The sequence below is a fragment of the Marinobacterium lacunae genome, from assembly GCF_000705555.1.
Lineage (GTDB): Bacteria > Pseudomonadota > Gammaproteobacteria > Pseudomonadales > Balneatricaceae > Marinobacterium_D > Marinobacterium_D lacunae.
In genome coordinates this window covers 1-230,686 of the sequence record NZ_JMQN01000013.1, presented here as the reverse complement: position 1 = coordinate 230,686, position 230,686 = coordinate 1, and the positions used below count along the sequence as shown (strand labels likewise).

202 protein-coding genes, 2 tRNA genes and 1 other RNA gene (1 of these 205 cut by a window edge) are annotated in these 230,686 nt (G+C 58.4%); 127 read left to right on the top strand and 78 right to left on the bottom strand.

All coding sequences use genetic code 11. From position 1 onward, the window contains the following. From ADIMK_RS03915 to ADIMK_RS03890, 6 genes are all read left to right on the top strand, one after another. Window positions 1–2,006, top strand: partial view of a type IV pilus secretin PilQ gene (locus ADIMK_RS03915; RefSeq protein ID WP_051692432.1) — the 3' portion only. 82 nt of this gene lie to the left of the window's left edge; only the last 2,006 of its 2,088 coding nucleotides appear in the window; its start codon lies off the left edge, out of view; its stop codon occupies window positions 2,004–2,006. 44 nt (window positions 2,007–2,050) lie between these two features. Next, entirely contained in the window at window positions 2,051–2,554 is a 504-nt protein-coding gene (gene aroK, locus ADIMK_RS21645; RefSeq protein WP_081849646.1) for a shikimate kinase AroK, read from the top strand. 25 nt (window positions 2,555–2,579) lie between these two features. Continuing rightward, complete coding sequence (aroB, locus tag ADIMK_RS03905) at window positions 2,580–3,668, top strand: 3-dehydroquinate synthase (RefSeq protein WP_036184196.1); 1,089 nt, start codon at window positions 2,580–2,582, stop codon at window positions 3,666–3,668. 16 nt (window positions 3,669–3,684) lie between these two features. Continuing rightward, the gene (locus ADIMK_RS03900) at window positions 3,685–5,226 is read left to right on the top strand and encodes an AAA family ATPase (protein WP_036183848.1); all 1,542 of its coding nucleotides are present in this window, start codon (window positions 3,685–3,687) and stop codon (window positions 5,224–5,226) included. A gap of 259 nt (window positions 5,227–5,485) precedes the next feature. Continuing rightward, window positions 5,486–9,943 (top strand): glutamate synthase large subunit, encoded by a 4,458-nt coding sequence (gltB, locus tag ADIMK_RS03895; protein WP_036183846.1) that lies wholly within the window; start codon window positions 5,486–5,488, stop codon window positions 9,941–9,943. Window positions 9,944–10,024: 81 nt separating this feature from the next. Continuing rightward, the gene (locus tag ADIMK_RS03890; RefSeq protein ID WP_036183844.1) at window positions 10,025–11,455 is read left to right on the top strand and encodes an FAD-dependent oxidoreductase; all 1,431 of its coding nucleotides are present in this window, start codon (window positions 10,025–10,027) and stop codon (window positions 11,453–11,455) included. 80 nt (window positions 11,456–11,535) lie between these two features. Here the strand turns inward: ADIMK_RS03890 and ADIMK_RS03885 are convergent, their stop codons facing one another. After that, window positions 11,536–13,311 (bottom strand): sigma-54-dependent Fis family transcriptional regulator, encoded by a 1,776-nt coding sequence (locus ADIMK_RS03885; RefSeq protein WP_036183841.1) that lies wholly within the window; start codon window positions 13,309–13,311, stop codon window positions 11,536–11,538. A 276-nt stretch (window positions 13,312–13,587) separates the two neighbouring features. Between ADIMK_RS03885 and ADIMK_RS03880 the strand changes: the two genes are divergently transcribed. The 7 genes from ADIMK_RS03880 to ADIMK_RS03850 all read left to right on the top strand — a co-directional run bounded on the left by ADIMK_RS03880 (window position 13,588) and on the right by ADIMK_RS03850 (window position 23,938). Beyond that, complete coding sequence (locus ADIMK_RS03880) at window positions 13,588–15,066, top strand: benzaldehyde dehydrogenase (protein WP_036183840.1); 1,479 nt, start codon at window positions 13,588–13,590, stop codon at window positions 15,064–15,066. A gap of 91 nt (window positions 15,067–15,157) precedes the next feature. Next, entirely contained in the window at window positions 15,158–16,777 is a 1,620-nt protein-coding gene (locus ADIMK_RS03875) for a DUF1302 domain-containing protein (protein ID WP_036183838.1), read from the top strand. A gap of 24 nt (window positions 16,778–16,801) precedes the next feature. Further along, window positions 16,802–18,160 (top strand): DUF1329 domain-containing protein, encoded by a 1,359-nt coding sequence (locus ADIMK_RS03870; protein WP_051692430.1) that lies wholly within the window; start codon window positions 16,802–16,804, stop codon window positions 18,158–18,160. Between the two features lie 91 nt (window positions 18,161–18,251). After that, entirely contained in the window at window positions 18,252–19,334 is a 1,083-nt protein-coding gene (locus tag ADIMK_RS03865; RefSeq protein WP_051692428.1) for a WD40/YVTN/BNR-like repeat-containing protein, read from the top strand. A gap of 4 nt (window positions 19,335–19,338) precedes the next feature. Then, window positions 19,339–21,834, top strand: coding sequence for an efflux RND transporter permease subunit (locus tag ADIMK_RS03860; protein WP_081849645.1), 2,496 nt, complete (start codon window positions 19,339–19,341; stop codon window positions 21,832–21,834). After that, complete coding sequence (locus tag ADIMK_RS03855) at window positions 21,827–22,759, top strand: alpha/beta hydrolase (protein WP_036183836.1); 933 nt, start codon at window positions 21,827–21,829, stop codon at window positions 22,757–22,759. The genes ADIMK_RS03860 and ADIMK_RS03855 overlap by 8 nt, the downstream gene beginning before the upstream one ends. Before the next feature lie 63 nt (window positions 22,760–22,822). Continuing rightward, window positions 22,823–23,938 carry an NAD(P)-dependent alcohol dehydrogenase gene (locus ADIMK_RS03850; RefSeq protein ID WP_231516995.1) on the top strand — a complete coding sequence of 372 codons (1,116 nt, stop codon included), beginning with the start codon at window positions 22,823–22,825 and terminating at the stop codon, window positions 23,936–23,938. Between the two features lie 93 nt (window positions 23,939–24,031). Here ADIMK_RS03850 and ADIMK_RS03845 read toward each other — a convergent pair whose 3' ends face one another. From ADIMK_RS03845 to ADIMK_RS03825, 5 genes are all read right to left on the bottom strand, one after another. After that, window positions 24,032–24,337 carry a cupin domain-containing protein gene (locus ADIMK_RS03845; protein WP_051692425.1) on the bottom strand — a complete coding sequence of 102 codons (306 nt, stop codon included), beginning with the start codon at window positions 24,335–24,337 and terminating at the stop codon, window positions 24,032–24,034. 188 nt (window positions 24,338–24,525) lie between these two features. After that, window positions 24,526–26,016, bottom strand: a complete 1,491-nt coding sequence (gene putP, locus ADIMK_RS03840) for a sodium/proline symporter PutP (protein ID WP_036183831.1) — start codon at window positions 26,014–26,016, stop codon at window positions 24,526–24,528. 172 nt (window positions 26,017–26,188) lie between these two features. Further along, complete coding sequence (locus tag ADIMK_RS03835; RefSeq protein ID WP_051692423.1) at window positions 26,189–26,890, bottom strand: hypothetical protein; 702 nt, start codon at window positions 26,888–26,890, stop codon at window positions 26,189–26,191. A gap of 14 nt (window positions 26,891–26,904) precedes the next feature. Then, a complete protein-coding gene (gene putA / locus ADIMK_RS03830; RefSeq protein ID WP_036183829.1) occupies window positions 26,905–30,024 on the bottom strand; it encodes a bifunctional proline dehydrogenase/L-glutamate gamma-semialdehyde dehydrogenase PutA in 3,120 nt (1,039 codons plus the stop codon). A gap of 200 nt (window positions 30,025–30,224) precedes the next feature. Then, on the bottom strand, window positions 30,225–30,989 hold the full coding sequence (locus tag ADIMK_RS03825; RefSeq protein WP_036183827.1) for a helix-turn-helix domain-containing protein: 765 nt from the start codon (window positions 30,987–30,989) through the stop codon (window positions 30,225–30,227). A 279-nt stretch (window positions 30,990–31,268) separates the two neighbouring features. Between ADIMK_RS03825 and hemE the strand changes: the two genes are divergently transcribed. After that, the gene (hemE, locus tag ADIMK_RS03820; protein WP_036183825.1) at window positions 31,269–32,333 is read left to right on the top strand and encodes a uroporphyrinogen decarboxylase; all 1,065 of its coding nucleotides are present in this window, start codon (window positions 31,269–31,271) and stop codon (window positions 32,331–32,333) included. A gap of 89 nt (window positions 32,334–32,422) precedes the next feature. Continuing rightward, window positions 32,423–33,082, top strand: a complete 660-nt coding sequence (gene can, locus ADIMK_RS03815; protein WP_036183824.1) for a carbonate dehydratase — start codon at window positions 32,423–32,425, stop codon at window positions 33,080–33,082. Here the strand turns inward: can and ADIMK_RS03810 are convergent. Continuing rightward, on the bottom strand, window positions 33,074–34,162 hold the full coding sequence (locus ADIMK_RS03810) for a YeiH family protein (protein WP_051692421.1): 1,089 nt from the start codon (window positions 34,160–34,162) through the stop codon (window positions 33,074–33,076). The two genes, can and ADIMK_RS03810, sit on opposite strands and share 9 nt — an antisense overlap. Before the next feature lie 108 nt (window positions 34,163–34,270). On the opposite strand from ADIMK_RS03810, the gene ADIMK_RS03805 reads away from it, so the two are divergent. Beyond that, complete coding sequence (locus ADIMK_RS03805; RefSeq protein ID WP_036183820.1) at window positions 34,271–35,149, top strand: LysR family transcriptional regulator; 879 nt, start codon at window positions 34,271–34,273, stop codon at window positions 35,147–35,149. Window position 35,150: 1 nt separating this feature from the next. Here the strand turns inward: ADIMK_RS03805 and ADIMK_RS03800 are convergent, their stop codons facing one another. Continuing rightward, the gene (locus tag ADIMK_RS03800) at window positions 35,151–36,422 is read right to left on the bottom strand and encodes an O-acetylhomoserine aminocarboxypropyltransferase/cysteine synthase family protein (RefSeq protein WP_036183817.1); all 1,272 of its coding nucleotides are present in this window, start codon (window positions 36,420–36,422) and stop codon (window positions 35,151–35,153) included. Window positions 36,423–36,573: 151 nt separating this feature from the next. Between ADIMK_RS03800 and radA the strand changes: the two genes are divergently transcribed. Continuing rightward, complete coding sequence (radA, locus tag ADIMK_RS03795; RefSeq protein ID WP_036183815.1) at window positions 36,574–37,959, top strand: DNA repair protein RadA; 1,386 nt, start codon at window positions 36,574–36,576, stop codon at window positions 37,957–37,959. Window positions 37,960–38,044: 85 nt separating this feature from the next. Here the strand turns inward: radA and ADIMK_RS03790 are convergent, their stop codons facing one another. From ADIMK_RS03790 to ADIMK_RS03775, 4 genes are all read right to left on the bottom strand, one after another. After that, window positions 38,045–38,293: a hypothetical protein gene (locus tag ADIMK_RS03790; RefSeq protein WP_051692420.1), complete on the bottom strand. Its 249-nt coding sequence runs from the start codon at window positions 38,291–38,293 to the stop codon at window positions 38,045–38,047. Between the two features lie 81 nt (window positions 38,294–38,374). Next, window positions 38,375–39,457 carry a 2,3-butanediol dehydrogenase gene (locus ADIMK_RS03785; protein ID WP_036183812.1) on the bottom strand — a complete coding sequence of 361 codons (1,083 nt, stop codon included), beginning with the start codon at window positions 39,455–39,457 and terminating at the stop codon, window positions 38,375–38,377. 23 nt (window positions 39,458–39,480) lie between these two features. Continuing rightward, complete coding sequence (locus ADIMK_RS03780; RefSeq protein WP_036183809.1) at window positions 39,481–40,749, bottom strand: MFS transporter; 1,269 nt, start codon at window positions 40,747–40,749, stop codon at window positions 39,481–39,483. 68 nt (window positions 40,750–40,817) lie between these two features. Next, window positions 40,818–41,351, bottom strand: a complete 534-nt coding sequence (locus ADIMK_RS03775; protein ID WP_036183806.1) for a 2,4'-dihydroxyacetophenone dioxygenase family protein — start codon at window positions 41,349–41,351, stop codon at window positions 40,818–40,820. 237 nt (window positions 41,352–41,588) lie between these two features. On the opposite strand from ADIMK_RS03775, the gene ADIMK_RS03770 reads away from it, so the two are divergent. After that, the gene (locus ADIMK_RS03770) at window positions 41,589–42,569 is read left to right on the top strand and encodes a helix-turn-helix domain-containing protein (RefSeq protein ID WP_036183803.1); all 981 of its coding nucleotides are present in this window, start codon (window positions 41,589–41,591) and stop codon (window positions 42,567–42,569) included. Between the two features lie 112 nt (window positions 42,570–42,681). Here ADIMK_RS03770 and ADIMK_RS03765 read toward each other — a convergent pair whose 3' ends face one another. Continuing rightward, complete coding sequence (locus ADIMK_RS03765) at window positions 42,682–43,056, bottom strand: PilZ domain-containing protein (RefSeq protein ID WP_036183800.1); 375 nt, start codon at window positions 43,054–43,056, stop codon at window positions 42,682–42,684. A gap of 173 nt (window positions 43,057–43,229) precedes the next feature. Here ADIMK_RS03765 and ADIMK_RS03760 point away from each other — a divergent pair, with 173 nt between their 5' ends. Beyond that, a complete protein-coding gene (locus ADIMK_RS03760) occupies window positions 43,230–44,378 on the top strand; it encodes a GGDEF domain-containing protein (protein WP_231516994.1) in 1,149 nt (382 codons plus the stop codon). A gap of 22 nt (window positions 44,379–44,400) precedes the next feature. Here the strand turns inward: ADIMK_RS03760 and ettA are convergent, their stop codons facing one another. Then, window positions 44,401–46,059: an energy-dependent translational throttle protein EttA gene (ettA, locus tag ADIMK_RS03755; protein ID WP_036183798.1), complete on the bottom strand. Its 1,659-nt coding sequence runs from the start codon at window positions 46,057–46,059 to the stop codon at window positions 44,401–44,403. A 207-nt stretch (window positions 46,060–46,266) separates the two neighbouring features. Here ettA and ADIMK_RS03750 point away from each other — a divergent pair, with 207 nt between their 5' ends. From ADIMK_RS03750 to ribA, 11 genes are all read left to right on the top strand, one after another. Further along, window positions 46,267–46,689: an Hsp20 family protein gene (locus tag ADIMK_RS03750; protein ID WP_051692413.1), complete on the top strand. Its 423-nt coding sequence runs from the start codon at window positions 46,267–46,269 to the stop codon at window positions 46,687–46,689. Between the two features lie 189 nt (window positions 46,690–46,878). Next, on the top strand, window positions 46,879–48,135 hold the full coding sequence (gene glyA, locus ADIMK_RS03745; protein ID WP_036183795.1) for a serine hydroxymethyltransferase: 1,257 nt from the start codon (window positions 46,879–46,881) through the stop codon (window positions 48,133–48,135). Between the two features lie 192 nt (window positions 48,136–48,327). Further along, a complete protein-coding gene (gene nrdR / locus ADIMK_RS03740) occupies window positions 48,328–48,813 on the top strand; it encodes a transcriptional regulator NrdR (RefSeq protein ID WP_036183792.1) in 486 nt (161 codons plus the stop codon). Window positions 48,814–48,816: 3 nt separating this feature from the next. Next, window positions 48,817–49,959, top strand: coding sequence for a bifunctional diaminohydroxyphosphoribosylaminopyrimidine deaminase/5-amino-6-(5-phosphoribosylamino)uracil reductase RibD (gene ribD, locus ADIMK_RS03735; protein ID WP_036183789.1), 1,143 nt, complete (start codon window positions 48,817–48,819; stop codon window positions 49,957–49,959). Next, window positions 49,959–50,627, top strand: coding sequence for a riboflavin synthase (locus ADIMK_RS03730; RefSeq protein WP_036183786.1), 669 nt, complete (start codon window positions 49,959–49,961; stop codon window positions 50,625–50,627). The genes ribD and ADIMK_RS03730 overlap by 1 nt, the downstream gene beginning before the upstream one ends. 18 nt (window positions 50,628–50,645) lie before the next feature. Further along, the gene (gene ribBA, locus ADIMK_RS03725; protein WP_036183783.1) at window positions 50,646–51,764 is read left to right on the top strand and encodes a bifunctional 3,4-dihydroxy-2-butanone-4-phosphate synthase/GTP cyclohydrolase II; all 1,119 of its coding nucleotides are present in this window, start codon (window positions 50,646–50,648) and stop codon (window positions 51,762–51,764) included. 14 nt (window positions 51,765–51,778) lie between these two features. Continuing rightward, window positions 51,779–52,252, top strand: coding sequence for a 6,7-dimethyl-8-ribityllumazine synthase (gene ribH, locus ADIMK_RS03720; protein WP_036183780.1), 474 nt, complete (start codon window positions 51,779–51,781; stop codon window positions 52,250–52,252). Between the two features lie 2 nt (window positions 52,253–52,254). Further along, entirely contained in the window at window positions 52,255–52,725 is a 471-nt protein-coding gene (gene nusB, locus ADIMK_RS03715) for a transcription antitermination factor NusB (RefSeq protein WP_036183776.1), read from the top strand. Between the two features lie 24 nt (window positions 52,726–52,749). After that, window positions 52,750–53,718: a thiamine-phosphate kinase gene (gene thiL, locus ADIMK_RS03710; RefSeq protein WP_081849643.1), complete on the top strand. Its 969-nt coding sequence runs from the start codon at window positions 52,750–52,752 to the stop codon at window positions 53,716–53,718. After that, window positions 53,715–54,188, top strand: coding sequence for a phosphatidylglycerophosphatase A family protein (locus ADIMK_RS03705; protein WP_036183773.1), 474 nt, complete (start codon window positions 53,715–53,717; stop codon window positions 54,186–54,188). Before thiL ends, ADIMK_RS03705 begins: the two co-directional genes overlap by 4 nt. 115 nt (window positions 54,189–54,303) lie before the next feature. Further along, a complete protein-coding gene (ribA, locus tag ADIMK_RS03700; RefSeq protein ID WP_036183770.1) occupies window positions 54,304–54,924 on the top strand; it encodes a GTP cyclohydrolase II in 621 nt (206 codons plus the stop codon). Here ribA and dxs read toward each other — a convergent pair. The 3 genes from dxs to ADIMK_RS03685 are packed head-to-tail and all read right to left on the bottom strand — an operon-like array spanning window position 54,921 to window position 57,831. Next, a complete protein-coding gene (dxs, locus tag ADIMK_RS03695) occupies window positions 54,921–56,699 on the bottom strand; it encodes a 1-deoxy-D-xylulose-5-phosphate synthase (RefSeq protein WP_036183767.1) in 1,779 nt (592 codons plus the stop codon). The two genes, ribA and dxs, sit on opposite strands and share 4 nt — an antisense overlap. Further along, window positions 56,699–57,586: a polyprenyl synthetase family protein gene (locus ADIMK_RS03690; RefSeq protein WP_036183764.1), complete on the bottom strand. Its 888-nt coding sequence runs from the start codon at window positions 57,584–57,586 to the stop codon at window positions 56,699–56,701. Before ADIMK_RS03690 ends, dxs begins: the two co-directional genes overlap by 1 nt. A gap of 2 nt (window positions 57,587–57,588) precedes the next feature. Further along, window positions 57,589–57,831, bottom strand: coding sequence for an exodeoxyribonuclease VII small subunit (locus tag ADIMK_RS03685; protein WP_036183760.1), 243 nt, complete (start codon window positions 57,829–57,831; stop codon window positions 57,589–57,591). A 207-nt stretch (window positions 57,832–58,038) separates the two neighbouring features. Here ADIMK_RS03685 and pomA point away from each other — a divergent pair, with 207 nt between their 5' ends. Both pomA and ADIMK_RS03675 read left to right on the top strand, forming a co-directional pair. Next, window positions 58,039–58,797: a flagellar motor protein PomA gene (gene pomA / locus ADIMK_RS03680; RefSeq protein ID WP_036183757.1), complete on the top strand. Its 759-nt coding sequence runs from the start codon at window positions 58,039–58,041 to the stop codon at window positions 58,795–58,797. A 9-nt stretch (window positions 58,798–58,806) separates the two neighbouring features. Further along, window positions 58,807–59,733 carry a flagellar motor protein MotB gene (locus ADIMK_RS03675; RefSeq protein WP_036183755.1) on the top strand — a complete coding sequence of 309 codons (927 nt, stop codon included), beginning with the start codon at window positions 58,807–58,809 and terminating at the stop codon, window positions 59,731–59,733. A 68-nt stretch (window positions 59,734–59,801) separates the two neighbouring features. On the opposite strand, the gene ADIMK_RS03670 is transcribed toward ADIMK_RS03675, so the two are convergent. Both ADIMK_RS03670 and ADIMK_RS03665 read right to left on the bottom strand, forming a co-directional pair. After that, on the bottom strand, window positions 59,802–60,107 hold the full coding sequence (locus ADIMK_RS03670; RefSeq protein WP_036183752.1) for a c-type cytochrome: 306 nt from the start codon (window positions 60,105–60,107) through the stop codon (window positions 59,802–59,804). A gap of 156 nt (window positions 60,108–60,263) precedes the next feature. Beyond that, window positions 60,264–60,467: a hypothetical protein gene (locus ADIMK_RS03665; protein WP_036183750.1), complete on the bottom strand. Its 204-nt coding sequence runs from the start codon at window positions 60,465–60,467 to the stop codon at window positions 60,264–60,266. Between the two features lie 314 nt (window positions 60,468–60,781). Between ADIMK_RS03665 and ADIMK_RS03660 the strand changes: the two genes are divergently transcribed. The 4 genes from ADIMK_RS03660 to ADIMK_RS03645 all read left to right on the top strand — a co-directional run bounded on the left by ADIMK_RS03660 (window position 60,782) and on the right by ADIMK_RS03645 (window position 64,864). Continuing rightward, window positions 60,782–61,882: a polyamine ABC transporter substrate-binding protein gene (locus tag ADIMK_RS03660; RefSeq protein ID WP_036183747.1), complete on the top strand. Its 1,101-nt coding sequence runs from the start codon at window positions 60,782–60,784 to the stop codon at window positions 61,880–61,882. 128 nt (window positions 61,883–62,010) lie between these two features. Further along, window positions 62,011–63,147: an ABC transporter ATP-binding protein gene (locus ADIMK_RS03655; protein ID WP_036183744.1), complete on the top strand. Its 1,137-nt coding sequence runs from the start codon at window positions 62,011–62,013 to the stop codon at window positions 63,145–63,147. Then, window positions 63,144–64,043, top strand: coding sequence for an ABC transporter permease subunit (locus ADIMK_RS03650; protein ID WP_036183741.1), 900 nt, complete (start codon window positions 63,144–63,146; stop codon window positions 64,041–64,043). Before ADIMK_RS03655 ends, ADIMK_RS03650 begins: the two co-directional genes overlap by 4 nt. Then, on the top strand, window positions 64,040–64,864 hold the full coding sequence (locus ADIMK_RS03645) for an ABC transporter permease subunit (protein ID WP_036183739.1): 825 nt from the start codon (window positions 64,040–64,042) through the stop codon (window positions 64,862–64,864). The genes ADIMK_RS03650 and ADIMK_RS03645 overlap by 4 nt, the downstream gene beginning before the upstream one ends. 18 nt (window positions 64,865–64,882) lie before the next feature. Here the strand turns inward: ADIMK_RS03645 and ADIMK_RS03640 are convergent, their stop codons facing one another. Continuing rightward, window positions 64,883–65,644, bottom strand: a complete 762-nt coding sequence (locus ADIMK_RS03640) for a metallophosphoesterase (protein ID WP_051692411.1) — start codon at window positions 65,642–65,644, stop codon at window positions 64,883–64,885. A gap of 165 nt (window positions 65,645–65,809) precedes the next feature. On the opposite strand from ADIMK_RS03640, the gene ADIMK_RS03635 reads away from it, so the two are divergent. Next, a complete protein-coding gene (locus ADIMK_RS03635; RefSeq protein WP_036183736.1) occupies window positions 65,810–66,562 on the top strand; it encodes a type 1 glutamine amidotransferase in 753 nt (250 codons plus the stop codon). Window positions 66,563–66,565: 3 nt separating this feature from the next. Here ADIMK_RS03635 and ADIMK_RS03630 read toward each other — a convergent pair whose 3' ends face one another. After that, the gene (locus ADIMK_RS03630; RefSeq protein ID WP_036183733.1) at window positions 66,566–67,318 is read right to left on the bottom strand and encodes an FCD domain-containing protein; all 753 of its coding nucleotides are present in this window, start codon (window positions 67,316–67,318) and stop codon (window positions 66,566–66,568) included. A 278-nt stretch (window positions 67,319–67,596) separates the two neighbouring features. Here ADIMK_RS03630 and dctP point away from each other — a divergent pair, with 278 nt between their 5' ends. The 9 genes from dctP (at window position 67,597) to ADIMK_RS03585 (ending at window position 79,375) form a co-directional block, all read left to right on the top strand. Continuing rightward, window positions 67,597–68,721, top strand: a complete 1,125-nt coding sequence (gene dctP / locus ADIMK_RS03625; RefSeq protein WP_036183730.1) for a TRAP transporter substrate-binding protein DctP — start codon at window positions 67,597–67,599, stop codon at window positions 68,719–68,721. A 77-nt stretch (window positions 68,722–68,798) separates the two neighbouring features. Further along, window positions 68,799–69,500, top strand: coding sequence for a TRAP transporter small permease subunit (locus ADIMK_RS03620; RefSeq protein ID WP_036183727.1), 702 nt, complete (start codon window positions 68,799–68,801; stop codon window positions 69,498–69,500). Further along, window positions 69,497–71,041, top strand: a complete 1,545-nt coding sequence (locus tag ADIMK_RS03615) for a TRAP transporter large permease (RefSeq protein WP_036183724.1) — start codon at window positions 69,497–69,499, stop codon at window positions 71,039–71,041. Before ADIMK_RS03620 ends, ADIMK_RS03615 begins: the two co-directional genes overlap by 4 nt. A 79-nt stretch (window positions 71,042–71,120) precedes the next feature. Further along, the gene (locus ADIMK_RS03610; RefSeq protein ID WP_036183721.1) at window positions 71,121–73,307 is read left to right on the top strand and encodes a malate synthase G; all 2,187 of its coding nucleotides are present in this window, start codon (window positions 71,121–71,123) and stop codon (window positions 73,305–73,307) included. A gap of 35 nt (window positions 73,308–73,342) precedes the next feature. Next, window positions 73,343–73,774 carry a GlcG/HbpS family heme-binding protein gene (locus tag ADIMK_RS03605; RefSeq protein ID WP_036183718.1) on the top strand — a complete coding sequence of 144 codons (432 nt, stop codon included), beginning with the start codon at window positions 73,343–73,345 and terminating at the stop codon, window positions 73,772–73,774. A gap of 24 nt (window positions 73,775–73,798) precedes the next feature. Further along, window positions 73,799–75,301: an FAD-linked oxidase C-terminal domain-containing protein gene (locus tag ADIMK_RS03600; RefSeq protein ID WP_036183715.1), complete on the top strand. Its 1,503-nt coding sequence runs from the start codon at window positions 73,799–73,801 to the stop codon at window positions 75,299–75,301. Then, on the top strand, window positions 75,294–76,364 hold the full coding sequence (gene glcE / locus ADIMK_RS03595; RefSeq protein ID WP_036183712.1) for a glycolate oxidase subunit GlcE: 1,071 nt from the start codon (window positions 75,294–75,296) through the stop codon (window positions 76,362–76,364). Before ADIMK_RS03600 ends, glcE begins: the two co-directional genes overlap by 8 nt. A 6-nt stretch (window positions 76,365–76,370) precedes the next feature. Further along, on the top strand, window positions 76,371–77,579 hold the full coding sequence (glcF, locus tag ADIMK_RS03590; protein ID WP_036183709.1) for a glycolate oxidase subunit GlcF: 1,209 nt from the start codon (window positions 76,371–76,373) through the stop codon (window positions 77,577–77,579). Window positions 77,580–77,776: 197 nt separating this feature from the next. Further along, entirely contained in the window at window positions 77,777–79,375 is a 1,599-nt protein-coding gene (locus ADIMK_RS03585) for a choice-of-anchor I family protein (protein WP_197027463.1), read from the top strand. Between the two features lie 64 nt (window positions 79,376–79,439). On the opposite strand, the gene ADIMK_RS03580 is transcribed toward ADIMK_RS03585, so the two are convergent. The 5 genes from ADIMK_RS03580 to ADIMK_RS03560 form a co-directional block, all read right to left on the bottom strand. Continuing rightward, complete coding sequence (locus tag ADIMK_RS03580; RefSeq protein WP_036183703.1) at window positions 79,440–80,243, bottom strand: DUF1338 domain-containing protein; 804 nt, start codon at window positions 80,241–80,243, stop codon at window positions 79,440–79,442. A 237-nt stretch (window positions 80,244–80,480) separates the two neighbouring features. Further along, window positions 80,481–81,995: a Na+/H+ antiporter NhaC gene (gene nhaC / locus ADIMK_RS03575; protein ID WP_036183700.1), complete on the bottom strand. Its 1,515-nt coding sequence runs from the start codon at window positions 81,993–81,995 to the stop codon at window positions 80,481–80,483. Between the two features lie 331 nt (window positions 81,996–82,326). After that, window positions 82,327–83,667, bottom strand: a complete 1,341-nt coding sequence (locus ADIMK_RS03570; protein WP_036183697.1) for a pyridoxal phosphate-dependent aminotransferase — start codon at window positions 83,665–83,667, stop codon at window positions 82,327–82,329. Between the two features lie 194 nt (window positions 83,668–83,861). After that, window positions 83,862–84,446, bottom strand: a complete 585-nt coding sequence (locus ADIMK_RS03565) for a YceI family protein (RefSeq protein ID WP_036183694.1) — start codon at window positions 84,444–84,446, stop codon at window positions 83,862–83,864. Between the two features lie 70 nt (window positions 84,447–84,516). Beyond that, window positions 84,517–85,359: an MraY family glycosyltransferase gene (locus ADIMK_RS03560; RefSeq protein WP_036183692.1), complete on the bottom strand. Its 843-nt coding sequence runs from the start codon at window positions 85,357–85,359 to the stop codon at window positions 84,517–84,519. A 195-nt stretch (window positions 85,360–85,554) separates the two neighbouring features. On the opposite strand from ADIMK_RS03560, the gene ADIMK_RS03555 reads away from it, so the two are divergent. Together ADIMK_RS03555 and ADIMK_RS03550 are read left to right on the top strand one after the other, a co-directional pair. Continuing rightward, window positions 85,555–86,274: a response regulator gene (locus tag ADIMK_RS03555; RefSeq protein ID WP_036183690.1), complete on the top strand. Its 720-nt coding sequence runs from the start codon at window positions 85,555–85,557 to the stop codon at window positions 86,272–86,274. Beyond that, a complete protein-coding gene (locus ADIMK_RS03550) occupies window positions 86,268–87,641 on the top strand; it encodes an ATP-binding protein (RefSeq protein ID WP_036183688.1) in 1,374 nt (457 codons plus the stop codon). The genes ADIMK_RS03555 and ADIMK_RS03550 overlap by 7 nt, the downstream gene beginning before the upstream one ends. Before the next feature lie 29 nt (window positions 87,642–87,670). Here ADIMK_RS03550 and cynS read toward each other — a convergent pair whose 3' ends face one another. The 5 genes from cynS to ADIMK_RS03525 all read right to left on the bottom strand — a co-directional run bounded on the left by cynS (window position 87,671) and on the right by ADIMK_RS03525 (window position 95,216). Continuing rightward, window positions 87,671–88,114 carry a cyanase gene (gene cynS, locus ADIMK_RS03545; protein ID WP_036183686.1) on the bottom strand — a complete coding sequence of 148 codons (444 nt, stop codon included), beginning with the start codon at window positions 88,112–88,114 and terminating at the stop codon, window positions 87,671–87,673. 34 nt (window positions 88,115–88,148) lie between these two features. Beyond that, window positions 88,149–89,876, bottom strand: a complete 1,728-nt coding sequence (locus tag ADIMK_RS03540) for a bifunctional protein-serine/threonine kinase/phosphatase (protein WP_036183685.1) — start codon at window positions 89,874–89,876, stop codon at window positions 88,149–88,151. A 70-nt stretch (window positions 89,877–89,946) separates the two neighbouring features. Further along, the gene (locus ADIMK_RS03535; protein WP_036183683.1) at window positions 89,947–90,789 is read right to left on the bottom strand and encodes a formate/nitrite transporter family protein; all 843 of its coding nucleotides are present in this window, start codon (window positions 90,787–90,789) and stop codon (window positions 89,947–89,949) included. Window positions 90,790–91,159: 370 nt separating this feature from the next. Next, window positions 91,160–93,721, bottom strand: a complete 2,562-nt coding sequence (locus tag ADIMK_RS03530; protein WP_051692410.1) for an AMP-binding protein — start codon at window positions 93,719–93,721, stop codon at window positions 91,160–91,162. Window positions 93,722–93,911: 190 nt separating this feature from the next. Then, window positions 93,912–95,216: a nitrate- and nitrite sensing domain-containing protein gene (locus ADIMK_RS03525; protein WP_036183682.1), complete on the bottom strand. Its 1,305-nt coding sequence runs from the start codon at window positions 95,214–95,216 to the stop codon at window positions 93,912–93,914. 137 nt (window positions 95,217–95,353) lie between these two features. Here ADIMK_RS03525 and ADIMK_RS03520 point away from each other — a divergent pair, with 137 nt between their 5' ends. Continuing rightward, window positions 95,354–95,599 (top strand): hypothetical protein, encoded by a 246-nt coding sequence (locus tag ADIMK_RS03520; RefSeq protein ID WP_036183678.1) that lies wholly within the window; start codon window positions 95,354–95,356, stop codon window positions 95,597–95,599. A 29-nt stretch (window positions 95,600–95,628) separates the two neighbouring features. On the opposite strand, the gene ADIMK_RS03515 is transcribed toward ADIMK_RS03520, so the two are convergent. From ADIMK_RS03515 to ADIMK_RS03505, 3 genes are all read right to left on the bottom strand, one after another. Then, entirely contained in the window at window positions 95,629–96,432 is an 804-nt protein-coding gene (locus ADIMK_RS03515) for a DUF1338 domain-containing protein (protein WP_036183676.1), read from the bottom strand. 30 nt (window positions 96,433–96,462) lie between these two features. Then, window positions 96,463–97,788: an NAD(P)/FAD-dependent oxidoreductase gene (locus ADIMK_RS03510; RefSeq protein WP_051692408.1), complete on the bottom strand. Its 1,326-nt coding sequence runs from the start codon at window positions 97,786–97,788 to the stop codon at window positions 96,463–96,465. A gap of 139 nt (window positions 97,789–97,927) precedes the next feature. Continuing rightward, window positions 97,928–98,767, bottom strand: coding sequence for a LysR family transcriptional regulator (locus ADIMK_RS03505; protein ID WP_036183674.1), 840 nt, complete (start codon window positions 98,765–98,767; stop codon window positions 97,928–97,930). Between the two features lie 190 nt (window positions 98,768–98,957). Between ADIMK_RS03505 and amaB the strand changes: the two genes are divergently transcribed. Further along, the gene (gene amaB / locus ADIMK_RS03500; protein ID WP_036183671.1) at window positions 98,958–100,502 is read left to right on the top strand and encodes an L-piperidine-6-carboxylate dehydrogenase; all 1,545 of its coding nucleotides are present in this window, start codon (window positions 98,958–98,960) and stop codon (window positions 100,500–100,502) included. Between the two features lie 5 nt (window positions 100,503–100,507). Here amaB and ADIMK_RS21210 read toward each other — a convergent pair whose 3' ends face one another. After that, entirely contained in the window at window positions 100,508–101,797 is a 1,290-nt protein-coding gene (locus ADIMK_RS21210) for a GGDEF domain-containing protein (protein WP_051692405.1), read from the bottom strand. A 23-nt stretch (window positions 101,798–101,820) separates the two neighbouring features. Next, window positions 101,821–102,681 carry a phosphate/phosphite/phosphonate ABC transporter substrate-binding protein gene (locus ADIMK_RS03490; RefSeq protein ID WP_231516993.1) on the bottom strand — a complete coding sequence of 287 codons (861 nt, stop codon included), beginning with the start codon at window positions 102,679–102,681 and terminating at the stop codon, window positions 101,821–101,823. 166 nt (window positions 102,682–102,847) lie between these two features. Between ADIMK_RS03490 and ADIMK_RS03485 the strand changes: the two genes are divergently transcribed. From ADIMK_RS03485 to ADIMK_RS03475, 3 genes are all read left to right on the top strand, one after another. Beyond that, complete coding sequence (locus ADIMK_RS03485; protein ID WP_156042774.1) at window positions 102,848–104,005, top strand: hypothetical protein; 1,158 nt, start codon at window positions 102,848–102,850, stop codon at window positions 104,003–104,005. A gap of 32 nt (window positions 104,006–104,037) precedes the next feature. Beyond that, window positions 104,038–104,457, top strand: coding sequence for a hypothetical protein (locus ADIMK_RS03480; protein ID WP_036183664.1), 420 nt, complete (start codon window positions 104,038–104,040; stop codon window positions 104,455–104,457). Between the two features lie 404 nt (window positions 104,458–104,861). After that, window positions 104,862–106,415, top strand: a complete 1,554-nt coding sequence (locus ADIMK_RS03475) for a methyl-accepting chemotaxis protein (protein ID WP_036183661.1) — start codon at window positions 104,862–104,864, stop codon at window positions 106,413–106,415. Between the two features lie 308 nt (window positions 106,416–106,723). Here the strand turns inward: ADIMK_RS03475 and ssrA are convergent. Both ssrA and smpB read right to left on the bottom strand, forming a co-directional pair. Next, window positions 106,724–107,082, bottom strand: a transfer-messenger RNA (tmRNA) gene (gene ssrA, locus ADIMK_RS21640). A gap of 65 nt (window positions 107,083–107,147) precedes the next feature. Beyond that, entirely contained in the window at window positions 107,148–107,627 is a 480-nt protein-coding gene (gene smpB / locus ADIMK_RS03470) for an SsrA-binding protein SmpB (RefSeq protein WP_036183658.1), read from the bottom strand. A 154-nt stretch (window positions 107,628–107,781) separates the two neighbouring features. On the opposite strand from smpB, the gene ADIMK_RS03465 reads away from it, so the two are divergent. Genes ADIMK_RS03465 through ADIMK_RS03455 form a run of 3 tightly spaced genes read left to right on the top strand, consistent with a single transcriptional unit; the run spans window position 107,782 to window position 109,924 of the window. Beyond that, entirely contained in the window at window positions 107,782–109,146 is a 1,365-nt protein-coding gene (locus ADIMK_RS03465; RefSeq protein ID WP_036183656.1) for a sodium-dependent transporter, read from the top strand. A 21-nt stretch (window positions 109,147–109,167) separates the two neighbouring features. Further along, window positions 109,168–109,599, top strand: a complete 432-nt coding sequence (locus ADIMK_RS03460) for a type II toxin-antitoxin system RatA family toxin (protein WP_036183654.1) — start codon at window positions 109,168–109,170, stop codon at window positions 109,597–109,599. Between the two features lie 7 nt (window positions 109,600–109,606). Further along, window positions 109,607–109,924 carry an RnfH family protein gene (locus ADIMK_RS03455; protein ID WP_036184160.1) on the top strand — a complete coding sequence of 106 codons (318 nt, stop codon included), beginning with the start codon at window positions 109,607–109,609 and terminating at the stop codon, window positions 109,922–109,924. Window positions 109,925–109,942: 18 nt separating this feature from the next. Here the strand turns inward: ADIMK_RS03455 and ADIMK_RS03450 are convergent, their stop codons facing one another. Next, window positions 109,943–110,266 carry an outer membrane protein assembly factor BamE gene (locus ADIMK_RS03450; protein WP_036183652.1) on the bottom strand — a complete coding sequence of 108 codons (324 nt, stop codon included), beginning with the start codon at window positions 110,264–110,266 and terminating at the stop codon, window positions 109,943–109,945. A gap of 90 nt (window positions 110,267–110,356) precedes the next feature. Between ADIMK_RS03450 and fur the strand changes: the two genes are divergently transcribed. After that, window positions 110,357–110,782: a ferric iron uptake transcriptional regulator gene (fur, locus tag ADIMK_RS03445; RefSeq protein WP_036183650.1), complete on the top strand. Its 426-nt coding sequence runs from the start codon at window positions 110,357–110,359 to the stop codon at window positions 110,780–110,782. A gap of 75 nt (window positions 110,783–110,857) precedes the next feature. Here the strand turns inward: fur and recN are convergent, their stop codons facing one another. Beyond that, window positions 110,858–112,531, bottom strand: a complete 1,674-nt coding sequence (gene recN / locus ADIMK_RS03440) for a DNA repair protein RecN (protein ID WP_036183648.1) — start codon at window positions 112,529–112,531, stop codon at window positions 110,858–110,860. A 166-nt stretch (window positions 112,532–112,697) separates the two neighbouring features. Here recN and grpE point away from each other — a divergent pair, with 166 nt between their 5' ends. The 5 genes from grpE to dapB all read left to right on the top strand — a co-directional run bounded on the left by grpE (window position 112,698) and on the right by dapB (window position 118,297). Then, window positions 112,698–113,303 (top strand): nucleotide exchange factor GrpE, encoded by a 606-nt coding sequence (grpE, locus tag ADIMK_RS03435; RefSeq protein WP_036183647.1) that lies wholly within the window; start codon window positions 112,698–112,700, stop codon window positions 113,301–113,303. A 124-nt stretch (window positions 113,304–113,427) separates the two neighbouring features. After that, window positions 113,428–115,347 carry a molecular chaperone DnaK gene (gene dnaK / locus ADIMK_RS03430; RefSeq protein ID WP_036183644.1) on the top strand — a complete coding sequence of 640 codons (1,920 nt, stop codon included), beginning with the start codon at window positions 113,428–113,430 and terminating at the stop codon, window positions 115,345–115,347. Between the two features lie 118 nt (window positions 115,348–115,465). Continuing rightward, a complete protein-coding gene (dnaJ, locus tag ADIMK_RS03425; protein WP_036183641.1) occupies window positions 115,466–116,599 on the top strand; it encodes a molecular chaperone DnaJ in 1,134 nt (377 codons plus the stop codon). A 34-nt stretch (window positions 116,600–116,633) separates the two neighbouring features. Next, window positions 116,634–117,491: a serine O-acetyltransferase gene (gene cysE / locus ADIMK_RS03420; protein WP_197027462.1), complete on the top strand. Its 858-nt coding sequence runs from the start codon at window positions 116,634–116,636 to the stop codon at window positions 117,489–117,491. Continuing rightward, window positions 117,488–118,297 carry a 4-hydroxy-tetrahydrodipicolinate reductase gene (dapB, locus tag ADIMK_RS03415; protein WP_036183638.1) on the top strand — a complete coding sequence of 270 codons (810 nt, stop codon included), beginning with the start codon at window positions 117,488–117,490 and terminating at the stop codon, window positions 118,295–118,297. The genes cysE and dapB overlap by 4 nt, the downstream gene beginning before the upstream one ends. 92 nt (window positions 118,298–118,389) lie before the next feature. Here dapB and ADIMK_RS03410 read toward each other — a convergent pair whose 3' ends face one another. Together ADIMK_RS03410 and ADIMK_RS03405 are read right to left on the bottom strand one after the other, a co-directional pair. Beyond that, window positions 118,390–119,277 (bottom strand): NAD(P)-dependent oxidoreductase, encoded by an 888-nt coding sequence (locus tag ADIMK_RS03410; RefSeq protein ID WP_197027461.1) that lies wholly within the window; start codon window positions 119,275–119,277, stop codon window positions 118,390–118,392. A 121-nt stretch (window positions 119,278–119,398) separates the two neighbouring features. Then, window positions 119,399–120,886: a pyridoxal-phosphate dependent enzyme gene (locus tag ADIMK_RS03405; protein WP_036183636.1), complete on the bottom strand. Its 1,488-nt coding sequence runs from the start codon at window positions 120,884–120,886 to the stop codon at window positions 119,399–119,401. A 141-nt stretch (window positions 120,887–121,027) separates the two neighbouring features. Between ADIMK_RS03405 and chrA the strand changes: the two genes are divergently transcribed. Continuing rightward, complete coding sequence (chrA, locus tag ADIMK_RS03400; protein WP_156042772.1) at window positions 121,028–122,233, top strand: chromate efflux transporter; 1,206 nt, start codon at window positions 121,028–121,030, stop codon at window positions 122,231–122,233. Here chrA and ADIMK_RS03395 read toward each other — a convergent pair. From ADIMK_RS03395 to ADIMK_RS03370, 6 genes are all read right to left on the bottom strand, one after another. Continuing rightward, window positions 122,220–123,806 (bottom strand): gamma-glutamyltransferase family protein, encoded by a 1,587-nt coding sequence (locus ADIMK_RS03395; protein ID WP_036183630.1) that lies wholly within the window; start codon window positions 123,804–123,806, stop codon window positions 122,220–122,222. The genes chrA and ADIMK_RS03395 overlap by 14 nt on opposite strands. Window positions 123,807–123,817: 11 nt before the next feature. Continuing rightward, a complete protein-coding gene (locus tag ADIMK_RS03390; protein ID WP_036183626.1) occupies window positions 123,818–124,657 on the bottom strand; it encodes a sulfite exporter TauE/SafE family protein in 840 nt (279 codons plus the stop codon). A 35-nt stretch (window positions 124,658–124,692) separates the two neighbouring features. Then, the gene (locus ADIMK_RS03385; protein ID WP_036183623.1) at window positions 124,693–126,015 is read right to left on the bottom strand and encodes a TRAP transporter large permease; all 1,323 of its coding nucleotides are present in this window, start codon (window positions 126,013–126,015) and stop codon (window positions 124,693–124,695) included. Continuing rightward, window positions 126,015–126,560, bottom strand: coding sequence for a TRAP transporter small permease subunit (locus ADIMK_RS03380; protein ID WP_051692403.1), 546 nt, complete (start codon window positions 126,558–126,560; stop codon window positions 126,015–126,017). Before ADIMK_RS03380 ends, ADIMK_RS03385 begins: the two co-directional genes overlap by 1 nt. A gap of 11 nt (window positions 126,561–126,571) precedes the next feature. After that, window positions 126,572–127,666, bottom strand: coding sequence for a TRAP transporter substrate-binding protein (locus ADIMK_RS03375; RefSeq protein ID WP_036183621.1), 1,095 nt, complete (start codon window positions 127,664–127,666; stop codon window positions 126,572–126,574). A 383-nt stretch (window positions 127,667–128,049) separates the two neighbouring features. Next, entirely contained in the window at window positions 128,050–128,496 is a 447-nt protein-coding gene (locus tag ADIMK_RS03370; RefSeq protein ID WP_036183619.1) for an Lrp/AsnC family transcriptional regulator, read from the bottom strand. Between the two features lie 196 nt (window positions 128,497–128,692). On the opposite strand from ADIMK_RS03370, the gene ADIMK_RS03365 reads away from it, so the two are divergent. From ADIMK_RS03365 to ADIMK_RS03330, 8 genes are read left to right on the top strand one after another with little or no spacing between them, the layout of a single operon-like run. After that, window positions 128,693–129,013, top strand: a complete 321-nt coding sequence (locus tag ADIMK_RS03365; RefSeq protein WP_036183616.1) for a YqfO family protein — start codon at window positions 128,693–128,695, stop codon at window positions 129,011–129,013. Window positions 129,014–129,052: 39 nt separating this feature from the next. Continuing rightward, window positions 129,053–130,429, top strand: a complete 1,377-nt coding sequence (locus tag ADIMK_RS03360) for a V-type ATP synthase subunit B (protein ID WP_036183614.1) — start codon at window positions 129,053–129,055, stop codon at window positions 130,427–130,429. 3 nt (window positions 130,430–130,432) lie between these two features. Next, a complete protein-coding gene (locus ADIMK_RS03355) occupies window positions 130,433–131,035 on the top strand; it encodes a V-type ATP synthase subunit D (RefSeq protein WP_036183612.1) in 603 nt (200 codons plus the stop codon). Continuing rightward, window positions 131,032–132,825: a V-type ATP synthase subunit I gene (locus tag ADIMK_RS03350; RefSeq protein WP_036183610.1), complete on the top strand. Its 1,794-nt coding sequence runs from the start codon at window positions 131,032–131,034 to the stop codon at window positions 132,823–132,825. The genes ADIMK_RS03355 and ADIMK_RS03350 overlap by 4 nt, the downstream gene beginning before the upstream one ends. Continuing rightward, a complete protein-coding gene (locus ADIMK_RS03345) occupies window positions 132,813–133,259 on the top strand; it encodes an ATP synthase subunit C (RefSeq protein WP_036183607.1) in 447 nt (148 codons plus the stop codon). Before ADIMK_RS03350 ends, ADIMK_RS03345 begins: the two co-directional genes overlap by 13 nt. A 10-nt stretch (window positions 133,260–133,269) precedes the next feature. Further along, on the top strand, window positions 133,270–133,950 hold the full coding sequence (locus ADIMK_RS03340; RefSeq protein WP_036183604.1) for an ATPase: 681 nt from the start codon (window positions 133,270–133,272) through the stop codon (window positions 133,948–133,950). Further along, complete coding sequence (locus ADIMK_RS03335; protein WP_036183603.1) at window positions 133,947–134,642, top strand: hypothetical protein; 696 nt, start codon at window positions 133,947–133,949, stop codon at window positions 134,640–134,642. The genes ADIMK_RS03340 and ADIMK_RS03335 overlap by 4 nt, the downstream gene beginning before the upstream one ends. Then, entirely contained in the window at window positions 134,639–136,462 is a 1,824-nt protein-coding gene (locus tag ADIMK_RS03330) for a V-type ATP synthase subunit A (protein WP_036183595.1), read from the top strand. Before ADIMK_RS03335 ends, ADIMK_RS03330 begins: the two co-directional genes overlap by 4 nt. Window positions 136,463–136,476: 14 nt before the next feature. Here the strand turns inward: ADIMK_RS03330 and ADIMK_RS03325 are convergent, their stop codons facing one another. Beyond that, window positions 136,477–136,779 (bottom strand): winged helix-turn-helix domain-containing protein, encoded by a 303-nt coding sequence (locus ADIMK_RS03325; RefSeq protein WP_036183592.1) that lies wholly within the window; start codon window positions 136,777–136,779, stop codon window positions 136,477–136,479. Between the two features lie 224 nt (window positions 136,780–137,003). Here ADIMK_RS03325 and ADIMK_RS21205 point away from each other — a divergent pair, with 224 nt between their 5' ends. The 5 genes from ADIMK_RS21205 to ADIMK_RS03300 are packed head-to-tail and all read left to right on the top strand — an operon-like array spanning window position 137,004 to window position 144,568. Next, complete coding sequence (locus tag ADIMK_RS21205; protein ID WP_051692401.1) at window positions 137,004–137,954, top strand: response regulator; 951 nt, start codon at window positions 137,004–137,006, stop codon at window positions 137,952–137,954. 34 nt (window positions 137,955–137,988) lie between these two features. After that, window positions 137,989–138,354 carry a response regulator gene (locus tag ADIMK_RS03315; RefSeq protein WP_036183590.1) on the top strand — a complete coding sequence of 122 codons (366 nt, stop codon included), beginning with the start codon at window positions 137,989–137,991 and terminating at the stop codon, window positions 138,352–138,354. Between the two features lie 16 nt (window positions 138,355–138,370). After that, complete coding sequence (locus ADIMK_RS03310; protein WP_036183588.1) at window positions 138,371–138,919, top strand: chemotaxis protein CheW; 549 nt, start codon at window positions 138,371–138,373, stop codon at window positions 138,917–138,919. A 10-nt stretch (window positions 138,920–138,929) separates the two neighbouring features. Further along, a complete protein-coding gene (locus ADIMK_RS03305) occupies window positions 138,930–140,762 on the top strand; it encodes a methyl-accepting chemotaxis protein (protein WP_081849640.1) in 1,833 nt (610 codons plus the stop codon). Between the two features lie 14 nt (window positions 140,763–140,776). Next, window positions 140,777–144,568, top strand: coding sequence for a hybrid sensor histidine kinase/response regulator (locus ADIMK_RS03300; protein WP_231516992.1), 3,792 nt, complete (start codon window positions 140,777–140,779; stop codon window positions 144,566–144,568). On the opposite strand, the gene ADIMK_RS21635 is transcribed toward ADIMK_RS03300, so the two are convergent. From ADIMK_RS21635 to ADIMK_RS03290, 3 genes are all read right to left on the bottom strand, one after another. Next, entirely contained in the window at window positions 144,553–144,708 is a 156-nt protein-coding gene (locus ADIMK_RS21635) for a helix-turn-helix domain-containing protein (RefSeq protein WP_081849660.1), read from the bottom strand. The genes ADIMK_RS03300 and ADIMK_RS21635 overlap by 16 nt on opposite strands. Window positions 144,709–144,755: 47 nt before the next feature. Beyond that, complete coding sequence (locus ADIMK_RS03295; RefSeq protein WP_051692398.1) at window positions 144,756–146,612, bottom strand: methyl-accepting chemotaxis protein; 1,857 nt, start codon at window positions 146,610–146,612, stop codon at window positions 144,756–144,758. Window positions 146,613–146,685: 73 nt separating this feature from the next. Further along, window positions 146,686–147,246 carry an NUDIX hydrolase gene (locus ADIMK_RS03290; RefSeq protein ID WP_051692396.1) on the bottom strand — a complete coding sequence of 187 codons (561 nt, stop codon included), beginning with the start codon at window positions 147,244–147,246 and terminating at the stop codon, window positions 146,686–146,688. Between the two features lie 129 nt (window positions 147,247–147,375). Here ADIMK_RS03290 and ADIMK_RS03285 point away from each other — a divergent pair, with 129 nt between their 5' ends. Beyond that, window positions 147,376–147,972, top strand: a complete 597-nt coding sequence (locus tag ADIMK_RS03285; RefSeq protein WP_036183585.1) for a CoA pyrophosphatase — start codon at window positions 147,376–147,378, stop codon at window positions 147,970–147,972. After that, window positions 147,969–148,163: a DUF1289 domain-containing protein gene (locus ADIMK_RS03280; protein WP_036183583.1), complete on the top strand. Its 195-nt coding sequence runs from the start codon at window positions 147,969–147,971 to the stop codon at window positions 148,161–148,163. The genes ADIMK_RS03285 and ADIMK_RS03280 overlap by 4 nt, the downstream gene beginning before the upstream one ends. Before the next feature lie 7 nt (window positions 148,164–148,170). On the opposite strand, the gene ADIMK_RS03275 is transcribed toward ADIMK_RS03280, so the two are convergent. The 3 genes from ADIMK_RS03275 to ADIMK_RS03265 form a co-directional block, all read right to left on the bottom strand. Further along, window positions 148,171–149,445 (bottom strand): HlyC/CorC family transporter, encoded by a 1,275-nt coding sequence (locus tag ADIMK_RS03275; RefSeq protein WP_036183581.1) that lies wholly within the window; start codon window positions 149,443–149,445, stop codon window positions 148,171–148,173. Between the two features lie 58 nt (window positions 149,446–149,503). Then, entirely contained in the window at window positions 149,504–150,313 is an 810-nt protein-coding gene (locus ADIMK_RS03270) for a cytochrome C assembly family protein (protein WP_036183580.1), read from the bottom strand. Between the two features lie 167 nt (window positions 150,314–150,480). After that, a complete protein-coding gene (locus tag ADIMK_RS03265; RefSeq protein ID WP_036183578.1) occupies window positions 150,481–151,074 on the bottom strand; it encodes an OmpW/AlkL family protein in 594 nt (197 codons plus the stop codon). Between the two features lie 395 nt (window positions 151,075–151,469). Here ADIMK_RS03265 and ffh point away from each other — a divergent pair, with 395 nt between their 5' ends. The 23 genes from ffh to mepK all read left to right on the top strand — a co-directional run bounded on the left by ffh (window position 151,470) and on the right by mepK (window position 174,678). Continuing rightward, complete coding sequence (ffh, locus tag ADIMK_RS03260; protein ID WP_036183576.1) at window positions 151,470–152,852, top strand: signal recognition particle protein; 1,383 nt, start codon at window positions 151,470–151,472, stop codon at window positions 152,850–152,852. A gap of 201 nt (window positions 152,853–153,053) precedes the next feature. Beyond that, window positions 153,054–153,305 (top strand): 30S ribosomal protein S16, encoded by a 252-nt coding sequence (gene rpsP, locus ADIMK_RS03255; protein WP_036183575.1) that lies wholly within the window; start codon window positions 153,054–153,056, stop codon window positions 153,303–153,305. A gap of 30 nt (window positions 153,306–153,335) precedes the next feature. Next, the gene (rimM, locus tag ADIMK_RS21905) at window positions 153,336–153,869 is read left to right on the top strand and encodes a ribosome maturation factor RimM (RefSeq protein ID WP_036183574.1); all 534 of its coding nucleotides are present in this window, start codon (window positions 153,336–153,338) and stop codon (window positions 153,867–153,869) included. Window positions 153,870–153,872: 3 nt separating this feature from the next. Then, window positions 153,873–154,628, top strand: coding sequence for a tRNA (guanosine(37)-N1)-methyltransferase TrmD (trmD, locus tag ADIMK_RS21900; RefSeq protein ID WP_036183573.1), 756 nt, complete (start codon window positions 153,873–153,875; stop codon window positions 154,626–154,628). A 9-nt stretch (window positions 154,629–154,637) separates the two neighbouring features. Next, window positions 154,638–154,994, top strand: a complete 357-nt coding sequence (rplS, locus tag ADIMK_RS03240; protein ID WP_036183571.1) for a 50S ribosomal protein L19 — start codon at window positions 154,638–154,640, stop codon at window positions 154,992–154,994. Between the two features lie 147 nt (window positions 154,995–155,141). After that, window positions 155,142–156,566 (top strand): hypothetical protein, encoded by a 1,425-nt coding sequence (locus ADIMK_RS03235; protein ID WP_036183569.1) that lies wholly within the window; start codon window positions 155,142–155,144, stop codon window positions 156,564–156,566. Next, window positions 156,563–157,492 carry a site-specific tyrosine recombinase XerD gene (xerD, locus tag ADIMK_RS03230; protein ID WP_197027460.1) on the top strand — a complete coding sequence of 310 codons (930 nt, stop codon included), beginning with the start codon at window positions 156,563–156,565 and terminating at the stop codon, window positions 157,490–157,492. Before ADIMK_RS03235 ends, xerD begins: the two co-directional genes overlap by 4 nt. Before the next feature lie 74 nt (window positions 157,493–157,566). Next, window positions 157,567–158,292: a DsbC family protein gene (locus ADIMK_RS03225; protein WP_036183567.1), complete on the top strand. Its 726-nt coding sequence runs from the start codon at window positions 157,567–157,569 to the stop codon at window positions 158,290–158,292. Between the two features lie 191 nt (window positions 158,293–158,483). Continuing rightward, a complete protein-coding gene (locus tag ADIMK_RS03220) occupies window positions 158,484–159,785 on the top strand; it encodes a homoserine dehydrogenase (RefSeq protein WP_036183565.1) in 1,302 nt (433 codons plus the stop codon). Between the two features lie 13 nt (window positions 159,786–159,798). Then, complete coding sequence (gene thrC / locus ADIMK_RS03215) at window positions 159,799–161,193, top strand: threonine synthase (RefSeq protein ID WP_036183558.1); 1,395 nt, start codon at window positions 159,799–159,801, stop codon at window positions 161,191–161,193. A gap of 76 nt (window positions 161,194–161,269) precedes the next feature. Next, on the top strand, window positions 161,270–162,088 hold the full coding sequence (locus tag ADIMK_RS03210; protein ID WP_036183552.1) for a YdcF family protein: 819 nt from the start codon (window positions 161,270–161,272) through the stop codon (window positions 162,086–162,088). Further along, window positions 162,085–163,824 (top strand): single-stranded-DNA-specific exonuclease RecJ, encoded by a 1,740-nt coding sequence (gene recJ, locus ADIMK_RS03205; protein WP_036183549.1) that lies wholly within the window; start codon window positions 162,085–162,087, stop codon window positions 163,822–163,824. The genes ADIMK_RS03210 and recJ overlap by 4 nt, the downstream gene beginning before the upstream one ends. Before the next feature lie 221 nt (window positions 163,825–164,045). After that, window positions 164,046–164,708 (top strand): hypothetical protein, encoded by a 663-nt coding sequence (locus ADIMK_RS03200; RefSeq protein WP_036183546.1) that lies wholly within the window; start codon window positions 164,046–164,048, stop codon window positions 164,706–164,708. Window positions 164,709–164,822: 114 nt separating this feature from the next. Beyond that, window positions 164,823–165,005 carry a hypothetical protein gene (locus ADIMK_RS03195; protein ID WP_036183543.1) on the top strand — a complete coding sequence of 61 codons (183 nt, stop codon included), beginning with the start codon at window positions 164,823–164,825 and terminating at the stop codon, window positions 165,003–165,005. Beyond that, window positions 165,005–165,865, top strand: coding sequence for a deoxyribonuclease IV (nfo, locus tag ADIMK_RS03190; RefSeq protein ID WP_036183541.1), 861 nt, complete (start codon window positions 165,005–165,007; stop codon window positions 165,863–165,865). The genes ADIMK_RS03195 and nfo overlap by 1 nt, the downstream gene beginning before the upstream one ends. 70 nt (window positions 165,866–165,935) lie before the next feature. Then, window positions 165,936–167,765, top strand: coding sequence for a bifunctional diguanylate cyclase/phosphodiesterase (locus ADIMK_RS03185; RefSeq protein WP_051692394.1), 1,830 nt, complete (start codon window positions 165,936–165,938; stop codon window positions 167,763–167,765). A gap of 66 nt (window positions 167,766–167,831) precedes the next feature. Then, window positions 167,832–168,464: an NUDIX domain-containing protein gene (locus ADIMK_RS03180; RefSeq protein ID WP_036183538.1), complete on the top strand. Its 633-nt coding sequence runs from the start codon at window positions 167,832–167,834 to the stop codon at window positions 168,462–168,464. Beyond that, a complete protein-coding gene (locus ADIMK_RS03175) occupies window positions 168,461–168,904 on the top strand; it encodes a DUF1249 domain-containing protein (RefSeq protein WP_036183535.1) in 444 nt (147 codons plus the stop codon). Before ADIMK_RS03180 ends, ADIMK_RS03175 begins: the two co-directional genes overlap by 4 nt. Continuing rightward, entirely contained in the window at window positions 168,897–169,676 is a 780-nt protein-coding gene (locus ADIMK_RS03170; protein ID WP_036183532.1) for a phosphodiesterase, read from the top strand. Before ADIMK_RS03175 ends, ADIMK_RS03170 begins: the two co-directional genes overlap by 8 nt. A 75-nt stretch (window positions 169,677–169,751) precedes the next feature. Further along, complete coding sequence (locus tag ADIMK_RS03165; RefSeq protein WP_036183529.1) at window positions 169,752–170,396, top strand: YqiA/YcfP family alpha/beta fold hydrolase; 645 nt, start codon at window positions 169,752–169,754, stop codon at window positions 170,394–170,396. Between the two features lie 17 nt (window positions 170,397–170,413). Continuing rightward, window positions 170,414–172,309, top strand: a complete 1,896-nt coding sequence (parE, locus tag ADIMK_RS03160; RefSeq protein WP_036183526.1) for a DNA topoisomerase IV subunit B — start codon at window positions 170,414–170,416, stop codon at window positions 172,307–172,309. Between the two features lie 91 nt (window positions 172,310–172,400). After that, window positions 172,401–174,002, top strand: a complete 1,602-nt coding sequence (locus tag ADIMK_RS21200) for a L,D-transpeptidase family protein (protein WP_051692392.1) — start codon at window positions 172,401–172,403, stop codon at window positions 174,000–174,002. A 103-nt stretch (window positions 174,003–174,105) separates the two neighbouring features. Next, complete coding sequence (gene mepK / locus ADIMK_RS03150) at window positions 174,106–174,678, top strand: peptidoglycan L,D-endopeptidase MepK (RefSeq protein WP_051692390.1); 573 nt, start codon at window positions 174,106–174,108, stop codon at window positions 174,676–174,678. A 24-nt stretch (window positions 174,679–174,702) separates the two neighbouring features. Here mepK and ADIMK_RS03145 read toward each other — a convergent pair whose 3' ends face one another. Next, window positions 174,703–176,670: a methyl-accepting chemotaxis protein gene (locus ADIMK_RS03145; protein ID WP_036183523.1), complete on the bottom strand. Its 1,968-nt coding sequence runs from the start codon at window positions 176,668–176,670 to the stop codon at window positions 174,703–174,705. A 310-nt stretch (window positions 176,671–176,980) separates the two neighbouring features. Here ADIMK_RS03145 and carA point away from each other — a divergent pair, with 310 nt between their 5' ends. The 3 genes from carA (at window position 176,981) to greA (ending at window position 181,872) form a co-directional block, all read left to right on the top strand. After that, the gene (gene carA, locus ADIMK_RS03140) at window positions 176,981–178,111 is read left to right on the top strand and encodes a glutamine-hydrolyzing carbamoyl-phosphate synthase small subunit (protein WP_036183520.1); all 1,131 of its coding nucleotides are present in this window, start codon (window positions 176,981–176,983) and stop codon (window positions 178,109–178,111) included. Between the two features lie 66 nt (window positions 178,112–178,177). Next, on the top strand, window positions 178,178–181,396 hold the full coding sequence (gene carB / locus ADIMK_RS03135; protein ID WP_036183517.1) for a carbamoyl-phosphate synthase large subunit: 3,219 nt from the start codon (window positions 178,178–178,180) through the stop codon (window positions 181,394–181,396). Then, on the top strand, window positions 181,396–181,872 hold the full coding sequence (greA, locus tag ADIMK_RS03130) for a transcription elongation factor GreA (RefSeq protein ID WP_036183514.1): 477 nt from the start codon (window positions 181,396–181,398) through the stop codon (window positions 181,870–181,872). The genes carB and greA overlap by 1 nt, the downstream gene beginning before the upstream one ends. Window positions 181,873–181,930: 58 nt before the next feature. On the opposite strand, the gene ADIMK_RS03125 is transcribed toward greA, so the two are convergent. Beyond that, window positions 181,931–182,233 carry a YhbY family RNA-binding protein gene (locus tag ADIMK_RS03125; RefSeq protein WP_036183511.1) on the bottom strand — a complete coding sequence of 101 codons (303 nt, stop codon included), beginning with the start codon at window positions 182,231–182,233 and terminating at the stop codon, window positions 181,931–181,933. Between the two features lie 538 nt (window positions 182,234–182,771). On the opposite strand from ADIMK_RS03125, the gene ftsH reads away from it, so the two are divergent. The 14 genes from ftsH (at window position 182,772) to pnp (ending at window position 197,447) form a co-directional block, all read left to right on the top strand. After that, window positions 182,772–184,769, top strand: coding sequence for an ATP-dependent zinc metalloprotease FtsH (gene ftsH, locus ADIMK_RS03115; protein WP_036184124.1), 1,998 nt, complete (start codon window positions 182,772–182,774; stop codon window positions 184,767–184,769). 122 nt (window positions 184,770–184,891) lie between these two features. Next, the gene (gene folP / locus ADIMK_RS03110; protein ID WP_036183504.1) at window positions 184,892–185,758 is read left to right on the top strand and encodes a dihydropteroate synthase; all 867 of its coding nucleotides are present in this window, start codon (window positions 184,892–184,894) and stop codon (window positions 185,756–185,758) included. Next, window positions 185,755–187,104 carry a phosphoglucosamine mutase gene (gene glmM, locus ADIMK_RS03105; protein ID WP_036183502.1) on the top strand — a complete coding sequence of 450 codons (1,350 nt, stop codon included), beginning with the start codon at window positions 185,755–185,757 and terminating at the stop codon, window positions 187,102–187,104. The genes folP and glmM overlap by 4 nt, the downstream gene beginning before the upstream one ends. A 45-nt stretch (window positions 187,105–187,149) precedes the next feature. Continuing rightward, window positions 187,150–187,926 carry a triose-phosphate isomerase gene (gene tpiA, locus ADIMK_RS03100; protein ID WP_036183500.1) on the top strand — a complete coding sequence of 259 codons (777 nt, stop codon included), beginning with the start codon at window positions 187,150–187,152 and terminating at the stop codon, window positions 187,924–187,926. 4 nt (window positions 187,927–187,930) lie between these two features. Then, window positions 187,931–188,317 carry a preprotein translocase subunit SecG gene (gene secG, locus ADIMK_RS03095; RefSeq protein ID WP_036184122.1) on the top strand — a complete coding sequence of 129 codons (387 nt, stop codon included), beginning with the start codon at window positions 187,931–187,933 and terminating at the stop codon, window positions 188,315–188,317. A 13-nt stretch (window positions 188,318–188,330) separates the two neighbouring features. Further along, window positions 188,331–188,416, top strand: a tRNA-Leu gene (locus tag ADIMK_RS03090). Between the two features lie 48 nt (window positions 188,417–188,464). After that, window positions 188,465–188,541, top strand: a tRNA-Met gene (locus ADIMK_RS03085). A gap of 217 nt (window positions 188,542–188,758) precedes the next feature. Continuing rightward, window positions 188,759–189,214 (top strand): ribosome maturation factor RimP, encoded by a 456-nt coding sequence (gene rimP, locus ADIMK_RS03080; RefSeq protein ID WP_036184120.1) that lies wholly within the window; start codon window positions 188,759–188,761, stop codon window positions 189,212–189,214. Window positions 189,215–189,246: 32 nt separating this feature from the next. Beyond that, entirely contained in the window at window positions 189,247–190,737 is a 1,491-nt protein-coding gene (nusA, locus tag ADIMK_RS03075; protein WP_036183497.1) for a transcription termination factor NusA, read from the top strand. A gap of 26 nt (window positions 190,738–190,763) precedes the next feature. Then, complete coding sequence (gene infB, locus ADIMK_RS03070) at window positions 190,764–193,286, top strand: translation initiation factor IF-2 (protein ID WP_036183489.1); 2,523 nt, start codon at window positions 190,764–190,766, stop codon at window positions 193,284–193,286. A 33-nt stretch (window positions 193,287–193,319) separates the two neighbouring features. Then, on the top strand, window positions 193,320–193,724 hold the full coding sequence (gene rbfA / locus ADIMK_RS03065) for a 30S ribosome-binding factor RbfA (protein WP_036183486.1): 405 nt from the start codon (window positions 193,320–193,322) through the stop codon (window positions 193,722–193,724). A 2-nt stretch (window positions 193,725–193,726) separates the two neighbouring features. Further along, a complete protein-coding gene (gene truB, locus ADIMK_RS03060; RefSeq protein WP_036183483.1) occupies window positions 193,727–194,680 on the top strand; it encodes a tRNA pseudouridine(55) synthase TruB in 954 nt (317 codons plus the stop codon). A gap of 113 nt (window positions 194,681–194,793) precedes the next feature. Further along, window positions 194,794–195,063, top strand: coding sequence for a 30S ribosomal protein S15 (gene rpsO / locus ADIMK_RS03055; protein WP_036183480.1), 270 nt, complete (start codon window positions 194,794–194,796; stop codon window positions 195,061–195,063). 278 nt (window positions 195,064–195,341) lie between these two features. Next, on the top strand, window positions 195,342–197,447 hold the full coding sequence (gene pnp / locus ADIMK_RS03050) for a polyribonucleotide nucleotidyltransferase (RefSeq protein ID WP_036183478.1): 2,106 nt from the start codon (window positions 195,342–195,344) through the stop codon (window positions 197,445–197,447). Between the two features lie 85 nt (window positions 197,448–197,532). Here the strand turns inward: pnp and ADIMK_RS03045 are convergent, their stop codons facing one another. Genes ADIMK_RS03045 through rsuA form a run of 3 tightly spaced genes read right to left on the bottom strand, consistent with a single transcriptional unit; the run spans window position 197,533 to window position 199,952 of the window. Then, on the bottom strand, window positions 197,533–198,201 hold the full coding sequence (locus ADIMK_RS03045) for a YciC family protein (RefSeq protein WP_036183469.1): 669 nt from the start codon (window positions 198,199–198,201) through the stop codon (window positions 197,533–197,535). A 21-nt stretch (window positions 198,202–198,222) separates the two neighbouring features. Further along, window positions 198,223–199,260 (bottom strand): class I SAM-dependent methyltransferase, encoded by a 1,038-nt coding sequence (locus ADIMK_RS03040; protein ID WP_051692386.1) that lies wholly within the window; start codon window positions 199,258–199,260, stop codon window positions 198,223–198,225. Window positions 199,261–199,262: 2 nt separating this feature from the next. Further along, complete coding sequence (gene rsuA, locus ADIMK_RS03035) at window positions 199,263–199,952, bottom strand: 16S rRNA pseudouridine(516) synthase RsuA (RefSeq protein ID WP_036183467.1); 690 nt, start codon at window positions 199,950–199,952, stop codon at window positions 199,263–199,265. A gap of 118 nt (window positions 199,953–200,070) precedes the next feature. Between rsuA and ADIMK_RS03030 the strand changes: the two genes are divergently transcribed. Further along, window positions 200,071–200,904 (top strand): 6-carboxytetrahydropterin synthase, encoded by an 834-nt coding sequence (locus ADIMK_RS03030; RefSeq protein ID WP_036183465.1) that lies wholly within the window; start codon window positions 200,071–200,073, stop codon window positions 200,902–200,904. 65 nt (window positions 200,905–200,969) lie between these two features. On the opposite strand, the gene ADIMK_RS03025 is transcribed toward ADIMK_RS03030, so the two are convergent. The 10 genes from ADIMK_RS03025 to dksA form a co-directional block, all read right to left on the bottom strand. Then, on the bottom strand, window positions 200,970–202,151 hold the full coding sequence (locus tag ADIMK_RS03025) for an acetyl-CoA C-acetyltransferase (RefSeq protein ID WP_036183458.1): 1,182 nt from the start codon (window positions 202,149–202,151) through the stop codon (window positions 200,970–200,972). A gap of 251 nt (window positions 202,152–202,402) precedes the next feature. Beyond that, window positions 202,403–203,251 carry a pantoate--beta-alanine ligase gene (gene panC / locus ADIMK_RS03020; RefSeq protein WP_036184118.1) on the bottom strand — a complete coding sequence of 283 codons (849 nt, stop codon included), beginning with the start codon at window positions 203,249–203,251 and terminating at the stop codon, window positions 202,403–202,405. 4 nt (window positions 203,252–203,255) lie between these two features. After that, a complete protein-coding gene (gene panB / locus ADIMK_RS03015) occupies window positions 203,256–204,050 on the bottom strand; it encodes a 3-methyl-2-oxobutanoate hydroxymethyltransferase (RefSeq protein ID WP_036183456.1) in 795 nt (264 codons plus the stop codon). 33 nt (window positions 204,051–204,083) lie between these two features. Beyond that, on the bottom strand, window positions 204,084–204,575 hold the full coding sequence (gene folK, locus ADIMK_RS03010) for a 2-amino-4-hydroxy-6-hydroxymethyldihydropteridine diphosphokinase (RefSeq protein WP_036183453.1): 492 nt from the start codon (window positions 204,573–204,575) through the stop codon (window positions 204,084–204,086). Then, on the bottom strand, window positions 204,568–206,085 hold the full coding sequence (pcnB, locus tag ADIMK_RS03005; protein ID WP_231516991.1) for a polynucleotide adenylyltransferase PcnB: 1,518 nt from the start codon (window positions 206,083–206,085) through the stop codon (window positions 204,568–204,570). Before pcnB ends, folK begins: the two co-directional genes overlap by 8 nt. Before the next feature lie 501 nt (window positions 206,086–206,586). Next, entirely contained in the window at window positions 206,587–207,981 is a 1,395-nt protein-coding gene (locus ADIMK_RS03000) for a sigma-54-dependent transcriptional regulator (RefSeq protein ID WP_036183450.1), read from the bottom strand. A 33-nt stretch (window positions 207,982–208,014) separates the two neighbouring features. Next, window positions 208,015–210,933: an ATP-binding protein gene (locus ADIMK_RS02995; protein WP_036183448.1), complete on the bottom strand. Its 2,919-nt coding sequence runs from the start codon at window positions 210,931–210,933 to the stop codon at window positions 208,015–208,017. Continuing rightward, the gene (locus ADIMK_RS22070) at window positions 210,923–211,096 is read right to left on the bottom strand and encodes a hypothetical protein (RefSeq protein WP_197027459.1); all 174 of its coding nucleotides are present in this window, start codon (window positions 211,094–211,096) and stop codon (window positions 210,923–210,925) included. The genes ADIMK_RS02995 and ADIMK_RS22070 overlap by 11 nt, the downstream gene beginning before the upstream one ends. Beyond that, window positions 211,089–211,991 carry a tRNA glutamyl-Q(34) synthetase GluQRS gene (gene gluQRS / locus ADIMK_RS02990; protein ID WP_036183446.1) on the bottom strand — a complete coding sequence of 301 codons (903 nt, stop codon included), beginning with the start codon at window positions 211,989–211,991 and terminating at the stop codon, window positions 211,089–211,091. The genes ADIMK_RS22070 and gluQRS overlap by 8 nt, the downstream gene beginning before the upstream one ends. Before the next feature lie 65 nt (window positions 211,992–212,056). Beyond that, a complete protein-coding gene (gene dksA, locus ADIMK_RS02985) occupies window positions 212,057–212,488 on the bottom strand; it encodes an RNA polymerase-binding protein DksA (protein ID WP_036183443.1) in 432 nt (143 codons plus the stop codon). A gap of 259 nt (window positions 212,489–212,747) precedes the next feature. On the opposite strand from dksA, the gene ADIMK_RS02980 reads away from it, so the two are divergent. Then, complete coding sequence (locus tag ADIMK_RS02980; RefSeq protein WP_036183440.1) at window positions 212,748–213,914, top strand: pyridoxal phosphate-dependent aminotransferase; 1,167 nt, start codon at window positions 212,748–212,750, stop codon at window positions 213,912–213,914. Here the strand turns inward: ADIMK_RS02980 and ADIMK_RS02975 are convergent. Beyond that, window positions 213,911–214,228, bottom strand: coding sequence for a Rieske (2Fe-2S) protein (locus ADIMK_RS02975; protein ID WP_036183438.1), 318 nt, complete (start codon window positions 214,226–214,228; stop codon window positions 213,911–213,913). The genes ADIMK_RS02980 and ADIMK_RS02975 overlap by 4 nt on opposite strands. Before the next feature lie 74 nt (window positions 214,229–214,302). Between ADIMK_RS02975 and ADIMK_RS02970 the strand changes: the two genes are divergently transcribed. Further along, on the top strand, window positions 214,303–215,319 hold the full coding sequence (locus tag ADIMK_RS02970; protein ID WP_051692382.1) for a FecCD family ABC transporter permease: 1,017 nt from the start codon (window positions 214,303–214,305) through the stop codon (window positions 215,317–215,319). Further along, entirely contained in the window at window positions 215,312–216,088 is a 777-nt protein-coding gene (locus ADIMK_RS02965) for an ATP-binding cassette domain-containing protein (RefSeq protein WP_036183435.1), read from the top strand. Before ADIMK_RS02970 ends, ADIMK_RS02965 begins: the two co-directional genes overlap by 8 nt. On the opposite strand, the gene ADIMK_RS02960 is transcribed toward ADIMK_RS02965, so the two are convergent. After that, window positions 216,085–217,611, bottom strand: a complete 1,527-nt coding sequence (locus ADIMK_RS02960) for a bifunctional aminoglycoside phosphotransferase/ATP-binding protein (protein WP_036183433.1) — start codon at window positions 217,609–217,611, stop codon at window positions 216,085–216,087. The two genes, ADIMK_RS02965 and ADIMK_RS02960, sit on opposite strands and share 4 nt — an antisense overlap. A gap of 42 nt (window positions 217,612–217,653) precedes the next feature. Here ADIMK_RS02960 and mrcB point away from each other — a divergent pair, with 42 nt between their 5' ends. Further along, a complete protein-coding gene (gene mrcB, locus ADIMK_RS02955) occupies window positions 217,654–219,981 on the top strand; it encodes a penicillin-binding protein 1B (protein WP_036183430.1) in 2,328 nt (775 codons plus the stop codon). A 29-nt stretch (window positions 219,982–220,010) separates the two neighbouring features. Further along, complete coding sequence (locus tag ADIMK_RS02950) at window positions 220,011–220,595, top strand: tetratricopeptide repeat protein (RefSeq protein ID WP_036183428.1); 585 nt, start codon at window positions 220,011–220,013, stop codon at window positions 220,593–220,595. A 6-nt stretch (window positions 220,596–220,601) separates the two neighbouring features. Here the strand turns inward: ADIMK_RS02950 and ADIMK_RS21195 are convergent, their stop codons facing one another. The 4 genes from ADIMK_RS21195 to ADIMK_RS02930 are packed head-to-tail and all read right to left on the bottom strand — an operon-like array spanning window position 220,602 to window position 224,910. Further along, window positions 220,602–221,243 carry a hypothetical protein gene (locus tag ADIMK_RS21195; protein WP_051692380.1) on the bottom strand — a complete coding sequence of 214 codons (642 nt, stop codon included), beginning with the start codon at window positions 221,241–221,243 and terminating at the stop codon, window positions 220,602–220,604. After that, window positions 221,243–222,523 (bottom strand): glutamate-1-semialdehyde 2,1-aminomutase, encoded by a 1,281-nt coding sequence (hemL, locus tag ADIMK_RS02940; protein ID WP_036183425.1) that lies wholly within the window; start codon window positions 222,521–222,523, stop codon window positions 221,243–221,245. Before hemL ends, ADIMK_RS21195 begins: the two co-directional genes overlap by 1 nt. Window positions 222,524–222,562: 39 nt before the next feature. Beyond that, entirely contained in the window at window positions 222,563–223,195 is a 633-nt protein-coding gene (gene thiE, locus ADIMK_RS02935; protein ID WP_036183422.1) for a thiamine phosphate synthase, read from the bottom strand. Next, window positions 223,192–224,910, bottom strand: a complete 1,719-nt coding sequence (locus ADIMK_RS02930) for a chloride channel protein (RefSeq protein ID WP_036183421.1) — start codon at window positions 224,908–224,910, stop codon at window positions 223,192–223,194. The genes thiE and ADIMK_RS02930 overlap by 4 nt, the downstream gene beginning before the upstream one ends. Window positions 224,911–225,067: 157 nt before the next feature. On the opposite strand from ADIMK_RS02930, the gene argC reads away from it, so the two are divergent. Together argC and erpA are read left to right on the top strand one after the other, a co-directional pair. Next, entirely contained in the window at window positions 225,068–226,102 is a 1,035-nt protein-coding gene (gene argC, locus ADIMK_RS02925; RefSeq protein WP_036183418.1) for an N-acetyl-gamma-glutamyl-phosphate reductase, read from the top strand. A 62-nt stretch (window positions 226,103–226,164) separates the two neighbouring features. Next, on the top strand, window positions 226,165–226,509 hold the full coding sequence (gene erpA / locus ADIMK_RS02920) for an iron-sulfur cluster insertion protein ErpA (RefSeq protein ID WP_036183416.1): 345 nt from the start codon (window positions 226,165–226,167) through the stop codon (window positions 226,507–226,509). Window positions 226,510–226,598: 89 nt separating this feature from the next. Here the strand turns inward: erpA and ADIMK_RS02915 are convergent, their stop codons facing one another. Both ADIMK_RS02915 and ADIMK_RS02910 read right to left on the bottom strand, forming a co-directional pair. Continuing rightward, on the bottom strand, window positions 226,599–227,699 hold the full coding sequence (locus tag ADIMK_RS02915) for an anhydro-N-acetylmuramic acid kinase (protein WP_036183414.1): 1,101 nt from the start codon (window positions 227,697–227,699) through the stop codon (window positions 226,599–226,601). A 2-nt stretch (window positions 227,700–227,701) separates the two neighbouring features. Then, entirely contained in the window at window positions 227,702–229,126 is a 1,425-nt protein-coding gene (locus ADIMK_RS02910; protein WP_036183411.1) for an OapA family protein, read from the bottom strand. Between the two features lie 207 nt (window positions 229,127–229,333). Here ADIMK_RS02910 and tyrS point away from each other — a divergent pair, with 207 nt between their 5' ends. Beyond that, the gene (gene tyrS / locus ADIMK_RS02905; protein WP_036183409.1) at window positions 229,334–230,626 is read left to right on the top strand and encodes a tyrosine--tRNA ligase; all 1,293 of its coding nucleotides are present in this window, start codon (window positions 229,334–229,336) and stop codon (window positions 230,624–230,626) included. The last annotated feature ends 60 nt before the right edge of the window (window positions 230,627–230,686 follow it).

Here is a 230,686-nt window from a genome sequence, read left to right as displayed (position 1 = left end):
TGGCTGCTTTAACAGTATCGTTTACTGCTCCGGTGTGGGCTCAGGACGCGCAACTCAAAGATTCCTCTTTTGTTGCTCTGCCAGGCAATAAACTCGAAGTGCGATTCGATTTCGATCAACCGCCACCAGCACCCAAGGCGTACATGATCGACAGCCCGCCTCGCTTGGTGCTGGATTTCTGGGGTGTCAGTAATGAACTGGGCACACGCCAAATGGATGTTCAGTCAGGTCAGGTTGATTCACTGAGCTTCGCTCAGGCCGAAGGCCGCCTGCGAGTCGTAACCAACCTGAATGAGCCAGCTCAATATCGTACCTTCTCCGAGGGTAGTAGCCTCTTTATCGAGTTTTCAGATGCTGGCAGCAATGCTGCAGCAGCGGCGCCGATTGTCGAGCCGAAGAAGGTTGCAGGTCCACGTATGCCGGTGGTCGAGGATGATCGCACTCGCGTTCAGGGTATCGATTTCGAACGTATCGACGGTGGGCAGGGACGTGTCGTCATCACCATGAGCGATGATGAAGCGGGTCTGGATATTCTGGAAGAGGGCAACAATGTCGTACTTAACCTGATCGGTGCTGGGTTGTCGGACAATCTGGAGCAGCGGGTCGATGTACAGGATTTTGCCACGCCGGTCATGTTTATCGATTCGATGGTTAGTGGAGAGAACACGACCATCCTGATCAAGCCGACGTCTGAACCCTATGACTATATGGCCTATCAGACTGGTAACCAGTTGTTTGTTGACTTCAAGCCGCTGACGGCTCAGGAAAAGGCCGACGCCCGTGACCTCTTTCCCTTCACTGGAGAAAAGATCGATCTGAATTTCCAGGATGTATCCGTACGCTCGATTCTGCAGATTATTGCTGAAGTGGCGGAGATGAATCTGGTGATCAGCGATCAGGTTGATAGCACTGCGGGTAATATCACGTTGCGGCTGAAAAATGTCCCCTGGGATCAGGCACTGGATATCATACTCAAGAGCAAAGGGCTGGATAAGCGTGAGGTTGGCAATGTCCTGATGATCGGTACCTCTGCTGAAATAGCGCAGCGAGAGAAAGAAGAGCTTGAGAGTCAGCAGCAGGTCAAGGAGCTTGCACCGCTCGTGACCGATTATGTTCAGGTCGATTTTCGCCGGGCATCTGAGCTCAAGAGTTATATCGAGTCGGCGAAGCTGATCTCTGAGCGTGGCTTCGTACTGGCGGATGACCAGACCAATGTTCTGATGATCCGTGAAACCGCAGCGCAGATCGAAGAGATCCGCCGCACGCTAAGAAAGTTTGACGTGGAGGTGGCGCAAATTCTGATCGAGGCACGTGTTGTAACGGCTTCTTCCAGCTTTGAGAAAAACCTCGGTATTCGTTGGGCGGGCAGCGCGACTGGATCCATCAATGGTAATGATGCTTACATCACCAACGCCGTAAACAATAACGATATGCTGGTCGATCTGGGTGTATCAGCGACCTCCGGTTTTGAGATCGGCTTCGTCAGCAGTAACTTTGCGCTGGCGGCAGAGCTCACTGCATTGCAGAGCGATGGTGTTGTCGAGATCGTCTCTCAGCCTAAGGTGATTACCACTAACGGCACCGAAGCGACCATCGAATCCGGTCAGGAAGTGCCGTATCAAGTAGTCGAGGAGGACAAGACGACTATCGAGTTCAAGGATGCATTGCTGAGCCTGAAAGTGACGCCGCAGGTTAATCCGGGGGATCGAATCTCGTTGGATCTGACTGTGAATGAAGACTCTCTGGGCCAGATTCTTGAAAACGGCGAGCGCGCCATCAATAAAAATCAGGTTGAAACCTCCGTTGTTGTCAATGATGGTGATACAGTTGTCCTCGGTGGCGTGTTTAGAAAGGAAACCCGCAACACAGTGAACAAGGTGCCCTTGTTGGGCGATATCCCGGTCGTGGGTAACCTGTTCAAAAGCCGCCAGCAGTCGGATTCCAAAGAGGAACTGCTGATCTTCATCACCCCGAAATTGGTTCGCGAGTCACTGACGGTCAGGTAGTAGTAAAGGTAAAACTGTCGTTGAACGTTTTTCTTATTGGCCCTATGGGCTCTGGAAAGAGCACCATAGGGCGTTTGCTTTCAAACGAGCTAGGTCAGGAATTCATCGACTCGGATAAGGCTATAGAGGATAGGGCGGGAGCCGATATCCCGTGGATTTTCGACGTTGAAGGCGAAGCGGGATTTCGCAATCGCGAACAAGCTGTGATCGATCAGATTACCCAATTGAGCCCCATAGTACTCGCGACTGGCGGGGGGGCTGTGTTGCGGCCAGAGAATCGTCACCATCTGCAGTCTCGAGGCTTCGTTGTATACCTGCAAACCTCGGTCGATCAGCAGCTTGAGCGTACAGCTCGGGATCGCAATCGGCCTCTGTTGCAGAACGACGATCCACGAGGAGTGCTGGACAAGCTGATGGCTGAGCGTGATCCGCTCTATCGTGAATGCTGTGATCTGATCGTTAAAACCGATCGCCGTCATCCACGAAGCGTGGTCTCCGAAATCCTACGTCATCTGAACAAGCAACGCGCTCTGACACAGCCTGTATAACCCCTCATCCAGAGATATGTCTGATATGTTGACCCTCACTGTTGACCTTGGTGATCGCACCTACCCAATCTATATAGGCGGTAATGTGCTTGATGAGGCGTTGCTGGCCCAGCATGTCAGGGGGCGGCAGGTGATGATTGTCAGCAACGAAACCGTTGCCCCGCTCTACCTCAGTCGATTACAGGCTCAGTTAAGTGCGTTTCAGGTCGATACTCTTATCTTGCCGGATGGTGAGTGCTACAAGGATCTTGACCATCTCAACCTGATCTTCGATGCCCTGCTGGATAAGCGTCATAATCGTACGACGACGCTTATTGCGCTGGGCGGTGGTGTTGTGGGCGATATGACCGGTTTTGCGGCGGCCTGCTATCAGCGAGGCGTGGATTTTATTCAGGTTCCGACTACGCTTTTGTCTCAGGTCGACTCCTCCGTGGGTGGTAAAACGGGTGTTAATCATGCCAAGGGCAAGAACATGATCGGTGCATTTCATCAGCCGATTGCTGTTCTGGCCGATACCGCGGTCTTGGCGACGCTACCCGACCGTGAGTTGTCAGCGGGCTTGGCAGAGGTCATCAAATACGGTTTGATCTACGACGCGGAGTTCTTCGACTGGCTCGAGCTGAACATGGACAAGTTGCGTGCTCAGGATGCCGAAGCGTTGACCCATGCCATCTTTAGAGCCTGTCAGATTAAGGCGGAAGTAGTGGCACAGGATGAGCGAGAGTCCGGTATTCGTGCCCTGCTGAATCTGGGGCACACATTTGGTCATGCTATTGAGACATCTCAGGGCTATGGCAACTGGTTGCACGGCGAAGCGGTGGGTACCGGCATGCTGATGGCAGCGGACCTGTCGGCGCGGTGTGGTTGGCTATCTGCTGAAGAAGTCAGCCGCATACGGGCCTTGATCATCGCCGCAGGGCTTCCGGTTGTCGCACCGCAGGACATGACAGTCGAAGAGTTTCGCCAACTGATGTCGGTTGATAAAAAGGTGCTTGATGGTCGTATCCGTCTGGTGCTGGTACGTTCGATAGGTGACGCATTGGTTACTCAAGACTTTGATTCAGCACTACTGGACGAAACCCTCCGTGCAGGTGCTCAGCTCGCCCAGTTCTAAAGGTGAATAGAAAATCATGGACCCGTCGGCGCGCTACTTCGAACCCGTATCACGTCTTCAACTGGCGTCGAAGATGCGGCATCTCCTGCGATTTTCGGATCTACTACTACTTATAGTCGGTGAGGACGGTTGTGGTCGCTCGACTCTGCTGCAGCAGTTGGCAGTGGATGAGCGGTCATCGGATGTTCGTCAGGCGCTGATCCAGTGCGATGAAACAGTGGATGTGACGCGTCTGCTTTCGACGTTGGTGGCGGCGCTGGGCGTCGATTGTCCTGGAGATGCTGATAACCGGACACGTCTTAAAGCCCTGCATACCTATAGCCGCACGCTTCACGAGGCCGGGGTGCCCCTGATTCTTCTGATCGACGATGCCGATTTTCTGACCAATAACGCCCTCGAGTTGCTCATCAATTTTGCCCTGTTGGAAGAGGGCGCTCCCCGTGTCGTACTGACGGGCACGTCGGAGTTTGAGCAACGTTTTGTCGCAAATGGTTTTGACCAAACGCTCGATGGCCGTCTGCATGTGCAATCGCTCGCAGCATTCGAGCCGGAAGAGGCGCGGGAGTTCATAGAAGAGCTATTGCCTCCCGGCGTTGCGCTGTCGCCGCGCAGATTAAGGCAGCTTATTGAGGATTCTCGGGGGTTACCCGGGCGCCTGAGTGCCGGTTTGCGTAAACAGATGCATGATGGTGGATTAACACGCAGTCGCGCGCGCTCGCTCCCTATGCCGGGGCCGTATGCTGCGGTAATCGGTGGGGTTCTGCTGGCTGTGTTGGGGGTGTCAGTCTGGTTGTATCTTCCATCTGAGCCGACGGAGCAGCCCGAAGAGACTACGAGAGTTGTTATGCCGCTGGATATACCAGTTGCTGCTGAGGGAGAGGTAACGTCGGTCGTTGATGTGCGGTCCGAGTTGCAGCAGAAGCTTGCCGAGCAGGAGAGAAAGCTGGAGTCGCAGGAAGAGAGTGCTGTGCTTGATACCGCGGAGCCTGTGGGTAGCGTTGATGAGGAGGCTCCTTCGGTAGCGGTTGAGCCTGAACAGGTCGTACGGTCCGTCTCTTCCGCGCCTACGGTAGATGATGAGGCAAGTGAAACCCAGGAGGCGGCGCTGGTTGAGCAGAAGCCGGTAGCGGATACTGCCTCTATCCCGGTAACATCCAAAACATCCACAGAAGTTAAAGTCGCAGCGCCCCGGACTGATCCACCTCGCCCCACCGCGGAGGTGGCCAAAAAAGTTGAAGCGCCGACCAGCCAATCGGTTTCGTCGTTTCTGCGAGCAGATGAATTGTTGCAATGGCCAGACAAGGGGTACACATTGCAGTTGCTCGGTGCCCGGGAGGCCTCCAGTGTTGAGGCCTTCATAAAGGCCCAGAAAAACCCTGAGCGGTTCTATTATTTCCGCACGCTTTACAAGGGGGCGCCTTGGCACGTTGTGGTGTACGGTCAGTTTTCCGATCGGGCATCAGCGACGGCTGCTGTCCAGACGTTACCTGCGGAACTGCGTAAACTGAGGCCGTGGGCGAGGTCTATTGCGGGTGTCAAGTCTGATATCCGCAAGTAATACTTTCTCTTGGGGTAAATTACGGTTGAGGGTTGTGAAATAAAAATAATCGTTTAAAACTTCTCTCTATTTCAGAAATATCCTCTTTTCGAGCCTTTTTAAGCAAAGGCTTTTGCTTCTCTGCGGTTTGTTCAAAATTTGTCCCGGCATTGGCCGGCGTGTAGAATTGCTCTCCCTTTTCGTCCGTATAACCTGAGATCGGGAAAAGAGATAGAAGTTAATATATTGATCTATTTGGTTTTTTTAGTGGGATTGGCTTATGAGCAAAGGTCTGTTTCGCCCAGGTGAGTTCAAGGATAACTGTGGCTTTGGCCTGATGGCCCATATGCAGGGCAACGCGAGTCACAGCGTACTTGAAAAAGCGATCGAAGCGCTTGCCTGCATGACACACCGCGGCGGTATCGCTGCCGACGGCAAAACCGGTGATGGCTGCGGCCTGCTGATGCAGATGCCGCAGAGCTTCATTCGCGCGGTGGCCCGAGAGGAGTTAGGTGTCGAGCTGGCAGACCTCTTTGCGGTCGGCATGGTTTTCCTTTCTCGCGAAGCGAGTAAAGCGGATGCGGCACGAGAAGTATTGAACCGTGAGTTGGCCGCGCAGGGACTCGATGTTGCTGGCTGGCGCGTTGTACCTACCGATCAGTCATGCCTTGGCCCGATCGCGCGCGATACCCTGCCGCAGATCGAGCAGGTGATTGTGAACGCCGGCGGCAAGAGTGAGCGTGAATTGATCGTTAGTCTGTTCACGGCTCGACGCAAGGCCGAGATCGCGCTTGCGGACGATCCCGACTTTTATATCTGCACATTGTCGCACAAGGTCGTCAGCTACAAAGGTCTGACGATGCCGGTGGATTTGCCGGTGTTCTACAAGGATCTGGCCGACCCGCGACTGGAAACGGCTGTGTGTACCTATCACCAGCGTTTCTCCACCAACACGGCCCCGCGCTGGCCGTTGGCTCAACCGTTCCGCTTCCTCGCGCATAACGGTGAGATCAATACCATCGAAGGTAACCGCAACTGGGCACGCGCACGTGCACCCAAGTTTGTGACTCCGGAGATTCCGAACCTCAACGAACTTCAGCCGATCGTTAATACCACAGGCTCCGACTCGTCCAGTATGGACAACATGCTGGAGTTCCTGCTGGTGGGCGGTATGGATCTGTATCGTGCCGTGCGCATGATCGTGCCGCCGGCCTGGCAGAACGTTGACACCATGGATTCGGAGCTGCGCGCGTTTTACGAATATAACTCCATGCACATGGAGCCGTGGGATGGCCCTGCCGGTATGGTCATGACCGATGGCCGCTATGCCGTCTGTATGCTCGACCGTAACGGCTTGCGCCCGTCTCGCTGGGTCATGACCAAAGATGGCATGATCTGTACCGCATCCGAGATCGGTGTATTCCAGTATGAGCCGGCTGACATTGTAGCTCAGGGGCGTGTAGGGCCCGGCCAGATTCTGGCAATCGACACGCAAAGCGGCGAAGTGCTGCATACCGCCGATGTCGATGGACGCCTGAAAACTGCCAAGCCTTATAAAACCTGGCTTAAAGACAACGGTCTGCGGCTTGAGAATACGATGAACCTGACCGAAGAGTCGCGTTCATTCCCAGAGATGAGTGCCGAAGAAGTGCGCACTCACATGAAGATGTTCAACGTCACATTCGAAGAGCGTGACCAGATCATCCGTCCGCTGGGTGAGACAGGCATGGAAGCGGTCGGCTCCATGGGCGATGACAAGCCGATGGCCGTGCTGTCGAAGCAGATTCGCTCGCCCTACGATTACTTCCGCCAGCAGTTTGCGCAGGTCACCAACCCGCCGATCGATCCGCTGCGTGAGTCGATCGTTATGTCGCTGGAAACCTGCCTTGGTCGCGAGCGCAACGTGTTCGAAGAGACGCCGGAGCACGCACGTCGTGTCATCCTGACCATGCCGGTGCTCTCTGCCAGCAAGTTCAATCGTATCCGGGATAACAATCTCGAGGGTTTTGAGCCGATCATACTGGATCTAAACTTCGATCCGTCCCAAATCAGCCTGCAGCAGGCGATTGAGAACCTGTGCGATGCGTCCGAGAAAGCCGTCCGCGAGGGCAAGGTGATCCTGATCCTGTCGGATGCGAATATTCGTCAGGGTTATCTGCCGATTCATGCGGCCATGGCGACCGGTGCAGTGCACCACCGTTTGGTGGATCAGGGCCTGCGTACCGATGCGAACATCGTGGTCGAAACCGGTACTGCACGTGACCCGCACCACTTTGCCGTTCTGTTTGGTTTCGGTGCGACAGCCGTATACCCCTATCTTGCCTATCGTGTACTCAACGACCTGTGCAGCACGGGTGAGTTGCAGATCGCGCCGCTGGAGAGTCACGAAAAGTACCGTAAGGGGATCGACAAGGGCCTGTTCAAGATCCTGTCGAAGATGGGTATCTCGACCATCGCATCCTACCGTGGCGCACAGCTGTTTGAAGCGGTGGGTTTGAGCTCCGAAATCGTGGATCTCTGCTTTAAAGGCGTTACCAGCCGTATCGAAGGCGCTCGGTTCGAACATTTCCAGAGCGAGCAGTCGGAACTGGCCAAGGATGCCTGGATCGCACGCAAGCCGATCCGCCCGGGAGGTTTGCTGAAGTACAAGTTTGAGGGTGAATACCACGCCTACAACCCGGATGTGGTCAAGACCATTCACGAAGCGGTCAGTACTGGAGACAAGGCGGCTTACCGTCGCTATGCTGATTTGGTCAACAACCGTGGCGTCGCGACGTTGCGAGACCTGCTGACGTTCCGCAAGGATATCAAGCCGGTTTCCATCGACGAGGTGGAATCGGTTGAAGCGCTGTTCCCGCGTTTTGACTCGGCGGCCATGTCGCTGGGGGCTCTGTCGCCTGAGGCGCATGAAGCACTGGCGATGGCGATGAATGAACTGGGCGGGCGCTCCAACTCCGGTGAGGGTGGTGAGGATCCTGCCCGTCACGGCACCAATCGCCGCTCCAAAATCAAGCAGATTGCGTCCGGGCGCTTCGGTGTTACACCTGAGTACCTGGTCAACGCCGATGTCATGCAGATCAAGGTGGCTCAGGGTGCCAAGCCCGGTGAGGGTGGCCAGTTGCCGGGTGGCAAGGTCAATGACCTGATCGCGCGTTTACGCTATTCCGTTCCGGGCGTCACGCTGATCTCTCCGCCGCCGCACCACGATATCTACTCCATCGAGGATTTGGCGCAGCTGATTTTCGACCTCAAGCAGATCAACCCCGAAGGCCTGGTATCGGTCAAGCTGGTATCCCGCCCGGGCGTCGGCACCATCGCGTGCGGTGTGGCTAAAGCCTATGCGGATCTGATTACCATCTCCGGCTATGACGGTGGTACTGCGGCGTCTCCGCTGACCTCTATCCACTACGCAGGTTCGCCTTGGGAGCTGGGTCTGGCCGATGCGCATCAGTCACTGCGCGCCAACCATCTTCGCGGCAAGATCCGCCTGCAGACGGACGGAGGTCTCAAGACCGGTCTGGATGTGGTCAAGGCTGCGATACTGGGTGCCGAGAGCTTTGGCTTCGGTACCATGCCGATGGTGGCGCTGGGCTGTAAGTACCTGAGAATCTGCCACCTGAACAACTGTGCGACGGGTGTAGCGACGCAGAACGATGATCTGCGCCGTGATCACTTCCGCGGTACGGTTGAGATGGTCAAAAACTACTTCCGCTTCGTCGCAGAAGAGACCCGTGAGTGGATGGCGAAACTGGGTGTCCGTACGCTTGAAGAGTTGGTAGGCCGCGTCGACCTGCTCGAAGCGATGGAGGGACTCACTGAGCGTCAGCGTGGTCTGGATCTGTCTGGCTTGATCAGCGACGCGGGCGTGCCTGAAGAGTATCCGCACACCGTTCAGCAGTCGCGCAACGAGCCGTACGACAACGGGGCGTTGAACACCCGCATGCTCGAACTGGCCAGAGACTCCATCGAACACAAATCCGGTGGTAACTGGGAACTGGAGATCTGCAACTGCGACCGTTCAGTCGGTGCACGCACATCCGGTGCCATCGCGAAGCTTTTCGGCAATCTGGGCATGGTCGATACCCCGATCGAGTTCAACTTCCGCGGGCATGCCGGACAGTCATTCGGTGTCTGGAACGCCGGTGGTCAGAACCTGTATCTCGAGGGCGATGCCAACGATTATGTCGGCAAGGGCATGGCCGGCGGCAAGATCGTGATTCGCCCGTTCAAGGAGGTCGGCTTCAAGTCCAACGAGACCGCGATCATCGGTAACACCTGCCTGTATGGCGGTACTGGCGGTAAGCTGTTCGCGGCTGGCACCGCAGGCGAGCGCTTTGCGGTGCGTAACTCCGGCGTGCACGCGGTGATCGAAGGTGCCGGTGATCACTGCTGCGAATACATGACCGGCGGTATGGTGACCGTGTTGGGGCCCACCGGCTACAACTTCGGCGCTGGTATGACCGGTGGCTTCGCCTATGTGTTGGACCTGGATCGCAGCTTCGTAGACAAGTACAACCATGAACTGGTCGAGATCCACCGTATCCACACCGAACAGATGGAGCAGTACAAGAACCACCTGCGTTCGGTCATCATTGAGTTTACGCGGGAAACCGGCAGCGCCTGGGGTCAGGAGATCGTCGAGAACTTCATCGATTACATCGGTCTGTTCTGGCTGGTCAAACCCAAGGCGGCCAGTCTCAATCAGCTGTTAGACAGCATGCGCAAGCGTCCGGAATAACAGCCGACGCCGTCACGAATTGGTTTTCCGTAATATTGATCGCCCGGGCAGGCGCCCGGGCGACCTGAAAGAGGTGGGACTATGCCTAACCGTCTGAGTAACGATTTCCAGTTTCTCGATGTGTCCCGTGAAGGGCCGAGCAAGATTCAGGCAGAGGTGCGCAAGCGCGAATTCGCCGAGATCTATGAACCGTTCCGGGCCGACGATGCTGCCGATCAGGCGCACCGCTGTCTGGAGTGCGGTAACCCTTACTGCTCGTGGAAATGCCCGGTGCACAACCATATTCCGAACTGGCTCAAGCTGGTATCGGAAGGCAATATCATTGAAGCGGCGGAGCTGAGTCATCAGACCAACAGCCTGCCAGAAGTGTGTGGCCGCGTCTGCCCGCAGGATCGTCTCTGTGAGGGCGCCTGTACACTGAACGATGGCTTCGGTGCCGTGACCATCGGTCCGGTCGAGAAGTACATCAGCGACACCGCCTTTGCCATGGGCTGGCGTCCCGATATGTCTCAGGTTACCTGGACCGACAAGAAGGTCGCGGTTATCGGCGCTGGGCCTGCAGGTCTTGGGTGTGCCGATATCCTGGTACGCAATGGTGTCAAGGCTGTGGTATTCGATCGCAACCCCGAAATCGGCGGTCTGCTGACCTTCGGTATTCCCGAGTTCAAGCTCGAGAAGGATGTGATGGTCAATCGTCGCACCATCTTCGAAGAGATGGGGGTCGAGTTCCGTCTCAATACCGAAGTGGGCAAGGATGTCAGCATGCAGCAGTTGGAGGCGGAGTTCGATGCGATCTTCCTCGGCATGGGCACCTACACCTACATGAAGGGCGGTTTCCCGGGCGAAGATCTGGATGGCGTCTACGATGCGCTGCCGTTCCTGATCTCCAACGTCAATCATTGCCGCGGGTATGAGCAGGATCCGGCCGAGTTCATCAGCGTTGCCGGTAAAAAAGTGGTCGTGCTTGGCGGTGGTGATACCGCGATGGACTGTAACCGCACCTCCATCCGTCAGAATGCCGAGCGTGTGACCTGTGCGTACCGTCGTGACGAAGAGAACATGCCGGGCTCCAAGCGCGAAGTCGAGAACGCCCGTGAAGAGGGTGTCCAGTTCCTGTTCAACCGTCAGCCCGTGGAAGTGGTTGGTGAAGAGGGCAAGGTTGTCGGCGTCAAGCTGGTGACAACCCGCATGGGTGCGCCGGATGAGCGTGGTCGCCGTCGTGCCGAGGTGGTTGAAGGGTCTGAAGAGGTGATCGAAGCCGATGTGGTACTGGTGGCTTTCGGTTTCCGTCCGAGCCCTGCACCCTGGTTTGCGGATTTCGGCATCGACCTGCATGAAGATGGTCGTGTGAAGGCGTCCAAGGAAGCGGCGGCCGGTCGCCATCCGTTCCAGACCAGCAACGACAAGATCTTTGCCGGCGGTGATATGGTGCGCGGTTCGGATCTGGTGGTTACCGCCATCTACGAAGGACGCGAAGCGGCCGAGGGTATCCTCGACTTCCTGGAGGTGTAAACCTCACGCGTTCACGTGCTTGCGCGATACGCTATGAGAAAAGGCCATCGAAACCGATGGCCTTTTTTGTGTCTGCAGCGCTAGGACTCTTCTCCCAGCTTCTTCATCCGGTAGGCCAGGCGCGAACGGGTCAGCCCAAGCAGGCGGGCGGCAGCGGACAGGTTGCCGTCTACTTGCGCGACCGCCTCGCGTACCAGTTTGGCCTCCAGTTTATCCAGTGACGGCCCTTTCTCACCGACAGGTGCATAGCGTTGGAACTGTTCCAGCGCCGAGCCGTCGCCCTCGTCGCTGGCCAGTTCGCCGTCGGAGCTGATTGTAAACAGCAGGTCTCGCGTGGTCTCTTCATCGCGAAACAGATGGGGCAGGTCGATTGGCAGGTTGTCCTCCGCCGCAATCACACCGCGCTCCACCAGGTTTTGCAATTCGCGTACATTGCCGGGGTAGCGGTAGTTCAGCAGGGCGCGCATCGCTTTCAGTGTAAAACCGGTGATATTGCGGCCGTGCAGCTGATTATAGTGCTGTAGAAAGTGTGACAGCAGCAGCGGGATATCGTCCCGCCGTTCGCGCAGAGGCGGCAGCGGGATTGGGAACACATTGAGGCGGAAGAACAGATCCTCGCGAAACTCACCGTTGCGCACCGCCTCGCGCAGCTCCACATTGGTAGCGGCTACCACGCGTACATCGACCTTTATTTCGCGAGTACCGCCGATCCGCTCCACGACCCCCTCCTGAAGCACGCGCAGCAGCTTGCCCTGCGAGGTGGGGCTCAAGGTCGCGATCTCATCCAGAAACAGGGTGCCGCCGTCAGCCCGTTCAAAACGGCCCGGCCGGGAGTGGCTGGCGCCAGTGAATGCACCACGCTCGACGCCGAACAGCTCGGACTCGATCAGCGAATCGGGTATGGCAGCGCAGTTTATCGCCACGAAGGGCTGCTCCTTGCGCGGACTTATCTCGTGCAGCATGCGGGCAAACAGCTCCTTGCCGACGCCGGATTCGCCGGTAAACAGCACCGTGGCGCGCGTGGTGGCAACGCGTCTGAGCATATGGCAGGCCGCGATAAAAGAGGAGGAGACACCCACTAACTGTCGCTCACCCAGCGGCGGCAGCGCGTTGTTGACGCTGGGAAGCGGTGCCTGTGCAAGGGGGACTGCACTGCTGTGGCTGACGAAGTCTTCGGCATTGAGATAGCGTAGATCTTCCTCAACATCGCCCCAGAGCTCTACGGTCTTTCCAAGTACCCGGCAGGTGGGGTGTCCCATGGAGCGGCACTCCACCTCGCGAAACACGGTCAGGCGTCCCAGCAGCGTGGTGACGTAACCCATGGCGTAACCAAGCTGCATCCAGCAGGCAGGCTCCGTACCAATGCCATAGGCGGCGATATGCTCGTCGTCTTCACTGGAGTGGTGCCAGAGAAACTCGCCGTCGTAGGTGCCCTTGCGTGGGTCGAACTCGAAGTGGACTGTCTCCACTTGCACCACGCCCTCCAACGAGTGCAGCTGGGTGCCCGCGTAAAAAATCGCTTCAGGGTCGGCATCGGGCCAGCGTTCGCGTACCAGTTGCGCATCGCGCACCCCCGAGCTGTAGCCGGCGCGGGTGAGCAGTCCGCGGGCACGCTCCAGACCCAGACGTTCGATCAACTCATGACGCAGGCTGCCCAACGAGGTGTTATGCATCAGCACCATGCGTTGGCCATCGAGCCAGATGCGACCATCGGTGGGGGAGAAGAACAGGCACTCTGAAAGATCCTGCACACTGGGTCCGGAGGCGTGGCTCAGGTTATCGCTGTCGCCCGGTGGCATTTCGCGTCTCGAGCGGCGGGCTGAATCCGGTTTGGGTGCATCGAAAGATGGGCGCATGAAGGGAGTCTCTTTTTATCGTTGTTATTAATAAAAATGGTAAGTGCTCCTGCTGCATTTAACAAATTTATCAACAGTTGGGTACCTCATCATTTCTTGTGCAATGCCGCAGTCAGCTTCTTCAATCTACTTATCCTCCAATAAAAACATTGTTTTGAACCAATGCTGTTGTGCAGCAAAACAATATTGGCATGTCGCTTGCCCTATTGAGTGAACAACAAGAAAGGCTTGCCCAAGCATGGGTGGGCACTTAACAACTCAGTGGAGGTTTGTATCGTGTCATTCGCAGAAGGAGCCGCACTGTTGGATGCGGCGCTCTGGAACGGGCGAATTTTCGACGGTAGCTGGCGGGAGGCGAACGGAGGCAGTGCCCAGGTCTTGGAGCCTGCAACTGGCGAAACGCTAACCCGGGTCGGCATCGGTGATGCTGCCGATATTTCCATCTCTGCGCGTGCGGCATCGGAATCCCAGGCTCGGTGGGTGGCGATACCGCCTCGAGAGAGGGCCGAGATCTTTAACCGTGCGGCGGATCTTTTGCAGTCGGACCGTGAGGTGGCGAAGCTGTGGATAGCGCGGGAGAGCGGCGCGATCTTTGCGAAGGCGGAGCATGAGATCCGTGAAGCGGTGGTGATATTGCGCCGCTCGGCAGCAATGCTGCTGGATCCGCATCATGGATTATTGCTGCCGTCGACGGTTGGATGTCTCTCCTATGCCAAGCGCCAGCCTTTGGGTGTGGTGGGAGTCATCTCGCCGTTCAACTTCCCGCTGATCCTGTCGATTCGAGCCGTGGCGCCAGCACTTGCCGCCGGTAACGCCGTAGTGCTCAAGCCCGATCCCAGAACACCGGTCAGCGGCGGTTTCATCATCGCCCGCATTCTTGAGCAAGCCGGGCTGCCCCCGGGGGTGCTACATGTGATCCCTGGCGCCGGAGATGCCGGTGAGGCGCTGTGCACCGATCCTCACATACGCATGATCGCCTTTACCGGTTCCACCGCAGTTGGCCGTCGTGTTGGCGAACTGGCCGGGCGTCATCTGAAAAAGGTGATGTTGGAGCTCGGTGGCAAGAACCCGCTGATTATTGCCGAGGATGCGGATCTGGATCTGGCGGCCAGCGCCGCGGCTTTCGGGGCCTGGTTCCATCAGGGGCAGATCTGTATGGCCTCAGGTCGGATCATTGTGCATGAATCGATTGCGTCACAGTTGATTGAGCGCCTGGTGGCGAAGGCGGCTCATCTGCCGGTGGGTGATCCGGCCAGCGGCAATGTGGCGCTCGGCCCGATCATCAACGACGCCCAGTTGGTGAGGCTGGATGCCATCGTGCAGGAGAGTGTCGCCGCAGGTGCCGTGCTGGAGGCTGGGGGCACCTACGAGGGGCGCTTCTACAAGCCGACCGTACTCTCCGGCGTCAAGCCGGGGATGCGGGCGTTCAGTGACGAATTCTTTGGCCCGGTGGCCAGCATCATCACGTTTAGCAGCGACGACGAAGCGGTTGAGCTGGCCAATGACACCGAATATGGCCTCTCGGCGGCGGTGATCTCCCGCTCTGTCGGTCGTGCCATGGCGATCGGCGAGCGCCTCAATTCCGGCATGTTGCATATCAACGACCAGACCGTAAACGACGAGTGCACCAACCCCTTCGGTGGGCGGGGCGCGTCGGGTAACGGCGGCAGCATCGGCGGTCCGGCTGACTGGGATGAGTTTACCCAGTGGCAGTGGGTGACCGTTAAGGAGGTTCCGCGCGCGTTTCCGTTCTGACCTCACCTATTCGATTTGCCTGCAAGCCGCTGGGGTACCCCCTTCTTCCTGTCCGCTTGCAGGCCCTGTTATCAAAGCGAAGGAGTAAAATATGAATAAGAATTCTCGCTTGAAACCGCTCGCAGTCGCCATATCGATGGCCACGGCGCTTTGGTTACCTCAGGCCCAGGCGTATAAGTTCGACACCGACAACTCGGATGTCAACCTGCGTTGGGACAACACCTTCAAGTACAGCACCGCGTTCCGTGTGCAGGACAGATCCGACGTGCTGGTCAACGACGTCAACTACGACGACGGTGACCGCAACTTCGACAAGGGTCTGATCTCCAACCGAGTCGATTGGCTCAGTGAGTTCGACGCTCGTTATAAGAACCTGGGCTTTCGTGTCAGCGGCGCGGCCTGGTATGACGATGTCTACAACCGGAGCAACGACAACGACTCGCCGTTCACCAACAACGCCACCAGTGTCGATTCGGACGAGTTCACCGACGAAACCCGTGACGTGCACGGTCGCAAGGCGGAGCTGCTGGATGCATTCGTCTACGGCAACTTCGATATCGGCGAGATGCGCAGCAACCTGCGTCTGGGGCGCCACTCGCTGGTATACGGCGAAACCCTGTTCTTCGGCGCCAACGGGATTGCCGATGCCCAGGGACCGGTCGATCTGATCAAGCTGCTGTCCGTGCCCAGCTCCCAGTTCAAGGAGGTGCTGCGCCCGGTTAACCAGCTCTCCGGTACCCTGCAGATTACACCCGAAGTATCGCTCGGTGGTTACTACCAGCTCTCCTGGGAGGAGACGCGTCTGCCCGGTGTGGGCAGCTATCTGTCCAACATCGACTGGGCCGGTCCCGGAACGGAGTCACTGATCGTCGGCCCCGGTGTTTCCTGGAATCATATCGCCGATATCGAGCCGGATGACCAGGGGCAGGGCGGTATCCAGCTGCGTTACGCGCCCTATGACGGGGATTTCGAGTACGGGCTCTACTTTGCCCGGTACCATGCCAAAACGCCCTCCGGCTTCTACTTCAATCCGGTGGATCAGACGATCCGCACCGTTTACCACGAGGGCATCCGGACCTACGGTGCCAGCGCGACAACGTCGATCGGTCAGTTGAACCTGGCGGCCGAAGTGTCGATCCGCGACAACGCACCGCTGAACAGCGATCCGGTCATCGTGCTGCCGGGTATGGCGGCCGACAACGACGACAACGCGCTCTATGCGATCGGTAGAACGGCGCACGCCAACCTGTCCGGTATCTACGTGATGCAGCCGAATAGCCTCTGGGATGGCGGTGCGCTGATCGGCGAGTTGGCCTGGAACCGGGTGCTGTCGGTAAGCAAGAACGAGAGCGCACTGGACCCCAACGCCACGCGCGATGCCTGGGCGATGCGGATGATCTTCAATCCGGCCTACTTCCAGGTGCTGCCGGGGCTGGATCTCGAGCTGCCGATCGGCCTCGGCTACAACTTCAAGGGTCGCTCCGGTGCCATTGCCAACATGAACGGCGGCGCCACCCACGGCGGCGACTTCAGTCTCGGCATCAACGGCACCTACCAGAACAGCTGGAAGTTCGGCGCCAGCTACGTGAACTTCTTCGGCGACGAGTTCAGCTTCGTAACGCCGCAGAACGACCCGGCTCCTGCGCTCTCCTTCCAGCAGACCCGCGGCGATCGCGACTTCATCTCGCTGTACGTTCAGCGCACCTTCTAATCGAACTCGGTGGAGATAAAAATAATGAAATTGACAGTTCAAGCATTGGTGGCCGGTGCCGCTCTCAGCCTGTCGGCGTCGTTGGCGCTGGCCGCAGTGGATGTACAAACGGCGAACCAGCTTAAGTCCAACCTGACCCCCTTCGGTGCCGAAAAGGCCGGTAATACCGATGGCTCCATTCCCGCCTGGGATGGCGGCTATACCAGCGTCGCGCCGGGCTACGAGAACGGAGCGCCGCGTCCAGACCCGTTTGCCGACGAGAAACCGCTGTTCTCGATCACCTCCGCCAATCTGGCGGAATACAGCGATAAGTTGAGCGACGGGGTGAAGGCGCTGTTCGCCAAGCACGCGGACTTCCGTATGGATATCTATCCCAGCCACCGTACCGCCGCCGCACCGCAGTGGGTCTATGACAATACCTTCAACAACGCGACCGGTGCGCAGTTGGGGGCCGATAAAAACTCGGTCAGTGGTGCCTACGGCGGAATCCCCTTCCCGATTCCGCAGGATGGCGCAGAAGCGATGTGGAACCATCGTCTGAGCTGGTCCGGCGAGTCTGCACGCTACGCGCTGCGTACGTTTATCGTGACCGCTGACGGTAACCGTGCTTTGGCCAGCGAAGGCGAGGAGTTGATTCAGTGGCCCTACTACTATGAAGGCGGTAATGCGTCATCCTATGACGGCACCTTCCAGCTGGGGCGCTTTATTGTATCGGGCCCTGCCTCCAAGGCCGGTGAAGCGATTCTGGTGCATGATCCGTCCGAAGCGGGCAAGCGCCGCAACATCTGGCAGTACCTGGTGGGCCAACGCCGTGTGCGTAAGGCACCGTCAGTGGCGTACGACACGCCCGACTTTGTGACCTCCGGCGTTGGTCTGTTCGACGAGGCGTTCATGATGTTCGGCCCGATCGATCGTCACGACTATACGCTGGTCGGTAAGCAGGAGATGTTCATTCCCTACAACAACAACGGGGCGGCCCTGGCGTCGATCGACGACCTGATGGGCGAGCACTTCCTCAATCCCGACCATGTGCGCTGGGAACTGCATCGTGTTTGGGTGGTGGATGCCAACCTTAAACAGGGGCAGCGCCATACCGTACCCAAACGTCGCTACTACATCGATGAAGACAGCTGGCACATCGTGCTGTTCGATGGCTGGGACGCCAAAGGCGATCTGTGGCGCATGAACTACTCGCTGACCTACCTGGTACCGGAGCTCCCAGCACTTGTGACCAACGTGATGTGGGGCGGTTACGACCTGCAGACCGGGGCGTACTACCTCAACGCGGCCATGAATGGTGGCACGCCACACTACGAAATCAGCAAGCCGATCTCCGAGAACAACTGGAGCCCGGTCGAGCTGGCCAACCGCGGTGCGCGTTAAAGACCGAGACCGTGTGACAAGTCCCGTCCCGTGGTGCCGGAAGCTTCCGGCGCCACGCGGCACGCAGTGGGTGGAGAGTGGAGAGTGAGTTATGGCCGTATTTGGCACTTCATCAGTATTAACCAGAGTGTTGCCGGTGTGTGCGGCACTGCTGCTAGGCGCGCCGATCTGTAGCGCCTCGGCCCTGGCCGCCACCGGCTACACCGGGCTGGACAGGCCGGCACAGATCTCGCCGCTGGCGCTGCACAAGTCGATGTTGGCGGTCGCGCGTGCCGGCGAGCGGCTGGTGGCGGTCGGCGAAGAGGGCACGGTGCTGCTGTCGGACGACAACGGCGTCTCCTGGCATCAGGCCAAGCAGGTGCCGACCTCGGCGGCACTGACCGCGGTGCAGTTCGTCGATGCCGACAAGGGGTGGGCCGTGGGGCATCTGGGCGTGGTGTTGACCACCGATGACGGTGGGCAAACCTGGCGCAAGCAGTTGGACGGTATTCAGGCAGCGGAACTGGCACTGGAGCACGCCAAGGCCCAGGGCGACGAATCGGCAGTGAGTACGGCGCAATATCTGGTCGACGACGGCCCGGACAAGCCGTTCCTGAACCTGTTTTTCCTTAACGAGCGCACCGGATTCGTGTTCGGTGCCTATAACCTGATTTTCCGTACCGACGACGGCGGCGACAGCTGGACACCCTGGCTGGATCGCGTGGACAACCCGATGGGGATGCATCTCTACGGTATGGCGCAGTCTCAGGGCGTGCTGATGTTGGCGGGCGAGCAGGGCACCCTGGTGCGTTCCACCGACGGCGGCCAACACTTTGACGCGATCGATTCTCCCTACGAGGGCAGTTACTTCGGCATCATCGCCGTTGCGGACGGCGCCTTCGTTGCCTATGGCCTGCGCGGCAACGCCTTTCGCAGCGAGGATGGCGGCGACAGCTGGAGCGAACTCGACACGGGGCAGGGCGAGACGCTGACCGCGGCGACCAACCTGACCGATGGCCGCCTGTTGCTGACCAGTCAGGCCGGCGGCGTGTTGGTGGATCGCAACGGAGAGCCGTTCTCGCGTGTGCCCGATCTGCCGCCACTGCCGCTGTCCGGCGTGGTGCAGGCCGCCGACGGTGCCACTGTGGTTGCCAGTCTGGCCGGGGTTCACCGTTTCGGCGCGGTAGAGGAGTAGAGTCTTGAGTACCGACAATAAAAACCGCTCCAGATCCGGCGCAAGCCATCTGGAAGATTTTGATCTGCATTCGGGGTCGCCGCTGGAGCGGCTCATATTCAACCGCCGTGCACTGGTTTTGATCCTCTGCCTGATCGCCAGTCTGGTGCTGGCCTGGCAGGCTTCCAGCCTGCGTCTGAACGCCAGCTTCGAAAAGATGATCCCGACCGGTCACCCCTATATCGCCAACTTCCTGGACAACCGCGCCGAGCTGTCCGGGCTGGGCAACTCGATGCGGATAGCAGTAGCGGTGAAAGAGGGGTCGATCTTCGACGACAACTACCTGCGCACGCTGGCCAAGATCAACGACGAGGTCTATCTGCTGCCGGGCGTCGATCGCCCCTATATGAAATCCTTGTGGACCCCGGCCACGCGCTGGATCGCGGTGACCGAAGAGGGGCTGGAGGGCGACACTGTCATTCCCGGCGACTACGACGGCTCCGAGCAGAGTCTGGAGCAGGTGCGTCTGAACGTGCAGCGCTCCGGCGAGATCGGACAGTTGGTGTCGCCCAACTTCCAGTCCAGCGTGATCTACGTGCCGTTGTTGGATACCAACCCGCAGACCGGTGAGCCGCTGGACTACGGAGAGCTGTCGCGGCAGATCGAGCAGATCCGCAGCAAGTATCAGGCCGGCAGCATCGAGATCCATATCACCGGTTTCGCCAAGATCGTCGGCGACCTGATCGAAGGTCTGCAGCAGGTGCTGGGCTTCTTTGCCGTGGCGGTGGCGGTGGCGACCGCCGTACTCTACGGCTACACCCACTGCCTGCGCAGCGCACTGCTGGTGATGGGCTGTTCGCTGGTCGGCGTGCTCTGGCAACTGGGACTGCTGGCGCTGCTCGGCTTCGAACTGGACCCCTACTCGATCCTGGTGCCCTTCCTGGTGTTTGCCATCGGCATCAGCCACGGTGCGCAGAAGATGAACGGCATCATGCGCGATATCGGCAGCGGACTGCACCGCTATGTCGCCGCGCGTCACACCTTCCGCCGCCTGTTCCGTACCGGCATGGCGGCACTGATCACCGATGCCGTCGGTTTTGCCGTGCTGCTGGTGATCGATATCGGCGTGATCCGCGAACTGGCGATCGCCGCCAGCCTCGGTGTCATGGTACTGATCCTGACCAACCTGGTGCTGCTGCCGGTGCTGCTCTCCTTTATCGGGGTGACACCGCGCGCCGCGGCGCGTGCCGTGCGTAGCGAACCCGTCGGTGACGAAGAGGTCGAGCAGGGCCGGATCTGGCGCTTCTTCGCACTCTTTACCCAGCGCCGTTGGGCCTTGGGCGCACTGGGTGTTGCCGCGTTGATGGCGCTGTCTGCCGGGTTGGTCAGCCGTGATCTGCAGATCGGCGATCTCGATGCTGGTGCGCCGGAACTGCGCGCCGACTCGCGCTATAACCGGGACAACGCCTTCATGGTGGACAACTATGCCGCCAGCTCCGATATCTTCGTGGTGATGGTGCAAACACCGGTGGACGGCTGTACCCGTTACAGCGTGCTGTCCAAGGTGCGCGCGCTGACCTCCGAGCTGGAGCGGTTGCCCGGTGTAGAGTCGACCAACTCCATGGCACGGCTGTCGCGTTTTGCCATGGTGGGCTACAACGAGGGCAACTTCAAATGGCTGGAACTGATCCCGAACGATGCCGCCCTCGGTGCGGTACAAACCCGCGCCCCGCGTGAACTGTTCAATCAGGAGTGCAGCCTGCTCTCGGTGTACGCCTATCTGAAGGATCACAAGGCGGCCACGCTGGAGAGCGTCGTGGCCACCGTCGAAGCCTTTGCCGCCGAACACAACGACGACGAGACTCACTTCATGTTGGCGGCAGGCAACTCCGGCATCGAGGCGGCGACCAATATTGTCGTCGAGCAGTCGATGGATCGGATGATGTACCTGGTCTACGGCGCGGTGATCCTGCTGTGCTGGATCACCTTCCGTAGCTGGCGCGGCGTGGTGGCGGCGGTGCTGCCGCTGATGCTGACCTCGGTGATCGGTCAGGCGCTGATGGTGGAGCTCGGTATCGGCATCAAGGTGGCGATCCTGCCGGTGATCGCGCTGGGGGTCGGCATCGGCGTCGACTACGCCCTCTATGTGCTGTCGGTACTGCTGATCGGCCTGCGCGACGGTCAGTCGCTGGGCGATGCCTATCGCTCCGCGCTGCGCCAGACTGGCCGCATCGTGATGCTGACCGGAGCCACTCTGGCCGTCGCTGTGGCGACCTGGGTGTTCTCGCCGATCCGTTTCCAGGCCGATATGGGGATACTGCTGGCGTTCATGTTCCTGTTCAACATGCTCGGTGCGCTGATCCTGCTGCCGGCGCTGGCCCATCTGCTGTTCCGTGCCGAGACGACCGAGCGCTCGGGGCAGCGGGGACAGCCCGGCGAGGAAGAAGGCAACTCCCCCGGCGCGGAGGTGGCACAGAATTCGACCGCCTACGCACTAACCGGAGATGAGCGTCATGCTTGATCCACAGATTAAGGCTCTACTCGAACAGGCCAAGGCCGCCGGTGCGCCGGATTTCGCGGATCTACCGCCTGCCGCTGCACGTGAGGTGTACAGCCAGATCCTGTCCGCTACCGACCTGCCCGTGCCCGCCGAGGTGACGCTCAGCGAGCGCAGGATGGCCGGGCCGGGCGGCGAACTGATATTGCGCTGCTACCGCCCTGCGCAGGCCGAGGTGCGGGGGGCCGTACTCTACCTGCACGGCGGTGGTTTCGTTGTCGGTTGTCCGAGTGATTATGACGGCGTCGCCGGTAATATCGCGGCCCTGTCCGGTTGTCTGGTGGTGCAGGTCGACTACCGCCTGGCACCGGAGCACCCCTTCCCGGCGGCGGTTGAGGACAGCTACGCCGCGCTGGTCTGGCTGCGCGAACAGGCAACGGAGCTGGGGATTGATCCGAGTCGTATCGCCATTGCCGGTGACAGCGCCGGTGCCAATCTCAGTGCTGTCTGCGCGTTGCTCTCGCGTGATCGGGGCGGCCCTGCGTTGGCAGTGCAGTGCCTGATCTATCCCGCCACTGCCAATGGCCAGCTGCAATATGACGCCTATCGTAGATTTGGCGCGGGCTACACCCTGACCAGCCGCGCCATGAGCTACTTCATGGGCCATTACTTGAGCGGCAGCGACGAGCCAGCCGATTTTCGTCTGGCGCCGCTGGATGCGACCGATCTTTCCGGGCTGCCACCGGCATTGGTGCAGGTGGCGGGGTACGACCCGTTGCGCGACGAGGGGATTGCCTATGCCGAAGCGATGGCGGCGGCCGGTACCTCGGTCACGCTGGTGGAATACGCAGGCCTGGCCCACGGCTATATCAGCATGGCCGGGATCAGCGAGAGCGCTCGGCTGGCGCTGGAGCAGGTCGCGACGGTGCTGCGTCGGGCCCTTGCCTGAGGCTCATAAAACGTCCCACCGGCCGTTCGGTCGGTGGGTGCGAGAGAATAAGAACGGAGTGTGATGATGAAAATACGTGCGGCTGTTGCCCGTTTTACCCATGGGCCGTTAAGCCTGGAAACGCTGGAGATCGGCGAGCCACAGGCGGATGAAATTCTGGTGCGGGTGGTGGCTACCGGTGTCTGCCATACCGATATCGTCGTGCGCGACGGCATGTTGCCCACGCCGCTGCCGGTGGTGCTGGGCCACGAGGGCGCGGGTATAGTGGAGCGCGTCGGTAGTGCAGTGACCAAGGTGGTGCCGGGCGACCATGTGGTGATGACGTTTGACTCGTGCGGTGGTTGCCCCAGCTGTCAGGACCATGCGCCGAGTTACTGCCATGAGTTTTTTCCGCGTAACTTTTTTGCCACCCGCACTGACGGTTCGACTGCGCTGGCGAAAGAGGGTGAGGTTATCCACAGCCATTTCTTCGGTCAGTCCTCCTTCGCCAGCCACGCCATCTGTCATGAGCGCAACATTGTCAAAGTGCCCAAGGATGTGTCGCTGGAGCTGCTCGGCCCGCTGGCCTGCGGTGTACAGACCGGTGCCGGCGCGGTCATCAATGCGCTGAAAGTGGGGGTGGGCAAGAGCTTTGCCGTATTCGGCTCAGGTTCTGTTGGGCTCTCGGCGATCATGGCTGCCAAGGCGATCGGTGCGACCACCGTCATTGCTGTGGATATGAACGACGAACGCCTGGCGTTCGCCCAGGAGGTGGGCGCGACCCACACTCTGAACCCGAAAAACATCAACACCGCTGCGGCGATCATGGAGATCACCGGTCATGGTCTTGACTATGCGCTGGATACAACGGGTCTGGGCCCTGTTATCAAAGGGGCGGTATTAAGTCTGGCGCCGCGCGGTACCTGCGGTGTACTGGGAGCCTCGGCGCCGGGCAGCGAGATTGTGCTCGATGAAGTGCACTTCATGAGTGGCGGACGTCGACTGATCGGCATCGTCGAGGGTGAGGCCGACCCGGATACCTTCATCCCCACACTGATACGTCTCTATCAGCAGGGGCGTTTCCCGTTTGACAAGATGGTGAAGTTCTACCCGATGGAGCGTATCAACGACGCGATCGCCGATTCGGAATCGGGCATCACCATCAAGCCTATCGTACGTATGGAGAGCGGCAGCCAATAGCACCTCTGCCGCTGTTCAGTACGGCCCGCGTCGCCTCGTGACGCACCTTGATACGTCATCAGCCCAGAACCCCCGGCGCTGGTGGCGTTTTTTTCAGCTCTGCTGTGACGGCTTGAGTTCAAGCTCGACAAAGATCATCTCGTCATCGCCGACGTTGGTTACATTGTGTTCAATGCCGGCGGGGCGGAAATAGCTGACACCCGGCAGCAGCTCGACAATACGTTCGCCCTGCGCATCCTCTATACGCATCTGGCTGTGAGTAATCGGTGTGATGACATAATCGTATTCATGCCGGTGATGGCCTGTTTCGGCGCCGGGGGCGAAAGACCAGCGGGTGACGCGAACCTGTTCGTTATCGACAGAGCAATCGGCGATGGCGGTGAGCGTGGAGGTGCACATCCTGAATATCCCTTTTCCTGTGGTTAAGATCGTCATCTTATGCCCGCGTAGCCGTCGGTTGGTTAGCAGGTTTTCGATGTAAACGTTGATGCGGACACAAAAAAAAGCGCCGTGGGGACGGCGCGAATCGGATGGCATCGAATGGAGACCCACCAGGCTGCCAGGCGCTGGTGGGGTGTTGCAAAGGATTACAGCTTGCGCAGCATCTCGTTGTGCTGTTCGATCACGGCGGGTTCGGGTTCCGCGGTAAACAGGCTGACGACGATAACGGCAACAGTCGCGAAGATGATGCCCGGTACGATCTCGTATACCTCGAACAGGCCGCCGGCGAGCTGTTTCCAGATCACCACGGTCAGTGCGCCTACCACGATGCCAGCCAGAGCGCCGTTGCGGTTCATGCGCGGCCAGTAGAGGCTCAGTAACAGAGCCGGGCCGAATGCTGCGCCGAAACCGGCCCAGGCGTAGGACACCAGTCCCAGAACGCTGGATTCGGGGTTGAATGCGAGCAGCAGTGCAACGAAGGAGAGACCCAGCACGGCAATACGGCCGACCATGACGATCTCTTTCTGGGAAGCGTCGCGGCGGAACAACTGCTTGTAGAAATCTTCGGCCAGAGCTGAAGAGGACACCAGCAACTGAGAGTCGGCGGTGCTCATGATCGCCGCCAGAATTGCTGCCAGCAGAATACCGGCAACCACCGGATGGAACACGGCGTTGACCAGTACCATGAAGATCTTCTCACCGTCGGCGATATCGCCCGGCATGTGACCGTTCACGTAGACGAGACCGGCCAGACCGACAAATACCGCACCGGCCATCGACAGGCCTGTCCAGGTAACCGCAATGCGGCGTGCCGTCGGGATATCCTCATTGCTGCGTGCCGCTTTGAAACGCGCCAGAATATGCGGCTGGCCGAAATAACCCAGACCCCAGGCCATCAGCGAGACGATGGCGATCAGGCTCAGAGATTCGCCACTGTTATCCTGAGTGATCGTCAAAAGCTCAGGGTTTATCTGCTCCAGAGAGTCGAACATGGCACTCCAGCCACCGTCGACCTGCATCACCATGATCGGCACGATCATAAGCGCCGCGGCCATCAAAAGGCCCTGCACAAGATCGGTCCAGGAGACCGCGAGAAAACCGCCGAACAGGGTGTAGGAGACCACACAGACGGTACCGATGATTACGGCAGTGCTGTAGTCGAGACCGAATACGGTTTCAAACAGCTTGCCACCGGCAACCAGGCCTGAGCTTGTATAGAACAGGAAGAACAGCAGAATGAAAAAGGCGGAGATCACCTGCAGGGCGCGGGAGTTGTCGCGGAAACGGTTGGCGAAGAACTCCGGCAGTGTCAGGGAATCATTGGCCACAATACTGTAAGTGCGCAGACGCTTGGCGGTGATCAGCCAGTTGCCCCAGGTACCGATCAGCAGGCCGGCGGCCAGCCAGAGAGACTCAAGTCCCGAGCCATAGGCGTAGCCCGGCAGGCCCAGCAGAAGCCAACCACTCATATCGGATGCGCCGGCAGAGAGTGCGGCGGGCCAAGGGCCGAGAGAGCGACCGCCGAGGAAATAGTCAGATGAGTTTTTGGTTCGCAGATAGGCGTAATAGCCTATCGCCAGCATTAGAAGCAGGTAGACGACAAAGGTGCCGTAGATTGCCAGATTGTTATCGGTCATGGACTCTATCTTTTATCTGTCTTGTTGGGTTTCAAGTAACAGCGAGGCCGCAGGCGTCAGAAGCCTGAGCTGTCGAGTTACCGGCTTTATCAGATGCGAATGCCAGACGCTTCCGTTCGGCCTGGCATATTCCGGGCGGGCCGCAAGGGCCTGGCCGGCATTCACACCGGGGTCAGGCAGCGCTGCTGCCCAGTTCAAGCAGCGTGGCGTTGCCGCCCACTGCGGTGGTGTTGATGGTGCGCGTTTTTTCAGTCACGAATCGATGCAGGTGATCCGGTTGCAGCAGGGTCGTGCAGCGCACTGCATCGGTTTCCGGGACCAGTTGCACCAGCAAACCTTGGCGTTCAGCGAGCTGGCGCTGGAACGAAGGCAGCTCTCTTCCCTGACAGACCGGCGCAACCAAGGCCAAATGAGGCAGCTGCATCAGTGCTTCTATCGGTGTGTCATCGGTCAGGGTCAGGATGCCGCGAGGTACGCCAATCTGATGCAGCAGCGTGACCAGACGGCTGCACCATTCCTGCTCGGCAGCGCCGCCGAGCAGGACCGGATTGCCGCAGGCAAGGGCGCTAAATACCTGCCCGGCGAGGGCCACGCAGCTTGCGCTTTCAGTACCGAACACCAATGCATCGCCCCGACCGCTAAGGTAGAGTTCGTTGCTCTCGCCGGTAGGACCCGGCAGGCTTACGACCCTGTCCATATGCAGTGCACGGTCCAGTAGAAGGGGGATGAGCCTTAGTTGCTCTTCGTGATCTCCTGCCAGTGGCAGCTGATCCAGCGCTGCGCGTAGCAGTTTGCAGCGATAGGCAAATCCGCGGCGATTCCAGTTTTCGAAGACGGCGGCGTGGTCGGCGCCGAAAAACAGGTGATCGGTCATCGATATATCCTCCGTTAAGCCTTATCGACCGGAATCAGTCGGGTGAAACGGGGTAGGTAGTAAGGGCCGCCAGCTTTGGGGCCGGTGCCTGAGAGCCCCTGACCGCCAAAGGGTTGAACGCCGACGACGGCACCGATCTGGTTGCGGTTGATATAGGTGTTGCCAACCCGGGCGCGTGCCTCGATATGGGCGGCGGTGCGTTCGTTGCGGCTGTGAATGCCCAGAGTCAGGCCATACCCGGCTGCATTGATCTGGTCGATCAGTTGATCCAGGTGGCGCGCGCTGTAGCGCAGTACATGGATAATGGGACCGAACTGCTCACGGCCAATCTGATCGATACGGCTGATCTCGATTGCCGTCGGTGGCACGTACATGCCGCGCTTTGTACAGCCGGACATTGGCGTCTGTGCCAGCACCTTGGCGTGCTCTTTCATGCGCGCAATATGTTCAAGCAGACTCGACTGAGCCTGTTCATCAATGACTGGCCCGATATCGGTGCTCAGTAGCGCCGGATCACCCAGTGTCAGCTCTGCCATGGCGCCCTTGAGCAGTTCAATGATGCGATCGGCAATATCGTTCTGTACGCAGAGCACGCGTAGCGCGGAGCAGCGTTGGCCAGCCGAGGCAAACCCGGACAGCACGGCATCCTTGACCACCTGTTCGGGCAGCGCGGTCGAGTCGACGATCATGGCATTTTGTCCGCCGGTCTCGGCGATCAGGGTGGCGGGTTCACACTCGCGTCGGCTCAGCGAGCGGTTGATACGCTGGGCGGTTTCGGTCGAGCCGGTAAACGCAACGCCTGCAATACGCGGATCCGAGGTCAGGGCCGCGCCGACCGTGGTACCCTCGCCTGGCAGGAACTGGATAGCGCCGCCTGGAATACCGGCTTGCAGCATCAGCTCGATGGCGCGGGCGGCAATCAGGCTGGTCTGTTCGGCGGGCTTGGCGATAACGCAGTTACCGGTGACCAGCGCCGCGCTGATCTGGCCGAGGAAGATGGCAAGCGGGAAGTTCCATGGGCTGATGCAGACGAATATGCCGCGTCCCTGCCGCTGCCAATGGGCTGTGTCGCCTGAGAGCGTGCCGAGTTCAAGGTGCTCTTCGTAGAGCGCTTCGGCGCGGGCTGGATAGTAGCGGCAGAAATCCACAGCTTCGCGTACTTCGTCGATACTGTCCTGAATCGTCTTGCCGGCTTCCTGATGGCACAGTGCCACCAGCTCTTCCATATGCTGCTCAAGTAAGTCGGCAAGGCGACGCAGGGGCGCGGTGCGTTCGGTGACGGATGTGCTTTGCCACACCGGGAGGAAGCGTTCGGCGGCATCGATTGCCGCGATAGTCTGTGCATGATCGGCGTAAGTGACCTGTCCAACCAGAATGTCGCGATTGGCAGGTGAGCGAACATCGCTGTGAAGCGCCTGGCCTGGCGTCGCGCGGCCATCGATAATGGGGTCGGCTTGCCAGCATTGTTCTAGACATTCACCAACCTTTTCGGAAAACGGCAGCCACTGGCTTTCGATCAGAATGTTGGGGCCCTTGGAGGCGTTGCGCTCCGCACCAAAGATCGCTTCGGGCAGCGGTATGTTGGGATTGTGAAGGGTGTCGCGGCTATGAAGTACCTGCCAGGGATGCTGAATCAGGTCGCTGATTGGACAGCGTTGATCGACCAGACGATGCACGAAAGATGAGTTGGCACCGTTCTCGAGCAGGCGTCGAACCAGATAGGGCAGCAAATCCTTGTGGTTACCCACAGGGGCATAGATGCGCACCGTAACACCGGCGGTGTCGAGCACTTGATCGTAGAGCGCATCGCCCATGCCATGCAAGCGCTGAAACTCGAAGTCCGCGTGTTTCGCCAGCGTCATGATCGACGCGACGGTATGGGCATTATGGCTGGCGAATTGCGGCCAAATCAGGCCGCGGATATGTTCACCCAGCAGGAAACGAGCGCAGGCAAGGTAGGCGACATCGGTGGCTTCCTTGCGGGTATAGACAGGGTAACCTGAGAGTCCCCGTTGCTGACACACCTTGATCTCACTGTCCCAGTACGCGCCCTTGACCAGTCGCACGGGGATACGATCGCCCACATCCAGTGACAGCGCCGCCAGCCAGGTGAGAACCGGCAGGGCGCGTTTCGAGTAGGCCTGTACGACCAGGCCCAATCCGTCCCAGCCGAGGGTTTCCTGGCTGCGATAGAGCTTTTCGAACAACTTAAGCGAAAGCTCCAGACGATCGGCCTCTTCGGCATCGATGGTCAGCGCCACATTGAGCGGGCGGGCTCGGCGTATTAGCAGGAATACACGCTCGGCGAGCTCCTCCATCACTCGGGCCTCCTGCAGTACCTCGTAACGCGGGTGCAGAGCCGAGAGTTTGATTGAGACGCTGGGGCGTGGTGAGCTGCCGATATCAGGCAGATTGCCGACATGATCGATAGCGCGGGTGTAATCGGTATAGTACTTGGTAGCGTCCGCCGCAGTGAGGGCCGCTTCACCGAGCATATCGAATGAGTAGGTATATCCTCGCTCACGATATTCCCGACCGCGCTTGGTGGCCTCGGGCATATCGCGCCCCAGTACAAACTGGTGGCCCATGATCTTCATCGCCTGCTGCATGACCTTGCGGATCACCGGTTCGGACAGGCGGTTGACCAGGCGATTAATAACGCCGGAGGGTGTGCCGTCTTCGCGTTCATCAAGGGTGACCACCTTGCCGGTGAGCAGCAACCCCCAGGTGGAGGCGTTCACCAGAAGGGACTCGGACTGGCTCAGGTGGCGCTTCCAGTCTGCAATGCTGAGCTTGTCCCGGATCAGGGCGTCAGCGGTGTCGGTGTCGGGAATGCGCATCAACGCTTCGGCCAGGCACATCAGCAGTATGCCCTCGCGGGTATCCAGACTGTATTCCAGCAACAGCGCGTCAATCATATGGATGGCGCCGTCATCTGCCCTGACCTGCTCGATCAGGCGGGTGGCGCGGGCTTCTATGCTGGTGAGTTCGTCGCCGTGAGGTTCTGCCAGTGGCATCAGTTCACGCAGCACCTGATCTTCGTCTGCGGCGTAAAGCGGGGATATCTGTTGCCAGAGCAGGTCCATTGGCTGCCGAATGTAGCCAGGCTCGAGCGTATCGATCGCCTTGAACATAGAGAACTCCTGACATGGTACGCACCGGCCGGTCAGTCGCGCTCGGTACGAGTATCGATTCTGTGTACTGCAACGAGTTCTATGTACTGTAGACCCGGCCTAACATACATGCAGGGTAAGGAAGGATGTTGTGTCGGGTCTTTTCCTGAGCTACGGAAAATTTGTCCCGTTCTCCGGAATTGAGTCCAGAAACTGGTCAATCAGTTCTGATGTGTGCGGCGGTAACGGGCTGGCGAGGTGCCGAAGCGGCGAGTAAAGGCGCGGGTCAGGTTGCTTTGGTTGGCAAATCCGAAGCGCACGGCCAGCTCAGAAATACTCATGTCCGAGTGAGTGAGCGCCGTTGCTGCTGCGTGCAACCTGCGCTCGGTCACATACTGCTGCGGAGTCAGCCCTGTCTGATCACGGAACAGGGCGAAAAACTGGCTATCGCTCAGGCATGCGTTGCCAGCAAGCTCCGAGACAGTAATGCGTCGTTCCATGTGCGCGGCGATATAGGCGTCGATCAGGTCCATGTTCAAGCGACCCATATGGCGAGGCGTGCTGCGCTGATGCTCCAGTTGACGCTGCAAAGCGCAGACCAGTGTGCTGGCGCAGGCGTCCTGTAGCAGAGTGTCGTTGGGGTTTTGCTGCATCTCCCGGCTCAGGGCGTTGAGCAGTAACTGCATCTGGGGCGCGCAGTTGAAATAGTCGGGGCGTCGAAAGAGTTGCTCGATACGCTGTTGTAGCTGTCGGTCTTCACCCTCGGTGGGCAGATTGACGACGACAATGCGGTTGTCGCCGAGACCGTGGAAGGCATGACCGGTCGCGGATGGCATCAGGCAGCCCCAGCCGAAATTGACCGGGCGGCAGTAACCGGCCAGATCGAATTCGGTATCGCCCTCAAGGCCGAACACCAGCTGATGATAACCGTGATCATGCTGGTCGGCGCGGCTGGGCAGGGAGATGACACTGGTCTCTTTTCGCATGGTGCGGACCGATCGTTTGTAAACCTGAGGGCGATTTTACCACAAGGTTTACTAATGTTGATCCAGTGTTCAGGTCTGACGGTTAAGGACGTGGCACCGACGTTTCACTTGATTGGCTTTCGTAGGTAGAGAAATTTCGACGTCAAAATATTGATTACAAGGTCCTGTCGATCGGTGTTCAAGTTGACGGGGATCGTATCAGGCGCGATTGACGAAGAATTTACAGACGGAAATCGCTAGAATGGGCCGGCTTTGAATTGATCATGGGTGAGTGAAAAGATGGCTGAGCTGAAGAACGACCGCTTTCTGCGCGCGTTGCTGCGTGAACCGGTTGATTGCACACCGGTCTGGATGATGCGTCAGGCTGGGCGTTACCTGCCCGAGTACCGCGAAACACGCGCTCAGGCCGGCGATTTCATGAGTTTATGCAAGAACCCGAAACTGGCCTGTGAGGTCACGCTGCAACCTCTGGAGCGATACGATCTCGATGCGGCGATTCTATTCTCCGATATTCTCACGATTCCCGATGCGATGGGGCTTGGTCTCTACTTTGAAGCTGGGGAAGGTCCGCGATTCAAGAAGATCCTGCGCACCGCCGAGGATGTCGACGCCTTGCCGGTTCCGGATATCAAGCGGGACCTCGATTATGTCATCGCTGCCGTGCGGGAGATCCGCTCGGCGCTGGCCGGTCGTGTGCCGTTGATCGGCTTTTCGGGCAGCCCCTGGACGTTGGCAACCTATATGGTCGAGGGTGGGTCCAGCAAGGATTTCCGTCACATCAAAGAGATGATGTACGCGCGCCCCGAGGTGATGCACGCGCTGCTGGGTAAACTGGCCGATGCGGTGACCTTGTACCTGAATGAGCAGATCCTCGCCGGTGCACAGGCGGTGCAGATCTTCGATACCTGGGGTGGCGCTCTGAGCGGTCCTATGTACCGGGAGTTTTCGCTGGCGTACATGAAACGGATCGTGGAAGGTCTGATTCGTGAGAACGAAGGTCGCCGTGTGCCGGCGATTCTGTTCACCAAGAACGGTGGCCAGTGGCTGGAGTCGATGGCCGATACCGGTGCCGACGCATTGGGCCTGGATTGGACCACCGATATTGGCGAGGCGCGTCGTCGCGTCGGTGATCGCGTGGCTTTGCAGGGCAACATGGATCCGAGCGTTCTGTACGCACCGGCCGGACGTATCCGCAGCGAAGTTGCGGCAATCCTGGAGAGCTTCGGACCGGGCAACGGGCATGTATTCAACCTCGGACATGGTATCCATCAGTTTGTGGATCCGGAGAGTGCCGGGGTGTTCGTCGATGCGGTACACGAACTCAGTGTTGCCTATCACGACTGAACCCGATAACCGGTTTTACGTCACACTTGGACAGGGCCCGACACCCGTGTCGGGCCTGATCAGCCATCTCTAGACCCAACGGAATAATTATGAACAGGCTACACGATCTGTTTGAGAAGAACCGCAGCTGGTCCGAACGGATTACAGAACAGGACCCGGAATTTTTCTCGACGCTTGCCTCGCAGCAGGCGCCGGATTACCTCTGGATCGGTTGCTCCGACAGCCGTGTGCCCGCTAACCAGATCGTCGATCTGCTGCCGGGTGAGCTATTCGTTCACCGTAACGTGTCCAACCTGGTGGTGCATTCGGACATGAACTGCCTGTCGGTGCTCCAGTTCGCGGTCGAGGTGCTCAAGGTCAAACACATCATGGTCGTCGGTCATTACGGCTGTGGTGGGGTGCGTGCGGCGATGGACAGTACGCGTCATGGCTTGATCGACAACTGGCTAAGCCATATCCGCGATGTGTATATTCAGTATCGCGATCTGGTTGGTCCATGGGAGGACACGGCTGAGCAGAACGACCGTCTGTGCGAACTCAATGTAATCGAGCAGGCCCATAACGTGTGCAATACCACAATCGTTCAGGATGCCTGGGATCGTGGTCAGGATCTGACCGTGCATGGATGGGTGTACAGCCTGACCAACGGCCAGGTTACCGATCTGGATTTCTGCGTCGGCGGTCGGGAAGAACTGGAGAGCCAGCTCGACAGTGCGGTGGCACGTGTCGAGTGTCTGGTGTCATCCTGATACGCCGACAACCAGCGTCAGCGCCATCCCTGCCGTGACCAACACCACGAACAGCAGGGCTCCTAAAAGCAGCGGCCTCAGGCCGCTGTTTTTCAATGTGGAAAAGCGGGTTTCGAGACCCAGCGCGGCCATCGCCATAGCCAGTAGCAGCGTGTCCAGCTGCTGAATCTGTTCCAAAACGTCCCGGCTCAGCAGTCCACTGGCATTGAGCAGCGGCATCACCATAAACGCCAGTGCAAACCAGGGTAGCTTGACGCTGACTTTGCCTGCACCGTCCGCGCCAGTCTCCTGTCGGCCGAAATAGGCGGATACCACCAATATAAGCGGGACGAGAAGCATGACACGAATGAGCTTGGTGATGACGGCGGCTTGGCCGGCTTCCGGGTTCAGTGCGTTGGCAGCGGCGGCAACCTGGGCGACCTCATGGACGGTGGCACCGAGATAGTGACCGAACGCGATGTCAGCACCACCGAACAGGTGCTGAATCGTTGGCAATGTCCACAGCCAAGGGTATAGCAGCATCGCAGCAGTGCCGAACAACACAACGGTTGCGATGGCGACCGGGATGTCGCTTGCCTTGGCGCGCAAGGCCGGTGCAATTGCCAGAATCGCGGCTGCGCCACAAACAGCGCTTCCGGCGCCGACCAGCAAGGCGGTACGCAGTTCGAGCTTTAGTAGCCGCGTACCAACCCAGCCTGCTAATAAAAAGATACCCGTTACGACCACTGCATCGATCAGTAACGCGCTACCGCCAACATGTATCAGATCCTGGGGGCTGATGCGCAGTCCATAGAGCACGATACCCAAACGCAGTAAACGGGTTCGGGCCAGTTGGGTGCCGCTGCTGGTCTGGCTACTAAGTCGGGCTGGCAGCCGCTGGCCAATAATCAGGCCAATCAGCATCGCCAACGTCAGCGGACCGAGCGTGGTAAACAGTGCCAAGGTACCCAGTTGCTGTGCACCCAAGGCAACCGCGGCACAGAGGATCAGGCCTGGTATGAGCGAGACTGCACTACGAGTAGCCTTGTGTCGCAATATGCTGGGCTGTCGCAGGCGATAGGCGTTGGTGCGCACTGTCATCTCTCGCTCTCCGTGGATGGGCTGGATATGGCACGCAGTCTAGGGGATATGGTTGAATCGTAAAAACGGATTGAATTAGTATGAATAACCTAAAAAATAGGTGATTTTATGATTTCACTGCGACAGGTTCAGGTTTTTCTGGCCGTGGCGGAGCAGGGATCGACCACGGCGGCGGGCGAGGCGATTGCATTGTCGCAATCCGCAACCAGCGCCGCTCTGGCTGAACTCGAACAGCGTCTGGGGGCCGAGTTGTTTGATCGAGTGGGGCGCAAACTGGTACTGAACGGTAATGGCCGGCTGTTTTATCCCGAGGCGCGGCAGCTGTTGGCGCAGTCCGAACAGATGAGCCGGTTGTTTCTCGAGCAGGGTGGCCACCTTCAGCTCGGTGCCAGTACCACCATCGGCAACTACCTGCTGCCGCGTTTGCTGGCCAGCATGCCGACGGCGTTATCCGGCACTCAGGTGAGCATCGCCAATACCGGCGATATAGCCGAGCAGGTGGCGCGCTGTGAGCTGGAACTGGGGTTGGTCGAGGGCAGCGTGCAACACCCGGATTTGACCGTCAAACACTGGTGTCAGGATGAGATGCTGATCGTTGCGGCCCGGGAGTCAGCCTGGTCACGCACTGATGTAACGGATGAGCAGTTGGCGGCACTGCCGTGGATCGTGCGTGAGCGGGGGTCGGGTACGCGTAGCGTTGTCGAGCAGCAGCTTCTGGCGCGGCTGGACAAGGTCAATATTGCACTTGAGTTGGGCAGCTCGGAGGCGATTCGCAGCGCACTGTTGGCAGGCCTTGGTGTCAGCTGCCTGTCGCGTCAGGTTGTTGCCCGTGCGCTCGATGCAGGTGAGCTGGTCGAGTTGGCACCTGAGAGGCGCATTCATCGCTGGTTCTATACGGTGCAGCATCGTCAACGCCGGCAAACACCGGCGCTGACGCGGTTTATCGAACACTGCCTGGCACCGGTTGGCGACGCAGGTCAGGCGTGATTTACGCCTTGGCCAGTGCCTGTTCGAGGTCGGCGATCAGATCGTCGATGTGCTCGATACCGATCGACAGTCTAACCATCTCTGGTGAGACGCCCGCGGACTTGAGTTCCTCGTCATTGAGCTGACGATGGGTCGTTTCCGCGGGAATGGCGGCCAGAGACTTGCAGTCGCCGATATTCACCAGTCGGGTAAAGACCTCAAGGGCATCGTAGAACTGGCGAGTGCCTTCGCGGCCGCTCTTCAGACCGAAGCTCAGGATGCCGGAGGCCTTCCCGTTCATGTATTTCTTCGCCAGCGCATAATCTTTGTGGCTCTCAAGACCTGCGTATTTTACCCAGGTCACGGCCGGATGGTTCTGCAGATACTCGGCGATCTTCTGCGCGTTCTCGCAGATACGTTCCATGCGCAATGGAAGCGTCTCAAGACCCTGAAGCAGCAGGAAAACGTTCATTGGCGAGATTGCAGCGCCCATGTTTCGAAGCGGCACGACGCGCGCACGTCCAATAAAGGCCGCAGGCCCGAAGGCTTCGGTGTAGACCACGCCATGGTAGGAGGGGTCGGGCTCGTTGAGGAGCGGGAAACGATCCTTGTGCTCGGCCCAGGGGAATTTTCCGGAGTCGACGATAACGCCGCCGACGGAGTTGCCGTGTCCACCGACATATTTGGTGGCTGAGATGACGACGATGTCTGCGCCCTGCTCGATGGGGCGCCACAGTGCCGGGCTGGGCACGGTGTTATCCACAATGACCGGCACGCCGTGGCGGTGGGCCAGCTCGGCGACCTGCTCGATATCGATGATACCACCAGAGGGGTTGCCAACGGTCTCACAGAAGACGGCTTTGGTGCGCGAGTCGATCAGCGACTCCATCTTGGCGAAGTCGTCCTTGTTGACGAAACGAACCTCGATACCCTGTCGGGGCAGGGTATGGGCAAACAGGTTGTAGGTGCCGCCGTACAGCTCGCTGGTGGAGATGATGTTGTCGCCCACTTCGCACAGGGTCTGGATCGCATAGGTGATGGCGGCCATGCCTGAAGCGACCGCGAGACCTGCGATGCCGCCCTCCATAGCTGCGACACGCTGTTCCAACACATCATTGGTGGGGTTCATGATGCGGGTATAGATGTTGCCAGCCACCTTCAGGTCGAACAGGTCGGCACCGTGCTGGGCGTCGTCGAACGCATAGGAGGTGGTCTGATATACCGGAACTGCGACGGCCTTGGTGGTGGGGTCGGGGCTGTAGCCGGCGTGTACGGCGAGTGTCTCGAGTTTCATGAATACGTCCTGTGCTCGTTGTTGTTCTCAGAGGCCTGAGTCTAGCATCGGTTACGAGCGGGTGTAGACGACCAAAGTCAGCAAAATTTCGAGGTGGCGGGTTTCTGTCTGCGGATTTGGGTAAAATTCGCGGATCGATAGAGGAGTGGATATGGCCAAGGCAAAGACCGCCTACGTCTGCAATGACTGCGGCGCCGACTATAGCAAGTGGCAGGGACAGTGCACCGCCTGTCGGGCGTGGAACACCATTACCGAGGTACGCATTGCGCAGGCCCCGGCGGGCGGCGCTCAGGCAGGTGTGCGCAGTGCCCGGTTCGAGGGCTACGCAGGGGGTGCCGGTAAAGACCGGTTGGTCAGCCTCAGCGACGTCAACCTCGAAGAGATGCCGCGTATACCGACCAGTGTCGGTGAGTTGGATCGTGTGTTGGGTGGCGGACTGGTGCCGGGGTCGGCGGTGCTGATCGGCGGTCACCCGGGTGCCGGCAAGAGTACGCTGCTGTTGCAGACCACCTGTTATCTGGCGGCCCAGATGCCTGCGCTTTATGTCACTGGTGAGGAGTCGTTGCAGCAGGTGGCGATGCGCGCGGCCCGTCTGGGGCTGAAAGCGGATCAGTTGAAGATGCTGTCGGAAACCTCGGTAGAGACGATCTGCGATGTTGCGGATCAGCTCAAGCCGAAAATACTGGTAATCGACTCGATTCAGGTGATGCATGTCTCCGACGTGCAGTCGGCACCAGGATCTGTGTCTCAGGTGCGCGAGAGTGCGGCTTTCCTCATTCGCTATGCCAAGCAGACCGGTACGGTGCTGTTCCTGGTCGGCCATGTCACCAAGGATGGCACCTTGGCCGGTCCCAAGGTGCTCGAGCATATGATCGACTGTTCGCTGCAGCTTGAGGGCTCCTCGGACAGCCGTTTTCGCACCCTGCGCAGCCATAAGAACCGCTTTGGTGCGGTCAACGAGCTGGGCGTTTTCGCCATGCTGGAAAGCGGTCTGAAAGAGGTCAAAAACCCCAGTTCAATTTTTCTGAGCCGGGGGCAGGAGCCCAGTGCCGGATCGGTCGTCATGGTGGTCTGGGAGGGTACGCGCCCGCTGCTGGTGGAGCTGCAGGCGCTGGTGGACACATCTCATCTGTCCAATCCGCGCCGTGTGGCGGTCGGGCTGGAGGCCAACAGGCTGGCGATGTTGCTGGCGGTATTGAACCGGCATGGCGGTTTGATGACCGGCGATCAGGATGTATTCGTCAATGTGGTTGGCGGCGTCAAAGTGCTGGAAACCAGTGCCGATCTGGCGCTTCTGCTGGCGGTGGTTTCGAGTTTCCGTGACCGTCCGCTTGGGCATGATCTGATGGTGTTTGGAGAGGTCGGGTTGTCAGGCGAGATACGGCCTGTGCCCAACGGTCAGGAGCGTATCCGCGAGGCGGCCAAGCATGGTTTCCGGCGCGCCATTGTGCCGCGCGCCAATGTGCCGAAGGAGCGCATCGACGGCATCGAGGTGGTGGCTGTGGATAAGCTCTCCGATGCTCTGGATGCGATCTGAGGTAATAATCGGCCGGAAGCGATGGACTAATTTGTCCAGCATCGCTTCCAGCTCGGAGCCATGCTTGCAAGGTACTGGATTTTTCTCAGGCGCCGTTACAGAGGTACCCGCCATCGACCGGTAAGATGACACCGGTGATAAATCCAGCGGCTGGGCTGCTCAGGAAGAGCGCGACACTGGCAACCATGGCCGCGCGCAGGTTAACCGACAGTACCTTGTTGAACTGGTTGAGCTGATACTCATCTCGATCACGGCTGATACCGGCACAGTTTATCAGGACCGCCAAACCGTCGGCGGCACCAATGCTGGACTGCAGAGCGTTGGTATCGGTCACGTCGAGTCGAGCAACTCGATATTCTGGTGACTGGGGGCGTGTTCGCTATTGGGATTCAGACCGGCAGCAAACACTGGGTTATCAGACATGAAATTGGTGCTCCTGTTCGTTGAGGGATGGATTGGGATTAATCAGAACCTTGATCTGCTCCTTGCTGGAAAGCAGGGCATCAAAGCCTGCGCTCAGCGCGTTTTCCAGACCAACGGTGCGCGTCACGATCACCGACGGGTCAAATGCGCCTTCGGCAATGTGGCTTATGAGTGTCGGATAGACATTGCGGTAGCCGACCGAGGTTTGTAGGCGTACCTCACGGTTGACCAGATCAAAGGCATCCAGACTGATGTCGCCCATCAACCCGACCAGTAATACCTCGCCGCCTTTTTTGGCTGCCTGCAGCGCTGTGGTGAAGGTGGTCTGGCTACCCGCGGCTTCAAATACGCTGTCGTAGCCCCCGTCCGACAGTTGCTGAAGTTGCATTAGCAGGTCGGGTTGACGCCCGTCCAGTGTGTGTTGGGCACCAAGCTGCTGAGCTTTATGCAGTCGCTCTGGACTGATGTCGACAGCACAGATGTCGGTAATGCCGCGTAGCCGCGCCAGCATGATCAGCAGTAGCCCGATCGGGCCAAGGCCGATCACCAGACAGCGACTGCCGGGTTTGAGCGCACTGCGATTGAGCGCATGCTCGGCCACGGCAGACGGTTCCAGCACTGCAGCCTGACGATAGGAAACAGTGTCTGGCAGCCGGTGCAGCATATACTCCGGAACGGCCACCTGCTCCGCCATACCGCCGTCACCCATCAGACCGATGAAGCCCATCGACTCGCATAGGTTGTAATCGCCGGACTTGCAGTAGCGACACGTCTGACAGCGGTACTCCGGCTCAATCGCCACCCGGTCGCCGACCTTGACAGTACTGACCTGGTCGCCGACCGCCACCACCTGGCCACAGAATTCGTGGCCGAGAGTCAGCGGTGCCTGATGTCCCGATACCGGGTGCATGGCCCCACATGGAATTGCGTGAGGTCCATCCTGATATTCGTGCAGGTCGCTGCCGCAAATACCGCAGTAGGCAACCTGCACCAGCACTTCGTTGTCCTTATGGACGGCGTTTGGAACATCACTGAGACGAATGTCCTGAGCGCCGTACCAGCGTAATACTTTCATGGGTTCTCCTTCTCAGATACACGTCAGGCTGATGGCTGGGAAACCGCCAGGTTGCGTCGCGCAAGTACTGCAGGGGCGGTTTCCTTCAGCATCAGGGACAACAGTGAGGCGACAATGGCAGCACCACTGCTGACGAACATGACGATCTGCAGGCCGTATTGATCCGCTGCAAAGCCGGCCAGCGTGGGTGAACCAAAGCCACCCACCAGTTCGCCGATGCCCATGATCAGACCCAGGGCGGTGGCAATCTGCCCGCGCGAGACGGTTTCAGCTGGTATCGAGGCCATAAACAGGGTGAAGCAACCCAGGCCGGTGTAGGTCAGAATCACCAGCACGCCCATCATCAGAGGCGTTTCGGTATACAGCAGTACCATTGGGCAACAGGCCGCCAGCAAGGTGAATATCACCAGTGTAGGCTTGCGACCCAGTCGGTCTGACACGCCAGGCACAACGAAGCCCCAGATTACCCAGGCTACCCCCAGACAGCTCATGATGGTGCCCATAGTGCTGGGTTCGAAACCGCGAACATTGACCAGGAATGTCGGCGTGAAAGAGATCAGTACTACGAACCAGGTCAGATAGAAGCAGCTGATCAGGGTACACAGCAAAATATTGCGGTTGGACAGCAGCCCCGCGTAGGCTTTGATGCCACGTGGCCTGGGTGCGTCCTGCTTATCATGGTGCGCGGCTGTCTGCGTGCGGCTGTCAGCATCCGGTTTAACGTACTTCCAGATCAGGAAGGCGATGATGAGGCCAGGTATCAGGGACAGGATAAAGGCCTGGCGCCAGCCCCAGGCCTCGGCCATGGCGATCATCACCGGAGGCCCGATCACCGCACCCAGCAAGCCAGCGGCCGACCCCTGCAACAGACCCATGTTCAGGCCGCGACGATGCGGCGATGACGACTCCACCATCAGCGACTGGGAGATCGGCAAAATAGGCCCTTCGGCCAGTCCCATCACGGCACGGAACGCCAGCAGGCTGATAAAGCCAGTGACCATGCCCGATAGTGCCGAGCACAGCGAAAACAGTATTACGGCTATTACCAACAGAGGTTTGCGCTTGCCGATACGATCCGACCAGGCCCCAACCAGAGCGCCCGACAATGCCCAGGCCAGTGCTAGAACTGATGACAACAACCCCAAGTGGCTGTTGCTGAGATGCAGTTCGTCCGCCATGAAGGGGAACAGAAAGGACAGCGCCAGTCGGTCAAAAAATACGAACCCGAAGGTCAGAAACAGAACGCTGAGCAGAATATTCTCGTAATTGGAGTATTTATTGTTATTCACCATGGTGTTCTCCAGACCGCACGCAGCCGAATACAGCGCGCGGTGCGCGTAAGGGATGAAATGGACGGTGACTAGCGGAACAGGGTATCCACGTAGTCGGCGCCAATGCCAACTTTCGCGTAGTGCTCGCGGCACATGGCGATGTAATCGTGAACATCGAAGTAACCTTCTGGTTCGCCCTTATCGTCGAGCCAGATCAGCGGGCCTTTGACGATAAAAAAGGCGCGCATGGGATCTTCGTGTTCATAGGCAACCAGGGTGTGGCCCTCTCCCGGCGTTTCATAGACGAAGTCGCCGGCGGTGGCGGTCCAGTCGTGCTCGAGGTAGCCCCATTTGCCTGAGATGGTGAAAGCAAACACTTCATGGGGATGGTAGTGGCGGTTGACCAAACCGGCGCTGCTGGCCATCAGGATGTCGCACCAGCGATTTTCGGTGGGTGAGATCCACAGAGGTCGGGAAAAAACGGTTTCCGTGAACGGCACGTAATACTTCGGATCGTCGATGGGCGCGTTGGGTATATACACTTCCGGCTTGGCGTCCGGTTTGAAGCAGTTGGGAATGGCCGGGATGTCTTTCCAGAATTCCGATGTGGCGAGCTCTGGCATATCAGTACCTTCGAGGTTGTTGTTATTGGAACGGCCAGTCTAGGGCGAGGCAAAGTTGCCGGTTTGTGGAAATCAGACGTGATGTTTGCGGTTTTCGGACACGGCTGACGTAAATGAAGCCAGTACTCCGCTCTGATCATTGACGTGGATCAAGCTTTTGCGGTTAATTGACAGCAGACGTAAAGTGAATAGAGACGTAGCGATAGCCAGCCAGGCTGGCTTCGGAGATTAATAACAATGAATCACTCAACGACTCTCACCGTCCAGAAAGCCTCTACTATGAATGTGGCCCCAGAGCAGAGACTCCAGTACTGGGACCAGTTCAATGCAAATCACTTTGTTGGTATCCGCAGCTCTTCTTACGTGCCAGAGGGACTGTCCGCAACGCAGCAAAGCCTGCACATGGACGACATGAAAGTGAGCTGGATAGAAGGTAATGGCCATGTGGTTGAACGGGATCAGGCACTCGTTCGTGCTGTGCCGAAGGAGTCAGTTCTGGTCTCGATCGGCATGGGCAAAAATGCCTTTTTCTATCAGGGCAAGGACTGCGCGATGCTCGATGACCAGTATGCTTTGCTCTATCGCACCGACAAACCCTATCTGGTGGGCTTTACCAATCAGATGAGCCAACTCACCATCGATATTCCTTTTGAAAAATTTCGGCAGCGTTGCCAGCGCGACCTTGATAGACCGCTACGTATTGATACAGAAGACCGTTTGGTCAAGTTGTTGATTCGCAACTTGTGTCGCCAGGTCATTCTTTTCATGCAGGCGCCGGATGCCGATGAGGCTGAAGCATTCCAGCGTAAAGCTTGGCGGCTGATTGAAGCCATGTTGGGGAGGCAGGAGTCAACGAGCGACGGGTCATCCGTCGCTTTGCATCATCGGCTGATGGCCAAGCAGTACATGGATGAGCATTTGAGCAGACCTGACCTGAGAGTCGAAGAGGTGGCTGCTGCATTGGGAATTTCCGGCCGCCATCTGAACCGCCTGTTTTCTGAAGAGGAATTAACACCGCATCAGTACCTTCTGGAGCAGCGTTTGCAGCTGGCGTGGAATCTGTTAACGCATCCTAGCCGTCATGGATATGGTATTGCCGACGTGGCTTACCAGTGTGGATTTTCCAGTCAGGCCCATTTCGCAAGGGTATTCCGCCGGCACTTTGGGCTGACGCCAACCGATGCGCGGCAGAAAAACGCTTGCCAGCCTCCCTGCTGAGCAACAGCGCAGATGTTCAGTTTCAGAGGCTGGCCTAATGGGCAGGTTCTGATGGCTTGGCGGGTTGGAGGTTGTGGATAAGCATCTCCGATGCTCTGGATGCGATCTGATTTCAGGTGTTGGGCGGGAAAAGCGCTTCCAGTTCACGCTCAAGCATCGCCTCGTCACCGAGGTTGAGTTCCACCAGCCGGCGCAGATGGCTGATGCTCTCAATATCCATGTCGCCTGCGCGGAAGCCGTACTGGGTTCCGCTGAGGTGCGTTACCGAGCCCGGCATCCGGATAAGGATGTCGCTGGCCAGATAGATATGCAGCTCGGCTTTGCCGTCGAGGCCAAGCGCCAGAGGCTGTGTGGATTCGATCAGCGCGCCGCGCAGGGAAATGTCGACCAGCTGTACCTCCACAGGCCCCGCATCGGTATGCAGTTCGCACCCGGCGTCAAAACGGATACGGCTGAAACGGCGGCGTTCGTCTTGAGTGGCTGTCACGATTTTTCCTCGTAAATCCGTCAGGGGTTGGGTCATGTTATTACACTCGGCTTGAGGGGCGAAAGATTTATCAACGTTTGCATGGCCTGGATCATGCCTCATCGGTCAGAAAAGCGTTAGGCTCTTGCGTTTTCATGGGCCTGCGTAGGGATACGGAGAGGATGTGGCAAACAATGCTTGATGTAATGTCGGTGACGCGTCATACCCGCTATTTCAATCAGACGCGAAGTTTCCTGATCTTTCAGCGAGTGCGGTTACTGACGCTACTGCTCGCGGTGCTGCAAGTCGGCTGGATACTGGTCGACCGGCTGTTGTTGCCCGAGGCGATGCAGGCCCCGATCGCGTCGGGGCGTCTGGTCTCAGGCGGTGCGCTGCTGGTGCTGCTGTTGTGGTTTCAGCGGCCCTACGATCTGCGCATCTCCCTGTTCCGGGTCTTCCTGCTGCTGGCCATTCTGACGGCCTTCCAGACCTGGAGTAATCTTCTGCTGCTCAATGCCGGTTACATCGATACCGTTGCCGGATACCAGTTTTTTCCCTTCATGATTCTAAGCATGCTGGCGATCTTTCCGCTGACCATCGTTGAGGTCAGTGTGGTGACGGCGTCGGTGATTTTGGTCGAACTGCTGACCCAAATTGGGAGCGATCGAGTCGGTATGATCGACGAGATCAATGATCTTTGGCTGCTGCTGGTGCTTGGGGCGATTGCTGGCTGGGCCTCGGTCAACCAGTTGTCGATGTTGCTCGGTCTTTACCGTCAGGCGACCCGTGATGCGCTGACCGGTCTGGCTAACCGCCGTCAGGTTATGGATCAACTGGAGGGCGATGTGGAGTTTGCCGCCGCGCGGCGTGAGCCGATCTCGATTCTGTTGTTCGATCTCGACAAGTTCAAGGGCTTTAACGACAACTATGGTCATGCGGCTGGCGATATTGTGCTCAAGCAGTTCGCCAGAATTTTGCGCAAGCAAGCCAAGGGTAAGCGTGATCTTGCAGGCCGCTTTGGTGGTGAGGAGTTTCTGACCATTCTGCCCGGTGCCGACAGTGAGGCGGCCTGCCAAGCTGCGCAAGAGGTCTGCGATGCCTGTCGACAGACGCAGGTGCGTATCCCCAGCGGAGAGACGGTTGGCTTTACCACCAGTATCGGCGTTGCCACGCTCGGTGCGGGTGAGTCACCCTCTGAATTGCTGCGTCGTGCGGATGAGGCGCTGTACCTGACCAAATCCAACGGGCGGGATGGCTACGTATTGTCGGGGGAGGGGGCATCGAACGGTGAGTCGTCGGCGTCCGACATGCCGGAGGGGGAACCGGCGCTACCCCAGTCCTGAGGTGCGCCGGCTGTGAGCGGGATCAGCTCATGCGCTTGTACTTGATGCGCTCGGGCTGGTGATCCTTGCCGTAGCGACGCTTATAGTCTTCGGCGTACTCGGTGTAGTTGCCCTGGAAAAACTCCACATGTGACTCGCCCTCATAGGCGATCATGTGGGTGCAGATGCGGTCGAGGAACCAGCGGTCGTGCGAGATCACCACCGCGCAGCCCGGGAATGCCAACAGTGCTTCCTCAAGCGCACGCAGTGTTTCGATATCCAGATCGTTGGTCGGCTCGTCGAGCAGCAACACGTTGCCGCCCTCTTTCAGCAACTTGGCCATATGCAGGCGGTTGCGCTCACCCCCGGATAGATCCTTGACGAACTTCTGCTGGTCGGAACCCTTGAAGTTGAAGCGGCCACAGTAGGCGCGCGCCGGAGTTTGGTAGGTGCCGACAGTGATGATGTCCTGTCCGTCGGAGATCTCCTGAAAGACCGTCTTGTCGCCATTGAGCTCGCGGGACTGGTTGACGTAGGCCAACTGTACAGTCGAGCCGATCTCGATCTCGCCGGAATCCGGTTTCTCCTCGCCGGTGATCATGCGGAAAAGCGTCGACTTACCGGCACCGTTGGCACCGATAATGCCGACGATGGCACCCGGGGGGATCGAGATGTCCAGGTTTTCGAACAGCAGCTTGTCACCGTAGGACTTGGTGACATTTTTCAGTTCGATCACCTTGTCACCCAGGCGCGGGCCCGGCGGAATGTAGATCTCCTGAGTTTCGTTGCGCTGCTGGAACTCGCGAGAGTTCATCTCTTCGAACGCCTTCAGACGTGCCTTGGACTTGGTCTGGCGACCCTTGGCGCCCTGGCGGACCCACTCCAGCTCGGACTTCATCGCCTTGATGTGAGCCTGTTCCTGCTTGGCTTCCTGCTCAAGACGTTGCTCTTTCTGCTCCAGCCAGCTGGAGTAGTTGCCTTCCCAGGGGATGCCGCGGCCGCGGTCGAGTTCCAGAATCCAGCCTGCCGCGTTGTCGAGGAAGTAACGGTCATGGGTGATGGCGACGACGGTGCCCGGATACTCCTGCAGGAAGCGCTCGATCCAGGCGATCGATTCGGCATCCAGATGGTTGGTGGGCTCGTCGAGCAGCAGCATGTCCGGGTGGTCGAGCAGCAGGCGGCACAGTGCCACACGGCGGCGCTCACCGCCGGAGAGGTGTTCGACTTTTGCGTCCCAGGGCGGCAGACGCATGGCATCGGCTGCGCGCTCCAGGGCGGTGTCCAGGTTATGTCCATCCTTCGCGGTGATCAGGTTCTCCAGCTCCGCCTGTTTTTTCGCCAGTTCGTCGAAATCGGCATCGGGGTCGGCGTAAGCGGCATAGACCTGATCGAGCTCGGTCAGCGCGTTTTTGACGTCGGCAACCGCCTCTTCGATGATCTCGCGTACGGTCTTGGATTCGTCGAGCTCCGGCTCCTGAGGCAGGTAACCGACCTTCATGTTCGGCATCGGGCGGGCTTCGCCGATGTAGTCCTTGTCGACACCGGCCATGATGCGCAGCAGGGTCGATTTACCCGCGCCGTTCAGACCCAGTACGCCGATCTTGGCGCCGGGGAAGAAGGAGAGGGAGATATCTTTGAGAATTTCGCGTTTCGGCGGGACCACCTTGCCGACACGGTTCATGGTGTAAACGTACTGGGCCATCCAGACGAACCTCTGGTTTTGAAATCGGTGAAATAAAACGGATAGGCGAATTCTACCCGTACGGAAAAGTGAAAGCCATTTGCGCCCGGTCAATCCCTGAGCTGGCGAAGGCAGGGGCCGCTTTCTATATTCAGGTTGGATAGTGCAGGGGGGCGCGATGCTCCAGCTGCATAACCTGATAACAACAGCTAAATAGGGGGTGATCTTATGGCCAAGAATCTGACCCGTTTCGGCAGTCTGTTTGACGATACATTCTTTGATGACCTGTTTCGTCCGCTCGCCGTTCGGGCGAACGGCGAAAAGGTGCCGGCCATAGATGTGCATGAGAGTGATGGTGCGTATTCGGTCTCGGTGGACCTACCGGGCGTCAAGAAAGAGGATATCCAGATCAGCCTCGAAAACGGTATTTTGAGCATCAAGGCCGAAACCCGCCGTGAAGAGAAAGAGGAAAAAGAGGGCAAGCTGATCCGCCAGGAGCGCCATGTCGGCCAGTTCCTACGTCAGCTCAGTGTGGGTGCCGATGTTGATCCGGCTGCGGTAAAAGCCAGCTTCAATGACGGTGTATTGGCGTTGACCCTGCCAAAACGTGTGAAAGAGGAACCGGAAGGGGTCAAGATCGACATCGAATAGACCTCTTGATTCATGCGGCGAAGTGCCTTCGCCGCATGAATTTTCCTCCTGCCCGCCTGATCTCATTTCAAGTGCCAACCGGCTATTTTTTCGACTATAATGCTCGCCTTTTCACGGCAGATCAGTTCAATAGGGCATTTATATGCCCTTTGCGCGCTGCCGAAGACGTTGCTCAATCAGGGGACAGTAATGTTTAGCAAAGATATGTCTATCGCCAGCTTCGATCCGGATCTCTGGTCTGCCATGCAGTCCGAAGTGACCCGTCAGGAAGAGCACATCGAGCTGATCGCATCCGAAAACTACACCAGTCCGCGTGTTATGGAAGCTCAGGGCTCTGCGCTGACCAACAAGTATGCGGAAGGCTATCCCGGCAAGCGTTACTACGGTGGCTGTGAGTATGTCGATATCGTCGAAGATCTGGCGATCGACCGTGCCAAGGAACTGTTCGGCGCGACCTATGCCAACGTCCAGCCGCACTCGGGTTCCCAGGCTAACGCCGCTGTTTACATGGCGCTGTGCAAGCCGGGCGATACCGTTCTGGGCATGAGTCTGGCACACGGTGGTCACCTGACCCACGGTGCAACTGTGTCCTTCTCTGGCCGTATCTACAACGCTGTTCAGTACGGTCTGAACCCGGAAACCGGCGAGATCGACTACGCCGAAGTTGAGCGTCTGGCACTTGAACACAAGCCGAAGATGATCGTGGCCGGCTTCTCAGCCTACTCCCGTATCGTTGATTGGGCCAAGTTCCGCGAAATCGCCGACAAGGTCGGTGCGTTCCTGTTTGTCGACATGGCCCACATCGCAGGTCTGGTTGCTGCAGGTCAGTATCCCTCCCCGATGCAGTATGCCGACGTTGTAACCACCACCACCCACAAAACCCTGGGCGGTCCTCGTGGCGGTCTGATCCTGTCTGCCCGTGCCGATGAAGAGCTGCAGAAGAAGCTGAACTTCGCCGTGTTCCCTGAATCACAGGGCGGCCCGCTAATGCACATCATCGCGGCCAAGGCTGTCTGCTTCAAAGAGGCTATGGAGCCTCAGTGGAAAGAGTATCAGGCTCAGGTCGTCAAGAATGCCAAGGCGATGGTCAAGGTGTTCCTGGATCGTGGCATCGATATCGTATCCGGCGGTACCGAAGACCACCTGTTCCTGGTGGATCTGGTCAGCAAGGATATCACCGGTAAGGATGCGGATGCGGCGTTGGGCCGTGCCTTCATCACCGTGAACAAGAACGCCGTGCCGAACGATCCGCGTTCTCCGTTCGTGACCTCCGGTCTGCGTATCGGTACTCCGGCGGTTACCCGTCGCGGTTTCAAAGAAGCCGAAGTGTCCGAGCTGGCTGGCTGGATCTGCGATATCCTCGACGATATCAATAACGAAGCCACCATCGAGGCGGTCAAGGCCAAGGTGCAGGATATCTGCGCACGCTTCCCTGTTTACAAGTAAACAAGGGGCAGGGAGGCTGGAAAGTTATTCTGTGCATCCCTAGAATAGCGGGGCGGCGTTTAGCCGCCCTTTTTAATGTACAGGATGTACGCAAGTCCGCTGTTGCAAGGATGCCGCTGAAAGCGGACGTTGACTGCTCTTTTTTTCGGGTGGTGCCATGGCATCCCCCACGCTCTTTATTCGAGGCTGAGGATGCATTGTCCTTTTTGTGGCGCAAGTGATACCAAGGTTGTCGACTCGCGACTGGTCGCTGAGGGGCAGCAGGTGCGTAGGCGCCGTGAATGCGTCAACTGCCACGAACGCTTTACCACCTTTGAAGAGGCTGAACTGGTGATGCCCCGCGTGATCAAGGCGGACGGCACCCGGCAGCCATTCGATGAGGCCAAACTGCGCGGCGGCATTCAACGTGCATTGGAGAAGCGCCCCGTCAGCGTCGAAGCAGTCGAAGCCTGTGTCACCCGTATCAAGCTGGCCCTGCGTGCCAGTGGCGAGCGTGAACTTCCATCCCGTGAAGTTGGCGAGATCGTGATGGCCGAGCTGCGCAAACTCGATCAGGTCGCCTATGTGCGTTTTGCATCGGTCTATCGAAGCTTTCAGGATATCAACGAGTTCAAGGAGGAGATCGAGCGTCTCTCCGCAAACTCGGACGCCGCGCCCGGCAGCAATGGTCGGGGCTGAATCATGAGCGGTTTCACCAGTCTCGATCATCAGTTTATGGGCCGGGCTATCGTGCTTGCCCGCCGCGGCCTTTTTACCACCGATCCCAATCCCCGCGTGGGCTGTGTGCTTGTCCGCGACGGAGAGATTGTCGGCGAGGGGTATCATGTGCGTGCCGGAGAGGGGCATGCCGAGGTGAATGCACTGCGTGAAGCCGGTGACAACGCCCGCGGTGCGACCGCCTATGTCACCCTTGAACCCTGCAGCCATTTTGGGCGCACGCCACCCTGCGCCGATACCTTAGTCAGCGCCGGTGTTGCGCGCATGGTGTGTGCCATGGTGGACCCAAACCCCTCGGTGGCCGGTCGCGGCATTGAGCGTTTGCGTCAGGCGGGTGTCCAGGTGGCCAGTGGTCTGATGGAGCGCGAAGCGCGTGGCCTGAATCCGGGCTTTATCAAGCGCATGGAGCAGGGACTGCCGTTTGTCAGGGTGAAGCTGGCGATGAGTGTCGATGGCCGTACTGCCATGGCCAGCGGTGAGTCCCAGTGGATAACCGGCCCCGAGGCGCGCAGTGATGTCCAGCGCCTTCGCGCGCGCAGCTCAGCCATTCTCACGGGTGTGGACTCGGTGCTGATCGATGACTCGTCGCTGACGGTGCGGTCGCAGGAGTTGGCGCTTGATTGGCCCGAGGACAGTGTCGTCCGTCAGCCGTTGCGCGTGGTGCTAGACAGTGACCTGCGTTTGCCGGTTGGCGCCAAAATTCTGCACCAGCCGGGGCGCACCTTGATTGTGACCCGCAGCGCCGATGCGGATAAAGCCGATGCACTGCGCCATGCTGGCGCCGAGGTAGTGTGTCAGAGCGGTACCGGCCGCGTCGATCTCAGAGCCGTGCTTGAGCATCTGGCCGTGTCCGAACAGTGTAATGAACTGCTCGTCGAGTGTGGGGCTACCCTGGCGGGGGCGTTTGTCGAGACCGGGTTGGTGGATGAGTTGAATCTCTACATGGCACCTAAACTATTAGGCAGTCAGGCGCGTCCGTTACTGGAGCTGCCGTTGCAGCGCATGGCGCAGCAGATTCCTCTGGAACTGACGGATATCCGTCATCTGGGGGCTGACCTGCGCCTGGACTGGCGTGTGCTTGAATCGGCTGGAGAGGTGCAAGGCTGATGTTTACAGGAATTATCGAAGCGATCGGTGAGGTCGCGGATATCCGCATGGTTGATGGCGATATGCGCCTGACCGTGCGCACCGGCGAGCTTGATCTGTCCGACGTCGAGCTGGGCGACAGTATCGCGACCAACGGCGTTTGCCTGACGGCGGTTGAGTTACCCGGAAACGGCTTCGTTGCCGATGTCTCGTGCGAAACGCTGGCCCACAGCCGCTTTACCGCTTTGAAGGTCGGCGAACGGGTCAATCTCGAGAAGGCGATGATGCCCACCAGTCGGTTTGGCGGGCACATCGTGACCGGACATGTGGACGGGCTGGGCAAGGTGCTGGATCGTCAGGATGACGCCCGATCCGTGCGCCTCTGGATTCAGGCACCCAAGTCGCTGTTGCGCTATATCGCGGCCAAGGGTTCGATCACCGTCGACGGCGTCAGCCTGACCGTGAACAGTCTCGATGGCGATCGTTTCGGACTTAATATTGTGCCGCACACGGCACAGGAAACCATTATTGACACTTATCGTGCAGGGCAGGAGGTTCACCTTGAGGTGGACATCATCGCCCGCTATCTGGAGCGCCTGATGGTGCCGGCCACAGAGGCCGGTCAGGGTGACGCCGGCAGCGGACTGACCCTGGAGACGCTGGCTGCTGCCGGATTCATGCGCCGCTGAGCCATGGGAGAGAAACAGATGCAGATGAACACCACTGAAGAGATCATCGAGGATATCCGCCAGGGCAAGATGGTGATCCTGATGGATGACGAAGATCGTGAGAACGAAGGCGACCTGATCATCGCCGCGGAGATGATTCGCCCGGAAGATATCAACTTCATGGCCACCAATGCCCGTGGCTTGATCTGTCTCACGCTGACCCGTCAGCGCTGCGAGCAGCTCAAGTTGCCGCTGATGGTGCAGAGTAACGGCGCGGCTTTCTCGACCAACTTTACCCTGTCGATCGAAGCGGCGACCGGGGTTACCACCGGTATCTCGGCGGCTGATCGTGCGCACACCGTACGTACCGCGGTACGTGGCGATGCCAAGCCCGAAGATATCGTTCAGCCCGGTCATATCTTCCCCCTGATGGCACAGCCCGGTGGTGTGCTGAGCCGTGCCGGTCATACCGAGGCCGGTTGCGATCTGGCTCGCCTGGCGGGTCTGACTCCGGCGTCGGTTATCGTTGAAGTGATGAATGACGATGGCACCATGGCGCGCCGCCCCGATCTGGAAAAGTTCGCGGCCAAGCATGGTTTGAAGATCGGCACCATTGCCGACCTTATTCACTACCGCGCAATGAACGAACACACCGTCGAGCGCGAGGATCAGGGCGTTCTGGAAACCGAATACGGCGAGTTCAACTATGCCGTCTACCGTGACGATATCCAGAACTGCACACATCTGGCGCTGTACAAAGGTGACATCAAGCGTGAAGAGCCAACGCTGGTACGTGTCCACATTCGTGGCGAAGTGCTGCGTGATGTGGTGGGTGTCGTGCCGGGCGAAGAGAAGAAGTGGACCATGCGCCGTGCACTCAAGCGGGTTGCCGAAGAGGGCAAGGGCGTGGTCCTGCTGATCGATTCGGGCAGCCGCATCGATCTGGGTGACGCTGTGCGGGGCCTGACGGACAAGAGCGCTGCGCGCTCCAAGGTACGTGTCAGTGCATCCGGCGCCTATCTTCAGGTGGGTACGGGGTCACAGATACTGCGTGAACTGGGTGTCGGCAAGATGCGCCTGCTCAGCTCACCGATGAAGTTTAACGCGATCTCGGGCTTTGACCTCGAGGTCGAGGAATATATTGCCTGCGAACAGTAGAACAGGACTTACTCATGTCAGTAAAAGTGTATGAAGGCGACTTCGTCGGCGCCGACGGTAAATATGCGATCATCGTCGGTCGCTTCAACTCCTTCGTGGTGGAAAGCCTGCTCGAAGGCGCGCTGGATGCGCTCAAGCGTCACGGCGTAAAGGATGAAAACGTCCGTGTCGTGCGCTGCCCGGGTGCATTTGAGATACCGCTGGTAGCTCAGCGTGTTGCGGCACAGAAGCAGGACGATGCGATCATCGCCCTCGGTGCTGTGATCCGTGGCGGTACGCCGCATTTCGAGTACGTCTCTGCGGAGAGCTCCAAGGGTGTTGCGCAGGTTTCCATGGAATATGGAATTCCGGTGGCCAACGGCATTCTGACCGTCAACAGCATCGAACAGGCGATAGAGCGTTCCGGAACCAAGGCAGGCAACAAGGGAGCTGAAGCCGCACTCTCGGCGATCGAGATGGTCAGCCTTCTGCGCCAACTTGAGGTCTGAACATGAGCGACACTCCGACTCCGAAGAAAAACCGCAAGCCGTCGCTGACCGAGCAGCGCCGCAGTGCGCGTCAGCTGGCGCTGCAGGCACTCTACCAGTGGCAGATGGCCGGTCAGCCCGTGAACGAAATCGAAGCCCAGTTTCGTGTCAATAACGACATGAACGGCGTCGATGTCCGGCTGTTCAGCCAGCTGCTGCGCGGCGTGGTTGAGGCGCGTTCCGAGCTGGATCTGACCTTCTCTCCGTACCTGGATCGCACTATCGACGAGCTGGATCCGGTTGAGGTCAGCGTACTGCGTATCGGCAGCTTTGAGCTGATGCACCGGATGGAAGTGCCCTACAGGGTGGCGATCAACGAGAGTGTCGAACTGGCCAAGGTGTTTGGCGCGACCGATAGCCATCGTTACGTCAACGGCGTGCTGGACAAGGTTGCCCAGAGGGTCCGCGCAGCTGAGGTGTCGGCACGACGTTAATGTCGATGCCGGAGGTTGATCGAAGTGGGTGAGTTCGAACTGATCCGGCGTTACTTCGCCAGTGGCGGGCCGTCACGCGAGGATATAGCGTTAGGCATCGGTGACGACTGTGCGCTGTTGCGGGCACCGACAGATGGTCAGCAACTGGCCGTGTCGATCGATACGCTGGTGGAGGGCACCCACTTTCTGCCCGGTACGCGTGCCGATTATCTGGCACAGCGCCTGATTGGCGCTGCAGTCAGTGATCTGGCGGCGATGGCCGCGCGTCCTGCCTGGTTTACCCTGGCCCTGACGTTGCCCGAGGCCGATCCGCATTGGCTGGATCTGTTTTCCCGTGCCTTGGCTGAGCGTGCCGCCGAGCTTGATATCGTGCTGGTCGGTGGCGATACCACCCGTGGACCGCTGACGCTGTCGGTTCAGGTTCACGGATGGGTGACACCGGAGAGGGCACTTAAGCGCTCGGGCGCCCGTGATGGCGACCTGGTTCTGGTCAGCGGAACCTTGGGTGACAGCCGAGGCGGTCTGCAGACGTTGCTGGATGATGAGCCCGATCAGCCCTCCAATGCCTATCTACGCCGCCGCTTCTATCGTCCGGAACCCCGTATCGGACTGGCACAGGCTTTAGCGCCTTACGCGAACAGCGGTATCGACATCTCCGATGGCCTGCTGGCCGATCTCGGGCATATTGCTCGCAGCAGTGGACTCGGTGCGTCAGTAGATCCATTACTACTCCCCTTGTCGGATGAACTCATTGCCAGTGTCGGTGAAGATCGGGCTCGACAGTGGGCGCTCAGCGGCGGTGAGGATTTTGAGCTTTGTCTAACCGCGCCTGCCGATGCCTTGACGATTTGTCTTCAGCTGGCCGCTGAGCGGGGTGTGAGGCTGACCTGTGTCGGTCACATGCAGCCCGGGGATGACGTGCTATTGCAGGAAGACGGTGTCAGCGTTCAACTGGACCGCGCCGGTTATGATCACTTTGGAGAGACAGCATGAATCGGGTACCGTCGTCGGTCTGGCGCAATCCGGTGCATTTTCTGGCCTTTGGGCTAGGTAGCGGGGCGGCGCCTTGGGCGCCGGGTACCTTCGGCACGCTGGCCGCTGTGCCACTTTGGTATCTGCTGGCGCAACTGCCCTTGATAACCTACCTGGCGCTGGTACTGGCTGCTTTTGCCTTGGGGTGCTGGTTATGCCAGCGCACCTCCGAGGATATCGGCGTTCACGATCACGGGGGTATCGTCTGGGATGAGTTCGTCGGTTACTGGATTACGATGATCGCGGCACCGGTGACGCCGCTCTGGGCACTGGTTGGGTTCGTGTTGTTCAGAATTTTCGATATTTTGAAGCCCTGGCCGATCCGATGGGCCGACCAGCGCGTACACGGTGGACTGGGCATCATGCTCGACGATGTGATCGCCGGTGTGTTTGCCGCACTGTGCCTGCAGGGTTTGCGCCTGCTCGTATAGTTTAAGGGTACAACTTTTTAGAACCCCGGACCGGGTATGAATTATAATGTCGCTCCGCTAGCGAGGCGGTGCGGGTGGCTCGAACAACCGTTGCCGCCAAGATGAGGTAGATAGTGTGACCGTTCAGTATGTTGCCGATTCCAAACTGCCGACCCCTTGGGGGGTGTTTACCATGGTCGGGTTTGAGGATAAAACCACCGGCAAGGAGCACGTGGCGCTCGTATTTGGTGATGTCGACACCGAAGAACCGGTGCTTGGCCGTATCCACTCGGAGTGTCTGACCGGCGATGCGCTGTTCAGTCTGCGTTGTGACTGTGGATTCCAGTTGCAGGAGGCCCTGAAGCGAATCGCGGAAGAGGGGCGGGGGGTGCTGCTCTACCTGCGTCAGGAGGGACGTGGTATCGGTCTGCTTAACAAGATCCGCGCTTACCATCTGCAGGATCAGGGCGCCGATACAGTCGAGGCCAACGAACGTCTGGGCTTTGCTGCCGATATGCGTGACTACAGCATGTGCCTGCCTATGCTGCGTCATCTCGGTGTACGCTCGCTACGCCTGATGACCAACAACCCGCGCAAGGTCAAGGCGTTGGAGCAGTACGGTATCAATGTGGCCGGACGTGAGCCGCTACAGGTCGGCAAGAACAGCCATAACGAGCACTACCTGCAGACCAAAATGGGCAAGCTCGGCCACATGATGACCGAAGTGCATTTCCAGGGGGATGGCGACGAGGGCTAACGGCCCAGTCGCTTCTCGATCGCTTCACGGATGCCATCGGCATCCAGTCCGCACTCTTTAAGCTGCTCTGTCCGTGAGGCGTGCTCGATCCAGCGGTCGGGTATGCCCAGCGGCAGCAGCGGCGTGAGATCGGCTCTCAACTCCAGATATTCGGCAACCGCTGAACCCGCCCCGCCGGAGATGGCATGGTCTTCGACCGTGACCAACAACTCATGTCTGGCTGCCATCTGCTCGATCATCGCGGTATCAAGCGGCTTGACGAACCGCATGTCGACCAGTGTCAGGTTCAAGGCATCGGCAGCCGCCTGAGCCTGCGGCAGCAGTGGTCCGAAATTCAGTATGGCTGCGCGTTTGCCGGTACGTTTGGTTTCGGCCTTGCCAAGTGGCAGCGCCGAAAGGGCGGGATCAATCTCGACAGCCGTGCCTGAACCGCGTGGATAACGCACGGCGGCAGGCCCCAGGTGTTCGTATCCGGTTTTAAGCAGCCGGTAGAGCTCCTGCTCGTCCGAGGGGGTCATAATCACCATGCCCGGCAGGCAGCGCATGAAGGCGATATCGAAGAGTCCGGCGTGAGTGGCGCCGTCCTCACCGACAAGTCCGGCTCGGTCTACCGCCAGCAGGATATCCAGATCCTGAATGGCGATGTCGTGCACCAGTTGGTCGTAGGCGCGCTGCAGGAAGGTAGAGTAGATCGCCAATACCGGTTTCATGCCCGCGCAGGCAAAACCGGCGGCCAGTGTGGCCGAGTGCTGTTCGGCGATGGCGACGTCGAAATAGCGCTCGGGAAATTGTTCGGAGAATGCGATCAGATCGGAACCTTCGCGCATGGCGGGTGTGATGCCGATCAGGCGCTCATCACGTGATGCGGTGTCGCATATCCAGCGGCCGAATATATTGCAGAACTTCGCTTTGGCGCTTTTCTTCGGCGCCTCCAGAGGTTCGATTTTGGTGATCGCATGGAAGCCTACAGGGTCTGACTCGGCCGGTGCGAAGCCTTTTCCTTTGCGGGTGACAAGATGCAGGAACTGGGGTCCCGGGCTGTTCAGGGCGTGTTCGAGTGCCGGCAACAGAGCATCGAAATCGTGACCGTCGACCGGCCCGTGATAATCAAAGGTCAGGGCGCCGAACAGGGCGCCGGTCGTGGCGCCGTCAAGTCCTGGTTTGAGGTGGTTGGCGATATAGGTGGCCAAACCGCCCTCATTGGGGGAGATCGACATGTCGTTGTCGTTCAGTATTACCAGCATGTCCGCGCGGGTGTGCGCTGCGTGGCTGAGCGCTTCGAACGCCATACCTGCGGTCATGGCACCGTCGCCAATTACGGCAACCGACTTGCGTTTTTCGCCTTGCAGAGCGCTTGCCAGCGCCATTCCGAGTGCGGCGCTGATCGAGGTGCTTGAGTGTCCGGTGCCAAAGCTGTCATACACACTCTCGGCCCGTCGCGGGAAGGGGGCGAGGCCACCACGCTGGCGCATACTCAGCATCTGTTCGCGACGACCGGTCAGAATCTTGTGTGGATAGCTCTGATGGCCGACATCCCAGATCAGATGATCCTTCGGCGTCTCGAGCAGGTAATGCAGTGCAATCGTCAACTCGACGACGCCAAGGCCAGCGCCAAAATGCCCGCCGGTAACACCGACGCTGTACAGCAGCCAGCTGCGCAGCTCATCGGCAAGCAGGGGCAGCTGCTCGGTCTTGAGTTGGCGCAGGTCCGCTGGGGAGTCTATCCGGTCCAGCAGCGGAGTTTGGGGGCGTTGGGTCGGCAGTTGACTGTGCATCAGTGATCGCGCGTTACGATGTATTGGGCCAGATTCGCCAGTGCAGATGCCGCGATACCAAAAGGCTTCAAGGCATCGAGCGCTTCAGCGTGCAGCTGGGAGAGCTTGCTGCGGGCACCGTCGATGCCAAGCAGCGACGGATAGGTCGGCTTGTTCTGTGCCTGATCGGAACCCTGTGGCTTACCCAGTGTTGCGGTATCGCCTTCGATGTCGAGCAGATCGTCTTTGACCTGAAAGGCCAGACCGATGGCATCGCCGTAGCGCTGCAGGGCCTTGAGCAGTTCGCTGTCGTTACATCCGGCCGCCGAGGCACCCAACATGACGGAGGCGGTGATCAGACGGCCAGTTTTGAATGTGTGCATCGCTTGAAGTTGAGACAGCGTCAGGCGATCGCCAACGTGGGCAAGATCAAACGCCTGCCCCATGACCATGCCGTGAGCACCACTGGCTCGGGCGAGAATGCTGACCAACTGCAGGGCGCGCCCGGGTTCAATGTCTGCACCGGCATTGCTCAGCAGTTCGAAGGCGAAGCACTGCAGCGCATCGCCGGCCAGTATGGCGGTCGCCTCATCGAAAGCGATATGGCAGGTGGGACGGCCACGGCGCAGCTCGTCATCGTCCATTGCCGGAAGATCATCATGCACCAGGGAGTAGCTGTGGATCGCTTCAATCGCCGCGGCCGCTCTATCTGCCTGTTCGGGAGTACCGCCACAGAGCTTGCAGCTCATGTAGACCAGTGCCGGGCGAACGCGCTTGCCGCCGCTGAGCAGGGCATAGCGCATGGCGTCGATCAGCCTGGGCTCAATACAGGTCTCGCGGACCAGGTAGAGGCCGAGATTGTGCTCGACACGGGTGGCCCAGTGTTTCAGCTCCTGTTGCAGATCCACGATCAGCTGTCCTGCTCGTCATTAAATGGGCGTGCTTTCAACTCGCCCTGTTGCTCGATCAGTATTTGAACCTTCTGTTCGGTTTGGTCAAGGATACCCTGACATTCGCGGGTCAGCTTGACGCCCTCTTCAAAGGCTTTCAGCGCCTCTTCGATCGGCAGGTCGCCCTGCTCCATGCGTTCCACAACCGCTTCAAGCTGTGCCAGGGAGTGTTCAAAATCGGGAGTCTTTGCAGTGCGGGCCATAGTCGGATCGGGGGATTGTTTAACAGGGCTGTCAACTTAACCAACTGCTCGCCGGGGGTCAATCGATATAGGCTCAGGCTTACCGCCGCCCGGCCTATTAGACCAAATAACACCCGAGTTCAGTACGTGTACAGAACAACAAATCTGGTATCATCGCCTACATCTGTTTAAACCTGGTCCATCAGTCAGGGATTAAGGAGTCATTTAGTGGATCTGGCGACACTTGTAGGATTGATCGGGGCATTGGGGATTATCATCGCCGCCATGGTTTTGGGTGGCGATGTCGGTATTTTCTTTAACGTGCCCTCTCTGCTGATTGTATTGGGCGGCAGCTTGATGGTGGTGTTGATCAAGTTCACGCTCGGCCAGTTTCTCGCTGCAGGCAAGGTGGCGGGCAAGGCCTTCATGTACAAGTCGGTTTCGCCTGAAGAGATCATCGCGGAGACCGTCGAACTGGCTGACGCGGCGCGCAAAGGCGGTCTCCTGTCCCTCGAAGACAAGGAGGTGTCTACGCCTTTCATGCAGCGCGGTATCCAGCTGCTGGTGGATGGGCACGATCCTGAAGTGGTCAAGGCCCTGCTGCATAAGGAGGCCAACCTGACCACCGAGCGCCATGAGTTCGGCGCTAAGATATTCAAGGCGATTGGTGATGTGGGCCCGGCCATGGGCATGATCGGTACGTTGGTGGGTCTGGTACAGATGCTCTCCAACATGTCCGATCCCAAGTCGATTGGTCCCGCCATGGCGGTTGCACTGCTGACAACGCTGTACGGTGCCATGCTGGCCACCTGTATCTCGCTGCCAATCGCCGACAAGCTTGAAGTGCGCAAGGACGAAGAAGCGTTGAACCAGGCCTTGATCATCGATGGGCTGTTGGCGATCCAGGCGGGCCAGAATCCGCGTGTCATCGAGCAGATGCTGCGTAACTATCTGCCCGAAAAAGTGCGTGAGAAGGCTGAGGCCTGAGAGAGTTAAATGAGCGACGAGCAGCAGAAATGTAAATGCCCGCCGCCGGGCGCCCCGGCATGGATGGCGACCTTCTCTGACCTCATGTCGCTGTTGATGTGTTTCTTTGTGCTGCTGCTCTCGTTTTCCGAGATGGACGTGCTGAAGTTCAAACAGCTGGCCGGCTCCATGCGTGAAGCCTTCGGTGTGCAGAACCAGATCAAGGTAGAGGATATCCCCAAGGGAACCTCCATCATTGCGCAGGAGTTCAGCCCCGGCCGTCCCGAGCCGACGCCGCTCAACGAAGTGCGTCAGATGACGATCAACAACGACATGAACACCCTCGATGTGCGCTCCGAGGAGGGTGAGGCCAGTGTTCAGGATAAATTGCAGGGCATCGAGCAGCTGATCCGCATGCAGGAAGAGCAAGCCAAGCAGGAGGCGGTGCAGTTTGCAGAAGTCCTGGCTGACGAGATCGGCGATGGCTCGGTCGAGGTGGAAACCGACGGCACCAAGCTGATTATCCGGGTCAAGGAGAAGGGGTCGTTCGACTCAGGGTCGGCTGAACTCAAGTTCGATTACATACCGGTGATTGCCAAGATCCGCGATGTATTGATCGATGTCAGCGGACGGGTGGCGATTGAGGGGCATACCGATAACGTGCCCTATGGGGGTACCCGTTTCAACTCCAACTGGGATCTGTCTGCCGCCCGTGCCCTTGCGGTGGCCGAAGAGCTGTTCTCCGATACGCGTATCGACCAGACGCGCTTTCAGGTATCTGGCTTTGCCGACAGCAAACCGCTGGTGCCGAACAACAGTGCGGAAAACCGAGCCCGTAATCGACGGGTAGAGATCGTGATTCAGAAGGGTAACGATCGTGAAATGCTTGAGCGTCTGCAGTCGCGTCCAGACGGCGATACCGAAGGACAAGGGCTGCGCCCGGGCGAGATCTTCTAATTAATGCTGGCAATAAAAAACCGCCGCTGCTGAGCAGGGGCGGTTTTTTAGTATCTGAGGCGAACGAATTACTTGGAGTGGTCCAGCATGTACTGGATGGCGCCTTTCAGTTCGTCGTCGGAGCAATCCATGCAAGTGCCCATCGGCGGCATGGCGTTCAGACCGGATTTGGCGGTTGCCAGCAACCCGTCGATGCCTTTCTCTGCACGAGGCGCCCAAGCGGCAGCGTCGCCTAATACAGGCGCACCGGCGATGCCGGCAGCGTGGCAAACAGAGCACTTGGTGTTGTACAGCTCTTCGCCGGTACGGTCAGCCATGGCAGCAGCCGGGACCAGCAGGGCAGCGGCTGCTGCCAGAATCATCGCTTTTTTCATATTGTATTTCCTTTGACAGTGCAATCGACGGGGATTCCGCCAAACCGAAGCAGAGCTTAAGTTTAGGTACGCCCCTTGATTGAGTAAATAGCGCTAAAGTGGTGAATAGCGGCTGAATGGTGAAAGATTGATCTGGAACTGTCGCAGGAAACAGACTTAGCGACTCTGCAGACGCATGGCGTAGGTGGCCTGATTGTGCAGGTTGCGATCGTGCTGACGCTGGCGCGCCTGTTCCTGATACTGGGCCAGCGCGCGCTCGACCATGTCGGCGGGTGCTTGCAGGTGGCGCAGATCGTCTGCGGAGTAGCCGCGCTTGAGCAGACGGTGCAGGTCTTCTGTGGTGTGATGATCACGTTTCATTGTATTTATCCTCTTTTATTCAGCGCAGATTTAACGTTTGCAAGGTGTCATCCATGTTTCAGTCGTGTGTGATTCCGATGACATTTGACTCTGCGTCGATCATTTCTTGCCGTGTTTGTTTCGAATCTGACTTTGAAAGCGGACAGATCGCTGTCTACTTTTTATGTAAGCCGTTCCCGAAAATGCTTTTGTTTTACCGTGTTTTTGGTCATATTCGGCGCTAGCGGATCGTGTTTTCAGGGAGCCGCATAGCATCAGGTTCCGCCTATTGCGGAGACATATTTTTGAGGGATCCTGTTGGAGAATCAGACGTAATGAAAGCTGCTATTTCGAGTGTCAAAACCCTTGCTCTGGCGCTATCGATGGCGACCGCTTCCGTGGCCAGTGCAGAAGAGCTGCATATCTATAACTGGTCCGATTACATCGCCGAAGATACCGTTGCCAATTTCGAGCAGCAGACCGGTATCAAGGTCGTGTACGACGTATATGATTCCAACGAAGTTGCCGAAGCCAAGTTGCTGGCCGGCCGCAGTGGTTACGATCTGGTATTCCCGACCGCACGTCCGTTTGCCGATCGACACATCAAGGCAGGTCTGTACCAGAAGGTCGATAAATCGGCGCTGACCAATTACGGCAATCTGGACAAGGTGATCCTTAACTCCCTGTCAGACATAGACCCCGGTAACGAGTATTTAGTTCCGTACATGTGGGGCACCACCGGAATCGGGTACAACGTGGACAAGGTCAAGGAGATTCTCGGTGACGACATGCCGCTGGACACCTGGCGTCTGGTATTCGATCCGGAGATCGTCTCCAAGCTGTCGGCCTGTGGTGTATCGCTGATGGACGACTCCACCGAAGTGCTGACCGCCGCACGTGCCTACCTGGGCAAGCCCGTGGATGACTTCAGCACTGAGGCGATCAACGAAGCAGCTGATGCGGTCAACAACGTACGCCAGTACGTGCGCTACTTCCACAGCTCCCAGTACATCAACGATCTGGCCAATGGCGATACCTGCGTCGCCCACGGGTACTCCGGTGATGTGCTTCAGGCGCGCGACCGTGCCGACGAAGCGGGCAATGGTGTCAACATCGCCTACGTTGTGCCGTCTGAAGGTGCGGTCGTCTGGACCGATGTCATGGTGATCCCGGCGGACGCCCCGAATCCGGCGGCTGCGAACAAGTTTATCAACTACCTGCTGGATCCGGCCGTGATCGCGCCGATCACCAACTATGTGGCCTATGCCAACGCCAACGCTGCGGCTACCGAACTGGTGGATGAGGAGATCCGCAACGATGCCGGTATCTACCCGCCGAAGGAGACGCAGGAGAAACTGGTGGTTCTGAAGACCCCGAGCGAGCGTCAGGTGCGTGTGATGAACCGCGCCTGGACCCGAATCAAAACCGGTCAGTAAACGGTCTTAGTCAGCTGTTCGGTGAAACCAGCCCCCGCACTTGTGGGGGCTTTTACGTACAGGGCTACGGCCCGCAAGAGGCGCTTATCCGCGTGCATACCGATACATTGAAGAGAGCCGTTTAATCCATGCCCAGTTTGCGTCAATTCACGCCCGAGGCCGCCTGGCAGGCACCTGAAGGCGAACCGATCATCCGTATCGAAAACGTCAGCAAACGTTTCGGTGAGCTCTACGCCGTCGATGACATCAGTCTCGATATCCACAGCGGTGAGTTTTTTTCCCTGCTCGGGCCTTCCGGCTGCGGCAAGACCACGCTGCTGAGAATGCTGGCGGGCTTCGAGATGCCTACTGAAGGCAAGATCTATATCGACGGTCAGGACATCACCCAGGTGCCACCCTATGAGCGGCCGGTGAACATGATGTTTCAGTCCTACGCCCTGTTTCCGCACATGAGTGTCGCCGATAACATCGCTTTCGGGCTCAAGCAGGAGGGGATGCCCAAGGCGCAGCGTCAGGAGCGCGTGCGCGAGATGCTGTCACTGGTGCAGATCGACAAGCTGGCCGCGCGCAAGCCCCATCAGCTCTCCGGTGGTCAGCGTCAGCGTGTGGCACTGGCCAGAGCCTTGGCCAAGCACCCCAAGATTCTGCTGCTCGATGAGCCGCTTGGCGCGCTGGACAAGAAGCTGCGTGAGCAGACCCAGTTCGAACTGGTCAATATTCAGGAGCGTCTGGGCATCACCTTCATTATCGTGACCCACGATCAGGAGGAGGCGATGACCATGTCCAGCCGTATCGCCCTGCTGCGCGATGGCCGCGTTGAACAGGTGGACCCGCCGCATCGTCTATACGAATACCCCAACTCCCGTTACGCCGCCGATTTTATCGGCTCGATCAACCTGATCGACGGCTATGTGATCAGTCAGGAGGATAACCGGGTGCAGATCCGCAGCGAAGACGCCGGTTGCGATCTGGAGGTTATCCACAGCCAGCCGCTGATCGCCGGTACCCAGGTGACGCTGGCGGTGAGGCCGGAAAAGGTACGTCTGCAAACAGAGGGCAATGCGATCGCCAATCGGCTCACCGGTGTCATCAAGGAGATCGCCTATCTCGGTGACGTCTCGATCTATCATGTCGAGTTGCCCACCGGAAAACGTATCCAGTTTACCCAGTCCAATATTCAGGCACTGGCGGAACAGCCTCTGAGCTGGGAAGACGAGGTCGTACTCGGCTGGCCGGCAAACAGCTGCGGGGTACTGACGCAATGAAGCGGGTGCCACTGCCGCGTGGACGTGGCCTGATCATCGGCGTGCCCTGGTTTTGGCTGGGGCTGTTTTTTCTGCTGCCGTTTCTGTTCGTGCTCAAGATCAGCCTGTCGGAGCCGGTGCTGGCGCAACCGCCCTACCTGGATCTGATCCGCGAGGTTGAGGATGGGTTGGTGTCGATCTCGCTCAACTTCGGCAATTACCTGCTGCTGTGGGAGGATCCGCTGTACCGTGGTGCCCTGTTCGGCTCGCTTAAGATCTCGGCGATCTCGACCCTGTTCTGCCTGTTGCTCGGTTATCCCATGGCCTATGCCATCGCGCGTGCCCCCAGCCACTGGCGGCTGCCGCTGCTGATGCTGATTATTTTGCCGTTCTGGACGTCGTTCCTGATCCGCGTATATGCCTGGATCGGCATCCTCAAGGGCAATGGCTTGCTGAATAACTTTCTGTTGTGGACAGGTCTGATCGATCAACCGCTGGAGATTCTGCACACGCCGTTGGCGGTTTATATCGGCATCGTCTACAGCTACCTGCCATTTGTGGTGCTGCCGCTCTATGCCACGCTGGTGCGTCTGGATCTGACCCTGCTTGAGGCAGCGGCGGATCTGGGATGCCGGCCTTGGAAGCAGTTCCTGACCATTACTCTGCCACTGTCGCTGCCGGGCGTGATCGCCGGCGGCATGCTGGTGTTCATACCGGTGATGGGCGAGTTCGTGATTCCGGATCTGCTGGGTGGGCCGAGTACGCTGATGATCGGCAAGTTGATGTGGACCGAGTTCTTTAGCAACAAGGACTGGCCGCTAGCTTCGTCGTTGGCAGCGGTGTTGCTGGTGGTGCTGATTATCCCGTTTGTCGCCCTGCGTCACTTTGAGCAACGGTCAGAGGAGGATGCCGCATGAAACGCCGTTTCCCCGTATTGATGACCGCTTTGATGTTTGGGTATGCCTTCCTCTATGGCCCGATCCTCAGCCTGATCGTTTACTCGTTCAATGAAAGCCGTCTGGTGACCGTTTGGGCCGGGTTCAGTACCAAGTGGTATGGCGAACTGCTGCACAACCAGCAGCTGCTCGATGCCGCGTGGCTCAGCGTCAAAGTCGCCTCCATGACCGCAAGTCTCGCGGTGGTGCTCGGTACATTGGCAGCACTGGCGCTGGTGCGCTTTCGTCGCTTTCGCGGTCGGGCCACACTGCAGGTGATGGTGACGGCGCCGCTGGTGATGCCGGAGGTGATCATCGGCCTGTCGCTGTTGCTGCTGTTTGTGGCGATGCAGGACAGCATCGGCTGGCCCGATGGCCGCGGTCAGCTCACCATCACCCTGGCTCACACCACCTTTGCCATGGCCTATGTCACGGTCATCGTGCAGAGCCGTCTGGCCCATATGGACCGATCGCTTGAGGAGGCGGCGCTGGATCTGGGTGCCCGCCCGCTGAAGGTGTTCTTTACCATTACCCTGCCGCTGATCGCGCCGGCACTGATGGCCGGCTGGCTGTTGGCCTTTACGCTGTCACTGGATGATCTGGTGGTGGCCAGCTTCGTCTCTGGACCGGGCGCGACCACACTGCCGATGGTGGTCTATTCGAGTGTGCGGCTGGGGGTCAGTCCCGAGATCAATGCGCTGGCGACGATCATCGTCTTGCTGGTGAGCCTTGCAGTGGCGATTGCCGGTGTGCTGCTCTATCGACAGGAGAAGCGCGCCCAGAGCGAGCAAAACCAGGGCTGAGCTTCAGCGACGGACGACTTATGGCACGATGTAGTCGTCCGGTATTTCGAACAGTTCGTGCACTTCGATCGCGGTGATGCGCGGGTGGGGAATATCACTGCGTTCCCCCATCCGCGCGCCGAACAGCGCCGCCCCCGTATCGATGTAGATGCCATTGCCACGCTTTTGCACACAGGGCAGGATCACATGCCCGTGTACGGTCAGATCGACGCCGTCGACCCAATGCGTGAATGCCGAATCATTCACCGGGCGTGCCCAGATCAGCTCCTCCCGGAGGGCCTTGTCCGAGGCCAGACGCAGTTTCAGGTCCAGCCAATCATTGACCGGCACCGTGCTGTGACTGATGCCGAGAGTACGCCCATCCGGCAGGGCAAGCTCGATCGCCCAAGGCATCTCTCTAGACAGTTTTTCGGCGTAGGCGCGCACCTCGGGGTGGCGCCAGAAGTAGTGCTCCGGCCCCTCGCCAAGCCAGGCCTTGCCGCCATACTTCATCCAGTCGCCGGTGTTGATGCTCTCAGGGTCTTCTAGCCAGTTGAACAGTATCTGCTCGTGGTTGCCGCGCACGGCAAAAAACCAGGGCTCCTGCGTCAGCATCAGGCAGGCCTCGGAGTCGGGCCCGCGGTTGATGATATCGCCCACCGAAAACAGGCGGTCCACGGCGCGGTCGAAGCAGACCGCTTCCAGTTCGGCTTCGAGTGGCCCGAGCCAGCCATGAATATCGCCAACGACGAAATCGCGGCCCAGGGTATTCGCACCAACGTTCAGAATAGGGTAGTTCACGGTCTTATCGCTTCCTGAATGGGATACCTGCCTTCAAGCATACGTGACCGATATAAACTTTGTATGAGCAAGCGCAGGTTTCTGAGTTGTCCTGATCAGGCCTGAGGCGCTAGTTTTAAAGATCATGCGTCAGTGGTGGGCGTAGCTGAAGGGGGAAGATGACCGATGGCAACGATACGCGCAACGCTCAGGCTGTTGCTGCTGCAGATCCGCGATGGCGATCAGGTACGCCATGAAGAGCACCAAAGCTTTGCCAACTACTGTCAGGTTAAGCCGGAGCAGATCGAGATTCTGAACGTGTTCGATACGCCAAGTTTCACCGCAACGGCGGCTGAGGGCTATGACGCGCTGCTGGTCGGTGGGGCAAGTGAGGCCAATGTACTTGAGCCCGAGCGCTACCCCTTTGTGCATGATGCCCAGCGGCTGATCGCCCAGTGTCTTGAGCGTGACCTTCCGGTTTTTGCCTCCTGTTTCGGCTTTCAACTGGCGGTGCTGGCGCTCGGTGGCGCTATCCTGCATCGGGATGAGGGGTTCGAAATGGGGACTCTGCCGATCTCGCTGACCTCTGAAGCCGCGGATGATCCGCTGTTTGCCGACATACCCGACCCGTTCATGGCGGTATCGGTACACCGCCAGTACACGGATCGATTGCCCGAGTCCTGTCAGGTACTGGCTTTCACCGATCAGTGCATACACGCCTTCCGCGTCCGGGGGCGCCGCTTCTGGGCGTTCCAGTTTCACCCCGAGGTGGACAAACGAATTCTGGTGGAACGCCTGACCTACTACAAAGCCCACTACACCGATGGCGATGATCATCTGCAGACGGTTCTGGACAATGCGGTGGAAACCCCGGATTCGAACCGCCTGATGACGGCATTTGTCGATCGGGTGTTGCTGGGCGATTCTGGCCGAGACTAGCGCTCAGGCACTTTCGACTTCGCGCTGATCCAGGGCTGCCCTGATCAGATGCTTCTCCTGCTCCTCAATCTGCCGGAGCGATTCGCTGACATGACGCACATGTGCCATGGCCGCCTTGCGCGCCCAACGCGCCTGGCGGCTGATTACGGCGTGGTAGATCTGGCGGTGGTGGCGGTCGATCTGTTGCTTGAATGCCTTGCGGTGGGCCAGGTTCATCACCGCGGCCTGTACCGAGTCCAGCATCAGGCTTTTCAAACTGTTGAGAACATGCAGCAACACCGGGTTGTGAGAGGCCTCTACGATACTGCGGTGAAAGGCGTGGTCCAGCTCGGCGTTGGTCAGCGGGTCGGCCGCCTCCATGGTCTCGAACGCCTTGCGGATCCGGTACTGGTCCTGCTCAGTGGCGCGCTCGGCGGCCAGCGCGGCGGCCTGTCCTTCCAGCTGTTCGCGGACCTCGAACAGGTCGTACAGCGTGCGGCTGTGGCCGATATAGAGCTGCATCAGCGGCGTGCTTTCGTCTACCTGAGGTACCACGCAGGATACGAACGAGCCTTTGCCGTGACGGGTTTCGATCATGCCGCGCCCGTGCAGCTCATGCAGGGCTTCACGCACGATAGCGCGGGATACGCCGAGGCGACTGGACAGTTGGCGTTCGGACGGGATCTTGCTTTCGGGCGCCAGACTGCCATCGAGAATCATCTGCTCGAGATGAGCCGCGATCGATTGGGAGGTGGAGTTCGCTTGTTTATTTGTCATGTTTTCCACTGGTTGGACCAGTTGTTCTTATTCTGAGTCATTCTCGGCCGCATATTAGCCGTGTCTGAATAAATATCGGCCATTCTGGTCATAGCGTCCACAGAGAGCGACAAAAAACTGGTCCGACCAGTGCGTAATTTTCTGGACGAATATCCCGCTATCGTCAAATCTTCCAGCGCACTCGGCCGGGTGCGGCAGTTCGCGCCGCGTCCGGGGGGTGAACTCATCGCAAGACGTTCCCGATTTTGATCTAACAATAAGAACCTTGGAGAACCCAGATGAAGAAAAACCCTGACCCGATCACCGACAAGCGGGTGGCCGACTCAAGGCGCGGTTTCCTGAAATCCGTTGCGCTTGCAGGTGCGGTTGCAGCCGGAACCTCAATGGTGGCAACACCTGCACTGGCGGCCACGACCTGGAAAATCCAGTCGGTCTGGGATGCCGGAACAGTGGGCTACAGCCTGTTTGAGGAGTGGTGCAACGAGATGGAGGAGAAGACCAACGGCGAGTTGATCTTCAAACCCTTCCCGGCCAAGTCAGTCGCCGCCGATAACAACGCGCTGTTCGATGCCGTGCGTAACGGCGTGCTGCAGGGGATGAACCCGTTTACGCTGTACTGGTCCGGCAAGATTCCGGCATCGGTATTTCTCTCCTCCTATCCGGCAGGCCCCGACCAGCCACATCAGTGGGACACCATGTTCTACTCCATGGGGATGCTGGAAAAAACCCGCGAGATCTACAAGAAGTACGGTCTGTTCTATGTCGGCCCGATCCAGCATGACGCCAACATCATCCACTCCAAGAAGCCGGTGAACAGCCTGGATGATCTGAAGGGGATGAAGGTCCGTCTTCCCGGCGGCATGGTCGCCGAGGTGTTCCAGCAGTTCGGTGTGTCCACCGTCAGTCTGCCCGGCTCCGATATCTTCCCGGCGCTGGAGAAGGGCACCATCGATGCGGCGGACTACGTAGGCCCGGCGGTGAACTACGAGCTTGGTTTCTCCCAGGTGACCGACTACATCCTGTTTGGCCCGCCGGGGGTGATGTCGATCTACCAGCCGGTTGACCTGATGGACCTGACCGTCAACCTGCGCACCTGGAACAAACTCGATCCGAAGCTTCAGAAGATCGTCGAGGAGCAGGTGCAGAACTACTCCCAGCGCCACTACCTGACGATCCAGAAGCGCAACATAGAAGCGATGGAAAAGTTCAAGGCCGAGGGTGACACGGTTTCCCGACTGAGTCAGGACGATCTGATGCGCTTCCGTAAGGCCGCGATCCCGGTCTGGTACAAGTGGGCCAACAAGGATGAGGATGCTCGCGCCATCTTCGACCTGCAGCTCAAGTACATGATGAACGATACGGTTGGCTACATCACCGAGGAGGATATCAAGGGCATGGAGTGATCCGTCCCCTGTCCTAATCCATGGGGGAGTTCCCGCTCCCCCTCTGATCTTTCTGTGTAGTCATGAGGTAGCTGATCATGTCAGATCTCGAAGGCTTTGGCTTTGTCATGCCGCACTGGCTCTACTGGGGCTGGTTGGCGGTAATGCCGCTGATTCTGATGGCGCTGAGCAAGCGCTCGGAGAAGCGTCAGGGACAAGTGGCCGAGTCACACCCGATCATGGGTGAAGTACAGGCGGATGAAGATCCACTCATCCACCTCCATTTCCGGGGCAACGCGTTTACTCGCTCAATTGACTGGATCAGCGATAAATCCGGTGTGTTCGTCGCGCTGTGGACCATCAATGCGGTCTGCTTCTACTTCTATGAAGTGATCATGCGCTACTTCTTCAACATGCCCACCATCTGGGTGCATGAAGCGAGCTACCTGCTGCTGGGCATGCAGTATCTGCTGGCCGGTGCCCATACCCTGCTGCATGGCGGCCATGTGCGGGTGGATGTGATGTACAACCTGTTGCCCGAGCGTGGTCGGGTGGGGATGGACATCTTCACCTCCATGTTCTTCTTCATCTTCACCCTGGCGCTGGCCGGCACCTCCTGGACCTTTTTTCAGGACGCTTACGGCATGCATGAAACCACGGTGGAAACCTGGGGCATTCAGTACTGGCCGGTAAAAGGGATGATGCTGCTGGGATCGATACTGATCCTGCTCGCCGGGATCTCGAAGCTGATTAAAGATATCGCGCTGTTCGTGCGCATGGGCGAGGAGGGTGCGCAATGACCGCTACAGCAATCCATACCGCGGATCGCCGCGGTAACAACCTGATCGGCAAGCTCGGCACCTGGCTGATGATCGTTGCGACGATCGGATTAGGTTTTATCGTCCTGGTTGAGACCATCAACACCGTCTTCTATGACCCCTACGGTGATGAGTACTTCCTGTTCCGCCTGGCCGGTATCCTTGGCAATGTGGATATAGGCCCGCTGACCTACCTGATGTTCGGTTCCCTGCTGGTGGCGCTGATGATGGGCCTGCCGCTGGCCTTCGTCACCGGCGGTCTCGGCGTCATGTTCATCTACCTGGTCGGTGACGCGCTGATGCTGAACATCATCCCGGGCCGTATCTTCCCGATGATGACCAACTCCGATCTGGCGGCGATCCCGCTGTTCATTTTCATGGCCTCGATGCTGGAGCGCGCAGGTCTGATCGAGGAGATGTTCAACGTGGTGTACAAGTGGATGGGCGGCCTCAGTGGCGGTCTGGCCACCGCCACCATCATCGCCTCCACCATTCTCGCGGCGATGGTTGGCGTCATCGGCGCGGCTGTGGTGACCATGGGGATCATCGCGCTGCCGGCGATGCTCAAGCGTAACTACGATCATCAGATCGCGCTGGGTTCGATCATGGCCGGGGGCACGCTCGGTATCCTGATTCCGCCGTCGATCCTGGCGATCCTCTACGCCGTAGTGGCTCAGCAGTCCGTGGGCGAGCTTTACCTCGGCTCTGTGATACCGGGCCTGCTGCTCTCCGGCATGTATATCGCCTATGTGCTGGTGCGTACCTGGCTCAATCCTCAGCTGGGACCGCCGGTACCGGTTGAGGAGCGTATCTCCTTCGGTGCCAAGCTGGGACTGCTGAAGGACCTGATCGCACCGATCATCCTGGTAATGCTGGTGCTGGGGCTACTGTTCGGTGGTATTGCGACGCCAGTCGAGGCGGCGGGTATCGGCTCCTTCGGTGCCGTACTGGTGGCGTGGAAGCACGGCTCCTTCTCGGTTCAGGCGCTGAAAGAGGCATCGGTCACTACCGCCAAGGCCTCGGCCATGGTGCTGTGGATCATGTTCGGTGCCTCGGTGTTCGTCGGCTTCTACATCCTTCAGGGCGGTCAGGCGTTTATCACCGAAACCATCCTCGGCACCGGTCTGTCCGCCTACGGCATCCTGTTTCTGCTGATGGTGCTGCTGGTGATCCTGGGCATGTTCCTGGACTGGGTCGGCATCCTGCTGCTGGCGGTACCGATCTTCATCCCCATCGTGCAGGCGCTGGAGTTCGACGGCCTGTTCGGTTTGCCGCCGGTGTCGGGTGACGACGTGGTGCTCTGGTTCGGTGTGCTCTACCTGGTCAACATGCAGATGTCCTTCCTCAGCCCGCCGTTCGGCTATGCTTTGTTCTACATCCGTGGGGTGTGCCCGCCGGAGATCTCGATGGGCACGATCTTCCGCTCCTCGCTGGTGTTCCTGGCACTGCAGGCAACGGGGTTGATGCTTTGCATTCTGTTCCCGGGGCTGATCACCTGGTTGCCGAGCCTGGTGTACGGCTGATGCACGGTAAGTAATACCGCTTGGCGGGGTTCGCGCCCCGCCTGTTTCACGCTAACAACCCAACACACGAGATCCGGTCATGACGAATCGAATCCAGGTGGGCGGCCTGCAGATTGATGCTGCCCTGTATCGGCTGATCGAGGCCGAAGCGGCGCCAGGGACGGGTATTGATCCAGAGCGCTTCTGGCGCGAGTTTGAAACCATTGTGCGGGATCTTGGGCCTATCAACCGTGAGCTGCTGCAGAGACGTGATCAGCTGCAGGCACAGCTGGATGCGTGGCACCGACAGCATAAACACCAGCCTTTCGATGTGGCGGCTTACAGCCAGTTCCTGCGCGAGATCGGCTACCTGCTGCCCGAGGGTGAGCCGTTTAGCATCGACACCCGGAACGTGGACGAGGAGATCGCCCGGATAGCCGGTCCGCAATTGGTGGTGCCCTGCAGTAACGCCCGTTTTGCGTTGAATGCGGCCAATGCGCGCTGGGGCAGTCTGTATGATGCGCTCTACGGCACCGATGCCATTGATGACAGCGATGGGGCGACAGCCGGGGCACAGTTCAATCCGCAGCGTGGCCGGGCCGTCATCGCCTGGGCCGCCGGATTTCTCGACCAGGCGGCACCGCTGGCACGGGGCTGCCACGCTCAGGTCACCGAGTATCGCCTGCAATTCGGCGCCTCCGGCACGGCGCTGGTACTGACGCTGGACGATGGCAGCGAAACCGGCCTGAAGGATCCGGACCAGTTTGTCGGCTATCGGGAAGAAGGGGCGATAGTCGGCGTTTTACTTCGCAACCACGGTCTGCATATCGAGTTGCAGATTGACCCCACCCATCCGATCGGCAAGCTGTCGCCTGGGGGCGTACGCGATGTACTGATGGAAGCGGCGATGAGCACCATCATCGACTGCGAGGACTCCGTGGCCGCCGTCGATGCCGAAGACAAGGTCAATCTCTACCGCAACTGGCTGGGGCTGATGAAGGGCACGCTGGAGGACAGTTTCGTCAAGGGCGGCCAGGAGATCACCCGTCGGCTGCATGCCGATCGCACCTACAACACGCCCAGCGGCAGCAGCCTGATCTTGCATGGCCGCAGTCTGCTGCTGGTACGTAATGTGGGTCACCTGATGACCACCGACGCGGTGTTGGATGGCGATGGCAGGGAGGTGCCCGAAGGGTTCCTCGATGCCATGGTCACCAGCCTGTGCGCCATCCATGACCTCAAGCGGCTGGGGCGCTACCGCAACAGTCGTAGCGGCAGCATCTACATCGTCAAACCGAAGATGCATGGACCGCAGGAGGTTGCCTTTACCGACCGACTGTTCAGTCGTGTTGAAGATGCATTGGAGCTGGCACGTAACACGCTGAAGGTAGGGGTTATGGATGAGGAGCGTCGCACCTCGGCCAACCTGATGGAATCGATCCGTGCCGTACGTGAGCGGCTGATGTTCATCAACACCGGTTTCCTTGACCGCACCGGGGACGAGATCCACACCTGCATGGAAGCAGGTCCGGTATTGCCGAAAGAGGTGATCAAGGCGCAGCCCTGGATCAAGGCCTACGAGGAGCGCAACGTATCGATCGGTCTGGCCTGTGGCTTGAGCGGTGTGGCCCAGATCGGCAAGGGGATGTGGCCGATGCCGGATGAGATGCACAAGATGATGGCGGCCAAACTGGACCATCCCCAGGCCGGTGCCAACTGTGCCTGGGTGCCCTCGCCGACCGCGGCGACGCTGCATGCCACACACTATCACCGGGTGGATGTAGAGGCCCGCCAGCGCGAACTGGCCGGCCGCCAGCGGTTGCCGCTGGAGCAGCTGCTGACGCCGCCGCTGCTCGGCGATATCCACCTTACCCCGGCCAAGATCCAGGCTGAGCTCGATAATAACGCCCAGGGTATTCTCGGCTACGTGGTGCGCTGGGTCGGACAGGGGATCGGCTGCTCCAAGGTGCCGGATATACACAATATCGGGTTGATGGAGGATCGCGCCACGCTGCGCATCTCCAGCCAGCACCTGGCCAACTGGCTGCAGCACGGTATCTGTACCGATGATCAGGTGATGGAGACGCTCAGGCGGATGGCGGAGGTGGTGGATAAGCAGAACGCCGGCGATCCGGCCTATGAGCCGATGGCACCCAACTTCAGCGACAGCATCCCGTTTCAGGCCGCTTGCGACCTGATCTTCAAGGGCTGCGAGCAGCCCAATGGCTATACCGAACCGCTACTGCATGCCCATCGGCGGGCGCAGAAGCTTAAGAATCAATCCTAAAGGGCAATAGCCTGGTACAGGCAATCGAGGTCAGGATGTTAACCATTACACGTTTGGATATTGAAGATGCCCGCCTGCTGATTGCAGGCGCCGCAAACAAGGCTCGGGAGATCGGGGTGCCGATGTGCATCGCCATTGTCGATGAATCCGGTAACCTGATCGCGTTCGAGCGGATGGACGGTGGCAAGATCACCAGCGTCACCATCGCGCAGGACAAGGCCTTTACCGCTGCTGCGGCACGCAAGGCAACCCACGAATACAACGAAAAGTGTGTTCCGGGGAGTCTGGTGTTCGGCATCCACACGGCTCTCGGCGGTCGCCTGTGCGTAGTGGGCGGTGGTTTGCCGATCAGTGTCGACGGCGAGGTGGTCGGGGGGATCGGATTAAGCTCGGGTACCCCCCAGCAGGACATGGAGTGCGCGCAGGCGGGTATCGATCATTTTCATGCCACGCGTTTTCAGGCGTGAGCTGAGACCGGGACGGGAGAAGCGATGAGTCAGGCAGAAGCGAACAGGGGACAGGTCGACCGGGAGGCGCTGGCACGGCGCTTTCGGGCCTTTATCGACCCGGCATATGTGATCAGCGACGACGAAACGCTAAAGCCCTATGAGTGCGACGGCCTGTCGGTGTATTGCGAGATGCCGATGCTGGTGGTGTTGCCGGAAACCGTCGAGCAGGCGCAGCAGGTGCTGCGCATCTGTCACGCCGAGGGTATTCCGGTGGTGGCCCGTGGCGCCGGCACCGGCTTGTGTGCCGGGGCGATGCCCCATCCCGAAGGGGTGGTGCTGTCGATGGCCAAGTTCAACCGCATACTGGAGATCGACCCGCTGGCCCGTGCCGCGCGTGTGCAGCCGGGCGTGCGCAATCTGGCGATCAGTGAAGCGGCGGCGGTTCATGGCCTCTACTACGGCCCCGACCCCTCGTCGCAGATCGCCTGCACCATCGGCGGTAACGTGGCGGAAAACTCCGGCGGCGTGCACTGCCTCAAATATGGCCTGACTGTACACAACCTGCTCAGTGTCGAGCTGCTCACTGTCGAGGGGGAACGGCTGAGCATCGGCAGCGAAGGTCTGGACAGCTGTGGTGCCGATCTGCTGGCGCTTCTGACCGGATCAGAAGGGTTGCTGGGTGTGGTCACTGAAGTGAGGATCAAATTGTTACCCAAGCCCGAGGTGGCACAGGTGGTGATGGCCGGATTCGATTCGGTGCAGACCGCAGGCGATGCGGTCGGTGCGATCATTGCCGAGGGGATTATCCCCGGCGGACTGGAGATGATGGACAGCCACGCCATTGTCGCCGCCGAAGCCTTCGCCAAGGCGGGCTATCCGGTTGATGCTCAGGCACTGCTGCTGTGCGAGGTGGACGGCACCGAAGAGGAGGTGCAGGAGCATATCGAAGCGGTGGAAAACCTGTTCAGGCGCCTGGGCGCGACCTCCGTGCGCACCTCGCACAGCGAGGAGGAGCGCGCGCGCTTGTGGCAGGGGCGCAAGTCCGCCTTTCCTGCCGTTGGCCGTATCTCGCCGGACTACTACTGCATGGATGGCACCATTCCGCGCAGTCAGCTGGCCCATGTGCTGACCGAGATGGACAAGATGTCCGAGGCCTGTGGCCTGCGCGTGGCCAATGTGTTCCACGCCGGAGACGGAAATCTGCACCCGCTGATCCTGTTCGATGCCAACGTGCCGGGTGAGTTGGAGAAAACCGAGGCGTTTGGTGCCCGCATTCTGGAGCTTTGCGTTGATGTCGGTGGCTGCATCACCGGTGAGCATGGTGTTGGCGTGGAGAAGATCCGTCAGATGCCCAAGCAGTTCAACGAACAGGAGCTGTCCCAGTTCCACCGCATCAAGGCCGCCTTCGACCCAGCGGGCACGCTGAACCCGGGCAAGGGGGTACCCACCCTGCGCCAGTGTCAGGAGTATCGGTCTTTGGATATGAACATAGAGCCCAATGCCGGCGCCCAGGCCCAGCACGAAGGGAGGTGCCGTCATGACTGATATAAGTCTGCAGTTACAGGAGCAGGTAAAAGCCGCGGCGGCTGACAAACGCGCGCTGCATATCGTCGGCGGTGGCAGTAAGGCGTTCATGAGCCGTGAGGTCGAGGGTGAGCAGCAGACCCTGTCGCTTGCCGAACACAAAGGCGTGATCAGTTATCACCCCGTGGAGCTGGTGCTGACGGCCCGGGCCGGTACCCCGCTGTCTGAACTCGATGCTGTCCTTGCCGAGCACAACCAGATGCTGTCGTTCGAGCCGCCCCGGTTTACCGATGCCTCGACGCTTGGCGGCACGCTGGCCTGCAACCTGTCGGGGCCGGGAAGGCCTTGGTGGGGGTCGGTGCGCGATCAGGTGCTCGGTGTGAGGTTGATCAACGGACTCGGCGAGCATCTGCGCTTTGGCGGACAGGTGATGAAGAACGTGGCCGGTTACGATGTATCGCGCCTACAGGCGGGTGCCATGGGCACCCTGGGTGTCATCACCGAGGTCAGCCTTAAGGTGCTGCCAAGGCCGAGCGATACACGCACGCTTGTTTTCGAGTCATCGCTTGATGAAGCGCTGTCGATGATGAACCAGCGTGCTGCCGAGCCCAAGCCGCTCAGCGCCGCCTGCTGGCAGGATGGCCGACTCTATCTGAGGCTCAGCGGTGCCCATGCCGCCGTGTCTGCGACGGCCGGTTACTGGGGCGGCGAGGTGCTGAACGAAGCCGATCGGTTCTGGCAGCAGTTGCGTGACCAGCAGCTGGCGTTCTTTACCGAGGAGGGCGCGCGCCCGCTGTGGCGTTTCTCCATCAACCCGACGGCGCATCTGCCAGCGCTTGATGGTCGGTGGCTGGTGGATTGGGCCGGTGCCCAGCGCTGGTACAGAGGCGAGGCCGACATGGCGGAGATGGCGCGTATTGCCAGCGCCGCCGGCGGTCAGGTCAGCCTGTTTCGCGGCGGTGATCGCAGCGGCGAGGTGATGCACGCTCAACCCGAGGCGCTCAGGCAGCTGCAGCGCAATATCAAGCAGGCGTTCGATCCCGAGGGGCTGTTCAACCCCGGTCGTTTATATAGCTGGATGTAGCCGACGATGAAAACCGAAATACTCCAACACTATCAGGCAACGCCCGAAGGCCAGGAGGCGGAAGCGATTCTGCGTACCTGCGTGCACTGCGGTTTCTGCACCGCCACCTGCCCTACCTATCAGGAGCTCAGCGACGAGCGGGACGGCCCCCGTGGCAGGATCTACCTGATCAAGCAACTGCTGGAAACCGACGAAGTCAGTGAACGCACCCGTACCCATCTTGACCGCTGCCTGACCTGCCGAAGCTGCGAAACAACCTGCCCCTCGGGCGTGCAGTATGGCCGTTTGGTCGACATCGGCCGTGGCATCATTGAACAGAAACTGGAGCGTCCCGCCGGTGAGCGGCTGATGCGCTGGGGCTTGCGCAAAATTCTGCCCTATCCGGCGCGTTTTGGCAGCCTGTTGAAGCTTGGGCAGGCGTTTCAGCCACTGTTGCCCGGCGCGCTCAAGCAGAAAATGCCACCCAAGCGTACCGCCTCGCCCTGGCCGCAACAGCGTCATGAACGGGTGATGCTGGCGCTGGCAGGCTGCGCACAGTCTTCGGCAGCACCCAATACCAATGCGGCGACGGCCAGAGTGCTGGATCGACTCGGTATTACGTTGGTTGAAGCGCCGGATGCGGGCTGTTGCGGTGCTGTCAGCTATCATCTGTCGGCGCACGACGAAGGGCTCGACTTCATGCGTCGCAATATCGATGCCTGGTGGCCGGCGGTGGAGGCCGGCTGTGAGGCGATCGTGATGACGGCATCAGGCTGCGGCGCCATGGTGCAGGAATACGGACACCTGCTGCGTAACGACCCGGCCTATGCAGAGAAAGCGGCGCGCATCAGCGCGTTGACCAAGGATATTGGCGAGGTTCTCTCTGCCGAGGATCTTGGCTCACTCAAGGTGCAGGTCGCGGGCAAGGTTGCTGTGCACTGTCCCTGCACCTTGCAGCATGCGATGAAGCAGGGCGGTGTGGTTGAAAAGGTGCTCAAACAGGTCGGCTTTGAACTGGCGCAGACCCGTGACAAGCACCTGTGCTGCGGCTCGGCCGGTACCTACTCGATTTTGCAGCCCGAGTTGAGCCAGCGTTTGCTCGATAACAAGCTCAAGGCGTTGACCTGCGATGAACCCGAACGGATCGTGACCTCCAACATCGGCTGTCAGCTGCATCTTGAAACCAAAGCAGGGGTGCCGGTGCAACATTGGATAGAGCTGCTGGACATGGATTAAAGCCTCGAATTTTCGCCGTTTCGTTTCGAAATCGCGGATCAGGCGATTAAACGCAGCTGCCGTGACGGACGCTATAGAGCTGATCAGAGTCGCACATCTAAACCGTTGTTTAACTTTTAATCAATCTGTCTCCGGATTGTCATCTTAAGGACCCAGAGTATTGGGTCCCCTTCGAAACGGATATGGATGGATTGAACATGAAACCGACTCTGCTTGCCTCCGCGCTTTCACTGAGTCTGGGTCTGGCCTTCATTGGCAATGCTCAGGCTGCGTTTTCCGTCACCCAGACCGGGCATTTCACCGAAACCTGCAGCGATACCGAGGAGGGTGGCTGCACCGAAATCTCCGATTACAGCAAAACGGCCCAGCGCCTGTACGTGACCAACGCCACCGACAACAAGTTGCGTATTTTGTCGTTGGATGAGGCCGGTATCCTGAGCCCGATGAGCGAAGAGAGCGGCGTGCCGAGCGAGGTCGATCTTGCGCCCTATGGCGGTGGCCCGAACAGCGTTGCCGTATACGGCCAGTGGGTGGCGGTGGCGCTCGAAGCGGATGACAAGCAGGACAACGGCCATGTGGTGGTGTTCGATCTGGATGGCAACCATCAGCGCAGCATCGAGGTAGGTGCACTGCCGGATATGCTGACCTTCACACCGGACGGGCGCTACCTGCTGGTGGCCAACGAAGGTGAGCCCAATGATGACTACACCCGCGATCCTGAAGGTTCGATCAGTGTCATCGATACCCACAACAACTGGCGTGTGCGCACCGCCGGTTTCCACTTCAACAACGACGCCAACAAGGGTGTAGAGAACGGCACCGACCCGAGCCAGCAGGGCCGCGGTAAGGGCAAGGCCAAGGGCGCAGACCAGTTAACGGGTGAGGTGCGCGTATTCGGCCCAGGTGCCAGCGTTGCACAGGATATGGAGCCTGAGTACATCGCGGTGTCACCGGATTCGACCACCGCCTGGGTTTCGCTGCAGGAGAACAACGCGCTGGCGATTCTCGATATCGAGAAAGCCGAGGTAACCGATGTGGTCGGCCTTGGCTACAAGGATCATATGCGCCCGGGCAATACGCTGGATGCCAGCAACGAAGACGACGGTATCAACATGCAGAACTGGCCGGTGCTGGGGATGTACCAGCCAGATGCTATCGCCAGCCTTGAAGTAAATGGCGAGCTTTACATCCTCTCGGCCAACGAAGGCGATTCCCGTGACTACGACGGTTACTCGGAAGAAGAGCGGGTCAAGGATCTGACGCTGGATGAAACTGCGTTTGCCGGGTTCGATATTGCAGAGTTGCAGAAAAAGAAAAACCTGGGCCGGTTGAAAGTCACCACATCCCAGGGTGACGACGATGGTGATGGCGATTTCGATACCCTGTACGCCTACGGCGCACGCTCATTCTCGGTCTGGAACAGCAAAGCCGAACAGGTGTGGGATTCGGGCAACCAGTTCGAGACCATGCTGGCCGATTACGCCGGACAGGGTTTCGATGTCTGGGAGGATGGTCGCAGCGACGACAAGGGACCAGAACCCGAATCAGTCGTGGTCGGTATGCTCAACGGCAAGCCCTATGCCTTTATTGGCCTTGAGCGTACCAGCGGCATCTTCGTGTACGACATGGCAAACCCGAAAGCGCCTAAAGCGGCGGGTTTCATGGATATCGAGGAGATGGGTGACGTGGCGCCGGAAGGGCTGAAATTTATCCCCAACGGTGACAGCGGCTGGCTGGTCGTGACCAGCGAGGTCAGCAGCACCGTATCCGTATACTCGGTCAGCGTCAGCGAGTAATCCACAGGTCAAAAAAGCCCCGCTACCGGAAGGTGGCGGGGCTTTTGTATTTCAGGTGCAACGATCACATGGCGTTGGTCGACTCGAAGATCTTGTCGGCATTGCCTTCAATGAAGCCTTGGAACAGCTTGCCGTCTGCATCTGGATAACGTTTGGCAAACTCGTAGAAGCAGGAGGGCACAGTCTCTTCCTTGTTGTCTTGGAAGGTCAGGGTGATTTTATCTGCCATGGTCGATGACTGTTCAAGCAGCATCTCCGGAGAACCCTTGATCTCACCACCGACGCTGTTTAGCGGAAAACCCTGGCTCGCCAGCAGTGTATTTACCGCGCCGATATCGTTGTAGCACTTGAGTTTTTCGATGCTGACAGTGAAGTGGTTAACGCGGATACCGATAGTGGACAACCAGGCCGCATACTCACTCTCTTCACGCAGCAGCGAGTATTCGGCAGAGGTCGGCATGTTCCACAGGCGGCCGTGCCAGAAAATGGACGGGTCCAGCGTCAGGTTGCCAGGAATCTGTGCGGTCAACCCGTTGAGAATCTTTTGTGCAGGCTCGGACAGTTCGTGGATCTGGAGCTCGCTGATAAAGATTTTGGGTGCGCTTTCCTCCGTCTGGTGACGGAAGCTCTTGGCGTTCAGTTTCTTCTGCTCGAATCGATACTCCCCCGCGGCTTCATAACCCAAGGTTTCAATAACAGGCTGCAGGTGGGACAGGTCTACCGGAGTGTTACTGAACGTTCGGAAGGCAACGTGGTCGTTAATCACCTCTTCTCCGTGCTCGACAAACAGCTGACGAACCGCCTCGGCCTGAGGCGTGATGGTGATGTAGTCGTTCCAGAGCTGCGTGAAGAATTGATCGGTTGTCATCTCGTGATCCTTAGTGTGCTTGTGTGGGGTGGTTGAGATGGATCCATGCTATTCCTGCAATATCATTATGAAAAATATGGTTTTTTTATATTCGGTATAGCTCAGTGCTATGGTGTGATGCCAGGATCGATGGGATGGTGTGGTAGCGATGTTCAAAAGCCGGAAGGGCCGCCGGCTCACGCATACCGGACGACGAAAACGCAGGAACCGCCAGCTGGCAGCTCCTGCGGTTGGAGATCAACGTGTTGCAGAGGCGGTCTGAGAGTCGACAGAATAGCTGCCGTTCATGGCGCTGATGTCAGAGACGAGCTCCCCCTTCTCTTTCCACTCACGGATCTCTTCCGGAGTCGCGCGTGGCGAGAACAGGCCCGCGTAGGCGTAGAACACGCCGATCAGTGGGGACACCCAGCAGGCGAAGGCCAGAGGGATATAGAGCAGGTTTTCCAGTTGACCCTCAGCAATGCCCAGCCCCAGTGCACTGATGACGAAGGCGCCGCCTGCATTCCACGGAACCAGCGGCGAGATCAGCGTGCCGCCCTCTTCGATTGCGCGAGAGAGGTTAAGCGTGGAGTATCCCATGCCGCGATAAACCGGTGCATACATCCGCCCGGGCAGTGCGATGGAAAGATACGGATCGCCGGCGACCAGGTTGGTAGCCACCGAGGTGCTGGCAGCAGCTGTCTGAACGCCTGCGAATCCGTGAACTTTGCTGATGATGGTGCTGACGATCGCTTCCAGGCAGCGAGTACGTTCAAGCGCTCCACCGAAGCCTAGCGCGATCAGTACCAGAGAGATCGTCCACATCATCGACTGAATGCCGCCACGGTTGAGCAGGCTGTCGATCTCGCTAACACCCGTAGAGATTGAGTAGCCGTTATTACCGTAGGTAAAAAGCTCATGGATAGTCGAACCTTGCACGATCATCGCGGTGATCGCACCGGCCAGCACCCCGGCAAACAGAGAGGGGATTGGAGGCATGCGCTTAACAGCCAGGACGATGACGAGCAGGGCTGGCAGCAGCAGCCAGGGCGAGATCGTGAAGTTGGCTTCGAGCGTCTGGGTGATGGTCTGGATCCGCTGCATAGACGCACCTTCCGGTTCGTAGAGTGCATAGCCGGCTGTCAGGTAGATCAGAAATGCAATCAGCATCGCCGGAATTGTGGTCGGCATCATATTACGAATGTGGGAGAACACGTTCGTACCGGTAACCGCCGGGGCCAGGTTGGTGGTATCGGAGAGCGGGGAAACCTTGTCGCCGAAGAACGCACCGGATACTACCGCTCCGGCAGTCCAGTACATGGGTATATCGAAGCCGGCGCCGATCCCCATAAGCGCCAGGCCGACTGTACCGACTGTTCCCCACGAAGTACCCAAGGCGAGGGAAACCACAGAGCAGAGCACCATGGCCGCGGCGAGAAATATTTGCGGCGAGACGAAGGTGAGGCCGTAATAGATAAGTGTGGGGACGGTGCCACTGGCGATCCAGACTCCGATGATCATGCCGACACAGATCAAGACGGAGACGGAAGGTAGAGATACGTGGATAACGTGGAAGATACCCTCTTCAATCTTATCCCAGCGCAATCCCTGTTTTATGCCGACCAAACTGGTAATTGCCAGACCGATGGCGAGCGGTATATGCGGTGTAAAATCACCAAAGTAAAAAAGCTGGATGCCCAATACAAATAAAGTGCTGACGATCGGTATAAGGGCTAAGGTTAAGCTCGGTAGTTTTGTTGTTGGGTTTTCCATATCTGTCCTTCTTGTATTCATTTCGTTGCAGAATCTGGAAGCAGACTCTCCTGGGTGTGATTGACATCACCGCGAGGGGCCCTCGTTACCTGGACGTTTATTGTTGAGTGAGGTCCAGTGCATCAGATAGTCAGATAGATTCTCGTTAGATCGTTATGTCCTTTTGCATCGTGTGAGGAATGTTATCCCCTCTTTGCGGCGCTTCCGGAAAGGCGCTCTGATACGACGCGCAAAGAGAGGGATAACGGTAGCGGCATATCCAGTGCGTGAGCGCCTGGTATGCGGCCTGAAGACACTGCGGAGCACCTTCAGGCAAATCCGGAGCTTTGATTCAGGTTGCCTGTCGTGCTGAAGCGTCGTGGTGGAACGCTTTCAGCCGCTCTTCAAGGATCGGAAACATCTCGTCACTGATTTGGGAGACGCACGCGCGGAGGCCTTCGCTGCGTTCCGATCCTGTACCGGAGAGTGATAAGGCACTGATACCGTAGTGCAGCAACGTCTCGACCAGCTCGTCGCTTTCCATGCCCGGGTAGTAGAAAGTGAAGTAGAAGCCATCACCCAGCGCGCGTCCCTGGTCTTCGGCGTAGACGAGCTCAAAGCCGTTCTCCAGCAGCAGCTGTTTCATCTTCCGGGCCCGCTCTTCATAGACGCGAACCTGATTGAGGAAAGGCAGATCGCCGTCGTTTGCGCTTTTCAGTAGTGCTGCCAGACCATACTGGGCAGAGTGGGTCACGCCGGAGGAGAGCGAATGCAGCGCCCCGAACAGCAGCGCCTTGCCATAGTTGCTTTGTCCGAACACGGGCTTGAGCGCCGGGAAATCCCGCGCGGCCAAGCGATCGGATACCACGAGGCTGGCAACGCGTTGTCCGGCGTAACTGAATACCTTGGAGCTGGAGATCAGCAGAACGTAGTTATCGGTAAAGTGCGCCACACTGGGCTGGTACGGGGCTTCACCTGGACGGCTGTAATCCTCGCGATAGTCCATGCCGAAATAGGCCAGATCCTCGATCACGATCACGCCATATTTGTCTGCAACCTCGGCGATAATCGCGAGCTCCTGCTCGCTGAAGCAGATCCAGCTTGGGTTGTTCGGGTTAGAGTAAAGCAGCGTTGTGTAGCGGCCTGTGGATAAATGCTCCTCCAGGGCCTCGCGAAGTTTCTCGCCGCGATGGGTGTAAACGTCGAAGCTGCCCCAGTGTTGACCGATTACCTCCAACTGGCGCTTTTGGTTAGGAAAGCCCGGGTCGATAAAAAGTGTACCAGCGCCGTTCTTGGTACGGTTGGCCACTAGGAATGTTGCGAAGGCGCCTTGTGCAGAGCCGACGGTCGGGAAACAGTTTTGGCTATCGACCTTGATATTCAGAAACTGCGAACAGAAACGCGAGATCTCCTTCTTCAGCGGAGGAATACCCTCCAGCATCGGGTACTTGGAGGCCACGCCACGGTGAAGTGCGGCGATCTCGGCCTCGATACCGATGCTGGGCGCTTCTAATCCCGGTACGCCCATCTCCATACGGATGTACGACTGGCCTGAGCGCGCCTCGATCCGGTTCACAAGTGCGACCAACTCACGGATAGTGGCGCGGCCTACACTGGCGAGTCCGCTCGCATTGATCTCTTCATCAACGATGAAACTGTCGATCGGCGTGGTGATGTTTTCGATGACTGCCATATTCTCTATCCGTATTCGCCTTAGGCTTTAACGGCTAGGGTAGAGAGGCGTGATTGGAAGCGGAAATACCGTTTTTTTAGAACGGGTATAGGAAAGAACGATGGCAGTATGCAGAAGCGGGGCCGGGTGATCATCGCCCGGCCCCGCCGCGTCCCCTGTCCCTGTCGTTCTCAGGGCTGGGACAGCTGGGTGTTTTACTTCGGTGCGGCTTCGACGTCGATCTGGAGATGAACCTCGTCACCGATCGCCGGCAGGCCGTAGTTCATGCCGAAATCGCTGCGCTTGACGGTACCGGTGGCTGTGAAGCCCGCCATCTGCTGCTTGGTGAACGGATGCGGACCGACCTTGTTAATTACCAGATCCAGGCTGACCGGCTTGGTCACGCCCAGCAGGGTCAGGTCACCCTCGAGTGTGGCGGTGTTGTCGCCGGTTTTGGTGATTTTGGTGCTCTCGAAGGTCATCTCCGGGAACTCGGCGGCGTTGAAGAAATCCGGGGATGCCAGATGCTCGTTACGCTTGCCGTGGAAGGTGTTCACGGACTCGGTATCGATGCTGATGTTGACGCTGGAGTTTTCGATGTTGTCTGCGTCGAACTGCACGTCGCCCTTGAAGCTGTCGAAGCGGCCGAACATGTTGGAGAAGCCCAGGTGGTCGATGTTGAACACCACCGCGGAGTGCGCCATATCCATCTCATACGGCACCGGAGCGGCCTGAGCGATACCGGCGGTTGACAAGCTGGCGGCCAGCAGGCCGGCGCCGAACAGTGCTTTTACATTCATCTTGATATCCTCTGGTTCAGTCTGGGCAATGCCAGTTAGGTCTTAAGGGTTTACGTGGTTTTCAGAACGATCAGTATCCGTAGCTGCTGGTGCTGGGCTCAACCATCATCCAGGCGGTGCCCACGGCGATGGCGCAGATGACAGCGGCGGCGACGGTCACGGCCACGGCGCGCAGGCGAGGGCTCTCCATGCTGCGCCCGATACGATCGACGAGCAGCAGCGGGAGCAGCAGCAACAGCGCCCAGCCGTTGGCCTTGGTGAAAAACAGCATCTGGGTGGCGAGTGTCAGCAGAGCGGTGATGGTGCCCAGCTGTGCGGTAGCGCCCAGCGGGAAACGCCAGGTGGGCCAGTTCCACAGCAGGAAGCCACCGAGTGCAGCCATCAGCGCGAAACAGACCTGCGCCATGGATGCGGAGGCACCGATCAGTGCCACTGCACCGATACCGGCACTGGCCAGCAACAGAACGATGCCGCCATCAAGGGTGTCGCGCCGTGCCATACAGCGCTGCTGGGCCAGCAGGGCACTGGCAAACAGCATCGGCAGCAGTATCCATCCGGCGATCTCGATGCGCTCGAAACGCCCCGCCAGGAGCCAGCCGATGCCGGCAACCGCCAGCACCGCCATGGCAATGTGCTGCACACGGGCCTTGAGATCGAGACTGTCGATCAGCAGGCCCAGTAGCACGGCAACCGCCACCAGATAGGGGAGTTTCTGGGACGAGGAGCGTGGGGGAAAGACCGGCATCTGAATCAGCGCCTGACAGATCAGAAAACTCAGCATCACCGATGCGCCCGCCAGACGTGCACCGAAGACGGGGCCAAGCACAAGGCGCAGAAGCCCTGTAAATCCAAGGCTCAACACCAGTGGTAGGACAGCGCTCTGTATAAGTGGGTTATCCAGGATAGAGGTCACGGTTACTCCCGTTTCTGATCGCTTTCGTCCTACTATTAAGCCTTGAAGATGTCATAAAAGTTTTTCGGCAAAGCGGCTTTTTGTCGCAATCTGTATCAACCGCCATGCTTGGCACAGATTGATACAATTAGGGTTCGCATCCCCCGGTGCGCATCGGATAAGCTGACTTACGTAGTACGACCGGCCAATGCAACCATGACCCAGACACCCCATATTCTCGTTGTTGACGATCATCAGGAGATTCGCGACCTGGTGGCCAACTATCTCGAACAGTTCGATTTCCGCGTGACCACGGCGCGGGATGGCCAGGAGATGAAGAAGATTCTCGCGGTCAGCGCCATCGATCTGATCGTGCTCGATCTGATGATGCCGGGCGAAGATGGTCTTAGCCTGTGCCGTCAACTGCGCGAGTCGAGCCAGATACCGATCATCATGGTGACCGCCATGGCGGAGCAGACCGACCGCGTGGTGGGGCTGGAGATGGGTGCCGACGATTATCTGACCAAACCCTTTTTTCCCCGCGAACTGCTGGCACGGATCAAGGCAGTGTTGCGCCGGGCCGAAGCGTTGCCCCGTCAGCGTGAGACGCTAGAGGCGGAGAAGCTCAGCTTTGACCGCTGGGTACTGGATGTATCGCGGCGAGAGCTGATCGACAGCGAGGGCGTTGCCGTGCCGTTGAGTACGGCAGAATACAAGTTGCTCTCGACCTTTCTGGCGCATCCGCATCGGGTACTCAGCCGCGACCAGCTGCTGGATCTGACCCGTGGCCGTCAGGCCGAGGTGTTTGACCGCAGTATCGACAATCAGGTCAGCCGCCTGCGCCGCAAAATCGAGCGTGACAGCGCCAACCCCGGGTTGATCAAAACCGTTTGGGGCGGCGGCTACATGCTGACCGTGGATGTGGAATCATGCTGAGCTACCTGCGCCAAAGCCTGCCCGGGCGCGTGATCGGTTTCCTGATCCTGGCGCTGGGCATCGTCAACGCCACCACCGTGTATGTCTTCTTCGAGGAGCGCAGCCGCGCTGTACGCCTGAGCCAGATGGAAGACCTGATCTCGCGAAGCGCCGGGATGGACCGCCTGCTGGATGAAACCCCGGCGGAGCTGCGCACCGAGGTACTCGGTGCGGTGACCAGTGAGCGTTTCCGTTTCGATATCGGGGCCAGTGCCACCGCAGATCCTTATAACCGCACCGGCCTTGAGCACCCGCTGTATCAGCGTCTGGTGGCGCTGTCCGGCAATGACGCCGAGCATGTGCAGCTGTCGATCAGCCCGCGCTACTACTGGTGTTACAGCTGGGTGCAGAACCTGCTCAAGCCCAACCTGCTGTTCGATCCGGGCGAGGCCGCGTTGCCGATCGCCAGCCTGTCGATCCAGCGCCCGGATGGTCAGTGGCTCAATGCCACCTTGCGCTCGCCGAGCAGTCTGCCGACCTGGATTGTGCCGCTATTGGTGGCCTTGGGTCTGTTTGCACTCACCGTGTTCGTGGTGGTGGTGATCGTGCGTCAGGTGTCGGCACCGCTTGGCTGTCTGAGCCGTGCCGCCGATCGTATCGGCCGGGGCGAGCTGGGCGAAGCAATACCGGAGCAGGGTTCCGAGGATGTGCTGCGCACGACGCGTGCGTTTAACCGCATGCAAGACCGTTTGGAGCGTTTTGTCACCGACCGGACACGGATGATGGCAGCGATCTCCCATGACCTGCGCACCCCGCTGACCTCGCTGCGCCTGCATGCCGAGTTCATCGAGCCCGAGAAAAGCCGCGACAAGATCCTGTGTATCCTCAACCAGATGCAGGAGATGCTCGAAGCGACGCTGGCTTTTACTCGCGAAGAGTCGCTGCAGGAGGATCGCCGCACGGTAGATCTGTCGGCGCTGATCGGCAGTATCTGCGAAGACCTGCGCGATCTTGGCAACCGCATCGAATTCGACGAATCCCAGCGCGTGCCCTACCTGTGTCGGTCAGGCTCGATTCGCCGTGCGTTGACCAACCTGATCGAAAACGCCTGCAAATACGGTGGGCAGGCCGATGTGGCACTGCAGGTTTGCAGCGACCGCTTAATCGTCTGGGTGCGCGACAAGGGGCCGGGTATCCCGGAAGCGGATCAGGTCAGAGTGTTCGATCCGTTCGTGCGGCTGGAAACCTCGCGCAGCCGGGAAACCGGCGGCATCGGACTGGGTCTTTCCATCGCCCGCACCATCGCCCACTCCCACGGCGGTGATATCCGTCTGGCCAACAGGCCCGAGGGTGGTCTCGAGGTTGTACTGGAGCTGCCCCTCCTCTGAGTGTGGCCAGTACGGGAGGGGCGGCGGCTTCAGTAGCGCTTGTAGGGCAGGAACTTGCCGGACATCACCATATTGACCCGGTCACCCTTCGGATCGGGTTCGCGTTGGATATCCAGCGAGAAGTCGATGGCGCTCATGATGCCGTCACCGAACTCTTCGTGGATCAGCTCCTTGATCGAGCCGCCGTAGACGCTCACGATTTCGTACAGGCGGTAGAGCAGAGGATCGGTGGGGATGCCGCCGGTGCCCTTGGAGGGCACGATCTGCAGCCAGGCCACTGCCTCGTCGCTAAGATCGAACAGCTTGCCGACCGTCTCGGCTTGCGCCTTGTCGAAGGTCATCTGGCCGAGGCAGGCGGCGGTGGTCCACTCCTTGGACAGGCCGACCGCTTCGGCTACCTGTTTCCACTTGATCCCCTTGCTGACCTTGGCGGAAAGGATCATCTGGGTCACTTCATCGCGATTGCTGATCATCGTGTCGTCCTTCTTGGTTCGTTTAGGGGTTGGCTCACATCGGGGGGCTGGCGAGCAGATACATCAGTGCACCGGCCAACAGGGCCGAAACCCCCTGCCAGAACAGCACGGGGTTGCGCTCGATCAGCGGTGGCCGGGTCTTGTTCAAAAACGCCCGGTTGGGGTGGCGCAGATCGTAGATAAACTCTGACAGGTCGTCGTACCGCTTCTCGGGACTGGGGTGTGTCGCCTTTTTCAGTGCCTCGTCTACCCAGGCGGGTATCTCGCGCTCTTCATCCAGCACCGAATCATAGCTGAGTCGCTGCTGAGCCTTGGCGGTACGGCACTTGGCGACGTCGGTGCCGTAGGGAAAGCGCCCTGAGAGCATCTGGTAGCAAATCACCCCAAGGGAGAACTGGTCGGAGCGCTCGGTGCCTGAAAGCCCGAGGAAATACTCTGGCGCCGAATAGAGGGCGGTGCCGAGAATCGACTCCGGTTGGTTGGTGTTGGCTTCGATAATACCGGCCACACGGGTGGCGCCGAAGTCGATGATCTTCACCGTGCCGTTCTGATCGATCATGATGTTTTCGGGGCGCAGGTCCTGATGCAGCATCTCCATGCGATGGAAAGCACGCAGACCGCGGGCGATCTGTTCGACAATGCCGCGTACCGTTTCGATCTCCGGGCGGGGATTGTCGATCAGCCACTGGCGCAGGGTCTGCCCCTCGATATACTCCATCGCCGTGTACAGGTAGGCGCGTTTGCGTGTGGGGGGAACCGCCTTGAGTACGTGGGCGCTGTTGATCCGTCGCGCGATCCACTCCTCCAGCAGAAAGCGCTCCAGATAGTTCGGATCGTCCGCCAGATCGATAGAGGGCGTTTTCAACACCACCCGCTCGCCGCTGTCGTTATCCACAGCCAGAAAAACGTGGCTGCGGCTGGTGGCATGGAGTTCGCGCACGATCTCATAACCATCGAAAGGCGTGCGTGGCTCAGGCATAGGCGGCAAGGGCAGACGCTCAGCCTGCAGCTGCAGTTCGGCGTGCTCGGCGCCCGGCACCTGGTCGATACGCAGGATCTGTGCGGTCAGGTTATCGCCGCTGCCGCGCTCCAGCGCATGTTCGACGATACGCTGTGCCGCGGTGTCCAGTGCCGTGGCGTGTTCGCGAATGGTGGCGAGGATAAACTGCGTATCGGCATGCTCGTAGACGCCGTCGGTTGCCAGCAGGAAGGTGTCCCCCGGCTTTATCGAAAGCGCCTGATAGTCGATTTCGAGGTGTTCATCTATCCCCAGTGCCCGGCTCAGGTAGCTCTCCTCCTGAGATACCCAGAGACGATGATCCTTGGTCATCTGCTCCAGCGCGTTATCGTGCAGGCGATAGATGCGTGTATCACCGACATGAAACAGGTGTGCCGTGGAGGCTTTGACCACCAGTGCACTGAAGGTGCAGACATAGCCTCTGTCCTTGTCAAAACGATATTCGCTGCGTCGGGTTTGGGAGTGTAGCCAGGAGTTGGCAGCGAGCAGCACGCGCTCGGCGGCTGTTCTGACGCTCCACGCATCCGAGGTGCAGAAATAGTCGTCAAGAAAGGATTTGACCGCAGCAGCACTGGCAATTTGGCTGACGCTGCTGGTGCTTATGCCATCGGCCAGTGCAAAGGCAGCACCCTTAAGACTCAGCTGTGGCTCCTTCGGGATGAGGGCGCCGTGGAAATCCTGATTCTGCGGTTTTAGGCCTTTGTCCGAGTACTGGCCGATGCTGAGCTTGAGTTGGTTGGTCATATACAGGTGCGTCTGATCCCGTTAAAAAACTCAGCCCCGCAAACATGGGGGCTGAGGGTTGGGAAAGTGCTTACACGGTAGCCGGCTTGGACGGTGCGGCGGCTGGAATTTCACGCTTGGAGCCGGTGCGCACGTGGGTGGTGTACAGGGTCAGGCCGGTGAAGGCGAGTCCGCCGACCAGGTTGCCCAGTGCAGTCGGGATCTCGTTCCAGATGAAGTAGTCGGCAATGGAGAAGTTACCGCCCATGATCATGGCAAACGGGAACAGGAACATGTTCACCACGGAGTGTTCGAAGCCCATGAAGAAGAACAGCATGATTGGCATCCACATGGCGATTACCTTGCCGCTGACGTGGGTGGAGATCATGGCGCCGACCACGCCAAGGGAGACCATCCAGTTACACAGCATGCCGCGGATGAAGATGGTGAACCAGCCCTCTACACCGTACTGGGAGTAACCCAGCGTACGCGATTCACCAATCTTGGCGACCTTCTCGGCGATGGCGCCGCCATCGGTGTTGTAGCCCATGGTGAAGATGAACGACATCATGACAGCCACGGTGAAGGCGCCGGCGAAGTTGCCGCAGAAGACCAGGCCCCAGTTACGCAGGATCTGGCCGGGGGTGACGCCGGGGCGCTTGTCGAGCCAGGCCAGTGGCGTGAGCATGAACACGCCGGTCAGCAGGTCAAAACCCATGAGGTAGAGCATGCAGAAACCGACCGGAAAGAGAATCGCACCGATCAAGAAGACGCCGGTCTGTACGGCGATGGTCACGGCGAATACGGCCGCCAGCGCCAGAATGGCACCGGCCATGTAGCCACGGATCAGGGTGTCCCGGGTAGACATGTAAATCTTGGATTCACCCGCGTCCACCATCTTGGTTACAAATTCTGCAGGAATTAAGTAAGCCATAGTTTTGCCTCATTCAGCGTTAAGGAATCACACACATCGGTTGCCTGTCAGTTGCTCTGGCACAAAAAAACGGCGTCCACACGCTTCCCGCCTTTGGCAGGTGTTGTGTGGACGCCGTCATCCAGGAACTCTCAGCTTGTCAGACCCGAGCCTACGTCGGCTCGAAGTTATCTGGTTAAAAGGCAAACGCCGTGCCATAACGGTGTATTTGCGCGTAAGGCTATAAGAATCATCGGGTTACGAAAGGAGCGGTGTGCTCGTACGGCGATTGGTGCTGCACTTCGCGGGAGCAAAAATGGTGCGCAACCGGTATGGGTTGCGCACTAAAGGTTCATTTGAAAGGCTTCTTGAGCGTGTTTACCGGGATGGATCAGCCCGGTGCACGAGCCAGCGCTGTGGGTGAGGCCGGGGTAAGGGAGGTCCGTCGCGTCATCAGGCGTCGCTGCAGATCGGCGGCGAGCAGGCCCAGTGCGATACCGCCCAGGATCGCCAGTGTATCGATCAACGGCGAGTGTCCCTCAAGGCCGAACATCGGCATCAGCACGACCGGCACCAGCCGGTGCAATAGGTAGATAGCAAACGCAGCCTGTGCCATACGCATCAGGGGGCGAACACTCCAGCGCGGCACCGCAATACTGGGCACCAGCGTTAGCAGCACCAGCACCCCGAGCAAGCTCATATACTTGATCCAGCCACCGTACCAGTTACCGCCCATATAGGCCGCCAGCGGCATGATGAAGCAACCCAGCGCAATGACCAGAACGCGCGCCCGTGTGTTCTCAGCAGTACTGACGCACCAGCCCAGTGCAAACAGGTAAAGCACCCAGGGCAGGGTGAACTGGGCACGCCCCTTCATCGGCCAGATCTCAGGGATGGTCACGCGCAGCAACAGTGCCAGCGCAAACAGTCCAAGGCCGAAATGGAAGGGGTGAATAGAGGCGAGCCGTCGCCGTATCGGCGGTATCAGAAACGGCAGCGCAATCAGCAACGAGATCTGTACATAGGCTTCGACGAACCAATACAGGAACGGCAGCATCTCGTGGGTTTGCGGTGTGGTCAGGCCGAAGTTGCCCAGCAGCAGCGCCGATACCCAAGGTACCTCGCCCCAGGCCAGACTATAGCCGGCAAGAATGAGATAGTAGGGCACCAGTACGCCGAGCATGGGCGCGAAATAGGTACGCATGTCACCCTGTATCAGCGAATTCCAGCGAAAGCTAGACACACTCATGCCCATCAGCATCACCATGGCCGCGGCACCGCCATAGACCGGCCAGTGGGTTTGGTGGGCAACCACCACAGCGAGTATTGCCAGTACACGGGTGACCAGCTCGGTGGGCAGACGGTGGCCGGCGGCCGGACGTGCCTGTTCCAGATCGGCGATGGCCATCTTCTCCCAGCCATCGGGTACGCCACCCAGGCGCTCCTCCAGTGCCAGCGATAGCTCTACATGGCTGAGCGAATCACCACCGAGGCTGGCGAAACTGTCCGATGGGCGTACCCTGCGGGTGGCGAAGGTGGCACGAAAGGCCTCAAGCAGAGAGCGCCCGGCTGGCGCAGTGTTGTGAAGACGCTTGAGCGCGGGATAGTCGATCTTGCCGTTGGCCCGTCGCGGCAGCGCCGACAGGGGGTGGATCTCGAAATGGCCGGCACCGACACCGCTCAGTGCCGCTGCCCGTTGCTGAATCGCACCCGGATCGGGCACGGGGCCGGTCAGCGCGATGCCGATGCGCCGGTCATCACCCCAAACGGCGACATCGGGGGCGATATCCGCCAGCGCCCGCTCCAGCGCATCATGGCCGATACGCAGACCGGCAATTTTCGACATGCGTGAGCGCCGTCCGGTGATGCGGTAGATCCCTTCGGTATCGCGTTGGGCCAGATCGCCGGTGACCAGCTCGTTGACCTCAAAGCCCTTATTCAGTGCCTCATATCCCTCGGCATAGCCCATCATCACGTTGGGGCCTCGGTAGATCAGCTCACCTTCACCGGATGGCGTGTCGATATCGCGACCCTTTTCATCACGCAGCGCAAGAGTGCCGCCGGGTATCGCAATGCCGATGGCATCGGGCTTGAGTCGGGCAAGTGCAGGCGGCAGCCAAGCGATACGCGCGGTGGCCTCTGTCTGGCCATACATCACCACGAACTGTCCGCCCTGAGCGTCCATGCGCTCGGCCCAGTGCGTCACCTTGGCGGGGGGCATGGCGCCACCGGCGACGGTCAACAAACGCAGGCTCGCGGGCAGGGCACGGTCAAAACCGGCGCTCTCCAGCAGGTTGAAGTGGTGGGGCACGCCGGCCAGATTGGTCGCCCCGCTTTCGGCCAGCGCCGTGGCGAAGCCATCGGCCAGTACCGAGTCGGGGTGCAGCCAGAGGCTTGCACCCTGCAGCAGATGGGAGTGCAGCACCGACAGCCCGTAGGAGTAGTGCAGGGGCAGCACGAGTGCTGCGCGATCCTCAGGCTTTATCTGCAGATATTCGGCGATAGAGCGTGCATTGGCTTCCAGCGCTCCTCGGGACAGGCGCACCCCCCGGCCCCGTCCGGTACTGCCGGAGGTTTGTAGCAGCAGTGCCAGTTCAGGGTGCAGCTTCGCGGGCGTCCAGTCGTGGGTCTGTCGTTGCCAGCCGTTATCTGCCCGCCGGTAGCTCAGTGCCGGTCGAAAACGCTGAGCCAGCGTCTTGGCAAGCACGTCGTTGTCCGCAGGCAGGGGCATCACCGCATGGCCAGCGGCTAGGGTACCCACATAGGCGGCTATCGCCTCAGGTTCGGAGGCCGCCTCTATGGCGATCAGTGCCGGGACATCATAGTGCGCCAGTGTGGCGGCGAAACCGGCAGCCTGTTCGGCCAGCTGGGCGTAGGTGAACAGAAGGCCCTGGGCATCCAGAAGACAGGGGTGCGCGCCAAGTGCGCGCAGACGATCCAGATCGAACAGCATGATGATGGATGTACTACAAAAAATGTGTGATTAATGTGTGTGCGCCAATAATAATCAAAATGATAATTACTCGCGAATAGAAAAATTCATAATCTGGCCTGTCGATGATAAAACATGTATCCACAGGTGTGCGTAGTGCACTGTATTGGTGCGATCTGGAATTCGCGATGCCCTAAATCGGGCGTGCGGGTTATCGCCGCAAATCTGAGCCCTTGCCCCTGAGCTGGTCGATATCGTCGATCAGTTTGCGGGCCACATCGGCCAGTGAGCGGTTCTGGGCCATGGAGCTCTGCTGCAACTTGCGGTAGGCCTGCTCTTCACTGAGCCCCTGGTACTGCATCAGCAACCCCTTGGCGCGCTCAAGTGTCTTGCGATCTGACAGCGCCTGACGGGCGGCGGCCAGTTCATCATGCATCTGTTTTAGCCCCTCTGCCTGCTGCTTGACCAGTCCGTACAGCGAGTGCACCCAATCGCTGCCTGCTGCGCCCGAGCTGCCGGCTTCCGTCGGTATCGGCGCGTGCTCGGGGTCGAGCAGCGTGGTCAGTGGCGAAGGCCCTGGCTCGTGCAGGGAGGCGATCAACTGCAGGCTGTCATGGTGTTTTTTCAGCTCCTTGTTGGCCTGTCTAACCCGCTGCTGGCTGAGTTGAAGCAGGGCGTCGGAGAGCTGGCGCTCGAGCTGCTGCATCCGGTCGATGCGCCGGGTGGCGACTTCGTACCACACCTCGCTGATCTCGGAGGGCAGGGCCGAGCCGGGTGTCAGTCGGCTGATCACCTGACGCAAGCGCTGGAACTCTTGAGTTTCGGGTTCTTTTTCCAACGCATGCCAGCTGTCTATATGCGAGGTTTGGGCAAACTCCTCGAAGGTGTGGAAGCACTGCTGCTGCGAGGCGATCAGGTCTGACAGCCTGTGTAGCAGGGGCTCGTCGAAACCGCCGGCGGCAAAGCCTATAACCGCCCAGGCGCGCTCCTGACCGCTGTACTCCTTGCCCTGCATAAAGTTGAACATCGCCACCAGTGCCCGGGTGATCTCCGGGTCGTCGGAGATATCGGCGGCCTCGAAGATGACCGACAGCAGGGCGGTCATCAGACGGTTGAATGCTTGAGTGCTTTCGGTGGCGCTCAGGGCCTGATCGCCGATGCGCTTGCGCAGTTCGCTCAAGCCGTCGAGCCCGTGCAGGGCATAGGCGATATTGTTGAACAACCGGGCACTGCCGACCCGGGCCCAGCTTTCGATATCCAGATGTTCGAGGCTGTAACGGAACTCGGCCTCGGCCTGAATGGTGTTGGGAATATGCTCGGCACGCTGGCGGCAGTAGTGCATACCCTTCGAGGCGAGAAACACGTTGGAAAGCCCGCGTTCGCGTTGCAGCTCGTGGACTAGATTGCTCACCCGGCTGACCAGTTCACAACTCGCCATCAATTGTCTGAGCGATGCGATCTCAGAGCGTTTTGACGCAAGAAAGAAAGTTTCGGTTGCACGGGTGTTGCAGGTCATGCGTGGCTCCGGGTAATTGTGCAGGTGCGGTAAGTGCATCAAATCCCTAAGCAAATCCTGTACCAGCGGTGCGGGTGCTGGTCCGCCCGGGGCTGGCGGTGTTAAGGTGTGGCGTTGGCGAGCTACGAGAGGCTGTGATGAAAGAGTTCATGTATGCAATGGCGCTGTGTCTGGTGATGGCAGCAGGCTGGAGTGCGTCCAAGGCACCGGGTGCGAAGGCGATTGCCGCGGCGGCCAATGCCGAAGAGGTTGCCCGTATCGAGCAGGAGCGCAAGCAGGTGTTTATGCTCTCGGGCGGTGCGCTGGTACTGGCGCTTGTCTGCGGTGTGGTGGGCTGGCGCTCGACCAGCCGCGAAGATCCACGTAAGAAAGATATTCTGTAGGCACCCCGACCGGGGTGCCTCTTCTACCCTTAGCGGGCGTTGGTCGATTCGAAGATCTTGTCTGCATTACCCTCGATAAAGCCCTGGAAGATCCGACCGTCAGCCGACGGGTAACGCTTGGCGAACTCGTAGAAGCATGAAGGGATGGAGGCCACCTTGCCGTCGCTGAAGGTCAGTGTGATCTTGTCGGCCAGCGTTGAAGACTGTTCGAGCAGTAGATCAGGTGAGCCTTTCACTTCGCCACCGACGCTGTTCAGCGCAAAGCCACTCTGCTTGAGCAGGGCGTTCACCTGTTCGATATCGTCATAACGCTTAAGCTTGTTGATGCTGACGGTGAAGTGGTTCACACGTATGCCAATGGTGGTTAGCCAGGCGGCGTATTCACTCTCGTTACGAAGCGTCTCGTATTCGGCGAAACTCGGCATCTCCCACAGACGTCCCCGCCAGAAGATCGACGGATCGAGTTCGATATCGGCAGGAATCTGGCCGATGACGTTGCGCAAAATCTTCTGTACGGGCTGGGACAGTTCATGCACCTGCAGCTCGCTGATAAACAGCTTCGGTGCGTCTTCGTCCTCGGTGTGGCGGTAGCTTTTGGCGAGGAGTTTTTTCTGCTCGAAGCGGTACTGTTCGCTCGCTTTGTAGCCAAGGCTTTCGACCACGGCCTGAAGCTTGTCCAGATTCAGCGGACTCTCGCTGAAAGTACGAAAGGCCACGTGATCGTTGATGACCTCTTCACCCTTGCCCATAAACAGCTGGCGCACGGCTTCGGCCTGCGGGGTGATCTGGATGTAGTCTTTCCAAAGGCTGTTGAAGAATTCGTGTGTCGTCATGTCGTTTATCTCAACCGTTTAGTGACAGGGTTAGAGGCGGAAAATCCGCTGGTAGAGGTGGTACAGGTCCGATCCCCGGCAGTAGTACTCGCCCAGTAGGTGACGGAAGGGCATCTTACGGAGGTCAGTTACCGGCAGCGGCATCTCTTCGATGGGGGCGCCGAGCAGGTGGTCGGCGATCGCCTTGCCCATGACGCTGCCGGGACCTATGCCGCGTCCGCTATATCCGATGACGGTGATCAGATCCGGTGCCAGCAGGTGCAGGTGGGGCAAATGGTCGTCCGAGTAGGCGATTTTGCCGGTCCAGCCGTAACGCCAGAGTGCACCGTCGGCGTTGCCGACGATACGCGGGTAGTGGTCGGGGAACAGGGCACGCAGGTGACTGCTGGCCCAATTTTGCAGGAAGCTGGAGGTATCCCCGGCGAAGCGGCCGACGCTGCCCAGAATCAGGCGTCCGCTTTGATCCAGGCGCAGGGAGGTCATCACATCGCGGGTATCCCAGCAGCCTTGATTGCCTGGCAGAATCTGCTTGAGCACGTCCGTGTCCAGCGGGGCGGTCGCAAACTGGAAGAAGTGCAGGGGCGTAAAGGTCTGATCCATGCTTTTCCACAGGTCTGTGCTGTAGGCGTTGGTGGCCAGTACGACCTTTTCGGCATGTATCGCGCCTGAGGGGGTGGAGACAACCCAACCATCGCTTGCGCGCTCAAGCCCGGTGACCGGTGAGCGGGTAAAGATACGCGCGCCCAACGATAGTGCCGCCGTTGCCAACCCTCGTGCATAACCCAGCGGCTGGATGGTACCGGCACGGGGATCGAAGATTGCGCCGTGGTACGCCTTGCTACCGGTCATCTCGGCTGTTTTAGCGGCGCTGAGCAACTCGACCGGAGCGCCGCGCTGCTGCAACTGGCGGGTGCGCTCTTCAAGGTCGCGAAGGCCCGCACGCGAATGGCCTAGATGCAGGGTGCCGTTACGGGTTGCTTCGCACTGGATGCCGAAGCGTTCTATCAGTGAGTAAACCAGATCCGGTGCCTTGCTCAGTGCGGTGTACAGGCGCTGTGCCAGCGGCTTGCCCAGAACGGCTTCAATATCGTCGGGTTTGGTCCAAAGACCTGCATTGGCCAGCCCCACGTTACGGCCCGACCCGCCGAAGCCGATATCGTTGGCTTCAAGCAGGGTGACCTCTGCACCCTCCTCCGCCAGATGCAATGCGGTGGACAGCCCGGTAAAGCCACCGCCTATTACAACGATGCGGCTGGTGTGCTGGCCTTCCAGACAGGGTGTAAGCGGTGCCGGCGCGGCGCTGTGTGCCCAGAGTGAGTCCGGCAGATCGGCCTGGAGTGGTTCACGGTAAAACATAGTGGCTCCTCAAACACCCTGATGAGATCTGAAAAAGACAGTTATCAGTTGTCCTCAACTTCAGGTTAGAGAGACTCTGCTAAAGGTGGAAATACCGAATTCTTAGGGGGGGTATAGGAAAGAGTGATGGCTGACAGGGTCAGCCGCTGAACCTGAGCTGCGCCTGAGTGATGGCCTGTAACAGTTCCGGGGCCACGGGGCGCTGCTTGTCATAGGCAAACCCTATGATCCGCTTGAGCTCCACATTGGAGACGTTGCGCACCAGTATATCTTCGCGGTGGCGTGTCGATTGGCTGGGCACGATCGATACACCTAGCCCTGCTGCAACCAGATCCAGTGCGTACTCCTCCGTTTTTACGGTGGCACGGGTTATCAGCTGCAGGCCTCTTTCGGCCACGGCGAAGTGCCAGGCCTCGTCTATATCGCAGGGCTTGCGGCTGATGAACGCAGTGCCGTCCAAGGCTTCCAGTGGAATGTCATCGAGCGTGCTCAACTGATGGTTGCGCGGCATGGCCAGCACGTAGTGGTCTACCCAGAGTTTGTGAAAGGCCTCGTCGGGTTGGCGTTGGGTAATGGAGATGATACGAGCGTCCGAAGGCTCGTTTAGATCGACCAGTGTCAGGTCGAGGCCATCCACCAGATTGATCAGTTCCTTGACGATGAAACTGACACGGTCACCCGGTAGAAAGGGCATGATGGCCAGTCGCATCGGGAAGCTTGGCGTTGTCTCACGAAACAGATGCCGGATCTCGTCGACCTCGGATAGTACCTTGCAGGCACGGGGATAGAGCGCTTCGCCATCCGGGGTGGGAGTGACCCCCTTGGAGTGGCGGATGAACAGCGTACAGTCCAGATCCTCTTCCAGCTGGTGAACCGATGCCGAGATGGAGGGTTGGGCGACGAAACAGCGCTTGGAGGCGGCACTGAAGCTGAGTTCTTCGTATACGGCGACGAAATAGCGCAGGGATCTGAAGTACATGGCGGCTTGCCCGAGTCATAAAGAGTAGGTCTGCGGTTGAATTTAGATAAAAGCATTTCTTATGGCAATCGCGATGGTTATAGGAATTGTCTATATAGGGTGCAAATAATCGGTATTTCCGCTAACGGAAATCGCTCACTAGTATCCAGTGATCTGTTTCGATCAATCTCAGCTTTGCGAGGTAGTCACGATGAGTCACGATTTTCTGGCCAAACTCGGTGTGGATAACTTCCGTTCCGGCGACTTTTACAGCAGCGTCATCACCGGCGAGGCCAATCTGGTTGGCACCGGCGAGGCGTTTACCGCCCACAGCCCGATCAATGGCGAAGCGACGTCGACTTTCCGCAATGCATCGGTTGACCAGCTGAACACTGTCGTTGAACAGGCACAGGCGGCGTTCAAAGAGTGGCGCACCGTGCCGGCACCGCTGCGCGGCGAGTTCGTACGCATCATCGGCAACCTGGCCCGTGAATATAAGGAAGAGCTGGCACAGGTGATTACGCTGGAAGCGGGCAAAATCCTGCCGGAAGCACTGGGTGAGGTTCAGGAATGGATCGATATCTGTGACTTCGCGGTGGGCCTGTCGCGTCAGCTGCACGGCCTGACCATCGCCAGCGAACGTCCGGGACACCGCATGATGGAGCAGTGGCATCCGCTGGGTCCGGTGGCAGTTATCACCGCGTTCAACTTCCCGATGGCCGTTTGGGCCTGGAACAGCATGCTCGGTCTTGTGTGCGGTAACGCGATGGTTCTCAAGCCCTCTGAGAAGACCCCACTGTGCGCGCTGGCGATCCAGGCGATCGTTAACAAGGCACTGGAGCAGATGCCCGAAGTGCCCAAGAACATCAGCAGCGTCATTATCGGTGGCCGTGAAGTGGGTCAGGCGATCAGCGAAGACCGTCGCTTCCCGCTGGTGTCCGCTACCGGTTCTACCGCGATGGGTCGCAGTGTGGGCGAGACTGTCGGCAAGCGTTTGGGGCGTTCCCTGCTGGAGCTTGGCGGCAACAACGCCATGATCGTCTCTGAAACTGCCGATCTGGATCTGGCGCTACGTGCGATCGTGTTCTCGGCTGTCGGTACTGCCGGTCAGCGTTGCACCACACTGCGTCGCCTGATCGCTCAGGAATCGGTTGTTGATAACCTGATCGAGCGTCTGCCTAAATCTTACTCCTCGCTGCGTATCGGCGATCCGCGTGCCGAGGGTAATCTTATCGGGCCGCTGGTTGATGAAGGCAGCTTCGACCGTATGCAGAGCGCACTCAAGATGGCGGTCGAGCAGGGCGGTGAGGTGATCTACGGTGGTGAGCGTATCACCGAAAACGTACCGACCGGCGGTTTCTACGTGCGTCCGGCTATTGTGCGAATCGCACACGATGCGCCGATCGTGCACGACGAAACCTTCGCGCCGATCCTGTACGTGACCACCTACAAGACCATCGACGAAGCGCTGGATATCCAGAATGAAGTGCCCCAGGGGCTGTCGTCCGCGATCTTTACCGAGAGCATGCGTGAGGCAGAACTCTTCCTGTCGCCGGCCGGTTCTGATTGTGGTATCGCCAACGTCAATATCGGCACATCCGGCGCCGAGATCGGCGGTGCTTTCGGCGGTGAAAAGGATACCGGTGGCGGCCGCGAGTCCGGCTCTGACGCCTGGAAGAACTACATGCGTCGCTCCACCAACACCATCAACTACGGTGGTGATCTGCCGCTGGCTCAGGGGATCGTGTTCGAGTAATTCACTCACATCGGTTCAAGCCCGATATTGGCCCGGTTCGCCGGTGTCATATCGGGCTTTTCTGTATCGATCTCTTCGCCAATGGATACGCGGTTACGGCCATCCCGCTTCGCCGCGTAGCAGGCTGCGTCGGCGCTGGCCAGCGCCGCTTCGATCCCTTCACTGCTCTGCTTGAGCTCGGTGACACCGATGCTGGCGCCAACCGAAAAATTTTGGTCACCCCAGCTGAATGTATACGCCTTCACGGCTGTACAAATGGTGTTGGCCACCCGCACGCCTGACATCTCATTACAGCGTTTGAGGAGTACGGCAAATTCGTCGCCGCCGAGGCGGGCGAAGACGTCATCCCCGCGAATAGTGGTGCGAATCTCGCGGGTGATCTGCTTGAGCAACTCGTCCCCGGCAGGGTGTCCACAGCTGTCGTTGACTGTCTTGAAGTGATCGAGATCGATATAGAGCAGCGTGCCGTGAGGCGCATCGCCACTTTGAATCTGTTCAAGCAGTTCATCGAGCTGCCGGTAAAATTCCCGCCTGTTCAGAAGCCCTGTCAGCATGTCGTGGGTGGCTTCGAACTCGGCCTGCTGCTTCTGCTGGTTCAGGGCGGCTGCACGCTGCTTCTCGGTTTCGAGCTCTTCGGCCATGTCGATATGGTGGCGCTCGATGGTTCTGCGCATGTCAGAAAATGTCGTGGCCAGCTCGCCGATCTCGCCCCGCATATGCAGCGGCAACTCGGCCTCGTAGTCGCCGTGAATCAACTTGCGGGCAGCCTTGACCATCAGGTTGAGCGGGCGCCGGATGATGATCTCCACCTCGAACCAGATCGCGACCAGTAGCAACACCAGCAGTACCGTCAGGCCGGTCAGCAGTGAGTGTTCAAGCTGGTGCGCGACCCCGATGCTTGGGGTCATGTCGATACTGATGTTGAGTTTACCGATGGCCGGATTAAGAAATCCGACTGACTTTGTCAGCGTGAGCGTTGGCAGTTTGGGATCGATCGGTTCGGGATCGGCCAACGGGTAGAGTCGATCACCTTTTGGCGAGTAGAGTGTGATGCGCAACCAACTAGGATTGTCCTCTTTGATCGCATTGAGCATCTCGTAAACGCTGGCAATATCGCTCTCGAGTAACGGAGGTGTGATCGCCTCTGATACAAGTTGCAGCTGCGAGGCATGGCCCCCCTCTGCTATGTCGAGTGCCTGTTGTCCGGCAATCGGTATCACCAGAAAATGCACATACGCCATGAAACCGCAGGCGATTACCGCCAACAGAGACAGAAATTTGGTGCGTAATCCCATTCAACGCATCCGCTTACTGAGGGTTACTCGAGAAAATAGTATTGGTCCAGCCCCCAATCCAGCAGCGCCGAATAATCGGACATGCTGGCGGGTATGGGCTGAATCATCGGAATACGGGCCATCAATGCCTGCCCCTCCTCTGTGGCGGCGAGCTCGAGCCAGGCTGTTTTCAGGGCCTCCCGGTCAGCTTCGGGCACACGCGGGTGTGCGGCCAGCGGGTGAGGGTTCACGCCCCTGGTTTCATACAGAATACGCAACCGTGCTTTCACTTCGTCCGGCTGTGCACTGAAGGTGCTCAACACGCCGCCGCCCGCCGCCGTTTGACCCAGCGCCACGTTCAGGTAGACCGAGCTGTGGGTTTGCACGTAGCGGGGGAAAAATTCGATACGGTACAACGCACTCAAATCGGCGCGGGTCATCAGCGATGCGCCAAGGGCGTTGGGCGAGGGAAAGGCGATGATCTTTTTTTCCAACTGGGAAGGATCGGTATACGGGCTGTCCTTCTTGACCACCACGATACCGGTTAACTGCCGAGACGCATCGCGCACCAGCGGGATATACCCCTGTGACTGATTGGCCTTGAGCACGTGATAGGGGTTCATGTAGGCAAAGTCATATTCGCCGGCGAGAAACTTCTTTTCAAACACCGGTATTTTCGGGCTGCCGATCAGTTGCAGATCGAAGGTTAGCTGTTGTTCCAGTTCATCGATGATCGGTTGCCAGATTGAAAACAGTTTACGTTGCTCAAACTGGGGGACCACGCCCAGAGAATAGGTCGTGCGTTCTGCGGCGGAGGCGACGATGGGCAGCAGTATCAGAGGCAACAGGAGGACGAACAGTGTCCTTAGTGGTTGCCAAAGGTGAGGGGTGGATCTTGAACGCACGGTATCCTCTCCTTATACACGTGGCCCACGTTGCCTGATGGGTCAGGATTTGTGGCTCCTGAGGCCATACTATCCTGTAAAAAATCGGTATACCAATCGCATCGCCCGCTAATTAGATGTAAATGAAAGGAATCTTGAGGCGGCTCAATATTGCCTCGGAGTTACAGTGGTGCGGCTGACTCAAAGTTGGAGCAACCAACGAGAAGTGGCGGCAACGCCAAAACTGTACCAGACTGGATTTACGGCGCGTTGTGGTCCGATTTTAAGGCCTCAGGCGCGGGTAACAGGGATAGAGGATCAGGGATTGATCGACTCCAGCGGCCGCTTCGCCACGGCGCACTGCCCCCCTTTTCTAGTTTGTCCCCTGTCTTGTCCGGATGCATCGCTTCGTCGTGGTGCCGGTATCCTGCGTCCACGTGTCGACTGGCAAAGAACAGCTGAATCTGCCCGCGATAGAGGGCATCAACTCAAGGGAACTGAATGTATGAATGTACAAAAACGCGTTTGTCTGCTGCTAATACCTCTGATTCTTGCCGGCTGTACCAACCTCAAGGAGGTCGGGGATTACGCAGGGGAGTCTGCCAAATTCACCGCCTATACCGAACTGACAACACGGTTTAAAGACACCTACTACCGGGAAAAGCCCTACCTCTATGGCCAGTCTGCTGAATGGGCGAAGGAAAGCGATGCCAAGCGACAGGCGGCTTATGACGACCTGATCAAGATTCATAAAAGCGTGGCGCTGTACATGAAAACACTGGCGAAACTCTCCGGTGAGGAGAGCTTTGATCTATCGAAGAATATTGATGCAGTGGCCTCGGGCATAAAAGAGCACTCTGATCCGGTCATCGATAAAAAACAGGTCGATGCGCTGGCCGATATCACGAAAGTCATTGCCAAATGGGCAACCGCTGCACAACAGGAAAAAGCGGTAAAAAGCATGATTCGTGAAGGGAATGCGCCTTTGCAGGTCACGCTCAAGGGGATGCAGGACATCTTAGGTGACTACCGCGCCACACACGACAACGAAAAGGCAACGGTGCTGGGATTCTTAGAGCTTGAGATCGCCTCTCGGGATGCGCCCGAGGACTGGCTGCTTGCGACGCTGGCGAAGGCGCATCTGCAAGCCAAGACCCAGGAGTACGAGCGGTCTGAAAAGCAGTACGACGAAGCCGAGAAGGGTGTGATTCGCATCGCACAGGGACATAAAGAACTGTTTGAAAATATCGATAACTTATCGAGTCAGGAGTTTAAAGAGAGCATCAGTCAGTTTGCGAAAGATATTAAGTCTATTCGAGAAAACCTGGGTGTCGTTCGTAATTAAGGACAAAACGGTTCGGTCAAGGAGAAACCAACATGGCATTAGCAAATCAACAGGAAGTGGAAGCGTTGGCGGACAAGTTGACGGAGTGCGCCAACTCGATTCACGAACACCTCATGGCGAAGGTTAAAAACGGTGAACTGACCCATCCACAGGCACAAATCATTTTTCAGGATGAGATGGTCCTGCGCCAGTGTGCCAATAGTTTGTATATCGATGCGGTGAACTGTGTGGTGGAAGGCGTGGCAGAATCCCAGAGTAGCCTGATCGGTGTGGTCGAGGTTGCCAGAGATGAGCTTAAACGTATCGCACATATAGCTGTGTTTATCGATCTCGTTGCGGATCTGGTGGTGTTGGTAACGGCCGCTTACGCGGCAAAACCCGCCCCGATACTGGCAGCCATCAAGGAGGTCAAGGAGGATCTGGAGGCGCTGGAAGAGCAGGACGGTCAGTAGTGCAGCGGGTGCTGACGGACGGGAGTGTGTCTGGTGCGGGCTCCCGTCGACGTTATCCTGCTATTGACGCTGCACCGATTGCCGCTATGATGCCCAGCCTCGGCTCATCCTGTCCCCGGTTGGACAATACCGCAATAACCCCACATTAACCCTGCAAATCGATAGTTTTGTGCCAGACTGTGGTGAATAGCCGACGTTAACGGGCTTTTGCTGCTAGCAGGCAAAAGGCCCTCCGATGTCGATTGTGAGGATAACGGGCAAAGCGGCATCCCTGTGGATTTTTGAGCTGTGGGTCATTGGGAAAACCGCGTGTTCCGGTCTACATTCCCGAAAGGTTAATATTTTTTAATGTAACCTAAATGCATTAACCAGGCTTGCTTGCCAAAGGGACGAGGAATCAGAGCATGCGCGTCAATAAGCCCGTTACCACCACCGAAAAGCGTTTCCCCCCCGAACAAAAGCTGATATCCACGACGGATGCCAAAGGTGTTATCAAACACTGTAACCAGGCGTTCATCGATATCAGCGGGTTTTCCAAAGAGGAATTGATAGGAAAGCCTCACAATCTGGTCCGCCATCCGGATATGCCTGCCGAGGCGTTCAACGTCATGTGGGAGCACCTCAAAGCGGGAAAGCCGTGGATGGGGCTGGTCAAAAACCGCTGCAAAAACGGTGACTTTTACTGGGTTAACGCCTATGTAACACCCATCACCGAGAACGGGAAAATTATCGGTTACGAGTCGGTGCGCGTCTGTCCCAAACGAGAGGATGTCGAGCGTGCGCAGCGGGTATACGAGCGCATCAATCGGGGAAAGTCCGCCGTGCCGTTCAGGCTGCCTGTGCCCCATTGGGTGATGTTTGGGCTCTCGCTGGTGATAGCGGCCTATCTGATGGCGATCGATATGACGCAAGCGGCTGCCATTCTGATGGCCGCAGGCGGTGCGTTGTCGTTGGCGGTGCAGCAATTTGTGTCGCAGCGTGCTTTGGCCAGCGTACTTGGACTGGTCACGAAATCTTTCTGCCATCCGGTGGCGGTGGCCACCTATACCGACGACCCTGGCCCTATCGGCGCGCTCAAGGTTGCGATACTGAGCGAGTTTGCACACCTTGAAACGGCCCTGACGCGCATACAGGACGCCGCCCAGAGCGTGGCGGTCGAGGCACAATCGGCGCAGGAGCTGTCGCATTCGTCTCATGATGCTCTCATGCGTCAGCAGGGCGATACCGAGCAGGTGGCGGCGGCTGTTCATCAAATGGCGGCCACGATCAACGAAGTCTCCGGCCATGTGCAGGAAACGGCCAGTCAGGCCGATAACGCCAATCAGGTGGTGCACTCGGGTAAAAACTTTGCACTGACCGCACGGGAGTCGATCGATCAGCTCAACAGAACCGTTGATGGCATTGCGAGCTCTATCGGTGAGCTGGCTCAGCAGACCCACAAGATCGCAGAGGCGGCAGGCATCATCGAACAGATTGCCGAGCAGACCAACCTGCTGGCGCTGAACGCCGCCATCGAAGCGGCGCGAGCGGGCGATCATGGCCGCGGTTTTGCCGTTGTTGCCGACGAGGTACGCCAATTGGCAAAACGGACGCAGGACTCCACCGGCGAGATTCACGATATTCTCAGCAAGCTGCGCAAGAGCGTAGACGGTGCCGTCGAAATCGCCGGCGAAGGGCAGAGTCAGGCCCATGACGGCTTGAGCAACGTCTATGAAACCGAACAGATCCTAAACCAGATCTCGGAAATGATGTCCAACATCGCGAACATGTCGCTGCAGATGGCCACCGCCGTGGAAGAGCAGGCACATGTATCCGACGAGATCGGGCGGCAGGTCACCAGCATTGCCGATATCTCGGCCCATAGCCTTAAAGAGACCGAGCAGTCATCCAGCATGATGCGTAAGTTGCGCGGTGTGGCCGATGAGATGAAGGAGCTGGTGGTCGGTTTCCGACGTTGATGCAGTGGATGTAAATAGAGAGCAAACAGCCCAGGGCTCTATAGCTCATGCTTGCGGGCTCTGGCGTATATCAGGCAGTGGGTGACATACGCCCCGGTTACAACGCTATCGCTGCTACGAAGCTGCAGCGCTCCTGGATGGGAGCTCAACAGTAAAGGTTGTACCGCAGTTTGGTGAGCACTAGGCGACTGACCGATCTGTACCGATAGACGCTAGATGGGTACGGCAAGCATCGACATTCTTTGCAGATATTGTTGAAGGTATAAACGAAAAAAAGCCTGTAAAAACAGGCTTTAACTTTAGCAATTTGGTGGAGGTGGCGGGTTTCGAACCCGCGTCCGCCAATCCTCTGCCTCGAGATCTACATGCTTAGGCTGCTCTATTTAATTAACCCGTCGCGACCCGAGAGCCAGGGTGCTGTGGGCGAGCCTTTTTAGTTTTAACCGTTCAGCTTAAGGCGAAGCATCCGGGCGATTCTGTCTCATATGACACCGCGAACCTCTGAGTTACAGACACCTTAGAGTGCGGCGCTAGCTGACTTAAGCAGCTAGAGCGTAGTTATCGTCGTTAGCAACTATAACTAGTGTGATGAGGGATTTACGAGAATCATCACGTTCTCGGCATGCACCCAAGGGTTCGTAATCAGCGTCGAAGCCAAGTCACCCCCGGATAAGAGCGCGAAGTTTACGCCATCAGTAGACAACATGAAAGGGGGATAGGTTCGACCCTTCCTTATGCGTTGTGTACCGCCATGGCGCGCTGTTTTTCGCGGTTAGCGTCTTTTTCTTTCTCGGCGGCGCGTTTGTCATGCAGCTTCTTGCCTTTTACAAGCGCGATTTCGCATTTCACGCGGCCGTTCTTCCAGTACAGGGCAAGGGCGACACAGGTGTAGCCTTTGGCCTCGACCGATTCGGCGAGCTTGTTGAGTTCTTTACGGTTGAGCAGCAGCTTGCGGTCGCGACGAGGATCGGCGACAACATGGGTGCATGCTGTAATCAACGGAGTGAAGTGCGCACCGACCAACCAGGCTTCGCCGTCTTTGAACACAACGTAGGAGTCGACCAGCTGAGCACGGCCATCACGCAGGCTCTTGACCTCCCATCCGGTCAGGGACAGGCCAGCCTCGAACTTGGTGTCGATGGTGTATTCGTGCTTCGCACGTTTGTTGAGGCAGATGGTATTTCCGCCCGGAGCCTTTTTCTTTTTTGCCATGGGGCGCGATTATACGGCTGGGGCAGGCGCAAAGAAAGCGGGGACGTTGCTGATTAAACGTTCAAGATTTTGACCTGGATTCTGAAGCAACGGTTGCGGGTGTTGGCTTAAATGTGAACAATTGCGCGCCTAACGCGAAACCAAAGTGAGAACCATGCCAAGAAAGCAGTCTATTCATGGTGCCTGGACCAATCGCTGGATCTTCATCCTTGCGGCCACCGGCTCCGCTGTCGGATTGGGTAACATCTGGAAGTTTCCCTACATTGCAGGCGAGAACGGAGGCGGAGCCTTCGTACTGGTGTACCTGTTCTGCATCTTGCTGGTCGGTATTCCGATCATGATGTCAGAGGTTCTGATCGGTCGCCGCGGGCGTCAAAGTCCGATCAACTCCATGCGCGAAACCGCGTATGAGGCAGGGCATCACGGGCGCTGGGCCGGTGTTGGCTGGATGGGCGCGTTAGCCGGTTTCTTCATCTTCTCTTTCTATTCCGTCGTAGCCGGGTGGGTGTTGTACTACATCGCCGGCATGGGGGTGGGCAAGTTCGTCGATCTGGGCAGTGAGCAGGCCGGGCAGATATTCAACGGCTTGCTGGCCGATCCCGAAACGCTGCTGATCTGGCATACGCTGTTTGTGGTGATCGTAATGATGGTGATCGCCGGGGGCGTGAACAAGGGGCTCGAGCGTGCCACGCGCGTCCTGATGCCAATGCTGTTCGTGCTGCTCTTTGTGCTGCTGGCGTACTCGATAAGCAGTGGCTATTTCAGCCAAGGCTGGGACTTCATGTTCCACTTCGATCCATCTGAGCTGTCATGGAACGCGGTGCTGGTCGCACTGGGCCATGCCTTTTTCACCCTGTCTTTGGGGATGGGGTCGATCATGGCCTACGGTTCCTACATGGGTAAGAAAGACTCCATCGGTGGCACGGTGCTGGCGATTGCAGCGCTGGATACGCTAGTGGCGCTGGTGGCTGGGCTTGCGATCTTCCCGATAGTGTTCGCCAATCAGCTCGACCCCGGTGCAGGCCCGGGTCTCATGTTTATCACCCTGCCGGTGGCCTTCGGCCAGATGCCGGGCGGTCAGGTGTTCGGTTTCCTGTTCTTCTTGATGGTGGGCTTCGCGGCCTGGACGTCAGCGATTTCGCTGATGGAGCCGGGTGCGGCTTGGCTGGTGGAAACGCTGGGCATGAGCCGGGTGCGCGCGGCGCTGCTATTGGGTGTTGTCGTATGGGCGCTCGGTATTCTGGCGCTGAGCTCGTTCAACATCACGGCAGATCTCACACTGCTTGGCATGACGGCGTTCGATTTCCTCGATTTCCTGACCGCCAATATCATGTTGCCGCTCGGTGGATTGTTTATCGCGATCTTTGCGGGGTGGTATCTGACCCGCGAAATGACCGAGGATGAACTGTCACTGCGTTCGGCACTGATCTATCATGCGTGGCGATTGGTGATTCGCTATGTGTCGCCGCTGGCGGTGGCGGTGATCTTCGCGCTTAACCTGTATCAGAAGCTTGCCTGATGGCACGGTAAAGGAGCAGATATGGCTCAGGTGAACCGCAGCGCGCTGGTGTTGCATACCGCTGAAGAGATGTTCGATCTGGTAAATGACGTGCGCCGATACCCGGAGTTTCTGCCCTGGTGTGCGTCTACCGAGGTGGTCAGCGAAGTGGGCGACACGTTGGAAGCGACGCTGCATCTGGCCAAGGGTGGCTTGAAGTACAGCTTCACCACCCGCAATACGCTCTCGCGCCCGAATCGTATGGAGATCGCGCTGGTCAAGGGGCCGTTCAAGTCCCTGACCGGCATCTGGACCTTTACGCCGCTGAGCGACGAGGCCAGTAAAGTCGAGCTCAATATGCATTTCGAGTTTTCGGGTAAACTGACGGGCGTTGCGATGAGCAAGGTGTTCAATTCCGTGGCAACGACGCTGGTGGATGCTTTTGTCACCCGCGCCGATCAGATTTACGGCTGAGGTTGAGATGATTACCGTTGAAGTGGCGTATGCACTGCCGCATGAGCAGAAGATTATTGCCGTACAGGTAGAAGAGGGCTGCACGGCCTATGAGGCGGTGATTAAGTCACGCATCGCCGAGGTGTTTTCGCAGATCGACCCTGAGAATGATCCGATGGGGATATTCGGCAAGGCGATTAAGGATCCGAAGAAGGAGATCATGAAAGCGGGTGATCGTATTGAGATCTACCGTCCGTTGATCGCCGACCCGAAAGAGGCCAGAGCCAAGCGCGCGGCCAAGCTCAAAGCACAGAAAGAGAAAGAAGCGCAGGACACCGATAGCTGACCTGCGCCTGGTGCACAATCAGCTGCCGGGGCGGAAATCGCCGGTCAGGCGGCTGAGTTTGCCATCGGTGAAGTAGAGCGATACACGCTCCTGTACACGCGGCTCACCACCGGGCTTGAAGCTGTACAGGTAGTCCCAGCGGTTGGGGCTGAAGGTATCGGTAATCAGCGGGGTTCCCATGATGTAACGAACCTGGCTTTCGGTCATGCCGGGGCGAAGCTGATCGATCATCTCCTGGGTGACCACGTTCCCTTGCGGAATGTCGATCTTGTAAACACCTGGAAATTCAGAGCAACCGCTGACAAGTACGGCCAGTGCTACACTAATAAAAACCTTTCGCATCTGATAATGACTTCCGTTTTCGCCGCTAAAAAAAGATAATGAAGTCTAACACTGCCATTTGTGAACCGTATAGCGATTAGAGATAAGAATATGGCCCTCGAAAATCAAGAGCTGCGTAAAGCGGGGCTCAAGATCACTCTACCGCGTGTGAAGATCTATCAGATTCTGGAGCGCGCTGGAGAAGGTGAGCATTTCTCAGCAGAAGATATCTATAAAATGCTGATGGAAACCGGTGAAGACGTAGGCTTGGCTACGGTTTACCGCGTTTTGACCCAATTTGAAGCGGCCGGACTTGTTGCCCGTCACCACTTCGAGGGCGGCCACTCGGTATTCGAACTGGCCCGCGACGAGCATCACGATCACGTTGTCTGTGTTAAATGCGGCAAGGTGCGTGAATTTGTCGACCCGACGCTGACCGTGCGTCTCGACGAGATCGCCGACGAACTTGGCTTCACCGTCACCGACCGTACGCTCTACCTGTACGGCGTCTGTCGCGACGGCTGCGAAGAGAGCTGATCGTGCTTTTATGCTTTTAGCGCAATAAAAAACCGATCACTGAGGATCGGTTTTTTATTGTCCGGCCTTAGGTGATCAAGCCGATTTCAGCATCTCCCGGGCATGCTCAAGTGAGGTGTCGGTGATGTCGATACCGCCGAGCATGCGCGCGACCTCATGAACCCGTTTCTCCTCCGACAGCTGGTCGATGCGGGTGCGGGTGAGCTCTCCCTTGGAATCCTTGCTCACGAACAGGTGCTGGTGTCCCTGAGAGGCCACCTGTGGCTGGTGGGTAACGCAGAGAATCTGCGCACGCTCGCCGAGTTGGCGCAGCAGGCGACCGACCACTTCGGCGATGGCGCCGCCGATGCCCACATCCACTTCGTCGAAGATCAGCGTCGGTGTGCTGGAGGTCTGTGCGGTAACCACCTGAATGGCCAGGCTGATACGCGACAGCTCACCGCCCGAGGCAACCTTGGCCAGCGCACGGGCAGGTTGTCCCTTGTTGGTGCTGATCAGGAACTCCACCTCTTCGAGTCCGTTGGCGTTGTAACGGCTGGAGTCGTAAGGCGTCAGACACACTGCGAAATGCGCCGCCAGCATGCCCAGGCTGTGCAGCTGTTCATCCACCGCTTTGCTCAATTTATCGGCCGCTTTCTGGCGTGCAAGGCTCAGTTGTCCGGCCGCTGCCAGATACTCCTCGTGTGCGACGCGTACATCTTTCTCCAGGTGTTCCAATTCGTCATCGCTGCGGTGCAGGCCGCTAAGCTCGCCTTTAAGTGATTCGTGGAACGCGGGCAGATCTTCGGCATTGATGCGGTGTTTGCGGGCGATGTCGTAGATGCTGCTCAGGCGCTCTTCTACTTCCTGCTGACGCTCAGGATTGATCTCGACCGAGTCGAGATAGTTACGGATCTCGCGACTGGATTCGTCGATCTGAATATGGGCGCTGGCCAGCATTTCGGCGGCCTGCTGCAGTGCCGGCGCCTGAGAGCCGAGGCTTTCGAGCAGGTGCTGGCAGTGGCTGAGCAGGCTCAGGCAGTTTTCGCCTTCGCCGTCGCTGTCTGAGGTCAGACTTAATAGCTGGTGACCGGTGCCCAGTATCTCACCGGCATTGGCCAGTACCCGCTGTTCCTCTTCAAGTTCGGACAGCTCGCCGGTTTGGAGTCCCAGTTGATCGAGCTCTTCGATCTGATAGCTGAGCAACTGCACGCGGGCGCTGTGCTCTTCGCTCTGTTCGGTCAGTTGGGTAAGCTCGGTGTCCAGCCGACGCCAGCGATGGTAGGCGCGACGTACCGCCTCGGCCTGTTCGGACTGTGCCGCGTACTCATCGAGCAGAATACGGTGGTAATCCTTTTTCAACAGGCGCTGGTGCTCGTGCTGGCCGTGAATATCCACTAGCAGCTGGCCCAGTTCGCGCACCTGTGTCAGCGGTGTCGGGCGACCGTTGATGAAGCTGCGGGAGCGACCGTCGGCGCTTACCACGCGGCGCAACTGGCACTCGCCGTCGGCTTCCAGCTCCTGCTCGGACAGCCAGGCACGGGCTTCAGCCAGTGCGCTGACATCGAAGCAGGCGCTGATCTCGGCTTTCTCCTCGCCTTCGCGAACGGAGTCGCTTTGCGCGCGCTCGCCCAGGGCAAGGCCCAGGGCATCGAGCATGATCGATTTCCCGGCACCGGTCTCGCCGCTGACAACGGTCATGCCGTCCTTCAGCTCGAGGTCTAATTTATCAACAATGGCATAGTTGCGAATGCTCAGCAGCGTCAGCATAGCGGCCCTTTACTGGTTTTCTATACAGTAGTTTGCTGTATAAGCCATTTACAGCAGACCTGCAATCCCCCGCCGGAAAATTCCCGCGCAAATTACCCTTGAATCGACCGAGGACAGCCCCATATAGGGAGCCAGTAATAAGTTGCAAACCATGTGGAGAAACCCGATGGCAGACGAACAGCAGAAGCAGACAGAGACACCGGCAGCAGATCAGGTCAATGTGGAGCAGCCTGAGAATGTGGTCGAGCCGGGTGCCGAGAACGTCGAGGTAGCAGCCGACGCCACTGCCGATGCCGAAGCGCTCAAGGAACAGCTGGCGCTGGCCGAGGCGGAGATTGCAGATCTGCAGAAACAGTTGGCCGAGCTGCAGCCGCGCGCTCAGGCCGAGATCCAGAACATGCGCCGCCGCGCCGAGCAGGATGTCGAAAAGGCACGCAAGTTTGCGCTGGAGAAGTTTGCCGGTGAACTGCTGCCGGTTGTAGACAGTCTTGAGCGCGCGATCGAAGTCTGCCAGTCCGAAGATGAAGCGACCAAGGCGCTCAAGGATGGCGTGGAAATGACGCTTAAACTGTTCCTCGATGGCCTTGGCAAGTTCAATGTCGAGCCGGTCGACCCGCAGGGGCAGGCATTCAACCCGGAGCACCATCAGGCGATGTCATTGGTTGATGCGCCGGATGCCGAGCCGAACACCGTGGTTGCCGTGATGCAGAAAGGTTATCTGCTCAACGGCCGTCTGGTGCGCCCGGCCATGGTTATGGTTGCGAAAGGCTGATCAAAAAAGCTGCAACGGTTGCCTTGAAAAGCATTGGGCCAGACCCATATAGAGAATCAACAGTTAACACAGTGTGTGTTTCCCCGTAACACCGGGGAATCGATAAAGAATAGTGGAGCAGAACATGGGCAAGATCATCGGTATCGACCTCGGAACCACCAACTCATGTGTGGCCATCCTTGAAGGCGAAAAGACCAAAGTAATTGAAAACGCAGAGGGCGATCGTACGACCCCGTCCATCATCGCCTACGCCAATGATGGCGAGATCCTGGTCGGTCAGCCGGCCAAGCGTCAGGCGGTGACCAACCCGGACAACACCCTGTTTGCGATCAAACGTCTGATCGGTCGTCGTTTCAAGGACGAAGTGGTTCAGAAAGATATCAAGATGGTGCCGTACAAGATCATCGAAGCCGACAACGGTGACGCCTGGGTCCAGGTCAAGGACAAGAAGATGGCGGCGCCGCAGATTTCGGCTGAAGTGCTGAAAAAGATGAAGAAGACCGCTGAGGACTACCTCGGTGAGCCGGTGACCGAAGCCGTTATCACCGTACCGGCCTACTTCAACGACTCTCAGCGTCAGGCAACCAAGGACGCAGGCAAGATCGCCGGTCTGGAAGTTAAGCGTATCATCAACGAGCCGACCGCGGCTGCGCTGGCGTACGGCATGGACAAGTCCAAGGGTGACAAGACCATCGCTGTATACGACCTCGGTGGTGGTACCTTCGATATCTCCATCATCGAGATCGCCGATGTCGACGGTGAGCACCAGTTCGAAGTATTGGCGACTAACGGTGACACCTTCCTCGGTGGTGAAGACTTTGACCTCAAGCTGATCAACTATCTGGCTGACGAGTTCAAGAAAGAGAGCGGCATCGATCTGCACAATGATCCGCTGGCCCTGCAGCGTCTGAAAGATGCGGCTGAGAAAGCGAAGGTCGAGCTGTCCTCTGCACAGTCTACCGACGTCAACCTGCCGTACATCACCGCCGATGCAACCGGTCCCAAGCACCTGAACGTCAAGGTCAGCCGTGCCAAGCTCGAGTCTCTGGTTGAAGATCTGGTTCAGCGCTCTCTGGAGCCGTGCCGCATCGCACTGAAAGATGCCGGCCTGTCCGGATCCGAGATCGACGAGGTGATCCTGGTCGGTGGTCAGACCCGTATGCCGATGGTGCAGAAAGCGGTTTCCGAGTTCTTCGGCAAAGAGCCGCGCAAGGACGTTAACCCGGACGAAGCCGTTGCGATCGGTGCTGCCATTCAGGGCGCCGTACTGTCTGGCGATGTAAAAGACGTTCTGTTGCTCGACGTGACGCCGCTGACCCTCGGTATCGAAACCATGGGTGGCGTGGCGACAGCGCTGATCGAGAAGAACACCACCATCCCGACCAAGAAGTCGCAGGTGTTCTCAACTGCCGATGACAACCAGACCGCGGTGACCATCCACGTGGTTCAGGGTGAGCGTAAGCAGGCAAACCAGAACAAGTCGCTGGGCCGTTTCGACCTGGCCGACATTCCGCCGGCGCCGCGCGGTGTACCGCAGATCGAAGTGACCTTCGATATCGATGCCAACGGTATTCTCAATGTGTCTGCGAAAGACAAGGCGACCGGCAAGCATCAGTCCATCGTGATCAAGGCCTCTTCCGGTCTGTCTGATGACGAGATCGAAAAGATGGTTCAGGATGCCGAAGCGCATGCTGAAGAGGACAAGAAGTTCGAAGAGCTGACAGCGGCCCGCAACCAGGGTGATGCGATGGTTCACACCGCGCACAAGACGCTGAAGGATGCAGGCGACAAGGCAACTGCGGAAGAGAAAGAGAAGATCGAATCGGCGATCAGCGCTCTGGAAGAAGCGCTGAAAGGCTCTGACAAGGCTGATATCGAAGCCAAGACCGAGGCCCTGACCGAAGCCCTGTCGACTCTGGCGCAGAAGATGTACGCCGAAGCGGCTGAGCAGGGTGGAGCCGAAGGCGCCGAATCCGCTGCCAAAGACACGGCTGACGATGTGGTCGACGCCGAGTTCGAAGAGGTTAAGGACGACAAGAAGTAAGCGTTCGCTACCTCTAAGAACAGCAACAAAGAGTGGCAACGCGGGTTCGGGGATATCCCTGACCCGCGTTGTCGTGTCCGGCTCCCGCGGAGTCATCTGACCAGACCAGATTCGGATCATGTCGAAACAGGACTACTACGAACTACTGGACGTTCCTCGCGATGCGTCCGACCGGGATATCAAGAAAGCTTATCGTCGCCTGGCGATGAAGTATCACCCTGACCGCAACCCGGATAACAAGGAAGCGGAAGACAAATTCAAAGAGATCAGTGAAGCCTACGAAGTGCTTTCTGATGCTCAGAAGCGCTCGGCCTATGACCAGTTCGGTCATGATGGCGTTAACGGCCAGGGCGGCTTCGGCGGCGGTGGCGGTTTTGAAGGCAACTTCTCCGACATCTTCGGCGACGTGTTCGGCGATATCTTCGGAGGCGGCGGTGGTGGCCGTCGTCGCTCCAGCGTGCAGCGCGGTGCCGATCTGCGCTACAACCTGGACCTGAGCCTTGAAGAAGCCGTGCGCGGCTGCGAAAAGACATTGAAGGTGCCGACACTGGTGGCCTGCGGTGTGTGTGACGGCTCCGGCGCCAAGCCCGGTACCAGCGCCCGTACCTGTGGCACCTGTGGTGGTGTCGGTCAGGTGCGCATGCAGCAGGGTTTCTTCTCGGTACAGCAGACCTGCCCCACCTGTCGCGGTGAGGGCAAGGTGATCTCCGATCCGTGCAGCAAGTGTCATGGCCACGGTCGTGTGGAAGAGACCAAGACGCTTCAGGTTAAGATTCCGGCCGGTGTCGATACCGGTGACCGTATTCGCTTAAGCGGCGAGGGTGAAGCAGGATCGCACGGTGGTCCAGCCGGCGATCTGTACGTGCAGGTGAATGTGCTTCAGCACCCGATTTTCGAGCGCGACGGCAAGCATCTTTACTGCGAGGTGCCGATCAGCTTCGTCGATGCTGCATTGGGTGGTGAACTGGATGTGCCGACTCTCGATGGTCGCGTTAAACTGAAGATACCAGCCGAGACCCAGACCGGTAAGCTGTTCCGCCTGCGCGGCAAGGGGATTACCCCGGTGCGTGGCGGTGGTGTCGGTGATTTGATGGTCAAGGTAACGGTGGAAACGCCGGTTAGCCTCAACAGCCGCCAGAGGGAGCTGCTCAAAGAGTTCCAGGAAGCGATGGATGAAGGCAATCACAAGCACAGCCCGAAAAAGCATGGCTTTTTCGACTCCGTGAAGAAATTCTTCGAAGATATGACCTGATCTCATGGCCAGTCTTCGCAGAGAGGGGGTTAGCATGTACGAGATGCCGTTGTCGGTAGACGAGTTGTGGCAGAAAATTCGTGGCGAGGCGCATGGTCTGGTTGAGCATGAGCCGCTGCTGGCGAGTTTCTTTCATGCCACGATCATCGGCCACAGCGATCTGCGCGGCGCACTGTCATTCCTGCTGGCCAGCAAGCTGGCGGATGAGGTGGTGTCGGCGGTTGCGCTTCGCGAGATCATTGAGCAGGCCTACGGGGCCGAAAGCGAGCTGATCGAAGCGGCCTGTGCCGATATTCAGGCGGTGTGCACCCGCGACCCGGCCGTAGAGCACTACTCGACCGTACTGCTTTACCTCAAGGGCTTTCAGGCGATACAGGCCTACCGTGTTGCGCACTGGATGTGGCTGCAGGGGCGTCGTTCCCTTGCGCTCTATATCCAGAGCCGTGTCAGCACTATATTCCAGGTGGATATCCATCCGGCGGCGATCATCGGTTTTGGCGTCATGTTCGACCACGCAACGGGTATCGTCGTCGGCGAAACCTGCGTGATCGAAAACGATGTCTCCATTCTGCAATCGGTGACCCTCGGCGGTACCGGTAAGGAGAGTGGCGATCGTCATCCGAAGATCCGCAAGGGTGTGATGATCGGTGCCGGCTCCAAGATTCTCGGCAATATCGAAGTGGGCGAGTGCGCCCGCGTCGGTGCCGGCAGCGTGGTGCTGAGCCCTGTGCCGCCGCATACGACGGTGGTGGGTGTGCCGGCAGCCGTTGTGGGCTGTGCCGGTTGCGACACGCCCGCGCTGGATATGGATCAGACCATTCAGAAATCAGAACCCGAGTGCAGCGGCGACAAGAGTTCGGCCGATGCGCGCTGTAACAGGAAACAGGCATGACCAGAATCGCAGTGACCGGCGCCGCCGGTCGCATGGGCAAAACTCTGATCGAAGCGGTCACCATGACCGAAGGCGCACAGCTAGCGGCGGCGATCGTTGAACCGTGCAGCAGCCTGATCGGCGCTGATGCCGGTGAGCTGGCCGGTGTCGGCAAGCTCGGCGTGGCCGTTGCAGGCTCGCTGGATGCGGTCAAGGATGATTTCGACCTGCTGATCGATTTCACCGCGCCCGTGGTGACCATGGCGAATGTCGAGTTCTGTGCAGCCAATGGCAAACAGATCGTGATCGGAACTACCGGTCTTGATGACGCTCAAAAGCAGGCGTTGGCGAAAGCGGCTGAACAGGCTGCCATTGTGTTTGCGCCGAACATGAGCGTGGGTGTGAACCTGTGTCTCAAACTGCTCGAGATCGCCGCCAAGGCGCTTGGCGAAGACAGTGGCTACGATATAGAAGTGATCGAAGCCCATCATCGTCATAAGGTGGACTCGCCTTCAGGTACGGCGTTGCGCATGGGCGAAGTGGTGGCCAACGCACTGGGACGCGATCTGAAAGAGTGTGCCGTGTATGGACGTGAGGGGCAGGTCGGTCCGCGTAACCCGCGTGAAATCGGTTTCGAAACGATTCGTGCCGGTGACGTCGTGGGCGATCACACCGTGCTCTTCGCCACCGAAGGCGAGCGCATCGAAATTACCCACAAGGCGTCCAGCCGCATGACCTTTGCCAAGGGTGCGGTACGTGCAGCGCTCTGGCTCGGTCAGCGTGACAAGGGCCTGTACGACATGCAGGATGTTCTGAACCTGCACTGACAGACTTATCGAACCGGCATTTACCGGTTTATACACCGTTGTGTGTTGTTCCCTTTGCCCGCCTTGTGCGGGCGTTTTAATGGCCGCTGGTCTTAGTCCCGACGGCGGCCGTCATACATCTCCACCAGCGTACAGGGGTCCTGATCCAGATAGCCCTTACTGCCATGCTGGCGCATCAATTCGGCGCCAAGGCCCGCCATCGGAACCGCGCTACCCATCGATTTGGCTAGCGCATTCGCCATGTCCAGATCCTTGAGCAGCGTTTTGACGTGCCATTTGATCTCATCGAAATCGCGATTCGCCATGCGCGGGCCGGTCAGCTGCAGCGGGATGGAATCGGCAAAACCTCCCTTCAGTGCCTCGGGGATGCGTGCGGCATCGACACCCGAACGCTCGGCCAGTGCCATGACCTCGGCCATCACCAGCACATTGCAGGACACCAGCATCTGGTTGCAGATCTTGGTGACCTGTCCCGACCCAACCGGCCCCATATGCGTGACCCGCTGTGACAGAGGTTCAAGCACCGGACGCACCTGGTCGATCAGCGCTGCCTCGCCGCCGGCCATTATCGCCAGCGTACCCTGTTCGGCACCGGCCACTCCGCCCGAGACGGGCGCGTCTATCCACTCGATACCGGCCTCAGCTTTCAATCGGGCAGCCATCTCGTGGGTGGCGGCAGGATCGATACTGGAAAAATCGATCAGTATCTGGCCTGTCCGGCCATGTTTGGCAATGCCGTCGGCACCGAATACCACCGCTTCCACCGCCGAGGTATCGGTGACGCAGGTAAGTAGCAGATCGCTTGACTGAACCAGGTCCGCGAGACTTGTGGCGACTGTCGCGCCTGCTGCCTCCAGCGGGGCGCAGCGCTCGGCAGAGCGGTTCCAGACCTGCACGGAAAACCCCGCGTCGAGAAGCCGCTTGCTCATGGGGACGCCCATCAGGCCCATGCCGATAAAGCCGATGCGGATTGAATTCATCGTGAACTCCTGTTCAATGGAGGGTGAAAGACCGGGCCTGAACCCGCCGGTGGGCAAAAACTATAGCGGGAATGGCCCGTGCATGACAGGTAGACACTAGCGCCCGGCAGTGCAGGCGGTGCTATTTGCGTGGATGCAGCCAGCTGGGCAGCAGTGAATAGGGATCGAGCTTCAGACTATCGTCATACTCAACCCCGGCGTTTTTCAGTCGCTCCTTCAGGCGGCCACTGGAGTATTCGTCGAACACCTCACTGCATCCGCCGACAAACTCACCACCAATGAAGATCTGAGGGATGGTGACGACGCCGGTACGGGCGTTGAGTGCGGCGCGTATCGAGCCGCCCAGGTTGTTCTGCTGGTACTGGGCACTGTCGAGGTCGACGGAGCGGTAGGGTATCTTGCAGCGGCTGAACAGCTTTCTCAGCGACCAACAGAACTCGCACCACTCCAGTGCGAACATCACCACCGGCTGGTGGGTGTCTGTCAGGGCCTCGGCGAGGAACTGCTCGGCTTCCGGTGTTGCGGTAACGGGCGATGCGACGCTCGGTGGCGGTGCCGAGGGTTTGTCGAAGCGGTAGCCCGGTGTGGAGCGGGACAGCTCGATCTCCTCAGGGGTCATTTCGGTTTCGATATCGGCGAACAGCGGTGTGCTCAGATAGCGCTCGCCGGTATCGGGCAGCATGCACAGAATCGTCGTGCCGGGCGCGGCCGTTTGCGCAATCTGCAGCCCTCCTGCCAGCGTGGCGCCAGCGGTAATGCCGCAGAAGATCCCCTCTTTGCGGGCAAGATCCATGGCGGCTTGGAGCGCTTTACTGCCTTCGATGGGGCAGATCTCGTCGATCAGTCCGGCGTTAACCGTATCCTCAGTCAGTTTGGAGATGAAGTCGGGGGTCCAGCCCTGCATCAGGTGGGGGCGAAAGCTCGGGTGGCTGGCCGAGGGCATGCCGTTGTCCGCCCGGGACTGGGGCAGATGGCTTCCCAACAGCGGTGCGTTATCCGGCTCGCACACAACCACGCGTGTGTTTGGGCTTCTCTGCTTGAGCACGCCGGCAACCCCCTTGAGGGTGCCGCCGGTGCCGAAGCCCGTTACCCAGTAATCCAGCTGTGTATCGGCAAAGGCCTCGAGTATTTCGGGCGCCGTGGTGCGGGCGTGATACTCGGCATTGGCTTCGTTTTCGAACTGGCGGCAGAGAAACCAGCCGTGCGCCTCGGCCAGCTCCACTGCTTTGGCGAGCATGCCGCTGCCTTTATCCGAGGCCGGGGTCAGGACTACACGAGCGCCAAGAAAGCGCATCATGCGGCGACGTTCGACACTGAAGTTTTCCGCCATGGTGACCACAAGCGGATAGCCTTTCTGGGCGCAGACCATGGCCAGACCGATGCCGGTGTTACCGCTGGTCGCTTCGATGACCGTTTGCCCAGGTTTGAGCAATCCCTTGCGTTCGGCATCTTCGATCACGCCCAGAGCAAGCCGATCTTTCACCGAGCCCATGGGGTTGAACGCTTCGACCTTGACGTACAGGTTGATGCCGGGAGGGCCAAGTTTATTGATGCGCACGCAGGGTGTGTTGCCCACCGTATCGAGGATGCTCTCATAACGCTTGCTCATGCTCTCCCCCGTACTTTTTAGGTGAAAGTCTGCACTGTCACACGCTTAAGCATAGCTCAGGCTTGAGCTTGGTCCTGTCACATCTTTTAAAGACCCTTGGGTTAGACTGCGCGGTCGGGTTTTTTGAGGATGAGCATCTCTATGTCCGTTCGTAATTCGCCATCTTCGGCGGTTGAGGTTTTTCTGATCTTTCTGCGTCTGGGGCTGACATCGTTTGGTGGGCCAGTCGCGCATCTGGGGTACTTCCGGGAGGCGTTTGTGCAGCGCCGTCGCTGGCTCTCAGATCGCCAATATGCGGATCTGGTCGCGCTGTGCCAGCTGCTACCCGGTCCTGCCAGCAGTCAGGTGGGGATGGCGATTGGTCTTGCGCGGGCGGGTTATCCGGGGCTGATAGCGGCCTGGCTTGGGTTTACATTACCCTCGGCACTGTTGCTGATTCTGGCCGCCATCGGCGTGGGTCAGTTTGAGGGTGAGTGGCTGTACGGTGTCATTCAGGGGCTGAAGCTGGTTGCCGTGGTTGTGGTGGCGCAGGCGCTCGCGGGCATGCGGCGTTCATTGATAACCGGCCCCCGACATCTGCTGCTGATGTTCGCAAGTGCCGCCATGATGTTGGTCGTTGGCGGGGTCTGGAGTCAGCTGGCGGTCATCGCGCTGGGCGCACTCGCAGGAAGGCTGTGGCTGTCTCCCACGGCGGCTCAAGGGGAAAGCCCGCTCGCCATCGGTGGTATCGGCAGGGCTCAGGCGTTGTGCTGGTTGGGCCTGCTGCTGGCGGGTCTGATGCTGATGCCACTGCTGGTGCACCTCTATCCCGGTGATGGCGTGAGACTCGTGGACGGCTTGTACCGCAGCGGTACGCTGGTGTTCGGGGGTGGTCATGTGGTGCTGCCGCTGTTGCAGAGTGAGGTGGTGACCACCGGACTGATCGAGGAAAGCCGTTTTCTGGCGGGTTACGGGCTGGCTCAGGCTGTGCCGGGGCCGCTGTTTACGCTGGCATCGTTCATCGGCGCAGCTGTCGATCCGTCGCAAGGATGGCTTGAGGCACTCGCTTTGGGACTGCTGGCCACACTGGCGGTTTTTCTGCCGGCGTTTCTGCTGTTGGTCGGCGTTCTGCCGTTCTGGCATACCCTGTGTCAGCACCCGGCCATGCGCGCTGCATTGGCCGGTATCAATGCGGCGGTGGTTGGCCTGCTTCTGGCCGCACTCTGGGATCCGGTCATTGGCAGCGCCGTGCATGGCGCTGAAGACGTGGCCGTCATCCTGCTGCTGGCGCTGATGCTCTGGCGCCGCCTGCCAATTGTGCTGGTAGTGCTGGCAGGCGGTGCCTCGGGTGCGCTTATAGCGCTGTAACGCAGCCGTCACTGCGCGGGTCTGCCGCGCCCTCCATGACACCGTCGGGGCGCAACACCAGAGCGCCGGCATGGCCCATGGTGTCGCTGAAGGCGTCGTCGAGCAGTTCGACTGCATGCCCGGCGTCGCGTAACTGCCGTACCAGCTGCGGATCGAAGCGGTTTTCCAGCTTCAGGGTTGTGCTGGTATCGCCCCAGGTACGCCCCAGCAACCAGCGCGGTGCGGTCACCGCCTGTTGCAGCGGTTCGCCAAACATGGCGTAGCGGCTGAATACGGCGGCCTGTGTCTGCGGCTGGCCTTCGCCGCCCATGGTGCCGTAACTCATGACGCGGCCATCGTCGAAGCGGGCCAGTGCAGGGTTGAGTGTGTGGAAGGGCTTTCGGCCCGGCTCTAATGCCTGCAACGCGTTTGGGTCAAGCGAGAAGCTGATGCCACGGTTCTGCCAGTTCACGCCGGTATCCTTGAGCACGATGCCCGAGCCGAACTCCCAGTAAATACTTTGAATGAAGCTTACCGCACGCCCTTCGCTGTCGATGCAGCCCATCCAGATGGTATCGCCGGGGCTTGCCGGGTCGGGCCAGGGCAGGGCACGTGCCGGATCGATCTCGGCGGCCAGCTCGGCAAGCACGGTCTGAGTCAGGAAGGATTGCGGGTCGGCCTTGAGACGACCGGGGTCGGTGACATGGCGGTCACGCACACGGAAGGCACGCTTGGTCGACTCGATCAGGCCGTGTATGTGATCGAACCCATCAGCATTGGTGATGCCGAGTTTGTCGAAGATGCCGAGAATCATCAGTGAGGCCAGCCCCTGAGTGGGCGGCGGCAGGTTGAAAATCTTCGCACCGCGTACTTCAACCTGCAGCGGCGTGACCTGACTGGCACTGTAGGCCGACAAGTCGGAGGCGCACAGTGGGCTGCCCAGGCGTTGTAACTCGTCGGCCATGGCATGGGCCAGATCACCGCGATAGAAGTCGTCGAGCCCCGCTTTGACGAGCTGCTCGAGCGTCGCGGCCAGCGTTGGCTGTTTCAGAATCGAACCCGCTGCCGGTACTGCCCCGTCGGGCAGAAAGGTGTCGGCGAAGCCGGGTTGATCGTGCAGCTGATCCAGCTTGGCGGCCGTGAGCGCCGATTGGCTTTCGGTTACGACAATGCCGGCACGGGCGTGGCCAATAGCGTTTTCCAGCAGGCGTGCCAGCGGCAGTGCACGCCCCCAGCTTGAGGACAGTTTTAGTGCTTCGGCCCAGCCACCAATGGTGCCGGCGCAGGTCAGCGCGGCGGTTGGGCCGCGGCTTGGAATAGCGTCGAGCCCCGCATAGAACGCCGGTGTGGCGTTGGCCGCCGAACGCCCGCAAGCGTCAATGGCCACCGGGTCCTTGCCCGGCTCGTGTATCAACCAGAAGCCGTCGCCGCCGATAGAGTTCATGTGGGGGTAAACGACCGCAATGGTGGCGGCCGCCGCGACCATCGCTTCCACCGCATTGCCGCCTTCGCGAAGTACGTCCCGTCCGGCCTGAGCCGCCAGATGGTGGGGCGCTACCATCATGCCTTGGGTGCCGTAGACTGTTTTCAGCATTGTTATTCTCCTTAGCCGCTGAATAGACCATAGAACATGCGCACAGAGGTGATCGCCAGGAAGAGGGCGAACAGCTGTCTGAGCAGTTTCGCGTTGATCGCGTGTGCAATGCGGGCTCCGACCGGGGCCATCTTCATGGTTGCCGGGATGATCAGCAGCAAGCCGATCAGGTTGACATAGCCCAGTGAGAGAGGGGGGCGGGCATCAACGCCAATGCCGTTGATCAGAAAGCCGATCGCGCCGGGCAGACTGATCACCAGTCCCAGCGCCGCACCGGTGCCGACCGCGGTGTGCATCGGCGTCTTGAACGCGCTCAGGATCGGTACACTCAGGGTGCCGCCGCCGATGCCCATCAGTGTGGATATAAAGCCGATGACGCTGCCGATAACACCGGTGCCGGCAGTACCGGGCAGCGTGTCGGCAACGCTGAAACCATCCTTCTTGAACGCCATGTTCAGCGCAACCAGTAGGGCGATAGTCGCGAACACGGCGGTCAGGATGGTGCCGCTGAAATAGCCGCTGGCGATGGCGCCGAGAATCACGCCGACAATCACGCCCGGCACCAGCTTCTTGAGCAGGTCAGGGTTAAGGCTGCCTTTCTTGAAATGTGCCCGTGACGAGATAATCGACGTGGGAATGATGGTCGCCAGCGATGTGCCCACCGCCACATGCATGCGCACCGCCTCATCGATGCCCAGCAGCGTGAACAGGTGGTAGAGCACCGGCACGATAACGATACCGCCGCCGACACCGAGTAGCCCGGCAAGCAACCCGGCGATGACGCCGGTGGCGACCAGCGCCAGTGCAAGCCCGATCAGCCAGCCTGTTGAGTAGTCCGAGAGTATATCCATCACGTGTTCCTTGTTATGTAGTGATAAAAACGCTGTTACCAGCCAATCGCTTCAGGCAGCCAGGTGACCAGTGAGGGGAACTGGAACAGTACCACCACAGCCAGTAACTGAAGCAGAACAAACGGTAGCGCCCCGACATAGATGTCCCGCGTCGTGACGCCTTTGGGCGCGACCCCCTTGAGGAAAAACAGGGCCCAGCCGAAGGGAGGCGTCAGGAATGACATCTGTAGGTTCATCGCCACCAGTATCGACAGCCAGACCATGTCGGTGCCGTAGTTCATGAACACCGGCAAAAACATGGGCAGCGCGATATAGGAGATCTCGATCCATTCGAGGAAAAAACCTAGCACGAACAGCAGCGCCATCAGAAACAGCAGGGCGCCGAATTCACCGCCGGGCAGCATCTCGAACAGGGCGTGTACCATCTGCTCGCCCCCTAACCCCCGAAACGCAAGCGAGAAGGGTTGGGCGCAGAGTAGAATGAAAAACACCATGGCCGAAATGGTCAGCGTGCCGTGCAGGGTTTCACGTATCAGTTGCCTGTTCAGACGGCCAACCGCCAGCGCGATCAGCAGCGCGCCCAGTGCGCCCATCGACGCCGCTTCGGTCGGTGCCGCGATGCCGCCGACAATGGAGCCGAGCACGGCAATGACCAACAAAAGCGGTGGGCAGACATTACGCAGCAGATCAAGCGTGAGTTGCTTGCCAGAGATCTTGGCGCGCTCTTCAAGCGGAATAGCCGGGACCCACTGGGGGCGCAGCCAGCCGAGAATCAGCAGATAAGCCATATAGATCAGCGCCAATACCAGACCGGGTATGAACGCTGCGGCGAACAATGTGCCGACCGATTCCCCGACAATATCCGAGAGCAGGATCAGCACCAGACTGGGCGGGATGATCTGCCCAAGCGTGCCTGAGGCACAGATGGTGCCGCAGGCGATGCTGGGCGCGTAGCCGCGACGCAGGAGGGCGGGCAGTGTGAGCAGTCCGACGGTGACCACGGTGGCACCGACGATACCGGTGGATGCGCCCATCAGGACGCCGACCAGAATGATCGCCAGCCCCATGCCGCCGTTGACGCCGCCCATCGCTTTGCCGATGGTTTCAAGCATGTCTTCGGCGACCCGGGATTTCTCCAGCATCACCCCCATGAAGACAAACAGAGGTATCGCCAGCAGGGTGTAATTGGTAACCACACCGAATAGACGGGCGGGCATCAGCTGGAACAGCATGCTGCCAAAACCCAGGTATCCGGCGATGAAGCCCGATACGGCCAGAGCAATCGCGACCGGTATACCGATTACCATCAGCGACAGGAAACCGGCGATCATGCCCAGAACGAGCCATTCATTTCCCATCAGGACGCTCCCTCTTCAACCAGCTTGCCCGCCGTGTGCGACGGCACGATCGGACGGTCGGCAAACACCATCAGGCTGCGCAGGGTATCGGCGATGCCCTGCAATACCAGTAGCGCAAAGCCCAGTGGAATAAAGGCTTTTAGCAGGTAGCGGTAGGGCAGACCGCCGGGGTCTGGCGAGCCCTCGAGCAACTGGAAGGATTGCGTCACATAGGGAATCGATAACCAGGTGATAATAAACCCGATGGCCAGTGTCAGCAGTGCGGCAACGATATCCACAGCGGCCTGACCGCGGCGGCCGAAGCGGTCGTACAGGAAATCCACACGTACATCCGCACGGTGCTTCATCGAGTAGGCAAGGCCAAGCAGAGCGATCGGTGATACCAGATGCCACTCAAGCTCCTGCAGTGCCACCGGCCCGATCGAGAACAGGTAGCGAAGCAGGACGTTAACGGCGACCAGCAGCACCAGGGCCAGCACGCACCAGCGCGCCAGCCCCCCCATCAGCTCCACCAGCCATTCAAGTCGATCAATGACTAACTTCATCGCTGCACCACTTACGACAGGTTCAGGAACGGCTTTTCGCTCAGGGCAGCCCAAGAGGCGTGTTTCTTGCGGAAGGCCATAAACGAGTCGTGAACTTTGCGCGCCTGAGGGTCCGAGGAGGCCAGTGTTTCCAGAGTGTCGAAGGTGGCCTCTTTCAGGCGGTCGACGATGGCGGTCGGCAGCGGCTGGGCGATAACGCCTTCGTTCTCGACCAGATCCGCCAGCGCATCGGCGTTAACGGCCTCCGACCAGGAGAGACTGTCGGTGACGGAGGACTGGGCCGCTATCTGGATGATCATTTGCAGCTCTTTCGGCAGCGAATCCCATGTCTTCTTGTTGATCAGCAGTTCGGTGAAGTTTGTGGGCTCGTGCCAGCCGGTGGTGTAGTAATACTTCGCGGCTTTGTGCAGGCCGAGACGGCGATCCTGGAAGGGGCCGACGAACTCGGCGGCATCGATAACGCCGCGCTCAAGCGCCGGGAAAATCTCACCGCCGGGCAGCAGACGAACCGAGACGCCCAGTTCGCTGTACACCTTGCCTGCCAGACCCGGAATACGCATTTTCAAACCGTTGAGATCGGCAACGCTTTCGACCGGCTTGCGGAACCATCCTGTCATCTGCACACCGGTATTGCCCATCGGGAAGGCGATCAGGCCATAGGGTTCGTACAGCTCGTGCCAAAGTTCCAGACCGCCGCCGTGGTAGAGCCACGCCGCCATACCCTGTGTATTCATGCCGAAAGGCACTGTGGTGAAGTACTGCGCGGCGGGGATCTTGCCCGCCCAGAAGTAGGCGTTGGCGGCATTCATTTCGACCATGCCTCCGGCCACGGCGTTGAAACCCTCCATCGCCGGAATCAGTTCACCGGCGGCAAAGTGTTGAATATTCACCCGTCCCCCCGACATGGCTTTGACCTTGTCGCAGAAGTCCATGGGGCTGCCGGGACCCTGCACATAAAAGGGAGCGCCCGGTGGGTAGGCGTTGGTCATCTTGAAGTTGAAGCTTTCCTTGTCGGCTGCCCGGGCGATCGCCGGTGCACCGATCGTTGCACCAACCGCAGTGGAGGCCAGTGCTGCAGTGATGAAGTTACGGCGTTTCATACTCATGTCGGATGCTCCTCAATGGTCTCTTAAGGTGGCGCGCGATTTGTTTACAAATGTATGCGCCGCTACGACCGACTAGAGCAGATGTCGTGCCAGTTGCATTTATTGTGTTTAAGTTTATGAAATATAAGGATTATTATGAATTGAAAAGATGCGTTTATGAAAATGTTTCCGATTCAAAACAAGGCAGGGCAGGCGGGATGTGGAAAAACAAATGGTTAGAAAGGTGCTAATCCGATAGCAGTTGTAATCGGCTGAAAGGCTTTTCGGATCGAAGCAAACACAAATGGCGTTGGAGGGGGCTGTTTGGCTGTCGGATGTTTTCAATGCACCACAAGCGAGAGTGCGCACCAAGCCTGTGCGAAATTAATACAGAATGGGCGTCGTCAGAGCCGTGCGCCGCCTCGGCGATGCTTAACGCGTTTGAGCAGTGAGTTGCACTCCACCGAAATCACCTCGGGGCGGCCGAAGATATGCGTCTTGGCAAAGCTGTCGAATGTTTCGTAGCTGTCGGTCAGTGTATGAATATGCAGGCTGCGCAGGTCGGTCATGATATACAGGCTGACGACCTCGGGCAGCGCAGAGAGCTCTTCGGCGACCTGTTCAATCGACTGCGGCTTGACCTTCAGGTCGATAAACGTGGAGATGGTTTTGCCCACCTTCTCGGGGTTGACCACGGCGGTGAACTGCTCGATAACCCCCTCCTCGACCAGCGCCTGCACCCGGGCGCGTGCGTAGGCGCGCGACACATTGAGTTGACGGGCAATGTCGGCGAAGGAGGTGCGCGCATCCTTGATCAGGATATTCAGCAGTGCAGTATCCAGCTTGTTCATCGTGCAATATATGGCTCAAACCGTGAATCCACGGAGTATACCCTCAACACCGCTCTGCATTTCATTCTTTTGTAGCCTGTTGCAGCGATAACAGGGGCTGTTTATCGATTGTGCTGTTGCAACAATTGCTGATCCGGCGTTATATGTAGGGGTATTCAAATACCGACGCAGAACCCTAAATTCAAGGCGATGCGCTATGTTTAAACTCTGTTTTTTCGTGCCTGACTCCCATCTCGAAACCGTCAAACAGGCGATCTTTGAAGCGGGAGCAGGACGCATAGGTGACTATGATCGTTGTTGCTGGCAAATCCGGGGCATTGGCCAGTTTCGCCCGCTCGAAGGCGCCGACCCGCACCTTGGCAAGGTGGGAGAGGAGGAGCGCGTGGACGAGTGGAAAGTGGAGCTGGTGTGTGAGGATGACCGCATTCAGTCGACACTGATGGCCCTGCGCAAGGCACACCCCTATGAAGAGGTCGCGTATGACCTTTGGCGCCTGATCGACCCCGATAAACTTTGATCCGATACACGCAAGTCAAACCATGACAGGGAGTGGGCAGTGACTCAGTTGCTGGTGCGTTATTCAAGAATCCTCGAAATCATCGGCGATATTGTTAAGGTGCATGTGCCCGCGCCGCAGGAGGGCGAGATCTCCGATATCGGTTATGGCGATCTTGCGCTGATCGAAAATACGCTCGATCAGGAGCAGCCGCCCTATATGGCACAGGTGATCCGTATCGACCGCGATGAGGTGTCGCTGCAGCTGTTCTCCGGCACCAAGGGCTTATCGACACAGGCGGGCGTGCGCTTTCTCGGCCACCCCATGCAGGTGACCTTCTCACCCAATATTCTCGGACGCAGTTTCTCGGGTGCCGGCCGCCCCATCGATGGCGGGCCCGCTCTGGGCGAGGAAGCCAAGATCGAGATCGACGGCCCGACCGTCAATCCGGTGCGGCGCGTTTTGGCCTCGCGAATGATCCGTACCGATGTGCCGATGATCGACATCTTCAACTGTCTGGTCGAGAGCCAGAAAATCCCGATCTTCTCGGTGGCCGGGGAGCCCTACAACCGGTTGCTGGCGCAGATCGGAGCGCATGCCGATGCCGATATCGTGGTGTTCGGCGGCATGGGGCTGATCTTCGATGACTACCATTTCTTCCGTCAGGCGTTCGAAGAGGCCGGTGTGCTGGCGCGCACGGTGATGTTCGTGCATCAGGGATCGGACCCCGTGGTCGAAGGTCTGCTGGTGCCGGATATGGCGCTGGCGGTGGCCGAGCGCTTTGCCGTTGAGGAGGGCAAGCGGGTACTGGTGCTGCTCACCGACATGACCGCCTACGCCGATGCGCTCAAGGAGGTCGGCATCTCCATGGAGCATGTGCCGTCCAACCGCGGTTATATCGGTGATCTCTACTCCCAGCTGGCGCGCCGCTACGAGAAAGCCTGTGACTACAAGGGCGCGGGCTCGGTCACCATCCTGTCGGTGACCACCATGCCCGGCGACGATGTGACCCATCCGGTGCCGGATAACACCGGCTACATCACCGAGGGACAGTTCTATCTGCACGATGGCGTGATCGATCCGTTCGGCTCGCTCTCGCGCCTGAAACAGCATGTGATCGGCAAGGTGACCCGTGAGGATCACAGCCAGATCATGAATACCATGGTGCGCTTCTACGCCGCGGCGCGCGACGCCGAGCAGAAGCAGGCGATGTCCTTCGATCTGACCGAGTATGACGAGCGGCTGATCCGCTTCGGTCGACTCTTCCATGAGCGCTTTATGGATATTCGCGTATCGCTGCCGCTGGAACAGGCGCTGGACCTGTGCTGGAAGACGCTTGCCGAGTGTTTTGAGGCCAAAGAGCTGCTGATGAAAGAGAGTCTGGTCAGCAAGTATTTCCCCAAACGTTCAGGCGCGGACAGCGGCGAGAGGGCGTAAGCCATGGCTAAGCTGGCGCTGAACAAGAGTTCCCTGAACCGGGAATCGCGCCGTCTCAAGGCGTTTCGTCAGTTCGTCCCTGCGCTGGATCTCAAGCGCAAGCAGATTCTGGCGGCCCGCCAGACCAGTCGCAAGCTGATTGGCGAGCAGGAATCGGCGTTGTCCGCGATTGCAGAGCAGGTGAGGGAGCAACTGCCGATGTTGGCCGAGAGCGGGCTGGATCTTCATGAGCTGGTGCAGATCGGCAAGGTTGAGCTTGATAGGGTCAATCTGGTGGGTATTGAGTTGCCGGTGTTGAGCAAGGTAGAGATCGACCGGCACCAGCACTCCCGTCTGGCACTGCCGGCCTGGGTCGATACCGCGCTCGATCTGGCCGAGCAACGCCTGCAACTGGAGTTGCGCTGCCGTGTCGAGCGTGAGCGGCTGATGCGGCTCGATGCTGCCCTTCGCAAGACGACTCAGCGCCTTAACCTGTTCGACAAGGTGTTGATCCCCCGTGCCGAAAACCATATCCGCCGTATCCGCATCGCACTTTCGGACGCAGAGCGCGCCGGTGTAGTCAGAGCCAAGATCGCCAAGGGCAAGCGTTTGAGGGCCGTCTCATGAGTATCCGGCCACTGTTGAAAGCCTCGCTGGTGGGCATGCTGGAAGAGAAAGCTCAGGCGCTGGATGCGTTGCAGAGCCTGGGCGTAGTGCACATCATTCCGCTGGCGGCCGGGCCTCAGGTGGAGTGGGTTGATGACTTGGGGGTCAGCCCCGAACGTCTGCGTCTGGCGTTGCAGTATCTGGCCAGTTGCCCCAAAAAGCGTCGTCAGGTTACCGAAACGCATCATTTCGATCTTGCCGCCGTGGTGCATGCGGTGCTCGACAAGCGCCACCGCCGCATGCAGCTGGAGGAGCAGCGCGATGCGCTGGTAAAACGGATTAAGGATCTGCGCCCTTGGGGCAGCTTCGAGTTGCCGGGCGAGCAGGGGCTTTATGGCCAGCGGTTGTGGTTCTATCTGGTGCCCAACTACCGCATGAAAGAGGTGGAACGAAACGGGCTGGTCTGGAGTGTTGTACATCGCGATAACCGGCACACCTACATCGCGGTGATCTCACAGGAGGAGCCACGTCCCAACCAGATGCCGGTGCCGCGCACCCATACCGGATCGATTCCGCTGGCAACGCTGGAGCTCCAGTTGCACGATATCGAAATCGAACTGGAACTGCTCGATGGCGAACGCGAGGCCGATACCCGCTGGCTTTACCTGTTGCAACGCTCGCTGGCGGGCAACGCTGATGCTGCTGAGCGTGCCAGTGTTGGCGCGGTGACCCTCGATCACGATGGCGTGTTTGCCATTCAGGGCTGGGTTGCGGCGGACAAGGCTGATGAGCTGGCGGCCTTTGCCGATCGCGAGGGGCTGGCGCTGATCCTGAATGAGCCAGAGCGCGAGGAGTTACCCCCGACACTGCTCGATAACCCGCCGACGCTGGCAGGAGGCGAGGATGTGGTGCGGTTTTACCAGATGCCGGGCTACCGTGCCTGGGATCCTTCCCGTGTGGTGTTTTTCTCCTTTGCGACGTTTTTTGCCCTGATTCTCTCGGATGCCGGCTATGCGCTGATTATGGGGATGGGCCTGCTGTTTTACTGGCGTCGCATGGGCAGCAGCGACAGCGGCCGGCGTCTGCGTATTCTTGGCGCGACCCTGGCGTTTTTCTCACTTGTGTACGGTGTACTGGTGGGCAGCTATTTCGGCGCAGGTCCACCGTTACCGGTGCTGGCCGATCTTCAGCTGCTGGATGTGAATGACTTCAACGGCATGATGAATCTGTCGATCTTCATCGGGGCGGGGCATCTATTAATCGCCAACGGTATCAATGCCTGGCGCCTGCGCGGGCGGCTGCCGGCGCTGGCCAGTGCTGGTTGGATGCTGGTTATTGTCGCGGCACTGCTGCTCTGGCAGCGCGGCACCTCGCTGGCGGTATTTACGCTGGGCGGACTGGGTCTGTTGCTGGTGTTTGCCTGCTCTAGCGAGCGCAAGGGGCAAGATCTCCGCACCTGGCTGCTGCGGGCGCTGGATGGGCTGCTGGCCCTGACAGGACTCTCGTCGATGTTCGGCGATGTCCTGAGCTACCTGCGACTGTTCGCATTGGGCCTGGCCAGCGCCTCTCTGGCGGTGACGTTCAATCAGCTGGCGCAGGATGTGGCGAGTGCTCTGCCCGGCATGGGCGTGCTGCTGGAGGTGCTGATTCTGGTGGTCGGCCATCTGCTTAACTTCGTGCTGGCGGTGGTCAGTGGTGTTATCCACGGCCTGCGTCTGAACCTGATCGAGTTTTATAACTGGAGCCTTTCTGATGAAGGCTATGCTTTCCAACCCTTTGCCAAGCGGGAGGTTAACCCTTGGACAACCTGATCATTGCCCTCGGATGGGCAGGCCTGTACGGACCGATGGCACTCGGCGCTATCGGCAGCATTATCGGCTGTGCGCTTGCAGGGCAGGCTGCCTGCGGTGCATTGCTGGAAACCGAAACCGGTCACGGTCGCTATGTGGGTATCGCGGCGATGCCCTCGTCACAGACCATCTACGGCATCGTGGTGATGTTCTCGCTTAACCGTACGGTGACTATCGATAACGCACCGGGTCTGTTCGCCGTCGGTCTGTTGGCGGGGCTTGCACTGCTGTTCAGTGCCTGGAAGCAGGGCCAATGCTGCGCGTCGGCGATCAACGTTTCCAAGATCAAGCCGGAGATCTTCGGCATGTCGGTGGCGCCTGCCGCGATTGTCGAGGGTTTCGCCGTATTTGCCTTCATCTTTGCACTGGTGATCAGTGCCGGGATACCGGCCTGATGGAGGCGGTATGAATAACATCGAGAAATCCCATGCCGCGTCGGGCGTCGAGGCGTTGATAGAGCGCCTTCGGCTGCAGGGCGTGGAGAAGGGGCAGCAAGAGGCTGAAAAACTGATCGAGGAGGCGCAGCACCGTGCCGACTGGTTAGTGGAGCAGGCCGAACAGGAGGCGCAGCAGATCCTTGATCGGGCTCGTACCGAGGCCGAGCGCCTGCGCAAAGGCGGTGAGGATGCCCTGCGCATTGCCGCACGGGATGTTCAGCTTCAATTGCGTGAAGCGCTGGGGCGTGTGTTCGCAGACCGCGTCAGAATTCTGGTCAGTGAACAGTTGGACGATGCCCAGTTCATGCAGGCTTTGCTACGTGAAGTGGTCTGCACGGTGCGCAGCAAAGCGGATCTGGATAACAAGACGATCGAGGTGCTGCTGCCTGAGCAGTTCGTTGGCATTGACGAGTTGCGGCGCAACCCTCATGCCTATCGCGAGGGCAAGCTGAGCAGCTTTGTGCATCAGCTGCTGGCCGAACAGCTGCGCGAGGGTGTGAGCTTCGATATCGGTGATCACAAGGGGCTGGTGCTGCGCTTCGAGGGTGAAGATGCCGAGCTTGATCTGAGCGACAAGGCGCTGGCGGAGCTGCTGCTTAAGCACCTGCAGCCGCGTTTCAGGGCGTTGCTGGAAGGTGTGATCCGTTGAGCTATTACACGCTGGTTCCGGCACTACCTGCGCTGGTGCCTCTGGCCCGTTTGCAGGAGCTGCCCTGCTCGACGCTCAAGTTGGAGCAGCGGCTGACGATGCTCAACGAGGCGGATCGTGATCAGCTCTCGCGTGCGCTGCACCTGTGCCAGCGTGAGCGCATCGGTGATGAGACACTCTCCGATGCCGATGAAATTGCGCGCTGGCATGCCGAGCTCGAGGCGATCGAGGATCCGGCACTGCGCGATGTGATCGCCGAGTATCTGCAATCGCGCACACTGGTGGCGGCGTTGCGATATCGGTTGTCCGGTCAGCAGGAGGGGGCCAGCTTCAAAGGTTTTGGGCCCTGTGTGTGGCTTATTCGCCGCGACTGGCAGCAACCGTTGTTTGGTCTGGAACGTCGTTTCCCCTGGCTTGTAAAAGCGCGCGATGCGCTGGAAGCACGGCAGAGCTGTACGCTGGAACTGATGCTGCTGGAGCGCTTCTGGAACCGGCTTTGGCGGTTGGAGCAGGAGCAGGCATTCAGCTTTGCTGCTGTGGCGGCCTACCGGTTGCGTTGGGCGCTGGCAGAGTATCGCCTGCGCTGGAGTGCCGAGCAGGCGCAAACCTATTTCGATCGTTGGGTTGGCGGCACGCTGGAGACGGTCGATCTCCAGCTGGCCGGCCAGCAATGGACAGGGAGTGAAGCATGAGCGATAGGGCTCAAGCGGCGCGGATCACCGCCCGCGTCAGTGCGGTACATGACGATATCGTCACCATACGCCTGCTGAAGAACGTCGAAGGGGATTTCTATCCGGTCATCAAAAACGAGGTGGTCCTGATCTGCCCGCAGCGCTCCCAGGGCGGTTTCCCCGAAAAGCTGCAGGCCGAGGTGCTCAGGGTCCGCTACGGCGAAGCCGACGTACAGGTATTCGAAAATACCCGCGGTGTGGCCGTGGGCGATGCGGTGGAACAGACCGGTCAGATGTTGTCGGTATCACTGGGCCCGGGGCTGCTTGGGCAGGTGTATGACGGTCTGCAGAATCCGTTGGAACTGATCGCCGGTCAGCATGGCTTTTTCCTGCCACGAGGTCTGTCTGTCGACGGTATCGATACACAGCAGCGCTGGTCGTTTGTGCCTAGGGTAAAGATCGGCGCGCAGGTGAAAGCGGGCGATCTGCTCGGGACCGTGCAGGAGGGACGCTTCGAGCACCGTATCCTCGCGCCGTTCAATATGCGTGGAAAGGCCGAAGTCAGCTGGGTGCAGGAGGGGAGCTTTACCGTGACCACGCCGGTGGTACGTTTGACCGGCGAGGATGGCCGCGAACGTGAAGTCTCCATGCAGCAGCGCTGGCCGGTGCGTATACCGGTCAACCGGGATCTGCTGCGCGAAGGGTATAGCGAGCGTCTGTTTCCGAGCCAGCCACTGCTGACCAGTATCCGTTTGATCGACACCTTCTTTCCGGTGGCACGTGGCGGTACCGCCTGTATCCCCGGCCCCTTCGGCGCGGGCAAGACGGTATTGCAGAGTTTGATCTCCCGCTACTCCGATGTGGATATCGTGGTGATCGTGGCCTGTGGCGAGCGTGCCGGTGAGGTGGTCGAGACCATCACCGAATTCCCCAACACGCCCGATCCCCGCGGCGGCACGCTGATGGACCGCACGGTGATCATCTGTAACACCTCATCGATGCCGGTGGCGGCGCGTGAGGCGTCGATCTACACCGGCATCACCATCAGCGAGTACTACCGCCAGATGGGGTACAACGTGCTGTTGATTGCCGACTCCACGTCGCGTTGGGCGCAGGCGATGCGCGAAACCTCCGGTCGTCTGGAGGAGATTCCGGGCGAGGAGGCGTTTCCGGCGTATCTGGAGTCTTCCATACGAGCACTGTACGAGCGCGCCGGGGTGATCCGGACCAACGACGGGCGCGAAGGCAGCCTCACCCTGATCGGCACGGTATCCCCTGCCGGCGGCAACTTCGAGGAGCCGGTGACTCAGGCCACCCTGCGTACTGTGAAAACCTTTCTTGGCCTGAGTGCCGATCGTGCCTACAAGCGTGCCTATCCGGCCGTGGATCCGCTGATCTCCTGGTCCCGTTATCTGGAACAGCTCAGCCCCTGGTTTGACAAGGCGCTTGAGCCGGGCTGGAGCGAGCGTGTAGGTGGCCTGGTCAAACTGCTTAAACAGGGTGAGTCGATCCAGCAGATGATGGAGGTAACCGGCGAAGAGGGGGTTACGCTGGAGGATTACATCGCCTGGCAGAAGGCGCAGTGTCTGGATCAGGTCTACCTGCAGCAGGATGCCTTTGATCCTGTGGATGTATCGACGCCCATAGCGCGCCAGCAATCACTGTTGGCCCTGCTGGTGGAATGTCTCGAGCAGCTGCCGCCACTGGCTGACAAGGCCGCTGCCCGCGATTACTTTGTGTCGCTGACCGGGTTGCTGCGCAACCTGAATTACAGCCGTCAGGACAGCCCCGACTACCGGGACTATCTCGGTCAGATCCAGCGTCTGCGAACCACCGGCTAACCGGTTTCAGGCAGTCAGCTATCGGCTGCCAGTGCCAGAGCCTGACGCATCTCGTCCGCGTGTCGATCGACCCATTTCGGGTCGATCGGCCCCCAGTCACTAATGCTGTAATGGCCCTGATTGTTGCGCTCGCCCGAGTGCTGCTCGAAGGCACACTCGATGCCGATGTCGGCCAGTGTTTTCAATGTATCCTGCACCGTTCGGCGAGGCATACCCGTGGCCTGCTGCAGGCTGGGCAGGCTGTGTGGCTGCTGGCCGATCAGCCAGGCCAGGTAGAGTTTGCGCTGAAAAGCGAGCGCCGCTTTGCTGCTGTTCAATCTGCTCTCCGTTCTAAAATGGCGGTCAGCCTTGATGGTATCGGTGACCCGCAAGCGACACAAACCGGACGAGATCCGTGGTTGAGCGGATGAAACGGTTGTCTTTGACATACTTCTAGTCTACAACATCCCTTCGTCCGACTGACGCCATATAAAAAATAATGAGTCTGCTGGCCAGGCGCTTAGGTCGCCGACAGTAGGAAAGTTCTATACAAGGACGCTGTATGCATATTGGGACTGTGGGGTTTCCCGCCGACCAGCAGAAGAAGCTGGATAAGATTCTTGCCCTGTCCAAAAGTAAAACATTTACGCTTGCCGAGTTCGATAGCGCTTCACTGCCGGATCTGATGCTGCTTTTCGGCGAGGAACACCTCGATAGCGCTGCCGTAAACGCGTTGCCGGCAGACTTTCATGACCGGCTGATTCTGGTAAGTCGCGAAGCGCCGACGCGTAAAGACCTGCACCACATCAAGCTGCCGTTTATCTCATCCCGTGTCATCAGAACCCTTGAAGGGTTTGATCCCTATCTGCCTGAACCGTCAGCGTGCGGCGAAAATATTCCGACAGAGACAGATCCTGCTCCCGAGATCGAGTTAGGCGTGGAGGTGTCTTCGCAAGTGCTGGAGCAGCCGACCGATCAGCGTGAAGCGGTGGATACTATCCAGGCGGTGGACGATATCGAGGCCGAATCGGAGCAGTCGGAAAACCGGTTCAGCAAGTACGACGCGCAGATCGAGGCGCTGCGTCTACAACAGGCCAGCATCGAGCCTGTCTCAGAGCGTCCCTATACGGTGCTGGTTGTCGATGACAGTGCGCCGATGCAGCAGGCGTTGGCCAAGGAGCTGCAGCTTCTGGAATACCCGGTTGAGATCAGTTTTGCCGACGATGGCGAGTCGGCACTTGCTCAGGTCGGCGAAACCACATTCGACTTTATCTTCCTCGACATCATGATGCCCGGAATTGACGGGTTCGAAACCTGTACACGCATGCGGGCGATACCCGCGCTTAAGAAGACGCCCATCATCATGCTTTCATCCAAAAGCTCACCGCTGGATGAAGTGAAAGGGATTATGGCAGGTTCCTCGACGTATTTGACCAAGCCGATCCAACCCGAAGAGTTTCGCAAGGTGATCAAGCGAGTAACGCGCTGGGTCAGCGAATTCAAAAAAGTTTAGTACTACCCAATTTAATGGAGCTTTGGATAGCAACATGGCCGTAAACAAAATTCTTGTCGTTGAAGATGACCCGGTACAGCAGCAGCGCCTGCGTGACATCCTGAAGAGCACCGGCGCCCAGATTCTCGCCGGTTCCAATGGCCAGGAAGGGGTCACGCTGGCGGAGAATGAGTCGCCCGACCTGATCTTCATGGATATCGTCATGCCCGGTATGGATGGCTTTTCCGCCTGCCGCCAGATCACCAATAATGCCAAAACCAAAGGGATTCCGGTGATCATCGTCTCCAGTAAGCATCAGGAAGCCGATAAAGTTTGGGCGCAGCTGCAAGGTGCCAGCGCGGTGATCGCCAAACCCTACACCGATCAGGAGATCCTCGATCAGGTGATCCGGTATAGCTGAGTCAGGAGGGCGCGTTATGGTCGAGCAGGCCGGGGTTCCTCTAGCCGGAGCCGAACGGGGTGCCGAGAACACGGAAGTTGGCGATGTACGCCACGGCTTCCAACTGGGTGCCCATCGATTGATGCTCGCAGCGGGAACCTTCGCCGAACTGGCGAGCAAAACCCACATCTGTGTCTTGCCGGATACTCCTGCCTGGTTCTCGGGATTTATCAATCACCGGGGCCATACGGTTCCGGTCTACGATCTGAACCTGTTGCTCGGACAGGGGGCAACCGACCTGTCCCGGCAGTATTGGATACTGTTGATCGACAGGCAGCCGTCGACGTTAGGTATCATCCTACGGCAGATTCCCGTTGCGCTGCGCGACCCCGAGGCAATTGCTGACGATAACAGCGCCCACCTTCCCGACCCCCTGGCCAGCTGCCAAACCGGTTTTTATCGAGTGCAGCAGCAGTGCTGGGGTGAGTTGGATCACCACGCCTTGATCCGCCACCTGAAACGTAGTTTCCGAGAATCTGCTATGCCGGTTGTGCATAACAGTAACAAGAATAACGAACTGTCTTGAGGTAGAGCACATGTCATTCTTTGTTGGAATCCAGCATATCCGGGTGGGCGTAAAATTCGCCATCGCGGGTTTGCTCATGATCATCGGTGTCGCCGCCATCTCGGGCGCTTTTTATCAGACCATCTTGATTGTCGAGCAGTCTCAGGCAACACGCGAAAAGACTCGCTCGCTGGCTGAGAACGTCGGGCGGCTCGATACCTTGCTGGCACGGATTTCCAAGACCCTTGCAGAGACGGAAGCGAATACGTTCAGTGACTTCGTGAATGCGTCGCTGCGGTACGGTAATGCGGTGGAGAGCGTGTTGGACCGTTGGCCGAATCAGGAGGAGCGTCAGAACTTTAACCAAGCCTTGGAAACCCAGGGATTCTGGAAAGTTATGGATACACTAGAAAGACTTTCGAGTAATCCAGACCAGCTGTCTGTCGTGCAGGCTCGCGATGCACGACGCAGCCTAAGTGCATTAACGGATGACCTCTATATTACTAACTTGCGCTTGCAAGATATGGTGCGGGAGTACGAACGCCAGAATATCCGGGCGGAAAATGCCGCGCTCTCCGAAACCATCAAACTCACGTTTGTCGCCCTGATTCTCCTCAGCTTCGCTCTGGCCGTGGCGTTGGCGATCACCAAGTACGGCGTTCTCGACCCGGTGCGCCGCATTCAGAACACGGTAGATGCGGTGCGTTCCGGTGATACTGAAGCGCGTACCCGTTTATCGAACCGTGATGAGCTGGGCCAGATGGCAACAGTGTTGGATACCCTGCTGGATGAGAAGGAGCTGGCGTTGTCCGAGCAGGCCGCCGAGAACAAGAAGCTCAACGATTCAATCATCGGACTTATTCAGAGTGTATTCCGAATCAGCCAGCGAGACCTGACCATACGGGTGCCGGTGGCAGAGGATATTACCGGTGCGGTAGCCGACTCCATCAACCAGTTGACGGACTCCATCGAGGGCGTATTGCGTGAGGTCAGCGCGGTCTCCTATGAGGTAAACGACACCTCGGTAAAGGTTAAGGCGCAGTCCGACACCGTACTGCTGCACGCGAGCAAGGAGCAGGAGGAGATCACCGAGACCCTGCAAGGTCTGGATTCCGCGATTCAGGCGATGCAGCTGATCGCGAGACTGGCTGCGGTTTCCAACACGGCTTCCAAGCGCGCGATCAATACCACGGAAACGGCGAAAGAGTCGGTATCGGCGACAATCGGCAGCATCAACAAAATCCGTCAGACCATTCATGAGGCGGAGAAGCGTATCAAGCGTCTGGGTGAACGTTCCCAGGAGATCGGCGGTATCGTCGGTTTGATCAACAATATCTCCGAACGTACACACATCCTGTCGCTGAACGCCAGTATGCACGCAGCCTCGGCGGGTGAAGCCGGACGCGGTTTGATGGTGGTGGTAGACGAGGTACAGCGTCTGGCTGAGAACTCCCGTGAAGCGACCGCTGAGATCGAAAGCCTGATCAATAACATCCAGATGGAGACCGCCGACACTATTCACGTTATCAACTCGGTTATCGAGGATGTTGTCTCCGGTACGCGTCTGGCCGAGCAGGCCGGTGAGCGTATGGAAGAGACACGGGAAACCACTCAGTCACTGGTTGACTCGGTACTGCGCATTGCACGTAGCGCGACGACACAGGCGAAACTGGCCCAGGGACTGCGTGAACGTGCCGGTAACATCAACGAGTTTACCCGTGCAACTAACAGCGAAATGCTCGCCCAGCGGCAGTTGTCCGAGCGACTGGTAAGCGCAGCAGACGACCTCAAGCGCTCCGTCGGCGTGTTTAAGCTACAGGCAGTTGAAGAGCCTGAGGTGGCAGAACTGGTTGAAGCGGTTTGACAGGCGGGTGCGAAATGGAACTGACTGAGGTAGAAAGCAGCGCCGACCTGCCCGCTGTGGTCGAAGCGCTGCGTACCGCGCTGAGTCTGGAGATCGTGGATCTGCCCGTCGTCTCCCTCGCGGAGCAACTGCAGGAGGCGGCTGATCTGGCGCTGGAGCACGAGCTTCAGGGTGTTGGGGAGGCGTTGGCATTGCTCGCCGAACGGGTGTCTATGGAGGCAGAGCAGGCGCGGTTATCGTCCCAGCAAGCGCAAAGTCTGACACAGGCGTTGGCCGCACTGTTGTACACAGACCAGACACGCGACCTGCGTGCGGAAGCACTCAGACAGGCGGTGCAGAATGCTGCCTGGAGCGAGCCGTTGGCGGACGAAGATCTTGAGCTGCTCCCGGGGTTGCTGAATGAAGACTGGGAGCGTGTCGATCTGCTTTGCACTCAGCTATCGGATAATGTCACTACGGTCGTTGCTGATCCTGAGTGCGATGATAACGATATTGCAACGGTGGCTGAGTCGTTGCTTTCGCGCAGCGAAGCCCTGGCCGAACAGGATCAGCAGGCGCTGGCCGATCTGTTCGCGCTCAGTGCTGAGGCGATTGAAGGCTGTGCCTCGCTAAGCGCGTCACCGGTGCCAGCTCTGTTGGAGGCGCTGAAGGGGCTGGATCAACCCAGTCTTGACGGGGCGCTGAAGGTACTTGATCGACTAGCGCTGCCCGACTGGCAACACCCCTTGGATGCTGAGGATGTGGCCGACCTGCGCGAGTTGCTGGAAGATTACTTCTGCGCTGAGAGTCTTCAGGTCAACGGCAGTGCGGATACTCTAGCCGAACCCGAACCCGAACCCGAACCCGAACCCGAACTTGAGCTTGAGCTTGAGCTTGAGCTTGAGCTTGAGCTTGAGCTTGAGGCAGAGCCTGAAGTTGATGTGGCCGTCGAACCGGCAGAGGATGCTGCTGCAGAGGAGCTTCGTTTCTGCGAGGTGGATCTGACGCTCTTGGAACAACCGGGGCCGCGTATCGATTCAGCGATTCTGGCGATGCTGGCCGGCTCCCTGCAAGCGCTTGAGGATCAGTGGCAGAGCGAAGTCGGTGATGATGCAGCCCTTCAACTGATCGGGGACAGTCTCGATGCCCTGATGCCGCTGGCCAGAGCCTCCAATACCGTTAATCTTACCGGGGTGGAGCTGCTGATCAATGGCTTGGCGGTCAATCTTAAGGTATTAAAGGCTCATCCCGAGCGTTTCTTCAACTATACGCAGCAGCATATCGCCCGCACGCTGCAGGCGTTGCACAGGCATCTGGATGATCTGTCCGATCGCGGCGCTCGTGAAGCGCTGGTGGATTGCCTCAGTGATGAAGCCTTGCCGGTACCGGCTGATATTCAGCAGTCGGGTTATATTTCCGGTCTGCTGGCATTGGCCAGCATGCAATCCGCCGACGATATAGAGCTTCAGAGCGCGCGTCCTGAAGATGTCGATCTCTCCATCGGTGAAGGGGTCGACGAGCAGTTGCTGGAGATGCTCTATACCGAGCTGCCGGTCCTGGTCGAAGAGTTCCAGCAGCAGTTGCAATCGGTGATTCAGCAGCAGCTGAGCGCCAGCCTGCTGGCGGCCCAGCGCGCAGCGCATACCATCAAGGGGCTGGCCAATATGGCCGGTATCCGCGGGATAGCCAATCTGACCCATCATCTGGAGGACATTCTCGAGCTGCTGACCGATGCCGAGCTGTTCCCGGGCGAACAGCTCGCCGAGGACCTGAGCGATGCGTCCGACTGTCTGGCGATGATGAGCGACGCGGTAACCGAGGGCGGGATGCCGCCCGAGTCGGCCCAGGCCCAGCTGCAGCAGCTGATGAACTGGTTCTACCGTCTGCGTACCGAAGGGCTGGCGTGTGCCGGCCAGGCGCTCAGTGACGAGGAGCGCGCTCGGCGTCGCGAACAGGCGGAGAGCGCGGCGGCGGAGTCTGAGAAAGAGGCGCCTGTTGCTACCACCCAGGCGGCGCCGGAGGCGAAGGATAGCAACCAGATCAGGGTGCCGGTTTCCATTCTGGACAACCTGTTCCGTATAGCCGGTGAGTCGAGCACGCTCGGTACCCAGCTCGACGCCACGTTGACGCAACTGAGGGCGCAATCGCGCAGTAATCGTGAACGCCAGCGACAGTTGCAGCGGGTTTTGTTTGAGCTAGAACAGCAGTTGCAGGATCACTTTACACTGACACCCGCCCTGCAGCAGGGTGAGAGCGATTTCGATCCGCTGGAGATGGACCGTTATCACGCCATGCATACTACCCTGTCTCAGCTGCAGGAGGCAGTGGCGGACGTGCGTGAGGTGGACATGGAGTCAGAGCGTCAGTTGCGCCACCTCTCTGAACTCCAGGTGGCTCAGGGACAGTTGCAGAAAGAATCGTTGGAGAACGTGCTGGGTACGCGTCTGGTGCCGGCACGGACACTCGCCTCGCGGATGCAGCGCATCATGCGTCAAGCCTGTCGAGCGTCGGACAAACAGGGGCAGCTGCTGATCGAAGGCGAGGAGGTAATGGTGGACAGCCAGATCCTCAATCAGCTGGCTGATCCGTTGATGCATCTGATCCGCAACGCGGTAGATCACGGTTTGGAGACGCCGCATCTGCGCTTCGAGGCGGGCAAACCTGAAATCGGCACGTTGAAGATCCGCTTCGTTCAGGCTGAGGGGCTGGTGCAGGTCATCTGTGAAGATGATGGTGCCGGTATCGATCTGCAGCGGGTACGTGAGATTGCCGAGCGCCGCGGTCTGGTAGAACCCGAGGCGGTGTTGAGCGATGCTGAAACCCAACGTCTGATTCTGGTGCCGGGCTTCTCAACTCGCGAGGAGATCAGCCAGCTCTCCGGGCGCGGCATCGGTATGGATGTGGTGTATCAGCAGGTCAGCCGCATGCGCGGGACGCTCAATATCCATTCGCAGAAGGGGCAGGGTACTCGGTTTGAGTTGTCGATGCCGTCGTCCTCTCTATTGCTGCATACGCTGCTGGTCAAAAGTGCCGGACAGCGCATTTATGCGCTGTCCAGCCACTCCATCGACCAGACCTTGCTGTCGCTGGACGGGCAGTGTCAGCAGCGTGATGAGGGGCTGTTCTTCGAGCTGGGTGGCGTAGAATACCCCGCCTTGACGCTGGAGGGGTTAACCGGAGAGCGTGCGCACGACTACAGCCAGATGCGGGTTCATCCGGTGTTGCTGGTCAATCTTGATCAGGGTGATAAGGCGGTGGTGTTTGTGCGCGAGATCTTGGCCCATCGAGAGCTGGTGTTCAAACGTCTGGGTGATCAGATACCTGATATTCCCGGTATTCCCGGCCTGACAATACTGGCAAACGGCGAGGTGGCACCGATCATCGATCTGCAGGCGCGGGTGCGCCACCGCCATTCGCTGGTGCATCAGGTCAGTGAGCGGTTCGATCAGGATTCGACGCCCCAGTTGCCACGTCTGATGGTGGTCGATGATTCTCTCAGTGCACGCAAAACGCTGGAGACGCTTCTCAGTGACAGCGGTTACGAGGTCGTGACGGCGATTGATGGCCTGGATGCATTGGACAAGATCCGTAAAGCGCCGCCGGACCTAATACTCACCGACCTCGAAATGCCGCGCATGACCGGCATGGAGTTGGCAGCGGTATTGCGTAACAGCCGTGACTTGGGAGATATCCCGGTGATCATGATCACCTCCCGATCGACTGCCAAACATCGCGAGGAGGCTCTGGCGTCGGGGGTTAGCGCGTATCTGACCAAGCCCTGGACCGAGTCCGGGGTATTGGAGCAGGTCGGTCAGCTGCTGTTCTGAGAGAGGAACTCAGCTGTCAACGCGAGCGCCTGACGCATTTCGTCCGCGTGGAGATCGACCCACTTCGGGTCGATCAGACCCCAGTCGCTTATGCTGTAATGGCCCCGATTGTTGCGCTCACCCGAGCGCTGCTTTCGAATTGTTCAATACTTCTCTCCATTCCAGGGTGTGAAGGCCCGGCTTGAGGTCAAGCAGGGATTTTGCCCAGCTGTTCACACTGTTGCTGGTAGAGGCGCTTCAGATCCTGCTCGGTATGGATACCGGCTGGCGTACGCCAGCTTGGATCGTCCCAGACCTTGCCAAGCCAAGTGTTACAGAGCTGACGGTACTCAGAACTGCGGCGGAATTCAGCAATGAAACGGTTGACCGCACAGAGCAGGGTATACGACGAGGCGGTATCGCGTACGCCAACCGCATAGTGCCAGAGTGAGCTGGCCAGGTTGCCCTGCATTACCTCGATCTGGCCGTGCCAGGGGCTTTCGTCGCTGTTGCAGGCCCAGTAATAGATGGGCAGATCCACGGCAAAGGCGTCGACGGTACCGTTGGCCAAGGCATCGTGAATCCAGCTCTGATTGGTATAGGCAAGCAGGTTGGCCAGTTCGGTGCGCCCGCCGGCAACATCGCGATTGGCGCGCCAGCGCAGCCCCGTATCCTCCAGCGTGGCGAATGCGGCCGGATCGTTGATGCAGCCCAGTACACGGCCCTGGAGACTTTCGGGCCCGGTGATGCGTGTATCGCCGGTACGTCTGGCCAGCACATAGGGCAGGAACAGGTAGGGGGATGAGAAGGCTACCCCCTTATAACCGGGGTCAGGTGGTAGTGCACTCCATACGAGGTCGACTTCGTGATTCTCCCGGGCAGGTCCGCAGTCCAGTAGCTGGGTGCAGAGATCCCAGGGGTGCTCGTGAAATTCGCACTCCACGCCCAGCCAGCGGGCGAAACGCTGGGCAATCTCGGCATCGAAACCCTGAAGCTTGGCATGCTTGCCGGTACGGAAAGAAAGTCCCTTGAAGTCAGGCTCAATAGCGATGCGCAGCTTTTTCCGCTGCTGTATGCGTTGCAGCCGATCGAATCCCGGTTCCAGCTCCAGCCGCTCCTTGCGGATCAACTGGTGCAGACCATCGTGTGGATCGTCATGCTTGCTAAGGGTATCGATCAGCTCCTGGCTCAGCCGGGCACTCCACTGGCTGCGGTTGCCGATCTGCTCACTGCTGCTGGCGCCGAGCTCCAGGGTGGCATTGATGATGCGATTGTTGGTGTCGATCTCTTCCAGTTGCTGCTGCATATCGGTGAGCAGGCTATGCAGCTTGGTCATGATGCCGGACACATGTTCGTTCAGTCCGCTCAGTTCATCTTCTGAGCGCTGCAGCAGGTTTTGTAGGGTGAGTTCAACATCGGAGAGCTCAATACGCTCGAATGCGGTCTGTGCGCTCTGACGGGTGCGTTGGGCCAGGGTGCGGACCTCGTCGGCCACGACAGCAAACCCCTTGCCCGCCTCACCGGCATGGGCGGCCTCGATGGTGGCGTTGACCGAGAGCAGATGCACGGTCTTGCCGATGGCGTCGATGCTGTCGATCACCTCGCGGGAGTTGGTGGCTTTGAGTTTGAGCAGTTCGCACAGGCCTGTAAGCTCTTCTGCGAAAAAGCTGTGCACCTGGCCCAGCTTATGCGTTATTTCGGTGCGCAGGTTGCCCGCTTGCAGGCTGCTGTTTTCCAGGTTACGTCGAGTCTGGCCGACAAATTGCTGCTGTTCCTGGGTACGGCTGCCAATCTCGCCCAGAGTGGTCTCCAGTGAGCCCAGCCCCTGTTGCAGGTGGCGCTGCAAGTCACCGATACGTTCGATCAAGGGTTGCAGCGGTTGGGCTATCGCCGTGCGGCCAGCCAGTTGATGCAGGCGGTTTAGCTCTTCACGCAGTGCCGGAGGGGTTTCGGTGGAGTGCAGGGTATCCTGTATATTCCCGTGGCTGAGCGAAATCAGCCAGTCAGGCATCTGCTGATAAGCGTCGGTGCTGTTTTTTCGCAGGCGCTGCATGATCGAAGACATAGTACCACCGGTCATAAAAATTTATCGGTGGTAAAGCAAATTTCGCGCCTAGTTCTGTCTGATGTTGACCCGGTTAGTCATGTACGCGGGCTGTATTAAACGCGTTATTGTTGATCTCTACGTGGCGCAGTGGGAACTGTTGCTGTTTACGATCCTCAAAGTAGAGGCGCAATACCTGCCGGATGGTTTCAAACGCAAGCGCGTCCCAAGGGATCTCGTGTTCCTCGAACAGGCGTACCTCCAGCGACTCTTCAGAAGGCCCGTAATCCGGCGTGGGCATGTCGGCAAGGTAGATCAGCTGTACCTGATTGACGTGAACGATAGACGTCAGCGTATAGAGCGACTGTATGTTCACCTCGGTACAGGCTTCTTCAAGTGTTTCTCGCCGTGCGGCATCTTCGGTGGACTCGCCGTTTTCCATGAATCCTGCTGGAAGCGTCCAGTAACCGAGTCTTGGTTCGATCGCTCGGCGGCACAGCAGTACGCGATTGTCGTATACAGGCAAACATCCTGCGATGATGCGGGGGTTGGAGTAATGGATGGTTCCGCAGGCTGTGCAGACATGTCGTGGACGGTTATCGCCCTCAGGAACACGTTGCTCAACGCTGGCGCCGCACTGGTTGCAGAATTTCATGTCATCCACGCTTCTGGGAAAACTTCATTTTAGGAGTCTGGGCTTTTCGGCTCAACCTGTTGGGCGGGATCGAGAGTCGCCTGGGGCGCAGGTGCAGGTTATGATTAAACGAGATGGATGGAGGCGAGGATGCTTGAGCAGTTAACTGAGCGGCTTGCCCATCACCGTCCCTGGCGATTGCGCACACGAGGACGGGAGGCGGGTGTACTGGTGGCACTGACCGACAGGGCAGAGCCCGAGGTGGTTTTAACCCTGAGGTCGAAGCAGTTGTCGACCCATCAGGGTCAGATAGCCTTTCCCGGCGGTAAACGGGACCCGAACGATGCTGACCTGTTGGCAACGGCTCTGCGCGAGGCTCAGGAGGAGGTCGGGCTGGATGCCGAGCAGGTCAGGGTGATCGGTTCGCTTGGTCAGCTTGTCTCCAAGCATCAGCTGCAAGTGACGCCCTGGGTCGGTATCATACCCGCCCATCTGGAGCTGACGCCCAACCCCTATGAAGTGGATTCGATATTCAGAATTCCACTGAGTTTTTTCCTGCAGCAGAACGTACTGCGCGTGGATGAGATCGCCTTTCGGGGGAAAACCCATTATGTTCCGGCCTGGGAATATGAAGGGGAAGTGATCTGGGGATTGACCGCCTACATATTGGTGGAGCTGTTGAATATTGGATTTGATGCCGGACTGCCGATGCGGCCGCGACCGGAACATCAGGAAAATGCATTATGAGTGAAACGAACACCCAGACCCCAGTCAGAAGCCCCTGTGTTGGCATCTGTGCGCTGGATAATGATGATCTTTGCGTGGCCTGTCATCGCTCCGGGCTCGAGATTGCCGACTGGGGCGCCATGAGTGACGATGAAAAGCGTGCCGTTTGGGCCCTGATCAGGCGTCGAGAGCAGGGCGAGAGAGGTATTTGACGCGGCCTTAATGGCGTTTGCGTTTGGGTAGGCCGCGCTGGATGCGTACCGTTTTGACCTTACTGTCGCTGATCTGCAGGGTCTCGAAGTGGTAGTCCTTGACCCTGAGGCAAACGTTGGCGTCCGGCAGTGATTCCAGTGTTTCGGTGATCAGACCGTTAAGCGTTTTCGGGCCATCCGTCGGGAGGTCCCATTTCAGGCTCTTGTTGATCTCGCGGACATAAGCGCTGCCGTCGATGAAGTAGCTGCCATCCTCCTGGGGGTGGATCTCCTGATTGATGCCGGTACTGTCGGCGGACATCTCACCGACGATCTCCTCCAGGATATCCTCCAGCGTCACGATTCCTTCCACGTCACCGTACTCGTCGACAACGATACCGATGCGCCGGTTCTGCTTCTGGAAATGCAGCAGCTGCGTCTGCAGCGGCGTGCTTTCGGGGATGAAATAGGCTTCACGCACCACCTGCATGATCGCTGCCTTGGTGACCTTGCCCTGCTGGATCAGCTGCGCCAGGTTGCGCATATGCAGGATGCCGATCACCTGGTTGATATCACCCTGGTACACCGGCAGACGGGTGTGTTTGGTGGCGGAGAGCTGCTGCAGGATATGATCCATCTCCTGATCCAGATCGATCCCTTCCACTTCGCTGCGCGGAATCATGATGTCATTGACGGTCACATCGCCCAGCTCGAGAACCCCCAGCAGCATCGATTGATTGCGTTGAGGAATCAGTGCGCCGGCTTCGTTAACCAGTGTGCGCAGCTCCTCGGTGCTCAGGTTTTCGTTACTGTTGCCGGCGATATTGATGCCGAACAGCCTAAGAAAGCCGTTGGTGATGCCGTTGATGACCCACACCAGCGGGTATAGCACGGTCAACATCGGGCGCAGTATAAACGCGGCGGGAAAGGCGATCTTTTCCGGATGCAGCGCTGCCACTGTCTTGGGGGATACTTCGGCGAAGATCAGGATGACCAGTGTCAGGCCGAACGTGGCAACGACAAGCCCCGCGTCACCCCAGATACGGACACAGATAATGGTGGCAATGGCCGAGGCGAGAATGTTGACGAAGTTGTTGCCGATCAGGATAAGGCCGATCAACCGGTCGGGCCGCTCCAGCAGAGCGCTGGCTTGGCGGGCGCCTCGGTGATTGTTTTTGACCATGTGCCGCAGACGATACCGGTTCAGCGACATCATGCCGGTTTCAGAGCTGGAGAAGAACGCGGAGCAGATGATGAGCAGCAGTAAAATGATCAGCAGTGAGCTTATCGACGCGTCTTCCAAAGTGGTGAAACCTCAACCAGAAAAAGGGACTCCATTGTCTGGTTCGGGGTTTGCCCTGTCAAGGCGCTGGAGGCTGCCCGTTAAAGACCATCTCAATGACAATTTTTGAACCGAAAAACGCCAGCATAAGCAGGATGAACCCACCCAGTGTCCAGCGCACGGCAGTCTGGCTGCGCCAGCCCAGAAATGCACGGCCTGCCAGCAGTATGGCGTATACCAGCCAGGCGATGATCGAAAGCAGGGTTTTGTGTACCAGATGCTGGGCAAACAGGTCTTCGACGAAGATAAAACCGGTCACCAATGAAACACTGAGCAGGATGAAACCGCACCAGAGCATCTCGAACAGCAGGCGCTCCATAATCTGCAGCGGCGGTAGCGAGGCCACGAGGCCGCGAGTGTGATGGTGTTTGAGCGACAGCTCCTGACGGGACAGCAGAAGTGCCTGCAGGGTGGCCAGCGTAAAAATGCTGTAAGCCAGTAGCGAGAGCAGGATGTGAACGACAAGCCCGCCTGAGTAGAGTCGATGATCGCCGGTATCGGGCCCGAAAGCAGACAGCGCTGCGGTGATTGCGGCCATGGGGAAGGCGCCGATGAACAGGTTGTCGAGCTTTTGGCGCAAGCTGCTGATCAGCAAAATGCCGACTACAACCCAGGCGATGAAGGAACCGACAGGAAAGGTGCCCAAGTCTATCCCCTCGGGATAGTGCAGCACCTTGTATACGGCATAACCGTGTATTACGAACGCACCCAGACCGAGAGCTCTGATCAGGTTGCGCTGCCCGCTATCGGGCGAAGAGAGTCGCTGCCACTGCAACCAGGTGGCGCCGGCATAGCCGATGATCGCAATCAGCGTGGCAATGAACAGCATGCAATTCCTCCTTAAATCAGCGGGCTAGTGTGTCATAAATGCCGGAGCTGGGGAATATGATATGGCGGCACTGGCAGGATGTCAGTCGATAGGGATTCAGGACGGATCTAAGACAAAACGAAGGCCGCGTGGTCGGCGGCCTTAGTCTTGAGTGAGGTGGCGGGTGGTCAGAATTTGTAACCCAGAGAAAGCATGACTACGGTCGGGTCAATTTTCTGGGTACCGACTTTGGTTCCATCGACTGAAACCTCAGTATCAATATCGATCTTCCATGCCGCGGCGTTGATCAACAGGTTTTCGTTGATCGCATAATCCATGCCGATGCCAAACGCCAGTCCCCAGGAGTCATCAAGCTTGGTATCACCCAGTATGCTTTCCTCCGAGAAGAACGTGGTGTAGTTCAGTCCGGCGCTGACGTAGGGTTGGAAGGCGGAACCAGCGTCCATCGGGTAGAACTGTAGCGACAGCGTCGGGGGCAGTTGTTTGGTTTCGCCCACCTTCGTACCGCCAGCCACGATGTCATGTTTGAACGGTGTGGCTGCCAAAAGCTCTAGCCCGATGTTGGAGCTCAGCATGTAAACCCCGGTGAGGCCAAGCTGAGTATCGTCTTCGACATCCAGCCCCAGGTTATCGCTGGCATGGGGATTTACATTGGCTGCACCGACACGCAGGAGCATATCACCGGCCTCATAGGCCATTGCATTGGATGCTGCGGCGAGAAGGGCAGTGCCCACGACAGCTGACAGTAACTTCTTATCCATGAATTCACTCCAGAAAAATTAGATATACAGTTGAAGGTTGATGGGGTGATTAGATATGAGTGCCACCGGAGAGATCATGATCTGGCGCAATGTTGCAGAGCAGTAATATGGCGGTGATGGAGATTATTGTCTTATGTCAAATAACCATTTTATTTGTGCGTGAAATTGGTTCGGAATGTTCCGGGCGTGGTCAGGCGGTGCGGAGTCACAAGTCGAATCCGATTCGCTGTCAGATTCCTGCGTCTGGCAGGTAGAGCACTGCACGCCACATTCCTATGGGCTTACTTTGCATGGTGTGGTGCGCCGCCCCTTGGCACTCCTGTATAATGCGCACTCTTAGCAATACCGGCACCCACTGTTGCAATCCCTGATGGTGCCCAAGGCAGAGGTTTTTCATGTTCGATAATCTGACAGAACGGCTAACGCAGACGCTGCGCAGCGTCACCGGTCAGGCAAAACTGACCGAAGAGAACATCAAGGGCACCCTGCGTGAAGTGCGCATGGCGCTGCTCGAGGCCGACGTGGCGCTGCCGGTGGTCAAGGAGTTCATCAACGGCGTCAAGGAGCGGGCGGTCGGTCAGGAGGTTGCCAAAAGCCTGAGCCCTGGCCAGGTCTTCGTCAAGATCGTCAACGAAGAGCTGGTCAAAGTGATGGGCCAAGCCAACGAAGAACTCGATCTTTCCGCTCAGCCGCCGGCCGTGATCATGATGGCGGGTCTGCAGGGTGCCGGTAAAACCACCTCCGTCGGCAAGCTCGCGCGCTTCCTTAAAGAGCGCAAGAAGAAAAAAGTACTGGTGGTGTCGGCGGATATCTACCGTCCGGCGGCGATCCGCCAGTTGGAAACGCTGGCCGGTGAAGTCGGCGTGGATTTCTTCCCCTCCAGTGCGGATCAGGATCCGGTGGATATCGCCAATGGCGCTATCGGACATGCCCGTATTCAGCACCATGATGTCGTGATTCTCGATACTGCCGGTCGTCTGCATGTCGATACCGACATGATGGATGAGATCAAGCGACTTAATGCCGCGGTCAAGCCGGTGGAAACCCTGTTCGTGGTCGACTCCATGACCGGTCAGGATGCGGCCAACACCGCACGCGCCTTCAACGAGGTGCTGCCGCTGACCGGTGTGATTCTGACCAAGACCGACGGTGATGCCCGTGGCGGTGCTGCGCTGTCGGTGCGTCATATCACCGGCAAGCCGATCAAGTTCCTCGGTATTGGCGAGAAGAGTGACGCGCTTGAACCCTTCCATCCGGATCGTGTGGCATCCCGTATTCTCGGGATGGGTGACGTGCTGTCACTGATCGAGGAAGCGGAGCGCAAGATCGACAAGGATAAGGCGGAGAAATTCGCCAAGAAGGTGTCCAAGGGCAAAGGCTTCGATCTGGAAGACTTCCGTGAGCAGCTTCAGCAGATGAATAACATGGGCGGCATGATGGCGATGCTGGAGAAGCTGCCCGGTATGGGCCAGATGGCACAGGCGGCGCAGAGTGCTCAGGCCGAAAAGGGCATGAAGCAGATGGAGGTGATCATCAACTCGATGACACCGAAGGAGCGTCGTAATCCCGATATCATCAACGGCTCACGCAAACGCCGTATCGCCATGGGGTCAGGCACACAGATTCAGGATATCAATCGGTTGCTCAAGCAGCACAAACAGATGTCCAAGATGATGAAAAAGTTCGGATCCAAAGGCGGTATGGCCAAACTGGCACGGGGCATGAAAGGCATGCTGCCGCCAGGAATGGGAGGCGGTGGCGGTTTCCCGCGCATGTAAACGTGCGCTGTTGGCTAAAATTTGCACGAAACAGCTTTTATCGGGTGGCGTATTCACGTAGAATTGCCGCCCTGATTTTTGTCGGCTACATCCGTGTGGCTGGCTGATTGGCCCTCCGGGCCGGGCATTGGTCTGGCTTTGAGGTAACTAAAACGATGGGCGATCCTAAAACCCATCTCGCGAAATAAAGGGGTCCAGCGCATGGTCACTATTCGTTTGTCTCGTGGTGGCGCTAAAAAGCGTCCGTTTTATCAGATTACTGTTGCCGATTCGCGCTTTGCGCGTGACAGCCGCTTTATTGAGCGGGTCGGTTTCTTCAACCCGGTCGCTCGCGGTCAGGAAGAGAAACTGCGCGTCAACCTGGAACGTGTTGATTACTGGATCGGCAAAGGCGCTCAGCCTTCTGAGCGCGTAGCTCAGCTGATCAAAGAAGCACGTAAAGCAGCACAGTAAGTAACAAGGTTGACGGGCAGGCCAGTTGGGATGAGTGAATTCCGCGAAGAGGACGTTGTTGTACTCGGGCGCTTCACTGCCACCTATGGTGTACAGGGCTGGATCAAGGTCTATTCCTACACCGACCCGATGGAGAACATCCTGACCTACTCGCCATGGCTGGTTCGCAAGAACGGCGCCTGGACTCCGCTGAAGCGGGTCGGGGCCAAGAAGCATGGCAAAGGCCTGATTGCCCAGCTGGACGGTATAGACGCACCGGAGAAAGCACGCGCTTTCACGAATGTTGAGATAGCGGTTCCGAAAACGGAACTGCCGGATCTTAAACCGGGCGAGTACTACTGGAGCCAGTTGGAAAACCTGTTGGTATATACCGAATCCGGCGTGTTGCTGGGTCGGGTGGATCATCTGATGGAAACCGGTGCGAACGACGTGCTGGTGGTTAAAGGTACGGACGAGAGCATCGATCGCGAAGAGCGGTTGCTGCCTTGGCTGCCGGATCAGGTGATTAAAGAGATTGATCTGGATTCAGGCACTATGCGGGTCGATTGGGACCCGGAGTTCTGAGTCGTGTGGTTCGGGATCGTATCCCTGTTCCCGGAGATGTTCGAGGCGGTTACCCGCTACGGCGTCACGGGGCGGGCAGTGCGCAATGAGCTGATCAGCGTCCAGTGCTGGAATCCGCGTGACTTCACGCATGACCGGCACCGTACCGTGGATGATCGCCCCTATGGTGGCGGCCCCGGGATGCTGATGAAGGTTCAGCCGCTGCGTGATGCGATTCAGGCGGCGAAAACCGCCGCGGGCGAGGGTGCCCGGGTGATCTATCTGTCCCCTCAGGGGCGCAGACTGGATCAGGCCGGAGTTGCTGAACTGGCTAAGACGCAAAAATTGATTCTGGTAGCGGGTCGCTACGAGGGTATCGATGAGCGTTTGATCCAGTCCGACGTCGATGAGGAGTGGTCACTCGGTGACTTCGTTCTCAGCGGCGGCGAGTTGCCTGCGATGGTGATGGTGGATGCGGTGTCGCGATTGGTGCCCGGCGTGCTCGGACACAGCGATTCGGCAGTCGAAGACTCCTTCTATGAAGGGCTTCTCGATTGTCCGCACTACACCCGGCCGGAATCACTGGAGGGCATGGAGGTGCCGGATGTGCTGCTTAGCGGTAATCATGAGCAGATACGGCGCTGGCGTCTCAAGCAACAGTTGGGGCGCACCTGGGCGCGAAGGCCTGACCTGCTGGAACAGATCGAACTGAACCCGGAGCAGCAAGCGCTGTTAAGCGAATATATCCGCGAGGCCAAAGGGCAGGCGGGTGAAAATTAGGAGCGAGCGATGAGCAGCAAAAACCTGATCATTCAGCAGATCGAAGCTGAACAGACTAAAAAAGAAGTTCCGGCGTTTGCACCGGGCGACACCGTTGTAATCCAGGTACGTGTAGTGGAAGGCAGCCGTAGCCGTCTGCAGGCGTTCGAAGGCGTTGTAATCGGCAAGCGTAACCGCGGCCTGAACTCTGCTTTCACCGTACGTAAGATCTCTCACGGTGTGGGCGTTGAGCGTACCTTCCAGACCTACAGCCCGACTGTAGAAGGTATCGAAGTCAAGCGTCGCGGTGACGTGCGCCAGGCTAAGCTGTACTACCTGCGTGAGCGTAGCGGTAAGTCTGCGCGCATCAAGGAAAAGCTGGGTTAAGCGATCTGGATCGCATCAGCTTCCGGGAAGGGCGGCCTCAGGGCCGCCCTTTTTGTTGTTGTGATCTGTCGCAAGTCTTTAACTCGCCATTTTTCTTTCCTCACCTTAGAATCGTCCGAATAAGCCAACAACAAGAGGGAGTGGCGGATGCGCAAGCTGGCCATCGGATTCGTCTTTCTGGTGCTGCTGCCGGCGCTGGTTATAGCGGGCGGTTACGGTTTCTACTGGTATCAGGTGAAGCGTTATGCAGACCAGCTGGTCGAGCAGGCGGCGCCTTTTGCCCGCGTGGAGTACGGCGCGATCTACGCCGATCCTCGTGGAGAGGTGGGGCTTGACGGTGTCAGTATTACCCTGAATCAGGACGGCACGCGTATTCCCGTGGAGTCGATCCGTGTGCGCTCCCAGGATCCGCTGTTCTTCTTTGATCCGCAGGGACGCATCGAGTCCGGTGACCTGCCTCTGCAACTGGGGTTTGTCGTCAAGCAGGTTGAGGTCGATCTTTCCAGCAAGCTGGTCAAGACGCTGGCCGAGCAGGCGGCCGCGGCCGAGGCGCTTTCGCCGGGTGTTGTCAGCCCCGATGCGTTGGGCTGCGGAGCGCTCACCCGAATCGATGTCGAGGCGCTCGGTAAAATGGGCTACAAGCGTATGGCCATGGATATGGCGGTCTCGATGGCGCTCGAACCACACAATCGCCGTATCCGTCTCAATGCCGATACCGACCTCTCGGGTTTTGGGCAAAGCAGTGTAGCGCTTGAGTTGTCCGTCACGGGTGATAACTACGCGCCCGCTCAGATTCTGGCCGCCAACCCCCGTTTGCGTCGTATCGAGGCGAGCTATCAGGATGCCGGATACAATGCGCGGCGAAACAAGTTTTGCGCCAAGGAATCGGGTGTAGAGGTCGATCAGTACCTGGCTGAGCATGAGCGCCTGATGCGCGAGTGGCTGCTGACGCAGGGTGTCGACCTTCCGGAGCTACTCTGGGATCTCTACAACGGCATGAACAAGCCCAGAGGACGCGCGACAATTACCGTGGAGCCGCCGGGCGGGCTGGGGGCCGAGGTGATGGCCAGCCTTGGATCGCCGACACAGCTGGTCGACCGGCTCAATATCGGCGTTTCTCTGAATGACAAGCGTCTGGCGATCGATTCCATCGACTGGAATTCGGTGATGGTAGAGCCCAAGGTTGCGTCGGCTCCGAGAGTGGTTGAGCGGGAGTCTGCGGTTGCAGATGTCGTGGCTGCCGCAGAGGCCAGCGCTGCTGAGGCGGTTGTTGCCGAGGTGGAGGAGTCTGCCGCTGAGTCTGCGATGTCGGATGAGGATGATATTCTGCGCGGCTTACCCAAGCGTGAGCCCAAACCGGAACCCAAGCAGTATCGCTCGATTTCGCTTACCCAGTTGGCCGACGCTCAGGGCTTGCCGGTGCGCGTGCGCACCGACCTTGGTAACCGGTTCGAGGGCCGCATCGTCGATGCGCGCAACGGAACCCTGAAGATCGAACAGCGCGTCGACAGGGGGGTGATTGTATACCCGCTGGAGTTTGATCAGATCAGCTCTGTCGAGGTATATCGTTGAGTGAAGACCGAAGGCGGCGGGCGAAGCTGCCCGCTGCCGAGGACCAAGCACTTATCGGCCAGTATCTTGATCACCTGTGGCTTGAACGTGGACTGAGTGACAATACCCGCGCTTCCTATGCGCGTGATCTGAACCACTTTGCCTGTTGGCTCAATCAGCGCCGCCTGCGCCTGTCCGAGATCGACCGGCGCGATCTGCAGCGGCATCTTCAGTGGCGCGTCGAGCAGCAGCTGCGCCCGGCATCCACTGCGCGTTTGCTGTCGACGCTGCGCGGCTTCTACCGTTACCTCCTGCGTGAACATCTGGTATCCAGCGATCCCACATTGAATATCGACAGTCCCCGCCGAGGGCGTCCCTTGCCGAAAACGCTGACCGAAAACGACGTTGAGGCACTGCTGGCAGCGCCTGATGTATCGACAGCGCTGGGTTTGCGTGACAGAACCATGCTGGAGCTGCTCTATGCCTGCGGCCTGCGCGTGTCGGAGCTGGTCGAGTTGCGCCTGGAGGAGCTTAACCGTCGTATAGGTGTGTTGCGTATCGTTGGCAAGGGCGATAAGGAGCGTATGCTGCCGGTCGGTGACGAGGCGCTGTTGTGGTTATCGCGCTATCTGCAGGACGCGCGCCCGGAACTTGGGTCCGATATGCGCGTCGAACACATATTCCTGAGTCGATTAGGTCAGCCGATGACGCGGCAGACCTTTTGGCACAGGATCAAACGCTATGCGGTGGAGGCGGGGATCGATAAGCCGATCTCGCCGCATGTGCTCAGGCATGCGTTTGCAACGCATCTGCTCAACCATGGTGCCGATCTGCGTGTGGTACAGATGCTGCTTGGCCATTCGAGCTTGTCGACAACGCAGATATATACCCATGTGGCGACGGCCAGACTGCAGGCGCTGCATCGGGATCATCATCCGCGGGGTTAATGCGTTGCGGTATGTACGGTGAGTCGGTGTTACACTGCCGAGCCCAATGAAATGGAAGGTTATCGGAGGTTGTTATGCGCGCGTTTGCTGCCGCTCTTCTGTTGTGTGTGATGTCCCAGAGCGTGCTTGCCGCCGATACCGTGCGGGATCGCATCGCTGAACGTATCCAGTCCTTCGACAGCCGTTTGAGCGTCGAGAGTGTTTCCGAAGCGCCGATGGCCGGGTTGTACGAGGTGGTGCTCAGTAGCGGAGAGGTGCTCTATACCGATGACAAGGCGGAGTATATCCTCGCGGGCGAGCTATATCAGATACAAAGCGGCAATCTGGTCAGCCTTACCGAAGAGCGTCTGAAAGATGTCAGGGTCAAGGCGCTGGCGGGTATTCCCGCTGAACAGCGGGTGATTTTCCCTGCCAAGGGAGAGCGCAAGGCGCATCTCCAGGTCTTTACCGACGTGGACTGTGGTTACTGTCGCAAGCTGCATGACGAAGTCGCCAAGCTGAACGACATGGGGGTTCAGGTCGATTATCTGGCCTTTCCCCGGGGTGGTGCTCGTTCAGCCGCTGCCGCCAAGATGAGTGCGATATGGTGTGCTGAGGGTGATGAACGTCGTGCGCTGATGACGCGCGCCAAGAACGGCGAGAACCTGAAGCCCGTCGCTTGCGACAACCCGGTCATGGAGCAATTCGCAATCGGACAGCAGCTGGGTGTAACAGGAACCCCAGCATTGGTGCTGGATGATGGTCGTCTGTTGCCGGGTTACCTGCCAGCCGAGCAGCTGGCCAAAGTGCTGGGGCTCTGAGCCACCGCTATCGATACAAAGCGATCCAAAACAGGCGGGATGCGTAGTGCGCATCCCGCCTTTTCGCTATAATAGGCCCCATTTTTCGCCCGCGAGAGGTCGGTCCTCTCTCCTCCTGGGCCGTCTGTATGCAAGGGCGGTTGCGAAGAGAGGGCTAACGGGTTGTTTTGACAAGCAAAGCGAGGTGTTGTTTGAAACCGGTAAAAGTTGGAATCTGTGGTCTGGGCACCGTCGGCGGCGGTACCTTCAATGTGCTGATGCGCAACGCCGAGGAGATCGCGCGTCGTGCAGGGCGTCGAATTGTTGTCGAGCAGATCGGCGCACGGCGTGAACATCCGGGCTGCGATACTGCCGGTATTCAGATTACCAACGATATTTTTGCCGTGGCGACCAACCCGGAGATCGACATTGTCGTCGAACTCATCGGTGGCTATGACACCGCCCGCGACCTGGTCATGACCGCCATCGAGAATGGCAAGCATGTGGTTACCGCCAACAAGGCGCTGATCGCCGTGCACGGTAACGAGATCTTCGCGGCAGCCCAGGAAAAGAACGTCATGGTTGCGTTCGAGGCATCCGTAGCCGGTGGTATTCCGATCATCAAGGCGATCCGTGAGGGCTTGGCGGCAAACAAAATCAATTGGTTGGCCGGTATTATCAACGGCACCGGCAACTTCATCATGACCGAGATGCGCGACAAGGGGCGGGCGTTTGACGACGTGCTGGCCGAAGCGCAGGAGCTAGGGTATGCCGAAGCCGATCCCACATTTGATGTTGAAGGGATCGACGCTGCCCACAAGCTGACGATTTTGGCCTCAATCGCCTACGGCATTCCGCTGCAGTTCTCCAAGGCGTATACCGAAGGGATCAGCAAGATCACTACCGAAGATGTGAAGTACGCCGAAGAGCTTGGCTTTCGGATCAAGCACCTCGGTATCAGTCGCCGTACGGATGTCGGTATCGAACTGCGTGTGCATCCGACCCTGATTCCGCAGTCTGCTCTGCTGGCCAGCGTTAATGGCGTGATGAACGCGGTTCTGGTGGATGCTGATGCTGTCGGGCAGACCCTTTACTACGGTCCGGGTGCCGGTGCAGAGCCCACGGCTTCTGCAGTCGTTGCCGATATTGTCGATGTGGTGCGCACACTGACGGCCGATCGTGATAACCGTGTTCCGCATCTGGCGTTCCAGCCCAGCCAGCTGTCCGATCTGCCGGTTCTGCCGGTGGACGATATCGAGACCGGCTACTACCTGAGGCTTCAGGCGGTGGAGCGTCCGGGTGTGCTGGCCCATGTGACCCGTATTCTGGGAGGCAAGGGGATCAACATCGAGGCGATCATCCAGAAACAGACGACCGAAGCTCAGGTGCCGGTGATCCTGCTGACGCAGCGTATCGCCGAGCGGGTCATGAACGAGGCGATTCGCGAGATCGAAGCGCTGCCGGATATCCTCGGCGAAGTGATCCGCATCCGTGTCGAACACCTGGCAGATTAAGGACCGAACAACGATGAAATATATCTCCACCCGTGGCCAGGCGCCTGCGCTCGAATTTGGTGATGTGCTGCTGGCTGGCCTTGCCAGCGATGGCGGTCTCTACGTGCCCGAACAGCTACCGACCTTCTCCAGGGAGGAGATCGCGTCCTGGGCTGGTCTCTCTTATGCAGAGCTGGCTTTCAAGGTGATCAAGCCGTTCGTCGATACCTGTATCAACGATGCCGACCTGAAGCGGATGATCGATGAGACCTATGCCGGGTTTAACCACTCCGCCGTAGCACCGCTGAAAGAGCTGGGCACCAACGAATGGGTGCTGGAGCTGTTCCACGGCCCGACACTGGCGTTCAAGGATTTTGCCCTGCAGCTGCTGGGCCGCCTGATGGACCATGTCCTGGCCGAGCGTGGCGAGCGTCTGGTGATCATGGGGGCGACCTCGGGCGATACCGGCTCTGCCGCAATCGAAGGCTGCCGTCATTCAGAGCATCTGGATATCTTTATCCTGCACCCGCACAACCGTGTGTCCGAGGTGCAGCGCCGTCAGATGACCACGATTCTGGCCGATAACGTGTTCAACATCGCGCTGGAAGGCAACTTCGACGATTGCCAGCAGATGGTCAAGGACAGCTTTGCCGATCAGGCCTTCCTGAAAGGGTTGAAACTCGGAGCGGTCAACTCGATCAACTGGGCCCGCATCATGGCCCAGATCGTCTACTACTTCTCTGCGTCTCTGGCTGTGGGCGGTCCGCACCGTCCGGTGGCGTTCTCTGTACCGACTGGTAACTTCGGCGACATTTTCGCCGGCTACCTGGCCAAACAGATGGGGCTGCCGATCAGTCAGCTGGTGGTGGCAACCAACCGCAACGATATCCTGCATCGCGTGATCAGCGGCAACGACATGTCCAAGGGCGATCTGGTCCACACCCTGTCGCCGTCCATGGATATCATGGTCAGCTCCAACTTCGAGCGTTTGTTGTTCGATGTTTACGGACGTGACGGCAGCGCGATCAGCGAGTTGATGGACCGCTTCAAGAAAGAGCCGGTGCAGCTGGATCAGAGCCGCTGGGAACAAGTGCGTGAGCTGTTTGATAGCGCCTGTGCCGACGATGAAACCACCTGCAGCACCATTGCCGATGTGTACGCCGAAACCGGCTACCTGCTGGATCCGCACACGGCGATCGGGGTCAAGGCGGCGCGCGAATGCTGGCGCGACAAGTCGGTGCCGATGATTACGCTGGCCACAGCGCATCCGGTCAAGTTTCCGGAGCCTGTAGTCAAAGCGGGTCTCGAGTCTCCGCAGTTGCCTGAGCATCTGCATGATCTTTTCGAGCGCGAAGAGCGCGTTGAAGTGATCGATAATGATCTGTCCGCGGTTCAGGCGTATATCGCCTCGCACGTACACCGCGACTGATTCATGCGGGCCCGGCCACTGGTCGGGCCTTCGCTCTACCAGCCGTCTGCCATCGGCCTAAGCCGGGGATGATGCGATGGATAGCTTTTTTAACCTCTCCAAGCTGTTCTGGTTCTTTGCCCGCCCTGACCACTTTCTGGTGTGGATGCTCCTGTTGGGGTTGTTCAGCCTATGGGTTGGCTGGCGGCGATTGGGCATCGGCTTGTTGGTCGGTGACTTGGTGCTGCTACTGTGCATCATGCTGATGCCGCTGGGTGACGCGCTGATGATGCCGCTGGAGAGCCGCTTCCCTCAGCCCGATAGAAACCTGAAGGTCGACGGCATTATCGTGCTTGGCGGTGGTGAGCTGGCCGAAGAGAGTGTCTATTGGCATCAGCCCCAGATCAATCAGGCCGGTGAGCGGCTGATGCTTATTCCAGTGCTGGCGCACCAGTTCCCTAAAGCGAAGATCCTGTTCAGCGGCGGCAGTGGTTCGGTACTGCGCCCGGAGTTCAAAGGCGGTGATGTCGCTAAAGCGTATCTCGACAGTGCCGGATTGTCCGGGCGTGTGTTGATCGAGCGGGACTCGCGCAACACACACGAAAACGCGATCAATACGATCAAACTGCTTGGCGGTGTCCCCAAAGGTAACTGGCTACTGGTAACCTCGGCGTATCACATGCCGCGTTCGATCGGCATTTTTCGGCGTCAGGGTTGGGAGTTGACCCCCTATCCGGTGGATTATTACGCGCTGAGCGATGATGGGCTGCATCTGGCGCCGGGGTTATGGAATAACCTGAGCGAGATCGAGATTGCCCTGCGCGAGTGGGTCGGCCTGCTGGCCTACTACCTCAGCGGTAAAACCAGTCAGTTGCTCCCGGGGCCATTACCCGCCCCCGAGTCCGAGGCACTATGACGCAACACCCTCTTATTGAACGTCGCCCCCAGTCTGAAACACTGCCGCAGGGGCTCTCTGAACTGCATCCGGTATTGGCGCGCATCTATGCCAGCCGCGGGATCAGTGATCTCGACCAGCTCGGCAGACAGCTCAAGGAGCTACTGCCGGATACGCAGATGCACGGTATGGACGCAGCGGTGGCGCGTCTGGTGTCTGCACTGGAACGTCAGGAGCGGATCCTGATCGTCGGGGATTTTGATTGCGACGGCGCGACCAGTACCGCGCTGGCGGTGCTGGCGCTACGCGATTTTGGCGCGGCTCAGGTGGAGTATCTGGTGCCTAACCGGTTCGAGTACGGTTATGGCCTCAGCGCCGAAATAGTTGAGGTCGCGGCGACCCAGTCGCCGCATCTGATCATTACGGTGGATAACGGCATTTCCAGCATCGAGGGCGTTGAGCGGGCCAGGGCGCTGGGTATTGATGTGCTGGTGACCGATCACCACCTACCCGGTGAACAGTTACCAGCGGCCTGCGCCATCGTTAACCCGAATCAGCCCGGCTGTGAATTCATGGCCAAGTCGACCTGTGGGGTCGGGGTTATCTTCTATGTGATGATCGCCCTGCGCCGCGCCTTGGCCGGGCACGGCTGGTTCGAGCGTCGTGGCCTTGGCGCACCCAACCTTGCGGCGCTGCTGGATCTGGTTGCGCTGGGTACGGTAGCCGATGTGGTCGCGCTTGAGCGCAATAACCGTACCCTCGTCTATCAGGGGTTGCAGCGTATCCGGGCCGGACAGGCGCGCCCGGGCATACTGGCGCTGATCGAAGTGGCTGGGCGTCGTCGGGATCAGCTCAGCGCGACGGATCTCGGTTTTGCGCTGGCCCCCCGGTTGAATGCGGCAGGACGTCTGGAAGACATGTCGATCGGCATCGAATGTCTGCTCAGCGATGATTACGAATATGCGCTGGATCTGGCGCGGACGCTGGACGATCTAAACCGTGAGCGGCGCGGAATCGAACAGGAGATGCAGCAGCAGGCGCTAGTTCTGCTGGACCGGCTTCAGCTCGATGATGCGGCGCTGCCCTACGGACTATCACTGTACGACCCGACCTGGCATCAGGGCGTAGTTGGTATTCTGGCCTCGCGTATCAAGGAGCGTGTACACCGTCCGGTTATCGCCTTTGCGCCGGGCGAGGATGGCGATATCAAGGGCTCGGCCCGCTCGATCAGCGGTTTTCATGTCCGTGACGGTCTGGATGCAATCGCCGCCCGCCACCCGGGATTGATCAAAAAGTTTGGCGGCCATGCCATGGCGGCCGGGCTGTCGCTCGAAGCGGCAAAGCTTGATGCGTTTCGAGATGCCTTCGATGCCGAAGTGCGACGCCAGTTGGATGAAGAGGCGCTGACACAGCGCGTGCTGACCGACGGAGCGCTGACGGCGGATCAATTTTCGCTGGAGCTGGCTGAACTGATTCGCGAGGCGGGGCCCTGGGGGCATCAGTTTCCCGAGCCGCGCTTTGACGGTCGTTTTCGGCTGATCCAGCAGCGTATCGTCGGTCACCGTCATCTCAAGGTGGTGCTGATGGAGCCGCTTTCCGGTATGGCGCTGGATGGTATTGCGTTTAATATCGATACCAGGCGCTGGCCGGATCAGTCGGTTACCGAGGTTGAGGTAGTGTACCGTCTCGATGTGAACGAGTTTCGCGGTCAAAGAAATCTGCAGCTGATGATTGAGCAGCTGCTTCCCGCCCGCTGAGCATTTTCAGAGCTGGCAATCTCGTTCCTGTTTGTAGGTGTTGGTGGGAAACGTCTTGCCGTTTTATCACCGCTGCAGGCGATCAACCGATACCGCCTCTTTGCGAGTCTTTGGCCGGTGTTGTCTGGAGCCAGGCAACGGCAGCGCATCTTCTCCGGTTGCGATAGGCCTGTATTTTGCTTGCATCAGGCCGTGGTGCAGATATCGAAAGGAGGCGCATCTTGGACATCATAACCGCAACACATAGCTCCCTATCTCCCGCGCTGGAAGGACGTGTCGACCTAAACCGGGTGCTGGCAAGCGACAGTACCGGGAACTCTTTTGCTCTGGAGATCGAGCGGGCGGGAAAAGCGTATCGGCAGGCATGGGAGGAGCCGGTTGCCAGCAGCGAACAGCCGTTGGAAGAGTCTGAGGTGGAGACTCGATTGGCGGCTATCAAAGCCAAACCAAACATGGAACGGACGGCTGCGGAGACCGAATATCTCATCGAGCACGATACTCGAATGGCTGAAATAGCCGCGAAGGATATAAACCAAAGAACCGCGGACGAGATCGACTATATGCAGAAAGCCGGTGGTTTTGTGAATACCATGTCGAAGCTCAGCCCCAAGGAGAGGGCGCTGTATGACGAGCTGGTGGCAGCAGGTGACACAAAGGCGGTCGAGGCCATGAACAGGATAGCGATGACCAGGTATGCCTTTGAGGGCACTATCACATTGCCCAATGGTGCCAGGTTCGATCCTGATTTGACTGAAATATCGGTACAGAATATCGAAAAGTTTTTCCGCCACTGCTTTGACGATCCCGGTGGCGAGATCGGCCGATCATTCGACGCCTTGGCAGCGGCACTTGATCGGCGGGTATCGACACGGGAAACGGTGTGAATAGGTCAGGGTTGTCCTGTCCGGTTGTCGCTGTATGAAGTGCAGGGCTAGGATACGCCCCCCGTTTTGGTCGATAATGGCCGTCCCCCCAACCAGCCAGGAGTACTACTACCCATGCATGAATTGAATTTGGAAGAGCTGAGCGCACTGTTGGCGGTATTTGAACGCGCAGGGGTTCAGGCGGGCGAGAGTATGGAAGGGCAGCTGCTGTCCCGTATTCGCACGCTGCACGCGGAAAAAGAGGAGCTGGACTCCATGGATTTCGATGACTGCCTCGGCGGAGCCTGCAAGCTGTAATGTATTACGTAGGAGCTCATGTCAGCGCGTCAGGCGGCGTCGAAAACGCGCCGCTTAATGCCGCCGCCATCGGTGCGAACGCCTTTGCACTGTTTACCAAGAACCAGCGTCGCTGGGATGCCAAGCCGCTGACCGCGAAGAGTATCGATGCGTTCAAGCGCAACTGCGAGACACACGGTTTTACGCCGGATCAGATCCTGCCTCACGACAGCTATTTGATCAATCTGGGGCACCCGGAGGCAGATGCCTTACAGAAGTCGCGCGATGCTTTTATCGACGAGATGCAGCGGTGCGAGCAGCTGGGGTTGAAGTATCTCAACTTCCATCCGGGCAGTCATCTGCGCAAGATCGACGAGCGTGAGTGCCTGAGCCTGATTGCGCAATCGATCAATCTGGCGCTGGAGAAAACCGAAGGCGTGGTTGCGGTGATCGAAAATACGGCAGGCCAGGGGTCGAATCTCGGTTGCCGTTTCGAGCAGATCGCCGAGATTATCGATCAGGTTGAGGACAAGTCCCGCGTCGGCGTCTGTCTCGATACCTGCCATACCTTCAGTGCCGGTTACGATCTGCGTACCGCTGACGCCTGTCGCGAGAGTTTTGCCGAGTTCGAACGCATCGTCGGCTTCAACTACCTGTGCGGTATGCATATCAACGACTCCAAAGCAGCTCTGGGCAGTCGTGTCGATCGACACCACAGTCTCGGTCAGGGCGAGATCGGCTGGGAGGTCTTCCGCTTCATCATGCAGGATGCGCGTTTTGAAGGTGTGCCCCTGGTGCTGGAAACCATCGACGAGACCATCTGGGCCGATGAGATCCAGCAGTTGCGTCGATTCTCGCAGGGTGAGATGTCCCTCGCCTGAGCTGTCACTGCATTGTCATTGAATCGCCATAAACTCGGCCCTAATCGGCTGTTTTGTAAGGTGATCCAGAATGTGTGCAGAGATTCAGTTCGGGCAGGAGATCGAAAGTGAGCAGGAGGAGTTGTCGCTGCTTACCGAGATTATCCAGAAGGAGTGCCTCTATCCGGTATTCCAGCCGATCGTCGATCTCAGCACCGGAGAGTGCCTCGGCCACGAGGCGCTGATCCGGGGCCCGGCCGGCACGCCGCTGCATCCGCCTTACCGTCTGTTCAATGCCGCTATACGCCACCATCTGCTGCACCGCCTTGAGCTGCTGTGCCGACGCCGCTCCATCGAGAGCTTTGCTTCACAGTCACTTGGCGGCAAGCTGTTCCTGAATGTGTCCGCATCGCTGCTCAGTACACCGGACTACCAGCACGGATTCACCATCGAATTGCTGCAGGCTTTGGGTATTCCTCAGGAAGATATCGTTATCGAGCTCTCCGAGCAGCACCCCTTCGACAATCACGGGCTGACGCGCTCGGCGGTGGATCACTACAGGCAGATGGGTTTTCGTATCGCCATCGATGATCTGGGCAGCGGCTACTCGGGGCTCAAGCTTTGGGCCGATCTTCAGCCGGACTACGTCAAGATCGACATGCATTTTGTCCGCATGATCGACCGGGATTCGGTCAAGCGTGAGTTCGTGCGTTCGATCTGCAACATCGGCCGCACCCTGCACTGCAACATCATCGCCGAGGGGATCGAAACGCTCGAAGAGCTGCATACCCTGCAGGAGATGGGGGTGCGCTACGGTCAGGGCTTTCTGCTGGGGCGTCCCAAGGAAGATCCGGTGATGAGCATCGATCCTTTGACCATTCGCCATGGCTACCTGCAGAGCAGGGGAGGCGAGCGCGGCGCGGCTGAGAGCGATACGGCACGTGCGCTGGTGCGCAGTATTCCGGCGGTGGCGCCAGAGGATCGGTTGTTGGAGGTCAGCGAGATTTTCCGCGCCTTGCCGAATGTCGGCTCGGTGCCGGTGCTGGTGGACGGTGAGCCGGTTGGCGTTATTCGTCGTGGTGATCTGCTCGAGCTGTTTTCGGCGCAATATGGGCGGGCGCTGTATGAGCAGAAACCGGTTTCAAGGCTTATGCGTGAGAATGCGTTGGTGGTGCCTTGCGAGACGCCGCTGGAGCGTGTGTCGCAAATGATTACCGAGCAGGACGAGGCGGAGCTGATCCAGCAGGAGCTGATCATTGTTCAGGACGGCTGCTATCTGGGTATGGCCAGCGTGCGGGATCTGCTCAAGCGCATTACCGAGTTGAAGATACGCAATGCGCGCTATTCGAACCCGCTGACGCTGTTGCCGGGCAATGTGCCGATCAACCGTGAGATCGATCTGTTGCTTGGTCACGCCACCGATTTCTATGTCGCCTATTTTGATCTGAACCACTTCAAGCCGTTCAACGACTGCTACGGTTATTCGCGAGGCGATCAGGTTATTCGCCTGCTCGGCATGCTGCTGAGCAATAATGTCTCGGCCGATATCGATTTTGTCGGCCATGTGGGCGGAGATGACTTCGTCGTGCTGTTCCGCTCGCGTCAGTGGCGCGCGATTTGCGAACAGGTTATCGACGAGTTCGGCCAGCGTGTGCGTGAGCTGTATCGAGCCAGCGACTGGGAGTCGGGCGGTATCTGGAGCTCTGATCGCACCGGTGAGCGCTGCTTCTTCCCGCTGTTGTCGCTGGCGGTGGGCGTCGTGCATCCGGACCCTTACAAGTGCTCGAGCTACCATGAGGTGGCTGAGCTGGCCGCTGAAGCGAAGAAGCATGCCAAACAGCAGAGCGGAGATATGATCTATCTATCTTCCCAGCGTCATTTGAGCCCGCTTTGGCGCTCGGGCGTTCAGGTCGGCACCTGAGTCGCGCAGAAATTCCCCGGCGGATTGGGTTATAGTGTTGGCTATACCCTTTGCAGGAATCTGGCGATGCACAAAAGCTGGCAGCCCTCATTTGGCCCGGACGACTTTCGTATCGATGAAGATCTCCGGGTGTTTGACGGCTATTTCAAAATGTATCGACTGAAACTGGTCCATCGCCGCTTTCATGGCGGAGAGGTCAGTATTCAGCGAGAACTCTTCCGTCGCGGCAACGCCGTCTGCGTATTGCTGTACGATCCACATCAGGACGCGGTGGTGCTGGTCGAGCAGTTCCGTGTCGGTGCGCTTGAGGCGCCTGAGGGGCCCTGGTTGCTCGAATTGGTCGCCGGTATCGTCGAGCCGGGTGAGACCGCCGTCGATGTCGCGGTACGTGAAAGTGATGAGGAAGCGGGACTGGCCATCAGCGGTGTGCGCCCGATCTCCCGTTTCCTGCCAAGCCCCGGTGCTTCTGACGAGTGGATCGATTTGATGTTCGCCTGTGTCGATGCGCGTGAGGCAGAAGGTGTACACGGCTTGCCAGAGGAGGGAGAAGATATCAAAGTACAGGTGATCGACGCCGAAGCGGCGTTTGAACTTGTGCGTGCTGGACGGATCAATAGCGGACCGGCAATCATCGGGTTGCAGTGGCTGGAGTTGAACCGGCCGCGCATCCGCAGCGAGGAGAGCTCAGCGACAAAATGAAACGCAAGTATGTACCCGATCTTCAGCGGCAGATGTCGGTCTGTGAGACCAACTATGCGCGGATACTGAAGCTGTTGCCCGATCTCGATACTCAGGATCAGCGTGAGTATCAGATCAGTTGGCACGGCCGCAGTGCCGTTGTGCGTCTGCAGGTCGAGGAGCGTTTCCGTTACACCAGCACATTGCTGGTCAGCCGCCAGCTCGAGAGCGAGTCACGCTGGCTGGACGCCCCCCAGTTGTTGGTGCGCCTCTACCATGACGCCGGCATGGCCGAAGTGATCTGCATCCGTCAGCGCCGTCAGCTTGCCGGACGCTATAACTATCCGAACCCGGATATGCATCAGCCCGACGAGAAGGTCCAGTTGAACGAGTTTCTCGGCGAGTGCCTCAGCCAGTGCCTCAGTCATGGGCATATGATGGAGCCGGTGTTCGTTGGCTGAATCCACTGCCCGTTACCTGCTGCAGATCAGCGATTGTCACCTGATGCCCGATGCCGGGCAGCGCTTTCGTGGCCTCGATACCGATGAGACCCTCAGAGCCGTTGTCGCGCATGCCAAAGGCTTGGACATCGACTTCGATCATGTGCTGCTCAGTGGTGACCTGGTTCATCACGGTGCGCCGGATGCCTATCGTCGGTTGCTGCAGATTGTGTCGCCGCTGCCCGGGTCGCAGCACTGGATTCCAGGCAATCACGATGAGCGCGCCGCCATGCGAGCTGCTTCGGAACGCCCGCTCGGGCGTGAGCTTGTCCGCTGTGGGGCATGGGATCTGTTACTGCTTGACTCCACCGACGCCCCGGACGGTCGCGGCAGCGGTTCTCTCAGTGCAAGCGAACTGGAGTGGCTTGATCAGACGTTGGCTCATAGCCATGAACGTCCGGCACTGATCGTGTTGCACCATAATCCCGTCGTCACCGGCAGCGCCTGGCAGGATCCGATCATGCTGGGCAATGCCGACGCCTTTGCCCGTATCGTTGATCGCCATGCCCGGGTTCGCGGTATCATCTGCGGTCACCTGCACCAGCATCAGGCATTGAGGCTTGGGCAGGTGCCGGTCTGGTCTGCGCCCTCTACCGGTATTCAGTTCAAGCCCGGACAGCGTGATTTCATGCTCGAAGATGATCCGGTGGCGGCCTGTCCCGGTTATTGTGTCTACCGTCTGAGTGAAGAGGGCGGTATCGAGGCGAGTGTGCATCGAGTCGAGGCTCGGTAGTTGCGCCGGCGTCCCGGCTTGGGTAACGTCTGCCCCTGATCGAATCACTTCCAGATATGAGGGGCCGCGTAGCCGATGTCCAATACGGCGTATATCTATGTCCACGGCTTTAACAGCTCCCCTTCATCCTGGAAGGCGCAGGTATTGGGCAAGGCATTGCACGAGCGTGGTCTGGCAGGGCAGTTCATCTGTCCGGAGCTGTCGCATTGGCCGGAACGGGCGATCAGGCAGCTGGACGCATTGATAGCCCAGCAGAGTGAATTGCAGCGCGATATCGTTTTGATTGGCAGCTCACTGGGTGGATACTACAGCAGCTATCTGGTCGAGCGGGCGGTGGCCCGCGGTGAACGACTGAGAGCGGTGCTGGTGAATCCGGCGGTTTACCCCTATCGTCTGCTCGAGGAGTGGCTGGGGGAGAATCAAAATCTGTATACCGCCGAGCGGTACGAGCTCACCCGCCGACATCTGGAGCAGTTGCTGGCGCTGGATACCGGTGTGCCGGCGGAGCCCGAGCGCTATCTGCTGCTGGTACAGACCGGCGATGAAACCCTGGACTACCGAGAGGCTGTGGATAAGTTCTGCCACTGTGCCCAGTTTGTACAGCCCGGCGGTAGTCATGGATTTGATCGATTCGAAACACTGATACCCGCTATTCTGGCGTTTGCCGAAGAGCGCATCGAGCTGCCCGAGCCGATTGCGTTGTCGGCAACAGCCCTCTGACGACAGGAAATAAACGGATGTCGAAGCAATATAACGCTGAAGCGATTGAGGTACTCAGCGGTCTGGATCCGGTGCGCCGCCGACCCGGCATGTACACCGAGACCGATCGCCCCAACCATCTCGCTCAGGAAGTTATCGATAACTCGGTGGATGAGGCGTTGGCCGGTCACGCCCGCCAGATCGAGGTGACACTGCATGATGACGGTTCGTTGTCGGTCAGTGATGACGGCCGAGGCATGCCGGTGGATATCCATCCGGAAGAGGGCGTCAGTGGCGTCGAGCTGATTTTGACCCGGCTGCATGCCGGCGGGAAGTTCAACAACGACAACTACACCTATTCAGGCGGTCTGCACGGCGTCGGTGTATCGGTGGTCAATGCGCTGTCCAAGCTGCTCAACGTCGAGATCAAACGTGGCGGCGAGGTATACCGTATCGGTTTTGCCGATGGCGAGAAGGTGTCGGATCTTGAAGTGATCGGCACATGCGGCAAGCGTAACACCGGTACCACGCTACGTTTCCTGCCCGATCCGAAATATTTCGATACGCCGAAATTCAGTATCAGCCGTCTGAAGCATAACCTTCGGGCGAAGGCGGTACTCTGTCCCGGCCTCAGGGTGATCTTCACCGATGCAAGCGGTGCCAAGAAAGAGTCCGAGGAGTGGTACTACGAAGATGGCCTTGTGGCCTATCTCAAGGGCAATACCCAGGTGTACGAAACCCTCCCGGCTGAGCCGTTTACCGGTCACCTTCAGGGCGAGGAGGATGCGGTCGAGTGGGCGGTACAGTGGCTGGTCGAAGGCGGTGAGGTTACGGCAGAGAGTTACGTCAACCTGATCCCGACGGCGCAAGGCGGTACCCACGTCAACGGCCTGCGCTCGGGCCTGCTCGATGCCATGCGCGAGTTCTGCGAGATCCGCAACCTGCTGCCGAGAGGCGTCAAGCTCAGCCCCGAGGATGTCTGGGACCGTTGTTGCTATATCCTGTCGGCGAAGATGCGCGACCCTCAGTTCGCCGGTCAAACCAAGGAGCGCCTCTCGTCACGTCAGATTGCGGCGTTTATCTCCGGTACCGTCAAGGATGCCTTCTCGCTCTGGCTTAACCGCCATGTTGAAGAGGGGGAGAAAATAGCCGATCTGGTGATCGCCAATGCCCAGCGCCGCATGCGCTCCAACAAGAAGGTGGTGCGTAAGAAGGTGACGCAGGGGCCCGCTTTGCCGGGCAAGCTGGCGGACTGCTCCGGCGGGGACATGACCCAGTCGGAACTGTTTCTGGTCGAAGGGGACTCGGCCGGTGGCTCGGCCAAGCAGGCACGCTCGCGTGAGTTTCAGGCGATCATGCCGTTGCGCGGCAAGATTCTGAACACCTGGGAGGTGGAGTCCAGCGAGATTCTGGCGTCTCAGGAGATCCATGATATTTCGGTCGCCATTGGCGTCGATCCCGGTTCTGTTGATCTCAATGGCCTGCGTTACAACCGTATCTGCATACTGGCCGATGCCGACTCCGACGGTCTGCATATCGCCACCCTGCTCTGTGCCTTATTCGTGCGTCACTTCCGCCCGCTGGTGGCGGCGGGGCATGTCTATGTGGCAATGCCGCCGCTGTACCGCATCGATGCGGGGAAAGAGGTCTACTACGCACTGGATGACGATGAAAAACAGGGCATTGTCGAGCGTATTCGTGCCGAGCGGCGCAACGCCAAGATCAACGTGCAGCGCTTCAAGGGTCTCGGTGAGATGAACCCGATGCAGCTGCGCGAAACCACCATGGCACCCGATACCCGCCGTCTGGTGCAGCTCACCCTGGCCGAAGGCGACGACACCATGGAGATCATGGATATGCTGCTGGCGAAAAAGCGCTCGGGGGATCGCAAACAGTGGCTGGAGAGTAAGGGCAATCTTGCCGAAGTGATCTGATCATGCTGCACGGCAGCAACGATCCGGAGCAGCTATAGTAAGGAAACCGGGGTACCCAAGGTGCCCCAATCCCAGGAAAGGGAGAGCTGTTATGTACGGGCTTGCACGACTCGCCTTGCTGTTTATGCTGCTGCTTCCGGTAGCGGAGGCGGACGCCATGCTGCCGCTTGCCCCCGCCGAAATGCCGCTGGTGGATAACCAGCCGGTACCGGACTGGCCCGCACTGACCGCTCTCTATGACCGGAGCAACTCCACCTACCTTTGGCACCGTAATGACGGCTCTCCCGATGTGGAGCTGATCGACGCCCTGCTCAGGGCCGTCGATATGGCGGCGGGTCAGGGGTTGAGTGCCGCGCGTTACCATGACCGTCGTCTGCTGGAGGAGATGGATGCCGCGCGCCGTGACATCTTGCTCAGCGATGCTCTGCTGCGGGTTATCTCGGATATGGGGCGTGGCCAGCCGGAAGCGGAAATGGGATCGCGGTTATGGCACCTGGATCGCCCGTCGATCGACCCTGTGCAACTGGCCGAACAGGCGCTAATTCAGCGCGATCCAGACCGGATGGTGGCCGCGCTGGCGCCGAGCTCTGCACAATACAGGGCGCTGGTTGATCTCTATCAGCACTACCAACTGCTTACCAAAGAGCCTCCGCTGCCTGAGTTGCCGACGGATCTGCTGATCAAGCCGGATGAGCAATCCGATCTGATACCCTTGTTGCGTCGTTATCTGGTGCGGCTTGGGGATGCACAACCGGACCCGCTGGCGCTTGAAACCGCGCCTGACCTGTTTGATCAATCTCTGCAGGCGGCGCTGCGTCGTTTCCAGATGCGTCACGGGTTGGAGGTGGATGGTGTGCTCGGACCCAAAACCGTGGCTGAGCTGAACCGCCCGTTGTCGCAGCGAATTGAGCAGATCCGCGTCAATCTTGAGCGCTGGCGCTGGATGCCGCGAGAGCTGGGTGAGCGGTATGTACTGGTCAGTATCCCCGGTTTCTTTCTGGAGCTGGTCGATAGCGGGCAGCCGGTATTGGAACTGCGCACCGTAACCGGCCGTCCACGCTGGCCTACCCCTTCGTTCCAGACCCATATCCGTTTACTGACGGTGAATCCCAGCTGGATAGTGCCGCGCAGTATCCTGCGCAAGGAGCTGTTGCCCAAGATCAAGGCGGACCCGAGTTGGCTGGCCAACAACAACATGAATGTGGAACGGTATCAGGATGGCCGTTGGCAGGGTGTGGACGCCACCACGGTCGACTGGAGCTCGCTTGAAGGGCTGCGTTTGCGGGAGAGGCCGGGTCCGGCCAATTCACTGGGTCGGCTCAAGTTCGGTATGGATAACCCTTTTGCCATCTATCTGCACGACACGCCCGCGAAGTCGCTGTTCGATAAGCCGCTGCGCTCCTTCAGTCATGGCTGCGTCAGGGTGCAGGGGATCGAGACTTTGGCGCAGCAGCTGATGTCGGATTCGACCCCGATGCAGAGCTGGTTCAGCGAGGCGTTGGAGCAGGAGCAAACCCGGAATCGTTCGCTGCCGGAACCGGTGCCCGTTTATGTGGTCTATCTCTCGGCTTGGGTTGACACCGAGGGGCAGGCTCAATTTCGACCGGATGTATACGGTTTGGATGGTCAGGTGCAGGCGCGTTTGCAGCGTTACGGCAGTGTGAGCAGTGCCGGCATGATCGTTAACAACTGATTATAATCTGGTCAATTGCGGCGTTCTTGGGTAGGATGCAGTCATACTTTCCATATTAAATAGCGCAGGATCGCTTGAACCGACACCCAGAGGTATTAAACGAGTGCCGTTCAAAAGCTGTACGAGGTCTGCCGCACCTCTCTCCCGCCGCGGCTTCCTGAAAGGTCTTGCAGTGACAGCTGCAGGGCTTCATATCCCCAAAACACTGGCGGCAATGCCGAGAGAACATGAACGCAGTATCGCGTTGCATAATCTCCATACCGGTGAAAAAGCGAAACTGACCTATTGGGAACAGGGGCGCTATCTGGATGAAAGTCTCGCCGAGCTGAACTATCTGCTGCGTGATTTTCGCACTGGGGATGTGCATCCTATCGATCCTGCGTTGATCGATATGCTGCACCTTCTCAGAATGCGCGCCGGTCGCACGGCACCTTTCGAGATCATCTCGGGTTATCGCTCACCCAAGACCAACACCATGCTCAGTTCCAAAAGTAGCGGCGTTGCCAAGCGCAGCCTACATATGGAAGGACAGGCGCTGGATATTCGCCTGCCCGGACAGGATCTGCACAAGCTGCATCAAAGCGCGGTCGATCTGAAGGTGGGCGGTGTGGGGCTCTACACCAAATCCAATTTCGTACACATCGATACCGGACGGGTGCGTTACTGGGGGAGTTGATCCCCCAGTGGTGTGCACGCCGCGTTAGCGGAACTGGCTGACCAGCGCATTGAGTGCTTTGCTGGATTCCCCCAGCGTCCCGGCGAAGCGCTGGTTGTTTTCCGCTTCGGCGGCCGATTGTCGGGACAGATCCGCCGAGGTATGGATGACCGACGCGATCTCCGAGGTGACGGCTGATTGCTGCTCGGTTGCCGAGGCGATCATCGCGCTCATGTCGTTGATGTTGGCGATCGCCTGGCGGATACGTTCCATCGCTTCTCCCGCCTCATTGGCACACTGCACCGTTGCCTGCACAGACTCCTGTTGAGTGTTCATCCGATCGGTGGCCGCTTTCGAAGCTTGGTCCAGTTTTTCGGTGATGCGGCGGATCTGCTCGGCAGAATTGGCTGTGCTGGCCGCGAGGTTGCGCACCTCGTCGGCGACAACGGCGAAACCGCGGCCGGCGTCTCCGGCCCGTGCCGCTTCTATCGCCGCATTCAGTGCCAGCAGATTGGTCTGTTCGGCAAAGCCCTCGATGACGGTCAGCACGTTGCTGATGGCGAGCGCGTCGGCTCTGAGCTCCTCAAGTGCCTGTGCAGTATCGCCAACCTCGCTGCTGAGCAGCGTAATGCTGTTGCGCGTCTGATCCAGTGCCGAGGAGCCCTGATTCGCCAGCTGGTGTGCCTCATGTGTGGCGGTGCTGGTGCGGGCGGCGTTGCCGGCTACCTCATGGAATGAACCATTGAGCTGCTCCATCTGTGTCGCGGCATTCTCGGTTTGTAGTTGCTGTGTCGAAACAATCTGCTCCAGGCTCTGAGAGCTGTTGAACGCTTCGCTCTGCAGCTGGTTCAGACGACTTGTTTCGAGATGGATCTGCTCGATTAGGCGCTGGAAGTAGTCCTGCAACTGGTGAACCGCCTGTTTGAGGTTTTGTACCTCGGTAAAGCGGCTGTTTAGCTCGAAGGTGCTCTTGAGATCGCCATTGGCAAGCTTGTCGATATACGTGCTGCTGACGGTGAGCAGTCGGGCCAGATTATTTTGCAGCAGGGTCATGCTGGCACCCGTCAGGATAATCAGGGCCATGCAGATGCCCAGCACCCAGTAAACAAGGTGCAGGATCTTTTCATAACGGCTGTTGATGATCCCTTCCATCTGCGAAAGTGTGTCTTCCAGCATATCCAAACGTTGCAGCGCGTTGTGTCGGCTGGCGCCCTTGAGCTTGGCAAACTTGCTGGCGTTCTCCATCTCCTTGGGGAAGCGCGACTGGAGTGATAGCAACGAGGAGGTGAGCTCCTCTGCCTTATCGACGGCCTCGCTCTCGCTTTGAGTGTTCCAGCCCATCAGCGCAGCCATCTCGTCGACCTCCTGCTTCTCGACTACACCCAGCTTAGGCAGCTTGGAGAGTGCTGTGACGGTGGCTTTGATCTCGTCCAGGTAGAGCGTCAACGTCTTTTCGGTGTCGGTATCCGGCTGTTTGAAATAACTCTCCCGCGTCAGTGTCAGGCGGTGCAGACTGCGTTGTGCGCTGGCGATCTTTTGCAGGTAGTCGATGCGCAAAGACGGGTTTGCGCTGTCGCCTTCGTTGACGTAGTCGCGCAGTGAGGAGAGTGTGTCTGACTGTTCGCGCTCGTTGATAATCAGCAGTGCTTCAGGATCGGCAAGCTTGCCGGCTTCGCGCAGCTCGCCCAGTACTTCATCCTGAATGGCGACCAGACGGGCATCCACGGCTTCCCGAACCTGAGCGGGCATCCAGCTGCCGCTGTCGCTGTCCTGGGTAAGTGCGTTGAGGTTTTCGCCCAATCGTGTCAGCAGGGTGGCGTCCCCGCTGTCGAGATAGGCAGCGATCGGCTGCTGTACCTTCTGTTGAACCTGCTTGCGGTATTCGCTGTAATGCAGCGTCTGGTTAAACGCTGAGCTGAGCTGATCGAGGGCCCAGATCAGTGCGCCAGCCATAAGCAGGACAATGAGGATAAGAGCGGCGCTGGCACCGCGTGCGAGATGAGATATTTTCATCGGACTAACCTTAGGTACTGCTGCAAAATGCGCGATGGCGGCAGTATATGAACGAAATATTACATCGCGGTGACATTGGGCCTTGGATTTCCTGGGCTTGCGGAGACGCTCTTCGTGGACAATGTGGTGGGTATGCACTAAAATACCGCCGGTTTTGCCCGCAGGGTCCGCGGGAAATCAGCAGAATTCATTTTAAAGCGAGGTAAACTACCGGTTTCACCTCGCTTTTTTGCACGTATCGATTACGTCTGAAGGCTGCTCTCTTTCCAGACATTCAAGATAATTGTTAGCGCACGCGCGGGAGGTTCAATTGACGCGACCAGCCATTCTAGCCCTTGAAGATGGCAGCATATTCAGGGGGGTTGCGATTGGCGCCGATGGTGAGTCCAGTGGTGAGGTGGTGTTTAACACCTCGATGACCGGATATCAGGAGATTTTGACAGACCCCTCCTACTGCCGGCAGATCGTCACCCTTACTTATCCACATATCGGTAACGTCGGCGTCAATGCCGAAGATGCGGAATCTCGTCAGACCTGGGCCGCAGGCCTGGTGATTCGTGATCTTCCGCTGGTGGCCAGCAACTTCCGTAGTGAACAGTCTCTCGATCAGTACCTTAAGGACAACGGTATCGTCGGCATTGCTGACATCGATACCCGTCGCCTGACCCGCATCCTGCGTGAGAAGGGTGCCCAGAACGGCTGCATCATGGCCGGTGAGATCGACGAAGAGAAAGCGCTGGCTGCCGCTCGCGCCTTCCCGGGTCTCAAAGGCATGGATCTGGCCAAAGAGGTAACGGTTAGCGAAGCATATGACTGGCGCTCCACAACCTGGACACTCGGTGTCGGGCATGAAGAACGTGCCGATGCGGATCTGCCGTTCCATGTCGTGGCGTACGATTACGGTGTGAAGTCCAACATCCTGCGTATGCTGGTTGAACGCGGCTGCCGCCTGACCGTGGTTCCGGCCCAGACCCCGGCTTCCGAAGTGATGGCGCTGAATCCGGACGGTGTTTTCCTCTCCAACGGTCCCGGCGATCCAGAGCCCTGCGATTACGCCATCAAAGCGATTGGCGAGATTCTGGAAACCGGTCTGCCGGTGTTCGGCATCTGTCTGGGACATCAGCTTCTGGCGCTGGCCTCTGGTGCACGTACCGTGAAGATGAAGTTCGGTCACCATGGTGCCAACCATCCGGTACAGGATCTGGATAACCGCCATGTGATGATTACCAGTCAGAACCATGGCTTCGCGGTGGATGAAGAGACGCTGCCTGAAACCCTGCGTGCGACCCATAAATCTTTGTTCGACGGCTCCCTCCAAGGAATCGAGCGCACGGATCGTCCTGCATTCAGTTTCCAGGGCCATCCCGAAGCGAGCCCCGGCCCGCACGATGTGGCGCCGCTGTTTGATCGCTTTATCGAACTGATGCGAGCCCGCGCCTGAGCCCTTGCCTGAATGTAAGGTGCCAGACAGTCCCCGAACAGAAACAGATACGACCGGTTAAATCAGATGCCAAAACGTACGGACATTCAAAGTATTCTCATCCTCGGCGCGGGCCCGATCGTCATCGGCCAGGCGTGCGAGTTCGACTATTCCGGTGCCCAGGCGTGTAAAGCGCTGCGCGAAGAGGGCTACCGTGTCATCCTGGTCAACTCCAACCCGGCGACGATCATGACCGATCCGGCCATGGCTGATGCGACCTATATCGAGCCGATCAACTGGAAAACCGTCGCCAAGATCATCGAGAAAGAGCGTCCCGACGCGCTGCTGCCGACCATGGGTGGTCAGACCGCTCTGAACTGTGCGCTTGATCTCGACCGCGAGGGTGTTCTTGCCCAGTACGGTGTCGAAATGATCGGTGCAACCCAGGATGCCATCGACAAGGCGGAAGATCGCGAGCGCTTCGATAAGGCGATGAAAAATATCGGCCTGGAGTGCCCGCGTGCGTCTATCGCCCACAGCATGGAAGAGGCGCTTCAGGTGCTGGATTCCATCGGCTTCCCGGCGATCATCCGTCCCTCTTTCACCATGGGTGGCTCTGGTGGCGGTATCGCCTACAACCGTGAAGAGTTCATCGAAATCTGTGAGCGTGGTCTGGACCTGTCCCCGACCAACGAGCTGCTGATCGATGAGTCACTGATCGGCTGGAAGGAATACGAGATGGAGGTTGTTCGTGACAAGAACGACAACTGCATCATCGTCTGCTCCATCGAGAACTTCGACGCCATGGGTGTGCACACCGGTGACTCCATTACCGTGGCTCCAGCCCAGACCCTGACCGACAAGGAATACCAGCTGATGCGTGACGCATCCGTCGCGGTATTGCGTGAGATCGGCGTGGAAACCGGTGGCTCCAACGTGCAGTTCGGTGTCGATCCGAAGACTGGCCGTATGGTCGTCATCGAGATGAACCCGCGTGTGTCCCGCTCTTCTGCTCTGGCCTCCAAGGCGACCGGTTTCCCGATCGCGAAGGTTGCGGCCAAACTGGCGGTTGGCTACACGCTTGACGAGCTGCAGAACGATATCACCGGCGGTCGCACCCCGGCGTCGTTCGAGCCGGCCATCGACTACGTTGTCACCAAGATTCCCCGTTTTACCTTCGAGAAATTCCCGCAGGCCAATGATCGTCTGACTACGCAGATGAAATCTGTTGGCGAGGTGATGGCGATTGGCCGCACCCAGCAGGAGTCTTTGCAGAAAGCGTTGCGCGGTCTGGAGGTGGGCTCTGTCGGCTTCGACCCGATCGTCGATCTGAACGCGGAAGATGCGCGTACCGATATCGTGCGTGAGCTGACCCAGCCGGGCGCTCAGCGTATTTGGTACATCGGCGATGCCTTCCGTCTTGGAATGAGTGTCGACGAGATCTACAAGCTCAGCGGTGTGGATCCCTGGTTCCTGGTGCAGATCGAGGATCTGCTCAAGGATGAACAGCGCGTCTCCGAGACTGCTCTGAGTGAGCTGGACAAGGATCAGATTTTCCGTCTCAAGCGCAAGGGCTTCTCCGATGCGCGTCTGGCTCAGTTGCTGGGTGTTTCGGAAAAACAGTTCCGCAAGCATCGCCAGAGCATGGGTGTGCGCCCGGTCTTCAAGCGTGTGGATACCTGTGCGGCCGAGTTCGCGACCGATACCGCGTACATGTACTCCACCTATGAAGAGGAGTGTGAGGCTAACCCGTCTGATCGCGAGAAGATCATGGTTATCGGCGGCGGCCCGAACCGTATCGGTCAGGGTATCGAATTCGATTACTGCTGCGTTCACGCGGCGCTGGCGGCGCGCGAAGACGGTTACGAAACCATCATGGTTAACTGTAACCCGGAAACCGTTTCTACCGACTACGACACCTCCGACCGTCTGTTCTTCGAGCCGATCACGCTGGAAGACGTGCTGGAGATCGTCAACGTCGAGAAGCCCAAGGGCGTCATCGTTCAGTACGGTGGTCAGACACCACTGAAGCTGGCTGTTGCGCTTGAGCAGGCCGGTGTGCCGATTATCGGTACGTCACCGGAGGCGATCGACCGTGCAGAAGACCGCGAACAGTTCCAGCAGATGATCAAACGTCTGGGCCTGAAACAGCCGGAGAACGCTACCGTGCGCTCTCTGGAAGAAGCGGTCATCGAAGCTGAAAAAATTGGCTATCCGCTGGTTGTGCGCCCCTCATACGTATTGGGTGGACGTGCCATGGAGATCGTCTACAAGGAAGAGGAGCTGCGCCGCTACATGAATACGGCGGTTCAGGTCTCCAATGACGCACCGGTGCTGCTGGACTACTTCCTGAACGCAGCGGTCGAAGTCGATATCGACGCGGTCAGCGATGGCAAGACGGTGGTGATCGGCGCGATCATGCAGCATATCGAGCAGGCGGGTGTTCACTCCGGTGACTCTGCATGCTCTCTGCCGCCCTATAGCCTGGCTGATGATGTTCAGGATGAGATGCGTGAACAGGTACGCAAGATGGCGCTGGAACTCGGCGTCGTTGGTCTGATGAACGTGCAGCTGGCATACCAGGATGGCGAAATCTACGTCATCGAGGTTAACCCACGTGCGTCACGTACCGTACCGTTCGTATCCAAGTGCATCGGTGTGTCGCTGGCCAAGATTGCGGCGTTGGTCATGACCGGCAAGAGTCTTCAGGAGGTTGGCTTCACCGAAGAGATCGTGCCCAAGCAGTTCAACGTCAAGGAAGCGGTATTCCCGTTCAACAAGTTCCCGGGTGTTGACCCGATTCTTGGCCCGGAGATGAAGTCTACCGGTGAGGTTATGGGTACCGGTGCCACCTTTGGCGAGGCGTTCATGAAGGCCCAGCTTGGTGCTGGCGAGAAACTGCCGAGCAAGGGCAAGGCATTTATCTCTGTCCGTGACGTTGATAAAGCCGGCGTCGTCGATGTGGCGCGCGATCTGGTTGGACTGGGCTTTACCATTGTGGCAACAGCTGGCACATCTGCACTGCTTGAGCAGGCAGGTCTGTCTGTTGAGCGAGTCAATAAAGTGGCTGAAGGCCGTCCGAATATCGTCGACATGCTGAAAAACGGTGAGATCGCTTACGTCATCAATACCACTGAAGGGCGTAAGGCGATTGCGGATTCCTCCGCGATCCGTCGTTCAGCGCTGCAGCACAAAGTGCCGTATACCACCACTTTAGCCGGTGCCGCGGCAACAGCCGAAGCGTTGAAGTATGGTGAAGAGAAAATCGTGCGCCGTCTGCAGGATCTGCATGCAGGAGTAGCATAATGAAACGTGTACCCATGACTGTCGCAGGCGAGAAAAAGCTGCGCGAAGAGCTGGCTCAGTTGAAAACAGTGGATCGTCCGAAGGTGATTGCGGCGATCGCGGAAGCGCGTGAACACGGCGATCTGAAAGAGAACGCCGAGTATCACGCTGCCCGTGAGCAGCAGGGCTTTATCGAAGGACGTATCCGTGAGATTGAGCACAAGCTGTCGCTGGTGCAGGTGATCGATGTCACCAGTATCGATCACACCGGTAAGGTGATCTTTGGTACTACGGTGGAGTTGATCAATCTGGATACCGATGCGGCCGTGCGCTACCAGATCGTCGGTGACGACGAGGCGGACATCAAGGCGGGGAAAATCTCAGTCAATTCACCTATCGCCCGAGCCCTGATCGGCAAGGAAGAGGGTGATGTGGCCTGTGTGGAAACGCCGGCCGGTGCCACTGAGTATGAAATCGCCGAAGTACTGCATATCTGACATGCAGGCATAAAAAAACCGCCTTCGGGCGGTTTTTTTTGTCGCTGGTTCAGGCGGCTCAGCGCAAAAGGTTGGACAGCTTGGGGTTGGGAGACTGGGAGGCGCGATACAGCAGGGCTATATTGCCGATCTCCTGAACCAATGTCGCCTCGACGATGCTACACAGGTCGCGGATCATCGCCTTTTTGACGTCTCGGTCGCCGACGGCGAATTTCACCTTGATCAGTTCGTGGTCTTCGAGAGCACGGTCGACCTCAAGCTGAATGTTTTCCGTCAGTCCGTTACCGGCGACCATGACGATCGGATTCAGATTGTGTCCCAGGGTGCGGAACTGCTTCTTTTGCTCGGGGGTCAAGCTCATACTAAAATACGGTGCCTCGCTGAAAAGGGTGTGCCCCTGAAAAAGGGGCTAAAGTGTGATTTTAACCGAGATACCGCCGAGTGAGTAGCGATCAGGCAGATGGAGCCGCGTTTTCATCTGGCAGAGTCGAAAAGGGCTGGCCGCTGGCTGAAGGAACATTTCGACGACCCGTACGTCAAAGGTTCCAGGGAGTCGGGTTGCTGTTCACGTGCCAGTTTCATGCTGCTCGAAATTGATTTTAAGGATACGCTTATAAACCCGGGGCTGAAGTCGTCGATTTCGATGCCTCCCTGAATGGGGATTGCGCTGACCTTGTAATCTCCGATACGGCCCCCAATATCATGGGTAACACATCTATCGATCAGCTGGTGGTGATGTATCTGCTTGGTAAAGGGTTCAAGGGCGGGTAACCTATTGACCCCGCAGGGCGCGCATGCTCAGCTTGGTCGTATATACGAGCTCAAAATGCCGTGGTTTGGTTGCAGGCCGCAACGGCAGTGAGGATTTAGAGAGAACCGAGGGTAGCTCATTGAACGATATGGCAAAAAATCTGGTGCTTTGGTTGGTGATCGCAGCCGTGCTGTTGACTGTGTTCAACAACTTCAGCACAGAGACTGATTCCCGCCGCATTAACTACTCCGATTTCGTTGCGGAGGTGCAAGCGGACCGTGTGGCTAAGGTCACGATTGATGGCTTTACCATAGTCGGGCAGCGCACCAACGGCGATCGGTTTGAAACCGTGCGTCCGGCTGCTGAAGATCCGAAGCTGATCGATGATTTGATTGACCATAACGTCGTGATCGAAGGCAAACAGCCTGAGCGCCAGAGTATCTGGACCCAGCTTCTGGTTGCCTCCTTCCCGATTCTGGTGATCATTGCAGTATTCATGTTTTTCATGCGCCAGATGCAGGGCGGCGGTGGCGGAAAAGGCGGCCCGATGTCGTTCGGCAAGTCCAAGGCGCGCATGATGAGTGAAGATCAGGTCAAGACTACCTTTGATGACGTGGCCGGTGTTGAAGAGGCCAAGGAAGAGGTTGCCGAGCTGGTCGATTATCTGCGTGATCCGGGCAAATTCCAGCGTCTTGGCGGTCATATTCCGCGTGGCGTATTGATGGCAGGCTCGCCGGGTACTGGTAAAACCTTGCTGGCAAAAGCGATTGCCGGTGAAGCGAAGGTGCCTTTCTTCAGTATTTCCGGTTCCGACTTCGTCGAAATGTTCGTAGGTGTTGGTGCGTCACGTGTGCGCGATATGTTCGAACAGGCCAAGAAGCACGCGCCCTGTATTATCTTTATCGATGAGATTGATGCCGTCGGTCGTCATCGTGGCGCTGGTATGGGTGGCGGTAACGACGAGCGAGAGCAGACTCTTAACCAGCTGCTGGTCGAGATGGACGGTTTCGAAGGAACCGAAGGCATCATCGTGATCGCGGCCACTAACCGTCCTGATGTACTGGACCAGGCCCTGCTCCGTCCTGGCCGTTTTGACCGTCAGGTCCATGTGGGTCTGCCCGATATTCGCGGCCGTGAACAGATTCTCAAGGTGCATATGCGTAAGGTGCCGCTGGGCGACGATGTTAAGCCCGAGCTGATCGCGCGTGGCACCCCCGGATTCTCCGGTGCCGACCTGGCTAACCTGGTGAACGAAGCTGCGTTGTTCGCGGCGCGTGAGAGCCGTCGCACCGTGAGCATGGATCAGTTCGAAAAAGCCAAGGACAAGATCATGATGGGCGCTGAGCGTAAGTCGATGGTCATGTCCTATAAAGAGCGTTTGAACACTGCTTATCATGAGGCCGGCCATGCAATCATCGGCCGCCTGATGCCTGAACATGATCCGGTCTACAAGGTGTCGATCATTCCGCGTGGCCGCGCACTGGGTGTGACCATGTTCTTGCCTGAAGAGGATCGGTACAGCCATAACCGTCAGTCGATCATTTCCCAGATCTGCTCCCTTTATGGTGGTCGTCTTGCCGAGGAGCTGACGCTGGGCAAGGATGGCGTGACGACCGGTGCGTCCAATGACATCCAGAAAGCGACGATGCTGGCCCGCAACATGGTCACCAAATGGGGTCTGAGCGACGAGCTTGGCCCGCTGCTCTACGGCGATGAAGATGATGATCCGTTTGGTCGTGGTATGGGGCAGGCTGCACGGGCAATGTCAGAGCAGACCCAGCAGCGTATAGACGCGGAAGTGCGTCGCATCATCGATGCCTGTTATGAAAAGGCTCATCAGTTGCTGGTCGATAATCGCGATATTCTCGATGCGATGGCTGAAGCGTTGATGAAGTATGAAACAATCGGTTCCGATCAGCTGGACCAGCTGATGGCTCGCCAGGAGGTTTCACCGCCCGAGGGCTGGGTCGAGGCGCAGGAGCGTGCCGACCGCGCCGAGCGCGATATCGAAGAAGCGCGTCAGGCCAAGCGTGAACCTGAGGAGAGTGAACGTCCCGCAGAGCGTGACGATGACGCAGGAAAAGAGTCGGGTTCGGGCGATAGTGATGTCCCCGATGTCGACTCGGATGAACCGAAATCCAGCTGATAGGCCATTGGCCGAGCCCGTGTCAGCGGGTTTGGCCTGATTTCAGTATTGTACGAAGCCGGCCTAGTGCTGGCTTCTTTGTTTTAAGCTCTAATCGCGGCCTTTTGGCAGGAGATGTAGCGATGCCTCATTTGAAGTGTGCTTCCCGTACGTTGGGCCTTGATCGGGTGCAGGTTATGGGAATACTCAACGTGACACCTGACTCGTTCTCGGATGGCGGGAATCTTTATCGTGCCTCGAAGCTGTCGATAGAGCAGGCGCTTGTCCATGCAGCTGGAATGGTGGCGGATGGCGCTACATTGATTGATGTCGGTGGGGAGTCGACCCGACCGGGTGCTGAACCGGTGAGTGTGCAGGAGGAGCTTGATCGTGTCATACCGGTAGTCGAGCGAATCAGTGCTGAACTCGATGTGGTGATATCGGTTGATACCAGCGCTCCTGAGGTGATGCGTGAGGCCTCTGCGGCAGGGGTCGGATTGATCAATGATGTGCGCTCGCTGGCAAAGGAGGGCGCGCTCGAAGCGGCTGCTGAGACAGGGCTGCCGTTGTGCTTGATGCATATGCAGGGCTCAAGCCCTGCGACCATGCAGTTGGCCCCGAGTTACGAGGATATTGTCTCGGAAGTCAGTGATTTTCTCAGTCAGCAGATTGTGCGCTGTGAGGCTGCAGGTATCCCGCGTGAGCGTCTGGTGCTCGATCCCGGATTTGGCTTTGGAAAAACGCTTGAGCATAACCTGACGTTGCTGCGCCGTATGGATGAACTGAACGCGCTTGGATTGCCGTTGCTTGTCGGGACCTCCCGCAAGTCGATGATCGGTCAGGCACTGGGGCGGGAGGTAGATAGTCGTCTGGCTGGAAGCCTGGCGACCGTCGCCTTGGCGGTTGAGCGTGGCGGGCGTATTATCCGCGTCCATGATGTGGCAGCCACAGTCGATGTGGTGCGCATGACCGAAGCTGTGTTGTACGGCCATCAGCAGGAGCAGGCATGAGCAGACGCTATTTTGGTACCGACGGCATTCGTGGGCATGTCGGACAGTTTCCGATCACCCCTGATTTTATGATCAAGCTTGGCTGGGCTGCAGGTTGCGTATTCGCGCGCAGCGGCCAGAGCCGTATCGTGATCGGCAAGGATACCCGCATCTCCGGGTATATGTTCGAATCGGCACTTGAGGCCGGGCTGTCGGCTGCGGGCGTCGATGTGCTGCTGACGGGCCCCATGCCGACACCGGCTGTTGCCTATCTTACCCGCACGTTCAGAGCCAATGCGGGAATTGTTATCAGTGCATCGCACAACCCGTTTGATGATAACGGCATCAAGTTCTTTTCCGCGCAGGGCACCAAACTACCGGATGAGGTGGAGCAGGCAATCGAAGCGCAGATGGATCTGCAGATGTCGACTGCATCATCAGAGCGTTTGGGCAAGGCGCGTCGTATAGACGATGCGGCAGGGCGCTATATCGAATTTTGCAAATCCACAGGCGGCGGAAATCTGAACCTTCGCGGCCTGAAAATCGTGATCGACTGTGCCAACGGCGCAACCTATCACGTATCACCCAAGGTGTTTGCCGAACTGGGGGCGGAGGTGATCGAGATCGCATCATCCCCTGATGGACTCAATATCAATGAGCGTTGCGGCGCCACCTCTCCGCAAAAACTGCAGAAGATAGTGGTGGCCGAAGAGGCAGACCTGGGAATCGCACTGGATGGGGATGGTGATCGCCTGATTCTTGTCGACCATACCGGTGCGGTGGTCGACGGTGATGAAGTGCTTTTCATCATCGCCAATGCGATGCGCGAGCAAGGCGTGTTGGAGGGCGGGGTTGTCGGCACGTTGATGTCCAATTTTGGCCTCGAGCAGGCTTTCAAGCGGATGGGTATTCCCTTCGTGCGCGCTGCAGTAGGTGATCGCTATGTGATGGAGCAGTTGGCGCAAAACAACTGGCTGCTCGGCGGCGAAAATTCGGGCCATGTCGTATGCCGGCACCTGATCTCGACCGGCGATGGTACCGTCTCTGCGGTGCAGGTACTCAAGGCGATGGCGGATAGCGGCAAGTCACTCTATGAACTTAAGCAGGGGATGAGCAAGCTGCCTCAGGTGATGATCAATGTGCGTCTGGCTCATCGCGTTTCGCTGGCAGGCAACGCAGAGCTGGAAAAGGCTGTGGCCGAAACGGAGGCACGCCTCGGTGATGCGGGAAGGGTGTTGCTGAGACCCTCCGGCACAGAACCAGTCGTTCGTGTGATGGTTGAGGGCGAAGATGGTGCGCTCGTCGACAGCTTGTGCCGCGAACTGGCTGAAAAGGTGGAAAAAATTCTTTCAGCGCTTGTAAGTTGAAAAGGCCTCAGTTAAGATTTGCGCCTCTTTCGTAAGGGGGTCCCGATGCGCAAGGCGCTGGTAGCTGGAAACTGGAAGATGAACGGGCGAATCGCTAAAAACGATGAGCTTGTCACAACTGTTCTGGCTGGCTTGGCTGAGCAGGCGCTGACGGAACGCGTAGATGTGATGGTGTTTCCGCCGTCCATCTATGTCGGGCAGGTCGAGTCCCTGGTTCGAGGCAGTAATGTTTCGGTCGGTGCTCAAAACCTTTGCGAATATAAAGACGGTGCGTATACCGGTGAGCTGTCCGCTGGCATGTTGGTGGATAGCGGTTGTACAGCCGTATTGGTTGGGCACTCTGAGCGTCGTGCACTGTTTGGTGACGATGATGCAAGGGTGGCGGCCAAGGTCAAAGCGGCGCTTGATGCCGGTTTGACACCCGTTCTCTGTCTCGGCGAATCGCTGGAAGAGAGAGATGCGGAGAAGACACTGGCGGTAGTGACTGAGCAGTTTGAAACTGCAGTTGACGCCTTGGATGTGTCCGAGATTGCGCGCATTGTTCTGGCTTACGAGCCGGTGTGGGCGATAGGTACTGGACGCACGGCAACTCCGGAGCAAGCGCAAGAGGTGCACGCTCATTTGAGGGGTCTGCTTGCCAGTCGTAGTCGAGAGCTCGCGAATAAAGTGCGGGTCCTTTACGGCGGTAGTGTCAATGCGGATAATGCGGCGGCGCTGTTCGGGCAGCCGGATATTGATGGTGGGCTGATTGGCGGCGCATCGTTGAAAGCTAAAGATTTCCTGACTATCTGCCATGCGGCAGGTGTCGGTCGAGACGGTTGAGAAGATGGAATCACTGGTTCTGATAGTGCATGTGTTGCTGGCAGTCGCGATTATCGCGCTGGTACTGCTGCAGCAGGGTAAAGGCGCTGAGGCAGGTGCATCCTTCGGTGGAGGTGCTTCCCAGACCGTCTTTGGTAGTCGCGGATCCAGCAGTTTTCTGGGTCGCATGACTGCGGTACTGGCCGCAGGTCTGTTCGTGACAAGTTTTGCGCTGGCGGTGTACGCCAAGCAGAAAGCGTCAAGTGTAAATGATGCTGGTATTCCGGCCGCAGAAGTGATTGAATCTGCAGCCGAAACTCAGGGGCAGGCCGATCTGCCGGCTCTTGAGAGCTCCAATGCTGCTGAAAGTGATGTGCCGACCGGCGACGTTCCGGCAACAGGTCAGCAGTAAGGAAGTTGAGTTAGCCCAAGTGGTGGAATTGGTAGACACGCTATCTTGAGGGGGTAGTGTCCCTAGGACGTGCCGGTTCGAGTCCGGCCTTGGGCACCAAGTTGTAAAAATGACAGGTTCTATGTATACTATGGCACCTGTTTCTGATGCGGGGTGGAGCAGTCTGGTAGCTCGTCGGGCTCATAACCCGAAGGTCGTTGGTTCAAATCCAGCCCCCGCTACCACGTTTTAAAAGGTGACCTGATAGCTCGTTGGGTTCACGTTTTATAAACACCGGGTAAAGATCGAAAGCGATCGATCATTGTGCCCGATAAAGGTTTAGATTGAGCCCCTTTTGAGGGGCTTTTTCGTAGCTAAACACAAGGCGTTGGTGCCTCGTCAGAAATGGGTCCGTAAGTGACCCATTTTTCGTTTCAGGCACCTGACAAGATGGGGTTGTCAGTGTCAGTGAAGCTGAAACATCTGCAGGAATTGATTGAGCCGGCCGTGGTCGGCCTCGGTCTTGAACTTTGGGGCGTCGAGTTCCATTCGGCGGGTAATAATAGCCTGTTGCGTATCTACATTGATGGTCCCGAAGGGGTGACGGTCGATGACTGCGCACGTGTCAGTCACCAGGTGAGCGGTATCCTCGACGTGGAGGATCCGATCAGCGAACAGTACACCCTTGAGGTGTCGTCACCCGGGATGGACCGCCCGCTGTATACCTTGAAGCAGTTTGAGGCATTCCGAGGCCACAAGGTTCAGATCAAGTTGCGTGTGCCGTTCGAAGGGCGCCGCAATTTCAAAGGTTTATTGAATGGGATAGAGGGCGATGAGGTGCTTTTGATCGTTGACGATGAAGAGTATCTGTTGCCGATCGACTATATCGATCGCGCCAACGTAATCCCCCAGATTTAACACAGGTTCGAGGTTTTGGGCGAGGCAATGGTATGAACAAAGAGATTCTACTGGTTGCAGAAGCTGTTTCTAACGAGAAGGACGTCTCCAAGGCGGTTATCTTCGAAGCAATCGAAGTCGCTTTGGCGACAGCGACCAAGAAACGCTACGACGAAGAAGCGGATATCCGCGTTGTAATCGATCGCGCAACCGGCGATTACGAAACCTTCCGCCGCTGGCTGGTGGTCAGTAACGAAGAAGTTCCAGCGTTGGGCACCGAGCTGACGCTGCAGGAAGCTGAAGAGATAGACCCGAAACTCCAGCCCGGCGATGTCTGGGAGGAGAAGGTTGAGTCGGTCAAATTCGGTCGTATCGCAGCTCAGACCGCCAAGCAGGTCATCGTACAGAAAGTACGTGAAGCCGAGCGTGCGAAGGTAGTTGAGCTCTACCGTGATCGCCAGGGTGAGCTGATCGCCGGCACCGTCAAGAAGGTGACACGAGACAACATTATTGTAGACCTCGGTAACAACGCCGAAGCACTTCTGCCGCGTGAGTTCCTGATCCCGCGTGAAAGTTTCCGCATGGGTGACCGTGTGCGTGCAGTGTTGCAGGAAGTGCGTGCAGAAGGCCGCGGACCTCAGCTGATTCTGAGCCGCACCTCCGCGGAGATGCTGATTGAGCTGTTCCGTATCGAGGTGCCGGAGATCGCTGAAGAGGTGATCGAGATCCGTGCAGCTGCGCGTGACCCTGGTGCGCGAGCCAAGATTGCGGTCAAGACCAATGACGGACGAATCGATCCGATTGGGGCCTGTGTCGGTATGCGTGGTTCGCGTGTGCAGGCGGTATCCAATGAACTCGGTGGCGAGCGTGTTGATATCGTGCTGTGGGATGACAATCCCGCGCAGCTGGTCATCAATGCCATGGCGCCTGCCGAAGTGGCATCTATCGTCATCGACGAGGATGCGCACTCCATGGATGTGGCTGTCGCCGAAGACGCGTTGGCTATGGCCATCGGTCGTAGCGGGCAGAACGTACGACTGGCGTCCGAGCTTACCGGCTGGGAGCTCAATGTCATGAGCGAAGCCGATGCTGCGGCCAAGCAGCAGTCAGAGATCGGTTCGATTCTCGAGTTGTTCATGAAACACCTCGATGTCGATGAAGAGCTGGCGGAAGTGCTGGTCGAGGAAGGCTTTACCTCGCTTGAAGAGGTGGCCTATGTGCCGGTTGACGAAATGCTCGAGATTGAAGGTTTCGATGAAGACATCGTCGAAGCCCTGCGTACCCGCGCCAAGGATGTTCTGTTGAATCTGGCCATCGCCAGTGAAGAGCAGCTTGGCGATGCAGAGCCCGCCGAGGATCTGCTGGGTATGGATGGTATGAACAAGCACCTGGCCTACCAGTTGGCCGCTGCCGGCATCATTACGATGGAAGATCTGGCAGAGCAGGGTGTTGAAGATCTGCTCGAAATCGAAGGGTTGGATGAAGCGAAAGCGGCTGAACTGATCATGACCGCACGCGCACCCTGGTTTGCAGAGCAACAGTAATCCCAACGGAGGAGGAGAGACCATTTATGGCAGAAGTCACGGTTAAACAGCTTGCCGATGTGGTTGGTGTATCCGTTGAGCGTTTGCTGAAGCAGATGCAGGAAGCGGGCATTGATGACAAGAAAGATGGCTCGGTTGTATCTGAGAACGAGCGTCAAACGTTACTGGCATTCCTCAAGCGCAGCCACGGAGAAGAGGCTGATGCAGGTGAGCCGAAAAAGATCACGCTCAAGCGCAAGACAACCTCTCAGCTGAAGGTGTCTGGTGCTTCCGGCAAACGCAAGACAGTTAATATCGAAGTGCGCAAAAAACGCACCTACGTTAAACGCACTGAGCTCGAAGACGCGAAGTCCGAGGACGTAGCAGAGGCCCCGGTTCAGGAAGAAACCGCAGTAGAGCCGGCAGTAGAAGTTGCGAACGAAGTCGCAGCGCCGGTTGAGACACCTGTTGCAGAAGCGCCGACGGAAAAAGCTGAAGCGCCGGACGCCCAGGCTCCGGTATCCGAAGCGCCTGTCGCGGTGGAAGAGCCTGTTGCTGCCAAGGCTGCACCAGCGGTCAACGAAGCGCCGGCAGCGGCTCCGCCCAAGCGTGATGATAATCCGCGACGCAAGGATAAAGAGCGCAGCAAAGGCAAAACCTTTGCCAGTGACGATCAGCCACGCCGTGGCAAGGGTCGTGGCTTTGATGACGAAGGTCGTGGCGCCCGTCGTGGTGGTGGCAAGGCTGCCAAGCGCGCAGGGCGCGGTCGTGCGCAGCCGAATGCCCATGGCTTTGAGAAACCGACCGCTCCGGTGGTTCATGAGGTCAGCATTCCGGAGAGCATCACTGTTGCCGAGCTAGCCAAGAAGATGTCGATCAAGGCTGCGGAAGTGATCAAGGTGATGTTCAAGATGGGCGCAATGGCGACCATCAACCAGGTGATTGATCAGGATACGGCGATTCTTGTCGTCGAAGAGATGGGGCATGTTGCCAAGCCGATGCAGGAGAACGCGATCGAGGATGAACTGCTCGAAAGCGTGCAGTCGCATCAGGGTGAAGAGCAGTCTCGCGCGCCGGTTGTGACCGTTATGGGGCACGTTGACCACGGTAAGACATCACTGCTCGACTACATCCGACGCACACGCGTAGCGGCCGGTGAGTCTGGTGGTATTACCCAGCACATCGGTGCATATCACGTAGAAACCGACAACGGCATGATCACCTTCCTGGATACTCCGGGACACGCGGCCTTTACCGCCATGCGTGCACGCGGTGCTCAGCTGACCGATATCGTTATTCTGGTTGTGGCAGCCGATGACGGTGTGATGCCTCAGACCGAAGAAGCGGTTCAGCATGCCAAGGCTGCGGGTGTACCGCTGGTTGTTGCGGTGAACAAGATCGATAAGCCGGAAGCCGACCCGGATCGCGTCAAGAGCGAACTGTCTCAGCTGGATGTTATCTCCGAAGACTGGGGTGGCGATGTTCAGTTTGCCCACGTATCCGCCAAGAGCGGTGAGGGTATCGATGATCTGCTCGATAAAGTTCTGCTGCAGGCAGAAGTGCTTGAGCTCAAGGCTGTTCCGGAAGCGCCTGCACAGGGCGTGGTCGTCGAATCCCGTCTCGACAAGGGACGTGGTCCGGTGTCCACCATTCTGGTTCAGAACGGTACTCTGAAGAAGGGCGATATCGTCCTGGCCGGTCTGCATTACGGTCGTGTACGTGCGATGCTGGACGAGTCCGGCTCCCAGATCGAAACTGCAGGTCCCTCTATCCCGGTAGAGATTCAGGGTCTGGACGGTACGCCGGATGCCGGTGACGAGTTCACCGTGGTTTCCAGCGAGAAGAAGGCGCGTGAAGTTGCGCTGTTCCGTCAGGGTAAATACCGCGAGATCAAACTGGCTCGTCAGCAGAAGGCAAAGCTGGAAAACCTGTTCTCCAACATGCAGGCCGGCGAAGTGAAGTCGCTGAACATCGTCCTCAAGGCGGATGTGCGCGGCTCTCTGGAAGCGCTTACTCAGGCATTGCAGGATCTGTCTACCGACGAGGTCAAGGTCAACATCGTGTCCAGCGGTGTTGGTGGTATCGGCGAGACCGATGCTAACCTCGCGGTCGCGTCTTCGGCTATCCTGATCGGCTTTAACGTTCGTGCTGATGCACAGGCACGTACCATCGTTGAGCGTGAAGAGCTTGAGCTGCGCTACTACAGCGTTATCTATGACATCATTGATGACGTTAAGCAGGCGATGGTGGGTCTGTTGTCTCCGGAATATCGCGAAGAGATCGTCGGTGTTGCCGAAGTGCGTGACGTCTTCCGCTCACCGAAGCTCGGCGCGATTGCCGGCTGTATGGTCACCGAAGGTACGGTTTACCGTAACAAGCGTATCCGTGTACTGCGCGATAACGTGGTGATTTACGAGGGCGAGCTTGAGTCCCTGCGTCGTTTCAAGGATGCAGTGGCCGACGTGCGCCAGGGTATGGAGTGCGGTATCGGCGTCAAGAACTACAATGACGTCAAGGTCGGCGACCAGATCGAGGTTTATGACACCGTCGAAGTACAGCGCAGCCTGTAATTACCCTTAACAGTAGGCGAGAACGAGAGCCATATGGCACGAGAGTTCAAACGTACTGACCGAGTGGCGGACCAGATCCAGCGTGATCTGGCCGTCCTGATCCAGCGCGAGATCAAAGATCCGCGCCTGGGTATGGTCACCATCAGTCATGTCAAGGTCAGCAAAGACCTGGGTTACGCTGATATCTACATTACGGTGATGGCATTCGGCGATCAGGACGAGGCGGAATCCATTGCTGCGTCGCTAAAGGTGCTGAATGCTGCTGCCGGTTTCCTGCGTACCGAACTGGCACGCGGCATTAAGCTGAGGATCATGCCCCATCTGCGTTTTCATTTCGATGAAACCGTGGAGCGGGGACGGCGTCTGCATAGCCTGATCGAGAGCGCCTACCGGCAGGAGAAAGCCAGCCAGCACGACGACTCGGATAGCGAGGAGTAGACATGGCGCGCAAACCAAAAGGACGCCGCATTGACGGCGTTTTTTTGCTTGATAAGCCCGGTGGAATTTCGTCGAACGGCGCGTTGCAGCGGGTCAAGCGAATCTATGGCGCAGCCAAGGCCGGACACACCGGCGCATTGGACCCACTGGCGACCGGCATGTTGCCGATCTGTCTTGGTGAGGCGACCAAGTACTCCCAGTTTCTGCTCGATTCAGACAAGCGCTATCGCACCACCGCCAAGCTCGGTGTGCGCACCGACAGCAGCGATGCAGACGGTGAAGTTGTCGAAACAAAAGCGGTTCCGGACAACCTGAGCCGTACGCATATCGAAACGCTGCTGCAGACGCATTTCAGCGGCGAGATCGAGCAGGTGCCGTCGATCTATTCGGCGCTCAAGCATAATGGCCAGCCTCTTTACAAACTGGCGCGCCAGGGCATCGAAGTGGAGGTCAAGCCCAGGCGGGTGCGGATCCATGAGATCAAGCTGCTTGATCTGCGTGAGGACGAGCTCGATCTGGAAGTGTATTGCTCAAAGGGCACCTATATTCGCAGCATTGTCGAAGATCTCGGACTCATGCTGGATTGCGGCGCACATGTCAGTATGTTGCGCCGGCTGGAAACCGGTCCCTATCGCGAACCGATGATGATGACGCTGGAACAGTTGCAGGCGCTGGCGGAACCTCGCGAGGGGGATGATCAGGAGTGCATACAAGCGCGTCTGGATCAGGTATTATTGCCGCCTTGGACCGCGGTGGTCAGTCTGCCTGCGCTTGAATTGAGTGCGGAGCAGGCCAGAACGCTGCAATATGGTCAGGGCTGTTCGGCCATTTTCGAGCAGCGCGGCCAGGTCAGATTGTTTATCGCGGGCACCGAAACCTTTGTCGGTGTGGGCGAAGTGTCGGATGACGGTGTGCTCAAGCCCATGAGGCTGATGAGCACAGCACCGACCGAATGAATTGCTCCGGAGGCCGGAGTATCGACGCTGGACTGAAAATATGCTCGGTCCAGCGCGTCTTGAAACCAGCGATGGGCATGCCTGTCGCGTGCATATTAAACAGGAGCTGAGTTATGTCTCTGAGCGTTGAACAGAAAGCGCAGATCGTTGCTGATTATGGTCGTGGTGAAGGCGATACCGGTTCTCCGGAAGTCCAGGTTGCACTGCTGACCGCCAACATCCAGGGTCTGCAGGATCACTTCAAAGCGCACAAGCAGGATCACCACTCTCGTCGTGGTCTGATTCGGATGGTTAACCAGCGTCGTAAGCTGCTGGACTACCTGAAGAAGAAAGATGCTGACCGTTACCTCGAGCTGATCGGGCGTCTGGGTCTGCGTCGCTAAGCTGCTTTACCAGAGGCCATACACTGTATGGCCTCTGTCTTATGTACAGGATGTACAGGTGCCGTGACGAGCATGAGGCTCACATGCGGCGAATCCGATACCTGATGAGCAGGTATTGCAACAACCGGTATCCCGGGGTGTCATCGATCATCAAGCCCGTACTCAATTGCGTATCCTGTGACCCTCTTCAGAGCGTTATGCAACTGAGTACAGGCTTTACAGAAGGCATGGTTGATCGCCCGCGAGTTACCGATTCACACAACTCAAAGGAGTAAACCGTGCAAGCGATTACTAAAACTTTCCAGTACGGCAAGCACAGCGTAACCCTCGAAACCGGCAAGGTTGCCCGTCAGGCCACCGGTGCGGTCATGGTATCCATGGATGGCGTACAGGTACTGTGTACTGTTGTCGGTGCCAAGGATACCAAAGAGGGTCAGGACTTCTTCCCTCTGTCTGTACACTATCAGGAAAAATATTACGCCGTTGGCCGTATCCCGGGTGGTTTCTTCAAGCGTGAAGCGCGTCCGTCCGAGAAAGAGACGCTGACCTCTCGCCTGATCGACCGTCCGATCCGTCCGCTGTTCCCGAAAGGCTTCATGAACGAAGTTCAGGTCGTTTGTACTGTGATGTCTGCAGACAAGGTCAACGATCCGGATATCGCTGCGATGATCGGTACCTCAGCTGCGCTGGCAATCTCCGGTCTGCCGTTCATGGGTCCGATCGGCGGTGCTCGAGTAGGCTTCACCGAAGCTGATGGTTACATCCTCAACCCGACCTATGCCGAGCTTGCAAACTCCGAGCTGGACATGGTGGTAGCCGGTACTTCCGATGCCGTCCTGATGGTCGAGTCCGAAGCGAAAGAGCTGACCGAAGACGAGATGCTCGGTGCCGTACTGTTCGCGCATCAGGAGATGCAGGTCGCGATCAACGCCATCAACGAACTGGCGGCTGAAGCAGGCAAGCCGAAGTGGGATTGGCAGCCGGCGGCTAAAAACGAAGCACTGATCGCGCAGGTCCGTGAACTGGTGGGTGCCGGCATCGCATCGGCATACCAGATTGCTGACAAGATGCAGCGTCAGAACACACTGGGTGAGCTGCGCACTCAGGCTGTAGAAGCTCTGTCCGGCTCCGAAGAGGGCCAGCCGAGCTCCAAAGAGGTTGCCGGTATCTTCAGTTCGCTGGAGAAAGAGATTGTGCGTAACCGTATCATCGACGGCGAGCCGCGTATCGACGGTCGTGACACCAAGACTGTACGTCCGATCAACGTCGAGATCGACCTGCTCAAGGGCGTGCACGGTTCTGCGCTGTTCACCCGTGGTGAAACTCAGGCCATCGCTACCTGTACACTTGGCACCAGCCGCGATCAGCAGATCATCGATGCGCTGGAAGGCGAGCGCAAAGATCCGTTCATGCTGCACTACAACTTCCCTCCGTACTCCGTAGGTGAAGCAGGTCGCATGGGCGGTGCTGGCCGTCGTGAAATCGGTCACGGTCGTCTGGCCCGTCGCGGTGTTGCCGCTGTACTGCCGACTCAGGAAGAGTTCCCGTATACCATCCGTATCGTATCGGAGATCACCGAGTCTAACGGTTCCAGCTCCATGGCCTCTGTTTGTGGCGCGTCACTGTCCATGATGGACGCCGGTGTGCCGCTGAAAGCACCGGTCGCGGGTATCGCGATGGGCCTGGTGAAAGAGAATGATCGTTTCGCCGTCCTGACCGATATCCTGGGTGATGAAGATCACCTCGGCGATATGGACTTCAAGGTTGCCGGTACCGAAGCAGGCGTCACTGCGCTGCAGATGGATATTAAGATCACCGGTATCACCGAAGAGATCATGGAGATCGCACTGGAGCAGGCATGTGAAGCGCGTAAGCACATCCTGAAAGAGATGGCGCTGGTGATCGGCTACGCACGTCCGGAACTGCCGGATAACGCGCCTGCCATGCAGCTGCTGAAGATCAATCCGGAAAAAATCCGTGACCTGATCGGTAAGGGCGGTGCCACTATCCGTGCGCTGACCGAAGAGACCGGTGCCATGATCGATATCGAAGATGACGGTACCGTTCGCATCTACGCTGACGACAAGGCCAAAGGCAAGGCTGCTTACGATCGCGTCATGGCGATTACTGCTGAAGCTGAAGTTGGCAAGATCTACGAAGGCAAGGTTGTCCGCATCGAAGATTTCGGTGCCTTCGTCAACATTCTGCCTGGCAAGGATGGTCTGGTACATATCTCCCAGATCGCCAAAGAGCGTGTCAACAAGGTGACCGACTACATCAACATGGATGATGTCGTTAAGGTCAAAGTACTGGATGTCGACGTCCGCGGCCGTATCAAGCTGTCGATGAAAGATATGGAAGAAGACGAGTCCGTATCCAACTGATACTGACACACCATTGAAAAAGCCCTCCTTGTGAGGGCTTTTTTATTGCGTGGAATTTGACCTGTCGAGCCGGATATCGGCTCTGTCAGCTGCGCTGATCTGCGCGGATAACGCAGTAGATTCTAAAGCCGTAGATGGTGACCAGAACGCTGAGGAAGTCGAACAGAACCGAGCTTGCCGTGACCAGCAGGCTGCTGTCGCCGAGCAGTCGTGTAACACTGAGGTTGGCCAGGAACAGCAGGCCCATCAGCAGTGCCAGCCCCTGCAGCAGTACCCAGAAGTACTCCGGTGTCATCTCCCAGCTTTGGCGCATGGCGTCGATGGGGCTGCGGCGTTCAAGCACGCAAGCGTAGTCGGCGACGGAGAAGCGAACACCAAAATAGACTCCGGGGATAATCAGCAGCATCAGCCCTAGTGAGACTGCCAATGCGTTGAGGATATAGGTCAGCAGCAGGCGTCCCCAGCAGCTGAGGCTGCTCAGTACCGCCGTCAGTGGGTGGATAGGCTTATTGTCGATGACCGATTGCAGATAGATGATGGTGCCGCCGAGATAGAGTGGCAGCAGCGCCAGGCGGATCAGCGATGCCAGTCCGGTGTTCATTTGCAGATTCGGATCACTGGTATCGTTCAGATCGCCGAGCAACAGGTAGTTGGCGATAGCCAGAAGGATCAGGAAGGGCAGCTGTATCGCTGCCAGCGACAGAAGATGCTGACGAAAAAAGAACAGCGACTGACGCAGGTAATCGAAGGCCATAACTCTCCCGGTTAACGATGATTACAACGCTTGGCTTAACTGTATGAGTTTAAAGTGACCATTATCTGCATGGCAGCGAATCTGCGCAAACCGTCCAGAGGCCTTGCGCTCAAGCGGAATATGCAGGTTCACCACGAAACAGGCGATGCCACCCGGGGCAAGCAGGCGCTGAGCCTGCGCGAGAAAACGGTCGGTCAGATCTCCCTCGATACCGAAACCGGCATGGAAGGGAGGGTTGCACAAAATGATGTCGAACCCTGGCTGCAGTCCAGTGCCTGCATTGCTGGCGATAACGCTGGCGTTGAAACCGCGCTGCTCGAGATTGGCCCGGCATGCCTGCAGGGCGGCTGCGTTGTTATCGGTGCAGGTCAGTTGTGCATCGGTTGCGCAGGCGTTTAGTGCCAAATAACCGAATCCACAGCCAAGATCGAGTACGCGGCTTTGCAGTGGCAGCGAATGGCCGGTCATGGCGGGCAGCTGTTCGATCAGGAAGGCGCTGCCGCGATCGACCTTGTTCCAGCCATACAGGCCCGGTTTGGTCAGGTAAGGCGCACCATCATCCAGTGTCATGGGGCGCAACTGTCGATAATCCTGATCATCCAGCCACTCAGGGTTGTTCTGCCCCCGGGACAGACTGATGCGCCAAATCGATCCCTCCTTGCGTTCGTCACGGTGACCACCCAAGCACTGCTGCGCCTTGCGGCTATAGGTCTTGATCCCCTCGCTCTTGTCCCCGATCAAAATGAGCTCGCCGCCGGGCTTGAGTAGGCGGGCGGCTTCGTTGATCAGATGGTGAACGACCGGTTTCTCCTTGGAGATCCGGTAGACGATGCGATCCAGTGACGCGTCGTTTCTCGCCCGAAGGTCGAAATCGCTGAATTCGGCAGGCCAGCCCTGAGCCCTGAGCGCCTGAATCAGATCGTAACGGTTACCGACAACCTCCACGTCCGACACCGGGGCGCAGAGGTCAGACGGAATGTTCTCATCCGCTATCCAGAGCGTGCGCTCGCCCGGGCGACGCAGATCCTGTGACAATAGAGACAGTGCTTGATCGGCCATGGTCAGATACTGTTGATCTCGTCGTCGGTGAGCGCACGATACTCGCCTGGAAACAGGTTATCATCGAGCACGATGGTGCCGATACTCTCTCGATGCAGGCTGATCACGCGGTTACCCAGTGCGGCGAACATCCGCTTGACCTGATGGTAACGGCCTTCGTGCAGGACGACGCGGGCCTCGGTATCGCTCAGCAGCGTAAGTTCCGCGGGCTTGGTCGGAAAGGGCTCACTGTTGAGCTTGATCCCGCTGGCAAACTTGTCCACCGCATCTGCCGGAATCGGGTCTGCTGTGGTGACCAGATAGACCTTGCCGGTCTTGTGCCGCGGTGAGGTGACCTTATGCGCCCATTTGCCGTCGTCGGTGATCAATACCAGACCGGTGGTGTCGATATCCAGCCGGCCGGCGATATGCATCTCCTCCGCCCGCGGCAGCTCCACCAGGGACAGCACCGTCGGATAGGTCGGATCGTCGTTAGCGCAGACCACGCCCTCGGGTTTGTACAGCATCAGGTAGCGCGGCTCAGGCTTGTCCATCTCCAGGCCGTCGAGTCTGACGCTGTCGCTGTCCTGAATGTGGCGGGCCGGGTTGCGCTCAGGCTCGCCGTTTACGCGGACCTCGTCGGCATGCAGCAGGCGTTTGACCTCCTTGCGGGAGAAACCTGTGGCCTTGGCGAGATATTTATCCAGTCGCATAAAGAAGTTCGTACCGTCAAAAGCCGCTAGTATAGCGGACAGCGTGCTTAATTCTTAGATCTTGACCATATTGATAGGGTAAAATATCGCCCCTTTATTACCCCCTGACGAGGCCACCGTGAAGCTGTTTGTTGAAAACCTGACCCATGTCGACTTCTCCTATATCGATCCGGAGCGCGGATTGCTGGGCGAGTCCTGGGCGGTAAACCTGATTCTGGATGGTTCGTTGGATCAGCAGGGGATGATCTGCGATTTCGGTACTGTCAAAAAGCGGGTCAAACAATGGCTTGATGCTCAGGTGGACCACTGTCTGGTGGTCGCGACCGGGCTCAAGGGGCTTAACGCTAGCCGTGAGAACGGCATTACTCGCTTGAGTTGGACCTATCCTCAAGGAGGTGAAATCCGCTGCAGTGCGCCGGATCAGGCTATAGCGCTGATTGAGGTGGAGCGCGTTGAGGAGTACTCACTGGCCCAGTGGTGCCGGGCTCAATTGCTGGCCATATTCCCCGAGCAGGTGAGCGGTGTGCAGCTGGAGTTCGTGCCTGAGCATATCGACGGCGCTTACTACCACTACAGCCATGGTCTGCAGCAGCATGCGGGGAACTGTCAGCGTATCGCGCATGGCCACCGCTCAAGGATCCAGTTGCTGCGCAACGGTAAACGCGATTTCGCGCTGGAGGCGCAGTGGGCTGAGGCGTTGCGGGATATCTACATCGGTAGTCGTGATCATCTGCAGGTGGTTGGTGACGTACACCATTATGTCTATGATGCGCCTCAGGGCCACTTTGAACTGAGCCTGCCGGCACGTGTCTGCTATGACATTGAAACGGAGTCGACAGTCGAGCGAATTGCCCAGCATCTGGCCGAGAGAATCAAGTTTGATTATCCGCAGGACGCGATCGAGGTACGTGCCTTTGAAGGCATCGGCAAGGGTGCGATCGCAACAGCCTGATCGACGGGCAAAAAAATCGGGCAGCGATTGCTGCCCGATGGATGTTTAAACCAAAGCGTCTGTTATCAGTCGCGCTCAATCGCCAGCGCAGTCCCCATACCGCCACCGATACACAGTGTGGCCAGGCCCTTCTTGGCGTCTCGCTTGATCATTTCATGTACCAGCGATACCAGGATTCGGCAGCCTGAGGCGCCGATCGGATGACCCAGGGCAATGGCACCGCCGTTGACGTTGACGATGTCTGTATTCCAGCCCAGATCCTTGTTGACCGACATGGCCTGTGCGGCAAACGCTTCGTTGGCTTCGACCAGCTCCAGATCGTTGATCGACCAACCAGCCTTTTCCAGCGCCTTGGTGGTGGCACAGATCGGACCTGTACCCATGATGGCGGGATCAACACCGGCGGAGGCGTAGGCTTTGATGCGCGCCAGTACCGGCAGACCCAGCTCAGCGGCCTTCTCGGCCGAGCAGAGAATCACGGCAGCTGCGCCGTCGTTGATGGTCGAGCTGTTACCGGCGGTAACCGTGCCATCCTTTTTGAATGCAGGGCGCAGTTTCGCCAGCGCCTCGGCGGTACAGCCGAAACGTGGCTGCTCATCGGTGTCGAACACAACCGGATCGCCTTTGCGCTGCGGGATGCTGACCGGAATGATCTCATCCTTGAAGCGTCCTGAGGTTACAGCGGCTTCGGCCTTGTTCTGAGAGGCGGTGGCAAATGCATCCTGCTCTTCACGGGTAAAGCCGTATTTCTCGACGATATTCTCGGTGGTGATACCCATGTGGTAGTTGTTAAAGGCGTCCCAAAGGCCATCGTTGACCATGGTATCGACCATTTTCCAGTCACCCATGCGTGCGCCGTTACGTGAATTGGGCAGCACGTGCGGAGACTGTGACATGCTTTCCTGACCGCCGGCGATGATGATGTCGGCGTCGCCGCAGCGGATTGCCTGTGTGGCCAGCTGAAGTGCCTTGAGACCGGACCCGCAGACCTTGTTGATGGTCATGGCCGGGGTTTCCTGTGAAAGACCGCCATTGAGGCAGGCCTGACGAGCGGGATTCTGACCGCAGCCGGCGGTGAGTACCTGGCCGAGGATGACTTCATCCACGGTATTGGGCGCAATTCCTGTTTTTTCCAGCAGTGCCTTGATGACTGTGGCGCCCAGATCGGATGCCTTGATTGAAGCCAGTGAACCGTTGAAGGTGCCCACGGCCGTGCGGCCGGCAGCCACAATAACGACGTCGCGCATAGGTGTGCCTCTCTTAACTCTTTAGAATCTTCTTGTGAATCCAGCGGTCCATGCTATGGCGATCAGATGACCGGGTGATTGCATGAGTGGTGGATAGCGAGCCACAAACAGCCTGCCCGGATAAATTAGGCGGGTGTCAGACCTTTTGAGTCTGCTGTAAGGCTTGACAGACTGTCAAGCCGCTAGAGATGAGACTATAGGGGTATTTTTTGAGATTAATTCAGGCACGCGATCCCGCGTGCCTGAAAGTGTCACAGATCGACTTCGATGTTGTCGATCAGACGGGCCGCGCCCAGATAGGCCGCCGCGATAATCACCAACTGCGTGTCGCGGGTGTCGGCCGTGAGCATGTCCGAACGGCGCAGTATATGGATGTAATCACGCAGGAAGCCGGCGCGCTCAAGGTGATTCTGGGCGTGCTCGATCAGTGTGTCATGGTCGCGCTCACCCGCAATCAGTGCGCTGCGCAGGTCACAAAGCGTGGCATAGAGCGCAGGCGCTACGGACAGCTCCTCTTCGGTGAGGTAGCCGTTGCGAGAACTCAGCGCGAGGCCATTCTCGGCACGTTCAGTGCCCACGCCGATCAGCTCTACCGGCATTGACAGGTCTTCGACCATTCGGCGGATGACGTGCAGTTGCTGGTAGTCCTTGCAGCCAAAGACGGCGACATCGGGCTGAATCAGATTGAAAAGCTTGTTAACGATGGTGGTAACACCGCGAAAGTGGCCAGGGCGGCTGGCTCCGCAGTACAGGTCGGATATCCCTGGGACTTCGACAAAGGTTTGTCCGCCACGGCCCTTGGGGTACACCTCGGCTTCGGTGGGGGCAAACAGCAGGTTGCAGCCGAATGCTTCCAGCTGTGCCTGGTCTTCGGCCAGCGTGCGTGGGTAGCGCTCCAGATCTTCATTCGGGCCGAATTGCAGGGGGTTGACGAAGATCGACGCCACTACAAAGTCGGCATTGGCAACGGCTGACTCAACCAGACGCAGATGACCTCTGTGCAGGTTGCCCATGGTCGGGACCAGGGCGATACGTTTGCCGCTGGCGCGCTCCGCATTCAGGCGGGCACGAAGTTCGGCGATAGTGGAGACTGTCTGCATCAGATTATTCGAATCCATGTTCTTTACTTGGGAAACTGCCATTTCTGACCTCTTCGGCATAGAGACGTACCGCAGCGTCGATACTGTCACTCTGTGCCATGAAGTCCTTGACGAACTTCGGTCGCCGTCCTGGCGTAATACCCAGCATATCCTGCAATACCAGCACCTGGGCATCCGTGTGAGGGCCTGCGCCGATCCCGATTACCGGGATCCCAGCGTTCATGGTGATCTCCTGAGCGAGCACCGTTGGTACGCATTCAAGCAGCAGCATGCTCGCGCCGGCCTCTTCCAGCTTGCGGGCATCTTCGATCATCTCAAGCGCTGACTCGCGCGTGCGGCCCTGTACCTTGTAGCCACCGAGCTTGTTGACAGCCTGAGGCGTAAGGCCCAGATGGACGCAAACCGGAACGCCGCGTTCACTGAGCAGGGCAACGCTCTCACACAGCCAGCGGCCGCCTTCGATCTTGATGATGTGGGCACCGGCCTGCATCAGCTTTGCCGATGACTCCATGGCCTGCCCGACGGTTGCATAGCTCATGAACGGTAGGTCGGACATGATCATGGCGCCCTGATTACCTCGTGCGACGGCCCCGGTGTGGTACGCCATGTCATCCAGGCTTACAGGCAGGGTACTGTCGTGTCCCTGCAGGACCATGCCAAGGGAGTCCCCTACCAGAATCATTTCGACCCCGGCTTTGCTGACCAGATGTGAGAAAGTGGCATCGTAGGCGGTCAGCACGGCGAATTTTTCGCCAGCGGCCTTACGTTCGGTCAGCGTATGCAGTGTGACGTTACTCATGTTTGCTACTCGGTTGGCGTCAGACAGGGCGGATTATAGCGGTAACCGTTCAAGCGTGCCCATGGGGCTAAGGGCTAATAGCTTGTCCAGCGCAGTGCCATCGGGAAGGATTAGATCGGATGCAATTTCAGCCAGTGGCCATAGTACGAAACCGCGTTCGTGCATGAAGGCGTGGGGTACGGTCAGCCGCGAGGTCTCGATTACCTGGTTGCCATAGAGCAGAAGATCAAGATCAAGCGTTCGCGGGCCCCAGTGTCTCTCTCGGATACGTCGGTGTGCCTGTTCTATGGACTGCAGGCGATCCAGCAGTGTCTCAGCCGGCAGTTCGGTAAAAAGCTCGACGACGGCGTTGATGAAGTCCGGCTGGTCCTGTGGGCCGACCGGGTCCGAGCGATAGAGCGATGAGCGGCGACCGGGCGTACAGCCTTCAAGGGCATCGAGCTCGTCGAAGGCACTCTGAACCTGAGACCGAGGGTCGTCCAGATTACTGCCGAGGCCGATAAAGCAGCGTATGGTATCAGTCATTGCTCGGTTTGCTTGGCTTGCGGCGACGGCGACGCTTTTTGGGTGCGGCGTCTGAACTGGTGCTGCGGGACCCTTTCTGCATGTCGCTTCGATGTGATTCGTCGGCATTCTGGAAGTCTGTCCACCACTGGCCCAGACCGTCCAGATCTTCACCGCTATTCTCCCTTAACAGAAGCAGGTCATAGGCGGCCCGAAAGCGTGGGTGAGTCAGCAGTTGGTCTGCACGACTCCGGCGCGGCAGTCGTTGTTGCAGTTCCCAAATATCGCGCACAGGTCCCGAGAAGCGGCGCGGGATAGCCGTGGAGCGAACCTGCTCTGCAAGCACTTCGTTCGCGGCCTGATGCAGGCATTGAAGAGCGGGTTGATCGCGTTCATCCAGCAACACCTGAAGGCGGCGTTGCATGGGGTACCACAGTAGTGCGGCAAACAGGAAAGCCGGGGTAACACTCTTGCCCTGACCCAGGCGTCGATCCGTATTGGCAAGTGCGTTATAGACCAGTGTTTCGACCGGATACTCTTCAGAGTCGAGCATGGCATCCGTTTGCGGGAACAGGGTGCGGAACAGGTCGAATCGCTTGAGCTGGCGCAGCGAGGCTTCACCGTGGCCGCTTTGAAGGAGCTTGAGCGCTTCATCGAACAAGCGGGCCGGCGCGATGCGAGTTAGCATCGGCCCGAGTGTGTGGATGGGCGCTGCGGTCCCTGGTTCTATTTCGAAGCCGAGCTTCGCCGCAAAGCGGGCAGCGCGGAGCATGCGTACTGGATCTTCGCGGTAACGTGCTTCGGGGTCGCCGATCATGCGGATCTGACGGCGCTGGATGTCGGCATAACCGTTGGCGAAGTCATGGATGCTGTGATCGCGCACGCAATAGTAGAGTGCGTTGATGGTGAAGTCCCTGCGCAGGGCATCCTCTTCTATGGTGCCATAGACGTTATCGCGCAGGATCATGCCAGACTCGGCCTGTCGACCATGCTCTCCGTCGTTGTCGTCGCTGTCATGGCTGGCGCGAAAGGTGGCCACCTCAATCAGTTCGCGGCCAAAGCGCACATGCAGCAGTTTGAAGCGACGTCCGATCAGGCGGGAGCGGCGGAACAGCTCTTCGGCTTCTTCCGGGTGAGCCGATGTGGCGACATCGAAATCCTTGGGTTGCATGCCCAGTAGTAGGTCGCGAATACAGCCGCCGACCAGAAACGCGTCATAGCCCTCATCCTGAAGTCGGTACACCACTTTCATGGCATTGTCGTCCAGCTTTTGACGGGGGATACGATGCTCGCTTTCGGCGATGACCCTTTTGCTGCCCAGCGGCAGATCGGTCGGCGCTGACGGCACTGATGGAACGGAAAGCCTGCTTGTCTCCTCGCTGCCCTGTCCGGCAGGCGTGCGTGCAATTGTGCGCTGGACATACAGGAAGCCCAGGAGAGGGACGGCTACTACGAGAAAAAGTATAGTGAACGATGTGAGCATCAGTGCAGGGTCGCTGTCTCGATAAAAGGACAATATAAGGTGGCGCATCATAGCATCTGCGAGGGGTTATCTGTAGTCCGCAGCTGTGCTTGCCGATGATGTGGTAGTCGGGTGTGGATATAAACGAAGAGGAGATTCGGGATATATTTACGCGGGATATTGGGGGGTGCTGATCACAAAGCGAAAGCAGTTCCTGTTGCACGATCGGATTATTATTTTTATTTCCGATTTGGCGACAAGGCTATCGACTCTGTGACCAGCCAAGCCTCATTTTTATTTTTATTCGAGGCGGGACACCTTTCCGTTGCAGCTATTGTTATTTTTATTACCGCTGCAGCTTCTCAGGCCGTCGTTGTTGTTGTTCTGCGCTTATAGAAAGCAGTTAGCGTGCCAGTTTTAAAAAATTCATATAAAACAATCATATAAGTATTTTTCAGCAATGTGTGTACTGAGCTGTTACCGCCTTGTGTTACCTCGACACACGATTTTTGCGTTGCAGCATGGGTAGATGGGTAACACTTTTGATCTGTTACCCAGGGTACCAAAGTGTTACTTCCGTGGTCGGCGAGGGATGCCCAACCGTTGGCGGCGTTCCCACAGGCACTTGCGGCTAACGCCCAGTGTGCGGGCGAGCTCTGTCTCGCTCATCTGCTCCTGATTCTCAAGCACGAAACGTTGGAAATAATCATCCAGCGAAAGGTCGGTTCGGGGGCTGAGACTATCGGCCGACCTGTCGTCCTGCTCCGCAATGCTCAGGTTCTGCTCGTAGCTGGACTCCAGAGAGCTGAGCGAGATGTGGTCGGTGTCGAGGCCGAGAAGCTCAGGCGTGATCTGCTCACTGTCTGCCAAGATAACGGCACGCTCGATGGCATTCTCCAGCTCACGCACGTTTCCGGGCCAGGCGTAACTCAACATCACTTCGCGGGCCTGGGGGCTGAAGCTTAACCGTCCGGCATCAAGCTTGCGGCTGCTGTGGTCGAGAAAACGTTGTGCCAGCTCGATGATGTCCTCGCCACGCTCACGCAGCGGAGGCATTTTCAGCTCCATTACGTAGAGACGGTAGTAGAGGTCTTCGCGGAAGTCGCCACTCTTGGCCAGATTTTTCAGATCGCGGTGTGTGGCTGCGATGAGACGCACATCGACCCGGCGTGGCTGTACCGCGCCGACTCGGCGAATTTCGCCCTCTTGCAGGAAACGCAGTAGACGGGCCTGCGCCTCAAGCGGCAGTTCACCGATCTCGTCGAGAAACAGGGTGCCGCCATCGGCCGACTCGATCAGGCCGCTTCGGCTGCTGTTGGCGCCGGTGAACGCCCCTTTCTCATGGCCGAAGAGTTCGGACTCGATCAGGGTGTCGGGGATGGCTGCACAGTTGACGCTGATCATGGTGCGCCCGGCACGATCGCTCTGTTCATGGATCGCGCGAGCGGCCAGCTCCTTGCCGGTGCCCGATTCGCCCAGAATCAATACCGTGGCGTCGGTGCGCGCCACTTTACTGATCCGTTTGAACAGCTCCTGCATCGGTTGGCAGGTACCGATGATCTCGGTGCGCTCAGTACCGCCCTGGGGTTTTGGCTGATCCTGCGCAGGCGCGTTGCGGCTGCGATTGAGCACGGTGGAAACGGTTGCCAGCATATCGTCGTGATCGAAGGGCTTGGCGATATAGTCCACAGCACCAAGCTTCATCGCGTCGACCGCAGAGCGTAGGCTGGCATAGCTGGTCATGATCAGAACCGGCACGGGGCGGGCCAGCTCGATCAAGTCGGTGCCCGCGGCGCCCGGCAGGCGCAGATCGCTGATGATCAGATCGAAATCGGGCAGTTGGAAGCGTTCGGTGGCTTCCGCTATCGAGCCTGCATCGCAGACTTCATACTCATGCTTTTCAAGTAAGCGCTTGAGTGCTGAACGGATGATTGACTCATCCTCAACAATCAGAATTCGGCTCATATGGCTTGGACCCTTGTCTCTCTTGGGCGGTACTCAATCGGGGGAAGAGCCCGAGTACCGGGGTAAGGTAATCACCACCTGAGTGCCATTATTCTGTTTCTTATTGGCGGGGCTGAAGAGTTCGATACTACCATAGTGTTCAGTAATAATATTGTAGACTAAAGGTAGTCCCAGACCGGTGCCACGACCGGGTTCTTTGGTGGTGAAAAACGGCTCGAATAGATGCCCTATGTGTTCGGGTGCTATGCCTGTTCCTTCATCCGTGATTTTCAGTTCTATCCGCTTGCCTTCGGTATCCGCTTCTACCCTGATTTCGCCATCATCCGGCGACGCATCGCTGGCGTTGTTCAGCAGATTGATAAACACCTGCAGCATCTGCTGCGCGTCGGCGTAGATCTTGAGGTCAGAGGAGACACTATTGATGAACCGTTGTTGTCGGACACGACTGTCGAGCTGTACCAGTCTGATGGCATCGGCGATGCACTCCTGAAGCGATACCTGCTCACACACCAGCGCATTGTGCTGGCGCCCGGTGTGGGCGAAGCGTACGAGGGACTGCACGATACGGCTGATGCGCTCGGTCTGCTCGACAATCTGTTCGCCTGTTTCGAGGATCTCTGGCGAGTCTGTCTCAAGTTTCAGATTTTGGGCCAGACAGGCGATGCCGGTAACGGGGTTGCCGATCTCATGGGCCACACCGGCGGCGAAACGGCCGATTGATGCCAGGCGTTCCTGATGGGCCAGATTGCGCGAGATCATCTGGTATTCGGTTTCATCTTCGACTAGTAAAACCATGCCCTGAGAGGAGGCACCACCGAGTGAGGCTTTGTGCAAACTGAACCAACGGGGGACGCCATTGATATCCATCTGCACGGCGGGTTCGTGTTGAGCATCGCCACTGGCGAAGTCATCCAGCAGCTGGTTCCACGGGGCAGGCAGGTTCAGCAGCCGCAGGCCGATGCAGCTTTCATCATCAATGCCGGTGTAACGGGCCAGCTCGCTGTTCCAGAACTGTATTCTGTGCTCGTCGCTCAGCGTGCACGCCCCTATGGGCAGGCGTTGAAGGGTTATACGGTGATAGCGGCGCAACTGATCCAGCTCGGCGGCCAATCCGGAGAGCCGGGCATCGTAATGCTCCAGTTGCTGCTCCAGCAGGTGGATCTCGCGTGCGCGGAAGCCGCCTCCCGGTGTCGGAGACTGTGTCTGCAGGATGGAGGCGGCTTCAACCGGACCGAGCAATCCGGACAGGTTGTGCTCCAGCTGACTACGAATGCGCAGCATGTCGATAGGGCGTAGATCGCCTTGTGGCAGGTTGAGCTCGACGCGTGCGCGGTTGACCTCGCGCAGTGCGCTCTCGCTGCCGATGCGCGGCTCGAGTTGGGCAACCAGGTCGCTGGCCTGTCCCGAGGGGAGCGCTTGTCCCAGCGGGCGTTGCAGGCTGTTCATGACACAGGCTTCGGCGCTTTGCTGTTCGCTGGTTGTCCCTGGGAACAGCCATGAACCGGCCACCATGAGAAACAGGTTGACCAGTACCGATAGCAGTACGAACAGATTCCAGTTTTGATCGCTGCTGATGATCGGGATATCGAGTTGCAGGATCTCCCGATGCAAGGGAAGGGTGATAGCAAACAGCCATATGCCGAAACCGCCGGCCAGACCGAGCAGGAAGCCCCGGCGGCTGGCGCCAGGCCAGAACAGCGTCGCCAGCAGGCCGGGCAGGAATTGAAGAAAGGCGGCAAAGCCCAGCGCACCGAGTTGCTGTAGGGAGAAACTCTCGCCGAAGGTGATGGTAAACAGGTAGCAGATGAAGATCAGCAGAATGATCAACAGACGTCGCAGCCAGAGCAGCCAGGTGTACAAGCGTGTCTGCTCGGGGCGTCGGACCAGCGGCAGTACCATATGGTTTTGCAGCATCGACGCCAGTGCGACGGCGGCCACGATGATCAGACCGCTGGCTGCTGAAAGTCCGCCGATCATCGCAACAAGCGTCAGCCAGGGTTGATTCAGGGTGTGGCCAAGATTGAGTACTACGAATTCAGGGCGGGCGATCGGCCCGCCGCTGGCATGGGCTGCCCAGAGGATCGGGGGTACACAAACCGCCATCAGCAGCAGAAAAAGCGGGACGACCCATGTGGCCTTGTACAGGCTCTCGTAGGAGACGTTTTCGGTGAATGCCAGATGAAACATATGGGGCATGACGATGGCGCTGGTAAAAAACGCAAGGATCAGCACCTGCCATCCGCCCGGGGTGCTGGGTCTTTGCATCTGCGCCAGTGCATCGGGATTGGCTGCCAGCCACTCCATCAGACCGTCGTGCCCGCCGAAAAAGCCGAAGTAGGCGAACAGTCCGACGGTCAGCAGTGCTAAAAGCTTGATCACAGACTCGATCGCCACGGCCACCACCAGGCCGTTATGGCTGTTGCGAAGCGAAGCGCGACGTGCCCCGAACAGAATCGCGAACAGGGCGATGATGGTGCAGAACCCAGCTGCGATCTGAGGACGGCCCAGTTGCTGGTTAAGCATGTAGATCGAGTCGGAGACAGCTTGTATCTGGATCGAGATCAGCGGCAGGCAGGCACAGAGCAGGGCCAGGGTTGTCACGGTGCCGACCTGACCGCTGCGGAAACGGAAGGCGAACAAGTCAGCCAGCGATGAAAGCTGGTAGGTGCGGGTGATGCGCAGGATCGGGATCAGGATGATCGGGGCCAGCATGAACGCGGCAGCAGCGCCGATATAGGATCCAAGGTAGAGCATGCCCGACTGCGACGCCATACCGAAGGCGCCGTAAAAGGTCCAGGCACTGGCGTATACACCCAACGACAGGGCATGCAGCAGCGGATGACGGATCAGCTTGGCGGGCAGCATGCCGCGTTCGGTCATGTAGGCCGCGCCAAACAGGCAGAGCAGGTAGGTGAGGCAGATCAGTAGCAGATGGGAGAGTTCAAAGGTCATGTCGATGCCACTGCTCAATCAATGCGACCAGCATACACAGGGCCAGCCAGATCAGAAAGGGACGGTACCAGGGGCCGGAGTCGAATAGCCACAACTCCAGTACATAAGGGCCTAGCAGGGCGGTGAGCAGCGCAATAATCAGTAACAGGCGATGACTATACATGATCGTGCTCCGCACCTCGGCCGAGGGTCAGTCCGGTCGGTACCCGTGATAACTGCCAATGGGCGACGCCCCACTCCAGTATCGCCTCCGGTGCTTCCCGTTCGAGTACGGTGGGCGGGCACTGACCGAGCTGTCTGAGCGCATTGAACAACTGTCCCGAGACCTGCTCCGGTTTGAGGTCCAAGGGGCGTGCAAAGGTCTGTTTGCTCAGCTTCTGGCCCTGTTCGTTGGTCAGTACCGGAATATGTGCATAGGCAGGGCGGGCGTAGCCCAGATGCTGCTGGAGGATAATCTGCCTGGGTGTTTCATCGATCAGGTCGGCGCCGCGGGTTACCTGGGTGATACCCTGTTGGGCGTCATCGACTACGACTGCCAGCTGATAGGCAAAGAAACCGTCGCGGCGGAAGATGACGAAGTCGCCGGGTGCATCGCTGCCACAATAGACGCGATTACCCTGTATGCGATCAGTAAACGCAAGTTCGGGTGAGTCAGCCAGGGTGCGGATGGCGCAATGGGCTGAGTCGGGTGGCGGATGCTGCAGGCAGTGCCTGTCGTAATGAATTAGCGCGTTACGCTCGTTAAGCTGCTTGCGGCTACATTGGCACCGATAGGCAAGCCCGTTGTCCTCAAGCTGTCTGATCGCGTCGCGATAGAGTTCATGACGCTGGCTTTGGTAGGTAACGGCGCCATCCCAGAAGAGGTTGAAGCGCTCCAGTGCGAACAGAATCTGATCGGTGGCGCCTTCCACTTCCCTTGGCGGGTCCAGATCTTCGATACGCAGAAGCCAAAGGCCATTCTGGGCACGAATGTCCAGATAACTGGCTAACGCGGCAAGCAGAGAGCCTGAGTGAAGAGGGCCTGTAGGAGAGGGCGCGAAACGGCCGATGCAACGCAAAAGAGTCGGGTCCTGAGAGCCTTCACGAGGGCTGCAGTATCGCTGCAGCCCGGTCGTGTCAGAGCTTAGCCGCCGAGCTGCTTCTCTTTGATCTCGGCCAGCGTCTTGCAATCGATGCAAAGCGTCGCGGTCGGACGGGCTTCCAGACGGCGGATGCCGATTTCGACGCCGCAGGCATCGCAGTAGCCGTAATCGTCCTCGTCGATGCGCTCCATGGCCTCTTCGATCTTGCGGATCAGCTTGCGCTCACGGTCGCGTGTGCGCAGTTCGAGGCTGAATTCCTCTTCCTGGCTGGCGCGGTCGCTGGGATCGGCGAAGTTGGACGCTTCCTCTTTGAGATGCGTAATGGTGCTGTCGACTTCTTCCATCAGCTGACGTTTCCAGTCCAGCAGTATGGCGCGGAAGTGATCTTTCTGCGCATCGTTCATGTACTCCTCGCCCGTATTAAGGGGGTAGGGTTCGAAGTGCGTGAACTGTGTATCGGTTGTATTTGGCATTGGCGCAGCCTCACGTCTAGGGCCGGCGTTGCGGGTCTCTCCCGGTGCCGGGCCTTGATCCTGAAATAGGCACCGCAAAAATTCGCGGTATCTCAAAAGCCGGTGAAATTACCAGAAGCCTTCCCTTTAGGCTAGACCCGATCAGGCGTTTTGCTCACTTTCCTAACCGTTGGCAACTAAGTGTAGCCATTTGGTGCAACGACGAGTGGACGTTGGCACAGTATACTTCGGCGTTGAAAGTTAGAAGGGTAGCCTTACCGTGAGAGTAGAAAACTGGAGCGCCCGGGCACGGGCAATAGACTCGTTCAAAGTGATGGACCTGCTCAAGCGAGCGCGTGAGCTGGATGATTTGGGCTTCGACGTTGTGCACATGGAAGCGGGGGAACCTGACTTCAAAACGGCGCCGGCGGTGCAGGCAGCTGCTCGCCGAGCCCTCGATGAGGGTATTGTGCAGTACACGCCAGCCGGCGGTATTGCGGCCCTGCGTGAGCGGATTGCCTGTTTTTACAAAGAGCGCTATGGCGTCGAGATCGGTCCGGAACGGGTTTTGGTCACGCCGGGGGCCTCTGGCGGTTTGCTGCTGGCGTTTGCGCTGCTGGCCGAGCAGGGGCGCAGTTTCATGATGGCGGATCCGGGCTACCCCTGTAATCCGCAGTTTCTACGATTGCTTGAGGCGCGTGCACAGCGGGTGAGGGTGGATGAGTCCACCAACTTTCAGCTGACCGCCGAGCTGGTACGCGAGCACTGGCAGCCGGAAACGGCCGGTGTGTTGCTGGCCTCTCCGGCCAACCCTACCGGGGCTGTGGTGCCGCCCGATGAGATGGCGGCGATCGCTGCAACGGTGCGCGAACTGGGGGGCGAGTTGATCGTTGATGAGCTCTACCACGGCTTGACCTACGGTTTCGATGCCCAGACGGTGCTGGCGATCGACGAGGGTGCTCTGGTGATGAACAGCTTCTCCAAGTATTTCGGCATGACCGGTTGGCGGCTGGGATGGCTGGTGGGGCCCGCCGATGCCGTCGCCGAGATGGAGAAGATTGCACAGAATCTGTTTATATCCCCCCCGACACTGTCCCAGCATGCGGCACTGGCCGCGTTCGAGCCGGAGTCGATCGCACTGTTCGAAGAGCGTCGGGCGGAGTTCGGTAAACGCAGGGATCTGCTGGTGTCGGGATTGCGTGAACTGGGTTTTGGTATTCACCGCGCCCCGGAAGGCGCATTCTACGTGTATGCCGACGCCAGCCATCTAACGGATAACAGCTTCGATTGGTGCTGGTCGCTACTCGAGGAGGACAAGGTGGCGGCGACGCCCGGTGCTGATTTCTCACGCTTCGATGCACAGCGCTATGTGAGGTTTTCCTATACCACCGGGCTGGATCGCATCGAGCTGGCGCTGGAGCGCTTGGCACGCCGCGGGCAGCGTTAAAGCTCGATCAGAACACTGTCCCCGTCCACCTGGCAGCGAATGCCGGTCAGCATCTCCCCGGGACAGGGGCCGGCTACGCACTCGCCACTGTCGATCGTGAACAGGGCACCGTGGGTGGAACACTGGATATACTGTTTTTCGTAATCGAGAAACTGATCGGGCTGCCACTCCAGCCGGATGCCGCGGTGCGGGCAGTTATTGCGGTAGACATATACCCGGTCGCCGCGTCGAATCGCGACCAGTGCGTGTTCGTCGATATCGAATCCCCGGCCCTCGCCGTCGGGTATTTCATGGAGCAGGCAAAGCAGTTGCATCGGATCAGGCCGCTGTTGGTTTAGAGGGTTGGCTGCCTATAATAGCGCTTTGATTTTCCGGCTGGAGAGTTTATTTGCCTGCGACACACCTGTCCCCGGTTACGGTTCGCCTGATATTGATTGCCGCGCTGGTATTGGTGTCGGCGATCAGTCTTAACTACGGTGCTCTGGATCTGGGGGCGCAGGCGTGGCTTAACCCCCAGGGTGATCAGGGGCGGGTACTCTATCAGCTTCGTTTGCCTCGTCTGCTGCTGAGTCTGCTCGCCGGTGCGTTGCTGGCGACAACTGGCGCCGCCGCTCAGGCACTGTTTCGAAACCCCTTGGCGGACCCATCGCTCATAGGTGTGTCGGCTGGCGCGTCGCTTTCGGTGGTGGGCCTGATGGTGTTAGCCGGTGGCTGGCTGCTTGAGCACAGGCTTGATCCGGTGATTTTGCCGTTGGCCGCTTTTCTGGGTGGCCTGGCCTCGACGCTGTTGGTGGTGAGGCTCTCTCGCACTCTGTCCGGTATTTCGGTGACTACACTGCTGCTGACCGGCATGGCGATTAATGCAATCGCCATCTCCGGTATCGGTGCGCTTAAGTATCTGTCCGATGCGGATACGCTGCGAGAGGCCAGCTTCTGGCTGTTGGGCAACCTCAGTGCTGATGGCTGGATGCCGGTGCTGGTATTAATTGTTGTGGCCTTTCCGGTGTTGATGTTGCTGGCGCGGGAAGGGCATGAGTTGAACCTACTGTTGCTGGGTGTCTCTCAGGCTCAGCTGCTCGGTGTCGATGTTCAAAGCCTGCAGCGTCGGCTGGTGCTGCTATGCGCGCTGGGGGTTGGGGCGGTGGTCGCGTTCGGTGGCTTGATCAGTTTCGTGGGCCTTATCGTGCCGCATCTCATACGTTTGCTCTGTGGTCCGGATAACCGGTATCTGCTGACTCATTCCGCCCTGTTGGGCGCGCTGTTCATGGTGTTGGCGGATCTGCTCTCGCGCATGCTGGTGAGCCCGGCGGAGTTGCCGGTAGGTATTTTGACCGCGTTGATTGGTGGTCCGGTCTTCCTGTCGATACTGGTGTATCGGTTACGCAGCGGGGGTGTCGATGCTTGAGGCGATAGGTGTCGCGCACGACCGGGGAGCGTCCCGCCGGCTGGAGGCGTTCGATCTGCGGCTGAAGGGTGGAGAGCTCAGCGGTGTGCTGGGCCCCAACGGTGCCGGGAAGTCGACACTGGTGGCGTTGCTCAGTGGTTTGCTTGAGCCCAGTGCCGGCGAGCTGAGGCTGAAAGGCCTGCTACTGTCGCGTTACACGCTGCGTGAGCGAGCCCGGCATATGACGGTCATGCTGCAACGTCAGCCTCTGGATTTCGCGTTCAGCGTGCGGGATGTTATTGCGATGGGCAGCTACCCGCTTGACCTGCCCCTGCCTGACCTGGATCGACGTATTGAGGAACTGGCTCAAGGGCTTGATCTAGAACACCTGTTGAGCCGCAACTATTTGAGCCTGTCCGGTGGAGAGGCGCAGCGGGCGCAGCTGGCCCGTGTGCTGGTTCAACGAGGTTGTTCGCCTTCGGTCATCCTGCTGGATGAGCCGCTGTCCGCGCTGGATCTGCGGCATCAGCACCAGGCGTTGGCGCTGATCCGAACGCTGGCACAGCGTGAGGGTCATGCCGTGCTGATGGTATTGCACGACCTGAATCTGGCATCACGCTATGCCGATGCTGTGCTGTTGCTCGGAAAAGGCGCGCTGGTCGAACAGGGGCGCACGGCTGAGGTGATGCAGCCGAACAAGCTCTCGGCCCTGTTTGAGGTTCCGATCGAGCGTTACCAGACCGGGGACGGGCTGGGCGTGTTTACCAGTAATGCCGCTCCCCGCGCCTAATACGCCATCAACTTCTGTGCCCGCAGCTGAGAGAGCAGTTGCTCTATCGCTTCATCGTCGCGGGTATCCACTTCCAGCGTCAGCAGCTGCTCTTCTGCCGTGATCGGGTGCAGAATCTCGAGCTGGTGACGCATCACTTCAATGTCAGCATCCGAGGGATCGCTTCCTTCTTCGGCGCGCCGCTTAAGGCGGGCCTCGATGAGGTTTTGATCGCAGTGGCAGCTGATGATGCGCAACGGTACCTTCTCGCGTTCTGCCAACTGGCGAAACAGTGTGCGCCCGCGCAGGCGGATGAAGGTGGCGTCGACTACCACGCTGGTGCCTGCCCTGAGCATTTGCCGCGTGGTATCCAGCAGACGGTTGAAGGTGCGCAGGTTCATGTCCGAACCGTACAGTTCAAGCTTCTCGCTGCGCGATGCGCTGCGGAATATGCGCTTGCGCTCTACATCGGATCGGATACGAATGGCACCCATCGCTTCGAACAAACGCTTGCTCAGGTAGCTCTTGCCGCTGCCGCTGACACCGTGCATCAGCAAAAGAAACGGGGGCTTGGGTGTGCAGTAGCGTTTGGTCAAATGCAGATAGTGGCGGAACGCGTCAATATCCGGATGTTCGCCAAGCATCGCCACTTTTGCCCGCACCATGGAACGGTACGCTTTGTAAAAATCGAGCAGTACCAAACCCTCATAATCGCCGCTGATCTCAAGATACAGGTTCAACAGGCGGTTGGCCCAACGGAACTGTCCGTTGGCTTCCAGGTCCATGAGCAGGAACGCCAGGTCACAGATGGTGTCTATCCATCGGAACTGGAGATTGAACTCAATACAGTCAAACAGTCTCAGATGATCGTGGTACAGCGTTACGTTGCCCAAGTGCAGGTCGCCATGGCACTCGCGGACGCGACCGGTGCGCTTGCGGGCGACCATAATCTCCCGTAACGCTTCGAAACGCTGTTGAGTGTACGCCTCGAGTTTATCGAGGAGCTCCACGTCGGCAGGGTCGAGCAGTTCCCGGTTGATGTGCTGGTAGTTATCGAACACGACGCCCGCAATGGTGTCGGGTTCACCCCAGGGACTGTCGGGCGAGACAAAGGGAATACGCTTGTGAAACTGGGCGATCTGTCCGGCGAGCACGTCAATCCATTCCGCCTGGAACTGGTGGCGCTCGAGCAGTTGGTCAAGACGCTGGCCGGATTCGAACTGGCGCATGCGCACGGCATATTCGATCGGGGCCGAGTCATCGCCAAGCTGAGGAGCGCTCTCGCTGCCGCTGATGGGCACGACGGCTTCGTAGATGTCCGGCGCCAGACGCTGATTCAGGCGCAGCTCCTCCTCGCAGCAGTAACGGCGCTTTTCAAGCGTAGTGAAATCGAGAAAGCCGAAATCGACGGGTTTCTTGATCTTGTACGCGTAGTCGCCTGTGAGCAGAAGCCAGGAGATGTGGGTTTCGATTACCTCGATCTCGCCAACCGGGTGAGGATACTGCTCGGGTAGGCGCAAGCGTTCGATCAGTTCTGGTACCATGGCGCGCAATCTTTCAATAAAGCTCCGGATTATACTGAACCGATGAGTAAAAAGAGAAATAACCGCAAAAACAGCCGCAGTCGGAAAACATCCCGATCCTGGTTCAGAGCACTGTTGGGTCCGCTTTTGAAGTTGTCGCTGGTGCTTGCGGTGATCGCGGCAGTGGGGTTGATCTACCTCGATGCGCAGGTTCGTGAAAAGTTTGAGGGTAAGCGCTGGGCGCTACCGGCCAAGGTTTATGCCCGTCCGCTGGAACTCTATCCGGGGCAGCAGCTCAGTGCTGAGGACTTTCGTCTGGAGCTCAAGGGACTCGGCTATCGGTCGGTATCCTCTGTCAGCCGTCCCGGTAGCGCGCACTGGAATGGTGGGCGGGTGCAGCTGGTAACCCGTGGTTTTCCGTTCCCTGACGGTGCCGAGCCGTCGCGTAACATGACACTGGAGTTCGGCGGGCAGGGGCTGCAGCGTATTCTCGATGACCGAGGACGCTCGCTGTCGCTGGTACGTATGGAGCCGGTGCTCATCGGTGGTATTTATCCACAGGATAACGAAGATCGCGATCTGATAAGACTGGAGGATGCGCCTGCGATGCTGCCGACGGCGCTGGTCGCAGTGGAAGATCGCGACTATTACAGCCATCACGGTATCTCCCTGAAAGGGATCGCACGCGCCATGATGGTGAATATTCGCGCAGGGCGGTTTGTGCAGGGTGGCAGCACACTGACCCAGCAGTTGATCAAAAACTTCTACCTGACCGACGAGCGCACGCTGGCGCGCAAACTGCTCGAAATGCCGATGGCTGTTTTGCTTGATCTGCACTACAGCAAGGATGAGATTCTCGAGGCCTACCTGAACGAGGTGTACCTCGGCCAGTCCGGGGCGCGGGCGATTCATGGCTTCGGTATGGGCAGTCAGTACTACTTCGGGCGTCCTGTGGGCGAGTTGAGTCTGTCTCAGGTGGCGCTGCTGGCAGGATTGGTTAAGGGCCCCTCCTACTATGATCCCCGCCGCCATCCGGAGCGCGCGCTGAACCGACGCAATCTGGTTTTGCGTCTGTTGCATGAGCAGGACAAGATCAGCGATGCCGAATATGAAGAGGCGGTGGCTGAGCCGCTCGGAGTGGTTGAGCAACGTAGTCTGCAGAAGGGCGCCTATCCCGCCTACCTTGATCTGGTTCGCCGTCAGTTGCGTGAGGAGTATAGGGAAGAGGACCTGAGCAGCGAGGGGCTTCGCGTGTTCACGGCACTCGATCCGCAGGTTCAGTCGCGTGCTGAACGGGCTCAGAGCACCACGCTTGAGCAGTTGGAAAAACGCTATGGCCAGTCGGCCAAGGGGCTGGAAGCCAGCATGGTGGTAACAGACCCGCAGACCGGCGAGATTCTCGCCGTTATCGGCGGGCGTGACTCCCGTTATGAAGGCTTCAATCGGGCACTGGATGCCTTGCGTCCGATCGGCTCTCTGGTCAAGCCGGCCATCTATCTGACCGCTCTGGAGCGCGGATATACTCTGGCCACCCCTCTGGAGGATGAGGCTTTCAAGCTCAAGCTGCCCAATGGCGATGTCTGGTCACCGGATAACTTCGACAACAAGAGCCATGGCCGGGTGCCACTGCACTATTCGCTTTCGCACTCCTACAATCAATCTACCGCGAGGCTGGGGCTCGATATCGGGGTCGACAAGGTGATTGACATGCTTGAGCGCCTCGGTGTCGAGCGGGAACTGAAGCCCTATCCATCCCTGTTGTTGGGGGCGCAGGCACTATCGCCACTGGAAGTGGCGGGTGTCTACCAGACGCTGGCGGCCAACGGCTTCCGCATGCCGCTGCGCGCAATCCGGTCGGTAACCGATGCTCAGGGGCAGGAGCTGTCCCGCTACCCCTTTGCTCTGAGACAGGAGGTCGATCCGGCACTTGTGCACCTGATTCAGTATGCCATGCAGGAGGTGGCGCGAGAGGGGACGGCCCGCTATGTCTATTCCCAGTTACCGCCCAACCTGAATATCGCGGGCAAAACTGGTACATCGAACGATCAGCGCGACAGCTGGTTTGCCGGTTTTACCGGCAATCGCCTTGCGGTGGTCTGGGTAGGGCGGGATGATAATGCCAAGCTGCCCTTCACGGGTTCGGGCGGTGCGCTTAGAATTTGGACGGATTACATGCGCCGTGAACATCCAGAGCCGTTCTACGCTACGCGCCCCGAGAAAGTGGAATATGTCTGGGTGGATGATGCGACCGGACTGTTGTCGGATCAGCGCTGCGAAGGGTCGCGTCAGCTGCCGTTCATTCGCGGTACCGAGCCCAAGGACAGTGTGGATTGCGGGCAGTTGCGGCGCAGTGGCAATCCATTGGACTGGTTCCGCAGCTGGTTCCAGTAATTGATTGAATGAAGAGCAAAGGCAGGGATATGAAAAAGCTTGCGGCAGTGCTGGGCGCCATGATGTTGGCCGGTTGTGTGGGCCCGAACCCCTATGTCACACCGGTTGAAGATCGCAGTAATCGGCAGGTTACGACGCCGCCACCTCCGGGCAGCGTGGAAAGTGTCGAGCCGAGCCCGGGCGTGAGCGTTCAGCCGATTGAGGATGTGCCTGTCTTCAGACCGCAGCGTGAGACGTTACCTGAGAGCGGTTCGATCAATGTGGCGCCGACGGAGATGCCGGCTAGCGAGCCGCGTAACGCAGCAGTCGTTGCGCTACTGGATACAGCTAACCGAAATACTCAGGGCGGTGATCTGCGTGCCGCGCAGAACAGTCTTGAAAGGGCTCTGCGTATCGCGCCGCGCGATCCTCAGGTGTATTACCAGTTGGCGGATGTACAGCGCCGACTCGGCCAGTTCATGCAGGCCGAGCAGGTAGCGCTGAAAGGTGTGAATGTGGCCAATGGGCAGCCAACCGAACTGCGTCGCCTGTGGAGCCTGATCGCACTGATCCGCAGTGATGCAGGTAATGGCGCAGGTGCCCGCGCCGCACAGCAGGAAGCGAGCCGGTACTAATCTCGCTTAATGCTGTGAGTGCGCGGCAGCGGCCAGCTCCCTGCGCAGGGCGTTGGTGCCGAGCAGTAGAGATAGGGCGCAGAGCGCACTGAAGCCGGCAGGGCTTTGCCCGTTGATTGCCAACCCCCAGTCTGGTGCCGCCGGGCTGGCTACGGCAAAAGCCACGCCCAGCACGACGGCCGCAAGTGACATCGTTTTACGCGCGTTCGGCTCGCCAAAGCGAAAGCCGCCTGCGAACACAGTGGCAACCACTGCAGTGCCCAGGGTTTGCAGATATGGCTCGGCGTAGCCCATTTGGCGGCTGAGTTCGAAGCCGGCAAACAATCCCAGTAGAAGCCGCCCCCAGCCTGCAGGAGACCAATACAGGCCACGCGCCTGAGCGTACACTGCAACGGCTATCAACGCCGGCGAGATATAGATCGCCAGATTGAGCGCCATCTGGCGAATCACACTCAGATCATTGCCGTTATCGGTCGGCAGGTAGGTGGCAGGCACGGAGAGCGCAACGAACAGTGCGCTCAACGCCCAGGCACTCAGCAGGGCGCGCTGCTGGTCAACGCTTGATCTCGCTGTCCAGGACCAGAGCGCACTGCCTGAGGCGGCCACTACCAGCAGCAGATCCGCTGCCAGCGTTACGACATTCACCATCAGAGCGATGCAAACGCTTTGTCGGCGGCTTCCAGCGTTGCGTCGAGATCCGCCTCGGTATGAGCATCGGAGATGAATCCCGCCTCGAATGCCGAGGGTGCCAGGTAGATACCCTGATCGAGCATGGCGTGGAAGAAGCGACCGAAACGTTCGGTGTCGCACGCTGTGGCATCGCTGAAGCCGCGAATCTCTTTGGCATCGGTGAAGAACAGGCCGAACATACCGCCGACACAGGTTGTGGTGAACGGGATGTTGTGTCGTGCAGCGATCACTTCCAGACCTTGAGTCAGGTATTCGGCTTTGGCTGCCAGAGACTCGTGAATATCACCCTCGCAAAGCGCGTTGAGCATGGCCAGACCTGCTGCCATCGCGAGTGGGTTTCCGGACAGCGTACCGGCCTGGTAAACCGGACCCAGCGGCGCAATGTGGGACATGATTTCGCGCTTTCCGCCAAAGGCGCCTACGGGCAGGCCGCCACCAATAACCTTGCCCAGTGTGGTCAGGTCGGGCTTGATGTTATACAGCGCCTGTGCACCACCGAGGGCGACTCGGAATCCGGTCATGACTTCATCGAAGATCAGCACGGTGCCGTATTCATCGCAGATTTCGCGCAGTCCCTCGAGGAATCCCGGTTGTGGCGGTACACAGTTCATGTTTCCGGCGACCGGCTCGACGATAATGCAGGCGATCTGCTCACCCACTTCGGAAAAAGCCTGACGGACGCTGTCTAAGTCGTTGTAGTTCAGCGTCAGGGTATGCTCTGCCAGCGCTGCGGGGACGCCCGGGGAGTTAGGTTCGCCAAGGGTCAGTGCGCCAGAGCCTGCCTTTACCAGCAGGGAGTCGGAGTGGCCGTGATAGCAGCCTTCGAATTTGACGATCTTGTCACGCCCGGTATAGCCGCGGGCAAGACGGATAGCGCTCATGGTGGCCTCGGTACCGGAGCTGACCATGCGCACCATCTCGATGGAGGGCATCAGTTCACAGACCTTGTCAGCCATCTCTGTCTCGATGGCGGTAGGGGCGCCAAAGCCCAGACCGTTGTCCAGTGATTCGCGCACTGCGTTGATAACCGGCTGATAGCAGTGACCCAGAATCATCGGCCCCCAGGAGCCTACGTAGTCGATGTAGCGCTTGTCGTCTTCGTCGAACAGGTAGGCGCCTTCTCCGCGTTTGAAGAAAACAGGCGTGCCGCCAACCCCCTTGAATGCGCGAACCGGAGAGTTGACGCCTCCGGGAATGTGAGTCTGTGCAGCCTGGAACAGAGTTTCGGAAGCAGACATGAAGCACCATCCTATGTAATAGGTGAAAAAGTATTCGAATTAAGCGTGAAAAAGCCGGTTGAATGCCCGCGCCTGGGCTTCTACATCGTCCTGCGCGAAAAGGGCATGGATCACCGCAATCAGATCCGCACCGGCCTCGATAACCTGGCTGGCATTATCCATACTGAGCCCCCCGATCGCTACTATCGGGCATTTAAGCTGCTTTCGTGCTTCGCTTAGCAGACTAAGAGGTGCAGGGTGCGCATCGGGCTTGGTGCTGGAGGGGAAGAACGCACCAAAAGCCACGTAGTCGGCTGTGCCGGCCTCGGCCGTGAGCGCCAGATCCAGACGGTCGTGGCAGGTGATACCGATAATGGCATCTTTGCCCAGCTTTGCGCGTGCGGCATCCAGAGAGCCATCCTTCTGTCCAAGGTGGACGCCGTCGGCTTTGCATGACAGGGCCAGCTCGACGTCATCATTGATCAGCAGCGGTACCTGATACTGATGGCATAGCTCTACCAGCGCGTTGGCCTGACGCAATCGTTTTGCACTGTCCCCGGATTTGTCCCTGTATTGCACGAGGCTGGCGCCGCCGCGCAATGCGGCGGACACCGCGTCAAGCATCTGCTGATCGGTCGGCATCAAGCCGGCATCGGTAATGGCATAAAGCCCGGAAAGTTTCGGAGTGTTCATAGGGCCTGTTTGTGGTTGTAGTACTCTTCGATTTTACTGCGACGAATCACGCCCAGGGGGACGCCCTGGTTGCTAATCACCAAGAGTACGGTAACGCCGTGGGCGGTCATCGTCTCCCAAGCTTCATGAAGGGTGGCGCGGGAGTAGATGGGAATCGCTTCCTGACGGCTGGCGGGAATGTGCAGTAACTCGATCTCGATTTCGGGCTTGCCGTCTTCGGTTGGATGTTTTTCCAGCCAACGTGTCAGATCGCCCATCGGCAGCAGCGCGCGGGCCTCATCCTGTTCGACGAGGAACCAGCGGGGTGCCGTTTGCAGCAGCCGGTCGGCGTGTTCTGATGTTATGACAGCCGGGGTGCTGATGATATCGCGTTCCAGCAGGCTGCCGACGGCCGCCCGCGAGAGCGCCTGGGCCAGCGGCGCCTGACGTATGTCCAGTCCTCGAGCCTCGAGTGTTGCCTGGAACGCGGAGGGGCGTTTGAAGAGGGATCTGAGCGTCAGGTTGCTGACGACGATGGCGATCATACCGGGCAGAATGATGGCGGAATTGTCGGTCAGCTCAAGCAGCGCAATCAGTGCCGCAAGCGGCGCATTCAGTATTGCGCCCATCATGGCGCCCATGCCGATGGTCGTGAACAGGTCCACCGGCATATTAAATCCAAGTTTCTGCGCAAATCCCGCCAGCAGCGCGCCGGATAGGGCGCCGATCACCAGCGAAGGTCCGATGATTCCCCCAGGAAGGCCCAAGCCTATCACGAAGGGCGTTAGTACCGTCTTGCACACCAACAATAGCAGCAAAAGCTCCAGTGCTGCCGGCGCGTCGAACAGTCGTTGGATGCTGTCATAACCGGTGCCCATCACTTCCGGAACCGCCATGGCCACCATGCCGGTCAGCAGGCCTGCCATAATGAATCGCACGGGTAAGGGAGTGCCGCGTAGCTTGAGCGTTTGTTGCAGTGTGTAGATAAAGGCCGCGGCAACGAGCCCGATACCAAGGCCGAGTATCAGCAGTAGTGGAAGTTCGGGAAGAATGTCGCTGGATAGCTCAGGCAGGTGCAGTTTGGCGGCGTGCCCGATGACCAGCTGTACCAAAACATCGGCAACGACTGCGGCGACAATGACGGGTATGAAACCGAGAATACTATACTCAAGCAATATCACCTCCATGGCGAAGATGACGCCGGCCAGCGGGGTGTTGAATACGGCGGCGATGGCGGCTGCGCTGCCGCAGCCGATCAGGATGCGCAGAGTGTTATTGGGCAGGTTCAGCCACTGACCGATCAGGCTGCCGCAACTTCCGCCTAAATAGACCGCGGGGCCTTCGCGGCCGACGCTGTGGCCGCTGCCGATGGCGATTGTAGCGCCTGCAAACTGGGTCAGCAGATTGGAAATCGATAGCTGTCCCTGATGGTAGTTCAGCCGCTCCAGAAGGTGTGGAATGCCGACGCTGCGTGAAACACGGGGAACGAGTATCAACAGGGCGACCAAGATGATACTGCCGATTACAGGAAAGCAGAATCGCTGCCAAGGCGCGAGCGATTCGAAATCTTCGCTGATGCCACTGGGCAGTAGCCAAAACTGTGGTAACTCGATCGCCAGCCTGAATAACAGAATGACAAGGCCGGTGCTGAATCCGGCAAGGACTCCGAGGAGGACCAGTTGGGGCAGTGCGTCGAAGTGGGAAAGCCGTTGCCGGAACTGTTCAAGCGATGGCATGCGGCGTGGTCTCTATTCGCATTCGATAGTCATTAAACAGTTGTGTGAGTATGATAAAGCTTCTTCGGAGTACTGAAACCCGGGTGTCTCGGGCTGGCGTCGTTTCCGAATCGGTGGTGTAAGAGTAACAGTTCTGAAAAAGTTATGAGAGGTTAGCGTGATCAGTGTAGGTATCGTTGGGGGAACAGGCTATACCGGCGTAGAGCTGCTGCGTATTCTGGCCAACCATCCACAGGTGAAAGTCGAGGTTATCACCTCGCGCTCCGAAGAGGGTATCCGCGTAGCGGATATGTTCCCCAACCTGCGTGGTCACTATGATCTTGCGTTCACCGTGCCGGATATCGACCGTCTGGCAAAATGTGACGTGGTCTTCTTTGCTACCCCCCACGGTGTCGCGATGTCGATGGCACCGGAGCTTGTCGCGCGCGGCGTGCGCATTATCGATCTGGGGGCTGACTTCCGGATCAAGGACGTGCCGCTGTGGGAAAAGTGGTACAAGCTGGAACACACCTGTCCGGATTTGGTCGAGAAAGCGGTATACGGCTTGCCCGAGGTCAATCGCAGCGAGATCGCCGACGCGCAGCTCGTGGCGTGTGCAGGTTGCTACCCGACGGCTACTCAGCTGGGTTACCTGCCATTGCTTGAGAAAGGTTTGGTGGATCACCGCCGTCTGATTGCGGACTGCAAGTCCGGCGTGAGCGGCGCGGGTCGTGGTGCCAATGTGGGGTCTCTGCTGTGTGAATCCAGCGAGAGCATGAAGGCTTATGGCGTGCCGGGGCACCGTCACCTGCCTGAGATTCGTCAGGGGCTGACCCGGGCGGCCGGTCGTGAGGTGGGTCTTACCTTCGTGCCGCACCTGACACCGATGATTCGCGGTATTCACGCGACGCTCTATTCCGTGCTGAAAGACCCTGTGGACCCTGGGCTGCAGCAGATGTTCGAGGAGCGTTTTGCTAACGAGCCGTTCGTCGATGTCATGCCAGCGGGCAGCCATCCCGAAACGCGCAGTGTGAAAGGGTCTAACGTGTGTCGTATCAGTGTCCATCGTCCTCAGCAGGATGACACGGTTGTGGTGCTGTCAGTGATCGATAACCTGGTCAAGGGAGCGTCCGGTCAGGCTGTTCAGGTGATGAATATCATGTTCGGCTTTGCCGAAGATGAGGGGCTGAAAATCGTTGGCCTGATGCCGTAATACTTGACTAAAACAGTTGGTATAAGAGAGAATTCACCCTCTATCGGAGGGTTTGCAGCAATATGAGCGAAAACGTACAGGATGCGCTGGTCTTTACCGACTCGGCGGCGGCCAAAGTCAGATCTCTGATCGAAGAGGAGCAGAACGATAACCTCAAGCTGCGGGTGTATATCACCGGCGGTGGGTGTGCGGGTTTTTCGTACGGCTTTACCTTTGATGAGGCAAAAGCTGATGATGATACCGAAGTGGTCCGTGACGGTGTGACGCTGTTGGTAGATCCCATGAGCTTCCAGTATCTGGCAGGCTCGATCGTGGATTACAAAGAGGGCCTGCAGGGCTCGCAGTTCGTGGTCAACAATCCCAACGCAACCACAACCTGCGGTTGCGGCTCCTCCTTCTCGATCTGATTCTCACACGGTCGTGCACCGATTGTTTGACGGTGCACGACCAGTCTGTAAAAACACGCTTTCATCACTTTCGTTGAGTCTAACGGCCTTCAGGCAGGATAGATGGCGCCCAGAATTCGTGCGCCCTCTGCGCCGGTAACGGCGGCCAGATTACCTGGCTGGCGAGTTTCCGCTCGCCAGGCCAGCCACGCGAACGCAGCCGCTTCCACCCAATCGGGATGTAAGCCAAGTTCCGCTGTGGAGGTGATGCGAGAGCTGGGTAAATGGTGTCTCAAGCGCGCGATCAGGTGAGCGTTATGGGCCCCGCCTCCACAGACGAAGGTAGTGGGCCGGGATAGCGGCAGCAGGTCAATCGCCTCGGCGATGGAGCGGGCGGTCAGTTCCGCAAGAGTGGCCTGAACATCAGCCGCGCTTGGTGCTTGGGGGAGCTGATCGATCAGCGTGTCGAGCCAGCGCCGGTTGAATAGCTCTCGCCCCGTGCTTTTTGGCGGAGGAGCGCTGAAGAAGGGTGTCGCAAGCGCGGCCTCTAGCAGCGCTGCATCAACAACACCGCTGGCACCCCAGGCGCCTTCTGCATCATAGGCGGTGCCTTGGTGACAAAGGTTCCATTCGTCTAGCAGCACGTTACCCGGGCCGGTATCGAATCCGATTACGGGTTGTTGCGTGTCCGAAGGCAGAGATGTCAGATTTGCCATGCCGCCAATATTTACAATGACGCGATCTTCGCTTGAACAGTGAAAGAGCCATTGATGAAAGGCGGGTACTAACGGAGCACCCTGTCCACCGGCGGCCACATCACGGCGTCGGAAGTCCGCTATTGTGGTCATCCTGGTGCGCTCGGCTATACGGCTGGGGTCACCTATTTGCAGCGTAAAACCAAGGTCTGGTCGATGTCGGATGGTCTGGCCATGACTACCGATGGCGGAGATCTGGGTGGGGTTTATTCCGCTTAGTGTGACGAGTTCATTCACTGCAGTTGCAAATAGATCGCCCAGTTCGGTGTCTAGAGCGCCGTACCGGTCGATGCTGTAGTCTGTAGCATCGGCAAGCTCGAGTATGCGCTGCTTGAGCGTGGGTTCTATCGGGACGGAGTGTTGGGATAGTAACTCGAACCGGGGGGCAAATCTGGCCAGCACCGCGTCGATGGCGTCAACGCTGGTGCCGGACATGAGGCCGATATAGAGCGACATCCTCAGTTGCTCGGTGGCTGCTGGGGGTTGGCAAGAGCCAGCTCCGTTGCGCCTTTGTCCAGCATGGCCATAAGCCGAGATGACTCGCGCTGAAAAGCGGTGTGCTCCGCTTTGGCAACAGGCTCGGCGTGGGGCAGTGATACCGTCATGGGGTTCTTGTGCACGCCGTTAACACGGAACTCGTAATGCAAGTGCGGGCCGGATGCCAATCCGGACATCCCGACGTAGCCGATTACCTCACCTTGCTTGACTCTGGAACCTGTGGACAGGCCTGATTTGTAGCCGCTCATATGTGCGTACAGGGTGGTGATATTACCGCCGTGTTGAACGATGATGCAGCGACCATAGCCGCCCTTTGTGCCTCTCCAGATGATTTTGCCATCGCCGGATGCTTTGATCGGGGTGCCGGTGGCCGCCGCGTAATCAACCCCGCGGTGAGGGCGCTTGGTGCCAAGGACCGGGTGTAGGCGGGCTGGATTGAAGCCTGAGCTGATGCGGCGGAAGTCGACCGGGGAGCGTAGAAATGCTTTGCGCATGCTCTGGCCGTCAGGCGTGAAATAGTTGGTATCGCCATTGCTGTCGGTATAACGCACGGCAGCGTAGCTTTCGCCTTGGTTGACGAATTCGACAGCAAGGATGTCACCTTCCCCGATTTTTTCGCCGTCGAGAAACTTCTCTTCGTAAAGTACGCGGAAATGATCGTTTTTACGGATATCCAGTGCGAAGTCGATGTCCCAGCCGAGAATCTGGGCCAACTGCATGATCATGTTGTCGGACAGGCCCGCGCGGCTTGCATCCACAAACAGCGAGTTGCTGATTGTGCCGCTAACAATATGAGGGGTGACGTCCGGTGTCCGGCTCAGCACTTGCGTGGTATATCCGTCATCGGTGCGTGATATTTCAACGCTGTTGAGGCGGTCCTGAACAAATTTGAGCTTCTGAAGTTCACCTTCTTGAATCAGGAAAGAGATGGTCTGTCCCGGGTAAAGGCGGGACAGAACCTTGTTTTCCTCGGTGGCCTGACTGACCTGATAAACGTCACGTGCAGAGAGTCCTGCGCGTTTGAACAGTGATGTAAGGCTGTCACCGCTACGGACATCGTAGTCGATCCAGTTTTCCATAACAGGAGGGGGGACGGCTGCTTCGATCTGTGTGCTGGCCAAAGCCATCTCCGGTTCTGTTGTACCGGATGATTCCGTGTCGAATGATTCTTCGTGCTCGTCTGTCGGGGTGAACTCGGTTCCGAATGAAGCTGATTGCGCAGGCTGTACCTGGGCTGGTACGAGCTTGAGTGTGCTGCGAGTAGCCTCGACCTCTTCGGAGGGTAAAAGCAACAGAGTGGTGCCAACAATGAGGGTACATATAGAAGCAGCCGCCAGATGAATTTTCGGCAGGCTGCCTATAAGGGTAGAGACTTTTCGCAGCACGGCATCACCCCGGTGAAAATAGGCAAAATAAAGTGGTTAAACGACAGCTGTATATGACCGTCGATTATATATAAGTTCCTTTACCTTTTGTCCGCCGTTTGGTTGATTTCTTGAGCTTTTGTGCTCCTTTGTTTGTCTGGGTCAAGCGCGAGCGCTAAAATGCGCGCCTTGTTCTGGTACAACTGACCTTAAAAATAGAAGGCCGCTATGAGTAAGCTAAGTCTGATAGAAGATTTAAAAGCACGCGGATTGATCGCGCAAACAACCAGCGAAGAGGAGCTGGTCGAGCATCTGGGATCAGGGCGCGTCACTCTCTATTGCGGTTTTGATCCGACAGCAGACAGCCTTCATCTTGGCCATCTGGTACCGTTGCTGATGCTGAAGCGTTTCCAGGAATATGGCCATCGTCCCATCGCGTTGGTTGGTGGTGCGACTGGATTGATTGGTGATCCGAGCTTTAAGGCGCAGGAGCGACAGTTGAACTCTGCCGAGGTTGTACAAGACTGGAGTAATTGCCTTAAGCGTCAGATCAGTCAGTTTATCGAGTTCAACGATAACGGTGGCGCCATTCTGGCCAACAATTATGACTGGACCTCAAATGTCGATGTGCTGAGCTTCCTTCGAGATATCGGTAAGCACTTCAGTGTTAACAAGATGATCTCCAAAGAGTCGGTCAAACAGCGTATTGAGCGTGAGGGTGAGGGCATCTCGTTTACCGAGTTCACCTACCAGATACTCCAGTCCTACGACTATCAGAAACTTAATGAGCTGTATGACTGCACTCTGCAGATCGGCGGCTCAGATCAGTGGGGTAACATTACTGGTGGTATAGAGTTGGTGCGGCGCATGAACGGTAGGTCTGTGCATGGTTTGACCCTGCCGCTGATTACCAAGTCAGATGGAACCAAGTTCGGCAAAACCGAAGGCGGCGCGGTATGGCTCGATCCCAAAAAGACGTCCCCCTACGCGTTCTATCAATTCTGGCTTCAAACGCCAGATGCCGATGTGTACCGCTTCCTGAAGTTCTTTACCTTCCTGGATGTGGCGCGCATCGAAGCGATTGAAGCGGAGGACCAAGCGCGTGAAGGGCGTCCGGAAGCGCAGCGTATTCTGGCTGAGGAGGTTACCCGTCTGGTACATGGGGATGATGCTCTGGCTGGCGCGCGCAGAATAACAGAAGCGCTGTTCTCTGGTGATCACTCCACCTTGGATGCTGATGATTACGCTCAGCTGCAGTTGGATGGTTTGCCCGCTTCGCAGGTTCCGGCAGAACTGGCCGACCTGCCGTTGACGACGTTGTTGACCGAAGCTGGCGTGGCAACCTCCGGTAAGCAGGTTAAGGACGCGCTGCAGCGTAGTGCCGTCGTCATTAACGATGAGGTTTGTTCGTTGGATCGTAATATGGATGCCGCGACTCTGTTCTCGAAAGAGAGCGCTCGCTTTGAGCGTTTCTTCCTGGTCAAGCTGGGTAAGAAAAAGCACCATCTCTTTTATCTCTGAACCCTACAAGTGTCAGATCAAAGGGTGTTGTGGAAGAATTTGAAAATTTTTTACAACGCC

Coding starts and splice junctions, on each gene's coding strand:
- ADIMK_RS03675 (WP_036183755.1), top strand. CDS start 58,807: ATGAGCGACGAGCAGCAGAAATGTAAATGCCCGCCGCCGGGCGCCCCG.
- rpsO (WP_036183480.1), top strand. CDS start 194,794: ATGTCTCTGAGCGTTGAACAGAAAGCGCAGATCGTTGCTGATTATGGT.
- ADIMK_RS03730 (WP_036183786.1), top strand. CDS start 49,959: ATGTTTACAGGAATTATCGAAGCGATCGGTGAGGTCGCGGATATCCGC.
- glyA (WP_036183795.1), top strand. CDS start 46,879: ATGTTTAGCAAAGATATGTCTATCGCCAGCTTCGATCCGGATCTCTGG.
- ADIMK_RS03375 (WP_036183621.1), bottom strand. CDS start 127,666: ATGAGTATGAAACGCCGTAACTTCATCACTGCAGCACTGGCCTCCACT.
- folK (WP_036183453.1), bottom strand. CDS start 204,575: ATGACTGATACCATACGCTGCTTTATCGGCCTCGGCAGTAATCTGGAC.
- ADIMK_RS03620 (WP_036183727.1), top strand. CDS start 68,799: ATGTCAGATCTCGAAGGCTTTGGCTTTGTCATGCCGCACTGGCTCTAC.
- folP (WP_036183504.1), top strand. CDS start 184,892: ATGCCTCATTTGAAGTGTGCTTCCCGTACGTTGGGCCTTGATCGGGTG.
- gltB (WP_036183846.1), top strand. CDS start 5,486: ATGAGCAAAGGTCTGTTTCGCCCAGGTGAGTTCAAGGATAACTGTGGC.
- smpB (WP_036183658.1), bottom strand. CDS start 107,627: ATGGCAAAAAAGAAAAAGGCTCCGGGCGGAAATACCATCTGCCTCAAC.
- recJ (WP_036183549.1), top strand. CDS start 162,085: ATGACGCAACACCCTCTTATTGAACGTCGCCCCCAGTCTGAAACACTG.
- ADIMK_RS03195 (WP_036183543.1), top strand. CDS start 164,823: ATGCATGAATTGAATTTGGAAGAGCTGAGCGCACTGTTGGCGGTATTT.
- thrC (WP_036183558.1), top strand. CDS start 159,799: ATGAAATATATCTCCACCCGTGGCCAGGCGCCTGCGCTCGAATTTGGT.
- ADIMK_RS03655 (WP_036183744.1), top strand. CDS start 62,011: ATGCCCAGTTTGCGTCAATTCACGCCCGAGGCCGCCTGGCAGGCACCT.
- ADIMK_RS03045 (WP_036183469.1), bottom strand. CDS start 198,201: ATGGCCTTCGATTACCTGCGTCAGTCGCTGTTCTTTTTTCGTCAGCAT.
- ADIMK_RS03885 (WP_036183841.1), bottom strand. CDS start 13,311: ATGCGCCCATCTTTCGATGCACCCAAACCGGATTCAGCCCGCCGCTCG.
- chrA (WP_156042772.1), top strand. CDS start 121,028: ATGTCCGTTCGTAATTCGCCATCTTCGGCGGTTGAGGTTTTTCTGATC.
- panB (WP_036183456.1), bottom strand. CDS start 204,050: ATGAGTAACGTCACACTGCATACGCTGACCGAACGTAAGGCCGCTGGC.
- ADIMK_RS03865 (WP_051692428.1), top strand. CDS start 18,252: ATGGCCGTATTTGGCACTTCATCAGTATTAACCAGAGTGTTGCCGGTG.
- ADIMK_RS03235 (WP_036183569.1), top strand. CDS start 155,142: ATGCGCAAGCTGGCCATCGGATTCGTCTTTCTGGTGCTGCTGCCGGCG.
- ADIMK_RS03855 (WP_036183836.1), top strand. CDS start 21,827: ATGCTTGATCCACAGATTAAGGCTCTACTCGAACAGGCCAAGGCCGCC.
- ADIMK_RS03395 (WP_036183630.1), bottom strand. CDS start 123,806: ATGCTGAAAACAGTCTACGGCACCCAAGGCATGATGGTAGCGCCCCAC.
- ADIMK_RS03505 (WP_036183674.1), bottom strand. CDS start 98,767: ATGTACTTCAGATCCCTGCGCTATTTCGTCGCCGTATACGAAGAACTC.
- tyrS (WP_036183409.1), top strand. CDS start 229,334: ATGAGTAAGCTAAGTCTGATAGAAGATTTAAAAGCACGCGGATTGATC.
- secG (WP_036184122.1), top strand. CDS start 187,931: ATGGAATCACTGGTTCTGATAGTGCATGTGTTGCTGGCAGTCGCGATT.
- ADIMK_RS03180 (WP_036183538.1), top strand. CDS start 167,832: ATGCACAAAAGCTGGCAGCCCTCATTTGGCCCGGACGACTTTCGTATC.
- ADIMK_RS03510 (WP_051692408.1), bottom strand. CDS start 97,788: ATGTTTTACCGTGAACCACTCCAGGCCGATCTGCCGGACTCACTCTGG.
- ADIMK_RS21205 (WP_051692401.1), top strand. CDS start 137,004: ATGCATATTGGGACTGTGGGGTTTCCCGCCGACCAGCAGAAGAAGCTG.
- ffh (WP_036183576.1), top strand. CDS start 151,470: ATGTTCGATAATCTGACAGAACGGCTAACGCAGACGCTGCGCAGCGTC.
- ADIMK_RS03890 (WP_036183844.1), top strand. CDS start 10,025: ATGCCTAACCGTCTGAGTAACGATTTCCAGTTTCTCGATGTGTCCCGT.
- pcnB (WP_231516991.1), bottom strand. CDS start 206,085: ATGCGCCACCTTATATTGTCCTTTTATCGAGACAGCGACCCTGCACTG.
- dxs (WP_036183767.1), bottom strand. CDS start 56,699: ATGCACAGTCAACTGCCGACCCAACGCCCCCAAACTCCGCTGCTGGAC.
- ADIMK_RS03780 (WP_036183809.1), bottom strand. CDS start 40,749: ATGGTGAATAACAATAAATACTCCAATTACGAGAATATTCTGCTCAGC.
- rplS (WP_036183571.1), top strand. CDS start 154,638: ATGAGCAGCAAAAACCTGATCATTCAGCAGATCGAAGCTGAACAGACT.
- ADIMK_RS02930 (WP_036183421.1), bottom strand. CDS start 224,910: ATGCCATCGCTTGAACAGTTCCGGCAACGGCTTTCCCACTTCGACGCA.
- ADIMK_RS03295 (WP_051692398.1), bottom strand. CDS start 146,612: ATGTCTTCGATCATGCAGCGCCTGCGAAAAAACAGCACCGACGCTTAT.
- ADIMK_RS03315 (WP_036183590.1), top strand. CDS start 137,989: ATGGCCGTAAACAAAATTCTTGTCGTTGAAGATGACCCGGTACAGCAG.
- ADIMK_RS03175 (WP_036183535.1), top strand. CDS start 168,461: ATGAAACGCAAGTATGTACCCGATCTTCAGCGGCAGATGTCGGTCTGT.
- ADIMK_RS03270 (WP_036183580.1), bottom strand. CDS start 150,313: ATGCTGTTCATTGCCACGCTGATTGCGATCATCGGCTATGCCGGCGCC.
- ADIMK_RS21210 (WP_051692405.1), bottom strand. CDS start 101,797: ATGGGATTACGCACCAAATTTCTGTCTCTGTTGGCGGTAATCGCCTGC.
- ADIMK_RS03900 (WP_036183848.1), top strand. CDS start 3,685: ATGGACCCGTCGGCGCGCTACTTCGAACCCGTATCACGTCTTCAACTG.
- ADIMK_RS03515 (WP_036183676.1), bottom strand. CDS start 96,432: ATGACGACACACGAATTCTTCAACAGCCTTTGGAAAGACTACATCCAG.
- rimM (WP_036183574.1), top strand. CDS start 153,336: ATGAGTGAATTCCGCGAAGAGGACGTTGTTGTACTCGGGCGCTTCACT.
- cynS (WP_036183686.1), bottom strand. CDS start 88,114: ATGATCAGCAATCGCGATGAAGTGACCCAGATGATCCTTTCCGCCAAG.
- nfo (WP_036183541.1), top strand. CDS start 165,005: ATGTATTACGTAGGAGCTCATGTCAGCGCGTCAGGCGGCGTCGAAAAC.
- carB (WP_036183517.1), top strand. CDS start 178,178: ATGCCAAAACGTACGGACATTCAAAGTATTCTCATCCTCGGCGCGGGC.
- ADIMK_RS02975 (WP_036183438.1), bottom strand. CDS start 214,228: ATGCAACTGCTTTGCCTGCTCCATGAAATACCCGACGGCGAGGGCCGG.
- ADIMK_RS03530 (WP_051692410.1), bottom strand. CDS start 93,721: ATGCTGTTCGATCTGGATCGTCTGCGCGCACTTGGCGCGCACCCCTGT.
- tpiA (WP_036183500.1), top strand. CDS start 187,150: ATGCGCAAGGCGCTGGTAGCTGGAAACTGGAAGATGAACGGGCGAATC.
- ADIMK_RS03570 (WP_036183697.1), bottom strand. CDS start 83,667: ATGGCAGTCATCGAAAACATCACCACGCCGATCGACAGTTTCATCGTT.
- ADIMK_RS03540 (WP_036183685.1), bottom strand. CDS start 89,876: ATGACCAACCAACTCAAGCTCAGCATCGGCCAGTACTCGGACAAAGGC.
- putP (WP_036183831.1), bottom strand. CDS start 26,016: ATGACCGATAACAATCTGGCAATCTACGGCACCTTTGTCGTCTACCTG.
- ADIMK_RS03450 (WP_036183652.1), bottom strand. CDS start 110,266: ATGCGAAAGGTTTTTATTAGTGTAGCACTGGCCGTACTTGTCAGCGGT.
- erpA (WP_036183416.1), top strand. CDS start 226,165: ATGAGCGAAAACGTACAGGATGCGCTGGTCTTTACCGACTCGGCGGCG.
- ADIMK_RS03785 (WP_036183812.1), bottom strand. CDS start 39,457: ATGAAAGTATTACGCTGGTACGGCGCTCAGGACATTCGTCTCAGTGAT.
- putA (WP_036183829.1), bottom strand. CDS start 30,024: ATGTTCAAGGCGATCGATACGCTCGAGCCTGGCTACATTCGGCAGCCA.
- mrcB (WP_036183430.1), top strand. CDS start 217,654: ATGAGTAAAAAGAGAAATAACCGCAAAAACAGCCGCAGTCGGAAAACA.
- ADIMK_RS03025 (WP_036183458.1), bottom strand. CDS start 202,151: ATGCGCGACGTCGTTATTGTGGCTGCCGGCCGCACGGCCGTGGGCACC.
- ettA (WP_036183798.1), bottom strand. CDS start 46,059: ATGGCCCAGTACGTTTACACCATGAACCGTGTCGGCAAGGTGGTCCCG.
- rsuA (WP_036183467.1), bottom strand. CDS start 199,952: ATGCGACTGGATAAATATCTCGCCAAGGCCACAGGTTTCTCCCGCAAG.
- ADIMK_RS03165 (WP_036183529.1), top strand. CDS start 169,752: ATGTCCAATACGGCGTATATCTATGTCCACGGCTTTAACAGCTCCCCT.
- radA (WP_036183815.1), top strand. CDS start 36,574: ATGGCCAAGGCAAAGACCGCCTACGTCTGCAATGACTGCGGCGCCGAC.
- ADIMK_RS03210 (WP_036183552.1), top strand. CDS start 161,270: ATGGATAGCTTTTTTAACCTCTCCAAGCTGTTCTGGTTCTTTGCCCGC.
- hemE (WP_036183825.1), top strand. CDS start 31,269: ATGGCTGAGCTGAAGAACGACCGCTTTCTGCGCGCGTTGCTGCGTGAA.
- ADIMK_RS03705 (WP_036183773.1), top strand. CDS start 53,715: ATGAATCGGGTACCGTCGTCGGTCTGGCGCAATCCGGTGCATTTTCTG.
- ribH (WP_036183780.1), top strand. CDS start 51,779: ATGTCAGTAAAAGTGTATGAAGGCGACTTCGTCGGCGCCGACGGTAAA.
- ADIMK_RS03310 (WP_036183588.1), top strand. CDS start 138,371: ATGGTCGAGCAGGCCGGGGTTCCTCTAGCCGGAGCCGAACGGGGTGCC.
- can (WP_036183824.1), top strand. CDS start 32,423: ATGAACAGGCTACACGATCTGTTTGAGAAGAACCGCAGCTGGTCCGAA.
- ADIMK_RS03580 (WP_036183703.1), bottom strand. CDS start 80,243: ATGACAACCGATCAATTCTTCACGCAGCTCTGGAACGACTACATCACC.
- ADIMK_RS02960 (WP_036183433.1), bottom strand. CDS start 217,611: ATGGTACCAGAACTGATCGAACGCTTGCGCCTACCCGAGCAGTATCCT.
- cysE (WP_197027462.1), top strand. CDS start 116,634: ATGTACGAGATGCCGTTGTCGGTAGACGAGTTGTGGCAGAAAATTCGT.
- nrdR (WP_036183792.1), top strand. CDS start 48,328: ATGCATTGTCCTTTTTGTGGCGCAAGTGATACCAAGGTTGTCGACTCG.
- ADIMK_RS03775 (WP_036183806.1), bottom strand. CDS start 41,351: ATGCCAGAGCTCGCCACATCGGAATTCTGGAAAGACATCCCGGCCATT.
- hemL (WP_036183425.1), bottom strand. CDS start 222,523: ATGTCTGCTTCCGAAACTCTGTTCCAGGCTGCACAGACTCACATTCCC.
- ADIMK_RS03550 (WP_036183688.1), top strand. CDS start 86,268: ATGCTGAGCTACCTGCGCCAAAGCCTGCCCGGGCGCGTGATCGGTTTC.
- ADIMK_RS03770 (WP_036183803.1), top strand. CDS start 41,589: ATGAATCACTCAACGACTCTCACCGTCCAGAAAGCCTCTACTATGAAT.
- thiE (WP_036183422.1), bottom strand. CDS start 223,195: ATGAACACTCCGAAACTTTCCGGGCTTTATGCCATTACCGATGCCGGC.
- ADIMK_RS02915 (WP_036183414.1), bottom strand. CDS start 227,699: ATGTCGCTCTATATCGGCCTCATGTCCGGCACCAGCGTTGACGCCATC.
- rpsP (WP_036183575.1), top strand. CDS start 153,054: ATGGTCACTATTCGTTTGTCTCGTGGTGGCGCTAAAAAGCGTCCGTTT.
- ADIMK_RS03460 (WP_036183654.1), top strand. CDS start 109,168: ATGGCTCAGGTGAACCGCAGCGCGCTGGTGTTGCATACCGCTGAAGAG.
- amaB (WP_036183671.1), top strand. CDS start 98,958: ATGAGTCACGATTTTCTGGCCAAACTCGGTGTGGATAACTTCCGTTCC.
- ADIMK_RS03265 (WP_036183578.1), bottom strand. CDS start 151,074: ATGGATAAGAAGTTACTGTCAGCTGTCGTGGGCACTGCCCTTCTCGCC.
- ADIMK_RS03635 (WP_036183736.1), top strand. CDS start 65,810: ATGGCAACGATACGCGCAACGCTCAGGCTGTTGCTGCTGCAGATCCGC.
- ADIMK_RS03350 (WP_036183610.1), top strand. CDS start 131,032: ATGAGTATCCGGCCACTGTTGAAAGCCTCGCTGGTGGGCATGCTGGAA.
- ADIMK_RS03185 (WP_051692394.1), top strand. CDS start 165,936: ATGTGTGCAGAGATTCAGTTCGGGCAGGAGATCGAAAGTGAGCAGGAG.
- ADIMK_RS03810 (WP_051692421.1), bottom strand. CDS start 34,162: ATGACAGTGCGCACCAACGCCTATCGCCTGCGACAGCCCAGCATATTG.
- ADIMK_RS03605 (WP_036183718.1), top strand. CDS start 73,343: ATGTTAACCATTACACGTTTGGATATTGAAGATGCCCGCCTGCTGATT.
- ADIMK_RS03380 (WP_051692403.1), bottom strand. CDS start 126,560: ATGAAGTTAGTCATTGATCGACTTGAATGGCTGGTGGAGCTGATGGGG.
- rbfA (WP_036183486.1), top strand. CDS start 193,320: ATGGCACGAGAGTTCAAACGTACTGACCGAGTGGCGGACCAGATCCAG.
- ADIMK_RS03665 (WP_036183750.1), bottom strand. CDS start 60,467: ATGAAACGTGATCATCACACCACAGAAGACCTGCACCGTCTGCTCAAG.
- ADIMK_RS03340 (WP_036183604.1), top strand. CDS start 133,270: ATGAATAACATCGAGAAATCCCATGCCGCGTCGGGCGTCGAGGCGTTG.
- ADIMK_RS22070 (WP_197027459.1), bottom strand. CDS start 211,096: ATGTATAGTCATCGCCTGTTACTGATTATTGCGCTGCTCACCGCCCTG.
- ADIMK_RS03355 (WP_036183612.1), top strand. CDS start 130,433: ATGGCTAAGCTGGCGCTGAACAAGAGTTCCCTGAACCGGGAATCGCGC.
- aroK (WP_081849646.1), top strand. CDS start 2,051: ATGGGCTCTGGAAAGAGCACCATAGGGCGTTTGCTTTCAAACGAGCTA.
- ADIMK_RS03760 (WP_231516994.1), top strand. CDS start 43,230: ATGCTTGATGTAATGTCGGTGACGCGTCATACCCGCTATTTCAATCAG.
- ADIMK_RS03480 (WP_036183664.1), top strand. CDS start 104,038: ATGGCATTAGCAAATCAACAGGAAGTGGAAGCGTTGGCGGACAAGTTG.
- panC (WP_036184118.1), bottom strand. CDS start 203,251: ATGCAGACAGTCTCCACTATCGCCGAACTTCGTGCCCGCCTGAATGCG.
- ADIMK_RS03365 (WP_036183616.1), top strand. CDS start 128,693: ATGTTTAAACTCTGTTTTTTCGTGCCTGACTCCCATCTCGAAACCGTC.
- parE (WP_036183526.1), top strand. CDS start 170,414: ATGTCGAAGCAATATAACGCTGAAGCGATTGAGGTACTCAGCGGTCTG.
- ADIMK_RS02965 (WP_036183435.1), top strand. CDS start 215,312: ATGCTTGAGGCGATAGGTGTCGCGCACGACCGGGGAGCGTCCCGCCGG.
- ADIMK_RS03800 (WP_036183817.1), bottom strand. CDS start 36,422: ATGAAACTCGAGACACTCGCCGTACACGCCGGCTACAGCCCCGACCCC.
- dnaK (WP_036183644.1), top strand. CDS start 113,428: ATGGGCAAGATCATCGGTATCGACCTCGGAACCACCAACTCATGTGTG.
- ADIMK_RS03305 (WP_081849640.1), top strand. CDS start 138,930: ATGTCATTCTTTGTTGGAATCCAGCATATCCGGGTGGGCGTAAAATTC.
- fur (WP_036183650.1), top strand. CDS start 110,357: ATGGCCCTCGAAAATCAAGAGCTGCGTAAAGCGGGGCTCAAGATCACT.
- glmM (WP_036183502.1), top strand. CDS start 185,755: ATGAGCAGACGCTATTTTGGTACCGACGGCATTCGTGGGCATGTCGGA.
- ADIMK_RS03835 (WP_051692423.1), bottom strand. CDS start 26,890: ATGACCGATCACCTGTTTTTCGGCGCCGACCACGCCGCCGTCTTCGAA.
- ADIMK_RS03145 (WP_036183523.1), bottom strand. CDS start 176,670: ATGAAAATATCTCATCTCGCACGCGGTGCCAGCGCCGCTCTTATCCTC.
- infB (WP_036183489.1), top strand. CDS start 190,764: ATGGCAGAAGTCACGGTTAAACAGCTTGCCGATGTGGTTGGTGTATCC.
- ADIMK_RS03520 (WP_036183678.1), top strand. CDS start 95,354: ATGAAAGAGTTCATGTATGCAATGGCGCTGTGTCTGGTGATGGCAGCA.
- ADIMK_RS03410 (WP_197027461.1), bottom strand. CDS start 119,277: ATGAATTCAATCCGCATCGGCTTTATCGGCATGGGCCTGATGGGCGTC.
- ADIMK_RS03285 (WP_036183585.1), top strand. CDS start 147,376: ATGCTTGAGCAGTTAACTGAGCGGCTTGCCCATCACCGTCCCTGGCGA.
- ADIMK_RS03615 (WP_036183724.1), top strand. CDS start 69,497: ATGACCGCTACAGCAATCCATACCGCGGATCGCCGCGGTAACAACCTG.
- ADIMK_RS03290 (WP_051692396.1), bottom strand. CDS start 147,246: ATGAAATTCTGCAACCAGTGCGGCGCCAGCGTTGAGCAACGTGTTCCT.
- ADIMK_RS03125 (WP_036183511.1), bottom strand. CDS start 182,233: ATGAGCTTGACCCCCGAGCAAAAGAAGCAGTTCCGCACCCTGGGACAC.
- ADIMK_RS03585 (WP_197027463.1), top strand. CDS start 77,777: ATGAAACCGACTCTGCTTGCCTCCGCGCTTTCACTGAGTCTGGGTCTG.
- ADIMK_RS03565 (WP_036183694.1), bottom strand. CDS start 84,446: ATGAATGTAAAAGCACTGTTCGGCGCCGGCCTGCTGGCCGCCAGCTTG.
- greA (WP_036183514.1), top strand. CDS start 181,396: ATGAAACGTGTACCCATGACTGTCGCAGGCGAGAAAAAGCTGCGCGAA.
- aroB (WP_036184196.1), top strand. CDS start 2,580: ATGTTGACCCTCACTGTTGACCTTGGTGATCGCACCTACCCAATCTAT.
- nusA (WP_036183497.1), top strand. CDS start 189,247: ATGAACAAAGAGATTCTACTGGTTGCAGAAGCTGTTTCTAACGAGAAG.
- ADIMK_RS03280 (WP_036183583.1), top strand. CDS start 147,969: ATGAGTGAAACGAACACCCAGACCCCAGTCAGAAGCCCCTGTGTTGGC.
- ADIMK_RS03385 (WP_036183623.1), bottom strand. CDS start 126,015: ATGGGAAATGAATGGCTCGTTCTGGGCATGATCGCCGGTTTCCTGTCG.
- ADIMK_RS21200 (WP_051692392.1), top strand. CDS start 172,401: ATGTACGGGCTTGCACGACTCGCCTTGCTGTTTATGCTGCTGCTTCCG.
- ADIMK_RS03225 (WP_036183567.1), top strand. CDS start 157,567: ATGCGCGCGTTTGCTGCCGCTCTTCTGTTGTGTGTGATGTCCCAGAGC.
- ADIMK_RS02950 (WP_036183428.1), top strand. CDS start 220,011: ATGAAAAAGCTTGCGGCAGTGCTGGGCGCCATGATGTTGGCCGGTTGT.
- dapB (WP_036183638.1), top strand. CDS start 117,488: ATGACCAGAATCGCAGTGACCGGCGCCGCCGGTCGCATGGGCAAAACT.
- truB (WP_036183483.1), top strand. CDS start 193,727: ATGGCGCGCAAACCAAAAGGACGCCGCATTGACGGCGTTTTTTTGCTT.
- recN (WP_036183648.1), bottom strand. CDS start 112,531: ATGCTGACGCTGCTGAGCATTCGCAACTATGCCATTGTTGATAAATTA.
- ADIMK_RS03650 (WP_036183741.1), top strand. CDS start 63,144: ATGAAGCGGGTGCCACTGCCGCGTGGACGTGGCCTGATCATCGGCGTG.
- ADIMK_RS03390 (WP_036183626.1), bottom strand. CDS start 124,657: ATGGATATACTCTCGGACTACTCAACAGGCTGGCTGATCGGGCTTGCA.
- ADIMK_RS03660 (WP_036183747.1), top strand. CDS start 60,782: ATGAAAGCTGCTATTTCGAGTGTCAAAACCCTTGCTCTGGCGCTATCG.
- glcE (WP_036183712.1), top strand. CDS start 75,294: ATGACTGATATAAGTCTGCAGTTACAGGAGCAGGTAAAAGCCGCGGCG.
- ADIMK_RS03850 (WP_231516995.1), top strand. CDS start 22,823: ATGATGAAAATACGTGCGGCTGTTGCCCGTTTTACCCATGGGCCGTTA.
- ADIMK_RS03630 (WP_036183733.1), bottom strand. CDS start 67,318: ATGACAAATAAACAAGCGAACTCCACCTCCCAATCGATCGCGGCTCAT.
- dctP (WP_036183730.1), top strand. CDS start 67,597: ATGAAGAAAAACCCTGACCCGATCACCGACAAGCGGGTGGCCGACTCA.
- ADIMK_RS03455 (WP_036184160.1), top strand. CDS start 109,607: ATGATTACCGTTGAAGTGGCGTATGCACTGCCGCATGAGCAGAAGATT.
- dnaJ (WP_036183641.1), top strand. CDS start 115,466: ATGTCGAAACAGGACTACTACGAACTACTGGACGTTCCTCGCGATGCG.
- ADIMK_RS03465 (WP_036183656.1), top strand. CDS start 107,782: ATGCCAAGAAAGCAGTCTATTCATGGTGCCTGGACCAATCGCTGGATC.
- ADIMK_RS03750 (WP_051692413.1), top strand. CDS start 46,267: ATGGCCAAGAATCTGACCCGTTTCGGCAGTCTGTTTGACGATACATTC.
- ADIMK_RS03000 (WP_036183450.1), bottom strand. CDS start 207,981: ATGAGCCGAATTCTGATTGTTGAGGATGAGTCAATCATCCGTTCAGCA.
- ADIMK_RS03875 (WP_036183838.1), top strand. CDS start 15,158: ATGAATAAGAATTCTCGCTTGAAACCGCTCGCAGTCGCCATATCGATG.
- grpE (WP_036183647.1), top strand. CDS start 112,698: ATGGCAGACGAACAGCAGAAGCAGACAGAGACACCGGCAGCAGATCAG.
- nusB (WP_036183776.1), top strand. CDS start 52,255: ATGAGCGACACTCCGACTCCGAAGAAAAACCGCAAGCCGTCGCTGACC.
- ADIMK_RS02995 (WP_036183448.1), bottom strand. CDS start 210,933: ATGACCTTTGAACTCTCCCATCTGCTACTGATCTGCCTCACCTACCTG.
- glcF (WP_036183709.1), top strand. CDS start 76,371: ATGAAAACCGAAATACTCCAACACTATCAGGCAACGCCCGAAGGCCAG.
- ribBA (WP_036183783.1), top strand. CDS start 50,646: ATGCAGATGAACACCACTGAAGAGATCATCGAGGATATCCGCCAGGGC.
- ADIMK_RS03475 (WP_036183661.1), top strand. CDS start 104,862: ATGCGCGTCAATAAGCCCGTTACCACCACCGAAAAGCGTTTCCCCCCC.
- ADIMK_RS03330 (WP_036183595.1), top strand. CDS start 134,639: ATGAGCGATAGGGCTCAAGCGGCGCGGATCACCGCCCGCGTCAGTGCG.
- ADIMK_RS03405 (WP_036183636.1), bottom strand. CDS start 120,886: ATGAGCAAGCGTTATGAGAGCATCCTCGATACGGTGGGCAACACACCC.
- ADIMK_RS03600 (WP_036183715.1), top strand. CDS start 73,799: ATGAGTCAGGCAGAAGCGAACAGGGGACAGGTCGACCGGGAGGCGCTG.
- ADIMK_RS03370 (WP_036183619.1), bottom strand. CDS start 128,496: ATGAACAAGCTGGATACTGCACTGCTGAATATCCTGATCAAGGATGCG.
- ADIMK_RS03040 (WP_051692386.1), bottom strand. CDS start 199,260: ATGGCCGATCAAGCACTGTCTCTATTGTCACAGGATCTGCGTCGCCCG.
- ADIMK_RS03845 (WP_051692425.1), bottom strand. CDS start 24,337: ATGTGCACCTCCACGCTCACCGCCATCGCCGATTGCTCTGTCGATAAC.
- ADIMK_RS21195 (WP_051692380.1), bottom strand. CDS start 221,243: ATGGTGAATGTCGTAACGCTGGCAGCGGATCTGCTGCTGGTAGTGGCC.
- ADIMK_RS03825 (WP_036183827.1), bottom strand. CDS start 30,989: ATGCGAAAAGAGACCAGTGTCATCTCCCTGCCCAGCCGCGCCGACCAG.
- ADIMK_RS03610 (WP_036183721.1), top strand. CDS start 71,121: ATGACGAATCGAATCCAGGTGGGCGGCCTGCAGATTGATGCTGCCCTG.
- ADIMK_RS03805 (WP_036183820.1), top strand. CDS start 34,271: ATGATTTCACTGCGACAGGTTCAGGTTTTTCTGGCCGTGGCGGAGCAG.
- ribD (WP_036183789.1), top strand. CDS start 48,817: ATGAGCGGTTTCACCAGTCTCGATCATCAGTTTATGGGCCGGGCTATC.
- ADIMK_RS03555 (WP_036183690.1), top strand. CDS start 85,555: ATGACCCAGACACCCCATATTCTCGTTGTTGACGATCATCAGGAGATT.
- ADIMK_RS03645 (WP_036183739.1), top strand. CDS start 64,040: ATGAAACGCCGTTTCCCCGTATTGATGACCGCTTTGATGTTTGGGTAT.
- ADIMK_RS03870 (WP_051692430.1), top strand. CDS start 16,802: ATGAAATTGACAGTTCAAGCATTGGTGGCCGGTGCCGCTCTCAGCCTG.
- ADIMK_RS03670 (WP_036183752.1), bottom strand. CDS start 60,107: ATGAAAAAAGCGATGATTCTGGCAGCAGCCGCTGCCCTGCTGGTCCCG.
- ADIMK_RS03300 (WP_231516992.1), top strand. CDS start 140,777: ATGGAACTGACTGAGGTAGAAAGCAGCGCCGACCTGCCCGCTGTGGTC.
- ADIMK_RS03535 (WP_036183683.1), bottom strand. CDS start 90,789: ATGGCTTACTTAATTCCTGCAGAATTTGTAACCAAGATGGTGGACGCG.
- ftsH (WP_036184124.1), top strand. CDS start 182,772: ATGGCAAAAAATCTGGTGCTTTGGTTGGTGATCGCAGCCGTGCTGTTG.
- nhaC (WP_036183700.1), bottom strand. CDS start 81,995: ATGGAAAACCCAACAACAAAACTACCGAGCTTAACCTTAGCCCTTATA.
- ADIMK_RS03685 (WP_036183760.1), bottom strand. CDS start 57,831: ATGGCCCGCACTGCAAAGACTCCCGATTTTGAACACTCCCTGGCACAG.
- ADIMK_RS03525 (WP_036183682.1), bottom strand. CDS start 95,216: ATGACCTGCAACACCCGTGCAACCGAAACTTTCTTTCTTGCGTCAAAA.
- dksA (WP_036183443.1), bottom strand. CDS start 212,488: ATGCCAAATACAACCGATACACAGTTCACGCACTTCGAACCCTACCCC.